This is a genomic window from Iodobacter arcticus, from assembly GCF_042664895.1.
GTDB classification, from domain to species: Bacteria; Pseudomonadota; Gammaproteobacteria; order Burkholderiales; family Chitinibacteraceae; genus Iodobacter; species Iodobacter arcticus.
Map to the genome: position 1 here is coordinate 1 of NZ_JBHTBQ010000018.1, position 162,206 is coordinate 162,206.

The following is a 162,206-nucleotide window of genomic DNA, read 5'->3' on the forward strand; positions in this document are numbered from 1 at the left end:
TAAAGAAAGCCTTAGCGAGGCTGCGCCCAGATGAAAAGCCGCTGCTGCATTCAGATCAAGGTTGGCAGTATCAAATGGCAGGGTATCGGCAGCAATTGGCAGAAAAAGGGCTGGTGCAAAGTATGTCAAGAAAAGGGAATTGCCATGATAATGCAACGATGGAAAGCTTCTTTGGCACGTTGAAGTCAGAGTTCTTCTACCAAGAAAAATTCACGAGTCTTGAGCAACTAGAGCAAGGCATCGTGGATTACATCCATTACTATAACCACGACCGAATCAAGTTGAAGTTAAAAGGGCTGAGTCCTGTGCAATACAGAACCCAGCCCTTGAGCGCCTAGTTTTTATACTGTCCAACTAATTGGGGTCAGTTCATTGCTGGGCTTTTTTTTATGGGCGCAGGCATAAACACTACTCAATATTCTGAATTTGCTCCCGCATCTGCTCAATCAATACTTTTAGCTCAATTGAGGCACGGCTGGTTTCGGCGCTGACTGATTTCGAGCCTAGGGTATTCGCTTCGCGGTTAAGTTCTTGCATGAGGAAATCGAGACGTTTGCCGACGGAGCCGCCTTTATCTAAGATGCGGCGAATTTCGCTAAAGTGAGCGTTTAGGCGTGAGAGTTCTTCGTCGATATCAATTTTTTGCGCAAAAATCACAATTTCTTGGCGAACGCGGTCGTCGTCCATGGTGCCCAGTGCATCTAAAAAGCGCGCCTTCATTCTGGCTTCATAAGATGCGGCTAGTTGCGGGATCAGTGGGGTGACTTGATCCACAATCGCTTGCATGCCTGCGATGCGCTCTAATAAATGTGCTTTGAGCTTATCGCCTTCACGGCCACGGCTGGCGCTAAAATCGGTTAGCGCTTCGCCCAATACTTCTAGGCAAGCAGCGCCGAGTGATTCTGGTGCAGCCACTTGAGCAGAAAGCACCCCTGGCCAACGCAATAACTCGCCCAACTGAAGCTCGGCAGCCAGAGGCGCAATTTTCTTAGCCACAGCGGCAGCGGCTAATAGTTGTTGCAATAATTCGGTATTCAGTTGTAAGGCCGACTCACCACCAGCACGCGCATTCCAGTTTACCCGGCACTCTACTTTGCCCCGGGCTAATTTGGCAGCCACCCGTTCACGAATCGCTCCTTCAAAAGGACGCAGCTCTTCGGGTGTTCTCAGTGTAAGATCTAGAAAACGGTGATTCACCGAACGGAGCTCGATACTCAGCGTGCCACCTGGCAATTCGCGCTGAACAGAGGCAAAACCAGTCATGCTTAAAATCATTAGAGCTCCTTTAAAGGGATTTGCTTTACATTCCCTCAGGCTGAAATCAGAATTAACAGATACACAAGTATAACGAAAAGATACGGATGGCAACCCCAAGCAATCAACCGCTCGCACGCGGCTATCAATTACAGAACTACACGATCGCTAAACTGCTGTCGGCAGGTGGCTTTAGCATTGTGTATCTGGCGCATGATGAAAAAGATTATCCCGTCGCCATCAAGGAGTATTTACCTAATTCTTTAGCACTGAGAACCGAAGGCGAACTGGTACAAGCACGCAGCGAAGAGAATATCGCTTTGTTCCGCCACGGCTTAAAGTGTTTTTTTGAAGAGGGTAAAACCCTTGCTCATATTCAGCATCCCAACATTATACGGGTGCGTAATTTTTTCCGTGCAAATGACACTGTTTACATGGTGATGGAATACGAGCGTGGCCGCACCTTGCAAAAAGAAATCCAGCTCAAGCACAGCAGAGGCGGGGTAGATGAGGGACTGATTCGCCATGTGTTTTATCATTTACTTAATGGTTTACGCGAAGTTCACCTCAATAAGCTGCTGCACTTAGATATCAAGCCTGCCAATATTTATATCCGCAAAGATGGCTCGCCTGTGTTACTTGATTTTGGTTCGGCTCGCCAAACATTGGCCTTAGAGCAAAGCAAGCTCACCCCAATGTATACGCCGGGTTTTGCCGCGCCCGAGCAATATAATAAAAAAGATGCGCATGGCCCATGGACCGATATTTATGGCGTGGGGGCCAGCCTGTTTGCTTGTATTTCAGGTACCGCACCACAGGCTGCCGATCAGCGCTTAAAAGAAGATAAGGTGCTTAAGCTGCATGATCGATATGGCGATCGCTACTCGCCCGAGCTTCTCGAGCTGATCTCTGCCTGCCTAAGCCTTGATCCAAGCCGCAGGCCGCAAAGCGTGCCGCAATTACAAAAGCAACTTTTAGAACGTGGCTCAGCCCCAGTTAAACGTACTGGCATTGTTAATACCCTGCGCCGTAAATGGGTGGAGTATTCAAATAAAGGCCAGCTGGAAACAGAATGAAATTCACCGTATATCAAAATAGCCGCCAAGGCGGACGGCAATATAATCAAGATCGCCTTGGCTATTCATATAGCCGGGATGCGCTGCTGCTCGTCGTCGCTGATGGCATGGGCGGGCATTTACACGGCGAGATTGCGGCGCAAATCGCCGTTGAGTTGCTCACAGATCAGTTTCAGAAAAAAGCACAACCCATACTAAAAAGCCCGAATCAATTTTTGCAAGATGCCTTAATGCAATGCCATCGTGCGATTTTTGATTACGCCAGCAAGCATCAGTTACTTGAGATTCCCCGCACTACGGTTGTGGCGGGGATTATTCAGGATGGTATTTTGCATTGGGCGCATGTAGGCGATTCGCGGCTTTATTTGCTACGCAAAAACGAGATTTTGCTACAAACCAAAGATCATTCCAAAGTACAAAAACTATTGAATGATGGAAAAATCACCGCCGAAGAAGCCTTATTTCATCCTGAGCGTAACAAAATTTATAATTGTCTGGGTGGCACACTCAAACCAGAAATTGAGCTGGGTGGCAAAATAGTACTATGCGATAACGATACCCTGCTGCTTTGCACAGATGGTCTGTGGGGTGGTGTTACAGAAAGCCAGCTGATCCATTTTTTATCTTCGTTTCCTGTGCTGTTTTCTATCCCGCAGTTGATGGATCAAGCCGAATTACATGGCGGTAAATTTGCAGACAATATCAGCGCGCTAGGCATTAACTGGCACGATGCAGATGATCAGTTCTTTTCTGAAAATGCTTTTGTTTCCACCCAAAAATTAGATGTCAACACCATCAGCACGCATATTGATCCTTCATCTGTGGGCGCCAATATTACGGATGAGGATATCGAAGCGGCGATTGCCGAAATTCAGGCAGCCATTCAAAAATATTCTAAATAATGCCCATGCCCTCAAAAGTACGCAGCCCTCTCCCCGATTTACTCCGGGGGATTGCCGTTGTACTCATGGTTTTTTTCCATTTTTGCTTTGATCTGGCTTATTTTGGCCAGCTCGCTGTCCGAACCGACACAGATCCTGAATGGGTGGCGCTACGCACTTTAATCGTCACCCTGTTTGCAGCTGTCGCTGGTTTCTCTGCGGGCACTCAACCCAGCATCAGACGTCAAATAAAGCTTTTAGCCTGTGCAGGGGCGGCCACGCTAGGTAGCTGGTTTATTTTCCCACATGCAATCATTTGGTTTGGCGTGCTGCATTTCTTTTTTGTGGCGGGACTGCTTGCCCCCTTTTTCGTCAAAAAAACAGGGCTAAGCATCGCACTGGGCCTTGCCTGTATTGCACTGGGTAATTATCTGCAAGCACCGCTGTTTAATCACCCCGCCCTCGCTTGGCTGGGCATGATGACCTACAAGCCGATAACCGAAGATTATGTGCCGCTACTGCCTTGGTTTGGTGTTGTTTTACTAGGTGTTGCTGCCCAAAGCCTGATACCCGCAAACTGGCTAAACACAGGTGCGGCCAAGTCTCTGGCCCCCGTTCGCTGGCTGGGACGGCATAGCCTGCTTATTTATTTACTCCATCAGCCTGTGCTATTTACAATATTGGGGCTGGTTTTCAAAAAATAGTACCGATGCCGCGCAGGGGATAAACCCCATGGCCATGGCCCACTTTTATCGTATGTCTCTCTATCTGAACAAACTTCTTTAGCTTCGCCACATATCAGTCACATGGTCACTGTAGTGTGTCAGTGTGACTTATTGCAGGCTCAGGCTTTGCAAGGCATTAGAAATGCCCTAGCAAAGGTATAATCGCCAAAACTTACTATAACGAGACCCGTCATGCGCCCTTCCTCACGCCTTAGCGATGAACTTCGCAGTGTCCGCATTACTCGCCAATACACCCGCCATGCTGAAGGCTCGGTCTTGATCGAGTTTGGCGATACTAAAGTCCTCTGCACCGCTTCGGTAGAAGAAAATGTGCCGCCTTTTTTAAAAGGTAAGGGACAAGGCTGGGTGACCGCCGAATACGGCATGCTGCCACGCTCTACCAATACCCGTATGCGCCGTGAAGCCGCTCAGGGCAAGCAAAGCGGCCGCACCCAGGAAATTCAGCGCCTCATTGGCCGCTCACTGCGTGCAGTTGTGGATATGGCCGCCTTAGGCGAGCGCCAGATTGTGATTGATTGCGATGTCATCCAGGCAGACGGCGGCACCCGTACCGCCAGCATTACCGGCGCATTTGTAGCGCTAACGGATGCAGTCAATGGTTTGATTGCCGCTGGCAAGCTCAGTAAATCACCCATTCGTGAGCATGTAGCTGCTATTTCGGTAGGTGTGTATAAAGGTGTTGCCGTGTTAGATTTGGATTATCCGGAAGATTCTGACTGCGAAACCGATATGAATGTGGTGATGACTGGCAGCGGAAAATTTGTAGAAGTACAAGGAACAGCTGAAGGTGAAGCATTTAGCCGTGCAGAAATGAATACATTATTAGATTTAGCAGAAAAAGGGATTAAAGATCTCATCACCTTGCAAAAAGCAGCGCTAGCTGGCTGATTTAAATGATAAATTGATCCATAAATGGTGAGATAATTTCATTAAAATCATGGGGTGCGAGGGATAAAAAGCGCAGAAAAGAGCGGTAAAGCAACAATTACCGTAATTCAAATGCTCATTTTAATTTGAATTTACCAGCAAAATCCCCACCCTCATGGTGTTATTACGATGAAAAATATGCGGTGCATATAAGGTTTAGCCCCTTTTTATTACTTGGTTAAAGTACAAACGATGAAACGTGTAGATGATTTCCGCCTTCGCTTCGGTAAAAAAGAGTTAGTGCCGATCATGATTGGCGGCATGGGTGTTGATATTTCCACTGCGGACCTAGCGCTTGAAGCAGCTCGCCTCGGCGGTGTTGGCCATATTTCAGACGCCATGATCAACACGGTGACTGATCGTCGCTACAAAACCAAGCAAGTTAAAGAAAAGCTCCAGCAATATAAACACAATGTCAGCAACTCTGATAAATCCGAAGTTCAGTTTGATTTAGGTCGCCTAGAAGAAGCCACCAAGCTGCACGTGAGTAAAACGATGGAGGCCAAGCGCGGTGATGGGCTGGTCTTTATCAATTGCATGGAAAAGCTCACCATGAACGCCCCGAAAGAAACACTTCGGGTTCGTTTAACGGCAGCACTTGATGCAGGTATCGACGGGATTACGCTGGCAGCGGGTTTGCATCTGGGATCGATGGGGCTGATCGAAGATCACCCGCGCTTTAGAGATGCAAAGCTGGGAATTATTGTCTCCTCCGTGCGCGCCCTGCAGTTGTTTTTGCGTAAAAACGCCAAACTCAACCGCCTGCCCGATTATGTTGTGGTTGAAGGCCCCTTAGCGGGTGGCCACTTAGGCTTTGGCATGGATTGGGCGCAATACGATTTGGCGACCATCGTGGCCGAAGTTCACCAGTTTATGCTGGATGAGCATCTGGATATCCCAATTATTCCCGCTGGTGGTATCTTTACTGGTTCGGATGCTGTGGCCTACCTGGAGGCAGGTGCTGCTGCAGTTCAAGTAGCGACTCGCTTTACCGTGTCCGAAGAATGCGGCCTGCCTGCCAATGTGCAGCAGGAATACTTCAAAACCAGCGAAGAGAATATCGAAGTCAACCAGATATCCCCAACGGGCTATCCGATGCGCATGTTAAAAAACAGCCCATCGATTGGCGCAGGTATTCGTCCAAACTGCGAAGCCTACGGCTATCTGCTCGATGCCAAGGGAAACTGTAGCTATATCGAAGCCTATAACCGCGTGATTGCCATTGAGCCCGATGCAAAGCGTATCAAAGTAATGGATAAAACCTGCCTTTGCACGCACATGCGCAATTTTGATTGCTGGACCTGTGGTCACTACACCTATCGCCTGAAAGATACCAGCCACAAGCACGAAGATGGTAGTTACCAGATTCTGTCGGCTGAGCATATTTTTCATGACTACCAATACAGCACAGAAAACAAAATTGCCCTGCCCGTAAAACATGAGCTGGAATTAGCGAAGTAATACGGCAATCTAATAAAAAACGGCATAGCGCGAGCTATGCCGTTTTTTTAGCACTGCGTGGGCACACCCACCTTAAATCAATCTACACCGCGCGCACGATCTGCGTGGAATTGCGCTACATGACTGGTAAATTGATCCGCCTCAATTGCAGCGCGCATCTCTGCCATCAACACTTGATAGTAATGCAGGTTGTGGATAGTATTGAGCTGAGCGGCCAGAATCTCGCCCGTGCGGAATAAATGATGCAGATAAGCGCGGCTAAAGTTTTTGCAGGTATAGCAGGTGCACGTCTCGTCTAAAGGACGCTTATCGAGCTTGTGTTTGGCATTTTTGATTTTTACATCGCCAAAGCGCGTAAATAACATGCCATTCCTTGCGTTGCGAGTGGGCATCACGCAATCGAACATATCAATACCCTGACTAACCCCATACACAAGGTCTTCAGGCGTGCCTACGCCCATTAAATAGCGCGGCTTGTTCACTGGCAATTTGGGCGCAGTATGCGCCAGAATGCGCTCCATATCTTTTTTAGGCTCGCCCACCGACAAGCCGCCAATCGCCATACCATCAAAACCAATTTCTAAAAGACCGGCAATCGATTCATCACGCAGGTCTTCATACATACCACCCTGCACAATACCAAACAGCGCATTCGGGTTTTGCTGCGCATCAAATTCCGCGCGTGAACGCTTGGCCCAGCGATAAGACATCCGCATCGAGTCCCCTGCTTGTTTGCGATCGGCCGGGTACGGTGTGCATTCATCAAAAATCATGACGATGTCGGAATTGAGCACCGTTTGGATTTTCATCGATTCTTCTGGCGTTAAAAATAATTTATCGCCATTCACTGGGCTTTGGAAAGTCACGCCTTCTTCAGTGATTTTGCGCATCGCGCCCAAGCTAAAGACTTGGAAACCACCCGAATCAGTCAGGATCGGTTTATCCCAGCCCATAAATTCATGCAGGCCGCCAAATTGCTCAACGACTTCCAAACCTGGGCGCAGCCACAAGTGAAAAGTGTTACCGAGGCAAATTTGTGCGCCAATTTCTTTTAAATCGCGCGGTGTCATAGCTTTTACCGTGCCGTACGTGCCCACGGGCATAAACACCGGCGTTTCTACCACGCCATGATTCAAAGTCATCGTGCCGCGACGCGCGCCGCCACTGGTGGTTTTTAATTCAAATTTCAACATTTTTTATTCCATAAACGCTGCCGGAAACACAGTCCAGCGCGGGCGGCAAGATTACCGCCAAGACATGGGCAAAGCAACGCGCTTGCCTCGTAAAAATGCCACGCACCTGCTGATAAACACACAGGCATAGCTATAACATCAACTGAAACACCGCCAAGTGCTGCCTTTATACTGAAGCCTTTGGCTCCAAAAGCATCGCATCACCGTAGCTAAAGAAACGATATTCCTGCTCTACAGCATGCTGATAAGCGCTGCGCATTTCCTCAAAACCTACAAATGCTGCCACCAACATCAAAAGAGTGGATTTAGGCAGATGAAAGTTAGTAATTAAGCGATCAACCACCCGGAACTGATAACCCGGTGTAATAAAGATATTGGTGTCGCCCTCTGGCTGGGCCAGAAAGCCCTGCTGTGAGGCCGCTTCTAATGCACGCAGGCTAGTTGTCCCTACCGCGATCACGCGCCCCCCCTGCGCCTTCGCCTCTTCAATCAAGGCAATAGTGGCTGCAGGAATAAAATAGCGCTCGTGGTGCATGGTGTGCTCTGCAATATCATCCACTCGCACAGGCTGGAAAGTACCTGCCCCCACATGCAAAGTGAGATAGCCGGTTTTTACACCCATTACCTGTAATTGTGCGAGTAAACCTTCAGTAAAGTGTAAACCTGCCGTTGGCGCGGCAACAGCACCAGGATCACGCGCATAAATGGTTTGATAGCGCTTGGCATCTTCACCATCAGGCGTATGCGTAATATAAGGTGGCAAAGGTAGCTGCCCCGCCTGTTCTAAGATATCTAATACACTTTCTTCACCATCAAACTGCAATTTGAATAGATCTTCTTTGCGCTCGATCATGGTAGCAGGCCAACGATCTGCAAAAATAAGCCTTGCACCCGGCTTAGGGGCCTTGGATGAACGGATATGGGCAAGCGCAGTATGCTCATCTAAAACGCGCTCAATCAGTGCCTCAATTGCTCCGCCAGAATCCTTTTTACCGAACACCCTAGCCTTAATCACCTTGGTATCGTTAAAAATAAGCACATCACCTGCGCGTAAAAACTGCGGTAGCGCGCTAAAGTGTGAATCTTCCCGAGTCAGGCCATCGATATGTAATAGACGACTTGCCCCACGCACCTCTGGCGGAAACTGCGCAATTAAAGACTCAGGTAAATGGTAATCAAAGTCAGCTACTTGCATACAAAATAAGCCTTTTTTAAGGTGTAACAAAACTACAAAGCATGTATCGCCTTGTACGATAAAACCCGCTTGTGGATTGGCTTGGCGAGCTTTCAAACAAACGTTTTAGAATGCAAATCGCCGAAATTACCCACTTTTTCTGGACAAATTCGCACATACTGCGGCAAACTTCGCCCAATGATAGGCAACAAAAATGAGTAGCGGATGCAAAACACACGCAATATCCTAGTACTACATGGCCCAAATTTGAACCTACTAGGGTCAAGAGAGCCACAGCACTACGGTGCTGATACCCTAGAGACCATCAACTCCAAGCTCATCGAACTGGGACAACTGCGTGCTGCCCGCGTTGACGTATTGCAATCGAATCGCGAATACGAACTCATTGATCGTATCCATGCAGCCCGTTTGGACGGCACGGATTTTATCATCATTAACCCTGCTGCGTTTACGCATACCAGTGTTGCTATTCGCGATGCACTGGCCGCGGTGAGTATTCCTTTTGTTGAAGTCCACCTATCCAATGTTCATGCACGCGAATCGTTCCGGCATCACTCCTATTTTTCCGACCTCGCGGTTGGCGTTATCTGCGGTCTAGGCGCGCAAGGTTATGAATGCGCACTAGATTTCGCACTCCGTTTTACTCCCAAGGCCCCCTGATTTAATCAAAGCCCAAAAATTCTCATAATAGAGAGGAGACCCCTATGGATTTGCGCAAACTTAAGAAACTGATTGATCTTGTCGAAGAATCTGGCATTGCCGAACTCGAAGTGACTGAAGGCGAAGAACGCGTTCGCATCACCCGTGTTAATCAGAATATCCCTGCCTACGCACAAGCCATGCAATACCAGCTGCCTCCTGCCGCCGCACCTGCCGCAGCGGCCCCTGTTGCGGTTGCTGTAGCCGCCGAAGTAGAAGCCCAGCCAGAAGGCTTTGTGGCTAAATCACCGATGGTGGGTACTTTCTACCGCGCCTCGTCCCCAGAAGCGAAAAACTTTGTAGAAGTAGGCCAGCAAGTTAATGTGGGCGATACGCTGTGCATTATCGAAGCCATGAAACTCTTGAATGAAATCGAAGCCGACAAAGCTGGCGTGATCAAGGCCATCTTGGTCGAAAACGGCCGCCCGGTTGAATACGGTGAGCCACTGTTTATTATTGGCTAATCATTCATTGCTAGTGAGCGCTAAGTAGTGTGGCTTTGCCCCGTTTAACGCCTCACTCCGCACGGAGTAAACCATGTTTGAAAAAATTCTGATTGCCAATCGCGGTGAGATTGCGCTGCGCATTTTGCGCGCCTGCCGTGAAATGGGCATCAAAACCGTGGTCGTGCATTCCGAAGCCGACCGCGAAGCAAAATACGTTAAATTAGCCGATGAATCTGTTTGCATCGGCCCGGCTTCATCGACTTTAAGCTACCTGAATGTGCCTGCGCTGATTGCCGCAGCCGAAGTTACCGAAGCGCAAGCGATTCACCCCGGCTACGGCTTTTTAAGTGAAAACGCCGATTTTGCACAGCGTGTAGAAGAATCTGGCTTTACCTTTATCGGCCCTCGCCCGGAATCTATCCGCCTGATGGGTGATAAAGTCTCAGCCAAAGACGCCATGAAAGAAGCGGGTGTGCCTTGCGTGCCCGGCTCTGATGGTGCCTTACCAGACGATCCAGTGGAATTAATGAAAATTGGTAAAGCGGTTGGCTATCCAGTGATTATTAAAGCTGCAGGTGGTGGTGGTGGCCGCGGTATGCGCGTAGTCAATAATGAAGAAGAATTGATCGCAGCTGTAGAACTGACCAAATCAGAAGCAGAAAAGTTCTTTGGTAATGCCATGGTTTACATGGAAAAATACCTGCAGAACCCCCGCCATATCGAAATCCAGATCTTGGCTGATCAGCACGGTAATGCGATTTACCTAGGCGAGCGCGATTGCTCCATGCAACGCCGCCACCAAAAAGTAATCGAAGAAGCCCCGGCACCAGGCATTACCGATGCACAGCGTAAAAAAATTGGCGAAACCTGCACAGCAGCGTGCCGCAAAATTAATTACCGTGGCGCAGGCACATTCGAATTTTTATTTGAAAACGGCGAATTCTATTTCATTGAAATGAATACCCGTGTTCAAGTTGAGCATCCGGTCACCGAAATGATTACCGGCATCGATATTGTGCAAGAGCAGATTCGTGTAGCGGCTAATTTACCACTGCGCTATACGCAAAAAGACGTAAAACTCAAAGGCCACGCCATTGAGTGCCGGATTAATGCAGAAGACCCGCTGAAGTTTATTCCCAGCCCAGGCAAAATCACCACCTACCATACCCCAGGTGGGCCAGGTGTACGCGTGGATTCACACGTTTATCAAGGCTATACCGTGCCATCACATTATGATTCGATGATCGGTAAAATCATTACCTACGGTGATGACAGGGCGCAAGCGATGGCGAGAATGCGGATTGCACTATCAGAAATGGTGGTACAAGGGATTAACACCAATATCCCCTTGCATCAGCAGCTTCTATTGGATGAAGCCTTTATTAAAGGCAGCACCAGCATTCATTATTTAGAACATAAAATGCCTGAAATTAGAAAGCTATTGGAAGGCAAGCTCCAAGCTCCCGCTTAATAGAGTAGCCCCCCATAAAAAAACACCGCAATCGTTGCGGTGTTTTTTTATGGGGCAACGAAAAAAAACAAGCGATTTACTTTTCTACCTGCTGCAAAGCGTTGCATAAAGCCTGCATCACCTGATCCAGCTGGCTTAGAGTGCTATATAGCTCATCTCCTATTTCACCACGCCGTAATAAAGATTCAGCGTGCGTTGCATATTGCGTTACATCGTTTACCGAAAGATTAGCTGCGGCTCCCTTTAAAGAATGCGCTGTTCTTAAGGCCGTTTCCATATCATTCAACGCTAAAGCTGCGCGAATTCTAGCCACATTATCTTGCTCAGTACTGGCTAGCTGCTGAATAATCAGCCAATACAAAGCCGCATTATTGCCTAGCCTGGCTAAACCATCCTCTATATCCAACCCCGCCACACCTGATAATAATTGCAGCTTATCTAATTCAGAAATCATAGTAGGATATTTAGGTGGCTCAATAAAAGCTGGTTCGGCCATTGCAGTTACCATCATTGCATTATCCATAGGAACCACTACTTCTCCAATATGCACCCGTGTACTACCATCCGCGCTTAAACGATGCTGATGCCAATACTGTAAACGCTCAAATAGCAAAGCCGGATCAATCGGCTTGGTAATGTGCTCATTCATTCCTTCTGCAAGGCAACGCGCTCTTTCTTCATTAATGGCATGCGCTGTCATTGCAATAATGGGTAATGAATTAAAAGCATTATCGCTTCTAATCACGGCAGTCGCTTCATGCCCGTCCATTTGCGGCATTTGTAAATCCATTAATACGCAGTGATAATATTTCGGGCCAAATTCAACTATTTTTTCTATCGCTTCATGTCCATTATTTGCCATATCCACAACCACCCCAGCCGAGCGCATCAGTTCTAATGCAATTTGTTGGTTCACTAAATTATCTTCAACCAAGAGCACACGCATCCCTTTTAAATTAGGCACCACATCAGTACGGGTAAAGGAAGCCACATCACGTAGTAATTCAGGAGCAAAAATAGTGAGTAAGGTATCTACCACCATAGATTGATTAATCGGCTTAAATAAAAAGCCATCCACATGGGCGGCCTCCGCTTCGGCGCGAATATCTTCGCGCGTATAAGCTGTGACCAAGACCACAGATGGACAATGACAAAGCCTTTTATCCAAACTAATTCTGCGTGCTAACTCCAAACCGTTCATCTCTGGCATACGCCAATCGGTAAACACAATGCTGTAAGGTTGCTCAATCGCATCTGCACGGTGAAGATTAACCAGTGCATCTTCACCTGATTCCACCATATCAACCACAAAAGTAAGACTTTCTAAAGACTGCTGCAAAATCTCACGGGCCACCGCATTATCATCCACCACCAGAATACGCATGCCATGCAAATGAGGCGGCAAGCGGCTTGAGCTGGCAGTCTGTGCAGTCTCTCGCCCCAAAGTGCAGGTAAAACCAAATACCGAGCCTCGATCAGGCACACTTTCTACCCCAATCTCACCGCCCATCATTTCAACTAAGCGCTTAGAAATCGACAAACCCAAACCTGTGCCACCAAATTTACGCGTAGTGGTGCTATCTGCCTGGCTAAATGGCTGAAAGAGCTTTTTACACTGCTCATTGCTCATTCCAAGGCCGGTATCTCGTACCGTAAAACGCAAAACAACCTGTTTTGCATCCGAGCTAACGAGCTCACACGAGACGTGTACTTCGCCTTGCTCAGTAAATTTAATCGCATTACTCACCATATTAATCAGCACCTGCCCCAGCCGTAAGGGATCTCCCACCAAATAACGCGGCACACTGGGATGAACCTGAAAAAGATATTCAATGCCTTTGTCTTCTGCTTTTCCCGAAGTCAGCGTCGCAATGTTGGCAAAAACCTGATCGAGATTAAAATCAATGTTCTCTATCGTTAATTTACCTTCTTCAATTTTAGAAAAATCTAAAATATCATTAATAATTCCAAGTAAAGACTGCCCTGCATAATGAATCTTTTGCACATAATCGCGTTGGCGTTCATTTAAATCTGTTTTCAATGCCAAATGCGCCATACCAATCACCGCATTCATCGGCGTTCTAATTTCATGGCTCATATTGGCTAAAAAAGCACTTTTTGCCTGCGTGGCCGCTTCGGCGGTTTTCTGGGCCAGCTTTAATTCGGTGATATCCATTGCAATTCCCCCTACCGCATACACACTGCCATCCGCATCCCTGAGCGGAAATTTATGCGTCAGAAAGGTATGCAATCCATCTGCAGTCATAATTTCTTCTTCAACCCTTTGCGGGCGATTTTCAGAAATAACCCGCTGATCTTGAATCAAAAAACGTTTAGCAGTTTCAGCTCCAGCAATTTCCTCATCAGTAAACCCAACTAAAGATTCGCCCGCACGATTAAATAACTCAGCAAAGCGCAAATTATGGCGAAGATAGCGGCCATTTAAATCTTTTAAAGAAACCAAAGCGGGGGAGAATTCTAAAATGGATTCCAATACATTACGGTTGCGTTCTAATTCCACCGTGCGCTTGGCCACCAATGATTCAAGCTCTTGATACATTTGCGCATTTTCAATGGAAATAGCAGCCTGAGCAGATAGCCATTCCAATACTTGCCTGCGCTGCATTGAAAAAGTATTACTGATAGTGCTGTGCTCAAGATAAAGCACCCTCCGCCCAGCACTACTCCGCCCCAAAGCACGACAAAGAATCGATGCAGGCCGATGCTGAGAAAAATAATCATCTCCCCTGAATTCAGAAAACTGCGTCAGCACATTTAATAAAGTAGTTTGCCCTGTATTAAATACAAAACGTAGCAGACTTTCTGGTAAAGAAGGCTGATCAAAATTTAAAATTGCTTCAATATGCAATTGATCATGATCTCTGACAACAATAGCACCACGATCCGCACCTGCGGCCTCAATAATTATTTTTAATAAACGCCCCAATAAAGGCTGCACACCCACTTCACTTGAAATGGCCTGTACAGCACGCAAAATAGCCAAAGTATCCAAGCTATCCAAAGCATGCAGTGCATCCACATCGTTTTGAATCACTTCCTGCTCTTGCCTTGGCAAAACTTTTAAGCGCAGCTCAACCCGGCCCATTAATGCCAGAGCATGGCATTGACGATAGCAGGTAGCTGCCTGAGTGAGAATCTGCTGAATAGGCTCAAAAGCATAGACTCTTTCTTCCAGCCACAGCCCAAGCATCTCGTGAAAATAGCCCTCATCCAGCAAAAAACCTCTTTGCTGAGCCAAACGAATGGCATGCCCATATAAAAGCTCTGCATCTTCAAAACGGTTATCCAGACGTGCCTGCTCCGCATGTAAAAAAGCCAATTTATGTTCTACATTATCAGGGGAGCCTTCCTGCGATATTTTCTCGAAATACCCAGTAATTTCAGATAGGGTATTTAAAAAAGCTAAGCGCTTTTTGCCCGTACTTTTTCTTGCCAGCGCGGCAAGTGCCAAACCATGGGCAAAACGCCAAGTTAGACTTAATAAATAGGTAGATGGATAATCTTTATCTATTTGTTCGGCCAATACCAAAGCAGCATCATATTCTTGCGAGTAAATACACAAAGAAAGCTGAGCAATATATAAACCCGCCATTACAATCGGCACTTCACCCCAAACTTGCCGAAAAGCCTGCACATCAAAATTTTCGCTATTTAAATCATTTAATAAGGCCGTTTCGCCATGAATCGCCCTGGCTGCCGCTTCAAAAGGCTGGGCCAGCGTTACAGGAAAAATCACCTCATGCGTTAAGCAATATTGAGTGAGCTGCTGACTACTAGAAATAACATCCAGCATACTGCGGCCAAGAAAAAAATGATTCCATGGTTTAGCCACCAGAACATATGCGCCATACACTAAATCATGCGCTTTTAATGCCAGATTATAATTTTCATCTAATAACGGCAAAGTCGTTTCGGCGTGTAAAGTCCAGTGATTAATATTCCAGGTATAATAAGTAAAAGCGCGGTTATATCCCCATAAATCAAATAATTTTTCACGGCTTAATTTTAATCCTGCATCCGCAATATTTCGTGCATCCTGATAATTTTTAAATTGAGAGATTAAAGTAATACCCAGCAGGGTATAGCAAAATGGAGAAAGCTGCGCATTACCAAAAGCAATAGACCTATTTACACCCAAGGCAGAAATCAGTGAAAATAAAGGGTAATTTGTAAAAATAGCAGATTCTGATATTGAAGCAATCAGTTTTAAAATAGCATCCGTTTCCGGATCAGTTGCAAAAGGTAAATCATAGACACAAGATAATTCTTTATCTAAAAAATAATGTCTAAAAATAACCATTTCGCTTTGAAAATGGTTATTCATGGCATAACTATCATTTATTTCAGGTATATCCATACCAAATAAAATCAAACCCAAGCGGCCTACTTCTAGATTTTCAGCCATTCTGCCCTTGCGGCTATAATAAATACTTTGTCTTATTCTTGCCTGTGCCTTATCCAAAGCGCTGATCCCCTGCGCCAATAAGACCTCTATCAGGCCTTCAAACCGCTCATCTAAATTACATAAATCACAAGCTTCTGCAGCATTTAAATAAATATCAAATGTCAATAAATAACTATTCTGCCAAGAACCATCAGGCAATAAAGAAATCGCGGTTTCCAGATAGCGGATAGCCGCCTGATAAGCCATCGCAGCTCTTGCTTTTACTCCAGCTCTTAAATTAAGCTGAGCATAAGCTAAACGCTCCTGAGGTAATTGTACTTTTTCTAAACCATAATTAAGCTGATCCACAATTTCAAATAAAGGCGCTTCAGTCGCCTCGGCAGAGATTTGCTCTAATAGCCGCCGACCAATTTCTAAATGCAAGCCATTTAAATTACGCTGTAAGGCAATAGAATAAGCAGCCTGCTGAATTCTATCGTGGGCAAATTGAAATATCTTTTGCCCTCCCCCCTCATTGACAGCCAAGAGCAATTCATCATGTACAGCAGGGGCAAGCAAAGTAAGAGATTGGGTTTCTGTACTATTTTCCACCCGGGCCAGCAACACTAAATCAAAACGCTTACCGATACACGCTGCCGTTTGCAATATTGTTTGCGTTTCAATAGAAAAACGACTTAAACGCTGCATCATCAGCTCGACTACATTATCGGCGGCGTCTTGCAAACGGGCCTGGCTTAATTGCCAGTGCCAGCTATTCTCAGCATAATCAAAAAAAAGCTGCCCTTTAACCTGCATATTTTTAAGAAACTGCCGTGCATAAAATGGATTACCCTCCGTTTTACTCATTAATAATTGGCTTAAGGCAGGGGCATTTGAAATATAACGACAGGCATCCTGAATCATTTCGCTCAGATGCTCAGCACGTAATGGCAATAAAGTCAGCGTTTCAACCTGTGCTTTAGTTTTAAGCAAATCATTACGCATATTCATTAAGGGGTGGTTTATATTCACCTCATTATCACGATAAGCTGTAATAATTAATAAATGGGCCCCCAAACTGCCTTGCACAAAAGATTGTATTAAGGCTAATGATGCAAAATCGGCCCATTGCAAATCATCCAGAAACATCGTTAAAGGGCGCTCTTTAGTCGCGAACAAACAAACTAATTGAGCAAATAGCCCATTAAATCGACGCTGGGCAGCATCTCCGCTAAGTAAAGGCGCAGCAGCCTGTGTACCGATGATTTTTTCCAGATCAGGCAGAACATCAATCACAATTTGGGCATTTTCGCCCAAAGTATCTAATAATTTTTCACGCCATAAAGCCAGCTCGTCCTGTTTACTTGCTAATACCTGGCGGAGTAATGATTTAAATGCTTCTATTAAGGCAGAGTAAGGGAAGTCACGTCTGAATTGATCAAACTTACCAACAATTAAACGCCCGCCTTTATTTTCTATTTCATCCCGAATAGAATGTGCTAAAGCTGATTTCCCAACCCCGGAATATCCTGCCAGCATACATAAAAGGGTTTGCCCCTTAGCCGCCTGCTGATAAATCCCTTGTAAATATTGAATTTCTTGCTCACGACCATATAAACGATCTGAAATCAGGAACTGCGATCCCACATCCGTATCACCAAGAACAAATAAAGAAATATGTCCGTTTTTTTCTAATTGTTGTATGCATAGAGAAAGATCAGTTGCTAAACCTTTAGCCGTGGCATATCTCGCGTCAGGCGATTTAGCGAGTAACTTTAAAATAAGACGAGATATTTGTAAGGGTAATTGCGGCTCTAAAGAGATAGGGGGCGGAGGCAATGATGACATTTGCTGGTGAGCCAAATCCAGCAAATCATCTGCAGCAAAAGGCAGCTGCCCCACTAGCCACTCATACAAAATAATCCCTAGGGAGTAAAGATCGCTGCGCTTATCAACCAGCGCCAGACGCCCCGCCTGCTCTGGTGAGGTATAACGCAAGCAAAGCAAGCTCAACGCAGCTTCATCAGGATGAGCAGAGCTAATACGAACGTCGTCATCTACAAAGCTTAAATATTCAGGCCGCAGCGCACCGTGCACCCCCTTTTTTTCGTGCCAGATGGCGAGTTGATCTGCTATTTGCAATGCTTTATTCATAAAAGCAAGCAGGTCTGAACGGGAATAATCCATTTTAGCCAACGCTTCCACCCTGTTGCCAATTTAAGCCATTTTTATAGTAATCCAAAAGGAATCAATCATTTTATGAAATATTCAGGCGGATTGCCCAAAACGTTCAGGCATAAACTGGGGTGTGGTGCAGGATAAAATCAAAAATAGCCAAGTATTGTCCGTATAAAAACACCTCAGCAAAGAGCAATATCAATTAATTAACGTGAACGCCAACGATCACGAATTTGTTCCAGCGCCTCAATCTCTTCACGCATTGCCCTTCCACAAGGCAGCATCCCACGCCACCATGCACGCGCCAAGCCACGACACAAATACCCAAGAGCCCCCTTTTTCCTTACCCCAGAAAAAAGAGAATACAGAGGGGAAAAACATAATAACTTACGGATTTTAGCGATCATTTTGACACCATCGTTTTGATAAATTGACAATGACATAGTAATCGGCAATTTATTTACGATAAACTAGCTAAAAACGACACACTGTTTGCATATGAAAACAATACTCCCACCCGATGCCTTGCTCGCCTTCGATGCCCTCGCACGCGCAGGCAGTTTTACTGCTGCTGCCGATCAGCTAGGCTGCACTAAAAGCCATGTAAGCCAGAGTGTAAAGCGCTTAGAGGCTGAACTTGCCACCGTTTTGGTATTCAGAACCACGCGCCGAGTCACGCTTACCGAAGCGGGCATGCGGCTTGCCGCGCACGCAGCCACCCTGCGTGAAATGCTGCAGCAATCAAGGCTGGAAATCGAAAGCTTACAAGCCAAGGTAGAGGGGCCGCTACGCATCAGTGCTACGCAAACTTTTGGCCAAGTGATACTTTCACCCATCCTGGCTGAATTCAGCTTGCAATACCCCTGTTTACGTATCGAATTAGATACGGATCACCGACTCAAAAATCCTGCCGCAGAGGGTATCGATTTTTGCATCCGCACACGTTCAGTGGGTGATGAAAACTTAGTGGCAAGGCATTTGGGGCTTTCCCAGAACCGGGCTTACGCTTCCCCCAATTATTTAGCGCAAGCTGGGCGCTTGGAGCACCCTTGTGATTTAACATCTCATCGCGTTTTATTTGAGCTTGATCAGGAGCAAACAGGCAGCTGGCTACTGGAATGCGAAGGGAAAATAGCGCAAGTAGAATTACATAGCTCATTATTAATAGATAGCCTTGCCAGCATAGCGAGCGCAACGGTAGCTGGCTATGGCGTTGCTCTACTCCCCAGCTATGCAGCCACCCCTTATATCCAGCAAGGCTTGCTACAGGAAGTGCTACCTGGCTGGCTGCAGGCACCCTGCCCTTTTTTCTTGGTCTATCCCTACCGCCACCCGCTGCCCAAGAAATATGAGGCCTTTATCCAATTTGTCGTGCCAAGAATTCAAGCCCACCTACAACGTTCTTTAGATGAGGTTACTTCTGAGTGAAGAATCGCAGACATAAAAAAACCACCCAGCCGATAAGGAAGAGTGGTTTTTTATACAGTATGCAATCTTGCAATACTTGGCGATCCCACGGGGAATCGAACCCCGGCCGCCGCCGTGAAAGGGCAGTGTTCTAACCGCTAAACTATGGGATCGTACTTTTAATACTATTTAATATTGCTGAAAACTAATCAGACAAACTAAATGGTGCGGCTGAAGAGATTCGAACTCCTGACCCTCTGGTTCGTAGCCAGATACTCTATCCAACTGAGCTACAGCCGCAACGTTACTACTTTATAACCAAAACTAAATCTTGGCGATCCCACGGGGAATCGAACCCCGGCCGCCGCCGTGAAAGGGCAGTGTTCTAACCGCTAAACTATGGGATCGTACTTTTAAAACTTAACTGGTGCGGCTGAAGAGATTCGAACTCCTGACCCTCTGGTTCGTAGCCAGATACTCTATCCAACTGAGCTACAGCCGCAACTTACACTGAGGAAATAAAAAAGCCGGCTTAGCCGGCCTAATCATTCCGAACTTACTTTACATACTAAATTCTGGCGATCCCACGGGGAATCGAACCCCGGCCGCCGCCGTGAAAGGGCAGTGTTCTAACCGCTAAACTATGGGATCGTACTTTTAATACTATTTAGTATTGCTGAAAACTAATCAGACAAACTAAATGGTGCGGCTGAAGAGATTCGAACTCCTGACCCTCTGGTTCGTAGCCAGATACTCTATCCAACTGAGCTACAGCCGCAATATGCTTGGCGGAGAGCAAGGGATTCGAACCCTCGATACAGGTTTTGCCCGTATGCTCCCTTAGCAGGGGAGTGCCTTCGACCACTCGGCCAACTCTCCGTCAAGGACCCGAATACTACGCAAACGCCGGTAGGGCGTCAATCGCTAATCTGCAATTAATTTAAGTTTTTAACACGTTTTCTTATATGCCTGCATCAAGCACTCGCTAGCGCTCTGTTTTGTAAGGATAAATACAAAAGGGGTACAGAATATAAAATTCTGCACCCCTTTAAAAAACCATCAATTCTCATAAAAAACGCAGCACACTTTGTTTTAAAACAGAATCAGATGCTTTTTAATAAAGCCAATTTATTGAATCGCATCCAAACCAAACGCTTTATGCAGCACGCGCACGGCGAGTTCCAGATACTTTTCATCAACCACAACCGAGATTTTAATCTCGGAAGTTGAAATCATTTGAATATTGATGCCTTCTTCGGCCAGCGTTCTGAACATCGTCGACGCCACCCCCACATGCGAGCGCATGCCCACGCCCACAATCGATACTTTACAGATTTTATCGTCGCCATTGATCTGGCGAGCGCTGATCTGGCTTTGTGCACCTTCTAGTACTTTAATCGCACGGCCCAAATCATTTTTAGGCACGGTAAAGGAGAAATCGGTTGTGCCGTCTTGGCCCACGTTTTGGATGATCATATCAACGTCGATATTGGCATCCGCCACTGGGCCTAAAATCTGATAGGCAATGCCCGGTTTATCTGGCACGCCAATCACATTGATACGGGCTTCATCACGATTAAACGCAATGCCGGAGATAACGGGTTTTTCCATCTTGCTGTCTTCCTCGAAGGTAATCAGCGTGCCCTCGCCTTCTTCCTGAAAAGAAGACAAAACACGTAACTTCACATTGTATTTACCGGCAAATTCAACCGAACGAGTCTGCAATACCTTTGAGCCCAAGCTGGCCATTTCCAGCATCTCTTCAAAAGTAATGGTGGTCAGCTTGCGTGCTTCAGGCACCACGCGTGGATCGGTTGTGTAAACGCCATCCACATCAGTATAGATCTGGCACTCGTCAGCCTTCAGTGCTGCGGCCAACGCCACACCCGTGGTATCCGAACCACCGCGACCTAGCGTCGTGATATTGCCTTCTGCATCTACGCCTTGAAAACCCGCGACAATCACTACTTTGCCCGCGGCCAAATCGCTGCGCATTGCACCATCGTCAATATGCTGGATACGCGCCTTGGTGTGCGCGCTGTCGGTCAGGATCTTGACCTGACCACCAGTGTAGCTCACTGCATCAACGCCGATTTCTTTCAGCGCCATAGCCAGTAGGCCAATAGTGACCTGCTCACCGGTAGAGACAATGACATCCAATTCACGAGGATCTGGATTGGCCTGAATTTCCTTGGCCAGTGCGATCAGCTTATTGGTTTCGCCGGACATCGCAGAAACAGCAACGACAATATCGTGCCCTTCTGCTTTGAATTTAGCCACGCGGCGAGCCACGTTTTTAATCCGCTCGGTAGTGCCTACCGAGGTGCCGCCATATTTCTGGACAATCAATGCCATGGATCAAACCTGCTGCTTGGGTAGGTTTTAAAAGGAAGGATCATTGTAATGAAACCCGACCATCTTTTCGAGCGAGAAAACAGTTTAAGTCATTATTTATTCATGAATTGTTATGCTGTTTAGGCATAAACATCATCAACAAATAGTATATGTTTTAAACGCGCCACTCCAAACACTTATTCCAACGCCCAGAACAGGCTCTTTATCTGCATAAAAGCATCTTCAAAAAACCCGCCTTAACAAAAACAAACCAACAACAAACGCAAAACAGCAGCACATGTAGCTGCTGTTTTGCGCTTTCTTATCGAATTGTTATTGATAGACTATTTAAAACTCAACAAACACCGGCACACGAGCCGCAACCGCACACATCAATTCATAGCCAATCGTGCCAGCTGCGCTCGCGACTTCGTCGATAGACACGTTTTTACCCCACAGCTCTACCTCGCTGCCCAGACCTGCCTCTGGTTGATCGCTTAAATCAACCGCCAGCATATCCATCGATACGCGGCCAATCAGCCGACTGCGCACGCCATTAAGCAACACAGGTGTGCCGGTAGGCGCATGACGAGGGTAACCATCGGCATAGCCGCAAGCCACAATCCCTACCCGCATCGGCCTAGCCGCAACAAAGCCTGCCCCATACCCAACGGTATCTCCCGCTTTAAGCTCCTGTACCCCGATCACTTCAGCGCTTAAAGTCATAGCGGCTTGCAAGCCCAGCTCTGCCGCACTCTTGTTGCTAAAAGGGGAAGAACCATATAAAGAGATGCCAGGGCGTACCCATTGCCTGTGGGTTTCTGGATAGGCCAATAATGCCGCCGAATTAGCCAAAGTCACTGGTAAATTCAAATCCGCACAGGCGGCATCAAAACGCGCACATTGTGCTGCCACGCCCTGCTCAGGGTCATCAGCGGTGGCAAAGTGCGCCATCAGGGTGATGCTGGCTACGTTGATGCACTGCTTCAGGCGCTCAACTAAAACAGAAGCGGCTTCGGCAGGAAAGCCCAAGCGGTTCATGCCGGTATTAAGCTTCAGAAAAATATGTACCGGGCGACTAAGAACCGTGCTTTCTAACCAATGAATGCCACGCTCATCATGCACCGACAACCAAAATTCATGATGCGCACAAAGCTGCAACTCTGCTGCAGAAAAAACCCCTTCCAATAATAAAATGGGCTGCTTTACTCCCAACTCTCTTAAGGCAAGTGCAGATGGCATTTCTAAAGTAGCAAAGGCATCTGCATTGGGCAGGGCCGCCACCATATTTGCAATACCATGGCCATAAGCATTGGCCTTGATAACAGCAAAGACTTTACTGCTCGGCGCACATGCTTTTGCATGCGCATAATTAGCTGCAAGTGCCGCAGTATGAATCACAGCACGAATCGGGCGAGTCATGGCAAAACCATTGCAAAGGAAAAACGCAGATTATAAACCTTGTGAAGTAAGGCTGGCGGCAAAAAACAGGTCACTAAGATGGGGATTTACTCGTACACAGAGTTCGTATTTTTAAAAACCACACATGCTTTACCTTATTACCTCAGCAAAGCACGAGTTTCTTTAGGCAAGAAGAAAGTAATATGTAATACGCAGCAAAAAAACCATAATAATATGCAAAAAGAGTCGTTTTTAAACCATAGATAGCACGGTATTATCTAAACATCGCAACACATCGAGAATCTGCCATGCGCTTGATTTCATCACTTTTTGTCTTACTCTGGGCTGTTACCGTAGAAGCCAAGCCACTTACGGTATGCACCGAAGCCAGCCCGGATGGCTTTGATGTTGTGCAATACAATTCACTGACCACCACCAATGCATCTGCTGATGTATTATTTAACCGATTAATCGACTACGACGCCGCTACCGGTAAGCTAGTACCTAGCCTTGCCGAGAAATGGGAAATCAGCCCAGATGGGCTGAGCTATACCTTTACCCTAAAAAAGAATGTCGCTTTTCATAGCACCGATTACTTTAAACCTACGCGCGCGCTCAATGCCGACGATGTAGTGTTCACGTTTAATCGCATGCTAGATAGCAATCACCCTTGGCATAAGAGTGCGCCCAATGGCTATCCCCACGCACAAACTTTTCAATTACCCAAACATATCAAAGCCGTTAAAAAAATAGACGCACAAACAGTGCGCTTTGAATTAAATGCTCCCGAAGCTACTTTCTCTGCCCTGCTCACCATGGGCTTTGCCTCGATTTACTCAGCCGAATATGCCAATCAATTATTGGCGGCAGGCAAAACCAGTGATTTAAATAGTAAGCCAATCGGCACAGGGCCTTTTGTATTAAAAAGCTATCAAAAAGACAGCACGATACGCTTTGATGTTTCCAGCCAATACTTTGGCAATAAACCTAAAATCGATAAATTGATTTATGCCATTACCCCTGATGCCAGTGTACGAGTACAAAAATTAAAAGCAGGCGAATGCCAAATTGCGCTCTCACCCAAGCCACAGGATGTATTAGCGGCAAGGCAAGATAAAAGTATTCAAGTGATTGAAACACCGGCGTTCTCTACCGCCTTTATTGCTTTTAATAGCCAGCACAAACCTTTTGATAATGTAAAAGTGCGCCAAGCGCTTAATCATGCATTTGATAAAAAAGCCTATCTAAAGCAGGTATTTGACGGCACAGCCACCGCCGCGGATGGCCCTTATCCGCCTAATACTTGGGGCTATATCAACTTAGAAGATTACAAATATGACCCCGCTAAGGCCAAGCAATTGCTAGCTGAAGCAGGCTTTCCCAATGGATTTTCCACCACTGTCTGGATACGCCCAGCGGGTAGCACGCTTAATCCTAATCCACGAGCTGGTGGGGAATTGCTACAAGCCGACTTAGCTAAAATCGGCGTTAAAGCCGAGCTAAAAGTGATTGAATGGGGCGAGCTGATTAAACGCGCCAAGGCGGGCGAGCACGATATGTTATTTATGGGCTGGAGTGGCGACAATGGCGATCCAGATAATTTCTTAACGCCGCAATTTGCCTGCTCATCGGTAGAATCAGGGCTGAACTTTGCCCGCTATTGTGACCCGCAGCTGGATAAGCTCATCACTAATGGCAAAAAAACAGCCGATCAAACTGCGCGAACCAAGCTTTATGAAACTGCACAAAAAATTATCCATGATCAAGCGCTGTGGATTCCATTAGCCCATCCTATTGCCGCGGTGCTAGCTAAGCCCAATGTCAGTGGCTATAAAATCAGCCCATTTAGCCGTCAGGACTTTAGTAATGTGATTGTGAAGTAAATACCAAGGCAGCAGCAATCCTATCAACTTAAGCAAAACCAATCGGAGTGATGCCCCCGTAGGTTGGGTTAGCGAGGTTGTTCGCCGATTTTAGGCGGGCAATCTCGCGTAACCCAACATTTAGGCTCCGAAGAATGTTTGGTCACGCGATATATCGCTGGGCGAGGTAAACCTCGCACGCAGACTGCTAACCCAACCTACGAATTCTGTTTAAGTTGATAAGATGGAGCAATAAAGGCGATTAAAACTCGGCAAAGTTTTAATCGCCTTTATTACATGGATGAAAAGTATGTGGAGCTAGCGCTTAGTCTATAAAGACGAAGCAAGAGCGCATATCTAGCTAAATACTGGATCTATGGGCATCAAGTTAAAGGTCATGCAAAGTCACTGCGTAGGGCGGGTGAAACCCGCCGTTTATAAGCTTTTTAGCTATAAAGCTGGCGGGTTTCACCCGCCCTACGATAGATACAATGCTTGAAAATGAGCGGCATGCACATAAGCTCATTAAAAGCTCGATCACTGTATTAATCTGCTGGGGAATGGTTCGATGGCATTACTATTTTTTGGTAGTTTGCTGATTGTGCTGGGCTTACTAGCTGGCTGCCTCTTGCTGATTGCTCCCCTCGGTATTATAGAAATCACTCCGGGTATAGGGCTGTGGCTGCTGTTTCCTGCCTTTAGCATTGGCGGCTATATTTTGCTGCTGGTCACACCGAGCTTTGCCAGACTACGCCTGCTGTCTTTATTTTTATCCAGCTTATTACTCTTACTAGCTGCCACCGCAGCGGCCGAATTAATGCTTTATGCCAGCACGATCATGCAACCTACGGGCAGCACGCTGATCTTATGGTATGTGTTAATGATTGCGGGCGGGCTGGGTATAGTGGCAACGGGCGCTTTTGATATTAAAAAGCTCATTTCCAAACTACGCCACCCCAAATCAGCACCACCACCACCCGCTCCGCCGATTAGCCAAAAACCCAAGCACTAATCCAGCTGTTGCAATGCCGCCAACTCTTCCTCACTAAACCCTGCCGCCCTACGCGCTTCTAAATTAAACGGCCCGCGCTGCTTGGCGGCTTGATATTGCAAGGCTAGTTGCTCGTAAGCTGCAATCGTGTCTAAGCCTCGCTCTTCACACAGCGCCTTGTACCAGCGATTACCAATCGCCACATGGCCCACTTCATCTCTCAAGATAATATCCAGAATCGCAGCACCTGCCTTGTCGCCTCGATGCCTGAGCCGGTCACGAATTTGCGGAGTGACATCCAAGCCCCGCGCTTCCAGAGTGCGGGGAACCAGCGCCAGCCTTGCCAGCAAATTATCCTTGGTTCTTTCTGCCATATCCCATAAGCCGTTATGCGCCGTGAAATCGCCATAGGCGTAACCCAGCGTCAGCAGATGATCTTGCAAGAGCACAAAATGATAGGCCTCTTCACGGGCTACTTTTAGCCAATCACGGTAAAAGTCTTCGGGCTGGCCAGCAAAGCGCCAAAGAATATCGAGTGCCAAATTAATCGCATTAAATTCGATATGCGCCAAGGCATGTACCAAGGCAGCATGCCCTTCAGGTGTGCTGATTTTGCGGCGCGGCACATCCATAGGCGGCACTAGGGGCGGGCGCTCGCTCAAGCCTGGCGTTTGTTCTGTGCTGACGATCAGCTCATCACAGGCCAGTGGATGCTGATCTTCGATGGCACGCACAAGGGCGACTTTATCGCTGTGATTAGCCATTTGCAGCGCGAGCAAGGCTTGATGGCGGATTGATTTCATGGCGGGTAACGATAGGCAAAAGGCGTATTTTGGACAGTCGGGCAAGGCTTGGCAAATAGATCATCTGTGCGCCAGCCCTGAAAAAGATCTGTAGACACAGAGATTAGGAAGAATACAGAGCACTGATTAAATCGTCATCCCCGAATGTTTTTATCGGGGATCCACTGCAAATACTGGATTCCCGCCTGCGCGGGAATGACGAAACTAAATAAATCAGAGTTTAGGTTTTCTCTGTGTTCTTCGTGTCCTCACCAGTCTCTGTGTCTACAGGTCTAAGGTTCTTAGGCTGAGGCTCTTACCCTTAATGCAGCTTAATTCTTGGCTTGCTCACGCGGTCGATATATTCGCCCCATGTGGCCAGCCATGTTTTAAACCAGCCATTCACCGCCACTTGGTGTTTTTTATACAGTGACCAATACATCATTTTGGCGAACTGGCCCTCAATAAATAAGCTGCCACGGGCAATGCCGCCCATTAAGCTGCCTACCGTGCTGTACTCACCCAAGGACACCAGCGAGCCGTAATCCTGATATTTAAACTCTGCCAGGGGTTTTCCTGCCAAATAAAGAGGAATGCTTTTCGCCAGCAGCATCGCCTGCTGGTGTGCGGATTGTGCGCGGGGTGGCACAGTAGCCCCTGTATCACCGAGCGGACAAGCAGCGCAATCGCCCAGTGCAAAAATGCTAGGGTCGCGCGAGGTTTGTAATGTACGGCTAACCACCAGCTGATTAAGACGATTACTCTCTAAACCGGCGATATCTTTGAGGAAATCAGCCGCTTTAATCCCCGCAGCCCACACCACCAGATCGCTAGGAATAAACTTGCCCGAAGCCATTTTGACGCCCGAAGCCGATACATCGATCACTCGCTCATTGGCATGAACCTCTACCGCCATTTTGCGCAGCTCAAGCGCCACAGCATTGGATAGGCGCTCCGGCAGGGCAGAAAGTAGCCTTGGCGCGGCATCAACAATCACAATTTTTAAATCATGCTCGGGGTGGATATTGGCAAAGCCAAAGCTACTCATAATGCGCGTGGCCATATGCAGCTCGGCAGATAGCTCTACCCCTGTAGCCCCGCCGCCGATAATGGTGACGGTAAAGCGCCCTTCACCCGCTTGTTTACGCCTTGCTTGCGCGCGTAAGCAGCTATTGATAAAACGTTTATTGAAGCGCTCTGCTGCCTCGGGGGTATCGAGCATAATGGCGTGGTTTGCAACACCCGGCGTGCCAAAATCATTGGTCTGGCTGCCCAGCGCCATCACCAGTGCATCGTAAGCAATGGTTTGCTCGGGCACTAGCTCGCTACCGTCTTCCTCATCCAGCGTTGGGGCCAGCACCACTTGCTTAGCTTCTCTATCCAACCCCGTCATGCGGCCTAGACGAAAATCGAAATGGTGCCAGCGGGCCAACGCGATATATTCCAGCTCGTCGGCATGACTATCTAAGGTGCCTGCCGCCACCTGATGCAAGAGCGGCTTCCAGATATGAGTACGGGCCGCATCGATCAAGGTGATATGCGCTTTGCCCTTGCGGCCCAGCTTTTCACCCAGCTTTTCACCCAGCTTTACTGCCAGCTCCAAACCACCAGCCCCTCCCCCAACTATTACGATGCGCTGCAATGCAGTCATAGCCATCCTCCCCCGTTGATTAACTGCCCTTATTATGCGTGAAGCTGACATGAAAAGGGCATGTAAAACAACCATTTAAAGAGGCTTGATTACATGGATGGAATACGCTACTTACAAGCGCCCCCTAGCCCTTTCCCAAAAAAGTGAGGAGGATGGCTGAGAAAGCTAAGGGAGCAAAATCTTAAACCCTCGATGCCACAGAGAGCATAAGTATCTGCACAAGTCGATATGCACGTTTCCCCCTTTGTAAAAGGGGGGCTAGGGGGGATTTTCAGTTGATGTTGGGCTTAAATAAGCACAAAACCCAAGGTAAATCCCCCTCAATCCCCCTTTTTCAAAGGGGGAGGTGTGGCACGGAATTGATGACAAGAAGTTGTATAGATACACATGCACAGAGAGCACAGAGTTTCACAGAGGAAGCGATAAATTTAATGGTTTTCTCTGTGAAACTCTGTGGTTCAAGCTTTATCAAACGATCAAGGCTAGTTGAACAATCTTGCTAATCAGCTAAAGATGCCTTTAGCCCTGAAAACTAAGCCACCAACACCTTAGCCTCACCTTCAGCCAGTTGCCCAATCACCGCTGCCTGTGCAAAGCCTTGTGCCTTAAATAGCGCCATGACTTCATCAACTGTATCGGCAGCGCAGGCCACGAGTAGGCCGCCGGAGGTTTGCGCGTCGGCCATGATGCGCTGCTGCCATTCTGGCACTTGCTCGGCAAAGTCCACATCTTGCCCAAAGCTAGCTAAATTGCGCTCAATCGCACCGGGGCCGATGCCTTGCTGGGCAAAGCCAACTGCGGCAGAGAGTAGGGGTAAATCATTAGCAGCCACATTTGCAGTCAGCTTGGCGCCACGGCAAACTTCTAAGAGATGGCCAAGTAGGCCAAAGCCCGTCACATCGGTCAGCGCATGCACGCCTGCCAATTTCGCCAAATCGCTACCTACCTTATTCAACTGCGTGGTGGTATCAATCAGCTGCTTATAACCTGCATCATCCAGCAGACCCTTTTTCATGGCGGTGCCCAAGATACCGATGCCCAGCGGCTTGCCTAAAATCAGCACATCGCCTGCTTTGGCATCGCTATTTTTTTTAAGCTGTTTAGGATGCACCAAACCCATCGCCACTAAGCCGTAAATAGGCTCAGGTGCGTCGATCGAATGCCCGCCCGCAATCGGAATACCCGCATCGCTACATACTGCCGCGCCACCGGCCAAGATTTGCTGGATATCTTCGATCGGCAGCAGATTGACCGGCATGCCGACAATCGCCAAAGCCATAATCGGCGTGCCGCCCATGGCATAGATATCGGAAATCGCGTTAGTCGCGGCGATGCGGCCAAAGTCAAAAGCATCGTCCACAATCGGCATAAAAAAGTCGGTAGTCGCTACCAGCGCTTGTTCGTCGTTCAACCAATAAACGGCCGCATCATCCGCCGTTTCAGTACCCACCAAAAGCCTGGGAAACAAAGCCGCAGTTGGTAATTTAGAGAGCATTTCTGATAAAACAGCTGGGGCGATCTTACAACCGCAACCGCCACCGTGTGATAAAGACGTTAATTTTGTGCTCATGACATCATCCTGATTAAATATTTATTGCCCACCATAGCAGCCTGCGTTTGCTTTGACGAACTTTAGGCCGTGTGAATTTCTCCACGAACAGCCCTCTCCCGTGGGACAATTACGCCAATCAAGTGCTTATAGTGAAATGATGTGAAAAATTTGTTGGCGACCTTAGCAGACCTCTCCACCTTTGACGAGGTGATCGATGTACGCACCCCGCTTGAATTTGCCGAAGATCATATCCCTGGCGCAATCAATGCCCCCGTGCTCAGCAATGAAGAGCGTGTCATCGTCGGTACGCTGTATAAACAAGACCCCTTTGCCGCCACAAAATTGGACGCGGGCTTGGTCGCCAAAAACCTCGGCATTCACCTTGCCACCACCTTTAAAGACAAGCCAAAGAACTGGAAGCCGCTGATTTACTGCTGGCGTGGCGGCAAGCGCTCTGGATCGATGACCACTTGGTTTAATCTAATCGGCTGGAAAGCACGGCAGTTGCAAGGCGGCTACAAGGCTTATCGCGCAGATATTTTAGTCAAGCTAGACGCCATCCCTGCCGTATCACGCTTTATTGTTTTGGCCGGCCACACTGGCTGCGGCAAAACACGTTTACTCAATGCCTTAGAGAATGAAGGGGCACAAACGCTGGATTTAGAAGGCCTTGCCAAGCATCGTGGCTCGGTACTCGGGGCTAGCCCTGCTAGCGCACAGCCTTCGCAAAAAAGCTTTGATAGCCAGCTGATAAGCCAACTCAGCCAATTTGACCCAAGCCGCCCGGTGTTTGTTGAAGCCGAAAGTAAACGCATCGGCTTGGTGCATCTGCCCGCCAGCCTGATGCTCGCCATTCGCGCCGCCGATTGCATCTTGGTGCAGGCCAGTTTTGAAGACCGCATTCGCTTTTTATGCGATGACTACAGCAATCTGTTTGATGACCCGCTTAGCTTTAAAACCAAGCTAGCCCGCCTAGTCGAAATGCACGGCAAAGTGGTATTAGCCCACTGGAACGAGCTGATCGATCAAGGCAAAAAAGCCGAGCTATTTAGCGAGTTAATCAGCAAACACTACGACCCCGCCTACAAGCGCAGCAGCCAAAGCAATTACCTGAGGCTCGCCGACGCAAGGCCGCTCGTCATTGATCCATCGAGTGATTTAAGTGAATGCGCAAGGCAGTTGATTGTAGATTTGGGGGCGTAAAGGATATTGCACAACCTAAATCTTGAAACACGGAGGCCCCCAGGACACACGGAGTTTCACGGAGAAAAATGGGAGTTAAACCCCAGTCCTATCCGCTAATAGCAAAATGCCTTCGTAGGGCGGGTGCAACCCGCGAGCAATACTGAAAAATACGCGGGTTTCACCCTCCCTACAAATAACCTAGTGCCTGTAAACCAGTGACAAGGGATATGGCATCGCCTAGCTTGATGTGCATAGCCCCCCACCATCATTACAAAATAAACCGCTGTACCGACTGATGCAAACGGGCAGATAGGTTTTGTAAATCTTGTGCAGAGCGGGCGCTGAGCTGAATTTCTTGCGCTTCTAATTCTGCTCTTTGGGCGATTTGCTCCACCGCCTTGGCGATTTCTGTGGTGGCCATGCCCTGCTCACGGATAGTGCTGCTGATGCTGTCTACCACACTGCGAACTTGCTCTGCCCCGCTGCGAATATCTTCAATGGCCGTTCCCGCCTCATTGGCCAGCAGCACGCTGGCATTCGCTTGCTGCACACCGCTTTCCATTTGCACAATCGCTTCCCGCGTGCCGGATTGAATCTGCCCAACCATCGCAGCAATTTCTACCGTGGATTGGCTAGTACGCTCAGCCAATTTACGCACTTCATCGGCCACCACGGCAAAGCCACGGCCCTGCTCGCCTGCCCTTGCCGCTTCAATTGCGGCATTGAGCGCCAGCAAATTCGTTTGATCGGCAATATCCTTAATCGTGCCAACAATCGAAGTGATCTTGTCAGACTGGCGGCCCAGCTCCTCAATCCTCACCGCCGATCCTTTCACCAGCTCGGCAATTTTGTGCACCTCGGATGTGGCGCGATGAATCACTACCGCACCACGGCCCGACATCTCTCTGGCCGATTCGGCCAAGCCACGGGCATCATTGGTATTCGCGGTGACATGATCAATCGACACCGACATTTCCTCTATCGAGGCTGCCATCGACGATGCCGATTCGCTCTGCTCATTAGAGCGGCGAGCCACTTCGGCCGAGCGATCACTTAAGCTGCTCGCCGCCGTACTCATTTGCCCAGCGCCACTAATTACCTCGCCAATCATCGCGCGTAAAGTTTGCTGCATATCCCGCAGGCTAGCCATCAGGCTATCTTTATCATTGGCCTTACAGACCACGTTTTGATCGAGATGCCCACTCGCCACACTTCTGGCTAACGCAACGGCTTCCTGTGGCTCACAGCCCAAGAGCTTAAATAAAGAGCGCCCAAGCAAGACCAGCGTCAACGTCACCAGCGCCATCATCAACAAACCTAATGGCAAGAGCACATATAAAATACTGCGGAATTTTTCATTCACATCATCGATATAAACACCCGTACCGATCACCCAGCCCCAGGGCGTGAAACCTTGCACATAGGAAATTTTATCGACTGGCTCGGTGCTACTAGGCTTTGCCCATTGATAAGCAACAAAACCCGCACCCTCGCTTTTAACCACCTTCACCATTTCAAGAAACAGCGCCTTGCCATTAGGGTCTTTCAGCGCCGACAAATCTTTGCCTTCCAGCGCGGGCTTCATAGGGTGCATCAGCATTTTCGGGCTTTCATCATTCACCCAAAAATATTCTTTTTTATCGTAACGAATCGCTCTTAAAGCTTGCAGCGCAGCGGCTTGTGCAGAGGGCTGATCCATTTTTCCATCGCGGCTAAGCTGCTCAAAATGCGCCACCACCGTTTGCGCCGATTCAGCTAAGTTGCGAACCTTATCTTTTCGGCCACTCAGCATCTCATCCTTAAAATGTAGCAACATCAAACTGCCCATCATAATAAACGCCAGCAAGGTGATGCCTGCAACCAAGACCAATCGACTACGTAATGTCATTCCAGCTTGCGTCTTCATTACCTTCTCCAGTGTTTATTATTTATTACTTATTCACTGGATTATGCCCACGTAAGGATTAGCAGATGTAGCCTTTCTGTTGTTTGTTGTAAATCCACGACTACGTGCAAGTCCGTATACCTAGGGGCAATAAAGCTTTGTTAAGTGGCTCAGCGCTTCCAACCTTGGAGAGACTCACTTAATAAAAAATTAAAACCCATTCCGGATTTCACGCACGAAAGTATTGACCTCCTGAGCAGCCTTAATCGGTAAAGCTTGCAGCAGACAGTGAGGGGCTACCAGCTCGACAATACGAGTACGCGGATTGAGCTTGGCAATCAGAACTGAAGCACTAGCGGGGACAACTTGATCGCGCGACGCGCGTAGATACAGCACGGGCACTTTAACCACAGACAACTGACTTGAAACGTTAATAGCCAGCACGGCCTGCAGCCTAGCTCGTATAACCGATAGCGATACTAGCGAAAGAGCCTGAGTAAGCGCCACTTGCAATTCTCTCGTGATAAAACGCCCAAACAAAACCCGAGCGAGCAGACTCACAGGAACCCGTGGAAGAATCGTAATCAGTGAGTGAAAAGCTGAAAATATTGGACGAGGGTTGCTCAAAAACGAGCAGCACAAAATCAAACCTTTAAGATTCGGTGAGCCAGAGGCAGCAAGAGACACGGCAATAGGGCCAGAGAATGATTCGCCAAGAATAATATAGGGCTCATCAATGGGAAGTGCTGCACGGGCGATCTGCTCAAGCTCTCTATAGCCCAAAGGCTCGACTGGTGGGTAAACAACAACCTTCACATTGTACTCAGTCCCAAGAGCTGCAATAAATGATGCAAATAATTGGCCTGTACCATCCATTCCAGGTAGCAGAACGAGCGTCACCGATGTAGTGCTCCGTAAATAATGTATCCACAAAAAACCGTCTTTGAGTTCAAGCGTGCAAACCACCATCTACCACAAGACTATGCCCAACCACATAAGACGATGCGGCGGTGCTTAACCAGAGAATGACATTAGCAATTTCTTTCGCTTGGGCGAGCCTACCTATGGGGATGGCTTGCGCGAGCTGCGCCTGATGCTCAAGCCGTTGATCCTCGCTAAGATGCACCGTGCGGCGCTCACGGCGCGGTGTTTCAGTCGCCCCAGGGCAGACGCATTAATCCGCACGCCTCGCCCGGTATACTCCCTTGCAGTAGAGCGAATCAACCCAATTACGGCGTGCTTTGCCGCGCTATACACCGCAGCCGTCGGCGCGCCAGATAAGCCATTCACCGATGACACATTCACAATCGTGCCGCCACCAAAGCGTAGCATCGCCTCAACCTGGTACGTCATGCAGTTAAAAACGCCTAAAACATCCGTCGATACCGTCTTGCTGGCATCTTCAAAAGACATTTCATGAGTCGGAATCGGGAGCATGACAATGAAGGATTATATTTAGCTCGCTTTAATAGTCTATCAGCATATCCAAGTTAATATAAAAAGTGAGCATCAAAATAAGCAAAGCGCCTTCAATTTAATATGCCATCTACACGCTGTAACCCGTGGTGTAACCTCATAAAAATGATGTGATTTAATACCATGCCGCGATATGAGCATCTGTCTAAAATGCCAGCACCACCTTCATAAAACACATTATTCATTTTTAGAACAGGAAATAAACTCATGCGTAGAAAAGCAATAAAGCTATTAAAGATCCTCTCTGTTTTAAGCTGTGTCATTAGCCCATTAAGCCATGCCGCAGAAAACGCAGATCAAACTAAAATCAAAGAAATAGTAAACGCTGCAATCACCCCTATACAAAAAGAATTCAACATCCCTGGGATGGCGGTTGCAGTGAGTATTGATGGTCAAAATTACTTTTATAATTATGGCATCGCTTCAAAAGAGGGCAAGCAGGCGGTGAGCCAAGATACGCTATTTGAAATTGGCTCGATTAGTAAAACCTTTACCGCCACACTGGCCTCGTATGCCCAAATCAATGGCCAGCTTTCTTTTGGCGATAGCGTCAGTCAGCATTTGCCTTCTTTACGCGGCAGTGCCTTTGATAAAGTCAGCCTGCTTAATCTAGCCACGCATACTGCTGGCGGCTTGCCACTGCAAGTGCCTGACGAGATTACTAATAATGAGCAGCTGATGGATTATTTTAAAAACTGGCAGCCTAAATATGCCGCAGGCACATATCGCGTTTATTCCAACCCCAGCATTGGCCTGCTTGGTTTAATTACGGCTAAAAGCATGAATACTTCTTTTGAAGAGGCTATCGAAAAAAAATTATTCCCTGAGCTAGGAATGACTAATAGCTATGTCAATGTACCCGCAGCGCAAATGAAGAATTACGCGCAGGGCTACAATAAAAAAGACGCCCCTGTCAGAGTAAGCCCCGGTGTTTTAGCCGCCGAAGCCTACGGCGTAAAATCCAGCTCGGCAGATATGATTAAATATATCAATGCCAATATGAAAATAGCCAAAATAAACGATAAAGTGCAACAAGCACTGATCAATACCCACAGCGGCTATTTTAAATCTGGCGGGATCGTACAAGACCTAATCTGGGAGCAATACGCTTATCCTGTAGAATTAAATAAATTATTAACAGGCAATAGAGATGCTATGGCCTATGAAGCCAATGCAGCAAGTAAAATCACTCCCGTTTTAGCACCACAAAGCATGGCATGGATTAATAAAACTGGCTCCACCAATGGCTTTGCTGCCTATACGGCTTTTATTCCCGCCAAGAAAATTGGCATTGTGATTTTAGCCAATAAAAACTATCCAATTCCACCACGGGTTACTGCAGCTTATCAAATATTAAACCAATTGGATCAGCAGTCAGAATCTAGAAACTAAGTACTTGGCTGCGGCGTCTTCATCACTTTTTTGAGGGAAGCCAAGCACAATCCTATCAACTTAAGCAAAACCCGCGAGGCACGATGCTTTTGTAGGTTGGGTTAGCTGGTTTATTCGCCTATTGGGGCGGATAAACCAGCGTAACCCAACGTTTAGACGCAAAAGAATGTTGGGTTACGCGATAAAGCTTGCTAACCCAACCTACAAATCCCCCTAAGTTGCTAGGATTGGAGCGGTTCTCCCTAAGCCTGCCACGCCCGTGCAATAGCAAAGCTATCTTCAAACATCTCATAACTTTGAATTTCGCCATCCAGTACCACAAAGCGCATCACAAATGCGCCTTGATAGGCGTGGCCATTCTTGTATTGCCAAGCGAAATGCCCACGGGCAAGGGCCTCGTTTTCACCGTCGTACCAGCGATCAATCACGAATTGCGTGGCTTGGCCCGCTGCTGCGATCTGCTTTAAGCATTGCGCTACTTCTGCACGTCCCTGCCAAAGCCCAGCCCAAGGCACAATTTGCCGGTCCCCTAGAATATGCCAGCTTATGGCTTCGCTTAAATAATCTAATGGCGGCTGACCCGCGATAAAGCCTGCGATAAAGGCCTTGGCAACGGCGAGTGGGGCCAACGGGCGGCTTGGAGTATGGTATTTTTCAAATACTTCTTTTGCCGCAAACACCGCATTCAGCGCAGCAGGAAAGCCCGCGTAAACTGCAGTTTGGATCAGCACTTCGATGATTTCTTCGCGGCTTAGCCCCACATTTAAGGCAGCTTCCAGATGTACTTTTAATTGCGGCGCAGCATTGCCCATTGCAGACAACATGGCAACGGTGGCTAGCTCTCTTTGAGCAAGAGAAAGCCCAGGGCGGGAATAGATTTCGCCAAAGCCAAATTCAATAATATAGCGGCCCAAATCGGGCGCAATATCACGCAGGCTATTAATCACCCGCTCCCCTGCCTGATCATCGACTTCTTTGAGTTTTTTCCAGCCTGATAAATTATGCATGCCATTCTCCTTGAGTGAAGAGTGCATCCAAAAACGATCGCTTCAGGGCAGCCCATCCAATATCCACACATGAAGACATTTTTTATGGACGATGCTGCAACGAAGTAGCCGTTTTTAATGCTGCTCTGAAGAGAGTGACGCTTCCATTTGCTGATAGGTGGCGATTTTGCTGTGCAATAGCAGTAGGTTTTCCTGCAAGCTGGCAATTTGCAGCGCTAGCGTTGCGGCGTGTGTTTCTAGCATCTCACGCCTTGGCACTACGCTTGCCAATGTCTGCCCTGCCCGCCGTAAACTGGCGTAGCGTTGCATATCCACAATACCCATGCCGGTGGCACGCAAGCGCAGCAAGAAATCTATCCAGCGTAAATCGTCCTCCCGATAACGGCGCTGGCCATTTAAGGCACGCGGCACCGCATCGATCAGGCCAATTTTTTCGTAATAACGCAGCGTATCCATCGATAAACCACTGCGTATTGCAACTTCAGAAATGGATAAGGTCACCATGGCCTTGAGCATAAAAGCTGGAGTGCACTCCAGCGCAAGCAGAACGTGAGCAAGGATGGTTTGGCAGCATCATCAAGCAAACTTTGATAAGGCAGCAGTATCTTCAAGCACGCCATCTCCAGCTAGCCGTCCCCAGACTAAAGAGTCTCGGTAATGCCCTCTAATCAATTTATGCTCACGAAGCTGTCCTTCAAGCCTAAAACTGGCACGCTGTAACAAGGCAATTGAAGCCGCATTTTCAGGCCGACAGTATGCAGAAACGCGGCGCAGGCCAATATCTCGCCACAAAAACTGCAATAAACACTGCACCGCTTCACTGGCATAACCCTGCCCCCAATAGCGGGGATTAAAAGAGTATCCAATCTCCGCCGCGTGGCCCTCAGCATCTAGCGATGCTAGGCAGCCTCCAATCAGACGACCATCCGCTAAGACTACTGCCAAATTAAAGCTACGGCGCGTGAGGTGACTCGGCTCAGCGGCACAACTTTCCACAAAAGAGCGTGTTTGCTCAAGACTATTTGGGCCCCACTCTTGATGAGCAACCACCCGCTCATCCTTGGCATAGGCATGCACCGCTTCGAGATCAGCGCTTTGAAAATCACGCAAAGCAAGCCGCGAGGCTTGAAGCAAGATAGAAGTCATCAATGTAATACCTGCAAATTAACTATTTTCCTAAGCAGGAAACCGTGGTCCTTGCAGTGCTAGCGTGCCGCTGCGCCCTTCTAACTCGCCCATTTCTACGCTGTGATAAGGCAGGGCGCTGGTGTCGAGCGCATTAAATAGCTCGAGGGTAGAGACTAGCTTATAGCCTTGGTCTAACCAGCCTTGGAGCAGGCGCTCAAAAGTAGGCAGTAATTTCATGCCTTCTAGCTCGGCGTGCAGGGTGTAGACATGGCCGAACTCTGGCTCGGCTGCAGTAAGTTTAAGCAGATGTTCGTGCACATTATCTGGTGTTAAATCACCCATGCCGATCAACTCATCCAAGGTAGGCAAGGTGGTGGGTAGCTGCACACAGCGTACTGGTTCACCCTTTACCACAGGCCAGAATGGATGCGTGCCGCGTGTATCCGAGGCATAAGTTAAAGCCATGCGCTGCTGATGACGATAGGCTTCAGAGTTCATTTGCCAACCCGCTGCGCCGTGGGTTTTAGCGGGTGTGCCAAATACTTCGGCAAAGCGCGCTGCGGCTAAATCAATTTGCTCACGCGTCCATGCGGCCGATTCACCCGCCACATAGTCTTGCCATTTAATGTGATCCCAGGTGTGGATGCCCACTTCAAAACCACCGGCTGCCACACTGCGTAAGATATCAGCACAGCGGCGGCCAATATCTGGGCCGGGCAAGAGCGTGCCGTAGAGCAGGGTTTGAATGCCGTAGTGCTCCACCACCGAGGTGCGGGATACTTTTTTCATAAAGCCGGGGCGAAAAACACGTTTGATCGCACGCCCTGTGTGATCTGGCCCTAGGCTAAATAAGAAGGTGGCATCAGCCCCTAGGCGCTGCAACAATTCAACAAGACGGGGCACACCTTCACGGGTACCGCGATAGGTATCGACATCAATTTTTAAAGCGAGAAGTTTCATTCAGATGATTTTTTAATGAGTTTGTGGAGTAGAGGCAGAGGCACGCTGATCATGGCGCTTGAGCATTTCTTGCTGCATCGCGGTGAACTGCTGGCGAATCTGATTACGCATGGTATCAAGGGCAAACCCTGCCAGCAGGCTTGATTCCGGAAGCCATTCTGCGTGGTAGCTTATCACGGTCTGCCCTAGGGCTGGTTTCAGTAGTGCGACACTTTTATAAGCTTCACTGCCGCCTACCGATGTAGCCCGGATTTCGCTAAAAGGTTTTAAATCGATATCACGCACCGATTCATACTGATAATTAAACAGGCTTAAGGGCACATTCAATGCCTGCGACACACGCAAATGATTGCCCGATTGGCTAATAATATGGCTACTGACTAATTGCGGCAAAAACTGCGGCATATGTTCAAAATCGACCATCACTTGCCAAGCCTGCTCTTTGCTTACTGCTACGCTGAATTCGGCATCAATTTTAACCAAATCAGCCTCTTTACGTGCAGTCACCCGCACATCATTTGCAGTGGCAAAAGAGCTAAGCAGCAGCAGTAAACACATCAACTTCATCGAATCACCTTAAGAATGGACAAGCCTAATTCGTAAATAGCCCCCTGCTCGATCTGGTGGCAACGCACTACTTTCACTCTGACCGCCAGCGGCTCTCTTGGCCCGGCACCATCTAATGGCGGCATCACAAACAAATCAAATTTCTCATCCAGCCTCGGCACATAATTGGTCTCCACTGTTAAGCCACTGACACTTAAATCGGTGCAGTTGCCATAATATGCGGGGCCATAATCAAGTGGACGGATTTTGACTTTACACTTAACGGGAATACGCAAAGCATCCCGTTTATTGTGATCACTCATACCGGCTTTCATGCAGAAAATCCTGTTGGATGGCGATCTAAAAAGAAAGAATATCAGCTAAACTTATTTCATGCTGTGTTCATAATCTTAGTTCGAGAATGCCTTAAGGAGGAGTAATCATGTCGGATATTTCTGCAATAAAATCCTACGTTGTGAGCCTAAGCCAAGCCCTCAAACAAACCTCAAGCCAAACCAGCCAGCAATTAGAGCAAATCGCCGCAAGAGTCGCCAAAAAATCAGAAGCAGCCACCGATGTAGGGCTAGCCAGCATTCAGCGCTCAAACGCCACCAATCAAGCACTGGGTGAATATCGCAATAAAATTGATACTTTTGCTTAAAATAGCCAGATCAGGCCAATGGGCAAACGAAGGCGCAAAACCTCATTTTCATCCACTTAGCCGTAAGGCAATACGGCTAAATATCTAGCACACCAGAATGCTTGCAAATTAAAGAAGCGCACTACGATTTATACCGTGTGCGCTTTGATTATTTAAGCATCCCGCGTAACACGTAACACTTCTTCCAGCGTAGTTTCACCTTCTAAAACACGGCGCACGCCATACTGACGCAAGCTAAGCATGCCTTGGCCGCTGGCGTAGAGCTTAATCGCCTGCTCGGTAGCGCGCTCGTGCATCATGCTGCGGATATTTTCATCGATCACCAGTAGTTCATACAAACCACTACGGCCACGATAGCCGCTTTGCTTGCATTCAGAACAACCTACGGCGCGATAAACAGGCTTATCACTGCCTAATTGCTCAGTGGTTAAGGCGTCCGGCGTATGCCACTGACGGCAAGCTGGGCAGAGGCGACGGGCTAGGCGCTGAGCCAGTACGCCTAATAAGGATGACGCCAGCAAGAATGGCTCGATACCCATATCCACCAAACGCGTTACCGCGCTGGCTGCATCGTTGGTATGCAAGGTTGCCAGCACCAAGTGGCCGGTTAAGGAAGCTTGCACCGCAATTTGTGCGGTTTCTAAATCACGGATTTCCCCAATCATCACCACGTCCGGGTCTTGGCGCAAAATAGCACGTAGCGCGCGGGCAAAAGTCATATCGATCCGCGTGCTGACTTGGGTTTGCCCTACGCCATCCAGATCGTATTCGATCGGATCTTCTACCGTCATAATATTGCTGGAGTTGGCGTCCATACCGCTCATCGCGGCATAGAGCGTGGTGGTCTTCCCCGAACCAGTTGGCCCTGTCACCAAGATAATGCCGTGCGGCTGGGCGAGCAGCTTTTCTAAAGTGGCTAGCGTATCGGCGGCCATCCCCAGCTTGGCTAGGTTTAAACGCCCTGCCGATTTATCCAAGAGCCGCAATACCACCCGTTCGCCGTGGCCAGTCGGCAGAGTCGAAACCCGCACATCGACGGGGCGACCCGCAATCCTTAGGGTAATCCGCCCATCTTGCGGCAAGCGTTTTTCGGCAATATCAAGACCTGCCATCACCTTGATCCGTGACACCAGCGCCGCGTGCAAGGCACGTTTGGGCTCGATTACATCGGCTAAGCGACCATCAATCCGAAAACGCACTACAGATCGCGTCTCAAACGGCTCGATATGCACATCAGAGGCGTTTTCACGCAGTGCTTCGGTGAGCAGCGCGTTAATTAAGCGAATAATCGGCGCATCGTCTTCGGTTTCGAGCAGGTCTTCGATTTCGGGCATTTCTTGAGCCAAGCGCGACAGATCGAGATTTTCTTCCAGATCATCTACCACCATCGCCGCACCGCTACCCTGGCCAAATAATTGAGATAGCTGCGATTCAAACTCGGCCGCATCCACCACCGAAATATTAAGCGGCTTGGCTGCCACACGGCGTAATTCGTTGAGCGCAGAAAAATCACCGCCTTTGCGAAACAGCACTGAAACGGAATCAGCTTCATGGTGGGCATCCACCACACCACGATCTCGGGCAAAGTGGTATGGCACTAAACGACTCATGGTGCAACAACCGGTTCAGACGGAGTTAGCGGCGTGGCTTTGCGCGCATCAATCACTTCAGGCAAGACCACCGCAGGCATCTCGGGCAAGAGCATGCTCGATGGGCGCTCAAAATTATTTTGCTCGGCACGTAAATACTGATAACGATCGGACGATAAAGTACGCGTTGCATCGGCGTCTCTCAGCACAACAGGGCGCAGAAATACCATCAGATTTACTTTCTCTGATTTACGATCTTCGTAGCGGAAAAAAGCCCCCAAATAAGGAATATCGCCCAATAAAGGCACTTGGCTACGTTTATAAGTCACCCGATCTTCGATCAAGCCCCCCAGCACAATAATCTGGCCATCATCAACCAAGACTTTAGAATCAATCGAGCGCGTTTTAGTCGCCAAACCCGCGCCATCAGTCAAGACCGATTTATCGATGCTTGATACTTCCTGATACACCGTCAGCGTAATGCTGCCGCCTTCCGACACTTGCGGGCGAACGCGCAGCTTAATACCCACATCTTTACGCTCAATCGATACAAATGGATTGGCATTTGCACCCGATGAAGCCTGAGTACCAGTAATAATCGGAATATTCTGCCCAACCATAATCTTGGCTTCTTCATTATCCAAGGTCATTAAATTAGGCGTGGAAAGAATATTGCCATCACCGCTATCTTGTAGTGCCGAGGCAAGCACACCCAGTGTAGGCGTGCGCCCGTTCACTGGGTTGCCATTTAAGATACCCAGACTTAAACCACCAGGAATCGCAGAAGGACTTTTAGAGACAATGCCTTGAATCAGCCCCCCGAGGCCGTTTAAAGAGGATGCACCCACGGCAGAAACATTCTCATTACCGCCAGCCAGCAGCCATTGCACACCAAAAGCACCCGCCTTAGAGACGTTCACTTCGGCAATCATCGCTTCTACATAAACCTGAGCACGGCGCACATCCAGCTTATCGATCACTGAGCGCAGATTGTTATAGATATTATCCGGCGCAGTAATCACCAGAGAATTAGTCATATTATCGGCTTGAATCATCACATTCACGCCGCCCACTTGCACATTGGCAGCGGCAGAGGTCGGTGCAGCAGGTGCACTGGCAGGCATGCTGCCTGCCGGACTTGCCGACATGCTACTGGAAGGCGCGGTAGCAGAAGAGCCTGAATCCTGCCCGGTCATAATCCCTTTCAAGGTATTAGCCAGCTTGGCGGCTTCGGCGTTTTTTAAATACACCACATGGATATTGCCACCGGAAGAGCCCTGGGTATCCATGGTTGCCGCCAGTTTTTTAATTTGCTGGGCATGCAGGATGTTTTCGCTACGCACCAACAAACTATTGCTGCGTAAATCTGCTACCACCACGCTGCGCTTTACGCCTTCCACCAAGGGCGCGCTTTGATTTACGCCTTGCACCATGATTTCCGGCATCAAGCGGCCAAGGTTTTGTGCCACATCAATAGCCGAGGCGTATTTAAGCGATACCGAAAACACATCGGAGCTGGCAGGCTGATCAATGCGCTCAATAATCTGATTAAGACGGCGAATATTATCGGCGTAATCCGTAATCACCAGCGTATTGCCACCCGGATAGGCCGCAATCGTATTATTCGGGCTAATCAATGGGCGCAGGATAGGCACCATTTGCACTGCGGATTCATATTTAAGCGGGTAAACCTGCGTGACCATTTTATCGCCCGCCAGCCTCATGCTACGGTTGCCCGTACTACTGTAATGCTGCTTGGCATCCGCCTCTGGCAATACTTTCACCACACCACTTGATTCAACCGCAGTGAAGCCTTGCTGGCGTAGTGCCGATAATAAAATCGGAAATACCATTTCTTTGCTCACCGCCTGGCTAGACACGATATTCAGCGTGCCTTTTACCCTTGGATCGATGACAAAGTTTTTACCTGAAATCAAACCAATCGCTTTAATGGTTGATTCGATATCAGCATTCACAAAATTAAGCGTGACCTTATCGTCGGCAGCAATAGATAACTGGGAGGCAAAAAGGCAAGCTAGTAAGAAGGGGCGCAGAATCATGGGTTTAACAACTCAAGGCTGAATAAGATATTGCAAATTGACCGAGCTGCCGTTGCGAAGCACAACGAGCAACACTTGGGGCTGCTGACTAAATACAGTGTAAATCAGAGAAATATCGGCGACTTGGGCCAGATTCTGGCCATTAATTGTTTTAATCACATCGCCGTTTTGCAATTGCAACAGCCTTGAAAAGGGCTGAGCAGCGATATTATCAATTTGAATGCCACCTTCGCGATAGGTAGATAGCCCCTTGGCCCAATCGGCCACATTCGCGCCTTGCATCGCTCCTGCCAGTTGCCCTCGGGAAAGGGAGGTCTGGCTTGCAGCAGCGGCGGCAGGCTGACTATTGGCTGGCGACGTAAGCGCCACGCTCGTGTCACTCGGGGCAACTGCGTTATGGCCCTCTAGCATTAAGATTTGGCGGCGGCCATTGTCATCCAGCACAACATGATCGCTCGCAATTTCCAGTAATTTGATATTGCCTTGTAGCGTTTGCCCAACTTGCGCAGCAACAGCACTTGCTTCTAATCCGGTAAAAATCGCAGCACCGTAGCCTTTTTGCCCTGCAATCACCGCCAGAAGCTTAGCTTGAAGCGTTGATACAGCAGCAACTTGGCTGCTATCACTTCCAAACCAATCTTGTGCAGCAGAAAAATCCTGAGCTCTTTGAGCAGATATTTCTGCTGGTAAAATCAAACGTAAAGCTTGCGGACGTGGCTCAAAAACACGCCAAAATAGCCCGGCTAAAAGCCACAACAAGACGCAAAGTAAGGCTGGCTGTACTTTTGCTATAAGAGTAGTGAGGTGGGACGCACGGAAAGCTTTCACGAAGGCAAGGTACTTTGCACAAAGGGGAATCAACATTTATACCGCAAAGCCCAGTAACTGACTACCGCATAGATATTTCATTCAAAAGGTGTTGACACGTATTTTATGCCATGATCTAATGCGCACCTCTTTCGAGACAGGGTAAGCAGCTCAGTAAGCAGGGCCGCTATCTGGCAGTAAAGATTTGTTGTTTTAGCAGGGTGATTAGCTCAGTTGGTAGAGCGTCTGCCTTACACGCAGAATGTCGGCGGTTCGACCCCGTCATCACCCACCACTAAAATAATGAGTTGCTTAGTAAAGAGATAATTATGCCGCTGCGGAGTGGTAGTTCAGTTGGTTAGAATACCGGCCTGTCACGCCGGGGGTCGCGGGTTCGAGTCCCGTCCGCTCCGCCAAGCTACATGATTATTTAGTTGTTACAGATGGGTGATTAGCTCAGTTGCTAGAGCGTTTCCTTGTACGTTTGATCTCTTGTTCAGCGTACTAAATGATTTACAGATGGGTGATTAGCTCAGTTGGTAGAGCGTCTGCCTTACACGCAGAATGTCGGCGGTTCGACCCCGTCATCACCCACCACTTAGTCGAATAAGTGAGAAGTCAAGATTAGTTATGCAACTGAGGAGTGGTAGTTCAGTTGGTTAGAATACCGGCCTGTCACGCCGGGGGTCGCGGGTTCGAGTCCCGTCCGCTCCGCCAACTCATAACTGGTTTGTTTTAAAATGATTTAAAGATGGGTGATTAGCTCAGTTGGTAGAGCGTCTGCCTTACACGCAGAATGTCGGCGGTTCGACCCCGTCATCACCCACCATTAGCGTGGTGCAGTAAAAGAAGTAGAAATATACCGCTGCGGAGTGGTAGTTCAGTTGGTTAGAATACCGGCCTGTCACGCCGGGGGTCGCGGGTTCGAGTCCCGTCCGCTCCGCCAAGTATCTTTAGATTTTTTAGCAGTTGTAGTAATTGTTTTAAAGATAGGTGATTAGCTCAGTTGCTAGAACATCTCCTTGTACGTTTGATCTCTTGATCAGCGTGCTAAAGTTTCACAGATGGGTGATTAGCTCAGTTGGTAGAGCGTCTGCCTTACACGCAGAATGTCGGCGGTTCGACCCCGTCATCACCCACCACTCCTTTCTTTATTCTTTCTGTATAAATAGAAAATCCTTTCCCTTCTATTTCTTGTTTTTTCACATAGCTGAAAAAAGAATACAGACAATACTTATATCCCTCGCATTTAATTGATCATTTGTTGTTTCACAACCACTATTTTTTTATTTTTTGCAATTCAGTCATCGCAAATAAGAGATTCAACCGCTAAACTAGCAGCCTCTTAGCAAGGTGGTCACAGCATATGAAATCTCCCCTTGCCATGATCTCAGCGTTATCAACGCGTATGATCTGCCTTGCACTGGTTGCGGGTATTTTGGCATTACACTTTCTTTTAGCAAAACAGCCAAGCCCTATGGCTTACTTGCTAGAACTATGGTTCGCCGCTTGCGTTCTCATTTTGCTTTTACAAAAAAAACATCAGCATCTTTTATCCAGCCCAGATACAGAAACGCTCCCAGCAGATGACTTTCCTGCCTGCCTGCCTGATTTAGTCTGGTGCATTAGTTTTGCAAATCGTAGTGTTAACCCACTCAATCAAAGTTTTGCAAATATTCATCCGCAGGCTAACGCTGAAAATAAAAAAATATCCAGCCTATTTCCAGCCAGAATCTCCCGTCAATATCTGGAAGCTTTAATTTCAGTACAAAGCACGCAAAAAGCTCAGGTATTTGAATACCAATTTGCTGGCAACGATCAGATCAAACGCTATTTTGAAGCTCGTTTATTGCCGCAATCTTCAAGAGATTGCATGGCGATTATTCGCGATATCACGCATATTAAAGACACCGAGCAGGCTTTATTAAACCAACAGCTATTTGTGCATCAAATTATTGATTCCAGCCCTAATTTAATTTTTGTGCGGGATAAGCACGGGCGCTTTTTATTAGTAAACCATGCAACACAAACTCAGCTAGGTCACGAGCTTTTGGTGCAATCACATATGGGCTTAGTGGATTCACCACAGCCATTTACACTAGGGGACAATGAGGTACTGGAAAAAGGTGAAACCATTCGCCATCTGGACTCATGGATCATGCCTGATAATCAAATGCATTGGTTCGACATTACCAAGCTACCGATTGTACGCGATGAAAATACCTATATTTTATCAATTGCGATGGATATTTCGCATCTAAAAAGCACAGAAGCGGCAATGGAAGAAATCCAAAGCCTGATCCGCAATGTGGCCGATGCCCTGCCTGTGCGCTTTGTTTTGATTGAACAGGGCTTAATTACCTTTGCTAATCATGGTGCTGAAACTTTATTCGGCCAAATAAATAAAGACCTTACAGGTAAAGCCTTGACCGGCTTAATCGATCCTCAAGGTGAATCAGGTAACTATCAGATTATTGAGCTAGCCAATATGTCAAACCAACTGGTTATTTTTAAATAATTGATTGGCAGAACGCAGTAACCCACCTTGATCATTGCTTTTTTAAGCTTTACTTCCCATCGTCATTTCCTAGTGAAGCCCAACATCAGCTAGGAAATGACAGGCCCTGCCCTCGCCATCATGGCGATATCTAAGCTCAATACACCCGCAAAAAATACTTCTTATCCAAATCTAATAAAAAATATTTTTCAGGAACAGCTCTTGCCGCGAAAGTTTGGCTTATTAAAGGCATTCGCGGCTACAGCCACTCCTACGGCATTTGCACAGCAATGCATCACAAATAAATAATACTAAAAATATAAATTTGTCATAGTCAAAAAAAACTTAATGGCGCACTTATAAAATTTAAGTTTTTTTTCATATGCAGGTCACCCTTCCTCCTTATGCTACGCGGCATATTCAGTATTCATATTTGCCAAATCTTTAACAATTTGGCGATATATCTATTCATTGCCGCGGGTTTAAGGAGATTGTTTAAATGTCCAAAAGTATTTATTTATCCATCACACTGGCGCTTTCTAGCGCACTAATGGCAGGCTGTAATTCTTCTGAAGATACAGCTGCCAGCCCTGAAACAGTCAGCCCCCCCATCCCGGTACTTCCTTCCAGCCCCCCAACACAGACTCCGACAGCGCCCACTACACCCGCGCCAGATCCGGTTCCTACATTAGCGCCTATTCCTACAAATGTGCCCACACTTCCTCCCACACCAACGGCAGTACCCACGCCCGGCACCCCCACCACACCTACCCTGCCCCCACTAGGCCCTGCCAGCAAAAAAGCATTACTGATAGGCATCGATGGCATTCAATACGATGTATTACTTGATGCGCTGGCCAATAAACAGCTAACAAACATTGCCCAATTAAATTTAAGCCCAAGCTACGCGGGCGGAATTGCAGGTTCAAGCACTCAGCAGCAAACACTAAGCGGCCCAGGCTGGGCATCCATCTTAAGCGGGGCTTGGGCCAACCGCCATGAAGTGCGCTCCGATTATGCGGGGCAAGTTTTTAAAACAGATTCAATATTCAGACAATTAAATCAGGCCCAATCCACCAGCATTAGCAGCTGGAGCACACTCAATAAACTACTCAAGTTAGATATCAATACAGGGCAATTAAGTAATGTGATTGATTGTGCTGGCTTTGATAGCTGCGTAGTTTCATCCACCCAAACAGCCATTAATAGCGGCAATTTTAATTTAGTCGTTTCTAATTTCCATGCGCCAGAAGAAACCGCATTGCACAAGGGCCTTGGCAATGATTACAAGCAAACACTTAAAACGCTGGATCAGCAATTGGGTGTATTAATCGACACCATTAAAAAGCGCCAAGAGCAAAATAATGAAGACTGGCTGCTTATTTTGACTTCTAGTCATGGCCTAAGCGAAGGCGGTAATAGCGACGGTCTGCCAAGGCCCTCAAATCAGGCAGGCTTTATTGCCATCAATAAACCACTGGCTGAAAAAATTAATGGCGTGCCACTTAAAGCCCCTGCCAATATTGCAGACTGGTATAGCTATGCCAGCCAAGCCGATATTGCCCCCACCGTACTCAATTATCTATCAGTAAACGGCAAAGCTGAAAACCATAAAATGGATGGCGTTTCTTTATTAGAAGCCCCCGCTGTTAAGCAATTACAAGCCCGCGCTAATCCCGATCGCAGCAGTATTACCTTAAGCTGGAAATCTCAACAGCAGGTCAATGTTTACCGCAACGGCAAATTGATTAAAGAGCTCGCTGCAGGCGTAACTAACTTTACTGATAGCGCTTTAGATGTTTCCAAAAATGGCCTGTATAAATTTAATTACACCCTAAGTTCAGGCAAAACACTCACGTCTTATCTAGCGCAAATTGATTATGTAAAACCAGCCGCGTTGGATGAAAGTATCTTGGCTGGATTGGCCCAGTACTTCTCTTTAGATAGCAGCCTCAATGCCAATAAAACAAATCCTGCATTAACTAGCTTTATTGCAGGACGCACGGCCAATTACGTAAATGGTCCTTTAGCAAATAAAGCTTTGCAATCCACATCCAATGGCACAACGCCACAATGTGCAAGCTGCGATGGTGGCTTTAAAACGCCTTTAATTGTTGATTTCACTAAAAACCCAAGCTTCTCTATTGGCTTCTGGTTTCGCTCTGATGCGCTACGCAATGATGTGCCGGTGATTGCCAATAAAGATTATAAAAGCGGTACCAATATAGGCTTTGCGTTTGGCCAATATTTAAACAGCATTAAATTTAATATTGGTGATGGCAAAAACCGCGTTGATCCACAGCTTTCATTTACCGCTAATAGCTGGGTTTATTTAGTCATGAGTGTGGATTCAATCAAGAAAACCGCACAGGTGTTTATTGCTGATCCTAATCGCCCATTACAAACCGCAGCGGCTAATCTTTCTACCTTTGATTTAAGTAAATTTACCGGCCTCAATATTTTAGGGATTAATGAAGATGCTCAGGGCAATTACTTTACGGCGGGCAAAGGGGGCGCGGCAGGCTCATTTGATTTTAGCGATTTAGCCATCTGGAACCGAGCGCTCAGCCAAGACGATGTAATGGGCCTTGCCACCACAGGCAAATCACTTAAATCGTTTAATCCTTAATCGATGGAAAGCACCATGACCCCAAAACGTTTGCTGAGCTTTGCCAGCGGCCTGCTTTTGCTCAGCCTCGCCGCGTGTAATAGCGATGAATCCCCCGCGAAAGATGGCGTAAAAGCCGCATCGGCCACGGCTGCAGCAGCATCCTCGGCGGCAAGCACAGGCAATAAGCCACAGCCGCCCGCTTTGCACTGCGCCCCTTAATTCTGAGCGATCGACTCGTCTAAACAGGTTATTTATAAAATGAAAGCAATCAATCGCAGAAATTTCTTGAGCCTTGCAGCAAAAACAGCGGGGGGCGCAACGGCGCTCTCGTTTATCCCGCCCAGCATTATGAAAGCACTGGCGATCCCCGCGAACTCCCAAACCGGCACGATTAATGATGTAGAGCATGTGGTCATCCTGATGCAGGAAAACCGCAGCTTTGATCATTATTTTGGCACTCTGCATGGCGTGCGGGGCTTTGGCGATAAGCTGCCGATTCCATTACCTAGTGGTAAATCGGTTTGGAACCAAAAAGATGGCACGGGCAAAGAAATGCCGCCCTACCATATGGATACACGCCTCACCAGCGCCCAACGCGTGCCCGGCACGCCCCATTTAATGCCCGACGCGCAGAGTGCATGGGCTGGCGGGCGTATGGATGAATGGCCAAAATTTAAAACCCAGTATTCGATGGGCTATTACCGTCAAGAAGACCTGCCGTTTCAATTTGCACTGGCCAATGCCTTTACCATTTGCGATAGCTACCACTGCTCGTTTCATGGCGGCACCAATCCAAACCGCCTGCATCTCTGGACCGGCATGGTTGATCCCACCGGAAAAAATGGCGGCCCAGTGATTAATAATGATGGGGAAAGCAAAACATCCCCGGCAGAATACTCGTGGACCACCTATCCAGAGCGCCTTGAAGAGGCCGGCGTCAGCTGGCGTATTTATCAGGATGCCAACGATAATTTTGGCGACAACTCACTGGAAGGCTTTGCCAATTTTCGCCGTGCCAAGCCAGATAGCAGCCTGTGGCGTAATGGCATGTCTACTTGGACAATGGCGCAATTTGCCACTCATGCCGCAGGCGGCACCCTGCCACAAGTATCGTGGCTAGTCGCTCCTGCTAAATACTCCGAGCACCCCGGCCCATCCAGCCCGATTCAAGGCGCGGAATACACACAGCAGGTGCTCAACGCACTCACCGCCAATCCAGATACTTGGAGCAAGACCGTCTTGCTGGTGATGTTTGATGAAAACGATGGCTTCTTTGATCATGTACCGCCGCCTGCCGCGCCTGCTAAAAATGCTGACGGCAGCTTTGCGGGTAAATCAACCGTCGATACCCAGCTCGATTACCACACCAACGGGCAGATTTACGGCCTAGGCCCACGCGTGCCGATGTATGTGATTTCACCTTGGAGCAAGGGCGGCTGGGTGAATTCGGAAGTATTCGATCACACCTCAGTGATTAAATTTCTGGAAAACCGCTTTGGTGTATTCGAACCCAATATCAGCCCATGGCGACGTGCTGTGTGTGGTGATTTAATGTCGGCATTTAACTTTGCCGCGCCCAATGACACCACCGTGCCGCCCATGCCCAATACCAGCCAAGCCGATACGATTGTGCTCAACCAAAGTAAGCTCCCCAAGCCTACCGCACCGCTGGTTCCGACCTTACCACGGCAAAACCAAGGCACGCGGCCATCTCGCGCCCTGCCTTATGAACTGCACACCAGTGGCCGCAGCGAAGCGGCCAACGGCAAAATGTGGCTGATTTTCAGTAACACCGGCAAGGCGACGGGTGTGTTTCATGTATACGATCAGCTGCATCTCGATCGTGGCCCGCGCCGTTATACCGTCGAGCCTGGCAAGCTGTTATCAGACGATTGGAAAACCACCGATGACCAAGGCCGCTACGATTTATGGGTGCTAGGGCCAAACGGCTTTCACCGCCACTTTAAGGGCAATACCAACAGCCAAGAAAGCAATCCGGAAATCCGTGTTTGCTACGACTACGTGAATGGCGATGTTTACTTGCAGCTACAAAACACCGGCAGCAAGGATGCAGCACTCACCATCACTGCCAACGACTACCGCACCGACGGCCCCTGGCCAGTCACCATCGCGCCTAGCGCAAATGCAGAACACTCATGGCCCTTATACGAAAGCGGCCATTGGTATGATTTTAGCGTAACAGGCAGCAATGGCTTTTTACGGCGCTTTGCTGGCCGAGTAGAAACCGAAAGGCACTCGATTAGCGATCCAACCAATGCGGGAGCGGTGATGAAGTTCAGAAAACGAGCCAGTTAAACCGCTTCATTTCCACAGCCCTCAGGGGCTGTTTTTTTATGGCGATAGGGCAGAAGCATCCCAGTCCTATCAATTTGATTTTGCATTAGTAAACAATGAAAAAACGCAATAACTACATTCCCCAGCATGGAGCTTAAAAGTCCCCTTGAAACACGCCGTAGCGAGGAACAAGCGGGGCGGGGTTTCGGCAAGGGAGCGAGGAACGAGCCAATCCCGCCCGCCGCCGACTCGATTGTCCGCAGCGGAGGGGCCTTCGTGTTTCGTGGGGCGGCCTTCTTTTGGTTCTTTTCTTGGCCGTTCAAGAAAAGAACGCCCCCGCGGTGGCTACCGCTCCTAAATCAACGTGCCGAAGGCACTAAAAAGGTCTTTTTGGTTTTAATTTTCGCACGTGAAACATCCTATATGAGCCCCTAAGCCAAAGGCTCAATATGCCGTAAAAAAGCAGCAATCAAAGGCACTTTTTCTCTGTCTTTCAGATAATAGAGATACTCATAAATCAAAGGACTAGTTTGTCTAAATGGCAGAGCGCAGAGGGATGGATGATGAGGCACTTCGCCTCTGGACATAATGCTCGCGCCAAAGCCATGGATAATCGCCTGCCTAATCGCCTCGCCATTGGCAATACAGGAGCTAGATTTAGGCTGAATCCCTTTTTCTTGTAAAAATTGCTGTGTCAGCTTTTGCGTTTCAGAGCCTTCTTCACGTAGTAAAAGATGAACCTCTGTTAAATCAGCAATATCCAGATCTTTTTGCTTAGCTAAAGAATGATCGCTTCTGATGGCCAAAACCAAAGGCTCGGCAGCAAGTAAAATACAGTTTAAGCGTGCGTCTTCTATTTTTTTTGAAGACACGGCCAAATCAATTGCATATTCATTTAATGCCTTTAGCATTTCCTTGGAGTTGCCAAATTGCATAGAAAGCTGAATTTGTGGATGCGCCGCATGAAAATGAGCAATGCTATGGCTAATAAAATAAGGCCCTGTCGCCCCAATACGTAAATTGCCCTGCTGCGCGCCTCCCGCATTACGCAGGGTAAAATCGATATTGGCTTCTTCCTGCAATAAGCGCTCTACCATAGGCATCAGGCGAATTCCCGCATCGCTGAGTACCCAGCGTGCGCCGCCCCGATAAAACAATTCAATTTGATAAATCTCTTCTAATTGACGAATCCGAGAGCTAATTGTCGGCTGACTTAATTTAATCTGCCTTGCAGCTAATGCCACACTGCCCTGGCGCGCTACTTCAAAAAAAGAGCCGAGTAATTCGCTAAGCATAATTTCAATTTAAGTAAAAAGACCCAACGAGTCTAGGTCGTACTGATGACAATCAGGCGACAATATCATCAGATCATTCTGGTTATTATTAGCGGCCAGCCGCTTTAGATAATCTCCCTGCTATTTATCGCCTTAGCATCATGGGGCCAGCATGGTAAAATCGCCGCCTTCTTATCTGTACAAGCTTAACCCCAGCGATGAACCCCACGGCGTCTAGTCCTCTTCCAGAGCAAAATTACCTTCAGCAAATTGCCGACACGCAATTAACCGACAGAGGCAATCTGGAGCGCCTGCTGCATCGCCTAAATCAGCGGCAAGCCAAACAGCAGCCTAGTGAAAAGGAATTGCGCGAGCTGGAAGCGGGTATTGCCAAATCGCTGGCCAAAAGTGAGCAACGCCGCAGCCGCCTGCCTCGACCAGAATTCGATGAAAATCTACCGGTTAATCAGCGTAAAGACGAGCTAAGCGACGCGATTGCCAAGCATCAGGTAGTGATTGTTTGCGGTGAAACCGGCTCGGGTAAAACTACGCAATTGCCAAAGATTTGTCTGGAGCTGGGCCGTGGTGTGCATGGTCTGATTGGCCACACCCAGCCGCGCCGCCTTGCCGCCAGATCGGTCGCAACGCGCATCGGGCAGGAATTAAAATCTGAAAATGCCGTGGGTTTTAAGGTGCGCTTTACCGATAAAACCACCGATGCCAGCTATATCAAGCTGATGACAGATGGGATTTTGCTGGCCGAAACGCTGTCTGACCCTTACCTTTTAAAATACGACACGATTATTATCGACGAGGCGCACGAGCGCAGTCTGAATATCGATTTCTTACTCGGCTATATCAAGCAGCTATTGCCAAAGCGCCCCGAGCTAAAAGTCATCGTCACCTCGGCCACCATCGATGCCGATCGCTTTAGTCAGCATTTTGCCGGTGCACCTGTCATGGAAGTCTCTGGCCGCACCTTCCCAGTGGAAGTTCGTTATCAGCCTTTACATGCCATTGATGAAGACGATCAAGAGCTGGAAATGGAAGAAGCCATCGTGCAAGCCATTGAAGGCTTGTGGCGTACCGATGGCAGCGGCGATGTGCTGGTGTTTTTGCCTGGCGAGCGCGAGATTCGTGAAACCGCCGAAGAGCTACGCAAAGCCAAGCTAAGAGACGCCGAAATTCTGCCGCTATTTGCACGCCTGTCGAACGAAGATCAGCAGCGGATTTTCCGCTCCACCAGCACGGGTCGGCGCATTATTCTGGCCACCAACGTCGCCGAAACCTCGCTCACCGTGCCGGGCATTCGCTATGTGGTTGATTCTGGCCATGCGCGGATTAAACGCTATTCGCCACGCGCCAAGGTCGAACAATTACTGGTAGAGAAAATCTCCCAAGCCTCGGCCCGCCAGCGCTCTGGCCGTTGTGGCCGGGTGGCTTCCGGTATTTGCGTACGTCTTTATGATGAAGCCGATTTTAATAACCGCTCCGAGTTTACCGATCCAGAAATCGTTCGCTCGTCTTTAGCAGCGGTCATCTTGCGTATGGCTGCGTTAAAGCTGGGCCATATCGACAACTTTCCTTTCTTAGAAGCGCCATCCAGCCGCTTGGTTAGCGACGGCTATCAGCAGCTGCGTGAACTAGGCGCGGTCGATATTGAAGATCAACTTACGCCCATTGGTAAGCAACTTGCCCGCCTGCCAGTCGACCCACGCATAGGCCGTATGCTACTGGCTGGGCGTGATGAGCATTGCTTGGCCGAGATTCTGATTATTGCCTCGGCGCTATCGGCGCAAGACCCGCGTGAGCGCCCTTTCGACGCCAAAGAAGCCGCTGCCCGCGCACAAGCTAAGTTTGTGGATGATAAATCCGACTTCCTGTCTTTCTTGCGCATGTGGGAATTCTTTAACGAGGCGCTGGATAATAAAACCAGCAATCGTCAGCTAATTAACCTCTGCCACGAGCACTTTTTATCCTATCTGCGCTTACGCGAATGGCGAGATTTACACCGCCAGCTGGCCGAAATTTGTCAGGATATGGATTTACAGCTGAATGATATAAAGACAGCACCCGGCACGCCTGAGCAAATTTTAAAAGCACTGATGACCGGTTTGCTTGGCAATATTGGCTTTAAGCAGCCAGAAAATGACGAATACCTTGGCGCACGCGGGATTAAATTTAATATTTTCCCCGGCTCGGGCCTGAAAAAAGCACGGCCAAAGTGGATTATCGCCGCCGAGGTGGTTGAAACCACCAAGATCTACGGCCGCTGCGTGGCTGCCATCGAGCCAGAATGGGTGGAGCGCATCGCCGCCCATCTTGTTAATCGCCATTATTTTGACCCGCACTGGGAAAAAACCTCGGCGCAAGTCAACGCTAGCGAGCGCGTTACTCTGTATGGCCTGCCGATTGTGCCCAAACGCCGCGTGCATTTTGGCAAAATTGATCCGGTGGCCTCGCGCGCCATTTTTATCCGCGAAGCCTTGGTCAACTTTAATTACAATAGCCGCGCCAAATTCTTTGAGCACAATCAAGCGCTGATTCTGGATGTACAGGATTTAGAACACAAAGCCCGCCGTCAGGATGTGCTGGTGGATGATGACGCACTATTTGCGTTTTTTGACGCCAAGATTCCAGCCGATATTGTGAATGGCGCTGGCTTTGAAGCATGGCGTAAGCTGATCGAAAAAGACAATGCCCAGCACCTGTTCCTCAGTCGTGACGATTTAATGCAGCACGGTGCAGATGCGGTCACGGAAGAGCAATTCCCTGAATTTTTCCGCCTGAACGACGCTAAACTGCCGCTCACTTATCGTTTTGAGCCTAGCCATCCGCTCGATGGGGTAACCATCACCCTGCCGCTACATCTATTAAATCGCGTCAATCACGCTATTTTTGACTGGCTAGTGCCGGGCATGATTCGCGAAAAAATCACCCTGCTGATTAAATCGCTACCAAAATCCATCCGCCGTATTTGCGTGCCGGTGCCAGAATTCGCCACCAAAATGCTGATCGCACTGGATAAAGCCTCAAGAACCGAGCCGCTGCTACCGCAACTGGCGCAAGCCGTGGGCCGTGGTGCGGGGCTGATTGTGCCGAGCGATGAGTTCAACTCTAAGGATCTGCCGCCACACCTGCAAATGAATTTCAGAATTGTGGACGACGCAGGCCAAGAGCTGGCGCAAGGCCGCGACTTAATCGCGCTACGCGCCCAGCTAGGCGAAGCCGCACAAATGACCTTCCGCGATGCGGCGGACGACAGCGTCAGTATCGAAAAAACCGGCATTATAAAATGGGACTTCGGCGATCTGCCGGCCAAGATCAATTTTAAGCGCCAAGGCCGCTCAATTACCGGCTTCCCGGGCCTTGTGCCAGAAGACGCCGCCGTGGCGATTCGCCTGTTTGATACCGAATACGCCGCTGCTGCAGCACATCGGGACGGGGTGATTTGCCTGCTGAAGTTTGAGCTAAAAGACCATGTAAAACAGCTGCCTAAATCGCTGCCGACCTTTAACCCGCTGGCTTTGCAATTGCGCGGCGTATGCAATGGTGACGAGCTAATGGAAGACATCGTGGCCTGCATTTGCGATCGCGCCTTTATTGGCGAAGACGATGCGCCACGTAAGCCTAAAGAATTCGACGGCCAGAAATCCCGCGCCAAAGTACGCCTGCCCTCGGTGCGTGATGCAGTGATGCGTATCTTGGCCGAGCTGACCAATGAATACGTGACGCTGAACAAACTCCTCGCCAAACCATCGCCCTTTGCCAGTGCCATGACAGAATTACTCGGCCAACTGGTATTTAAAGGCTTTTTGCACAAAACACCTTGGGAGCAATTGCCACGCCTGCCCATCTATGTAAAAGCCATGCGCATCCGCGCCGAAAAACGCGTCGCCAACCCACAAAGAGATGGCCAGCGCGGTGCAGAAATCAACGAGCTATATAAGCGTTGGGAAGCCGAAATGCTGAAATGGGAAAAAGAAGGCAGAGACACCACGCCACTCGCCCCATTTCGCTGGATGATAGAAGAGCTACGCGTTGGGCTATTTGCTCAAGAGCTGAAAACACCGTATCCGGTATCGGTGAAACGCTTGAGTAAGATATTTGAAGATCTAACTAAACGTTGATAGGGATGGCTGATGCGCTAATAACGATTCAGCCAGCCTATTGCGTTTGAGTACTTTTCTTAGGGGCGCTTAGCGGCGAATGCTTAGCGCCTTAACGCCATTCGTGGCTAAAGCCACTCCACGCAATCAGTATTCAAGTTAATTAAATGACCAGATTATAAAGATGCTGGGTCGAGAATGCCTTTGCGCGACTAAAACATTACCGAGCGGGGGCATTCCGATACGACAAATTAAAACGGAATTACAAAAAACGTTATTGCCATGGCATGTGCCTTTTTATGGTTGCAAATGTGAAACGTCAACAGACCTAGCCTTATTAGTATGACCATGAATACAGTAATTTACTTACTCTTACACAAAGGCACAACAAATGCTGGAATATATCGGGTTAGCTAACAAGCCGTCTTATCAAACCTACAAATAGATTTTAGATTAAGCGATAAATGATTACTTGCCTCTTTATTAATGCTTACCTATTGCCGAATTAAGGATAAAAATCACCCAGCCCTTGTTAAGCTAGGAAGAGAGATCGGAAGACATTTGTACGTGCTATAGTCGACAAACGGTAAGGAGACCTAACACTATGAAAACCCGCTTATTTGCAATTGCACTTTGTTTTGCCAGTATGGGCCAGCTCGCCCGGGCAGAAACGGCCCCAGCCAAGCTATCTGCGGCGCCAAGCAAGCTAGAAATGATCGATATTAAAACCGGTAGTGGTAAAGAAGCGATTGCAGGCAGCACTGTCACCGTGCATTACAGCGGTTGGTTATTTGATGCCAAGGCTGATAAAAATCACGGCACGCCATTTGATAGCTCGGTTGGAAAAAGCCCTTTTAGCTTTCCGCTCGGTGCAAAACGCGTCATTAAAGGCTGGGATGCGGGTGTGGCTGGCATGAAAATTGGCGGCAAGCGTACGCTGATTATTCCTGCGGAGCTAGCCTACGGTGCACGTGGCGCAGGAAATGTGATTCCACCTAATGCGCCACTAGTATTTGATGTTGAATTACTGGAAGTAAAGTAAGCGAAGATAAAAAAGCCAGTAGAGCAATCTCTGCTCTACTGGCTTTTTATTTAATCAAGTTTAATCCCTAGCTTCAGCTCAATCAGGATAGCGCTTTGCAAATCGCTCGGTTTGCGGATAAGGATAAAAATCTTCAATAAAACCCTGCTTGATTCTATCCTTGGCATGCTGCCAAAAACGCACAGTCAGTAAATCAGCATGATGTTGCATAAATATTTTTTTTACATCTGGGCGGCCAAGCAGAAAAGTGCCGAATTCTTCCGGATATACTTCATTCGGATTACCGCTAAACCATGTGTCGCTACTCATTTCAAACTCTGGGGCAGGCGGCGGCGGAATACGGCGGAAATCACAATCGGTCATATATTCAATTTCATCATAATCATAGAAAACCACACGGCCTTCACGGGTTACACCAAAATTCTTAAACAGCATATCGCCAGGGAAAATATTGGCAATCGCCAATTCACGTAGCGCATTACCGTAATCTTCGATGACACTCGCTATTTCTTCATCATGGCGTTTTTCTATAAAGATATTAAGTGGAATCATGCGTCTTTCAATATAGAGATGGCGCAGGATGATTTTGTCTTCGCTTTCTTCCAGAATAGATGGTGCTAATTTACGTATTTCTTCTAATAATTCTTCATTAAAACGCTCTCTGGGCAAAGCCACGTCAGAGAATTCCAATGAATCAGCCATGCGCCCCACTCGGTCATGCTGTTTCACCAATAAATATTTTGCTTTTACAATCGTGCGGTCTACTTCTTTAGGCGGAGCAATCACATCTTTAATAATTTTAAATACAAAAGGAAATGATGGCAGGGTAAATACAATCATCACCATACCCTTAGTACCCGGTGCAAACACAAAGGAATCAGTGGAATGGCGTAGATGATGAAATAACTCGCGGTAAAACATGGTTTTACCCTGCTTACCCAAACCCAGCATGGTATAAAGCTCGGCCCGCGATTTATCTGGCATTAATTTTTGTAAATAGCGCACATAGGCTGATGGTACTTCCATATCCACTAAGAAATAAGCACGAGATAATGAGAAGAGGTGGCTGATTTGCCAAGGCTCGAACAGCGCAGCATCTAAAAATAATTTACCTTCTGCATCCCGGCAAAGTGGCAAGGCAAAAGGAATTTCTAAGTCTTCATGAATCGCTTTGCCAATAATATAAACTGCTTTATTGCGATAAAAAGGGGAAGCTAATACTTGAATCTGGGTATTGAGTGCAAACTCTGGCCAGCGCCCTAAGAATTTATGTAGGGCACGCAAAAGGCGATGTACATCGCGCTCTAAATCAACAAAGGGCAGCTCTAAATTAAAATCTGTAAACATATTCGCAAGCGTGGCATTAAGCCCCGTTTGAATCGGGTAATAGCTGCGATAAATGGGTGGCTCTGATTCTATATATTCAGTAGATACCGCTGGGCGATAAAAAATAAAATCATTATGAAAATAAGTACGGTGCAAAATACGGCAGCATACTGAGTTAAAAAAAGTTTCAGCTAGCTCGGGTTGTTTATGATTAATCAATAAACCAATAAAATAGAGCTTTACTTTGGACCAAGTCGCATCCGGCAAGCTATCGGCATTAAAATCTTGCTTTAGCCTATCTGCTGTTTCTATCACCCGCAAATCATAAAAAGCAATCCGATCACGCACTTCTGCACGCTGGGCATGAAAATCACCATAAACAAAATGAGCTTTGGCTTTACGACTCGATTCTCTGAATAAACGATAGTGCCAGTCAAAGCCCTCTTGCAAAGCCAAAGCAATTGCGGCAACTTCCCAATGATCTGGATTAGGGGAATCCAAGCTAGAGTCCAATTTAACACTATTCATCGGCACGGGTGCTTTCCTTTAAGATTATGGGATAATTATTTATAAAGCATGTATTGAAACAGCCACCATTCTTATTTATAGACAAAAGACCCGCTTATTCTGCATATTTAGAGATGCCATGAATACAACATACGGCCATTCTACAATTTGGCCCATTATGTAAAACCCTAGGAAAAAAGCCCTCAAATAAATCGAGGGCTTAGGCTTTACTATTTAAAACAAAAAATTAAGAACGCTCTACCGCCAAGGCCACACCCATACCGCCACCAATGCACAATGTGGCTAAGCCTTTTTTAGCATCGCGGCGTTGCATTTCATGCAGTAAGGTCACCAGAATACGGCAACCTGATGCGCCAATCGGATGGCCTAAGGCAATTGCACCGCCATTGACGTTTACTTTATTTAGATCCCATTTTAATTCACGGCTCACACCAATCGCTTGAGCGGCAAAAGCTTCATTGCCTTCAATCAGGTCAAGATCATCAATGCTCCAACCCAAACGCGCCAATACACGTTGTGTGGCAGGCACTGGGCCCATACCCATAATGGTTGGATCTACACCGGCAGAAGCTGCCGCGCGAATAGTAGCCAGCGGAGTTAACCCCAGCTCTTTGGCTTTAGCAGCGCTCATCAGCATTACTGCAGCAGCGCCATCATTAATACCCGAGGCATTACCCGCTGTAACTGTGCCTTCTTTATCAAAAGCCGCGCGTAATTTGGCCAGAGATTCTGCTGTGGTACTAGGTTTGATAAATTCATCTTTATCAAACACGATTGGATCGCCTTTCTTTTGCGGAATCACAACCGGGAAAATTTCTTCTGCAAAACGGCCAGATTCTTGTGCAGCCGCCGCTTTCATTTGCGATGACAGCGCCATAGCATCTTGCTCTTCACGGGTAATGCCATATTTTTTGGCGATATTTTCAGCGGTAACGCCCATATGGTAATTGTTATAAGCGTCGGTTAAACCGTCGTAGACCATGGTATCAACCAGCGCCGTATTACCCATACGGAAACCATCGCGGCTACCAGGTAAAATATGCGCCGAAGCCGACATGTTTTCTTGACCGCCCGCAATAACAATCTCGCTTTCACCAGATAGAATAGCTTGCATACCCAAAGCAACCGCTTTCAGGCCCGAACCGCAAACTTGATTAATTGTTAATGCAGGGATGGCATCTGGCAGACCCGCACGGCGCAAAGCTTGGCGCGCAGGGTTTTGGCCTAGGCCTGCAGTTAAAACATTACCTAAAATCACTTCGCTGATTTGGTCTGCTGCCACGCCGGTTTTAGCCAGCAAGCCACGAATCACGGTTGCACCCAACTCTGCAGCAGGCACTTTTGCAAGACCACCACCAAAATTACCCAGAGCAGTGCGACCAGCAGCAACAATCACGATCTCAGTCATGCGGTATTTCCCTTTTAAAAAGCTGATTTGGGGCCCCCAAACCAGCGGATTAAGCAACGATTTGTTTATCGACAAAGCTTCAGGCCTGTCGCTGGCTACAACTCAGACAAAACAATCAGATTATGCCAAACAAATACCCCAACAAGGCTAAACTAAGGGATGAGGCAACATAACCATGTTTATTCATTAATCTAAGCGCTCTTTCACATAGCGCCCCGGAGCAGGTTCGATCGGTTTAAAAGCGGCATTGCCATGCGCTTTAGGCGCAGCAATCTCCTCTCCCGATAATGGGATTAACCATTGGCTCCAATCTTGCCACCAGCTACCCGGGCGAGATTCCGCACCATTGAGCCATGCTTCAGAATCACCTGATAAATCTTCATTTACCCAGTAATTGCGTTTGTTGGCTTTTACCGGATTAATCGCACCCGCGATATGGCCGGAAGCCCCAAGCACATAGCGCAGCGGACCTTTAAAAATTCGTGTGCTTAAATAGGCAGATTGCCAAGGCACAATATGATCTTCGCGCGCTGCAAAGATATACGTTGGTGTAGTGATGGTCGTTAAATCAATTGGCACGCCACAAAGACTAAATGAATTAGGCTTGGTGAGATTGTTTTCTAGATACATATTGCGCAGAAAGAAGGTATGCATCGGCAAAGCCAGATTGGCCGAATCATTATTCCAATAGAGTAAATCAAACGGTGCTGGTGTTTTACCCTTTAGATAATTATTAACTACGTAATTCCAGATCAAATCATTTGAGCGTAATGCAGAGAACGTGCGGGCTAATTCTTTACCACCAATCACGCCGCCTTCGCTCAAGAGTGCTTCGCGTTTACGGATCAGATTCCAATCAATAAAGTGCTTAATATCACCCGGCTCGGTGTGATCAATCATCACCGTCATTAAAGTAACTGACTCAATCCAATCCAGACCACGCGCTTGCATCACCGGCATAGCGGTAGAAACCAGCTCACCCCCAACGCAGAAAGACAGCACATTGATTTTTTCGGCCTTGCCAATTTTGCGTACCACATCGCAAGCGGTAATGACGCCGTTTTCAACGTAATCATCCCACTCTAAGTGGCCCATTTCTGGCGTCACTGATTTCCAAGACACCAGAAAGGTTTTAAAACCTTGGCTAACGGCATAAGCGACGAGGGAATTATCCGGCTGCAGATCCATGATGTAGAATTTATTCACACATGGCGGCACAATCAGTAAGGGACGGGAATAAACTTTGGCGGTAGAAGGGGTGTATTGCAGTAATTGGAAGAGCTCATTTTCAAAAACGACTTGTCCGGGGCTGATCCCCAAATTTTTGCCGACTTCAAATTGAGATTCATCAGTCATGGTGATAGTGCCTTTCTGCATATCCTCCATTAACTTTTTCATGCCTTCCTGCAGACTTTCCCCTTTACTTTCTAAAGCCAGTTTCATCACTTCAGGATTGGTAAAAGCAAAATTTGCAGGACTCATGGCATCGACATACTGACGCGTAAAAAAGCTCATTTTTTCACGGGAAGCATCATCGGTATGGGCTTGATCCACCATTTGCAACAGCCAGCGAGAGGTCACCAAATAATTTTGCTTGATGTAATCAAACAAGGGCTGTTCCCACTCTGGCGCATTAAAGCGGCGATCCCCTTTCTCTGGTACTGCCACAGGTGCTTTCTCTTTAGCACCGATCAGCCCCAGCCATAAATCGAGCTGCTGCTTATAAAAATCGCTATGTTGTGCCAAAAAAGGATTACTTTGCGTTAAGCCCGTCATCATCTGATGCATAGGCGCAAGATCTGCTACAGGCTCACCGGATTTCGAAAGATTAACCCAGCTTTGCATCAGCTTCTGGTTAGTATCCGTAAGCTGCTGGAAAAATTCATCCATTGATTTGTTATTAAACATCGGTTTTCTCCGAAAGCAACTCGAAAGGAACACCATTCTAGCAAGTTATTGCTGCACTGCAACAACAAACTAGCGTCTGAAAAACAAAAACACGAAAAAATATTCTAATCTTATTTCTAGCAAATCGTACCGTACTATTTGATTTAACATGACATTTTAAAAATCCTTGCGTAAAATAAAAATACAATTATGAAGGATGCTGTGAACATAAATCGGCCATCCCTAGCCTCGGAGTCTTTATCTCATGCTGTACCGCATTTTCTCCTGCTGCACTCTGGTTGCAGCGCTGGGCCTAACGGCGCCAGCCATTGCGGCGGCAAATACTGACCATAAAACGGTCACTAAATCGTCAGCTAAAAAATCAACGGCCGCTGTTTCTAAAGCAAAAACATCAAAGGCCACGACTACTACAAAAACCTCCAAGACCGCAAAAAAAAGCAAAGTAGTCAGTAAAGCTGTTGCAAAATCGAGTAACAAGCAAATTACCAGCCGTGCCATTGCCAATGCCCGTAAAGACGTATCTGTTTCACGCGCTCTGGCCATGTCTAGCACGCTCGATAATCCGGGAGTGCAATCTGTTGGCGTCTTGGTACTTAATGAGCAAAATGGCGAAATCATGTATGAAAAAAATGCTGATTCGCTCACCCCTATTGCATCCATTACCAAATTAATGACCGCAATGGTGACGCTTGATGCGCAACTGCCATTAAATGAGCTACTCACCATTAGCCAAGCCGATGTTGATACGCTCAAAAATACCAGTTCACGCCTTACCATTGGCACAACACTCACCCGTGGCGAACTGCTGCTTTTAGCACTCATGGCTTCAGAAAATCGTGCGGCTGCTGCTCTTGCCCGCACCTTCCCTGCGGGGCAAGCTACTTTTATTCGTAAAATGAATGAAAAAGCGCAATCTTTAGGTATGCGTAACAGCCGTTTTTACGATTCAACCGGCCTCACACCTAATAATATTTCTACGCCGCGTGAGCTTGCTTTAATGGTAAAAGCCGCACACCGCTATCCTGAAATCCATGATTTCACCACCAGCAGTGAATACAGCTTTATCTCCAATCAATCGGGCAGGAGCATGGCATTTCACAATACCAACCCGCTGGTAAAAGAGGTGAATTGGAATATCGGCGTGTCTAAAACAGGCTTTATTAATGAAGCCGGCCGCTGCTTGGTAATGCAAGCCACCATTAATGGCACACCCGTCGTCATTGTTTTGCTTGATTCAAGTGGCAAATACACTCGCATTGGGGATGCACAAAGAGTACGCAAGTGGATTGAAACAACATCAACCAGCAGATTACGTGCCGGTTAGTTTAATCAGCGCAATAAAAAGCCCGAGATTGCCTCGGGCTTTTTATTGCGCTGATTAAAATTAAATATTAAGTGTTTTTCTGAATCACAATCTTTGGAAATTTATTAGAGAAATCCTGTGATTTAGCGGCGATTTTTACTGCTACTTTGCGGGCAATCCCTTTATATAGCTCGGCGATTTTGCTATCAGGATCGGCAACAACCGAAGGCTTGCCTGCATCTGCATTTAAACGAATCGATAAATCAAGTGGTAATTGGCCTAGCAAATCAATACCGTAATCAGCGCCCATTCTTGCCCCGCCACCCTCACCAAAAATAGGCTCGGCATGGCCGCAGTTGCTGCAAATATGCATGCTCATATTTTCGACCAAACCCAAAATGGGCACGCCCACTTTCTCAAACATTTTGATCCCCTTGCGAGCATCGAGTAAGGCAATATCTTGTGGTGTAGTCACGATCACCGCGCCGGTCACTGGCACTTTCTGGCTTAAAGTCAGCTGAATATCACCCGTACCCGGTGGTAAATCAATCACCAGATAATCCAAATCCCCCCATAGGGTTTCATTCAGCAATTGAGTTAATGCTTGCGTAACCATCGGGCCGCGCCAAACCATGGGCTGCTCGGTATCAATTAAAAACCCGATCGACATCGTTTTAATGCCATGATTTTCAATCGGCAATATATATTTGTTTTCTACCGCCTCGGGCTTCTGATCGGCAACCCCCATCATGGTGGGCTGCGACGGACCATAGATATCGGCATCCAGTAAACCTACGTTGGCGCCTTCTGCCGCTAAAGCCAGCGCCAAATTCACTGCGGTCGTCGATTTACCCACACCGCCTTTACCACTAGCCACAGCAATAATATTCTTAATGCCTTTTTGCAGTGGCAAACCGCGCTGCGCTGCATGAGCCACAATATGGCTGGATACGTTAACCTGAACCGATGCCACTCCCTCTACCGCCAATAAGGCCAGCTCTATTTGCCTGGCGATTGCCGCAAACTGACTGTTAGCAGGATAGCCCAACTCGATATCCAAACTAACGGCGGCTTGCTCAAACTTTAAGTTTTTAATGCATTTAGCCGAAACAAAATCGCGCCCGGTATGAACATCAATTTCTTTAGCAAGCGCAGCAAGTAAGAGGTCGTGAGAGGGCATGGCAGATGTTCCGGTGGTCTTGCGAAAGAGGCGATCGAGGAAAGTCATTATCAACTTGAGGCAATAGGTAAATATAACAGAGGCAAAATGGGCAAGGCAGAAGTCAGATCAAACCTTGCTTAATCAAAGAAGATGGGGATGATGAGAGGCATTTCAAGCCACCCGAAACCGCGCCTGGGTGGCTTTAAAGATTACTTTTTCAGGCAGCTGCTCATAAACGCTTTACGCTCATCACCTTTTTTACCTGTGGCATCTTTATTACATTGCTTCATTTTATCTTGCTGAGTCATCGCAGCAGGAGCCGAGGCGGGTGCCGCTTTAAGGCAAGTACTCATAAACGCTTTACGTGCATCGCCCTTCAAAGACTGAGTGCCAGCATCTTTGTTACATGCAGCCATTTTTTCTTGCTGTGGCCCCGCATGGGCAGCAGTTGCAAGCACAAGCGCCAATACACCACCCAATAAGCTCTGTTTTAACATCGCGATCTCCTAAGGAAAAAAAGTGTTTTTACTGATTAAAACTGATTGCCCAGCATCAAATAATAACGCAATTTCTTGTTATCACCGTAAGCGGCCCCCAGATAGAATGGCCCCAGATAAGTATCAGCAGCCCAGAAACCAGTCAGGGAAGAATGCCAACCTTCTTGTTCTTTATCCAGTACATTAAACATACGACCCGCTTCGATTGCAGCGCCCAAATAACTGCCGCCTACACTTAGGCCCAGCAAAGTCACTGGTGAGTAAACCTGAGCTTTCATATAAATTGAATTTTCACCCAATAACTCATTTTTCCGATAGCTAGACATATTTAAAAAGCCACCGAAAGACTGAAAGTCCGGCAAGAAAGGGGCTTCTTTATAACTATAATGCCCCTTTACAGCGATATTCCCTTTCACACCATTAATATCAAACGCATGCTGAGCCTCTAAACCAAAACGCGCATAGTTACTAAAATCACCCTGCCCTTTTAATGCATAGTAAGCACTTAAATTAACCAAGTCGCCCTTACCCGGAAAATAAAGATGATCGAGTTGATCATAATACAATTTAAAACCAACGCCATAATCCCCATCTGCGTTATCCAAGTAAATTGAATCGCCAATTTGTTTGGTAGCATCATAATGTTGATATGAAACCCCCAACCTCACCTCGCCAAACCGCGTCAGGCTTGATCCAAGATCTAAACCAAAACGAGTTTGCGTATAGCGATACTGCGCTAGATTTTCACCTGCATCCCAGATAGAAATCGGGCTTGATTTATATCTGAATGAAGGCGCAATAAAAGCATAACCGTCTAATTGCAAAGGCTGATAAAACTCAGATTGGAAAGACATCGTGTCTCCCACTCTAAGCGAGCTTTTCCACTCTGCCCCTAGGGAATTAATCCATGTGCGGCGATACATCGCAGTTAAAGAATAGGGATTATTTCCTTCAAAATCAGTGCCCATTCCCAGACCAAAAGAAAGGTAATTAGGCCCCCAATCTTTTTCAATTGGAAACAAGGTTAATTTTTGCAATCCATCATGATCGGTCAGCTCATAATCCAGCTGCGAAAAATCCCCACGTGCGTAAACCTCCGCCAAGCGCTTATGAAAATGATCACCATCTAAAGGATTGCCAATCTGCACATCTAATGCTTCTTTCAATACATTAGCATTTACATTGCGCATCGACATGACTTCCACCGTTTGCACTGGCTGAGGAATCAGCTTATTGGCTGATTTTTTCTTCTGCCAAGCCGCGTATTCTTCTTCAGATAAAGAATATTTATTAAGCTGATATAAACTCAGCGTCGCGGCTTCTTCACCTTTAACAATAAAATCTTTACCACGCTTAAAATCTGCAGAATTTAAAGTGCCTAAATTAGGCGTAATCAAAACATCTGAAGGCTTTAAACTATCTAATTGTGGCTTTACATTTTGGGCAACCATTAAACGCGTATATTGATCCGCCGTACTTAAAATGCTATTAATTTGATTTCTAATGAGTGGCTGAGCGCCCACATCAACAGCAATAATGACATCGGCACATAATGAGCGAGCCACATCAATCGGCATATTACGAGCCAAGCCCCCATCCACCAGCAAACGAGAGCCCCGTGAAACCGCTGGAAACAGCCCGGGCACAGCCATGCTGGCGCGCATCGCACTCACAATATCACCATCTTTCAGCACCACCATTTCGCCTGTTTCAATATCAGTGGCCACTGCACGATAGGGAATACTCAAGGCATCAAATGAGGGAGTCGTTCCACCAAAAGTCATTTCACGTAAGAATAATTCAATTTTCTGGGTACTGATCGCAGCCGAAGGCAAAGCCACTTCACCACTATCCCGTATACCCAGCTCAATACCCACCAAATTAAGCTTATCATCTTGTTTTTTTCGAACAGCACTCAATTGGCGTGGCAAGTTAGAGCTTAATAAATCATCCCAATTAGCATCAGTCGCCCTGCGCGCCAGCTCTTCAGGTGTTCGCCCTGCCGCGTAAGCCCCCGCAACCAAAGACCCTATGCTGGTCCCCACCACACAATCAATCGGCACTCTTGCCTCTTCAAGTACTTTGAGCACGCCGATATGCGACAAACCACGCGCTCCGCCACCACCTAATACCAAACCAATTCGAGGCCGCTCTACCGAGAATGCCTGTTGAGAAAAGCAGCTGGCTCCAAGCAGCATAATAAATACAGATTTACCCAGAAAACTTCTAGCACGAAGCATGCATCGCATCCTAAAATTGAGGTATTCATTTTTTTCAAGAGTGTAACCGATTCTATGTTGCGACTTGCACATCGCGGTTTACACCGCACAGCCCCAGAGAACACCCTTGCGGCTTTTGCTTTAAGCTTAACGGCCGGGTTTACAGGAATAGAGACGGATGTTCGCCTATCTGCAGACGGAGAAGCCGTTTTATATCACGACAGAAACGCCCCCAATGGCATTGCTGTTGCTACATTAAGCCGCAGTGAATTATCCCATTTATCAGGGTATATCGTCCCAACTTTATCCGAAGCGCTGGACGCTTTTCCTGATGCTTATTGGAATATTGAAATAAAAACCCCATCCGTTTTACCTAACTGCTTGGCGATTCTTAAAAACCATATCCATCAGCAACAACTGCTCGTCAGCTCCTTCCATCATGAAGTTGCTTTACATGTCGAAAAAGAACTACATATTGATTGTGGTTTTTTAATTGCTCACCGCCCAGCCCAATTAAATGAGCTCATTTTATCTGCAATGCCACACCGGCATTTACGCACACTGATCTGGGATTATGAAGTGCTTGATCTGGATCTTTTAAATCAAAGCTTTGCACAAGGCTTTAATAATTATGTTTATGGTGCACAAACTGAACAAGAACACCTTATTTGCCATGAATTCCCCTTACAAGGAATTATTACTGACCATCCGGAATTTGTTGGCCTGACATCTGCCCCTGTACGTCAATAAAGCAGTCTAAAGCCTGTTTATTATTAATAGTAAACAGACGTTTTATGAAGATAAAAAATGAATTGCAATTTTATACACACTATTTTAGCTATTAGCCTATTAAGCTTGCCACTTAGCTATGGCGCAAATGATTCGATTAAAATCCGCCTATCCAATCAGGAGTGGGCTCCGTATATGGGCAAGGGCCTAGCAGATTACGGTATTTTTTCAAGGCTGGTTTTTGAAGCATTTGCGCGTGAAAATGTACAAGTCACTTTTGAGTTTTATCCCAATAACCGCACCTTGGAAGTCGCACGCAAAGGCGTCTTAGACGGCAGCTTTGGCTGGGCTATTTCTGCCGAAAGACAGAAAAATTTGCTTTATACCGATCCGGTGCTTTCTGCCAATATGGTTTTCTTTGAAAGAGTGAATTCAAAACGGCCATGGAAGAAACTCAGTGATTTAAAAGACTCTCGCATTGGCATTACCCTTGGCAATTACTATTCAGATGAATTTTCTCAACTTGAAAAACAAAAAATTTTAAAAACGGATGCTGCCGCAGATGATCTGACTGGGTTTAGAAAACTGATTGCGGGGCATATAGATCTTTTTCCTATCGATATTGAAGTTGGGCAATATTTATTACAACAAAACTTCTCCGCAGAAAAACGTGAGCAAGTCACTTGGCAAAAAAAAGCATTTTGGATTGCCCCCATGCATGTCGTCATTTGGAACAAACACCCCCGTGGAAAAGAACTCATCGCGCGTTTTAATAGCGGTCTAAAAAAGCTTAAATCCAGCGGAGATTTTCAAAAAATAACAGATGAAACACGCAATAAAATTAACCAATAACCCCTTAAATTTGCTGTAAAAATGCCACACGTACACAAGTACTTTAAAAGCCGTAAAATGCAGCTCTTCTCGCTTTTGTAGAACCTGCCCCATGCTACCTTCAATTCACCAACGTATTGCCACCGAAATCGCCTGCCGCGAAGCCCAAGTGATTGCTGCCGTTACTTTGCTAGACGATGGTGCCACCGTGCCGTTTATTTCCCGTTACCGTAAAGAAGTCACCGGCGGCCTAGATGACACCCAGCTGCGAAATCTGGAAGTACGCCTTGGCTATTTACGTGAATTGGAAGAGCGGCGCATCAGCGTGATCAATAGCATCACCGAGCAAGGCAAGCTAAATACGGAGCTAAAAATACAAATACTGAGCGCCGATAATAAGCAGCGCCTAGAAGACCTTTACCTGCCGTTTAAACAAAAACGCCGCACCAAGGCGCAAATTGCCAGAGAAGCAGGCCTTGCACCGCTGGCCGAACAACTGCTCGCTAATCCGCAATTAGATCCTGAACAAGCTGCCAGCGCCTTTATTAAGGCAGACGCCGATGTGAAGGACAGCAAAGCCGCACTCGATGGCGCACGTGCAATTTTAATTGAGACCTTTAGCGAAGACGCTGAGCTGATTACCAAACTACGCAGCTTTTTGCAAGGCAATGCCAGCAGCAAGACGGCGGTGATTGCGGGTAAAGAAACTGAGGGCGCTAAATTTGCAGACTATTTTGATTACCACGAAAAAATATCCGCCATGCCCTCGCACCGTATTCTGGCGATTTTGCGCGGCAGAAATGAAGGCATTCTGAATCTCTCTATTCTCTTACCAGAAGAGCTCGCCGCTAGCCTCGCAAACGAGAAAATGCGTAATAGCCCACCGAATGTGTGCGAAATGCGTATTGCAGAGCGCTTTGGTGTCAAAAACCAAGATCGCCCAGCGGACAAATGGCTGAGTGATACGGTAAGGCAAAGCTGGCGTACCAAGATCTTTTTAAGCTTGGAATCAGAGCTGTTAAGTCAGCTGCGTGAGCAGGCCGACATCGAGGCAATTAAAGTATTCGCCAGCAATATGAAAGATCTGCTCTTGGCCGCACCGGCAGGCCCTAAAGTCACCCTTGGCCTTGATCCTGGCCTGCGCACCGGCGTAAAAGTGGCCGTGGTCGATCGCACTGGCAAGCTGCTGGATACCAGTACTATTTATCCGCACGAGCCGCGCAAAGCATGGAATGAATCGCTGGCAACACTTGCTGCCTTATCCAAAAAACACGGTGTAGAGCTGATCTCCATCGGCAATGGCACGGCCAGCCGTGAAACCGATAAGCTGGCCATCGAGCTGATTAAGCTAATGCCTGAGCTGGCAATGCAAAAGCTGGTGGTTTCCGAAGCAGGCGCATCGGTTTATTCCGCCTCCGAGTTTGCCGCAAAAGAATTTCCTGAGCTGGATGTTAGCCTGCGCGGTGCGGTATCCATCGCCCGCCGCTTACAAGATCCACTGGCAGAATTAGTTAAAATCGATCCAAAAGCGATTGGTGTAGGCCAGTACCAGCACGATGTAAACCAAAACGAGCTGGCACGCATGCTCGATACCGTAATCGAAGACTGCGTGAATGCCGTGGGTGTAGATGTGAATTCGGCATCTGTGCCGCTTTTAACCCGCGTATCTGGGCTTAGCTCCACAATGGCAGCGAATATTGTGGCCTACCGCGATCAGCACGGCGCATTTAGCGAACGTAAAGCGCTGCTAAAAGTACCCCGTATCGGCGATAAAAGCTTTGAGCTAGCCGCAGGATTTTTGCGCGTGATGGCGGGTAAAAACCCGCTTGACGCTTCTGCCGTCCACCCCGAGGCTTATCCGCTGGTAGAAAAAATCATCGCTAAAGTCGGCAAAAATATCGGCCAGATTATTGGCGATAGCGCCCTGCTCAAAAGCCTGAATCCCGCCGAACTAGTTGACGCGCAATTTGGTGTGCCCACCATTAAAGATATTCTGGCCGAGCTAGAAAAGCCCGGCCGCGATCCTCGCCCAGAATTTAAAACCGCCAGTTTTCTTGAGGGTGTAGAAAGGATTCAAGATTTAAAACTAGATATGGTGCTAGAAGGTGTCGTAACCAATGTAACCAACTTTGGCGCGTTTATTGATATTGGCGTGCATCAGGATGGCTTGGTCCATATCTCGGCACTGGCGAATCGCTTTATTAAAGATCCGCGAGAAGTGGTTAAAACGGGAGATGTAGTGAAAGTAAAAGTGGTGGAAATTGATGTGGCCAGAAAACGCATTGCACTGACCATGCGCTTAACAGATAGCGCCGCACCCAGTGGCGAAACAGCTAAACAAAGCATGACACCCAGGGATAGAAAAATCGTTGAACGTCAGCCAGAGGCACAGGGGGCGATGGCTGCGGCACTCGCTGCTTTAAAAACCAAACCCTAAGCGGATTGGCCGAGACCTGACAGAGAGCTAAACCTGAACCACAGAGCAAAACGAGGGCCTCGATCCGATAGAGAAAAACATTATATCGTTGCTTTTCTCTGTGAAACTTTATGTTCTCTGTGGTTGGAGATTTTGCTCCCTCAACTTTAAGCTGAAGCCGTTTTATCATCAGGATCGCTAAAAAGACAAAAAAGCAGCCACTAAGCTGTGGCTGCCAATCCTGCTCCTGATTCCATCCGGGTCACAGAAGAAATGGCCCGATAACTTGCCAGTGCATTTTCAATCCGTGGCGGAGGCCGCGCCGAAGAACCCGTATCCTGCTTAGCGGCTGTCATGGCCAGCTGGGGCCAATAAAGCGCCGAAGCCATCAGCATTTGTGAGAGCAAAAGCTGCGTACCCAGATCTTTATGAGCTACCATGCTGTGCTGTAACTGATCCTGCGACAAAAAGGCATCCGCTTTCTGCGCCGCAGTATTCATCACCCCTGTAAACGAGACTCTTTCATTATGCGCAGCAGCCCTTTGCAGCGACTGCTGCTTATTATGCGCGGCATCAAGCTGATTACGCGCACTCCAATCTGCTGATAAGCTTTCGATTTGAGCATCCATAGCCACATCATCAATGATTTTTCTAATCAATGAGTAGGAAGGATTACCCAAGCCAAAGGGTAATTTTTCTTTATATTACAAGAGGATATGCGAAAGAGCGAAGCCAGACCCCACGGAAACCACCGAGCAGACTAGCCCCGGCAACATAAAACTATGGTTCAGTAAATATTTGCCAATGTGAGTCGTACCGGTGCGATCAAAATTAATGGCAGCGATCACCGTAGGGTAATTAGGAATAAAGAAATAGCCATTTACACTGGGAAACATCGCGATTAAAGCAGGAGCGGGAATCCCCAAGGCAATCCCCAAAGGAAGCAAAGCACGAATGGTTGCAGCCTGTGAATACAATAAAATCGACATGCCAAATAAGGCAATAGAAAACAACCAAGGTTGGGCGGTAACGATGTCTTTAAGCGAGCCAGAAAACAGCGCCATATTGGCCTGAATAAAGGTATCCCCCATCCAAGCCACGCCAAAGATGCCAATCACCGCAGCAGAACCTGCCCTAAACACCGAGCCTTTAATCACCTCATCAGGCTTTACTTTACAAAAGAGTAAAATTAAAGCGGCTGCCGACAACATCACAATTTCAATCGCTTGCGCCATATTCAACTGCACGCTTTTACCTGCCACCAACCACTCAGGCCGCAGTGATGGAAAGGTACCCAGCATCACCACAGAAAAGACTGCTAGCAAAAATAACCATACCGAACGGCTGGCTTCTTTAGGCAAAGCCAAACGCTCCTCGGCGTGGAGCGCCTGAATTTCCCCACGCTCTAATCTGGCCCGATACACAGGATCCAGCTTCAACTCACAGCCTTGGCGGCTGGCCGCTAACGCCCCTGCCATCGTCCCCAAAAGAGTAGCGGGAATAGCAACCTGTAAAATATCGCCTAAATGAATCCCAGCGGGGGAAAGCAATGAAAGCAGCGCCACCGTGGCCGCAGAAATCGGGCTGGCCGTAATCGCCGCTTGGGATGCAATCACCGCAATGGATAAAGGCCGCTCGGGGCGAACACCCGATTCATGCGCAACTTCAGCAATCACCGGCAACACGGCATAAGCGACATGGCCTGTACCTGAAAAAAGCGTAAAACAGTAAGTCACCAAAGGCGCATAAAAAGTGATTCGCTTGGGGTCCCGGCGCAACAATTTTTCAGCAATACGTACTAAAAAATCCATTCCCCCTGCCGCTTGCAAACAACCTGCGGTTGTAATCACGGCAATGATCATCAACATCACATCAATCGGCGCAGTTGTAGGCTGCAATCCAAAAATAAATACCAAAATGGCCAATCCCAAACCGCCCATTACCCCTAAGCCAATCCCAGAGATTCTGGCACCGAGTAAGATCGCAGCAATCACCACCAAAAACTCTAGAGCAATCACAATAAATATCCTCAAAAATGCTATTTGCCATATTGCCATAGCGTGTAGTACCACAAACTGAGGCAACGCAAACCCAGCTGATTTAGCCACCGAGTAACCGCAGGTCTGTGCTAGAACGCATCCCCATTGAAGGGGAGGATGAAGCAGAGTATGGTTTAGTAGGACTTATGCAGGAGTAAATATCATGGCTGTGGGAATTGCGACTAACTTACCATCGCTCAATGCACAGAATATCTTGAGCGGTACGCAAAAAGCGCAGAGCAATACGCTCAGTGAGCTTTCTTCTGCCAAACGCAGCAGCCAGACCGATCCGGCCAGCACCGTGCTGATTGAGCAATTTGCGGCGCAAATTGCAGGCAGTAATCAGGCCAGATCCAATCTAAATGACGGTATTTCCCTCACCCAGGTGGCCGATGGCGCATTAAGCACCATCCAAGACAATACTCAGCGCATTCGCGAGCTCACCATCACGGCAGGCAATAGCACACTGAGCACCACCGACAGAGCAGCCATTCAGGAAGAATCTAATCAGCTGTCTTTAGCCAATGCCGATATTGTGCAAAACACCAGTTTTAACGGCACGCCTTTATTGCAAGGGCAGGGTAATTTAAATTTTCAGGCAGGGGCAAATGCAGGGGATCAGCTTGCTGTATCCAGACCCGATCTCACTAAGCTCAATAGCGGCACTGGCCAGATTGATTTATCCAGCCCCGCGGCTGCAGGGCAAGCTTTATCAAGGCTCGATAACGATTTAGCTTCGGTTTCCAGCGCACGATCCGATTACGGAGCCGTCAGTAATCGGCTCACCGCCGGTGCCAATAATTTACAAAATCGTTCAGAAAATTTATCCGCTGCAAAAAGCCGGGTTGCAGACACTGATTATGCCGCCGCAACGGCCAGTCTGGTGCAGCAACAAATACGTGCTCAGGCTAATACCGCTGCCCTTGCACAAGCCAATGCGGCACCACAGCAAGTATTGTCATTGCTCCGCTCCTAGCAGCGCTTACCAGATAATAAAAAACGCGATCATTTCATACTGATCGCGTTTTTTATGACATAAAACAATCGCTATACCAGCGCCACATCCTGCACTACGCAATTACGGCCTGATGTTTTAGCAATATAAAGCTGAATATCTGCCCGCTGATAAAGATGCGCCGCCTCTGTGCCACTGGATGTAGCCACGCCTACACTCACCGTTACATAATCAGAAATAGTCGAGCTCTGATGAGGCATTTTTAAAGAAAGCACCGTTTGCCGAATACGTTCAGCCACAATATAAGCCCCGGCAAGGCTTGTTTCTGGCAGTAAACAGGCAAATTCCTCACCACCAATTCTGGCGGTTAAATCTGCCGGGCGCCGCAATTCGGTTGCAATCACCGCTGCAATACGCCTTAAACACTCATCGCCTGCAGGGTGGCCATAATAGTCATTAAAACGCTTAAAAAAATCCACATCAATCAACACAAGAGAAAGTTGCCCGCCTTGCCTTTGTAAGCGCTGCATTTCTTGCTTTAATGCTTCATCAAAATGGCGGCGATTTGCAAGGCTGGTTAATCCATCGGTAATCGCAAGCCGGTGCAGCAATTCTCGGGTGCGTTTCATTTCAAGCTGATTGCGAATTCGCGCTTTAATACTCAATGCGCGGCAAGGCTTCACAATATAATCAGCACCACCTACGGCAAAGCCTTTTTCTTCTTGCTCAGGATCACCTAATGAGGTGACAAAAATAATGGGAATATCGGCGGTGGCAGGGTCTTCTTTGATTCGTTCGCAAATAGCATAGCCATTCATATCTGGCAACATCACATCTAATAAAATCAGATCGGGCTTAGGCATTTCTTTAATTGCAGTTAATGCCTCTTGAGCACTCACGGCAAATCTAAGCTCGTACTGATCATCCAGCATGCCCGCCAGCATTTCAATATTATTTGGTTCATCATCAACAACAAGAATAATAGGCTGGTGAATCAAGACAAGCTCCAATACATAAAACAACTTTACTACAGTCTGAAAGGCGGATAATCAAAGTGGATACGCTGCTTACTCAAAATAGATAATACATGAATATGGCATGTTTCAGATTAAGTCTCGATTGATATCAAAAGACTGTAAAGCCTCTCTTGCACTTTGATAATCCAGCTGATCGAGGGCAAGACCGATTTGCATCGCTTTTTTCTTATCCAAAGTGGCCAGACCAGACTGTAGCTGTATAAAGCATTTTCTGGCGCGTAAGCTTCTAAGCCGCAACAACTCGTCAAGCTCCTGCACACGATCCCCGGATAATTGGCACGCCTCTTGGGAAGGTACAACAGACGAGCTTTGAGCACTTAACCAAATATCAATGCTGCCAATCACTTCTTCCAAAGCCACATCTAGCTCAATCAACAAAACATCAATCTGTGTTTTACCGTTATGGAGCTGGTCTTCTAGTTTTTGAGCAATCTGATAAACCGTGAAAGCCTCTAAAGTACCCGCAACACCTTTTAATGAGTGAGCCAGTCGCTCTGCCTCAAACAACTCTCCTTGTTGCAACAATTGGCGTAAACGATCAGATGAATCTGCATACTGATCGCCCAAGCGAGGCAACATGCGCTTCAGCAAAGCCAAGCTCCCCAAGCGCTCTAGTGCCTTATCTAAACCTAAGCCCGGCAGCTCTGGCAAAGAAGGATTCTCTGTTTCTTTTTTCAATAAAAGAGTTGATTCATTCACCACAGTGCTCGTCCAACGCAATAAAACTTTAAGTAAATGTTGTGGATTAATGGGTTTTGCCAAATGATCATTCATTCCCACTTCCAGACAACGGCGGCGCTCTGCTTCCATCGCATGCGCTGTTAAAGCAATAATCGGCAAATCAGCAGCCGTTAATTGAACCCGAATCAATCGAGTGGCCTCCATGCCATCCATTTCAGGCATTTGGACGTCCATTAAAATTACATCATAGTTTTTTTTCTTATTTAAAATAAAATCAACCACCTCCCTGCCATTAGCCACCGCATCCACACTGGCGCCTAAAGCACTCAATAGCGATACACTCATTTCACTTAAAAGCGGTGTGTCTTCTGCCAGTAAGATTTTCATGCCGCGTAAAGGCTCTTCTTTCGCCTCGGCATAAGCAATGGCTTTGCTCATCGAGCTGCTATTGAGCTCCAGACTGCTCACAATAGTTTCGTACAATAAATGTGCAATAATCGGTTTACTTAAGGAATAAACAAAAGCCCGCGCACCCCAGCGGCTAATCACACTATCGTGGCTTAATATGGTAGTGAGTAAAATAATCGCCATTTCATCACGAAGCCCCCATATTTCCTGCACAGTTTCAGCGGGAGTATTGCTCAATAAAGAGGCATCCATAATCAGTAAATCAAAGGGTTGCTCATTATTTTTCATACATCGCATAGCATCTTGAGCAGAGCATACATCACTGACCTGCATGCCCATTTTATCTAAATACATGCACAATTGAATCCGGGTGGCGGTATGGGGCTCCGCAATTAAAACACGGCGTCCTTTATATTGGGCAATACTCATGCCCTGATGATTACTCTTATGCAAACATAGCTTAAATTTAAATACCGAGCCTTGATCAGGCTGGCTGAGCACAGTAATGCCTCCGCCCATAATATATGCTAATTGCTGGCTAATCGCCAAACCAAGCCCTGAGCCGCCAAAGCGGCGGGTTGTTGAAGAATCAGCCTGTGTAAAAGGACTAAATAAACGCTCTAGTATTGTTTCACTGATACCAATCCCCGTATCATGAATACTAAACTCACATTCAACACTATCATTACCTATATCCTGGCAAGACACCGCCAATTCAACCTCTCCTTTTTCGGTAAATTTAATCGCATTATTAATTAAATTAAGCAGAATCTGCCCAAGTCTTAAAGGATCGCCTTTTAACCATTGTGGTGCATTGATACTGATACTATAAATCAATGCTAAATTTTTATTTTCTGCCTGAATCGCAGCAACACCAGATAAGTTTTCAAGTAGCAAATACAAATCAAAATCAGATTCTTCAAGCTCCAGTTTGCCGGCTTCAATTTTAGAAATATCTAAGATATCATTAATAACACCTAACAGTAAATTGGCAGAGGATTGAACTTTAGATAAATAATCTCTCTGTCTGTTTGCCAATGGCGTTTCTAAAATTAAATGTGTATATCCAAGAATAGCCGTTAGAGGCGTTCTGATTTCATGGCTCATATTCGCCAGAAAATCACCTTTAACTTGGACGGCCGCCTCAGCCTGATCGCGAGAAATAATCAACTCTTCAGATTGTGTTCTGAGTAAGATGCTGGCATCACGAAACACCAGCAAACTTTGCGCCATGATAGAAATTTCATCTCTGCCACTCACATTAATATCCACATCAAAGCGACCTTTAGCAATGCTGTGCATATTTTCAGATAAAACAACCAATCTGGAGCTAATCCTTCTGCCAATATAAACAGAGCCAATACCAAATGAGATCAGTAAACTAAACAGCGTTAATCCAGCCAGCAACCAAGTACTTTTCTTTAAACGCTGAGACAATAGCAGCATTTCATCATTTAACTCGTTTTTCAGCGCTTGCTCGGTCAACTCGGCCTGATTATGCAATAACTGTGTTGCATCTTGATTTCTTATGATTAACGTTTGTAATTTATTATTTAATTTTATTCTTTTTGAACTAATAGCAAAAATACCCTCATCTGTTTCTGCCAGATTAATCATCTGGTTTAATTCATACCTCAGCTGTTTAAAATCCTCCCCATGATTCAGCTCAGCCAACGTTTGTTTAGCCTTTGCTTTGGTTTGCGTAAATGATGCTCTGGTCTCTTCCAAACGCATTGCACTTTGTGCGTTAGCAGCCTGAGCAATTAAGCTCGCCAATAGCACCACATCGCCCCTAAAATGCTGCACTGCACTTAAAGACGCCACCTGCTCTGCCACGAGCACAACCACGGCATTCGTTGAATCCAGCGTAATTTGATCACTGCGTGAAATCATTTTTAATGTGATCTGATTAATGAGCGGCAGCATCACCTCATCAAATAATGAAACAGCCCGGCTAACCTCTTGCCCAGAATGGGCCAAAGGGCCAGGCAGGCTCTGCGCTAATTTTTTCCCGGCCTCCTGCGCCAGCGAATCGGCTTTAAGCAGATGCATTTGAATACCAGCAAGTAAATTCGCTCCCCTTTTACGTAAGGCAGGCTCCCCCTGCTCACCGCCAATGGCGGCCAGACGAAAGGCATCAGCCCTTGCCTGCTGCAGGGCATTCAACTCTGAAAATTCATTATCAATCAAGGAATGAACGGAAGCACCGGCTGAAACTGACGCACGGCGAGTAGCGGAAAGCAGCTCGGCATTCTTGGCCATTAACACAGGATCTATCGCTTGCAAAAAACGCTGCTGAGCGTCTCCCACCTGTTGCAAAATACTATTTTTTCGTTGATCTAATAATAATTGCTGGCTGACTAAATGATCGGTACCCGGCACATTCTTGGATAACTCCACCACCAGCTCGGATAGTTTTTCCGCATCATGAGGGCGGCTCATCACCAAAGCATCAATTTGCTTGGGCAAATCAGCTAAAGCTAATTTCACTCTGGATAAGGCGCTGTCTCTTGTTTGTGTATTCTGAGCATTGGCAAGACTAGCCAAGGCAGATGAGAACTCTAAGCTACTGGCCTCTAACCGTGCCGATGCAATCGCAGCGGGAAAGCTTTGTTTTGAAACAATAGAGTAGGTGCTATCTACAGAGTGAAATGCCCACAGTGCAGCACCCGAAGCAAGCAGGGTGGTGGCCGCCACTACGCCAAAAGCTAAACGTAAGCGTAGCGCAATTGACTTTCTAAATAAGCCTTCTTGTATCTGCATTCCCCCTCACTCCAACTACAAAAAATCATAAGCGCAGTTTTCCAGAAAATGTCTACTGCCTTGCAGTGAATATTAATCTACCCAATAGAAACATTCACTTAAATTTCCAAAACCTTACACCTAAATTTAATTTATGATCTTAAAATCATAAAAAAATACGCTATGAAGGTAGTTTATGTGCAATCCTTTTCTGGAGTCTGTCATGTCTAGCTCATCGCATATGTTTGCCAGTGTCCCCTCCAATAAAGCCTCATTACGTGCAGCTTATGAAGCATGGCTTAAAGCGCGCACCCCTTTGCAGCCTGCTCAAAAAAACCCGCCTTCATCCAATAAACGCGTAGGTATTGTGGGCGCAGGCATGGCGGGGCTTTACTCAGCCTTGATTCTTAAAAGCCAAGGCATCGATTGCCGCCTGTTTGAAGCGCATCCGGAACGCTTGGGTGGACGAGTTTATACGCACCGCTTTAATGAAGAAGCGAATCAATATTTTGAAGCCGGTGCCATGCGCCTGCCCCAAACCCCTGAGCAGCAGCCCGTATTTGATCTGATTAGCTACCTGAATGAACAGCTGCCGCCTTCCTTAACAATTGATTTAATTCCATACAATTTATACGATCCAAGCGGCAATTTAGTGTATGTCAATGGGAAACGTGCCTTTGGCGGAGCCACCATGACGCTAGATTACGCCAATCAACACCCTGAAGCGCTTGGCTTTAATCTGGCACCGGAAGATCGCAATAAAACAGCCTCGCAACTGCTTGATGAAGTACTGCAACCCTTTTTTGATTTATTGGAAATTAATTTCGACCTAGGTTTTGCCAAAATTGTTCAGTATGACAATTACTCGCTCTACACCTACCTCACCGAAATTGCGGGCTGGAGTATGGAGAAAGTGAATTATGTAGAGGTCATGAATTCGGCTTCTAACCAATTCCAAAGCAGCTTTACCGAGCTAGTCATCGAAAGTATGGATTTCTCCGGCGCACAATGGATGACGATTGCCAATGGTATGGACAGATTGCCCAATGCTTGCGCAACTTTAATTGGCACTGAATCGATTTCGATGAATTCACCCGTGAAGCAAATTGAAAACCTTCAAGATGGCCGTGTTGCAATTCATTATGGCGAGCTTGGCGAATTTGATACTTTTGATAGTGTGATTCTGGCCCTGCCACCTGCCGCACTAAGGATGATCTCTACTCCGCAATGGTCGCCCACTAAAATGCAAGCCATACGCACCATGCATTTTGAGCCTCTGTATAAAATCGGCCTGCGCTTTAAAAGCCGTTTCTGGGAACAACTTCCGCAAGCGGCAATGGGCGGCCAATCCACCAGTGATCTGCCAATGCGCTGGTGCGTTTATCCCTCCTACGGGCTGGGTGACTCAGGAGCAGGCGTGTTGCTGCTCTATTCATGGATGACCGATGCCTATAACTGGCTGCCACAAACTCCAGAAGAACGTGTACGTCTGGCGCTCAGAGACTTACAAACGCTTTATCAAAGCAGCGTCGATATTCATGAGCAATTTATTGAGTCTTTTGATGTCGCTTGGCCATCTGAATGGGCGACGGGCGATGCCATGTTTTACCCCGGGCAATTCCGCCAACTCTTTAATAGCGCCCGCCAGCCAGAGCAAAATATCTACTTTGCCGGAGAGCACCTCAGCGTCCACCACACCTGGATTGTGGGGGCTTTAGATTCGGCTTTACTCGCCTGCCAGCAGCTTCTAGGCGATGAAAACCTGATACCGCTGCAAGCAGCCAACCAGCCTCCGCGCAGCCCTCACGTGCATGATTACAGCCAATGTGCAGCGGCCCCTCTTTTGCATCGCTAAGGACAAAGCCATGTGGCGTATGTTTTGTATCATGCTACTGCTCAGCAGCCCGCTCTATGCCGAAGAAGAACTTGCACCTGAGCCATTAAAAGCGATTGGCTCATGGAGCATGCTCAGTCAGTTTAAAGACTACGAAAAACCATTCTGGACCGAGCAGCTCCCTAGGCTCAGCGAGGGCAGAATCAAGGTCAATCTGAGTGCTTTTAATGATGTAGGCTTAAAGGGCAGCGAAGTATTACGCCTGATGAAGCTGGGAATGACTGATTTTGGCACAACGATCCTATCGTATATTTCTGAGCAAGACCCGCGTGCCGAAGCAGTTGATCTAGCCGGGCTCACCATGAATTTAGCCATGGAGCGGCGCGTCGTCGAAAGCTATAAGCCCGTGCTTGAGCGCTATTTTGAGCAAAAACAAAGCATTAAAGTACTCGCCATGTGGCCTTACTCCGCACAGCTTCTGATGTGTAATGGCCCGATTAAAAACCTAGAGGGGCTCAAGGGGAAAAAAGTAAGAGTCAGCATGCGCACGACCAGTGATCTGATCGAAGCTTACGGCGCCATCACGCTCAGTATTCCTTTTGATCAGGTTTACAACAAAATGAAAGCCAAGCAACTCGATTGCCTCATCACCTCGGCCTTAGCAGCCCATAGCGCGCGTTTTTACCAAGTGGCAACGCATATTTATAATCTGCCACTGGGTTGGAGTATGGTGATGCTGGGAGTAAACCAAGCGTCTTGGGCTAAAATTGATGTCCGCGATCAAAAAATCATTGAAGCGGGTATTAATCAGCTAGCCGACAATCTTTGGCAAGCTGCAGAAACTCAAACCACATTGGGGCTGGCTTGCAATACCGGAAAAAACTGCACGCTGGCTGAGCAAGGATCAATGGTTCTGGTCCAGCCTGCGAGTAATGATGAAGCACGGCTGGCCAAAACGGTTAAACAAGTGGTCCTTAAACGCTGGGCAGAGCGTTGCGGTGCAGACTGCATTACAGAGTGGAATAACAGCATAGGAAAAACCCTGAATATCACGCTGCAGCCTTGAGTAATCCAGCCCTCTACACTGATTTCTTTACAAAATAATGACCGTTAAGTAGCAATGCACAAAAAATAAGCAGAGCTATTTTTCATATAAAATTCATCAAGTTACAAAACAAGCTAACAGCTTATCCACAGATCAACACCATCTTTTGGGGGATAAAAGCCAAGATGTCCACAAGTCATTTAACCCGTTGCGGCTGGTGCAGTAATGACCCGCTTTACCAAAACTATCATGATCAGGAATGGGGGCAGCCCCTCTATGATGATCAGGCGCTCTTTGAGCTGTTGTGTCTGGAGGGCGCACAAGCAGGCCTTTCTTGGATTACCATATTAAAAAAACGCGCCCACTACCGCCAAGTCTTTGACGGCTTTGATGCACAAAAAATGGCCGCTTACGATGCAGAAAAAATAGTCCAGCTATTAAGCGATAGCGGTATTGTGCGCAACCGGGCTAAAGTCGCCGCCTTTATCAGCAATGCCGCCGCCTACCTCAAGCTACAACAGGAAGAAGGCCGCTTTAGCGATTATTTATGGTCATTTGTAAATGGTAAAACCATACGCAACCACTGGCCATTACTCAGCGACACCCCTGCTTTAAGCGCCGAATCCACCGCCATGAGCAAAGCCTTAAAAAAACGAGGTTTTAAATTTATCGGCCCAACCATTTGCTACGCCTTTATGCAAGCCAGCGGCATGGTTGATGACCATAGCCCAAGCTGCTGGGTACGTAATCCCCCCAATTAAGCAGCGCAAATCAATGCAAAGGTGTAATCGTTGCTTCTGCTGTAGTTCCATTCACGGATGCTGCTCATCATTAAGCAACATTCACCTAGCTTAAGTACCTACCTGATGCACCTTGGCGTTCAAATCTACAAAGATAAGTTGCTAAAGCCATACTATTTCTTCTAATAAATCATGGAAAATCAAGCTGGCTTTATCTAAATCATCATAAAACCAATACATAAAAACCCCAATAATAAAAATAATTAATTAAGCATCAAGAAAGAAAATAACTCAAGTACACTACTGGTATGCCCTTTTTAAGTCGCCTTCTGAAAAGAAGACAAACTCATCCAGCACTTGCAATGGATATCCAGCTAAAACCCAGGGAGATAGCAAGTTAATCAAAGCTTTAGCTATTTGCTGATTTTCAGGTAATGATTTATTTAATTAGCTCAATCCAGTGCCCATTCAAGTTTGCGTGTTAGTAAGGATGTATCGATGAATCATCAGCCAATCCATATACCAGAAAGTTTTTTGACTAAATGGCAAGACACCATCAATGTAATGGCCAACCTTTTCGAAGTGCCTGCTGGCTTAATGATGCGCGTTTTACCGGAACAAATCGAAGTGCTTCTGTCCAGCGAAACGGCAGGGAACCCTTATGAGCACTCAGAAAAAGCGAATTTAAATACCGGCTTATATTGCGAAACAGTGATGGCTAGCCGCAGCCTTTTGCATATTCCCAATGCCCTAGAAAATGAGCAATGGAAAGATAACCCCGATATAGCACTGAATATGATTTCCTACCTCGGCGTGCCCCTGCTCTGGAGCGAGCAAGAAGTCTTTGGAACAATTTGCGTACTTGATAGTAAGACACGGGTATATCAAAAAAAGTATTGTGATTTACTATGGGAAGTAAAAAAAAGCATAGAAGCCGACTTTAAAATCATACAACAACAAGAAAAACTCGACGCCTTCAATAAAGAACTTATTCTTATCAATCAAGGCCTTCTTATTGCCAAGCAAGCTGCTGATGCGGCAAACCAAAGTAAAAGCGATTTCCTCGCCAATATGAGCCACGAAATCCGCACCCCAATCAATGCCATCATGGGGATGTCCTACCTTGCTTTAAAAACAGAATTAAACCCACGCCAAAGTGATTACATCAGAAAAATACAAAGCTCTGGCCAGCATTTACTTGGCATCATTAATGATATTCTTGATTTTTCAAAAATAGAAGCAGGTAAATTGGCCGTAGAAAATGTAGAGTTTGAACTAGAAAAAGTACTCGATAATGTTGCAAATCATATGGGTGAGCAAGCCGCCAGCAAAGGCTTGGAGCTTATTTTTAATGTTGATAAAAACATTCCGCTGAATTTATTTGGAGACCCGTTAAGGCTTGGGCAAATACTGCTTAATTTTGTTTCAAATGCCGTTAAGTTTACCGCTCATGGCCAAATAGAAATGACGATTAGACTGCAAGAAGAATCTAGGCAAGATATCGTGATTTATTGCGCCGTACAAGATAGCGGCATTGGCCTGAGCCATGAGCAAATAAGCCGCCTGTTTCAAAGTTTCTCTCAGGCAGATACATCCACCACACGCAAATTTGGCGGTACAGGCCTTGGGCTGGCCATTTCTAAAAAGCTGGTTGAGCTCATGGGCGGAACAATTGGCGTAGAAAGTGAACCTAGCAAAGGCAGCTGTTTCTGGTTTACGCTGCCATTAGGCAAAAGCACCGCAGCAACACAGCCACTATTATTAAATAGTCATTTTCAAAATAAACGTGTTCTGGTCGTTGATGATCATCAGAACGCGCGTGACGTTTTAACCACGCAACTTAATCATATGCAATTAAGGGCCGACTCCGTTGCATCAGGCAAAGCAGCTATTACAGCCATTAAACAAGCGGATAAACAAAACGAGCCCTATGAAATCATATTTTTAGATTGGGAAATGCCATCAATGAATGGCATAGAAACCGCACAAAAAATCAAAGCACAGACACTACAATCTATGCCTGCCTTTATTTTGGTTTCGGCTTCTGATCAGGATGATGCGATTAAAGCCAGCGATGCCAATATTACTTTCCACACTTTAAACAAACCGATTAATGCATCACAGCTGTTTAACAGCGTGCTCAGCGCATTAGGCGGCAAACCAGAGAGCGACCCTAGCGCCCGTAGTAAACACCATTTCACTCCCCAGTTAAAGCGTATTCAAGGCGCCAGAGTGCTCTTGGTAGAAGACAATCATATTAATCAAGAAGTAGCGCGTGAGTTCTTACAATCTGAAGGCCTGCTGGTTGATATTGCAGAAAACGGCCTGCTTGCCATAGAACAGCTGCAAGCTGCTCATTACAATATTGTGCTGATGGATATGCAAATGCCGGTTATGGATGGCCTGGAGGCAAGCAGGGAAATTCGCAAATTAAATGAATTTCAGCACCTCCCCATTGTGGCCATGACCGCCAATGCCATGCAAGGCGATCGAGAGCGCTGCCTTGCGGCGGGAATGAATGACCATATCACTAAGCCCATTGAGCCAGAAGCACTTTGGAAAATGCTCATTAAATGGATTAAACCAGAAGAAATTACGGCCAGCAGCCCGCCCATATACTCCGCCCAGCCCTCCGATGAGGCAAAGCTACCTAAGGGCATTGAAGGGCTGGATATAAACTTGGGCTTAAAATACGTCCTAGATAAAAAACCGCTTTATCTGGCCGTCCTAGGCAAGTTTGTCGCCGAGCAAAAATATACGATTCCCAATATACGCCATGCTTTAGAAAACCTAGACTGGCCCACGGCCGAGCGCCTTGCGCATACCTTGCGATCTGTAGCCGGGCTCATTGGTGCTGTCTCATTACAAAAGCAGTCGGAAACACTCGAATCCGCGCTTCACCAAGGACAGCGCCAGCAAGCACTTGATCCACTGCTTGATGCTCTGGCGGCGCCTTTAGACGCTTTGATCGCGCAATTAGAACAAAAACTGCCCAATCTGCAGAGCAAATTTAATACCATCATTGATCCCCAAAAGCTAAGCGAAATTACACAGCAACTTTACAAACTGCTCGCTAACGGGGACTCGGAAGCGATTTCTATTCTAGAAACCCACGCCAGCCTTTTGCATACCGCATTTCCACTGCATTTTAAAATCATTAATGAAAGCATTCAGGCTTTTAATTTTGACCTTGCCTTAGCAACATTAAAGCAAGCTGCAAAAGGTACTGAATCATCCCCCCCCTTAGGCCCAATCCTGTCAACTTAAGGTGAATTCGTAACTTGGGTTAGCAGCTGTATCGCGTAATCCAACATTCTTTTGCGCCAAATGTTGGGTTACGCTGATTTATCCGCCCTTCAAATCGGCGAATAAACCAGCTAACCCAACCTACAAAAGCATCCTTTCCCTTAGGTTTTACTTAAGTTGATAGGATTGCCCTTAGGTCTATCTCCACATTAGCGCTAACTGGCTAGTAGTATTCAGCAAAAATAATAGGGGGTGGCATGGCCACCCCCTATTATTACTAAGTACCGCAATTAAGCGGCCATTTCTGCCTCAGTAAACAAGCGCGAAATCAGCGATTTTTCAAAGCCTTCTTCCATCGGAATAGAGATCTTCACGCCATTACCCGCGGCAACGGTGCAAGGGTTACCGCTCTTATCGCGCATGGCGGACAAGGTAATAATGCGATTACCGCTTGGGTGAATAATTTCTAGCTGGTCACCCACTGCAAAGCGGTTTTTGACTTCAATTTTGGCCCAGCCTTCTTTAATGCTGATCACTTCACCGACAAACTGGCTTTGTTTGGCTTTGGAATGACCATCCAGATAATTTTGCGCTTCATGGGTGTAATGGCGCTGATAAAAGCCATCGGTGTAACCACGGTTGGCCAAGCCATCCAGATCAGCAAGCAGCGCCGGATTAAACGGCCGCCCCGCTACCGCATCATCAATCGCTTGGCGATAAACCTGAGCGGTACGCGCCACGTAATACAGCGACTTAGTGCGGCCTTCAATCTTGAGCGAATCCACACCGATCTTGGTCAGGCGATCGATATGCTGCACCGCGCGCAGATCTTTGGAATTCATAATGTATGTGCCGTGCTCGTCTTCCAGAATCGGCATCAGCTCATCCGGGCGGCTTTGCTCGGCAATCAGATAGGTTTTATCGGCAGCAGGATGGCGCTCAGCACCACCACAGGCAGCAAAGCTTTGATTGGCTTCTTCCATCGCCTTATTAAAATCAAACTGAATCACTTGTGGTTTTACATCGCCCGCATCGTCTTCCACCGTGTCATTCATTTTATAATCCCAACGACAGGCATTGGTACAGGTGCCTTGATTAGGATCGCGGTGGTTAAAGTAGCCCGATAAAAGGCAGCGGCCAGAATAGGCAATGCACAAGGCGCCGTGCACAAAGACTTCCAACTCCATATCGGGGCAAAGCTGGCGGATTTCTTCGACTTCATCAAGGCTCATTTCGCGCGATAAAATAACGCGCTCTAGCCCCATCGATTTCCAGAATTTCACCCCAGCGTAATTCACGGTATTGGCTTGCACCGATAGGTGGATGACCTGCTCGGGCCATTTTTCCCGCACCATCATAATCAGGCCAGGGTCGGCCATAATCAGCGCATCGGGCTTCATGGCGATCACCGGCTCCATATCGGCGAGGTAGGTTTTAACCTTGGCGTTATGCGGCAGAATATTGCTGGCTACAAAAAATTTCTTGCCCCGCTGATGCGCCTCAATAATCCCTTGGCCAATTTGCTCAAGCTTAAATTCATTATTGCGGGCACGCAGTGAATAGCGCGGCTGACCGGCGTAAACCGCGTCTGCGCCAAAATCATAAGCGGCGCGCATTTTGTCCAATGTGCCAGCGGGAAGGAGAAGTTCTGGGGCTTTCATGATGATCCGTTCTTTAAGCGCCTGCATGCGGGTAGAAGATCTACTTGCAAGGCAGATTGTAAAAAAACGCGATTATAGCACGGACTATTTGCCTATTTTTTAATCAGACACAAAAAGCAACTTTAAAACAGCCACTTAAACTGCTTATCCACAAGCCATCCACGGACTTGCTGGATAAATTCTTGGATAAACGACAAAGACTGCTTAAAAAATACGCAACTCAAAAAAAACCTGACAGAGCAAAGACTTGCCTTACTTGTCCACAGGGCATGCACAGGCTTGTGCGCGCAGGGCGGGGATAAGCTGAAATTTTATGACACAGGTCCCCGCTGTGCAAAAGAGGGGCCTGTGAGCGCATCAAAAAACGCGGATTAAATGGCTGTTATCCGAAGCCACCTAGCTCGACTTAGCCCTGATCAATGAGCAAAGCGGTCAACTTTTTAACTAAAGGCAAAACCAAGAGCAGGGTAGGAAAAGCCACCAGCCAAGATAAGCCCCAAGCGCTGGGCCAAAGATCAAACAGCCTAGATGTAAAACCCACACCACGCAAAGTACTGATCAATGAAACAACGCAAGTCATTAAAATAGAGAGTAAAAATGGCATAACTAAATTGGCGTGCCTGGCGGGAATTAAGCCCAATCGGCGACGAGCGGAAGGATTTGATGATTTCATAGCAACTCCATAAGCCGGACAAACAAGCGCCTTTTTGCAGCAATGCGTCTTAAGCCCTTGATCAGGGAAAAAACGCTCATAAAAAAAATTTCTTATGGGTAGCAGCAAAAAACAAGCACCGGAAATATCCGGCGGCTTTAGCGCGTTGATTGACGTAAACGCTTACGGCAAACCAAGAGATGATTTACACCATCATCATATCTAAACATACAAACAAGTTCAAGCTTAAAATCCAGCCAATAATGCTTGGATTTTCCAAGCCCAACGGCGCACAGACGATGTATCAATGATGTGTATTTCTACCCCGTCCCCCGCCAAACTCACCCAGCCCGCTTCCTCTATCAACTCAAACTCGCCTTCAAGCAATACTCGGGTCTGTGGCAGTAAAAGCTCCCCCATATAATGCGGCGTGTATTGAAGATGCAGCTTGCCCCGCTGCACCAAGATCTGTGTGCCAGTCCTTAAATAGCCACGTACTACTTGGCCTTTGCGTAAAACTTGCTTTTCCATCACCTTGCTCCGCCGCTTTTGATGCAAACCATCTTAATAGGCAGCAAGGCGCAAAAACAGCGACAAGAAATCAGCATCTGCTACGCAACAAGGGCGATTTATTTCATCTGTTATGCTGTGGTTTATCGCTATCTATATCTATGTAAAAGCACGCTGTTACTGCATGATTCCCTTTCATTAGGCGGAGGCTTTATGGATTATCTTTATCAACGCTGGGCGTCTCACTATCTGGCCGCCATCGTGGCAGGCACGCTTAAAGTGGGTGAGCGCATGCCATCCCTGCGAGAGCTAATGCGCCTGCACGGCATCAGCCTCTCTACCGCCTTGCAATTGTGCCGCCAGCTGGAAACCGATGGCTATCTGGAGGCAAGACCGCGCTCCGGCTATTTTGTCCGCCAAAGAATGCGCATCACGCCGGTGACAGAGCCAAGGCTAGAGATCGATCCTGCGCAATATGTAGGAATTCATGCCCGTGTTTCTGGTTTTATTGCACGAGGTAGACAGCAGACGATTAAGCATAATTTCTCAGTAGCCCGCTGCTCACCCGATCTTTACCCCGGCGAAGCGCTTAAAAATGCAGCGATTCGGGCCTTAAAGCAAAACCCCGATTTATTTGTGAGCGCCGTTCCCAATAAAGGCCATCCAGAATTTAGAGCTGTATTGGCTAAGCGGGCAATGCGCATGGGCGTGTTGATGTCCGCCGATGAGGTGCTCATTACTCATGGCTGTATCGAGGCGCTTAATCTGGCGCTGCGAGCAGTGGCTCAGCCTGGCGACACCATTGCGGTTGAATCGCCGACCTTTTACGGGCTGCTGCAAGTTTTGGAAAGCTTGGGCCTACGTGCCATTGAAATTCCCACCAGCCCGCAAACCGGTATTTCTATCGAAGCCTTGGAGCTGGCTTGCCAAACTTACGACAATATCAAGGCCGTAGTGGTGGTGCCGCATTTACAAAATCCACTGGGCAGCATCATGCCAGAGACGCATAAAGACCGGCTGGTAGCGCTTTGCGAAGCGCAGGCGATTCCATTAATCGAAGACGATACCTATAGCGAGCTAATCAACGACGACATTCCGCTGCGCGCCTTAAAAGCACGTGATCAAACCGGCAATGTGATTTATTGCGCATCGCTGCATAAGATTTTAGCGCCAGGTATGCGTTTAGGCTGGATGAGCGGTGGGCGCTGGCAGGCGCGGATCGAGATGCTGAAATACGCGCAAACGCGCGATAACGAGGCATGGTCGCAAATTGCGGCTGCCGAATATATGGGCTCCAGCGCTTACGATCGGCATTTACGCAAGCTACGCAGCACGCTCAAAACCCAGCGGGAACGCACTGCCGAGGCCATTGCCCGCTATTTTCCAGCGGGTACGCGGCTGAATGTGCCCAATGGTGGGCTGGCATTATGGGTGGAGTTACCCGAGCAGCTATCGTCTAAGCGGGTTTTTGATGCAGCACTCAAAAGAGGAATCTTAATTGCACCGGGACTGATGTTTTCTAACTCGAACCGCTTTGAGCACTTTATTCGGATTAATTGTGGCTGGCCGTTTAGCCCGGAAATCGATCGTGCCTTACAAAGCCTAGGCAATTTAATTACTGAAATCATTGAGATAAACAACAATCATCAAAACGATATAAACACCGCGCTTGCTGAATAAAGCGCGATCAGATCTCACGCAAATGAAAAACTAAATCCTTTAATGCTTCTTGTGAGATGCCATCTAAGGTGGGGGAACGACGATCAATTTCATTTGCAAGATCGTATAACATCCATTCCATTTCACTGAGCATAGCTTGTAATTCAGCCAGCATTTCCGGGTCATCCTGGCCAAAGGAATACATCGCTGTTACATCATCCGGGTTTAAGCCTGCCTGCAAAATTAAAGAGCGAATGCTATCCATACGCTCAAATAAAAAACCCAAAGGCGAGTCGGCTTTTGCTCCGCCTTTCATTTGCCCTTCAAGCATGGCGTGTAAAGCCAGCCATGCCTGCAAAAAATCGGCAATATGCGCTAATTGCAAAGAGGTGTCTTTGCCTATCACAGCGGGTGTCGCTTCATGCGGCGCTGAACGCAATAAATCCCGTAAGGCACGAATGGATGCAGGATCAAAACGACTTTGATTTAAAGTAAATAAAACATCCAGCCGCTGTAAATCAAAGCGGCGCAATACCGCATCGGATACATCCGCAATCGCAATAATTTGTGCCAGGCGATTAATCGTTTCTTTACGTAAACCATATGGATAGCCACTGCCATCCAAGCGTTCATGATGGTGCAAAATGGCTTGCGCCGCAGCAGATGAAAAATGGGGTAACCCTTGCACCACAACATAGCTGGTAATCGGATGAACATGAATATAACGACGCTCTTGAGGCGTAATCTGATGGCCAGATGTGAGTAGCTCGGGATCAGTATGCATCTCACCCAGATCATGACAAATCGCCCCCAAAGTCAGCGCGGCACAATCTGCTTCTGATAATTTAAGCTGCTGCGCTATAGCGTAAGCCACAATGCTAATACGAAGCGTATGCTCAAATAACTCTGCCCGCTGATCTTGCATCACCGTTAGTCTGAAGCGAATCGGCGTTGGCAAAGACAGGCCTGCCAGTTGATGTTTGATCGCCAAAGGATCGCCCGCTCTCGTCACCAAACGGGCAATTAAAGGGTCTTTTTCTAAAATTTTACCTGCTTCAAAAGCCAGCTGCCCACCATCCACCGGCCGCTCTGTAGCAAGCGCCTGATCGAGCGGGGTGGATAATTTATGCTTGGCTAATAAATCAAACTGATGGCTGTTAATCTTTGCCCCTTTTGCCAATAACTTCATGCCATTGGCAGCAAAAATATCTTGATCCGCCACCACCTCCCGCCGATCGCCCATTTGCGTGGCCGCACGTAAGTAATGTGGATTTTCTTCGGGTAGCTCGGATAAGGAAATAAGAGGATCAGGCATCATCAGCACGCAGGGAGGAACACTTCACCAGCTTAGGTTATTTAATGCCTGAGCGAAGTTTATCTCCCCTAAATCGAGCTGAATGCGCACTGTAAACCGACTAAGACCCTTAATCTGAGATTGTGAAAGATATTCTTATGCCAGCTGACAAGCAGCTCATTGCCTAACGCATAAAAAAACGAGGCATCGCCTCGTTTTTCTTCGTTAATCCAGTCTTTAAATCGTCCAGCGCTGACGTATACTTGCCGCAATCCCAGCGGCATCCAAACCGCATTCAGCCAGTTGTACCTGCTGATCGGCATGCTCCACATAGCGATCAGGAAAGCCTAGCTGCAATAATGGCTTACATGTATTTTGCGCCATTAAGCTTTCCAGAACAGCAGAGCCTGCACCGCCCATGATTGCGCCTTCTTCAACCGTTACCAGATAATCATGGCTGGCGGCTAATTCGGCAATCAAAGCACTATCCATCGGTTTCACAAAACGCATATTCACCACCGTTGCGTCTAATGCTTCACCCGCCTCTAAAGCTGCGCTAAGCACAGGGCCAAACGCCAAGATGGCGATCTTGCTGCCACGGCGACGTACCTCAGCACAGCCCATAGGGATAGCGGTCATGGTGTTTTGCACTTCAACCCCTGGCCCTGTGCCGCGTGGATAACGCACTGCGCTTGGACCATCATGCAAGAAAGCCGTGTAAAGCATCTGGCGGCATTCGTTTTCGTCTGCTGGCGTCAACACCACCATATTCGGAATACAGCGCAAAAACGCAATATCGAATGAGCCTGCATGGGTCGGGCCATCTGCACCCACTTGCCCGGCGCGATCAATTGCAAAGACCACCGGCAAGTTTTGCAATGCCACATCATGGATCAGCTGATCATAAGCGCGCTGCAAGAAAGTAGAGTAAATCGCCACCACCGGCTTTAAGCCTTCACAGGCTAGCCCTGCGGCAAAGGTCACCGCGTGTTGTTCGGCAATACCGACATCAAAGTAGCGCTGTGGGTATTCTTGCTCAAAGCGAACTAGGCCAGAGCCTTCACGCATGGCGGGCGTAATGCCCAGCAAGCGCTCATCCATTTTTGCCATATCACATAGCCAATCACCAAAAATCTTGGTGTAGCTGACTTTGGCTGCCTTCACGCCCTGCATGCCGTCTTCTTTTTCAAACGGCGTAACGGCGTGGTATTTCACCGGATCGGCAACGGCTTTTTTATAGCCCTCGCCTTTGCGCGTCACCACATGCAAAAACTGCGGGCCTTTAAGCTGCTTGATATTCGCCAGTGTTGTCACCAGCGTATCTAAATCATGGCCATCAATCGGGCCGATATAATTAAAGCCAAACTGCTCGAACATCGTTCCCGGTGTGAGCAAGCCTTTAACGTGTTCTTCACCTTTTTTCGCCAGCTCTTTTAAAGGCGGCACCACATCCAGCACCCGGCCAGAGGCGCTACGAATACCATTATAAAACTTGCTTGAGAGCAATTTAGACAGGTAATTGGTCAGTGCGCCCACATTCGGCGAGATCGACATTTCATTGTCATTCAGCACCACCAACAGATTCACATCCCGGTGGCCCGCATTATTCAAAGCTTCAAATGCTTGTCCTGCCGTCATTGCGCCATCGCCAATCACGGCAATGGCGTGGCGATCTTCACCCTTAAGCTTAGCCGCTTCAGCAAAACCCAAAGCTGCACCAATCGATGTGCTTGAATGCCCCACGCCAAAAGTGTCGTACTCGCTTTCTTCCCGCTTAGGAAACCCTGCCAGACCATGCTGCTTGCGCATGGTGTGCATCTGGCCACGACGACCCGTTAAGATTTTATGCGGATAGCTTTGGTGGCCCACATCCCAAACTAAACGATCGTGTGGCGTATTAAAAACATAATGCAACGCAACAGTCAGCTCGAGTGCGCCTAAATTAGAAGCAAAATGCCCTCCCGTTTGGCTAACGGAATCAAGCAGGTAATTGCGCAGCTCATTGGCCAGCTGAGGCAAATCGGCACGCGCCAATTTTTTAAGCTCAAGCGGACAAGACACCTTATCAAGCAGGGGATAACTCATATCGAGTTTCTTCATCAGTTAGTGCGTTCCACAATAAAATCGGCCAAGAGCACTAAGCCACGGGCTTTTTCACCAAAAGGAGCAATCGCAGCCAGCGCTTCGGCTTTTAGCTCAGCGGCTTTTTGTTTTGCAGCGGCGAGCCCCAGCAAGGAGACGTAAGTAGGTTTATTATTCGCCGCATCTTTGCCTGCTGTTTTACCCAGAGTGGCTGAATCCGCTTCTTCGTCCAGCACATCATCAACCACTTGAAAAGCCAGGCCAATACATTGAGCGTAGTAGTCTAATCTGCCCCGGTCTTCATCGCTGATGGCTACGCCGCAATAAGAAGCCAACATCACCGCGGCACGAATCAGTGCGCCCGTTTTTAAGCCATGCATTTGCTCTAGCTCAGGCAAGCTTAAAGCTTGCCCCACACTATATAGATCAACTCCCTGGCCACCACACATACCAAGGCTGCCCGAAGCACGGGCAAGAATATTTACCATTTTTAGCTGATCACGAGGCTCATCTGCCAATGTACAGGAAGTCAGGATGTCAAACGCAGCGGTTTGCAAAGCATCGCCTGCTAATAATGCCGAAGCCTCACCAAAAGCAATATGGCATGTTGCTTTGCCACGGCGCAAAACATCATCATCCATTGCAGGCATATCATCGTGCACCAGCGAATAGGCGTGAATCAGCTCAACCGCAGCGCCTACATATTGCAAACGATCAGGTGAGGCATCCACAACAGCGCCCGCAGCAAATGCCAATAAAGGGCGCACTCTCTTACCACCATCAAGCACTGAATAGCGCATGGCTGTATGTAATTGTGAGGGTAAATGATCTGCCGCAGGTAGAACAGTTTTAAGCGTCTGCTCCATACGAGCCTGAACGTCTTGCATCCAGCTTTTAAATTCTAATGTCATCTATTCTTTATCCGCAGAGAAAGGCTTGAGCTCCGCCCCTTCAAGCACACGAATGCGCTGCTCGGCATCCACTAAACGGCTTTCGCAAAATTGTAGTAATTCAGTACCACGCTGATAAGTCGTCAATGCTGTTTCCAGCGGGAGCGAGCCCGCTTCCATTTCAGTAATCAAACTTTCCAGCTCCTGAAGACCAGCTTCAAAACTGACGGGGCTTTTAGTTGCTTTCGGCATGCGCTAAATATCCCGAATAAAACCGCAAACTTTAGCCCTATGAAGCTATACAGTCAATATTGATCAGGCTTAGATTGTGTTTCATTGCATTGTTGCACAGACTATTACCACATTATTTATTTCATCTTATTAATTAAAACCGCAATCGCTATATCTGATCATTTAATCATCTGCTAATTCACCTCACCCAGGCCTAGTACAGACAAAGCCGGCTCCGCGGCCATTTGGCTTACAACGTGGCTAGTCTGTCAACACGATACAGCGCTGGATATTCAGTGCACTATCTTGGCTAAGGCTCTGCTTTTTTCCTTTCACTCTGGAAAAGTGCTTAAAGTTTGTGCATAACATCATTTATTTGCAAAGTATTCAGGTTAGAATTAAAACCATTTATTAAATGGAAATCAGAATGCGTATTGGCTATTTAATCCTATGCCACGCTCACCCAGCGCAATTAGGCCGCCTATGCCAACAGCTTTTTGCAGAAAATACCCGGCTTTATATCCATGTTGATGCCAATACACCGACCGATATTTTAACCGCCATGCAAGAGGCTACACCTTCAGAAGCATGCTTTATTAAGAGACAAGCTTGCCGCTGGGGTGGTTTTTCGCTGGTAAGCGCAAGCTTGGCACTGATTGAAGCAGCACTGAAAGACGATTGTGATTATCTGATATTGCTCTCTGCACAAGATTATCCGCTGAAATCCCATCAAGACATTGTTAATCAATTGCAGCAGCACACTGGTTTTATTGAGTTTCGCCCTCAGCCTGATCCCGGTTTTGATATCCGCTACCGCTATCAAAGCTATCACCCGGAGTGGCTCAAAGGCAGTCTTGCAGGTAAGTTATTACAAAAAATACAACGCCCGCTTAACCGGCTTGGGCTATTACAACGCAAGCTACCCCGCGCAATTCATACCATTTACTCCGGCTCTCAGTGGTGGTGTTTATCCAGCCGTGCCTGCCAAGCCTTGCTTCAATTTTGTGCGGAAAACCCGGGAGTCATCCAATACTTTCGCCAGACCTTGGTACCTGATGAAATGTTTGTCCAAACCATCCTGATGCACACGGCCATTGCTAAAGAATTAGTCAATGATTCACAACATTATCTGGAATGGGAAACAGGGGCTTGGTCACCACGCACCTTTGAGATCAGTGATGCAGCACGCTTACTTGCCTGCCCATCGCTCTTTGCCCGAAAGTTTGCCGCTGATGGCCTACTCACCTCACAGCTCAGCACTCATTTAAACAGCTAGCCCACGATACTACTCAATTCTTACAAAATAAGTCATATATTTTCTAGTTTATATTAGATAATAAAGAAGACTAGCAAAATATTGGAGCAAGAATATGGGTGCTTTGATTGGAATCGTTTCTCAAGAAAATGCTCTAAAAAATATCAGCCAACAACTCAATGCCCTGATAGAGCAAGGCCATTGCAGTGCGACTTTAATCACCGATCAGCCAGCAGCACCCATTTTATCCTGCCCCATTCTGACTCTGCACCTGCATTTACATGAGCAAACCGCCCATCGAGCCTTAATTCGCTTGGATTGGGATAAGCCGGTTAAGCACAGCATTGCCAGATGCCGGGAGACGATTACAGTGAGCTGCCGGGGCTTGATAGAGAATAGTGAGGCCTTACAAAATAAGCTGGCCACCTTAGGCTATCTGAACGACAAACCCAGCACCGCCCAACTTGCCGCAGATTTAATTCATTGGCATTACCGCAGCCAGCATGATCTATTAAAAGCTGTTCATTTAGCCGCCAGTGAACTCATCGGGGTTTACGCCATTGGCGTGATGTCTGCAGAAAATGAAATCATTTGCACCTCCAGACACATCCCCCTCTTTATTTCAGTAGGTCAAAGCAGTGCGGGCTTTTCTGATCAGCCACAAGCGCTGCAAAGCATCGCCCCGGAAATCATTCGCCTGGCTTTAGGTGACACCGCCAGATTTAGCCCCGGCAAGTGCACAATTCTTAACCCGCTAGGGGAGCCTTGCCAGAGAGAGCCCGAAGACTTTCAGCACGCCAGAATAAAGCTGCATGGCTTTCATCACTATATGCAGAAAGAGATCAATGAACAGGCGGCGATTTTTGCAGATATTCTGGACGATAGCGGCTGCGATGCCAATTTGGCTCAATTATTAGATAACAATGCCGCTCGTATTCTCTGCGATATAGAAGGCATCACCTTGCTAGCCAGCGGCAGCAGCTATCATGCCGCACTGATCGCCCGTTATTGGTTTGAAGCCTTAGCTGGCCTGCCATGCACGGTTGAGCTGGCCAGCGAATATCGCTACCGCGATGCGGTGCAGCACCACAACACGCTGATTATTGCGATTTCCCAATCCGGTGAAACCGCCGATACGATCGCGGCGCTTAAATACGCGCAAAGCCAGAATCATACACACACGCTGGCCATCTCAAACGCCTCCCCCAGCACCTTAATGCAACTCGCCCGCTTTCAACTCTTTTTAGCGGCGGGGCCAGAAATTGGCGTCACCTCAACCAAAACATTTAGCACCCAGCTCCTGACCTTATATCGGCTGGCGCTCTGCTTTGCCAAGCTACGTGGTCATCTGCCCCCTGCCACTGAAGCGGCTGCCATTCATGATCTGCTGCGCCTTCCACGGGCAGCCAGTGATCTTGCGATGATCACAGAGCAATTACAAGAATGGGCGCACAAAATATTCGATAGTAAGCAGCTCTTTTTTGTAGGCCGGCACCTTTATTACCCGCTTGCCCAGGAAGCCGCTTTAAAGATGCAAGAAATCGCCTATATCCACGCATATGGTTTTCCTGCCGGCGAGCTAATTCACGGGCCGCTCACCTTAATCAACAAAGATTTACCCGTGATCGCCTGCTTGCCCTGGAACCGCTTAACCGAAAAACTACTCGCTAATTTGCAAGAAGTCAGAGCCAGAGGTGGTGAATTGTTTATTTTATCGGATGCGGGTCTTGCCTCTGCAGAGCACTTTAATGTGATTTGCATGCCAAACAATCTGCATGATTTAAATCCTATTTTGTATGGCATCGCCTTACAAACACTGGCATATAACACCGCTATTTTGCAGAAAAACGAGATTGATACCCCAAGATACCTGAGTAAGTCTGTAACCAAAGTATAAGTAATAATCAATCTTCAAAAATGCTAAAGACAGTAAATGATCAACTTTTTTTTAGCGCGCAAACTCATGCTTGAAACGATCATTTTTTGTCATATTCATGCAACATAATAATCATACTCTTCGCCGGTTTCTTCCTACTAAATTAGAGAAATCTGATGAGAATGACCACGCAATTAAAATGGGTAAGCGGCTTGACTGTTGTAGCCCTTGTCTCCCTTGCCTGCTGGATGGCATGGAAGAGCAACACACTTGCGCATGATTTCCAGTTTCATCACGACAGCCAAAATGCGGTCAATTCTCTAAATCATATCCGCGGCACCATGCTGATTATTTCTAGGCTCGACCCCCTAGTCGATACCGCCAAGCAACAACTGCAAACCGCTCAACAAACGGTACAAACCGAGAGCCCGGTAATCAGAGCGCACCTAGCTCCTTCTGAGCAGCAAAAGCTCGATGCCCTGCTCAGCCAACACTGGCAAAATTATCTAAAACAATTTCAAAGCGCGATCACCATTGCCAGCGAAAGCCCGCAAGATGCTTTAAGCATTCCGGAACAAATTTATAAAAATGATTTGGAGCCCGCCTTAGCGGTACTCAATCAATTAGAAACAAGCTTGCAAACTCAATCACGTGCAGCAAATCAGGCCATCAGCGCTCATATCGATCAGCTCTTACGCACCGTGCTATTACCGCTTTTATTCAGTGCCCTCTTTATTGTGCTCAGCCAGCTGCATTTTGCCCGCAAGCTCAAAAGCCGCTTACATGCAATGGCCACAGAAACGGCAAAACTAGAGACCGGCGATTTAACCAGCCGGATTGCAGAAACCCCGGATGAATTAGGTGAGCTAGGCCAAGGAATCAACCGCTTTCTGAATCAGCTGGAAAACACGCTGCAGCAAGCACGCCAGGCCTCACAACTGTCACGGGAAGAAGCAAACCATATTACTCAGCTCGCCAAGGCCAACCATGAGGGGGCAAGCTTGCAAAGTAATCATCTGCTGGAAATCGGCTCGAGCAGCATTCTGCTGCAAGATTCAATCACTCATATCAGTGTGCAAGCTGTACGCACGGCCATCATTAGTCAGCAATCACTGGTCAATGTGCAAGCGGCTCATTCTGCGGGGCATGATTCAAAGCTCAAGTTGGAAGCATTAACAGATGACTTTAATCAGATAGAAACCACCATGCAGGCGCTCACCCAGGCCATACGCCAGATCGTCAATGTAGCCACCATGATCGAAGATATTGCTGGGCAAACAAACTTGCTCGCGCTCAATGCCGCGATTGAAGCAGCAAGAGCAGGTGAGCATGGTCGTGGATTTGCAGTAGTGGCCGATGAAGTCAGAAAACTCTCCCACCTGACCGCAAGCTCAACGAAAGACATCCGCCGTATTCTGGACGACACGCAAGCCTGCACTCAGGAAACACTTGCAGCCATGCAATCTGCGGCATCGCATGTGATTGAATGCCGGCAAGACAGCCACACCATTAGCAGCGCATTGGGAGAAATCAATCAGGCCGCCAGCAAGGTCAACGAAATGATGGAAACCATCAGCGCCGCAGTAGAAGAGCAAAGCGCCTTCAGCGAAGCCATCAATGAAAGATTACGAGATATTGGGGGTAATGCGCAGGCCAGCAGCCAGAGAAGTGAGCAAATGCTCGGCGAGATGAGCGAGCTGACTTATGCGGCGAATCATCTTGATACGCAATTGGCCTTTTTTAAATTTCGCCACCATCTGCAAATAAACCATGCACAAAAAACCAGCGAGCCTGCGCTAAGCTTAAGCTTTGCTACATAAAAAAATAAGCCGGGCATCGCTCGGCTTATTTATATTTGGCTACAGCTGGCTAAGCTAAGCTCGTTTCCTCATCACAAACCGGGCAATCTGTAACACCCCCAATGCAAGCGCAAGGTGCTTTTTCAAGCCTTCAGAACGCAACGCAAATCGTGCTAATTTCAGCCAGCCTAATAAGCCGCCTTTAGGCTGGCTGATCGCTAAACCCTCTTGCAGAAAATTAATCGGCTGGGCAAAGGCTTTCAACTCTTGCCGCAACGCTTGCCGCTGCTGTTCGGCTTTGAGCTGCAAAAACTGTTTACGATAGAAGCGAGCTAATTTCATGCCTCATCCTCAGCGTGAAGTAAGGCTTTGCGATCACGAGCCAGCTCGCCGCAGGTCGCCGGAAACAAATCAGCGGCGTGTTTTAGACGATGGCGTAAGTAAGCAGCAAAGCCAATTGCAGCTCCGCCGTATACCAGCATAAGTCCAAGCGCAACAGCAATCCGATGACTATCCCAAAAAACAATCAACAGCAAAACGGCAGCCAAAGCCAGACATAAGCCCCCTAGCACCACAGACAGCACGCCTAAAATAAAATTAACGGCAAAACGCTGCAAAGCATCCTGTAGCTCTAAACCGAACAATTCAAGATGTGTGCCAAGCAAACCAGCTACTTGAGCCAGAATACGCTGCACGCTGGCAAGAAGAGGAGTCGGAGGCATCACAATTAACGACGCGAGATCAACATACCTACCAGCGCGCCTACCGCTGCTGCCACACCAATGGCTTGCCAAGGATGATCGTGCACATACTCGTCGGTGACTTTAGCGGCTTTTTTAGCCTTGGCAACCGCAACTTGTTCGACTTCTACCAAACGAACTTTGGCCATACGCAAACGTTCAACGGCCCGGGCATACAGAGCCTCAGCATCTTTACCACCGGCCTGAGACGCCTCAAGCAAAAGTTGCTCAGCTTCTTGCAAAATATCTTGTGATTGATCGAGTAAAGTTTCGCTATTGGTATTCATAAGAAAAGCTCCTTAGAAGTACGAGAGAAAAAAACTGACACAAGTTAAGAGGGGTATAGCTGTTCCGTACTTACACAAACCGCATTGATAAATCGACTGCTTGCACATCTTTAGTCAGCTTACCAATTGAAATACGCTGAACGCCTGTTTCGGCGATTTCACGTACAGTATTCTCATCTACGCCGCCAGAAGCCTCTAAAACAGCACTATTTCCCGCCAATGCCACTGCAGCGCGTAGATCAGTTAAATTCATATTATCGAGCAGTACTGACTTAGCGCCAGCATGTAAAGCCTGCTCCAGCTCATGAATGGTTTCTACCTCTATCTGAATACTAACATCAGGCGGAGCCAATTTCACAGCTACTTGTAAGGCTGCGGCAATACTACCAGCAGCTAAGATATGGTTTTCTTTTATTAAAATACCATCGTATAAGCCAATACGCTGGTTCTGCCCACCGCCCACCGTCACGGCATATTTCTGTGCCAAGCGTAAGCCTGGCAGCGTTTTACGTGTGTCATGAATTTTTGCTGAAGTATGACTCACTATATCAACATAACGACGCGTTTCGCTCGCCACTGCCGATAAAGTTTGTAAGAAATTTAATGCGCTCCGTTCTGCCGTTAATAAGCTGCGCGCCAGCCCATGGATGCGGCACAGGGCTTGATCAGCCTCAACACGCTCGCCTTCCTGAGCCAGCCATTCTATTTTTACCCGTGAATCAACCTGGCGAAATACTTCGTCAAACCAAGCCTGCCCGCATAACACAGCACTTTGCCGCGCAATCACTGTGGCACTGCCTTGGGTGTCGCTCGTAATCAACATAGCAGTCCAATCACAATGGCCGATGTCTTCCTGTAAAGCATTTGCTACTTGAGCAGCGATAAGGTGTGGAGCAGGAATCATTGTTTTTCCAAAAATAAATACAGACCCGCATTCAGCAAAGTCTTGATAAACCCGTCATCGATACGCTTAGGATGGTACAAGCTGCCACACAGCAGCATCCACCCTAATTCCTCTAAAAAAATACGCCGGATAGCTTATAAGCCATCACGCATTACGCCACCAGCGGAAACTCCAACGGCGCAATGGCCGCTGCTAATTCTGAGCGTATCCTTGCTAAGCCCTGCGATGTTTGTGCCTCGATCCTCAGCGTTAAGACCGGCGTGGTATTTGACGCACGAATCAGGCCAAAGCCGTCTGCATATTCAATACGTAAACCATCGATCGTAAAAATACGCAAAGCCTGAGGAAAAACTGCGTTTTGAGCAATTTTGGCAACCAATTGATGCCCATCTTGCTCTAAGGCCACTTGCAACTCAGGCGTGGAAACAGAGCGGGGCAATGTGCTTAACATTTGCTCTAAATCCTGCTCTGCCATCAGCTTTAAAAACCGGGCCCCAGCAAACAAGGCATCATCGTCTTGCCAGTCATTAAAAGCAAAATGCCCAGATAACTCCCCTGCAAGCAAGGCTTGGGAATCATGCAAATGACGTTTCATATGCCCATGCCCTGTTGGGATTGCGGCGCAACTCCCTCCCTTGCTTTTCACCCAATTTGCAATTAAGCCACTCGATTTCACATCATATAAAATATGCCCCGGCTGTTTTTCTAAAGCCGCTGCGGCAAATAACATTAGTAATCGGTCGCCAGGGATGCTTTCACCATGGCGAGTCACCACACCTAAGCGATCCCCATCACCATCAAATGCCAGCCCGATATCTGCATTCTGCTCTAACACAACGCGTTTTAAATCTGCGAGATTCGCCTCAACCTGCGGATCGGGGTGGTGATTAGGAAAAGCGCCATCAACTTGGCAAAATAACTCAATCACATCGCAACCTAAGGCACGATATAAATCAGGAGCAAACGCCCCCGGCACACCATTGCCACAATCCACCACCACTTTAAAAGGCCGCGCTAAAGGGCAAATCGCTGCCACGGCAGCATAGTAATCAGCAGCAATATTAAGCGGCTGAATCTGCCCATTGCCTGCAATAAAATCATCGGCCTCAATACGCAGCCGTAAAGCCTGCAAGGCTTCACCATCAATGGTTTCGCCTGCCAATGTCATTTTAATACCATTATAGTCAGCAGGATTATGGCTACCGGTAATCATTACCCCGGAACCTGCAGCATACTGACGGGCTGCAAAATAGAGCAAGGGTGTGGCTGCCAAGCCTAAATCAAGCACGGTAATGCCACTTGCCACCAGCGCGTTGATCAAAGCAGCAGCCAGAGCGGGGCTGGAAAAACGGCCGTCCCGAGCAACGGCAATGCGCTGAATGCCACGCTGATGGGCCTCTGCACCTAAACCCAAACCAATATAGTGAGCCACCTCAGCGGTAAGCAGCGATGTTTGAGCGCGAATATCGTAAGCTTTAAAAAGACGAGGAGAAAGCAGAGGCAAAATAAGCTCCCTTAGCGAGGCTGCGGTAAGTGGCACTGAAAGAAACGGTGCAAGGTTTGTGGCAGCCACTGCAAGTGGCCCGGCATCGCACCGGAGACAAAGCCAACATGTCCTCCTTCCCGCGTTTGCATTAGTGTAACGTGATCAGACACTTCCTCCTGCAAAGGCAAAGACTCATAAGGTACAAAAGGATCATTTTTTGCATTAATCACTAAACTGGGTAGACGGATTGAAGCAAGATGAGGCTTGCAGCTTGCCACTTGCCAGTAGTGGTCGACACTTTTAAAGCCATGAATGGGGGCCGTCACCAAGTCATCAAACTCACGCAATGTAGTGACGCGGCGTAAGCTTTCCTGATCAAGAAAAGGATTATCAACCAGCTTTAGTTTAGCAAAGGTCTTCTTGCGTAAGCTGCGCAAAAATTCACGCGTGTACACCCTGCGATTAAAGCCCTGATCCAGCGCATTGCCCGTTGCAGTTAAATCCATCGGCGCACATACCGCAGCAGCAGCATTAATCACCGCAGAAGCGGCCTCGCCCTGCTCTCCCAGCCACTTAAGCAAAGCATTTCCGCCTAGCGAAACGCCCACCGCAAAAATAGGCACATCCGGATATTGCGCACGAATGCGGCAAAGCACCCAATCGATTTCGGCAGAGTCTCCCGCATGGTAAGCCCTTGGTAATCGATTAATTGCATTGCCACAGGAGCGAAAATGCGGCACCACGCCTCGCCAGCCCAAAGGGTAAAGATAATCAAATAAAGAGGTTGCATAGTGGCTGCGCGAACTGCCTTCCAGACCATGAAATAACACTACCAAAGGCGTGCCTACCCGGCCGTCTACCCAATCAAGCACAATGGAATCTAAATCCGGCGTAATCCAGGATTCTCTGCGATAAATCGGCGTTTTTTTCCACATCAACGTTGCAGGATAGATCGTTTGTGCATGCCCACCGGGCAGCCACGCAGGGGCAGGGTAAGCTGGCACAGTAAAGGGAGTGGTGCGAGACATGGCGAGATATCAATCCAGAAGAGCAAAAATACATATAAAAAAGGGGCGAATAAACGCCCCTTCAATATTAACACAAAAGCTTACTCAAAACTTTCTTTGCATTTCCTAAGCAGACTGAAATAAGCTAAGCTTACTTAATCAAGGCCTCGGCTAGCCAAGTAATCTTCATAGCCACCCACATAGTAGTTGTAAGTACCATCACCGTTCAGCTCTAAAATTTGCGTTGCCAGCGAGCTTACAAAAATCCGGTCATGCGATACAAACAGCAGCGTGCCTTTGAATAAATCCAAAGCCAGATTCAAAGATTCAATCGACTCCATATCCATATGGTTGGTTGGCTCATCCATAATCAGCACATTCGGCGTTTCAAGGATTAACTTGCCATACAGCATGCGGCCTTTTTCACCCCCTGACAGCACGGTAACCATTTTCTTCACATCATCACCGCCAAACAGCAAGCGGCCTAAGATGCTACGAATCACTTGATCATCGGTGCCGGGCTGGCTCCACTGCTTCATCCAATCAAACAGGGTGATTTCTTGTTCAAAATCAGCTTCATGATCCTGAGCAAAATAACCAAGCTGAGCTTTTTCTGCCCATTTAATCTTGCCGCTATCTGGCTTAATCGCATCCATCAGCAGCTTCATCAGCGTGGATTTACCCACACCATTACCACCAATGACGGCAATCTTCTGGCCTGCTTCTAAAATCAGGTCCAGATTCTGGATCAGCGGCTTATCAAAAGACTTAGATACTAAAGACAGCTCAACGGCTTGACGATGCAGTTTGGATTTTTCTTCCACTTCAAAGCGGATATAAGGATTCTGACGGCTAGATGGTTTGACATCGACCATGCCTTCTTTAATCTTATCGGCCAGCTTCAAGCGACTTGTCGCCTGACGTGCCTTCGATTTATTGGCCGAGAAACGCGCAGCAAAGGAATTCAGCTCGGCTACTTTTTCTTTGGCTTTCTGGTTATCTGTCAGTAAACGTTCACGCGCTTGCGTAGAAGCAATCATGTAATCGTCGTAAGTGCCCGGATAGATACGAATTTCACGGAAATCCACATCGGCCACGTGCGTACACACTTGATTCAAGAAGTGGCGATCGTGCGAAATAATAATCATGGTGGAATCGCGCTCATTCAGCGAGTTTTCCAGCCAACGAATTGTGTTGATATCCAAGTTATTGGTCGGCTCATCGAGCAGCAATACTTCTGGATTTGAAAACAGCGCTTGCGCCAGCAATACACGCAGTTTCCAACCTGGAGCAACATCGCTCATCGGGCCAGAATGCTGCTCAATCGGAATGCCTGCACCCAGCAATAAAGCACCCGCGCGCGCTTCCGCGGTGTAGCCATCGTACTCCGCCACTTTGCCTTCCAGCTCTGCCGCACGCATATAATCGTCTTCAGTCGCTTCTAGATTGGCATAAATCGCATCACGCTCAGCCAATACCGCCCACAACTCTGCATGACCTTGCATCACCACATCGATCACGCGCAAGTCTTCAAACGCAAATTGATCCTGTGTTAGCTTACCCAGACGCACGCCGGGCTCTAACATCACATTACCGCCGGTCGGCTCTAAATCACCGCCCAAAATTTTCATAAAGGTTGATTTACCGCAGCCATTTGCGCCAATCAAGCCATAGCGATTACCATCACCAAACTTAACAGAAACCTTTTCAAATAAAGGCTTTGCGCCAAACTGCATCGTAATATTAGCTGTACTAATCATGGTCCGTTTACCCTATTGCTGTACTGATACATCGTTGTATTTTTAAAAAAAGAACACTTGCTCGCTTTCGCACAGATGCATCATCTGCAATATGTATCTCTTGGTCCGCTTATTTATGCCTACAGATACATCTTTGTATTTTATAAGAAAATAATATTTTGTCCGCTTTATTGGGCGGAACATCGCTGTAAACACAACATACATATCTTGTTGCTCTCATTACAGTGCAAATGCATCATAAAGAGCGATATAAGCGAATGCGCCAGCGACAGTGGTGAGCTGCAAACTACGCGGGCACAAAGGCGGGGATTTTATCACAGCACAGCGTCTTGATCCCCATACCTAGCGACCAGAAGGATAAGATCAATACTAAAACCACTTAGCCACCGGCAATAATTGCCTGTAATGCCCTCACCCCATCAAAAGCACTACCGCTATACTAGAGCGACTTTTTCACAGTTTATCTATACTCAAACCAAGCATTCGCACACCCCCCACTTATCAATCGGTAAGCGATGCAAGATATGCCCTTCTTTTCTTGCTAACGCTGTAAAATAGCGGCCATTAACCAATGATCAGGCCGCGTATAAAATATTTCATCCACTATTTAATTGCTCCGGCAAAGCACGCGCAATTAAAGCAACAATCTAATTAGCATATCGACTGACTTGTGTATCGCAGATACAAAAACTCTAAATAAGCAGGACTACATTGGATTAGCACTAGATCGCATGCCACATTTCTGCCAAGCAGGTGATGACTACGCAATGATGTAAATTTAACGCGAAAAACAGACCTAACTCTTTAACCCATACTGTGTGCCGAGGTAGAACAGCAGATGTTTGATATCAAAGGCCTTGTTAACTCTCTCTTTCAGCCAGCTAGCCAAGAGGGTGTTTTTAATCTGAAATCAGCCACAATATTTATGGAAGAGCTACCCGAAAGCGATATTTTGCAAGCACAAATAGAAATTGTAAAAGCGCTGAAACAGCTCAATAGCAATCCCAAAATAAGTGCAACAGAGCGGTTTAAAACAATACCTTACCTTGAAGAAAAAGCGCAGCCATTACAAAGCCATCTGCTGGACATCTATCATGGCCGCCTGATTGAAGAAGGCACCACATCTCATCAAGTGCTGCCCACTATCTTAAGCTTTTGGCATGAAATGGCAGCAGGCTATCTAAGCTGCATTAAACAGGGCAGCCAAAAAAAGTTCGTGCCCACACAAAAAATTGAGCAATTTACATTGAGGGCAATGGAGCTCTACGCGATACAAGCACAATATGCCTATATGCGGCACTTAGAAATTGACCACCATATCTGGCGCAATCTCAACCGTCTTTATCAATTTGCAGAGCAGAGTAATTTTGCTGATAAGCCACAAATAGCGGCAGAAAATATCAGCATCTATCAGATCTACGTGCGAGCACTGATGTTGTCTTTGGCTAGCCCTGAAAAAATCCAATCGGCCCAGATTGAGCTCATCGCCATCTGGCTAAAAAAATGGATCAATGAGATTGTCTTAGAAAAAGAGCTCAAACCACACCAGCATTTATTTGCAATCAATCTCACTGGCACCAGCGCACCTAAGCGTATTCGCCGGGATATGGTTGGAGAAAACTGGCGCTATTGGACTGCTGATCCTGTTACTGCACAAATCCAAAAACTGATCACACAACTTAGCCAAGGTGAAACCACCTCGCTGCTTGGCGTGCCCGCAGAATCATCAACTCCAGCTAATTTAGAGTTACTTCAAACACTGTGTAATTTGTGGTCTAAAGACACCATCACACCCGTGCGCAAACATGAAAGACAAAGTAATAATAAATCCATCAGAGTAATTACTGGCCTCCCCAACATCCTTCCCTTTATGTCACAGCAAGGGAAAACAGCAGCAACAAGCGCAGATCATGTTAGCACTGAGAAATGGGAGCTTGGGGATGAGAGCGCCAGCGGCTTTGGCTTAAATTACCATAGTGATATCCAGCTTGAAACTGGAGAGCTGCTAGGGCTGGCAAACCTTAGCAACCACCCGTTTACGATTGGCATTGTGCGCCGCTTCAATCGAAGCCATAAAGGGTTTGTCAGCGTGGGCGTAGAAACACTGACACAAACCCCTTTAATCGTCGAACTCACCCCCTTACTCGCCGAGCACAGCACCTCATGCATTTATGCGCCTGAAGGCCCAAGCAGCAACCCTGCACGGTTCCTTATTATCCCCAATGATATTTACACTGAAAATAGAGAGTATAAATTTACAGCCCAGAATAAAAGCTATCGCATCCGCCTATCCCCTGCGCTAGAGCACACGCCCACCTTTGTCTTAGCCAAATTTACCGTCTTAGAAAAGCTATAAACGCACAAAATAATACACAGGCAATTATTTTTACAATTTAGTTTACACTTTCTCAAAAGTTCCGCTATAATGCGTTCCTGTCTGTTTTGCAAAGAACAGAACAAAAGGAAGTGTGGCCGAGTGGTTTAAGGCAGCAGTCTTGAAAACTGCCGAGGATGCAAGTCCTCCGTGGGTTCGAATCCGACCGCTTCCGCCAGGATTCAAAATAAAGCCCCTGATGAAAATCAGGGGCTTTATTCGTTTATGCATCCCCAAATTTACCGCACGCAATAATGACAGCCAATAAAAAAACCCTGCCGAAGCAGGGTTTAACGCTAAGCCTGATAAAATCAGATGCTTAGAATGCTGTCCAAGTACCAACCAAGATACGAGTACTGTTGTCAGCATTAACTAGGCCATCAGTATTAACCCAGAATGGACCAGCCACTTGACCTTTCTTTTCCAGCTTGTTGTGACGAATTTGAACAAACGCGTCAGTTTGCTTGCTTAGGCTGTAATCATATTGGAATGAGATATTGTCAATCTTGTTGTCTTGACCTTTGCCGTTAAGCTTAGATTCAAATACACGCTGCAGACCAAGAGACACACCTTGCTTACCGAATACATAACCTACGCGGGCCAATGCGAAATCTTGCTTGTGCTCATCAGCAGATTGACGCTTCCAAGCACCAGACAAATTCAAGCCATTCGCAAAGTTATAGCGTGCGCCAGCAAAGGTAATTTTTTCTGAATAAGCAGAAGCAGCAACAGCGGCAACAGCAGGAGTAGCACCTACAGCAGGTACCGCAGCTTTAGCAGGTGTAGGTGCTTTCAACTGATTGCCATGACCGTTACCATGGCCACCCATAGTTGCATTTTGTGTAGCCGCATAACCTGCATCAGCAGAGAAACCACCGATAGTAAAGTGACCTACGATTTCACCGGCATGGCCATTTTTCTTAGCGCCACCCAGACCTAAATCATAACCAGCGTTAAAGCTGAAGCCACCGAAATTTGGTGAGGCATAAGTAATTGCATTCGCAAAACCTTGGATCGGAGGCTCAGCAAATAAACCACCCAGACCCTTCACGCCATAAGGCCAATCTTGAGTCAAATACAGATTGGTAAACTGATTACCAAAACGTACTTCACCCAATTTAGCATCTGAATAACCAATCCAAGCTTCACGGTTACCAAAGCTATCATAGCGCCAGTCTGTCGCAACTTTTTGCGCAAGGCGCCAGTTCAGTTTTGCGCCGTTATCCAGCTTGTCTGAGCCGTCAACATTTACAACAATAGCGATTTCTTCAAGAAGCTTGCCGCCGCCATCAACAGTGTTGTTTGTACGGTAAAACACGTCCATTTCAGCAGAGCCGTTGATAGACACATCAGCAAAAGCTGGCGCGGAGCATGCTGCTGCAACAGCAGCAACGATCAGAGCACGTTTAAACATTATTCATCTCTCTCTAAAAGGGAATATGGTTTTTTTAACTTCAGTACATCAAGGCGTATTCGCTTGTGTTACGAAACAAGAATACTCAATAGGTACAAACCCATGCAATATTGCGTCGCGTATCTGCAACATTGTGTGGTCCAAATGCAACACAACCCCCGAGAGAATGGCGTAAATGCTAGCGCGCACAAAAAAACGCCACGATTTGCATCGTGGCGTTTTTTTAGCTTTTAAAGTGCTAAGCCAACATAAAATGCCAGCTTTTCACTTTTATGGTCAGGTTCTAAATTAGAACGCTGTCCATGTACCTACCATCAGACGTGTTGCGTTTTTCTTGTCTGAACCGATAGCAAAATCATCCAGCTGTGAACTAGCTGTCATTACACTAGCTTGGCCAGCAGTATCTAACATGTGATGACGAACTTGTGCAAAAGCAACTGTATTCTTAGACAGTGTGTAGTTGTACTGAGCGTTGATCACGTTCATGCCGTTATCAACTTTTGTGCCATTCACTTTGGCATCTTGCACACGTTGGTAACCAAGGTTGAAATTGTTTTTACCCATGGTGTAACCACCACGCAGCAAGAACTGATCAACAGTAACCTTATCTGCAGCTAGGTTAACTTGGTTTTCTTTCCATTCATTGCGCTTATAACCAGCAGCTAAATCAAATGCACCAACTTTATAGGCTGCATCAAGATTGTAAGTGCGAGCTTTGTTTGAATCCGAACCGGAAACAAAATTACCCGACGAACCCCATGTACCCTTACCAGCAAAAGTACCTGCTTCTGAAGACATGCTGCCTGAATTTTTAGCTTCAGACACACCAGCAGCAACATTGAAACCGTAGCCAGTGTAGTTAGCTGTCAATTCCATAGCGCGAGCTGAGTTACGACCATTACCTAAATCGTATTGACCAGCAAAGCTAAAGCCGCTGAATTTAGGTGAGAAGTAGCTTACGCCGTTAGCGTATTGAATTTGTTGCGAACCAAAGTCAGCCCACAAGTTGCTTTGACCTGAAGATGCAAAACCATCTAATTCTAGGTATTGGTTAGAGAACTGGTTACCGAAGCGAACTTCACCGAACTTAGTTTCGTAACCGATCCAAGCTTCACGTTGACCAAAGCTGTCGTAACGATCTGGAGTCGCTACTTTTTGAGCCAGACGCCATTTAAGTGTATCGCCGGAATCCAGCTTGTCAGTACCATCAACGTTTACGATGACTGCAATTTCTTCAGCAACTTTACCCTTACTATCTGTACCAACTTGGTTGGTCTGGTACATCAAGTTCATTTCAGCAGAACCGCTGATTGTTACATCGGCGAATGCAGGAGCTGCAAACATTGCGGATACGGCAGTAGCGATAAGAACGCGCTTAAACATACTGAGATTCCTTTATCAATTTTAGAGCCACGAATTCAATAATTGAATTCGGATCCATAGGATTTGAAAGACCACTCAACCACTTATTTTTTAAAAGCCAACTCAGTAAAAAACTGAATCTACTTAATCAAAAATTGAGCGTGTTAAGTGCTCCGAAGTCCGTATATAACCACAGTGATAAATTTTGTTCTGCTGTAAAAATACCAAACCCGCATAAGTAAAAATACCAATCAAATATCAAAGCAACGTACACTAAGTAATTCGACTTATATGTAAATAATCGAGCGCGAAAATACATAAATAAAAAACAAAAAAGTGGTAAATATTTACCTAAATTTACACAATAATTTAACATACCAGAACAAAGAAAAAGAATATGTAATTCAACAAAACCACGCAATAAGTTAAGACAATACTTTTTATAAATATTCAAATTGCATTTTTTATACGTATAAGTAAACCAAGATTGGACCTTTATAGCGCTACTTTTGCCATAGAAAATCACGACATAAAGCCATGCTTGTTGCACACCTGCAACATCATTTTCGGCAAAAAACGAGTAAATAAAATTGCACTTCCCTGTTTTTAGCGTGATCAAGGGCAGTCGCAAACAGGCGAAAATATTTTTAAAACATGATCCGCATAAAATCAGCTAAAAAGTGATTTACCAACAGCAAGTGCCATTAAAAGCCACTACACACCCTGCTTTCCCATAATTATTTATATGAACCAAACCCAGATCATCTTTGTAAATACATAAATAGGGAAGCAAGCGCCAGAAAATGAAACCCCTCACTCGCAAAACACCACTACCGCGCTGCTAGCTAGCCGCTGCACCAGGCAAAAAAAATACCCACATCGCTGCGGGTATTTTTCTGAGGCTGCAAACGCTTATTTAGCGTTCCACAATGCCTTAGTGGTATCGAGCATACGATTGGAGAAACCCCACTCGTTATCGTACCAAGACAGTACTTTCACCAAAGTACCACCGGAAACCTTAGTTTGCGATGCTTCATAGGTAGAAGACGCTGGATCATGATTAAAGTCAATTGATACCAAAGGCAGGTCGTTGTAATTCAACACGCCTTTCATTGGGCCTTCGGACGCTTCTTTCATGATCTGATTGATTTCTTCAACCGTTGTCTCACGAGCCGCAGTGAAAGTCAGGTCAACCAAGGACACATTGATCGTTGGTACGCGAACAGCGAAACCATCCAGCTTGCCTTTCAGTTCTGGCAATACCAATGCAACCGCAGCCGCAGCGCCAGTTTTAGTTGGGATCATCGAATGCGTTGCTGAACGGGCCCGGCGTAGGTCTTCGTGATAAACGTCTGTCAGCACTTGATCATTGGTGTAGCTGTGGATCGTGGTCATCAAACCTGAAACAAGGCCAATTTTATCGTTCAAAGGCTTAACCAGCGGCGCAAGGCAGTTGGTTGTGCAAGATGCATTAGAAATAACGGTATCTGTTGATTTCAGTGTGTCGTGGTTTACGCCGAACACGATGGTTGCATCGACATCATTACCACCCGGAGCGGAGATAATGACTTTTTTCGCGCCCGCAGTAATGTGGGCCGAAGCTTTAGCCTTGCTTGCAAAGAAGCCAGTACATTCCATCACGACATCAACGCCGATTTCTGCCCATGGCAGATCAGCCGGATTACGCTGAGCGCAAACGCGAATTTTGTCGCCGTTTACAATCATGAAATCGCCATCAACCGATACTTTGCCAGCAAATTTGCCGTGCACGGTATCGTATTGAGTCAGGTGAGCATTGGTCTTAGCGTCGCCCAGATCGTTAATTGCCACGATTTGGAATTCATCAGTACGGCCAGACTCATACAAAGCGCGCAGTACATTGCGACCGATACGGCCATAGCCGTTAATTGCGATACGAATTGCTGCCATTGCCTGGTGCTCCTCAGAGAGATCAGAAAAACGCGCCCACAGAAGGCCGCGTATAAGAAAATAGAGTACAGAGAATAACCAACTGTCGCCTTGCTGACGATATGGCTATTCCCTATAAATGCTGAAATATTGATGTAAATCTTAGGGTGGGCTTATTTTTGTGCCCACGCGAGTTGGGCTATGCCATGACGCGTGGGCACACAAAAACGTGCCCACCCTACATTTCTTACTTTCTAAATGCTGCAGCAGCACGAGCCAGAGCAGTAATCCCTGCCCAATCGCCCGCCGCAACCATTTCTTTTGGTGCAAGCCATGATCCGCCCACACACCCCACATTCGGCATAGCCAAGAGTTTAGGTGCAGATTCCGGGCTTACACCGCCCGTTGGGCAGAATAAGATTTGTGGCAATGGGCCGCCCATTGCTTTAAGCATGCCGATGCTACCGGCTTGCTCCGCTGGGAATAATTTCAAGGCATCAAAACCTTCTTCCAGAGCCGCAATGGCTTCAGACGGCGTCATTACACCGGGTAGTAATTGGATATCGGCAGCGCGTGCCGCAGCAGCCAGCTTAGGCGTTAGGCCCGGCGTTACCGCAAATACCGCGCCTGCGGCTTTTGCCTCGGCAAATTGTTCTGGGCGAACTACAGTGCCTACGCCAACAATGGCACCAGGTACATTATCAACAATAGCGCGTACTGCGGCCAAAGCGGCCTCGGTGCGTAAAGTCACTTCAAGCACGCAAATACCGCCCTCAACCAAGGCTTTTGCCAATGGTACAGCGTGCTCTACTTTCTCGATTACCAAAACCGGCATCACCGGACAAGAGCGCATGATTTCGCGAATTTGCATGGGGTTGTTCTTCCTGTTCTGTAGATATTGGATATGTAGGATGGGTGGAGCAGAGTGATACCCATCGTTAATGGACATTCGATGAGTATCTCGCTGAGTGCGAATGCTTTTGCCCACTCAGCGGTGCTCCCCCATCAAAAAAACAAATAATTAATGAGCGAGGCCCATACTGATCGCGCCTTCTTCAGCGCCAGTAGCAGCCGCACGGAATGTGGCAAATAGCTCGCGCCCCATACCATGCTCATTCGCGGATAGATCTGCCGTGTCCACGGTGCGAGCCGCCCATTCCGCTGCATCGACCTTAGCTTCAACCACACCTGCATCGGCATCAAGGCGAATAATATCGCCGGTTCTAACCTTACCCAGCGGGCCGCCTTTTAAGACTTCTGGCGTCATATGAATGGCTGAAGGCACTTTGCCGGACGCGCCCGACATACGGCCATCGGTGACCAAGGCGACTTTAAAACCGCGATCTTGCAAGAGTCCTAGCACAGGCGTGAGCTTATGCAGCTCTGGCATACCATTGGCACACGGGCCTTGGAAGCGCAGCACCACTACGAAGTCTTTTTCCAGCTCGCCGCGTTTAAATGCAGCCAACACATCGTCTTGATCATCAAACACAATGGCAGGCGCTTCTACGCAGCGATTTTCTGGCTTAACCGCAGAAATTTTAATCACTGAGCGGCCCAGATTACCGGCCAGCAAACGCAAACCGCCGTCAGCACTAAATGGATTGCTCGCATGGCGAACGACATTATCGTCAACAGGCTCAAGTGGAGCCGGACGCCATACCGCCTTACCATCCTCACCCAAGAAAGGCTCATTCGCATAAGGGCGCAAGCTTTTACCGGCTACGGTCAGCACGTCTTCGTGCAGCAAGCCCGCATCGAGTAATTCACGAATCAAGAAACCCATACCGCCAGCAGCATGGAAATGATTTACATCAGCCGAGCCATTGGGGTAAATCTTGGCCAGCAGGGGAATAATGGCGGATAAATCGTCGAAATCAGTCCAATCAATAATAATGCCCGCTGCACGAGCGATCGCAATCATATGAATGGTGTGATTAGTCGATCCACCCGTTGCCATCAGGCCAACAATGCCGTTCACAATACATTTTTCATCGACCACCTTGCCTACCGGCGTAAACTCATCGCTCTTATAAGTAATAGCAATCGCACGTTGTGCTGCTGCAACAGTCAGCGCATCACGCAGTGGAGTATTCGGATTAACGAAAGCGGCGCCTGGCAAATGCAAGCCCATCACTTCCATCAACATTTGATTAGAGTTGGCAGTACCAAAGAAGGTGCATGTACCTGCGCCGTGGTAAGAGCCTTCTTCTGAGGCCAATAATTCTTCACGGCCACATTTACCTTCAGCAAATAACTGGCGCGCCTTGGCTTTTTCGCTATTAGCAATGCCCGAGGTCATCGGGCCAGCCGGAACAAAAACCGTTGGCAAGTGGCCAAACTGCAAAGCACCGATCAACAAACCGGGCACAATTTTGTCACAAACGCCTAAGCAAACCACGCTATCAAACACATTGTGCGATAGGCCAACTGCGGTCGACATGGCAATCACATCACGGCTAAACAGGCTGAGCTCCATACCCGGCTGGCCTTGCGTCACGCCATCACACATTGCGGGCACACCGCCCGCAAATTGTGCTGTTGCACCCGCCTGACGAACCGCCTCTTTGATGATGGCGGGGAACATTTCAAACGGCTGATGTGCTGATAGCATGTCATTGTAAGCAGAGACAATACCCAGATTGGGTTGACGCATTTCGCGCATCATTATTTTGTCGTTTTCTGGTGCAGCGGCCCAGGCGTGAGCCTGATTGGTACAGGCTAAACCTTTACGCGATGGCTCCTTGCTAGCGGCCTTTTCTAGGCGGGCTAAATAACGAGAGCGGGGGCCTTGGCTTCTTGCGATAATACGCGCAGTGACTTCGGCAAGCTTGGGATGAACGGACATAGACAAAGGCTCCGAGTTACGGCGCGATCACGGCACGCCACGTACATTTCTGTAAAATTGATCGTAGTTTTACTACAAAGCACCTATAACTTCAACCGCATCAGCTTGGAAATTTGATTTCATTGCGCTGCATCAATAGTCAACATTTACACAGGGTTAACATTCTGCGCTACGTGTAAACCCCCATCATTCATGAGCCTTGGCGAATTTCGTTTGCACCGCTATTTAATGGTGTAGTAAGATTACAAAGTCTTACGTGCCCGCCAAGGCCCGAAAACCGATATTAAGAACAAGGACTCTCGCGGATGACCCCGATTGACGCTTTCGACATGGTGCTGTTCGGCGGCACTGGCGACTTGGTAATGCGTAAACTGCTGCCAGCGCTGTACCACCAACATCAAGAAGGCAATCTGCCCCAAGAAGGGCGCATTGTCTGTTTGGGCCGCAGTGTTCCAGATACTGCTGCCTACCTCAAAAAAGCCCATGCTTTGGCCGTTGGCTACTTAGGCAGCCACTATAACGATGCCGATTGGGCCACGTTTGCTGCACGTATTGAATACTTGCAGCTGGATGCCAATCATCCCGCAGAATTCAGTAAGCTAGCTGATGCACTCAATACGTTTCCAAAACGCGTTCGCGTATTTTATCTGTCAACTGCGCCTGATTTATTTGCCCCGATTTCCAAGAGTTTGTCCGAAGTTGGCCTTGCTGCCGGCAACGCCCGCGTCGTGCTTGAAAAACCATTGGGACACGATTTAGCGTCATCAAACAAGATTAATGACGAAGTCGGTGAATATTTCCAAGAACATCAAATTTATCGAATCGACCATTATCTGGGCAAAGAGCCGGTTCAGAACTTAATGGCTTTACGCTTTGCCAATACCTTGCTTGAGCCGCTCTGGCGCAGAGAATGGATACGCGACGTACAAATTACCGTTACCGAGCAAGTAGGCGTTGAATCACGAGCTGACTTCTACGATAAAACCGGCGCATTGCGCGATATGGTGCAAAACCATCTCTTGCAACTACTGACCATTGTTGCGATGGAGCCACCCGCATCGATCGATGCCGATGCCGTACGTGATGAAAAGCTCAAAATTTTACGCGCCTTAAAACCGCTCACAACCGAAGACGTTCACACCAAGGTTGTTCGTGGTCAATACCGCGCAGGTGCAGTAGATGGCAAACCTGTGCAAGGCTACCTGACCGAGCCTGATGTTCCGGCCCATTCAAAAACCGAAACCTTTGTGGCCCTTAAAGCAGAAATCCAGACTTGGCGCTGGGCGGGTGTACCGTTTTATCTACGCACAGGTAAGCGCTTATCCGAGCGCCTTGCCGAGATCGTGATTAATTTCCGCGAAACCCCGCACTCCATTTATGGCCGCACAGCCAGCACACCAAATCGCTTGGTTATTCAGCTACAGCCTGCCGAATCTGTACGTCTTTATATGATGGCAAAAGAGCCGGGCAATCAAGGTCGTTTACGCCCTGTGCATCTGGATATGGATTTCAAAGAAATCTTCCAAACTCGCAGCCCGGAAGCATACGAGCGCCTGTTGCTTGATGTGATTCGCGGTGATCTATCGTTATTTGTACGCCGTGACGAGCAACGCGCAGCCTGGAAATGGGTTGAGCCTATTATCGACAACTGGGAAAGCAGCCCGGATGGCCCTAAGCCGTATACTGCCGGCACCTGGGGCCCTGCTGCCTCATCAGCCCTGCTATCGCGCGACGGCCTTTGCTGGCACGAAGAAGCTTAATTAAAATTGAGACTATAAAGCGGGCCAGTTTTCTGGCCCGTTCTTTCATTATCATGAGGTAAAACATGTCATCACTGTCATGGCACGAATATTCGTCAAAAGACGAATTAGATCATCAATTGGCTGATTTTATCGCTGAGCAATTAAGTACAGCCATTGCGGCGCGTGGTCAGGCAGGAATTGCAGTATCGGGGGGAAGAACCCCTGCCGGCATGTTTAAAGCCTTGCGAGTAAAAGAATTAGACTGGTCAAAAGTAGTTATTACACTGGCTGACGAGCGCTGGGTTGCACCGGACCATGCAGACAGCAATGAGCGCCTTACCCGCGAAAACCTGCTGCAAGATAAAGCTGCTAAAGCAACATTTATTTCTCAGGTATCAAGTGTAGCCACCGCCCACGAAGGCCAAAAAGAAATCGAGGCCCGCCTTGCTGCCCTGCCCTCCCCGCTGGATGTGCTGATTTTAGGCATGGGAGATGACGGCCATACTGCATCGCTCTTCCCCAATGCTGCCGAGCTGGAAGCCGCCTGCGTATCTGACGCACTTTGCGCTGCAGTCATTCCACCAGCAGCGCCGCATCAGCGCATTACGCTCACTTTGCCTACACTGGCAAAAGCCCGTTCGGTAATCGTACATATCACTGGCGACAGTAAAAAAGCATTATTACAAGCGGCCTTGCTTGAGCAAAAACCAGCCACTGAGCTATTCCCGATCCGCCGTGTGCTGGATAAGTGTAATGGACTCAAACAGGTATTTTGGGCTACTTGATACTTCCCTAGGGCGGCATCTGCGTGCGAAGTTTATCTCGTTCAGCAATATTGCCTTGGCTCCCAAGCTTCATGTGCCATGGTGGGTTAGCCAAGCCAAAAACGCTGGGCTACCCCACCCTACAAATTGTGTGAGAAAAATACATGCTCGAACGTATCAAGGCCGCACTCGATAGCCTCAGCAAATCAGAACGCAAAGTGGCAGAGCTGGTGCTTGAGCAACCTAATCTGGTGGCTAATGCACCCATTGCGCAAATTGCCGACTTAGCGCTGGTTTCACAACCCACCGTGATTCGCTTCTGTCGCTCACTCAACTGCTCTGGCTTGCAGGATTTCAAGCTGCGTCTTACACGCAGCTTGGTGTCTGGCGTGCCTTATGTGCACTCTATGGTGAGCCGTGATGATTCGGCGCACGATCTGTCACGCAAATTATTCGACAATAATATTTCACATTTGCTGCGCTGCCGTAATGAACTCGATACCGAGGTCTTAGAGCGCGCCATTACCATTATGTCGAATGCCAAAAAGATTGAAGTCTACGGCCAGGGGCAATCCGGTGCGGTAGCCATTGATGCGCAGAACAAGTTTTTTCGCTTAGGCGTGCCCACCGTTTCCTACACCGATCCGCACATGCACGGTATGAGTGCATCGATGCTCGGGCCGGGGGACGCGGTTGTGGCTGTTTCTAACTCGGGCCGCACACTCGATTTACTGCGCTCGGTAGAAATTGCCCGTGACGCCGGGGCCGATGTCATCGGTATTACCCATTCAAAATCGCCATTAGCCAAGCGTTGCTCGCTTTGTCTTTATGCCGACACGATGGAAGACCCCGATCTTTACACTCCAATGATCACTCGTATTGTGCACTTGGTGATTATCGACGTACTCGCCGTAGGCGTAGCACTCAGACGCGGACCAGAACTCATAGACCAGCTCGAAAAAATGAAGCGCAGCCTCAAAGAAAAACGTGTTCGTGGTCATGACAACTACAGCTGATTTTTAAGGACTCATTTACTTCATGCCAAACCACACCATGCCTAAGCTCACACAATCACCAGCGTGGCTTGCTCTAGATGAGCACTTCAAAGAAGTGTTCCCTTTGCATTTACGTGATCTGTTTAACGACGATCCGCAGCGCTTTGAGCAGTTTTCTATTGAATCGGGCGGCTTGTTTTTTGATTACTCAAAAAACCGCATCACCGCCAAGACAATGACTTTGCTCATGGATCTGGCCCGTCAGTCCGGGCTTGAAGATCGCATCAAAGCGATGTTTTCCGGGCAAAAAATCAATACCACAGAAAACCGTGCCGTTTTGCACACCGCCCTGCGTAATCTCGACAAAAACCCGCTGATGGTTGATGGCGAAGATGTCATGCCCAAGGTGAATGCCGTTAAAGAAAAGATCGGCGTTTTCTCAGATAAAGTGCGCTCGGGTGAATGGCTGGGTTACACCGGCAAGGCTATTACGGATATTGTAAATATCGGTATTGGCGGCTCAGATCTTGGCCCGCTGATGGTTTGCCAGGCGCTCAAAGATTACGGCCACAAACGCCTGAAAATGCACTTTGTTTCGACAGTTGATGGCGATCAGGTAATTTCTACATTAGCCGAACTTAACCCAGAAACTACACTCTTTATTATTTCATCCAAAACATTTACCACTCAGGAAACGCTGACCAATGCCCGCACATCGCGTGCATGGTTTGTAAAAGCCTCGGGCGATGAAAAGCATATTGCCAAACATTTTGTAGCCGTTTCAACCAATGCCAAAGCAGTTAGTGAATTCGGCATTGATATCAACAATATGTTTGAGTTTTGGGATTGGGTCGGTGGCCGCTATAGCCTATGGAGCGCAATTGGTTTACCCATTGCTATTTATCTGGGCAAACATAATTACCAAGATTTGCTGCATGGTGCATACACCATGGATCAGCATTTCTGCAGTAAACCATTAGAGCAGAATTTACCGGTCATTATGGGAATGCTCGGTGTTTGGTATATCAATTTCTTTGGTGCCAGCACCCAGCTTATTTCGCCTTATAACCAATCTCTTTATCGATTCCCAGCTTATTTGCAACAGCTGGATATGGAATCAAACGGTAAAACGGTTGATTTGAATGGCAAACGCGTGAATTATCGCACCGGACCTGTTGTATGGGGCGATACCGGCATTAACGGGCAGCACGCTTATTACCAGTTATTGCATCAGGGCAGCCAAATCGTACCCGTCGATTTTATTGCCACCATAGAGCATCCCGATATTCCTGAGCCGCACAATACGATTCTGATGGCCAATGTATTTGCCCAGACAGAAGCATTTTTGCGCGGTAAAAATGAAGCAGAAGTCCGGGCAGAATTAGATAAACAAGGCATTACCGGCGAAGCCCAAGATGCTTTAGTTCCACATAAAGTATTTGAAGGCAATCGCCCGACTAACACCATCTTAATGCAGCGCTTATCACCGCGGCGTTTAGGTGCGCTGATTGCCCTGTACGAGCACAAAGTGTTTGTACAAGGCACGGTCTGGAATATTAATTCCTATGACCAATGGGGAGTAGAACTCGGCAAGCAATTGGCAAAAGCCATCGAAGCCGATTTAACTACCCCCGGCTTGACCACTAACCACGATGCTTCGACCAACGGTCTGGTGAATTATTACAAGCGAAATACTCCCCGTTAAACGGGATGTATCTATACATGCCTATTACAATGCAGGCCTTTTAAAGCAGGCTGATCCACACAATCAGCCCGCCTCCGCAGATTAGCGGCCTGCCGGACTTAAGACTGATCTACTGCGGGAAAGCCGGATTTGGCCATATTTCACGCATTTTCTTGTTGAATAGCCAGCTATTCGCCTCAAAAATGCATGTTGCTGTCTCAAACCGATCTTTCCCTCGCTACGATCGCCTAAGCCCGACAGACCGCAAAGTGCGGATAATTAACCCACTCACAAGGTAGAGAGACCAATGGCAGAGCAGCTTCATGACCTCGATCCCCAAGAAACGCAAGAATGGCTAGAGTCGCTCGATAGCGTCCTCGAAAAAGAAGGCGCAGAGCGCGCCCATTTCTTGGTTGAAAAGCTAGTCGATCACGCACGCCAAGATGGCGTCAATATTCCGTATACCGCTACTACAGCTTATATCAATACGATTCCGGCACACCTGCAAGCCAAGCACCCAGGCAAGCCTAATCTGGAAGAACGTATTCTGGCTTACACCCGCTGGAATGCAGCGGCGATGGTAGTTAAAGCCAATCGCGACGAAGCAGAGCCGGGCGGCCATATTTCTTCATTCGCCTCCGCTGCCACTTTATACGATATCGGCTGGAATCACTTCTGGCATGCGCCTTCAGAAAACCACGGCGGCGACTTAGTTTACTTCCAAGGTCACTCTGCGCCAGGCGTTTATGCACGCGCTTTCCTTGAAGGCCGCATTACCGAAGATCAACTGAATAAATTCCGCCGTGAAGTAGAAGGCGGTGGTTTATCGTCCTATCCACACCCTTGGCTAATGCCTGATTTCTGGCAGTTCCCAACGGTATCGATGGGTCTTGGCCCACTGATGGCGATTTACCAAGCACGCTTTATGAAGTACCTAGACGATCGTGGCTTTAAGCAAAAAGGCGATCGTAAAGTTTGGTGCTTCTGCGGTGATGGCGAAATGGACGAGCCAGAATCTCTGGGCGCGATTTCCCTAGCTGGCCGTGAAAAGCTCGACAATCTGATCTTTGTGATTAACTGCAACTTGCAGCGCCTTGATGGCCCAGTACGCGGTAACGGCAAAATCATTCAAGAGCTGGAAGGCGATTTCCGTGGCTCTGGCTGGAATGTGATTAAAGTAGTCTGGGGCACAGGCTGGGATGCCATCCTTGCTCAGGACAAAAAAGGCCTGCTGCAAAAACGCATGATGGAAGTAGTCGATGGTGAATACCAGACTTACAAATCCAAAAACGGCGCTTATGTACGCGAACACTTCTTCGGTGCTTACCCAGAATTGCTCGACTTGGTTGCGGCCATGTCGGATGACGATATCTGGCGTCTGACCCGTGGTGGTAACGATCTTTATAAAGTGTACGCAGCTTATAAAGCCGCTTCTGAGCACAAAGATCAACCAACGCTATTGCTCGTTAAAACCGTAAAAGGTTTTGGCGTAGGCGCGGCAGGCGAATCGCAAAACGTAGCACACAACACCAAAAAGTTATCCGATACCGATCTGCTTTACCTGCGTGATCGCTTTAATATCCCGCTGACCGACGAAGAAGCGATTGCTTGCAAATTCTACCGCCCTGCTGACGATAGCCAAGAGCTGAAGCATATGCACGAGCGCCGTTCGGCACTTGGCGGCTTTGTGCCATCCAGAAAGCCAATCGACGAGCCACTCGAAGTACCCGGCCTAGACGCATTGCAAAGCTTATTGGGCAGCAGCGGTGAGCGTGAAATGTCCACCACCATGGCCTTTGTTCGTATCTTGAATACCTTGGTTAAAGACAAAAAAATCGGTAACCGCATCGTCCCTATCGTGCCAGATGAATCGCGCACCTTTGGTATGGAAGGCATGTTTCGTCAGTTGGGTATCTGGTCGCATGTGGGTCAGTTGTACGAGCCACAAGATGCCGATCAACTGATGTTCTACAAGGAATCCAAGACCGGCCAAGTATTGCAGGAAGGGATTAACGAAGCCGGTGCGATGAGCGATTGGATTGCTGCGGCAACCTCCTACGCCAACCACGGCGTCACCATGATTCCGTTCTACATCTACTACTCGATGTTTGGTTTCCAGCGTATCGGCGACTTGGCATGGGCAGCGGGCGATTTACGCGCTCGCGGCTTCTTGGTCGGTGGTACAGCGGGCCGCACTACGCTGAACGGCGAAGGCTTGCAGCACCAAGATGGTCACGGTCATCTGTTTGCTGAGTTTATCCCGAACTGCGTGTCTTACGATCCAACCTTCGCTTACGAGCTGGCGGTGATTGTGCAAGACGGTATGCGCCGCATGTATCAGGATCAGGAAAACATCTATTACTACCTGTCAGTAATGAATGAAAACTACAGCCACCCAGCCATGCCAGAAGGCTCGGCCGCAGGCATCCTGCGCGGTATGTATATGTTCCAAGAAGGCAGCAAAGACGCTGCACTGAAAGTGCAGCTGATGGGCTCAGGTACGATCTTCCGCGAAGTGATCGCTGCGGCAGACCTGCTGAAAGCCGATTTCGGCGTGGATGCAGATATCTGGTCTTGCCCAAGCTTTAACGAACTGCGCCGTGATGGTATGGCGGTTGAGCGTCACAATATGCTCAACCCAATGGCAGCGCAGCAAGTGCCTTATGTTACGAGCTGCCTGACTGGTCGTACCGGCCCTGTGATTGCGGCAACCGATTACAAACGTGCGTTTGCTGATCAAGTACGTGAATACGTGCCTGCTAAATACGTTGTGCTGGGTTGTGACGGTTATGGCCGCTCCGATTCACGTAAAGCATTGCGTAGCTTCTTTGAAGTGGATCGCTACCACGTTGCGATTGCTGCACTGAAAGCACTGGCTGACGAGGGCAAAATTCCTGCTGCGAAAGTAGCAGAGGCCCTCGAAAAGTACGGCATTGCAGCCAACCGCCCAGCGCCTTGGACCGTGTAAAGCAGTGAGACGTTGTCTTAAGCAGCACGCTTAAAGACAAGGAGAAGGGATTCGTCCCTTCTCCCCTCTCACTCCATACCCCTCACAGGATTCGTATATATGAGCACATTGATTGAAGTAAAAATCCCCGACATCGGCGGCCACGAGGGCGTTGAAGTGATCGAGGTTTTTGTAAAAGTTGGCGATACCATTGAAGTAGAGCAATCACTGATTACACTCGAAACCGACAAGGCAACGATGGAAGTGCCATCGACCCACGCCGGTGTAGTAAAAGAAATGAAGATTAAAATTGGCGATAAAGCCTCTGAAGGCAGCGTTGTTTTGTTGCTAGAAGCCGCAGATACCGCCAGTGCAGCAGCACCTGCAGCGGCTCCCGTTGCAGCTGCGCCTGCTCCAGGTTCAGTCCCAGCGCCCGCTCCTGTAGCAGCTGCTCCAGCTCCGGCAGCGGCTCCCGTAGCCAGCGTTGCCAGCAGCATCGAAGTGCGCGTACCGGATATCGGTGGCCACGATGCAGTGGATGTGATCGAAGTGTTTGTAAAAGTTGGCGATGTGGTTGAGAAAGAACAATCACTGATCACGCTAGAAACCGACAAAGCCTCGATGGAAGTGCCGTCCCCTGAAGCGGGTGTAGTTGAAAGCATCACGCTCAAAGTCGGCGACAAAATCAGCGAAGGTGGCTTGATTCTGGTACTGAAAGGCACTGCATCAGTAGCCGCAGCACCGGTGGCTGCAGCCCCTGTCGCTAGTGTTGCGGCTGCAACACCTGCGCCGACTCCAGTTGCAGCACCTGCTCCTGTTTCAGCTCCCGCAGCAGCGCGTCCGGTTGACGAAGCCAGCTTCAAAAAATCCCACGCATCGCCTTCGATTCGCAGCTTTGCGCGTGAATTGGGCGTTGATCTGAGCCGCATCACCGGCACAGGGCCTAAGGGCCGTATTCTGCATGGCGATGTACAAGCTTATGTAAAATCAGTCATGAGCGGCCAAGCTGCAGCGCCAAATGCGTCAGCAGTGGGCACAGGCTCTGGCCTTGATCTGCTGCCATGGCCAAAAGTCGATTTCGCCAAGTTTGGCCCGATCGAAACTAAGCCGCTAACCCGCATCCAGAAGCTATCTGGCGCTAATCTGCACCGCAACTGGGTAGTGATCCCGCACGTGACGTTTAACGACGAATGCGATATCACCGAGCTGGAAGAATTCCGTAAATCCATCGGTAAAGAGTGGGAAAAGAGCGGCATGAAGCTCTCGCCACTGGCCTTTATTATTAAAGCCGCGGCTGAAGCGCTGAAAGCCTTCCCTACCGTTAACGCCAGCCTCGATGGCGACAATTTGATCTTAAAACAGTATTACAACATCGGCTTTGCAGCTGACACGCCAAATGGCTTGGTTGTACCTGTTATCAAAAATGTCGACCAAAAAGGCCTGAAGCAAATCGCTAAAGAATTGACCGACCTTTCCGCTCTAGCGCGTGAAGGAAAGCTCAAGCCTACCGATATGCAAGGCGCAACCTTTACCATTTCTAGCCTTGGCGGCATTGGCGGCACTAGCTTTACGCCTATCGTCAACGCCCCTGAAGTGGCGATTCTTGGCGTGTGCAAATCACAAGTTAAGCCGATCTGGAATGGCAAAGAATTTATGCCTCGCCTAATGTGCCCATTGTCGCTGTCCTTCGATCACCGCGTCATCGACGGCGCAATGGCCGGCCGCTTCACCGTGCAACTCGGCAAGCTCCTAAGCGACATCCGCCGCTTGGTGTTGTAAGCAGACAAAGATCTGTAGACACAGAGAAAAAATGAGAACACGGAGCACACAGAGAAAAACAGAGATTAAGGTTTTCTCCGTGTTCTGCTTTTAAGCTCTGTGTGCTCTGTGTCTACAGAATTTTTAGACGTTCAGCCCCTTGCACAGATCAAATGGAATAAATGATGAGCAATCTAATCGAAATTAAAGTCCCCGATATCGGCGGCCATGACAATGTGGATATCATCGAAGTCTTCGTTAAAGTCGGCGACACGGTGGCCGTTGAAGAATCCTTGATTGCGCTGGAAACCGACAAAGCGACGATGGAAGTGCCTTCCACTCACGCGGGTGTAGTCAAAGAAGTCAAAGTCGCCGTGGGCGGCAAAGTATCCGAAGGTAGCTTGCTGGTGGTTCTGGAAGTAGCCGCGACTGCCACAGCGACACCAGCCGCAGCGCCAAGCCCAGCCCCTGCAACGGCTGCCGCAGCACCACAAGCCGCTCCCGTTGCTGGCAGCCACACAGGTGCCGCAGATTACGAATGCGAAGTCGTGGTACTCGGCGGTGGCCCCGGTGGTTACTCCGCCGCTTTCCGCTCTGCCGATCTGGGCATGAAAACCATCGTCGTTGAGCGTTTTTCTAAGCTGGGCGGTGTGTGTTTAAACGTCGGTTGTATTCCTTCTAAGGCACTGCTGCACAATGCGGCGGTGATTGATGAAGTGAAACACTTGGCAGCCAACGGGATTAAATTTGGCGAGCCAGAGATCGATATCGACGCACTGCGTGGCTTTAAAGAAAAAGTAATTGGCAAGCTGACTACGGGCTTAGCCGGTATGGCCAAGGCACGTAAAGTAGAATTCGTACGTGGCGTGGCACGCTTTATTGATCCTCACCATATGGAAGTGCAAATCACTTCGGGTGACGGCAAAGAAGTTACGGGGGAAACCAAAATCATCAAGTTCCAGAAAGCGATTATCGCTGCTGGCTCTTCGGTATTTAAGCTGCCCTTTGTACCGAACGATCCACGCGTGGTCGATTCAACCGGCGCGCTGGAGCTGAAATCTGTCCCCAAACGCATGCTGATTTTGGGCGGCGGAATTATTGGTCTGGAAATGGGCACGGTTTACTCCACACTGGGCGCACGCCTTGATGTGGTGGAAATGCTCGACGGCCTGATGCAGGGCGCGGATCGCGACCTCGTTAAAGTATGGGAAAAATGGAATGCCCATCGCTTTGACAACATCATGCTCAAGACCAAAACTGTCGCACTTGAAGCCAAAGAAGACGGCATCTGGGCCACATTCGAAGGTGAAAACGCCCCGAAAGAGCCGCAATGCTACGACCTCGTGCTACACGCAACGGGCCGTGTGCCTAACGGCGGCAAAGTCGGCGCAGAAAACGCCGGTGTGATCGTCACTGATCGCGGCTTTATCCCCGTCGACAATCAAATGCGCACCAATGTGCCGCATATTTTTGCGATTGGCGATTTGGTTGGCCAACCGATGCTGGCGCACAAAGCCGTGCACGAAGCGCACGTTGCAGCTGAAAACGCAGCGGATCACAAAGCCTTCTTTGATGCCCGCGTGATTCCTGGCGTGGCTTATACCGATCCGGAAGTCGCCTGGGTGGGTGTCACCGAAGATGAAGCCAAGAAAAATGGCATCAACTACGGTAAAGGCGTATTCCCATGGGCCGCATCTGGCCGTGCTATTGCCAATGGCCGTGACGAAGGCTTCACCAAGCTGATCTTTGATCAAGACACCAAGCAAATCATCGGCGGTGCGATTGTTGGCCCACATGCTGGCGATATGATCGGTGAAATCTGCCTTGCCATCGAAATGGGTTGCGATGCCGTGGATATCGGCAAAACCATCCACCCTCACCCAACCATGGGTGAATCGATTGGTATGGCTGCCGAAGTATTTAAAGGCGTATGTACGGATCTGCCTCCGCAGAAAAAGAAATAATTCATTCTTTGCAATAAAAAACCCGGCTTGCCGGGTTTTTTTACGCCATTTTGAATAGAAAGATAACCGCACTTAATCATGTAAACACAGACTCTTTATCGTAAATCAAGCCATAAACTTACAAAATATGCAAAAAATTTACTAATTAATGACCAAAGTACATAAGATTATCTACCATTAAATTACAAGATCCTTGAAGGTTTACCAGACTAACCTAAGCTTAAGGAAGAAAAGTGTGACTACCTTAAGAAGGTGCTCTGGTAATGCCCGCAGCTTTAAGTGAAATAGCCCAACAGCAACTGATCGATCTGATCCCTGCTGGCATTTATTTGTGCAATGCCAGTGGGCAGTGTCGCTATGGCAATACCGCCTTGCTGGCGATGTTTGGCTTATCGCTTGAAGAAAGTCTGGGATATGGATGGCTTAAAAAGCTTCACCCCGAAGATTGCCAGACCGTCCATCAGCAATGGCAGAATGCACTCGCAACCCAAACTGAATTTGAGCTTTCTTTTCGCATTCTGCGGGCCAATCATGAGCTGCGCTATTTACACTCCAAAACGAAGCCACTCTGGGATGCGCATGGCCAAATATCCGGCTATATCGGCAGCGTGGAAGACATCACGGCAAGCCATCAGCTCAGCGAGCAATACGAGCATTGTTTCGATGCCCTGATCAAAGCCTCGCCTGTGCCCAATCTAATTTGCGATACAGCAGGCAAAATCATTTATCTTAATCCTGCCTTTAGCGACAGTTTTGGCTATCAGCTTGATGAAATGCCCAGATTGGCAGACTGGTGGCGTGATACGGATCCTGAACACCGGCATTTACATCAGCAAAACTTACTTTCTAAACAAGAAAACCCTGTTTTCCCAAACCTAGAATTAAGTGTTTGCTGTAAGAATGGCCCTTATAAAACCATTCAAGCCAGCCGCAGCATTTTGCCCCTTCAGACAGGCAAAGCCATTTTGATGACGCTGCATGATTTAAGCGAGCTGAACACCCCGCACCCCAGCTTGCAAGAGCAAGCCCAGCAATACCGGCAATTATTCAACAATGCCGATTTATCAATCTGGAATCAGGACATGACAGCCCTGCTTATCCATCTCACTGCACTTCGTGATGCGGGTATTACCGATTTAGCCGCCCATCTTGAGCACACCCCTGCCGCCCTCATTAATATGATCAGCCTGCTCCGCGTGATCGATATTAATCCAGCCACGCTGGCGCTATTTGAAGGCAGCAACAAAGCCGAATTTATGCAGGGCTTTACCTCTTTATTTGGCGAAGGTGCGCTCGAAGTCATTCGGCAGGAATTAATGGCTTTTTGGCGTGGAGACCGTGTTTTTCGCAGCGAAGTTAATCTCAAGACCTTGCAAGGCAGGCAATTTCAAGCCCTGCTTTCCTACCCGATTCCCTCTTCAATTGAAGAAGCCCGCATTGTGCCGGTCAGCATTCAGGACATCAGCAAGCTCAAAGAAAGTGAGAGCCGCTGGCAATTTGCAATCGAAGGCTCAGGCGACGGACTTTGGGATTGGGATATTCCCTCCAATACGGTTTTTTACAGCCGGCGCTGGAAAGAAATGCTGGGCTTTGCCGAAGGTGAAATCGGCAATCACTATGAGGAGTGGCAAAAACGAGTCTACCCGGAAGATCAGCCTCGGCTGATGGCCAATATCCAGGCACACCTCACAGGCAGCACGCCACATTTTAGCCACGAATACCGCATTCTGAATAAAGATGGCAGCTGGAAATGGATTGTTGATCGCGGCATGGCCGTTAGCCGTAGCGCCGAAGGCTTAGCACTCAGAGTTATTGGCACACAGCATGATATTACCGAAAGAAAGAACAATGAAAACGCACTGTTAAGCAATCAGGCGCAGCTAGCAGGCATGATCGATTCGGCCATGGATGCGATTATCACCACCGATGCCGAATTCAATATTATTTTATTCAACCAATCGGCAGAAAATATGTTCGGCTATCCCGCCAAGCAAATGCTGGGAGGCCCCATTGAAGTGCTTATCCCCACCCAACTTGCAATAAAGCATCGTGAGCTGATGCAGCAATTTGCCAGCCAAGGCAAAGGGCATCGCAAAATGAGCAGTAATACAGGCCGTCAGGTGATGGGTCAGCACGCCGATGGCCATGAGTTTCCCATTGAAGTGGCGATTTCCTATTTACATAATTTAGGCAAACCGGTTTACACCGCCATGGTGCGTGATATCACTGATCGCATCGACTATGAGCTGAGCTTATTGCAGTTAACAACCACTCTGGAGCTGCGCGTCATTGAGCGCACTCAGGAGCTGGAAGCGGCTAAACAACAGGCAGAAAACGCCAATCAAGCCAAAAGCGCATTTTTAGCCAATATGAGCCACGAAATCCGTACCCCGCTCAATAGCGTACTGGGCATGGCGCATTTAGCCCAGCTCACCACTTTAAGCGCCAAGCAAAGCGACTATCTGCAAAAAATCACCTTATCAGGCCGGCATTTGCTGGATTTAATCAACGATATTCTCGATTTTTCTAAAATTGAAGCGGGCAAGTTAGAAATCAATAAGCGCGACTTTTCACTGCCTGAGCTCATTGATAATGTGCATGAACTGATCCAGCAAAAAGCAGAAGAAAAAAACTTATTACTTCGCACCATCATCAGCGAGCAAGTACCACCCTTTGTGCAAGGCGATGACTTGCGCATCAAACAAGTGCTGATTAATTTACTGAGCAATGCGATTAAATTTACCGAGCAAGGCACGATTACCCTCGCTATTGAGCATGATCCACGCGGCCACATCACATTTAGCATCCGGGATACGGGCATCGGTATTTCTGCCAGTGCTCAAACCCAATTATTTCAATCCTTTCAGCAAGCAGATAATTCAATCACCCGCAAATATGGCGGCACGGGGCTGGGGCTGGCGATTAGTCGCCAATTAGTCGAGCTGATGGGGGGAGCACTCAGCGTAGAAAGCCAATTAGGCGAAGGCAGTGAGTTTAAATTTTGCCTCGATCTTCCTGAAATCCAGGACCTGCCCAAGCCGCTGCCGCATTGGTCAAAGAACAAAGCCAATGAGCACTTTTTAATTGGAAAGCGCATTCTGCTAGCCGACGATCACCCTTTTAACCAGCAGATTGGCGCTGAGTTACTCGAAATAATGGGTGCCGAAGTGAGCATTGCCAATCATGGCCTAGAAGCCATTTTGCTGGCAGAGCAAAGCCACTTTGATGCCATTTTGATGGATGTGCAAATGCCTGAAATGGATGGCATTACCGCCTGCCAGATACTTAGAAAAAAACCTGAATTTGATGATCTCCCTATTATCGCCATGACCGCAAATGTATCAACCGACTATCGCCAGCACTGCCTCAGTGCCGGTATGAACGACTTTATCGGCAAGCCCGTGCAGGCAGAAAAGCTTTATCAAACGCTGGCTTACTGGCTAGGCGATCAACAACAAGCCGCCGAAATAGATACCGAAGAATTACCGCCCACGGCAAGCAGCGATGAGCAGGCCCTGCTCATTGATCTAAGCGAAATGCAAAATATGCTGGGCGATGATCCAAAGCGGCAAAGCAAGTATTGCGAAAAATTTGCCCTATCCATTCAGGAAGGGCTTAGCCATATCAGCCAGGCCAAGCTCAATGTGGTGCAAATTAATCTGGAATGTCACCGGCTTAAATCAATTGCCCGCACCGTTGGCGCCATGCTGCTGGGCAAGCAATTAGCCATGATGGAGCAAATCAATCAGACCATTAGCCCGGCGCTGCTGCTAAGCCATATTGAGCAACTTCATCTGTTGTTTCAGCAGACTTGCCAGCATTTACAGCATATCGGCTTACTAGGCAGCAGGCCGGCCGCCTCTGCTCAAGAGAGCCAGCAAGCCATCAGTATCCTGCTGGTCGACGATGATAAATTTATGCTGGACGTTATCCAGCAGCATTTAAACGATTTAGGCATCAACCAAGTCACGCCCATTCTGAGTGCAAAAGCGGCCTTGCTCAGGCTAAGGCAAGCACCGCTGCCCAACTGGATATTTTGTGATTTGCAAATGCCGGATATGGATGGCGTTGCCTTTTTACGCCAGCTTGGATCGCTGCATTACACAGGCTCTATCGCCATTCTCTCTGCGCTGGACAGGCAAGTACTGAAGGCCGCCGAATTACTCGCTCATTCTTTTAATTTAAAGCTGGCAGGCGTGCTAACCAAACCTGTTAAAAAAGACGAGCTGGCCGCACTTTTATTACAGCAGCCCGCCCACTCGGCGATTTCGCAAGCCCATAGCAAGCCGCCTGAATTGCAGCTGCTTGAAGAGGAGTTGCGCCACGGGCTGGCTTGCGGAGAGGTGGAGCTGTACTACCAGCCCAAGGTCAGCACCAAGGGGCGCATTGTGATTGGTGCTGAAAGCCTGGCACGTTGGCGGCACCCTACACGCGGTTTACTCGGGCCGCATTTATTTGTGCCGGCCATCGAAGCACTTGGCCTGATTGACGAGCTGACCTTCTGCGTACTGCGCATTGCCGCCCGCCAGCTAAGGGAATGGCTGGATCAGGGTGAGCAAATCAAGCTATCGATCAATGTATCTATGGGTAATCTGCATCGGCTTGAGCTGCCCGATTTATTTACCAAAGTGCTTCAGGAGCATGGCATTAGCCCGGAATCGATTACGCTGGAAATCACCGAAACCCAGCTCTCGCATGATTATGTGCTGAGTCTGGATATCCTGACCCGCTTACGCATTATGGGTTTTGGTTTATCGGTAGACGATTTTGGCACCGGGTTTTCCACCATGGAGCATCTCATCCAGATTCCCTTTACCGAGCTCAAAATCGACAAAGCCTTTGTGCGCGGTGCAACGCAAGATTTATCCGCCAAAACAATACTGGAGCACAGCGCAGATCTTGGCCGGAAATTTGCACTCAACCTTGTAGCAGAAGGTGTTGAAACACAAGAAGACTGGGATCTGGTCGCCATGATTGGCTGCCATGAAGTACAAGGCTATCTGATTGGCCACCCCATGCCCGCCAGCGATTTTATGCTCTGGAAAAAAAACTGGGAGTCGGGTGGCCGGGAGTACAGCGCCAGCGCATAAAGGCAAAAAAATCGATTGAATCAGCAAAACATTTTGTAATCCACTCCTCACCCACTCGCCATTTTCTAGCAAGGCTTGCTTAGCCAAGTGCTTACTTTTACAGGATAGAGATCATGAACAATCAAGAAAAGCCACTGGTCCTCATTGTTGATGATGATCTCTTTATGCTGGATTTTATCTTTGATGCCTTAAGCGAAACATGCAATGTGATCACGGCGGAAAACGGCAAGGCCGCGCTCCAACTCACACAACAACAGCGCCCAAAACTAGTATTAGCCGATGTCATCATGCCCGAAATGGATGGCTATGAATTATGCCGCCAGATTAAAAGTGATTTTGATATCAGCGATACTCCGGTGCTGTTTTTATCTGCGCTGGACGGTATTGAAGATCGCCTGCAAGGCTTTGATGTAGGTGGAGAAGATTTTGTACTAAAGCCTGCTAACCCCAAAGTATTACAAGCCAAAGTAGCCCATGTTCTGCAATTAATTGAAGAGCGGCAGCAATTAAAATCTCAAGCACAATACGCCACCAATACCGCCATGATGGCCATGACCAGCATGAGTGAAACGGGCCTGCTAATCGAAGGCCTCAAGCATTTTAACCGCTGCAACACCCCTGTGGAGCTCGCCAAGTCTTTGCTCAATGCCCTCGCTTTATTTGAAGTGGATAGCGTGGTTGAGTTTTTATTACCCGCCGGAAAATCTCTTGCCGTCAATACGCGCGGGCCAGCCAGTGCACTGGAAACATCCATCTTGCACCATATGGCCACGATGGATCGCATCACCCAGTTTAAAAGCCGGATGTCGATTACTTTCCCGCATATCCGCACCCTGATCTGCAATATGCCCGAGCACGATCCTGATCGCTGTGGCCGGCTGCGCGATCATCTGGCCATTCTGATTGAAGCCACCGAAGCAAAGCTAGAAGCACTCAATACCATGGTGCAAGCCAAACAACAGGGCCTTGCCATTGAAGAAACAATCAGATCGCTCACAGCCGCACTCAGCAAAACCGATGAGCTGCAAAGAAATGGCCGCGCTTCAGCATCGATTATTCTCAATACTGTTACCACACGAATTGAGACTGCTCTGGTCAGCTTACAACTCACCGAGCGTCAGGAAGCCTCATTAATCTCCATACTTCGCAGCGGCCTAGAAGATATTTCAAATACCTTGCATGCCGATGCTGATTTTCAAGACCAGCTCAGCTCGGCCATTAAAGCACTGCAAAGCACGATGAATGAAACATAAAAACCGGGCGGATCACGCATAAAAATATTGCACACCATAAGCAATGACTCACGCAAAATCAGGCTATGCTAAGCAAACCGCCTAAAGGATCTTTCCATGCGCTTACTTGCCCTAATGGTTTTTTGCAGCTCAATCAGCATGGCGGCCTGCCCGCCCTTACTGGATTACCAAAGTAAAACCTTAAAAGGAGAGCCCTTTAATTTATGCAGCTATAGCGGCAAGCCTATTCTGGTGGTCAATACCGCCAGTAAATGCGGCTTTACCCCGCAATTTGATAAGCTAGAAAAAATCTATGCCAAATATAAAGAACAAGGCTTATTAGTGGTCGGCTTCCCCTCTAATGATTTCAAACAAGAGTTAGCCGACAATAAAGAAATCGGCGATTTCTGCCGCCTTACCTACTTTGTAGAATTCCCCATGCTAGAGAAATCCAGCGTGCGCGGCGCAGATGCCAACCCCCTGTTTAAGCGATTAACTGCGGCATCAGATACCTCACCCAAATGGAACTTCTATAAATACCTGATCGCCCCGGATGGCAAAACAGTCACCGCCTATAGCTCAATCACCGAGCCGGACGATAAAGAAATTATAAGTAAGATTGAAGGCTGGCTGAAGAAATAATAAGCAGACTAGGCTTATTTGCCTCTTAGGCAAAACCACCAGAATAGCGACCTTTCGCAGGAGCGGTCTTAGCCGCACAAATGCCCCTTCAGCCATTCGTGGCGGAAGCCGCTCTTACGATACTTCCATTTTACAAACGTAATCTGTAATAAAAATCTAGGGGTTTTATCTAGGCAACCCTAATTGAGTTTTCTCCTCTCTTTCACTAAGCTGATGTCGGTCATTTGGCCCAGATCAAAGACCTAATCCCCTTATAACGATGGATGAGAAAACAATGAATAAATATGCTCTGCCCGCCCTGCTGGCTAGTCTGCTTACCCCGCTTGCCAGCGGCCACGGCACGATGGAAGTGCCGATCAGCCGTATCCTCAGCTGCTTTAAAGAAGGCCCGGAAAACCCAAAATCAGCGGCCTGCCAGGCAGCCGTTGCGCTATCTGGCCCGCAAATGCTGTATGACTGGTCAGGGGTTAATCAGCTTCCTAATGGCAATCACAAAGCCTTTGTGCCAGATGGCCAGCTTTGCGCCGGGGGGAAATCTAATTATGCAGGGCTGAATCTGCCACGCACCGATTGGCCAGTGACACCGATTGCGGCGGACGCCAATGGGCAATTTGATTTTATTTATACAGCCCCTGCTGCACACCAAACCCGCAATTGGCAATTTTTTATCACCAAAGATGGCTGGAATCCTAATAAAGCGCTAGCTTGGTCTGATCTGGAAGAAGCCCCATTTTGCACGCTGGGCAATACGGCCGCAGTCGATAAAAAATATAAACTAAGCTGCCCGCTGCCTAAAAAGACCGGCGTACACATTATTTATAATGTGTGGCAACGTAGCGACAGCGATGAAGCGTTTTACTCCTGCTCCGATGTTAATTTCTCTGGCGCGCTTTCCACCTATAAAGAGCTAGGCCAAATTCGCGCTCAGCAAGATTTAAAAGCCGATACCAAGGTGACCTTCCGCCTGTTTGATAAAGAGGGCCGTGATGTGGAGAGCTTCTCGATCACCACCGGCTATGATCCACAAACTGGCGAAAATATCGCTTTAGCCGTGAACTGGCCTTTCTATCTGGCGCAAAAAGTAAATATCAGCTCGCGCTATATTAGCGTGGGTGTACTGGCGAGCAACGGCAGCGTATCCCCGGTTAAATCGGTGCAGGACAACCGTGTCTATGCCCGCAATAATGGCGAATACAGCTTTAAAATTGATATTGGCGGCGTGATTGTGCCGACACCAAGCCCAACACCTGTGCCGACGCCTACGCCAGTGCCGATTCCGACGCCGGTGCCAACGCCTGTGCCCACTCCGGTTCCTACACCAGTACCAACGCCTGTTCCTACACCAGTTCCAACGCCTATACCGACTCCGATTCCTACACCAGTGCCGACACCGCCGCCATCCAGCAGTTGCGCGCCAGATTGGAAAGCAAGCAGCACTTACGCCACGGTCGATACCAAAGTTAGCCAGAACCTGCGTAACTACCAAAACAAATGGTGGACAACGGGTGAAGAGCCAGCAAAAAGTAGCCAGTGGGGGGTGTGGAAAGACTTAGGCGCTTGCAAGAAGTAAATCTCGTAGGGCGGGTGAAACCCGCCGTTTACGTAGCTTTTAAGACATAAATCTGGCGGGTTTCACCCGCCCTACGAATGATGCAATGCTGTAAGTGAGTAGTAGAAATATGACAAACAGCCGCGAAAACCTTTAAGGTCTTCGCGGCTGTTTTATTTGATGCAGCGCCATTCAATAACTTTCAAGATACTTCATCCGAGCTAAACCTTGAACCACAGAGTAAAACGAGAGCACAGAGCACACAGAGAAACCTCGTTTTCCTCTGTGAAACTCTGTGCTCTCTGTGCCCTCTGTGGTTTAAGACTTTGCCTACTTAGCTTTGAGCTGAAGAGCCACTAACTACGCATCAAATGATCAAATGCACCGAGAGAAGCTTTTGCACCATCACCCATCGCAATCACAATTTGCTTAAATGGCACGGTGGTCACGTCCCCTGCAGCAAATACGCCCGCTAATGAAGTTTGGCCGCGGTTATCCACTTCAATCTCGCCATGCTTACTTAAATCCAGCGTGCCTTTTAGCCAATCGGTATTCGGCAGTAAGCCAATTTGCACAAAAATCCCCGCCAAATCGACTTGATGCGATTCACCGGTTTGGCGATCGGTATATTGCAGGCCGCTGACCTTTTGCCCATCGCCCAATACTGATGTGGTTTGCGCTTGTTTAATCACCACCACATTCGGCAGGCTATAGAGTTTTTTCTGCAGCACCGCATCGGCGCGCAGCTCTGCGCCAAATTCCAGTAAGGTAACGTGTTCTACAATCCCAGCCAGATCAATCGCCGCTTCTACGCCAGAATTACCACCGCCTACTACAGCAATGCGTTTCCCTTTAAACAGTGGGCCATCGCAATGCGGGCAGTAGGCCACACCACGACCACGATATTCTTTTTCCCCTGGCACATTCATTTCGCGCCAGCGCGCACCAGTCGCAATAATCACCGATTTGCTTTTAAGCGTGGCACCACTAGCAAGGCGAATCTGGCTGATGCCGTTTTCATCGAGGCTGAGCGATTCGGCACGTTGCAAATTCATAATATCCACATCGTATTGCTTTACATGCTGCTCCAGCGCCGTTACCAGCTTAGGGCCTTCGGTTTCTTGCACAGAGATAAAGTTTTCAATACTCATGGTGTCCAGCACCTGCCCGCCAAAGCGCTCGGCCACCACGCCAGTGCGAATCCCTTTACGTGCAGCATAAACTGCAGCCGCCGCGCCAGCTGGCCCGCCGCCAATCACCAGTAGATCAAATTGATCCTTGCCTGAAATCGCTTCCGCCTGACGCTCTACCGAGCCGGTATCAAGCTTGGCAACGATTTCCTCAATCCCCATCCGGCCTTGGCCAAAAGCTTCGCCATTTAGATAAACCGAAGGCACTGACATAATTTGCCTTGCGTTGACTTCATCCTGATACAGCGCGCCATCAATCATCACATGGCGGATATTTGGGTTCAGCACCGCCAGTAAATTCAGCGCCTGTACTACTTCTGGGCAATTTTGGCAGGTCAGCGAAATAAAGGTTTCAAAGTGCAGCTCGCCTGGCAGCGCTTTAATTTGCTCAATCAGCGCCGTTTCAATCTTGGGCGGATGACCACCGACTTGCAGCAGGCCCAGCACCAAGGAAGTAAACTCATGCCCCATCGGAATCCCAGCAAAACGCACGCGAGCTTCCTCGCCGACACGGGCAATACCAAAGGAAGGCTTAAGCACGGCATCGTCAAAACGCAGGGTGATTTTGTCTGAAAGCTCGGTGATCTCTTGCAACAGGCTTTTCATTTCTAGCGCAGCGCTGCTTTCATCTACGGAGGCAATCAGCTCAATGGGGAATTGCAGTTTTTCTAAATAGGCAGCAAGTTGGGATTTAATATTTGATTCAAGCATGATGAATTCTCCGAAATAGTTTTTATTGAAAAAGCGCTTTGCGCTGATAGAGAAAAGTGCTTTTGCAATAAAAGCGATAATCGTAGGGCAAAAAAAACCCGCCAAGTTGGGCATGAGATGCTCAAGATTGGCGGGTTGCCCCCGCCCTACGCGTTTAATTAATTAAATCTTGCCCACTAAATCAAGCGATGGAGCCAAGGTGGCTGCACCTGGTTGCCATTTAGCTGGGCAAACTTCGCCTGGATGCTTGGCGATATATTGAGCGGCTTGCACTTTACGCATTAGCTCAGCAGCAGAGCGGCCAATGCCGTTATCGTGGATTTCGCACAGCTTGATCTGGCCTTCTGGGTTGATCAAGAATGTGCCGCGCAGTGCAAGGCCTTCTTCTTCGATCATCACATCAAAATTGCGAGTCAGCGTGCCGGTAGGGTCAGCCAGCATTGGGTAGTTGATCTTTTTGATCGTGTCCGATGTATCGTGCCAAGCCTTGTGGGTGAACTGGGTATCAGTAGAAGCCGAGTAAACCTCTACACCCATTTTTTGGAATTCTGGGTAAAAATCAGCCAAGTCGCCTAATTCGGTAGGGCAAACAAAAGTGAAATCGGCTGGGTAGAAGAACACAATCGACCACTTGCCTTTTAGATCCGCTTCGCTCACTGAAGTGAATTTACCTGCATGGAATGCGTTTACTTTGAATGGTTTAATTTCGCTATTAATCAATGACATGGTGTAGCTCCTAAGTAGAGAAAGTGTTGTTTGTGAAGCAGTGAAGTCATCTTAACCCTCCACCTCCCTTAGGTCTAATTAATAGTTTTAATCTTGCACATTGATATTTACTATAAACAAAAACTATTACACAGGCATGCCGAATGCTCACAGCTAAATTTGTGATTGACTCGATTTGAAACGGATGAGATGAAAGCAGAGAGGGGGTGAACTAAGCGTCATCCCCGAATGGTTTTATCGGGAATCCCGCAGCGCCACTGGATTCCCGACAGAAGCACTCAGGAATGACGATCTTATTGAGTATGCCCTTTCGGGATTTATTTCGAGCCCTACCCTTCAGGCGAAAACACTCAGATCACAACAAGTAGTATTTATTGATTAAGCTGCCAGCGCGCCGTCAAGATAGGGATGCGCTTTCTTTGCTCCATGCAATCAAAATCACCCTCTTGATAATCACGGCAAATCCATGGCCTTTGCTCGTAGATGGTACACATCATGCTGCGGCGATCGAGCGCCGCGCACCAGCCATCCGCCAGCCTATGCATAATCTCGCCACCCCAAGCATCTTGCTCGACATACTCCGGCGGCACATCATCATCCCCGGCAATCAGCATCACTTCTAGCTGACAACAACAGGCTTTACAGGTACTACAGGATACGGCGGAAGACATAGTTCACTCGATTGTTCATGGTTTTGTAGGGTGTACAACGACGAAGTCGTTGCGCACCGAAGGTATGCCACATATTTGTAAGTATTGCGTCATGCGTAGGGCGGGTGAAACCCGCCGCATTTCACGCAAAATCCGGATGGGTTCACGCCATAGGCACTAAGCAAAGTCAAAAAGATCTACTTAGTGCCTTCGGCACGTTGATTTAGGTGCGGGCATCCCAGCGGGGCATAAGTATCTACACGATTTTTTCCATCAATTCCGTGCCACGCCTCCCCCTTTGAAAAAGGGGGATTGAGGGGGATTTGGTGTTGAATTGGCATGGCATCAGCCAAAATTCCAATGCTAAATCCCCCCTAGCCCCCCTTTTTCAAAGGGGGGAACATGCATATCAATTTGTGTAGATACTTATGACAGCAAGGGACTCCCTTTCTATGAACTCCCAAGAAAGGAAGCAAAACCGCAACCCCCAAAGCCCCTCACTGCGGATAATAAAACCCAATAAACACCTCAGTTCAAAATGTTTTTCTCCGTGAAACTCCGTGTTCTCTGTGCCCTCTGTGTTTTAAGACTTGGGTTTTGCTACAGCTCCTTCACCACCCACTTCAGCCCATTGTCTTCTGGGTGCGTTTGAATCGTGAAGCCAAGGTGTTTCATAAAGGCCAGCATGGTTTTATTGCTGGTGAGCACTTCGCCCTCAATGATGGATAAACCCATATCGCGGGCCGCGGTGAAGAGGGCTTCCATTAGGCGATTACCAAGGCCTTTGCCTTGCCACGCATCGTCGATCACCACGGCGAATTCGCAGCTGTCTTTATCGGGGTTGGCAGTATAACGGGCTACACCGATAATTTGCTCGCCTTGGCCTGCCTGCACCGTGGCGGCAATGGCCATTTCTCTGGCGTAATCAAGATGAGTAAAGCGCGCCAGCAGGCTTTGCGGCAGGGATTTAAGCACGCTCATATAGCGGTTATAGCGCGTCTCATCCGATAGACGGCTAACAAACTGAATCAGCAACTCGGCGTCTTCTGGCCGAATCGGGCGCAAGATCATCGGCATGCCTGTTTTAAGCTGGGTGAGCTGCATCAGATGCGATGGATAGGGATGAATCGCCATATGCGCGTAACGGCGGGCTTTTGGGTCCACCGCCGCCACAATAATACTGGCATCTACCGCAATCACGCCGTTTTCGTCGCTGATTAAGGGGTTGATATCCAGCTGCTGAATCTGCGGTAATTCACAGACCATTTCAGACACGCGCAGCAATACATTTTTAACCGCCTCGATATTCACGGCAGGCTGATTTCTGAAGGCGGCGAGCATTTTTTTAATCCGCGTGCGGCGTATCAAATGCTCGGCCAGATAATCATTTAAGGGCGGAAGTGATACGGCAATATCATTAAAGACTTCCACCGCAATCCCACCCGCACCAAAGCTAATTACCGGGCCAAAGGCCGAATCGTTGACGACCCCGACCATCAGCTCACGAGCGTGTTTTTTGCCGTGCATGGGTTGCACCGTCAGGCCGCGCACGCGCTCGACTCCCAGCTTATCGTGGGCACGGCTGAGCATTTTATTGGCTTCACTGGCCACACCAATCAAGCTGTTTAAATTAAGTGCCACACCATCGATATCGGTTTTGTGCATTAAATCGATGGCATCCACTTTCAACACCACCGGCAGGCCCATGCCCATCGCGGCGTTCACCGCATCATCGGCACTATTGGCACGCACCGTGAGCGCCACAGGAATATGAAACGCCCTTAAAATCGCTTTTGATTCAATTTCATCCAGTAAGCTACGGCCATCGGCCAGCACTTTATCGATCACCATGTGCGCCGTTTCCATATCCGGCGCTTCCCACTCGCCTAAGGGGGCAGGCGTTTGCAATAAAAGCTGTTGATTGTGCTGCCACGCTGCTAGGGAATAAAACACTTCTACTGCGTGCTCGGGCGCAGAAAAGCTTGCACATCCTGCTTTATTAAGTAGCTTGCGGCTGGCATCGACTTTTTTGCCGCCTATCCACGCCATCAACAGTGGTTTGTCGCTGGTTTTCTTAAGCGCAATCATCGCCTCCGCAGTGCGCAAATGATCGGTGCCTGCTTGCGGGGTAAACACCACCAAGACGCCATCGATATTTGGATCTGCCAGTACGGCTTCAACCACCAGTTTAAATCGCTCGGGCGAGGCGTCCCCCAAGATATCTACCGGATTATTGCGGCTAGCTTGCGCAGGCAGATTTTTAGCCAGCCAAGCTACGGTGCCAGGGGCCAGCTCAGGTAATAGCACGTGTAAATCACGCGCCCTATCCACCGCCATCATCCCCGCGCCAATGCCATTGGTGACCACCGCCAAGCGGCGGCCCTTGGTTTTGAACGTGCCATTTAATACTTTTGCAGCGGTAAACAGCTGATTAATCGAGCGCAGCCGCAGCACACCGGCACGTTTGAGTGCAGCATCAAATACATCGTCGCGGCCAATGAGGCGCTCGGAATGAGTGCGACCATGCGCGGCAGAGGCATCGTTATAACGGCCGACTTTTAGCGCCATCACCGGCTTGGAGCGCGCCGCAGCCCGCACTGCCGACATAAAGGTGCGGGCTTCTTGCAAATCTTCGATATACAGCAAAATGCTCTGGGTTTTAGGGTCTGCCACTAGGTAATCGAGCACCTCGCCCACATCCACATCTGCCGCCGAGCCTAAAGACACCACAGAAGAAAAGCCCACATCGTGCGATTCGGCCCAATCTAAAATCGCCGAGGTAATCGATGATGATTGCGATACCAAGGCCATGCTGCCATTTTTAAGCTTGCCCTGATAATTGCCCGCCATAAATTTAGAGCTAACGCGGCAGAGGCCAAATACCGTTGGCCCCATAATCCGAATGCCGTAGTGCCGCGCCCTATCCATGATCTTATCGAGCTGAGCTTGGCTTTTTTTATCTGTCCCCACAAAATCGCAAGACATAATCACAACCGCTTTAACACCTTTTTTGCCGCATTCTTCAATTAAATCGACCAAGGTTTTAGCAGGCGTTGTGATAATTACCAAATCCACCACCATCGGCACTTTGGCTAGCGTTTTAAATGCATTAATTCCCAATACCTGATCGCGATGCAAATTAACGGGGAATAATTTCCCCGTATAGCCGCCCTCCAGCAAATTGGAAAACACCGTGCTGCCCACCGCACCGGGCGTTTCAGATGCACCAATCACCGCCACCGAGCGGGGGTCAAACAGAGGGGAAAGATAATGTGGTTTCATGGCTGACAAATCATAAAGGATTGCTGCGTAGTTTATACCGCCCAAGTGTTTATTGCTGTGTAAGGAAGTACTTACGCAAAATTACCCCTGCTACCTTGTCACTCCTTACCGTATTACCCATGCGGTCTGTATTGGAACGCCTTGCTGGAAAACTTTTGTATCAGCACTTAAGTTCAGAGATAGGCGGAGCAAAATACCTGCAAGCAATGATGCATGCCACAGCCGCAAGCCTTATAATTGCCGCCGTTCTCAATTGAAACTATGGAATCATCCAATGGACATCAGCAAAATTGCCGCAGGCAAAGATTTACCAAACGATTTCAATGTCATTATCGAAATCCCTGCTAATGCACCACCGATCAAATATGAATTCGATAAAGCATCGGGCGCTATCATCGTCGATCGTTTTGTTGGCACATCGATGTCCTACCCAATGAACTACGGCTTTGTGCCGCACACCCTGTCGCTAGATGGCGATCCTGTGGATGTGCTGGTTCACACGCCATTTCCATTGCTGCCAGGTATGGTTATCAAATGCCGCGCGATTGGCGTATTGGGCATGGAAGATGAAGCAGGTATGGATGCAAAAGTGATTGCCGTACCCGTAGAAAAAGTATGTGCCATGTATGCACATATCCAAAAACTGGAAGACCTGCCAGAGCTGCTGTTAGCTCAAGTAAAACACTACTTCGAGCACTATAAAGACTTAGAAAAAGGCAAGTGGGTGAAGATTACGGGTTGGGGCGACAAAGCCGCAGCCCACGCAGAGATCATGGAAAGCTACGATCGCGCGCAGAAGTAATTAAATACTCGGTGGGAAAACCCTGCCGGTAGATGCACGATAAAACGCGGGTTTCACCCGCCCTACAAGATGATGAATCTAAAAGGGTGGGTGGGCCCGCGTTTTTTATTGTGCTTTGATTTTTAGTGCCTGCGGCACGTTGATTTAGGTGCGGGCGTCCCGCGGGACCTTCCTTTCTTGTGTGGCCAAGAAACGAAGCCAAAGAAGGCCACCCCACGAAACACGAAGGCCCCTACGCTGCGGACAATCGAGTCGGCGGCGGGCTGGATTGGCTCGTGCCTCGCTCCCTTGCCGAAACCCCGCCCCGCTTGTTCCTCGCTTCGGCGTGTTTCAAGGGGAGATTTAAAGCCCCCTGCCACGAGCAGCGATAAAAAGTTAGTTAGCTGGGCTTGAAAACATTTAAAGCCTATTCAAATACCTTAATTCAAATCCTGTTTTTCTCCGTGAAACTCCGTGAAACTCCGTGTTCTCTGTGGCCTCCGTGGTTCAAGATTTGGGTTTTCGCTATCTAATATCAACTACGCCCCCAAATGATCGGCATGAAAACGTAAATGCGCTTCAATAAAGCTGGCGATAAAGTAATAGCTATGGTCGTAGCCCGGCTGGATATTTAAGGTAAACGGCCACTGTTTGGCGAGAGCGATTTTCTCTAAAGCACTTGGCTGCAATTGCTGCGGTATAAAGCTATCTTGATCGCCCTGATCAATCAGCAGCGGCAACATCTGCGTGGCGTGCTGCATTAAATGGCAGCTGTCATAAACCAACCATGCGCTTCTATCATCCCCCAGATACTCGCTAAACGCCGTTTCACCCCAGGGCACTTGGGCGGGATTTACAATCGGCGCAAAGGCCGAGGCTGATCGATAGGCTTGCGGGTTTTTCAAAGCAATCATCAAAGCGCCATGCCCACCCATCGAATGCCCGCTGATGGACTTGCGATTAGTCACCGGGAAATGCCCTTCAATTAAAGCGGGCAATTCGCTGACGATATAATCGTACATCTGATAATGCCGCTGCCACGGTGCCTCGGTGGCATTTACATAAAAGCCAGCGCCCTGCCCCAGATCATAACGCCCCGCATCGGCTACTTCACTACCTCGCGGGCTAGTATCCGGCATCACCAAAGCAATCCCCAGCTCTGCCGCTACCCGCTGCGCCCCTGCCTTGGTGGCAAAGTTTTCGTCATTGCAGGTCAGGCCAGATAGCCAATAAACCACCGGCACCTTGCCACCCTGCGCCGTTTGCGGCGGCAAATACACCGCAAACGTCATCTCGCACGAAGTGCTACTCGCCTGATGCTTATACCGCTTATGCCAGCCGCCAAAACTGCGGTTACTGCTGATGAGTTCCAGAGACATAACCATCCTTTAGAGATCAAAAAACTAAAGATCTATAGACAAAAAAACCTTAAAACAGATCTGTAGACACAGAGAACACAAAGAAAAACACCGAGAAAACCATTAAGAAAAAGCAACTCTGAATTCATTCGTTTTTCTCTGTGTACTCTGTGTTCTTACCGTTCTCTGTGTCTACAGAACTTAGGATTTTTATACGCGGATCAAACCTTAAAAATGAATCACCGAGCGGATTGATTTGCCTTCGTGCATTAGCTCAAAGGCGGTGTTGATTTCTTCCAGCGGCATGGTGTGGGTGATGAAATCAGACAATGCGAATTCGCCTTTCATATAGCGATCTACAAAGCTTGGCAGCTCGCTGCGGCCACGCACGCCGCCAAAGGCTGAGCCGCGCCATACACGGCCGGTAACCAGCTGAAACGGCCGGGTAGAAATCTCCTCCCCTGCTCCTGCCACGCCAATAATCACCGATTCACCCCAGCCCTTATGGCAGCATTCCAGCGCTGAGCGCATCACATTCACATTGCCGATGCATTCAAAAGAGAAATCCACGCCGCCATCGGTCATTTCTACGATCACATCCTGAATCGGCTTTTCAAAGTCCTTAGGATTGATCACATCAGTTGCGCCCAGCTGTTTGGCGAGTTCAAACTTGCTGGTATTGATATCAATACCAATAATCCGGCTCGCTCCAGCCATACGTGCACCAATCACCGCCGACAAGCCAATGCCGCCCAAACCAAAAATCGCCACAGTGTCGCCTGCTTTTACTTTGGCGGTATTCATCACCGCGCCCATACCAGTCGTCACGCCGCAGCCCAGCAGACAGACTTCTTCTAAAGGCGCTTCTTTATTGATTTTTGCCAGCGAGATTTCTGGCAGCACGGTGTATTCAGAAAAAGTAGACGTGCCCATATAGTGATAAATCGGCTGGCCGTCTTTATAAAAACGCGTGGTGCCATCAGGCATCACACCACGGCCTTGGGTGGCGCGGATTTTTTGACACAGATTGGTTTTGCCCGATAAACAATACTTACATTCGCCACATTCCGGGGTGTAAAGCGGAATCACATGATCGCCAATTGCAACGCTGGTCACACCCTCGCCAATCGCCTCCACCACACCCGCGCCCTCATGGCCCAGCACCACAGGAAAAATCCCTTCTGAATCCTTGCCCGATAAAGTGTAAGCATCGGTATGGCAAACCCCACTCGCCACGATACGCACCAACACCTCGCCTTTTTGCGGCGGCATCAAATCAAGCTCTTCAATCACCAAAGGCTGATTAGGCCCCCAAGCCACAGCAGCACGTGTTTTAAGCATCTTCATGACGAATCCTTGCGTTTTGATTACCACTATTTTAACCATTACCCAATTAAAGATAATTAGCCTAATAAGAAAGATATTGTTACTGGTGTGTAATAATTGGGGGCTGACGTACTGCGCTTTCGCTTAGCAACTCTTCGAGTTGTACGCAGAGCTTCGAGTACGTACGGTGCTTAGTAGGTTGGGTTAGCTGGTTTATTCGCCTATTTAGGGCGGAGAAACCAGCGTAACCCAACATTTAGGCGCAATGTTGGGTTACGCGATAAAGCTGCTAACCCAACCTACGGGTATTTTTGAGTTGATAGGACTGGGTAAAACCCGCCGTTTTAACCGAGAATCAAACAATGCAATGGCAAGGAATCGTTGAATTTATCAGCGTGGCGGAAACACAAAGCTTTACGCTAACAGCGCAAAAACTAGAGATGTCGGTGGCGCAGGTTAGCCGCCAAGTCAGCGCGCTGGAGCAGCGCCTTGCCGCGCGTTTATTGCACCGCACCACGCGTAAAGTCAGCCTTACCGAGCAAGGCCAGCTCTATTATCAATACTGCCGCCCGCTACTCGATGGCCTGCACGAGGCCGAGCTGGCGCTGCTGCAAACACAAGATAAGCCCGTCGGTAAATTACGCATCACCGCGCCGGTTTACTACGGCGAAACAGTGGTTGCACCCATCCTGCACCAGTACCTGATCGACTTTCCCCAGCTGAATGCTGAATTACTGCTGGATAATCACAAGGTCGATCTGGTGGCCGATCATATCGACTTAGCGATTCGGCTGGGGCCGATGGATGAATCATCCCTGATGGTGACGCAGCTAGGCAGCCGTATTCACCATGTTTGCGCATCACCCCAGTATTTAGATCAATACGGCACCCCGCATACGCTGGCCGAGCTAAAACAGCAGCAATGCTTAATTGGCGCGGTGAATATGTGGCGGTTTAGAGAAGGCACGCAGCACCGCGAAATATCCGTTAACGGGCGCTTGCGCTGTAATAGCGGCAGCAGCCTGGTGCAGGCCGCTTTAAAAGGCTTGGGGCTGGTGCAATTGCCGGATTATTACGTCGATACTTATTTGCAAAGCGGCCAGCTAATTAGCGTACTCGAGCCCTTTGCACTCACAGACGGCATATGGGCCATCTCCCCCCGCAGCCGCTTTATCCCGCCCAAGGTCAGCCGCTTTATTGAATACTTGCGAGCGGCTTTATTGCTGGCAGACTAGGGTAGAAATTAATTTACAGCATGGCAGCAATGCCGCTCACTTAAGCGGTTTTGCTTGAATTCCCCCTTTGTAAAAGGGGGGCTAGGGGGGATTTGCAGTTGATGTTGGGCTTAAATCTACAAAAAACCAAAGGCAAATCCCCCTCTATCCCCCTTTTTCTAAGGGGGAAGCAAAGCCAACATCTTAAATGAACAACATTACCCTTAGCCCCCCGCCCGCTTCACCACCCAGCCCTTAGGCTTTAAGAATTCCAGCACCACATCGCAATGGTCCCCTTGCACTTCAATCACGCCGTCTTTAACTGTGCCGCCAGAGCCACAACGGGTTCGCAGCTGCTTGGCCAGCACGGCTAATTCATCATCATCCAGCGGCACGCCTTTGATCAACGTAACGCCCTTACCCTTGCGGCCCTTGGTTTCCCTAGAAACGCGCACCACGCCATCACCCGCTGGGCGCGGCTGTTTTTTGCAAATGCAGGCGTCTTTGGGCTGGCTGCAATCCGGGCACATCGTGCCGTGTTCGGTGGAATAAACAAGGCCACCTAAAGCGTTTTTCATCATGATATTTTTGAAGGTTGAAACTGGACAGCGGCAGTCTAACAGTCTGTTAGGCTTTAGTGTTCATTGCGCATTAATAGGCCAACCCGCAATGCAGAGGCATATAAACCATGCAAACCCGCTATTTCTAACTGATTTATGAACAAAAGATGACTAATTTATAGAAAGGGCGTTGACAAGCGGCCAGAGGGATCGTATTATTCGGGCCTCTGTGGGGGGGTTACCCCAGCGGTCAACGGGTCCGGACTGTAAATCCGGCGGCTTAGCCTTCGAAGGTTCGAATCCTTCCCCCCCCACCAGAAACCAAAATCAACAGGCGCTCAGTCTGTTTTTTTTCGTCTGTATATCTCAGAATACGGCTATTGCACATAGGTACAGCACAATTCGTAGGGCGGGTGAAACCCGCCGATTTGCAATATTTCATACCATAAAGGCGGGTTTCACCCGCCCTACAAAAGATGCATTGCATACCCTTCGCTTAAAATTACGGCCTATCGTGGGCACAAAAGCGCCCCCTACCCTAGCCTCAAGACCTGCCCCACGCTGCTCTTTCATTAATAAACTGATAGTAGCGCAACAGCATAATCTGGCCGCGCTTATCCAAGAGTGGCACGGGCACGGGGCCAAAGGTGGCGGAGCGTCTTACAATCTGCAAGGCGGCCGCATCCAAAGCCGGGTTGCCCGATGATTGCTCTAAAGTAAGCGATGCAATATTGCCATCGCCATTGAGCACCAGCCTAAACTGCAAAGTGCCAAACATCGAGCGGCCATACTCATCTTTAGGGAAATTCATTTGCCCGATTCGCTCTACCTTCTTGCGAATTTGCGGCTCCCAGATATTAAACAGCGCTTGGGTATCCACACTTTGCTGCGCGCGCGTTGCGCCGTTTTCCTGTTGATCTTCTTCTCTTGGCTTTAAATCCGCATAACGAGTAATAAGCTCCGCAGGCTGTTTGCTCGGTTTGCCCGTCAATGCTTCACCCAAATCATCAATCACCACTTCTTTGCTTGGCACGGCTTTAGCAGCAACTTGGCTGGCTGGGCGTGCAGGCACGGAGTAATCTTTTTTCACCGGCACTTTAGGCGGCGCTTTTGTCATTACCGGTGGCGGAGTAGGAATAGGCATGGGTTCAGGCGTGGGCTTTGGGGCAGGCGCTGGCTTGGGCTGCAATTGCAGCTGAATCTCCTGGCTACCCGCCTGCTGTGGCAATACCCGCGGAGTGGCGGCGGGCAGCAGCAGAAATAACAGATGCACAAGAACAGAAGCCGCTAAGCCATACCATAGCCAGGCCGAATGTCTTTGAGAATCATGAGATACGGCAATATTCATAGCGCTCGGATAGAAAACTGTGCGAGGCATTCTACATAAGGCACAGCCTGTATGGCAGTAAACTTCTTTCATTCGCCACGCGTGCTGCCATTAATACCTAAATCGCTTAAGTTTCAATTCATATTCATGGCTTCAAATACCGCTATCCAAATAGCGAATCAGCCATCATGAAACCACTTTCCCTACTCTTACTGATCAGCACCCTGCTTTACTGCCTGTGCAGCTACTTTCAAAACGGCATCCCTGCTAGCTATTGGGATTGGCGGCATGAATTAGTGCTGCTGAGCGGCGTGCAACTGATGACTGTCATGTCTGCCGCCATGCTGCTAGCCACTCGCCCAGCTTGGCTGGAAAAAACCCTAAGCGGCTTAGATAAAATGTACGGCCTACACAAGCAGCTGGGTGTTGCAGCAGGTATTTTACTGGCAACGCACTGGCTGATTAAATTATCCCCCAAGCTGGTCATGGCGATGGAGTGGGTGGCTCCGCGCATCAAACGCAGCGGCAGCATCAAAGACCCGCTGGTCTCCTTTGCCAAAGATGTCGGTGAATGGGCTGCCTGGGCCGTGCTGGCCATGATAATACTGGCGTTGCTACGTGCCGTGCCTTACCGCTTTTGGCGCAAAGTGCATCAGCTATTTGCCCCGCTATTTCTAATGGGCGCATTTCATGGCCTGATCCTTATGCCAGGTCGCATGTGGCAAACGCCTTTGGGCGCACTCATGGCGGTGCTGCTCATTAGCGGATCAATCTGTGCGATCTACTCACTGCTTGGCAAAATCGGCAAAAGCCGCCAAGTGAATGGCCATATCAGCCGAATCACCCCATTGCCCGCCAATCAGCTAGAAGTAATTTGCCAAATGAATAGCAACTGGCCCGGCCACCAAGCAGGGCAATTTGCCCTAGTCAGCTTTAATCAAAGCGAAGGCGCACATCCCTACACCATCGCCTCGGCCCCGCGCAAAAATGGCGAGCTGCGCTTTATCATTAAAGCGCTAGGTGATTACACCCGCACACTGGCCCAAGATTTAAAAGTGGGTGGCAAAGTAACAATAGAAGGCCCTTACGGCTGCTTTGATGGCGAGGCCAATAGCCCGCGCCAAGCATGGATAGCAGGTGGCATCGGCGTTACGCCTTTTTTAGCTTGGCTAGAAAGCCCGGATTTTAAAGGCCAGCAAATCGACTTTTACTACTGCGTAAAAAGCGCCAAAGACGCCGCCCGCCTAACAGAGATCCAAACCGCCTGCCAAGCCAAGCTCCTGCGCCTGCATTTAATAGAAAGCGATGCTGGCCAGCGCCTCAATATCGCCGCAATCAAAGCCGAAACGCTCGACGATATCTGGTACTGCGGCCCACAAAGCCTAGGCAAAGCCATCAGCCAACACCTCGCCAAAATGAGCAAGCCACCGCGCTTTCACCATGAAGCATTTGCCATGCGCTAAGCTAAAAATCCGCTAAGGAAAACCATTAGCGGATTTTACTGTGACAAAAAAAATACTGGGTATATAAACGATTAATTAAATTATTTAAATATAAAACAATAAAAAACATCAATACTTACAATTAAAAAACACCTTTATTTACAAATAAATCATCAAAAAAAAATAAATCTTATATTAATAAAAATAATGTGTCGTATATAAGTTATCCCTGTTTGTTATTACACAACTGACAATGTACTATCAATTGCCTGACTCGTAACTGGCTAAAAGTACATAGTTAATCCTGCATTAAGCTGGGCGCATAGTAATGAGATAGTAATGTACTGACCTATTATTTCTTATCAACTGGATAGAGAGAAACCACATGAACTTTACTAAAAGCATCTTAGCAACGGCTCTAGTTTTTGCCGCCTCAACATCGTTCGCGGCAGTAACGTCAACACTTGTTAATAGCGAAAAAATCAGCTACCAAAACCACGAACACGCACAGCCAGATGCCGTTAAATACGATGGCACAACCGAGCTGGCATCATTCAACTGGGGCCTGCACCACGCTGATGAAACTGCTCAAGTTTTAATCAAGCGCAATGCAGGCGTAACAGGTGAAATCAGCATTCAAAACGGCTTTAACTTCACAGCCGTATCATCATCGACTGATGCTGCTGCTGCCCGGCTTAAAGTTGGCCAGACTCAAGACATCAAAAAAGGCCAATTTGCTTTGTTCCAAGGCACTTTCACTGACTTTAGCACTGCTGGCGACACACAAATCGGCAGCTGGTATGACTTCAGCGCCGACAATACCCACACCTTTAATGACCTTATCAAAGGTGGCTCTTACTACTACCTGATCAAAGGCAGCATTACAGGCACTGCAGGTGCTAACTACACTCTAAGCTCAGTAGCTGCCCCTGTTCCAGAGCCAGAAACCTATGCACTGATGGGCATGGGCCTGATTGGTCTGTTAGCTGCACGCCGTCGCAAAGCTAGCCGCGCTTAAGCAAAATTTAAGCCATAAAAAACGCCCTTTCGGGCGTTTTTTTATAACACACACAAACTGATCACTCCTGCCAAAAGCCACTCACTGCCAGCAAACACGCTAACGCCGCACAATTGAGCACAATCGTCGCTACAAATACCCGCAAAAAAACCACCTTAGCCGACTTATGCCTAAGCACCCGCTGCGCCAGCAAAGCCCCCGGCCAGCCCCCCAACACAGCCAGCAAATGCAAAGTACTCTCCTCTGTGCGCCAGCGATTATTCTTGGCGGCGGATTTATCCAGTGCGTAGGCAATAAAAGCCACTATGCTCACAGCCAAATAGCCACCTGCAATCAGCCACGGCAAATGACCCACATCAAAAAACACCATCCCAACTCCCTGCTTACGCGGTATATATAACTACTGAATGAAAGGCGCAAGAGTAGCTTTGTTTTGTAAGCAATGCAAAGGCATCAACATCGCCTGCCAAGGGCACTTTTGCATTAGAAAGAAGCCCCCAGCAAGGTATGATGTGCACCATTCAAAAATACAGCTAAATGCGTGTTTTTCCCCCGTTTAGCCTACATCAGCAAAAAAACAGGAAGACGAGCAGCGAACCCGGCATGCTTTAGTGGCAATGGAGAATGTAGATTTTTATCGGTATCAGCTTAGTTTTAAACTGACGAAGGCTTAGTCATGAACAACCGCTATGCAGTAGGTGGTGTACACAGGGCGCTTTTGAACCCAATTCAAATGAGCAGGTTTTAGCCAATAAGCTGGGTATTTGCACAAGCGAAGATATGGACGAAGCCGAGCTGGTATTACTTAAACAGCTTTACCAGCAAGTATTAGTTGATGAGTTTCCTGACCGCACTATAACGGCAGGCGATTTGCAAGACTGGCATCATATGTGGCTGGGCAATGTTTACGATTGGGCGGGCTGTGTACGCTCGGTGAATATGAGCAAAGGTGATTTTCATTTTGCCGCTGCAGCGCAAATTCCGCGTTTACTGGATGTGTTTGAGCGTGATTGTTTGGCGCGCTTTACACCCTGCAGTAGTTTGAATCGAGAAGATTTAATTAAAGCTATTGCCATTACGCATATTGAGCTGATTTTGATTCACCCGTTTAGAGAAGGAAACGGGCGCTTATCGCGATTACTGGCTGATGTGATGGCCGTACAAGGTGGCGCGGAGCCGTTGGATTACAGCATTTGGGATGCCAATAAATCAGCATACTTTGCAGCGATAGCCCAAGGCATGGCAGGTAATGATCAACCGATGCAATATTGGGTGGATTTGGCTTTAGGCGAAACTAACGCGCCAGCTTAAGTGAAGCAAATTTGCCTGATAACTGCGTCAGTTTTTTTCCCAGCTGCTGAATATTTTGCCCAGTTTCAATTGCGGTCGAGCTGGCAATGGCACGCAATAAAGCTTTAGCCGTAACAGGCCGACGACGAGCATCCGTTTTAACTTGAAGTGATTTGGTCATGATATACAGCCATGAAAATGCGTCTACTGATTATACAGCAAGGCTAAAACAATAAAATTGGCTTTATTAGTAAGTATCCACATAGATAGCCAAACAAAGCCTGCCGCATAGGTTTTAGAACCAGGCCCAAAAACGATTACGGATTAACATAGAGCAACGCACTCACAGCGCTTAGGCAAATTTCCACTACTATAGCAAGGCCAGACTGCATGCGCCCCCCTCTGCTGGGTGCAATTTTCAAACGCCTTAATATGCAAAAAAGCCCGCTCCCCGCCGCCGTTTTGAACAACAAAACCAAAGCCTTGATCATTCTTCCAACTGGATATTTTTCCTTGAAAGCGTATAAAAACTCGTTTGGATCGTGATTAAAGTGATGGAAATGATTCAAGATAAGCGAACTGCAAATGGCCCGCCATGGAAAGCACAATGTCATTTTATTCCAAGCTAAATAATACCAATACAAGATAACGCGTAAGCAAGTGGCGTAATTCGACTTTTTAAGACTTCAGAGTGTAACAGTGCGGCAAATAGCATCTTTATTAACCGCATTATTTGCGGAGATTAAGGATGTGGCTCGAAATAACTCCCCGAATGCATATCAAAAAAACCGTCATCCCCGAGTGCATTTATCGAGGATCTAGTCGCACTACTGGATTCCCGCCAAAGGCACACGGGAATGACAAGCATTGAATCATCGTAGGGCGGGACCCCGCCCGTTTTCGTATTTCATCGCAAAGCTCGGCGGGTTGCACCCGCCCTACGGATAACATTTTGCTTAAGTTGATAGGATTGGTGATACCCCAAAGACAAACAAACCACACAAGATGCTGATGGTCTCGTTACATAATTTTTAAAAAAAACCATCATTTTGTTACGCTGTAATTACGCGAATACATACGTACAAAAAAGCATTGATATTTCAGCGGTAGAATAGGGAAAAGTAGTAAGCAGATTGATACGCATCAATGTTGCAGTGCAACATAAAGAGGATGTTGGTTAGATTACTTATCTCTTTTGGAAAAACCATGTCCTTTCATGAAACCGACAATCTAGCCCGTACCCAACACATCATCCCGCAGCAACCCATCTGGATTCAACTTTGGTTGGCATATTTAGATGGTGACGTGGAATAACGTTAAACAAGCAATATCGCTGTGCGTATTCAACTTCGCCTAGAAGATGAATACGGGTTTGTATAGGGTGTGCAAGTCGTTCTTCTTGCGCACCGCCTTTAGGCATAGCTCAACGCCAGCGCAGCAAAACCCACGCCAAAGCCGCACAATTAATCAACACCGTCAGCCAAAAAACCAGCAAAAATGCAATCTTCTTAGACTTATGCCTAAGCACCCGCTGCGCCAACAAAGCCCCCGGCCAGCCCCCCAACAGCCCCAGCAAATGTAAAGTGCGCTCCTGAGTGCGCCAGCGATTATTCTTGGCGGCGGATTTATCCAGTGCGTAGGCAATAAAAGCCACTATGCTCACAGCCAAATAGCCACCTGTAATCAGCCACGGCAAACGGCCAATAAAGCAGGCTGAGGCTACAAATGCGCAAAACACCAGCACCCAAATCACAGCAACAAAACCAGAGCCAGAGCCAGACTCAGCCGCAGCCACCTTCCGCTGCCCCACAAAGCAAACCTGCTCCGCCCGAAACCGCCCCTTGTCATCACGCACCTGCACATAAGTAATCAAATCGCCCTCTGCCGGGCGCTGAGTACGATTTTCAAACGCCTTAATATGCAAAAACGCCCGCTCCCCTCCGCCATTCTGAACGACAAAACCAAAGCCTTGATCATCCTTCCAACTGCTGATTTTTCCCTGAAAGCGCATAGAAACTCGTTTGGTAATTTTTAAAGGAGTGGGGATTATTGAAGAACACTAATGCAAAGTTCTGAGCAAGCAAACACAGTAATTAGGCCATTAGAGACGCCAGAGTGTAACAGTGCGGCGAATAGTATATTTATTCACCGCATATTTTGCAGACATTATATTGCCCTTGCGGCGAATGCATATCATAATCACCGCATGAATAGCGGCGATTACAAATATATATGGCAGTCTTCTGACTGGCCAAATTGGCATTATGATCTGGCAGCGCTGGCAAAACCGCTGGCTGGGGTCTGCCGCGCACAAGGAATGCTGCTCGGGCGCTTAAGTGATGTGGGCATGAATCTGCGAGAGCAAGCCAGCCTGCTGGTATTGACCGAAGATGTACTTAAAACCAGTGAAATCGAAGGCGAGCACTTTGATGCCTCCACCGTGCGCTCATCGATTGCACGGCGCCTTGGGGTTGATATTGGTGCATTGGCGCCCACAGATCGACACGTTGAAGGCGTGGTCGAGATGGTGCTGGATGCAACAAACCACAGTGCGGATGCCCTCACATTAGACCGCCTATTCGGCTGGCACGCCGCACTGTTCCCCACCGGCTTTAGCGGCATGAGCCGCATTCAGATTGGCGAATTCAGGGCAGATGAAGATGGCCCAATGCAAGTCGTTTCCGGCCCGATTGGTCGGCAAAAGGTGCACTACGAAGCGCCTCCGGCAGAAGGCTTGCAGCAGAGAGTGGCTCAGTTTCTGAATTGGCTAAATCGCGGAGACCTAGAAGACCACGCCATTTTAAAAGCAGGGATTGCGCATTTATGGTTTGTAACCCTGCACCCCTTCGACGATGGCAACGGCAGAATCGCCCGTGCGGTGGGCGATTTACTGCTGGCACGTGCGGATGGCAATACTCAGCGCTTTTACAGCCTGTCGGCACAAATCCAGCGCGAACGAGCTGGCTATTACGACATCCTAGAAAAAACCCAAAAAGGCACGCTGGATATCACGCACTGGCTAAGTTGGTTTCTTGCAACCCTGCTCCAAGCCATTGCACAAGCCCAACTCACGCTAGATGCCGTACTCGTAAAGGCGAATTTCTGGCAGCGCTGGTCGGCAACATCGTTCAATGAAAGACAAATCAAATTGCTCAACCGTCTACAGGACGGCTTTGAAGGCAAACTCACCTCAAAAAAATGGGCCGCCATCGCCAAATGCTCCACCGATACCGCACTCAGAGACATCACTGAATTGCTGAATCTGGGCGTGCTGCATAAATCTGAATCGGGTGGGCGAAGTACTTCTTATGAGATTTCAAGTTGATTGCTGCTGCTGGAGTTTGGTGCTTGCACTAAATGCCAAGGGCCACAAGAAAGAGGCAAAGCCAGATTCAGCCGCAGCCACCCTGCGCTGCCCCACAAAACAAGCCTGCTCCACCCGAAACCAGTTTTTATCATCAGAAGCCCACAATTAAAATAAATTAATTCTATTTGAAAAAACATGAAGCTACTTAATTTTAAATTAGCTCACTAAGTAGCAGAATATTTTAAAGAACTAACAACGAACCGCCTTAATTCATCTTTATTTTTCCCAATTTTAATTGATCCACCTTTAGATAAATCAAGATCAACCCAACCTCCTAAATAAAACAGTCTCATTGAGGCAATATCAATAATCCCTTTAGAGTATTCAGATTTTGAAAAAAAATCGGTAATATCATTATTTGACTTCAAAATCACTTTCGCAACAATATTATTATTATAACGAAGCCCAGAGCATTCAACTGAATTCAACTCCAACTTATCAACTGTTTCCTTCAACCTATTAATAGTAGCCTTAACATCAACTGTGAGAGGTTCAATTGTACATTCAAAATTCAAAGCAGACGCAATAGCTGAAAACAATGAAACAAGAGATCTAGGTGGATTATAAATAAACATACTAGGAAAAAATTGACGATCAATCTCAAAGTCAATTTTTCGAAGTAATGATATTTTTTGCTCTATTTTAGCATTAGAAGGCAGTGTTATTTCTTCCGACACGCTCCACTTCTCATAAAACGTAGCTGCAATTAAATTTCCAGAAAATTCGTTAATTAAAAAACCCATTGACTCTTCTGCTGCCTCGTCAAATTCATAAATTTTAATTAACTCTAGCAATTTACAAAAATCCAAACTGCTTTTAAATTCGTAAAATCTTCCTTTCATAATTACCTCGATTCAATCATATCTTTATAGACAATCAAAGCCGAACCTTCCAGCAAATTTAACAATGAGTCATTTTCGTCTTTAACGGATAATCTTGTCGCGGCATAGCCACCATCCTTTTTACAATTATATTTACCCCTTACATGAAAAACAAAACCCTCTCCCTTCACAGGATTTTTTAGCAATGCTTCAAACTCATACTTATCACCATTAGAGCCTTTCTTAATTGCTTGCCATACTACCCTATATAAATAAAAACCTGATTCAAGGAAGTTTTTCAAATGAACAGAAGTTAGCATCCCAGAACCATCAAGAGCAGCTCTTTTCAAGACGGCCTTTACCTCGTCCTCTACTTTTATGCGCTCAGAACTATCTTCTTTACTAGTGTCACAGAGAGCCTCATCTTCGTCAAAAATTAGATTTTCAATTTCAGAATTAACACTAACCTTTAACAGATCATGAAATATAAAACCTTCTAACCCATTAATTAGATTTTGAAAAAACAATGTTCGCTCTTTCTTTTCAAAAGCATACAGATCAACTTCAGAAGCCTTTAATTCAGGAACAATATCCTCGAGAGCAGCAACAATTTCAGAAACGACATCATTAACTCGTTTACTATCAGGGTAAACAAGTTTAGACCCATCGTTTCCTGAATACAATTCAATATAGGACTCACGATCTTTATTTTGCCTTAAGTGGGTCATCTCAAGCTGCAATTCAGTATATATTAATTTTATCCTAACTTTTCCGTCAGGAGTTACAATTAAATCAATACCCTCATTCATTGAACTGCGTTTTTTTCTTACTATATCAACTGCAGACTGAAAATTCACTACATCTATTTTTTTTGATAATCTTTTAGCGGCAGATTTTTCTTTTCTACTTGGTGATTCTAACTGCCTAGCAATTTCATCAATATCAAAATAACTCAACGGAAGATTGCTCAGATATCGTATTAATTCTTCCCTTCCCAGCCCTCCACCAAGAATATGACCACGCTTATTTAAAAACAAATGTAAAAATTCAAGGGTCGCCTTCGATTGAGATGACTCAAGAGCATCGTAGATCTCACGAGGAGGTGCAAAATAAATAGGTCGCTTATTATTCATAATTTCTCTTTGAGATCAAAGTATCTTGAAATCCATATTTAACTGTTGGTATTGTTGTCAATTTAATTTTTGAACTTAATAGATTTTTACTTTTTTCTGGATTGAGTGATTCTTTTGAATAAATCTCAAAAGCAGCCTCTAATGAACTAGGCGCCATTCTACTTAAATTTGGAGCTCTAATATCAATACACAAACTCGTCTTTATCAATTGAAATACTGTAACCATATCAATTAAATAAATGAATTCACGGTAATCATCCCCTCTTCCTTTGTAATAAGCTATTATAGAAAATCCATTATCTTTTTTATATCTATAAAGCAGCCAAGACCCTAAAATTGACTCTATTACTGCAGGTGTATCCCAATCTGAAATTTGCATTCTTCCACCAGAATATGAAGGATAAAAGAAACCTGATTCTGTTGTGTCAAGAGGAACTTCTTGGTCTCCTTTTAAACCTTTTAAATCATTAGTTACGTTTACAAGATAAGCAACGTCATCATGCCCAATAACATAAACTTTTTGCTTCCCCTTAAAAGTAAAGTACGCATCATTTTTTGCCAAATCAGCCAGATACTCATTCATGTCTTTTATGCATGAATTATCGTGATTGTAAACAAACAACAAGCCATTTACCTCTTCAACATCACTAAATCCTTGTAAAAATATTTGCTTCCATTCTTCGCTCATGGTCGCACACTGTGTTGCAATATATAATGATTTCACAGCACCTTGAATCGGAAGCTTTGCTATAGTATTTGCGGCGTAACTTTTTAGATCAACATTAAAAAATACTTTCTTATTTGTAAAAGGGTTATCATAATAAAAAACGCTGTCAGTTGGATGCTGCCTTTTATTATGAGCAGGATTAACACAAGACCACGGCACATCCTCCGGACCAAATTTTTTCCAATTAAGGTGCCTAAACACCTCTTTAAAAATAACCCGAGCCATTTCAGACGTATTAATAGTTTCAGACATCAATATATCCAATTTATTTAAAAATAATTAACTACAAAAAATATCAACAGGCCAAATAAAATACGCCCCAAATATAGGGCTGAATTTCGCCTCGCCACCTGCCACTTTTCCTTGTTCGGTTAATTTTGTTTTGCCATCCACAATTTCTACCAAACCTTTTTCCATAAATTTATCCATTAATTCCTGAGTATTTTTAAGGCCAAGTTTTGCGGCCAGTTTAGAGCTAGTAAGCTTTGTTGTTTCTTCTGCCGTAATAGCGACAGTCACGACTTCTGGCTGCGGTACGAGCGCCTGCACTTCAGGCTTTTGAACGGCGGGAACTTCAGATGGCTCTTTGATCCCAAACTTTGCTTTGAAATCTGGCTTTAAGGGGCGGTGGTGTCTTGTAAATAACTCGGCAATTTCCATTACCGTTTCTGGGCTAACCATCTTGGCTAAGCTGCCAAAAACAGTTCCAATGCTTGCATTATCAACATTCGTCTTAGTTACCCATTCCAAAATTTGCTCAGCTTTAATAATGTTTTGGGTATCTAATTTTTGGGGACGAGTAATACGCTGCTTATTGCTGACCATTACCACGCTGGTAAAGCTTGGCATTAAGGTAAGGCCAAGGCGTTTAGGTAGAGGCAGTGTTTTGCTAAGTGCTTTTAGTACTTCAATATGCTTTTCATTTTGTGCCAATGGGCTGGGAATACCAATCGGCTTTTTGTTATACCAAGCCGTAAATTCGCCTAGCTCATTGATTTGCAAATCAGCGCTAAAATTTTTAGTTTCAATAACAAATACATCCAGAAAGCGATTGATCAAGAGGTGATCAATTTGTGCTACTCGGCCATTGTGTTCAATGCGCAGGTCGTGAATGACTGCCCATCTTTTTGCATCTTTCAAATAGAAATTAATTTCATATTCGCTATTCTGCTCACCAAGCACGCCCTGCTTGAGCATATAAATTTCTTTGGTAATTAAGTCGCGCTGATTAGCGCTTAGGTTTGCTTGGGCAAGCAAGCCATTAAGCTCGTCAAGCTGGGCTTGTTTTGAATCGGGGGATTTGAGGATCATTGCAGCCAAATATAAATTAACCTGATTATGTCTCTTACTCAGTTAATCGCCCTCGCGGGCAAGGCTTAGCAATGAGTAAGGCATGCAGCATGCGGGGAATAAGGGCGCATAAATCA

At 47.7% G+C, this 162,206-nt stretch carries 117 protein-coding genes, 16 tRNA genes and 2 pseudogenes; 62 read left to right on the forward strand and 73 right to left on the reverse strand.

What is annotated here, in order from left to right; translation table 11 throughout:
* Positions 1 to 338, forward strand: a 338-nt coding sequence (locus ACFQNF_RS10555; RefSeq protein ID WP_380187951.1) for a transposase, incomplete at its 5' end; no start/stop codon positions are given.
* Positions 339 to 408: 70 nt separating this feature from the next.
* On the opposite strand, the gene ACFQNF_RS10560 is transcribed toward ACFQNF_RS10555, so the two are convergent.
* Complete coding sequence (locus ACFQNF_RS10560) at positions 409 to 1,275, reverse strand: YicC/YloC family endoribonuclease (protein ID WP_046351054.1); 867 nt, start codon at positions 1,273 to 1,275, stop codon at positions 409 to 411.
* An 86-nt stretch (positions 1,276 to 1,361) separates the two neighbouring features.
* Here ACFQNF_RS10560 and ACFQNF_RS10565 point away from each other — a divergent pair, with 86 nt between their 5' ends.
* The 5 genes from ACFQNF_RS10565 (at position 1,362) to ACFQNF_RS10585 (ending at position 6,345) form a co-directional block, all read left to right on the forward strand.
* Complete coding sequence (locus tag ACFQNF_RS10565; protein ID WP_380187952.1) at positions 1,362 to 2,330, forward strand: serine/threonine protein kinase; 969 nt, start codon at positions 1,362 to 1,364, stop codon at positions 2,328 to 2,330.
* On the forward strand, positions 2,327 to 3,232 hold the full coding sequence (locus tag ACFQNF_RS10570) for a PP2C family protein-serine/threonine phosphatase (RefSeq protein ID WP_380187953.1): 906 nt from the start codon (positions 2,327 to 2,329) through the stop codon (positions 3,230 to 3,232). The genes ACFQNF_RS10565 and ACFQNF_RS10570 overlap by 4 nt, the downstream gene beginning before the upstream one ends.
* A 5-nt stretch (positions 3,233 to 3,237) precedes the next feature.
* Positions 3,238 to 3,915, forward strand: coding sequence for a heparan-alpha-glucosaminide N-acetyltransferase (locus ACFQNF_RS10575; RefSeq protein WP_380187954.1), 678 nt, complete (start codon positions 3,238 to 3,240; stop codon positions 3,913 to 3,915).
* Between the two features lie 213 nt (positions 3,916 to 4,128).
* Entirely contained in the window at positions 4,129 to 4,845 is a 717-nt protein-coding gene (gene rph, locus ACFQNF_RS10580) for a ribonuclease PH (protein ID WP_380187955.1), read from the forward strand.
* 231 nt (positions 4,846 to 5,076) lie between these two features.
* Positions 5,077 to 6,345, forward strand: coding sequence for a nitronate monooxygenase (locus tag ACFQNF_RS10585; protein ID WP_380187956.1), 1,269 nt, complete (start codon positions 5,077 to 5,079; stop codon positions 6,343 to 6,345).
* Between the two features lie 77 nt (positions 6,346 to 6,422).
* Here ACFQNF_RS10585 and tgt read toward each other — a convergent pair whose 3' ends face one another.
* Positions 6,423 to 7,538 (reverse strand): tRNA guanosine(34) transglycosylase Tgt, encoded by a 1,116-nt coding sequence (gene tgt, locus ACFQNF_RS10590; RefSeq protein WP_380187957.1) that lies wholly within the window; start codon positions 7,536 to 7,538, stop codon positions 6,423 to 6,425.
* Between the two features lie 166 nt (positions 7,539 to 7,704).
* On the reverse strand, positions 7,705 to 8,733 hold the full coding sequence (gene queA, locus ACFQNF_RS10595) for a tRNA preQ1(34) S-adenosylmethionine ribosyltransferase-isomerase QueA (RefSeq protein WP_380187958.1): 1,029 nt from the start codon (positions 8,731 to 8,733) through the stop codon (positions 7,705 to 7,707).
* Positions 8,734 to 8,937: 204 nt separating this feature from the next.
* Between queA and aroQ the strand changes: the two genes are divergently transcribed.
* The 3 genes from aroQ to accC all read left to right on the forward strand — a co-directional run bounded on the left by aroQ (position 8,938) and on the right by accC (position 11,349).
* Positions 8,938 to 9,393: a type II 3-dehydroquinate dehydratase gene (aroQ, locus tag ACFQNF_RS10600; protein ID WP_380187959.1), complete on the forward strand. Its 456-nt coding sequence runs from the start codon at positions 8,938 to 8,940 to the stop codon at positions 9,391 to 9,393.
* A 44-nt stretch (positions 9,394 to 9,437) separates the two neighbouring features.
* Positions 9,438 to 9,896, forward strand: coding sequence for an acetyl-CoA carboxylase biotin carboxyl carrier protein (gene accB, locus ACFQNF_RS10605; protein WP_380187960.1), 459 nt, complete (start codon positions 9,438 to 9,440; stop codon positions 9,894 to 9,896).
* Positions 9,897 to 9,969: 73 nt separating this feature from the next.
* Positions 9,970 to 11,349: an acetyl-CoA carboxylase biotin carboxylase subunit gene (gene accC / locus ACFQNF_RS10610; RefSeq protein ID WP_380187961.1), complete on the forward strand. Its 1,380-nt coding sequence runs from the start codon at positions 9,970 to 9,972 to the stop codon at positions 11,347 to 11,349.
* Between the two features lie 76 nt (positions 11,350 to 11,425).
* On the opposite strand, the gene ACFQNF_RS10615 is transcribed toward accC, so the two are convergent.
* A complete protein-coding gene (locus tag ACFQNF_RS10615) occupies positions 11,426 to 17,941 on the reverse strand; it encodes a response regulator (protein WP_380187962.1) in 6,516 nt (2,171 codons plus the stop codon).
* A gap of 489 nt (positions 17,942 to 18,430) precedes the next feature.
* Here ACFQNF_RS10615 and ACFQNF_RS10620 point away from each other — a divergent pair, with 489 nt between their 5' ends.
* A complete protein-coding gene (locus tag ACFQNF_RS10620; RefSeq protein ID WP_380187963.1) occupies positions 18,431 to 19,360 on the forward strand; it encodes a LysR family transcriptional regulator in 930 nt (309 codons plus the stop codon).
* 77 nt (positions 19,361 to 19,437) lie between these two features.
* Here the strand turns inward: ACFQNF_RS10620 and ACFQNF_RS10625 are convergent.
* The 9 genes from ACFQNF_RS10625 to alr form a co-directional block, all read right to left on the reverse strand.
* Positions 19,438 to 19,512: transfer RNA gene (locus ACFQNF_RS10625), tRNA-Glu, on the reverse strand.
* Between the two features lie 50 nt (positions 19,513 to 19,562).
* Positions 19,563 to 19,639 (reverse strand) — tRNA-Arg (locus ACFQNF_RS10630).
* Between the two features lie 32 nt (positions 19,640 to 19,671).
* Positions 19,672 to 19,746, reverse strand: a tRNA-Glu gene (locus ACFQNF_RS10635).
* Positions 19,747 to 19,764: 18 nt separating this feature from the next.
* Positions 19,765 to 19,841: transfer RNA gene (locus ACFQNF_RS10640), tRNA-Arg, on the reverse strand.
* 74 nt (positions 19,842 to 19,915) lie between these two features.
* A tRNA-Glu gene (locus ACFQNF_RS10645) sits at positions 19,916 to 19,990 on the reverse strand.
* A 50-nt stretch (positions 19,991 to 20,040) separates the two neighbouring features.
* Positions 20,041 to 20,117, reverse strand: a tRNA-Arg gene (locus tag ACFQNF_RS10650).
* An 8-nt stretch (positions 20,118 to 20,125) separates the two neighbouring features.
* Positions 20,126 to 20,218, reverse strand: a tRNA-Ser gene (locus ACFQNF_RS10655).
* A gap of 249 nt (positions 20,219 to 20,467) precedes the next feature.
* Entirely contained in the window at positions 20,468 to 21,694 is a 1,227-nt protein-coding gene (locus ACFQNF_RS10660) for an aspartate kinase (RefSeq protein WP_380187964.1), read from the reverse strand.
* Positions 21,695 to 22,021: 327 nt separating this feature from the next.
* Positions 22,022 to 23,095, reverse strand: coding sequence for an alanine racemase (gene alr / locus ACFQNF_RS10665; protein ID WP_380187965.1), 1,074 nt, complete (start codon positions 23,093 to 23,095; stop codon positions 22,022 to 22,024).
* A 287-nt stretch (positions 23,096 to 23,382) separates the two neighbouring features.
* Here alr and ACFQNF_RS10670 point away from each other — a divergent pair, with 287 nt between their 5' ends.
* Positions 23,383 to 24,957, forward strand: coding sequence for an ABC transporter substrate-binding protein (locus ACFQNF_RS10670; protein ID WP_380187966.1), 1,575 nt, complete (start codon positions 23,383 to 23,385; stop codon positions 24,955 to 24,957).
* A 547-nt stretch (positions 24,958 to 25,504) separates the two neighbouring features.
* Positions 25,505 to 25,948, forward strand: coding sequence for a hypothetical protein (locus tag ACFQNF_RS10675; protein ID WP_380187967.1), 444 nt, complete (start codon positions 25,505 to 25,507; stop codon positions 25,946 to 25,948).
* On the opposite strand, the gene ACFQNF_RS10680 is transcribed toward ACFQNF_RS10675, so the two are convergent.
* From ACFQNF_RS10680 to selD, 3 genes are all read right to left on the reverse strand, one after another.
* Positions 25,945 to 26,730 carry a ferritin-like domain-containing protein gene (locus ACFQNF_RS10680; protein ID WP_380187968.1) on the reverse strand — a complete coding sequence of 262 codons (786 nt, stop codon included), beginning with the start codon at positions 26,728 to 26,730 and terminating at the stop codon, positions 25,945 to 25,947. The two genes, ACFQNF_RS10675 and ACFQNF_RS10680, sit on opposite strands and share 4 nt — an antisense overlap.
* A 301-nt stretch (positions 26,731 to 27,031) precedes the next feature.
* Positions 27,032 to 28,360, reverse strand: coding sequence for an NAD(P)/FAD-dependent oxidoreductase (locus ACFQNF_RS10685; RefSeq protein WP_380187969.1), 1,329 nt, complete (start codon positions 28,358 to 28,360; stop codon positions 27,032 to 27,034).
* A gap of 532 nt (positions 28,361 to 28,892) precedes the next feature.
* Complete coding sequence (gene selD / locus ACFQNF_RS10690) at positions 28,893 to 29,930, reverse strand: selenide, water dikinase SelD (protein WP_380187970.1); 1,038 nt, start codon at positions 29,928 to 29,930, stop codon at positions 28,893 to 28,895.
* 141 nt (positions 29,931 to 30,071) lie between these two features.
* Here selD and mnmH point away from each other — a divergent pair, with 141 nt between their 5' ends.
* Positions 30,072 to 31,115 carry a tRNA 2-selenouridine(34) synthase MnmH gene (gene mnmH, locus ACFQNF_RS10695; protein ID WP_380187971.1) on the forward strand — a complete coding sequence of 348 codons (1,044 nt, stop codon included), beginning with the start codon at positions 30,072 to 30,074 and terminating at the stop codon, positions 31,113 to 31,115.
* A gap of 250 nt (positions 31,116 to 31,365) precedes the next feature.
* Here mnmH and ACFQNF_RS10700 read toward each other — a convergent pair whose 3' ends face one another.
* The 3 genes and pseudogenes from ACFQNF_RS10700 to ACFQNF_RS10710 all read right to left on the reverse strand — a co-directional run bounded on the left by ACFQNF_RS10700 (position 31,366) and on the right by ACFQNF_RS10710 (position 34,419).
* Positions 31,366 to 33,003 carry a methyl-accepting chemotaxis protein gene (locus ACFQNF_RS10700; RefSeq protein ID WP_380187972.1) on the reverse strand — a complete coding sequence of 546 codons (1,638 nt, stop codon included), beginning with the start codon at positions 33,001 to 33,003 and terminating at the stop codon, positions 31,366 to 31,368.
* 189 nt (positions 33,004 to 33,192) lie between these two features.
* Positions 33,193 to 33,882, reverse strand: coding sequence for an alpha/beta fold hydrolase (locus tag ACFQNF_RS10705; RefSeq protein ID WP_380187973.1), 690 nt, complete (start codon positions 33,880 to 33,882; stop codon positions 33,193 to 33,195).
* A 49-nt stretch (positions 33,883 to 33,931) separates the two neighbouring features.
* Positions 33,932 to 34,419 (reverse strand): annotated as a pseudogene (locus ACFQNF_RS10710) (SDR family NAD(P)-dependent oxidoreductase).
* Between the two features lie 246 nt (positions 34,420 to 34,665).
* On the opposite strand from ACFQNF_RS10710, the gene ampC reads away from it, so the two are divergent.
* On the forward strand, positions 34,666 to 35,850 hold the full coding sequence (ampC, locus tag ACFQNF_RS10715) for a class C beta-lactamase (protein WP_380187974.1): 1,185 nt from the start codon (positions 34,666 to 34,668) through the stop codon (positions 35,848 to 35,850).
* A gap of 242 nt (positions 35,851 to 36,092) precedes the next feature.
* Here ampC and ACFQNF_RS10720 read toward each other — a convergent pair whose 3' ends face one another.
* The 6 genes from ACFQNF_RS10720 to ACFQNF_RS10745 form a co-directional block, all read right to left on the reverse strand.
* Positions 36,093 to 36,857 carry a carboxymuconolactone decarboxylase family protein gene (locus ACFQNF_RS10720; protein WP_380187975.1) on the reverse strand — a complete coding sequence of 255 codons (765 nt, stop codon included), beginning with the start codon at positions 36,855 to 36,857 and terminating at the stop codon, positions 36,093 to 36,095.
* A 114-nt stretch (positions 36,858 to 36,971) separates the two neighbouring features.
* Complete coding sequence (locus ACFQNF_RS10725) at positions 36,972 to 37,361, reverse strand: MerR family transcriptional regulator (protein WP_380187976.1); 390 nt, start codon at positions 37,359 to 37,361, stop codon at positions 36,972 to 36,974.
* A gap of 72 nt (positions 37,362 to 37,433) precedes the next feature.
* Positions 37,434 to 38,003, reverse strand: a complete 570-nt coding sequence (locus tag ACFQNF_RS10730; RefSeq protein ID WP_380187977.1) for a GNAT family N-acetyltransferase — start codon at positions 38,001 to 38,003, stop codon at positions 37,434 to 37,436.
* Positions 38,004 to 38,033: 30 nt separating this feature from the next.
* Positions 38,034 to 38,945 (reverse strand): polysaccharide deacetylase family protein, encoded by a 912-nt coding sequence (locus ACFQNF_RS10735; RefSeq protein WP_380187978.1) that lies wholly within the window; start codon positions 38,943 to 38,945, stop codon positions 38,034 to 38,036.
* A gap of 12 nt (positions 38,946 to 38,957) precedes the next feature.
* Positions 38,958 to 39,512 carry an SRPBCC family protein gene (locus ACFQNF_RS10740; protein WP_380187979.1) on the reverse strand — a complete coding sequence of 185 codons (555 nt, stop codon included), beginning with the start codon at positions 39,510 to 39,512 and terminating at the stop codon, positions 38,958 to 38,960.
* Complete coding sequence (locus ACFQNF_RS10745) at positions 39,509 to 39,826, reverse strand: PilZ domain-containing protein (protein WP_046351029.1); 318 nt, start codon at positions 39,824 to 39,826, stop codon at positions 39,509 to 39,511. The genes ACFQNF_RS10740 and ACFQNF_RS10745 overlap by 4 nt, the downstream gene beginning before the upstream one ends.
* Before the next feature lie 107 nt (positions 39,827 to 39,933).
* Between ACFQNF_RS10745 and ACFQNF_RS10750 the strand changes: the two genes are divergently transcribed.
* On the forward strand, positions 39,934 to 40,152 hold the full coding sequence (locus tag ACFQNF_RS10750) for a hypothetical protein (protein ID WP_380187980.1): 219 nt from the start codon (positions 39,934 to 39,936) through the stop codon (positions 40,150 to 40,152).
* Between the two features lie 152 nt (positions 40,153 to 40,304).
* On the opposite strand, the gene gspE is transcribed toward ACFQNF_RS10750, so the two are convergent.
* From gspE to ACFQNF_RS10765, 3 genes are read right to left on the reverse strand one after another with little or no spacing between them, the layout of a single operon-like run.
* Positions 40,305 to 41,762 (reverse strand): type II secretion system ATPase GspE, encoded by a 1,458-nt coding sequence (gspE, locus tag ACFQNF_RS10755; RefSeq protein WP_380187981.1) that lies wholly within the window; start codon positions 41,760 to 41,762, stop codon positions 40,305 to 40,307.
* A complete protein-coding gene (gene gspD, locus ACFQNF_RS10760; RefSeq protein ID WP_380187982.1) occupies positions 41,759 to 43,801 on the reverse strand; it encodes a type II secretion system secretin GspD in 2,043 nt (680 codons plus the stop codon). Before gspD ends, gspE begins: the two co-directional genes overlap by 4 nt.
* A gap of 12 nt (positions 43,802 to 43,813) precedes the next feature.
* Positions 43,814 to 44,560, reverse strand: a complete 747-nt coding sequence (locus ACFQNF_RS10765; RefSeq protein WP_380187983.1) for a type II secretion system protein N — start codon at positions 44,558 to 44,560, stop codon at positions 43,814 to 43,816.
* Positions 44,561 to 44,827: 267 nt separating this feature from the next.
* On the opposite strand from ACFQNF_RS10765, the gene ACFQNF_RS10770 reads away from it, so the two are divergent.
* The 11 genes from ACFQNF_RS10770 to ACFQNF_RS10820 all read left to right on the forward strand — a co-directional run bounded on the left by ACFQNF_RS10770 (position 44,828) and on the right by ACFQNF_RS10820 (position 52,032).
* Positions 44,828 to 44,903, forward strand: a tRNA-Val gene (locus ACFQNF_RS10770).
* A 44-nt stretch (positions 44,904 to 44,947) separates the two neighbouring features.
* A tRNA-Asp gene (locus tag ACFQNF_RS10775) sits at positions 44,948 to 45,024 on the forward strand.
* 105 nt (positions 45,025 to 45,129) lie between these two features.
* Positions 45,130 to 45,205: transfer RNA gene (locus ACFQNF_RS10780), tRNA-Val, on the forward strand.
* A gap of 43 nt (positions 45,206 to 45,248) precedes the next feature.
* Positions 45,249 to 45,325: transfer RNA gene (locus ACFQNF_RS10785), tRNA-Asp, on the forward strand.
* A gap of 36 nt (positions 45,326 to 45,361) precedes the next feature.
* A tRNA-Val gene (locus tag ACFQNF_RS10790) sits at positions 45,362 to 45,437 on the forward strand.
* A 40-nt stretch (positions 45,438 to 45,477) separates the two neighbouring features.
* Positions 45,478 to 45,554: transfer RNA gene (locus ACFQNF_RS10795), tRNA-Asp, on the forward strand.
* A gap of 120 nt (positions 45,555 to 45,674) precedes the next feature.
* Positions 45,675 to 45,750: transfer RNA gene (locus ACFQNF_RS10800), tRNA-Val, on the forward strand.
* Between the two features lie 224 nt (positions 45,751 to 45,974).
* On the forward strand, positions 45,975 to 47,126 hold the full coding sequence (locus ACFQNF_RS10805; RefSeq protein WP_380187984.1) for a PAS domain-containing protein: 1,152 nt from the start codon (positions 45,975 to 45,977) through the stop codon (positions 47,124 to 47,126).
* 478 nt (positions 47,127 to 47,604) lie between these two features.
* Positions 47,605 to 49,734 carry a LamG-like jellyroll fold domain-containing protein gene (locus ACFQNF_RS10810; RefSeq protein WP_380187985.1) on the forward strand — a complete coding sequence of 710 codons (2,130 nt, stop codon included), beginning with the start codon at positions 47,605 to 47,607 and terminating at the stop codon, positions 49,732 to 49,734.
* Between the two features lie 15 nt (positions 49,735 to 49,749).
* A complete protein-coding gene (locus ACFQNF_RS10815) occupies positions 49,750 to 49,935 on the forward strand; it encodes a hypothetical protein (protein ID WP_380187986.1) in 186 nt (61 codons plus the stop codon).
* Between the two features lie 39 nt (positions 49,936 to 49,974).
* Positions 49,975 to 52,032 (forward strand): phosphocholine-specific phospholipase C, encoded by a 2,058-nt coding sequence (locus ACFQNF_RS10820; protein WP_380187987.1) that lies wholly within the window; start codon positions 49,975 to 49,977, stop codon positions 52,030 to 52,032.
* A 410-nt stretch (positions 52,033 to 52,442) separates the two neighbouring features.
* Here the strand turns inward: ACFQNF_RS10820 and ACFQNF_RS10825 are convergent, their stop codons facing one another.
* Positions 52,443 to 53,306: a LysR substrate-binding domain-containing protein gene (locus ACFQNF_RS10825; protein WP_380187988.1), complete on the reverse strand. Its 864-nt coding sequence runs from the start codon at positions 53,304 to 53,306 to the stop codon at positions 52,443 to 52,445.
* 197 nt (positions 53,307 to 53,503) lie between these two features.
* On the opposite strand from ACFQNF_RS10825, the gene hrpA reads away from it, so the two are divergent.
* The 3 genes and pseudogenes from hrpA (at position 53,504) to ACFQNF_RS10840 (ending at position 58,436) form a co-directional block, all read left to right on the forward strand.
* The gene (gene hrpA, locus ACFQNF_RS10830; protein WP_380187989.1) at positions 53,504 to 57,415 is read left to right on the forward strand and encodes an ATP-dependent RNA helicase HrpA; all 3,912 of its coding nucleotides are present in this window, start codon (positions 53,504 to 53,506) and stop codon (positions 57,413 to 57,415) included.
* Positions 57,416 to 57,585: 170 nt separating this feature from the next.
* A pseudogene (locus ACFQNF_RS10835) lies at positions 57,586 to 57,709 on the forward strand (IS5/IS1182 family transposase); the annotation flags it as partial.
* A gap of 397 nt (positions 57,710 to 58,106) precedes the next feature.
* Entirely contained in the window at positions 58,107 to 58,436 is a 330-nt protein-coding gene (locus ACFQNF_RS10840) for an FKBP-type peptidyl-prolyl cis-trans isomerase (RefSeq protein ID WP_380188057.1), read from the forward strand.
* 78 nt (positions 58,437 to 58,514) lie between these two features.
* Here the strand turns inward: ACFQNF_RS10840 and aceK are convergent, their stop codons facing one another.
* The 3 genes from aceK to ACFQNF_RS10855 form a co-directional block, all read right to left on the reverse strand.
* Positions 58,515 to 60,290: a bifunctional isocitrate dehydrogenase kinase/phosphatase gene (gene aceK / locus ACFQNF_RS10845; protein ID WP_380187990.1), complete on the reverse strand. Its 1,776-nt coding sequence runs from the start codon at positions 60,288 to 60,290 to the stop codon at positions 58,515 to 58,517.
* 226 nt (positions 60,291 to 60,516) lie between these two features.
* The gene (locus ACFQNF_RS10850) at positions 60,517 to 61,698 is read right to left on the reverse strand and encodes an acetyl-CoA C-acetyltransferase (RefSeq protein ID WP_380187991.1); all 1,182 of its coding nucleotides are present in this window, start codon (positions 61,696 to 61,698) and stop codon (positions 60,517 to 60,519) included.
* Between the two features lie 186 nt (positions 61,699 to 61,884).
* Positions 61,885 to 63,606, reverse strand: a complete 1,722-nt coding sequence (locus tag ACFQNF_RS10855) for a PHA/PHB synthase family protein (RefSeq protein ID WP_380187992.1) — start codon at positions 63,604 to 63,606, stop codon at positions 61,885 to 61,887.
* Between the two features lie 244 nt (positions 63,607 to 63,850).
* On the opposite strand from ACFQNF_RS10855, the gene pbpG reads away from it, so the two are divergent.
* Positions 63,851 to 64,930, forward strand: coding sequence for a D-alanyl-D-alanine endopeptidase (gene pbpG, locus ACFQNF_RS10860; protein WP_380187993.1), 1,080 nt, complete (start codon positions 63,851 to 63,853; stop codon positions 64,928 to 64,930).
* A 67-nt stretch (positions 64,931 to 64,997) separates the two neighbouring features.
* On the opposite strand, the gene apbC is transcribed toward pbpG, so the two are convergent.
* The 3 genes from apbC to ACFQNF_RS10875 all read right to left on the reverse strand — a co-directional run bounded on the left by apbC (position 64,998) and on the right by ACFQNF_RS10875 (position 68,808).
* The gene (gene apbC / locus ACFQNF_RS10865) at positions 64,998 to 66,089 is read right to left on the reverse strand and encodes an iron-sulfur cluster carrier protein ApbC (RefSeq protein ID WP_380187994.1); all 1,092 of its coding nucleotides are present in this window, start codon (positions 66,087 to 66,089) and stop codon (positions 64,998 to 65,000) included.
* Between the two features lie 191 nt (positions 66,090 to 66,280).
* Positions 66,281 to 66,568, reverse strand: a complete 288-nt coding sequence (locus ACFQNF_RS10870; protein ID WP_380187995.1) for a PsiF family protein — start codon at positions 66,566 to 66,568, stop codon at positions 66,281 to 66,283.
* A 35-nt stretch (positions 66,569 to 66,603) separates the two neighbouring features.
* Positions 66,604 to 68,808 carry a patatin-like phospholipase family protein gene (locus tag ACFQNF_RS10875; RefSeq protein ID WP_380187996.1) on the reverse strand — a complete coding sequence of 735 codons (2,205 nt, stop codon included), beginning with the start codon at positions 68,806 to 68,808 and terminating at the stop codon, positions 66,604 to 66,606.
* Between the two features lie 54 nt (positions 68,809 to 68,862).
* On the opposite strand from ACFQNF_RS10875, the gene ACFQNF_RS10880 reads away from it, so the two are divergent.
* From ACFQNF_RS10880 to ACFQNF_RS10890, 3 genes are all read left to right on the forward strand, one after another.
* Positions 68,863 to 69,537 carry a glycerophosphodiester phosphodiesterase gene (locus ACFQNF_RS10880; RefSeq protein WP_380187997.1) on the forward strand — a complete coding sequence of 225 codons (675 nt, stop codon included), beginning with the start codon at positions 68,863 to 68,865 and terminating at the stop codon, positions 69,535 to 69,537.
* A 57-nt stretch (positions 69,538 to 69,594) separates the two neighbouring features.
* Complete coding sequence (locus ACFQNF_RS10885) at positions 69,595 to 70,368, forward strand: substrate-binding periplasmic protein (protein WP_380187998.1); 774 nt, start codon at positions 69,595 to 69,597, stop codon at positions 70,366 to 70,368.
* A gap of 91 nt (positions 70,369 to 70,459) precedes the next feature.
* Positions 70,460 to 72,784, forward strand: a complete 2,325-nt coding sequence (locus ACFQNF_RS10890; RefSeq protein ID WP_380187999.1) for a Tex family protein — start codon at positions 70,460 to 70,462, stop codon at positions 72,782 to 72,784.
* A gap of 200 nt (positions 72,785 to 72,984) precedes the next feature.
* Here ACFQNF_RS10890 and ACFQNF_RS10895 read toward each other — a convergent pair whose 3' ends face one another.
* Both ACFQNF_RS10895 and ACFQNF_RS10900 read right to left on the reverse strand, forming a co-directional pair.
* A complete protein-coding gene (locus ACFQNF_RS10895; protein ID WP_380188000.1) occupies positions 72,985 to 73,392 on the reverse strand; it encodes a hypothetical protein in 408 nt (135 codons plus the stop codon).
* 75 nt (positions 73,393 to 73,467) lie between these two features.
* Positions 73,468 to 74,781 (reverse strand): anaerobic C4-dicarboxylate transporter family protein, encoded by a 1,314-nt coding sequence (locus tag ACFQNF_RS10900; RefSeq protein WP_380188001.1) that lies wholly within the window; start codon positions 74,779 to 74,781, stop codon positions 73,468 to 73,470.
* Between the two features lie 184 nt (positions 74,782 to 74,965).
* On the opposite strand from ACFQNF_RS10900, the gene ACFQNF_RS10905 reads away from it, so the two are divergent.
* Positions 74,966 to 75,778, forward strand: coding sequence for a flagellin N-terminal helical domain-containing protein (locus ACFQNF_RS10905; protein WP_380188002.1), 813 nt, complete (start codon positions 74,966 to 74,968; stop codon positions 75,776 to 75,778).
* Between the two features lie 71 nt (positions 75,779 to 75,849).
* Here the strand turns inward: ACFQNF_RS10905 and ACFQNF_RS10910 are convergent, their stop codons facing one another.
* Together ACFQNF_RS10910 and ACFQNF_RS10915 are read right to left on the reverse strand one after the other, a co-directional pair.
* A complete protein-coding gene (locus tag ACFQNF_RS10910) occupies positions 75,850 to 76,755 on the reverse strand; it encodes a diguanylate cyclase domain-containing protein (protein ID WP_380188003.1) in 906 nt (301 codons plus the stop codon).
* A gap of 105 nt (positions 76,756 to 76,860) precedes the next feature.
* Positions 76,861 to 80,646 (reverse strand): response regulator, encoded by a 3,786-nt coding sequence (locus tag ACFQNF_RS10915; protein ID WP_380188004.1) that lies wholly within the window; start codon positions 80,644 to 80,646, stop codon positions 76,861 to 76,863.
* Between the two features lie 202 nt (positions 80,647 to 80,848).
* Between ACFQNF_RS10915 and ACFQNF_RS10920 the strand changes: the two genes are divergently transcribed.
* From ACFQNF_RS10920 to ACFQNF_RS10935, 4 genes are all read left to right on the forward strand, one after another.
* Positions 80,849 to 82,480, forward strand: a complete 1,632-nt coding sequence (locus tag ACFQNF_RS10920; RefSeq protein ID WP_380188005.1) for a flavin monoamine oxidase family protein — start codon at positions 80,849 to 80,851, stop codon at positions 82,478 to 82,480.
* Positions 82,481 to 82,490: 10 nt separating this feature from the next.
* Complete coding sequence (locus tag ACFQNF_RS10925) at positions 82,491 to 83,525, forward strand: TRAP transporter substrate-binding protein (RefSeq protein WP_380188006.1); 1,035 nt, start codon at positions 82,491 to 82,493, stop codon at positions 83,523 to 83,525.
* A gap of 164 nt (positions 83,526 to 83,689) precedes the next feature.
* Positions 83,690 to 84,265 carry a DNA-3-methyladenine glycosylase I gene (locus ACFQNF_RS10930; RefSeq protein ID WP_380188007.1) on the forward strand — a complete coding sequence of 192 codons (576 nt, stop codon included), beginning with the start codon at positions 83,690 to 83,692 and terminating at the stop codon, positions 84,263 to 84,265.
* A gap of 477 nt (positions 84,266 to 84,742) precedes the next feature.
* The gene (locus tag ACFQNF_RS10935) at positions 84,743 to 87,511 is read left to right on the forward strand and encodes a response regulator (RefSeq protein WP_380188008.1); all 2,769 of its coding nucleotides are present in this window, start codon (positions 84,743 to 84,745) and stop codon (positions 87,509 to 87,511) included.
* Between the two features lie 269 nt (positions 87,512 to 87,780).
* On the opposite strand, the gene trhP is transcribed toward ACFQNF_RS10935, so the two are convergent.
* The 3 genes from trhP to ACFQNF_RS10950 all read right to left on the reverse strand — a co-directional run bounded on the left by trhP (position 87,781) and on the right by ACFQNF_RS10950 (position 90,334).
* A complete protein-coding gene (gene trhP, locus ACFQNF_RS10940) occupies positions 87,781 to 89,151 on the reverse strand; it encodes a prephenate-dependent tRNA uridine(34) hydroxylase TrhP (RefSeq protein ID WP_380188009.1) in 1,371 nt (456 codons plus the stop codon).
* Between the two features lie 406 nt (positions 89,152 to 89,557).
* Positions 89,558 to 89,824: a DUF2798 domain-containing protein gene (locus ACFQNF_RS10945; protein ID WP_380188010.1), complete on the reverse strand. Its 267-nt coding sequence runs from the start codon at positions 89,822 to 89,824 to the stop codon at positions 89,558 to 89,560.
* Between the two features lie 225 nt (positions 89,825 to 90,049).
* Positions 90,050 to 90,334, reverse strand: a complete 285-nt coding sequence (locus ACFQNF_RS10950; RefSeq protein ID WP_380188011.1) for a hypothetical protein — start codon at positions 90,332 to 90,334, stop codon at positions 90,050 to 90,052.
* Positions 90,335 to 90,355: 21 nt separating this feature from the next.
* Here ACFQNF_RS10950 and ACFQNF_RS10955 point away from each other — a divergent pair, with 21 nt between their 5' ends.
* A complete protein-coding gene (locus ACFQNF_RS10955; RefSeq protein ID WP_380188012.1) occupies positions 90,356 to 91,993 on the forward strand; it encodes an aminotransferase-like domain-containing protein in 1,638 nt (545 codons plus the stop codon).
* A gap of 7 nt (positions 91,994 to 92,000) precedes the next feature.
* Here the strand turns inward: ACFQNF_RS10955 and ACFQNF_RS10960 are convergent, their stop codons facing one another.
* The 4 genes from ACFQNF_RS10960 to ACFQNF_RS10975 all read right to left on the reverse strand — a co-directional run bounded on the left by ACFQNF_RS10960 (position 92,001) and on the right by ACFQNF_RS10975 (position 96,490).
* Entirely contained in the window at positions 92,001 to 93,290 is a 1,290-nt protein-coding gene (locus ACFQNF_RS10960) for an HD-GYP domain-containing protein (protein ID WP_380188013.1), read from the reverse strand.
* Positions 93,291 to 93,503: 213 nt separating this feature from the next.
* Positions 93,504 to 95,366 carry a 1-deoxy-D-xylulose-5-phosphate synthase gene (dxs, locus tag ACFQNF_RS10965; RefSeq protein ID WP_380188014.1) on the reverse strand — a complete coding sequence of 621 codons (1,863 nt, stop codon included), beginning with the start codon at positions 95,364 to 95,366 and terminating at the stop codon, positions 93,504 to 93,506.
* Positions 95,366 to 96,259: a polyprenyl synthetase family protein gene (locus ACFQNF_RS10970; protein WP_380188015.1), complete on the reverse strand. Its 894-nt coding sequence runs from the start codon at positions 96,257 to 96,259 to the stop codon at positions 95,366 to 95,368. The genes dxs and ACFQNF_RS10970 overlap by 1 nt, the downstream gene beginning before the upstream one ends.
* Positions 96,260 to 96,490 (reverse strand): exodeoxyribonuclease VII small subunit, encoded by a 231-nt coding sequence (locus ACFQNF_RS10975; protein ID WP_380188016.1) that lies wholly within the window; start codon positions 96,488 to 96,490, stop codon positions 96,260 to 96,262. It abuts the gene before it with no gap.
* A 406-nt stretch (positions 96,491 to 96,896) separates the two neighbouring features.
* On the opposite strand from ACFQNF_RS10975, the gene ACFQNF_RS10980 reads away from it, so the two are divergent.
* From ACFQNF_RS10980 to ACFQNF_RS10990, 3 genes are all read left to right on the forward strand, one after another.
* Positions 96,897 to 97,745 carry a beta-1,6-N-acetylglucosaminyltransferase gene (locus tag ACFQNF_RS10980; protein WP_380188017.1) on the forward strand — a complete coding sequence of 283 codons (849 nt, stop codon included), beginning with the start codon at positions 96,897 to 96,899 and terminating at the stop codon, positions 97,743 to 97,745.
* Positions 97,746 to 97,839: 94 nt separating this feature from the next.
* A complete protein-coding gene (glmS, locus tag ACFQNF_RS10985; protein WP_380188018.1) occupies positions 97,840 to 99,621 on the forward strand; it encodes a glutamine--fructose-6-phosphate transaminase (isomerizing) in 1,782 nt (593 codons plus the stop codon).
* A gap of 161 nt (positions 99,622 to 99,782) precedes the next feature.
* The gene (locus ACFQNF_RS10990; protein WP_380188019.1) at positions 99,783 to 101,420 is read left to right on the forward strand and encodes a methyl-accepting chemotaxis protein; all 1,638 of its coding nucleotides are present in this window, start codon (positions 99,783 to 99,785) and stop codon (positions 101,418 to 101,420) included.
* A gap of 54 nt (positions 101,421 to 101,474) precedes the next feature.
* On the opposite strand, the gene ACFQNF_RS10995 is transcribed toward ACFQNF_RS10990, so the two are convergent.
* The 7 genes from ACFQNF_RS10995 to ACFQNF_RS11025 form a co-directional block, all read right to left on the reverse strand.
* The gene (locus tag ACFQNF_RS10995; RefSeq protein ID WP_380188020.1) at positions 101,475 to 101,741 is read right to left on the reverse strand and encodes a hypothetical protein; all 267 of its coding nucleotides are present in this window, start codon (positions 101,739 to 101,741) and stop codon (positions 101,475 to 101,477) included.
* Positions 101,738 to 102,121 (reverse strand): phage holin family protein, encoded by a 384-nt coding sequence (locus ACFQNF_RS11000; RefSeq protein ID WP_380188021.1) that lies wholly within the window; start codon positions 102,119 to 102,121, stop codon positions 101,738 to 101,740. The genes ACFQNF_RS10995 and ACFQNF_RS11000 overlap by 4 nt, the downstream gene beginning before the upstream one ends.
* Before the next feature lie 5 nt (positions 102,122 to 102,126).
* On the reverse strand, positions 102,127 to 102,426 hold the full coding sequence (locus ACFQNF_RS11005) for an ElaB/YgaM/YqjD family protein (RefSeq protein WP_046350991.1): 300 nt from the start codon (positions 102,424 to 102,426) through the stop codon (positions 102,127 to 102,129).
* 70 nt (positions 102,427 to 102,496) lie between these two features.
* Positions 102,497 to 103,330 carry a carboxylating nicotinate-nucleotide diphosphorylase gene (nadC, locus tag ACFQNF_RS11010; RefSeq protein ID WP_380188022.1) on the reverse strand — a complete coding sequence of 278 codons (834 nt, stop codon included), beginning with the start codon at positions 103,328 to 103,330 and terminating at the stop codon, positions 102,497 to 102,499.
* Positions 103,331 to 103,481: 151 nt separating this feature from the next.
* The gene (locus ACFQNF_RS11015) at positions 103,482 to 104,834 is read right to left on the reverse strand and encodes a phosphomannomutase/phosphoglucomutase (RefSeq protein ID WP_380188023.1); all 1,353 of its coding nucleotides are present in this window, start codon (positions 104,832 to 104,834) and stop codon (positions 103,482 to 103,484) included.
* An 11-nt stretch (positions 104,835 to 104,845) separates the two neighbouring features.
* Positions 104,846 to 105,844 carry a YheT family hydrolase gene (locus tag ACFQNF_RS11020; RefSeq protein ID WP_380188024.1) on the reverse strand — a complete coding sequence of 333 codons (999 nt, stop codon included), beginning with the start codon at positions 105,842 to 105,844 and terminating at the stop codon, positions 104,846 to 104,848.
* A gap of 134 nt (positions 105,845 to 105,978) precedes the next feature.
* Positions 105,979 to 107,583, reverse strand: a complete 1,605-nt coding sequence (locus ACFQNF_RS11025; protein ID WP_380188025.1) for an ABC-F family ATPase — start codon at positions 107,581 to 107,583, stop codon at positions 105,979 to 105,981.
* 838 nt (positions 107,584 to 108,421) lie between these two features.
* On the opposite strand from ACFQNF_RS11025, the gene ACFQNF_RS11030 reads away from it, so the two are divergent.
* Complete coding sequence (locus ACFQNF_RS11030) at positions 108,422 to 109,939, forward strand: hypothetical protein (protein WP_380188026.1); 1,518 nt, start codon at positions 108,422 to 108,424, stop codon at positions 109,937 to 109,939.
* A gap of 106 nt (positions 109,940 to 110,045) precedes the next feature.
* Positions 110,046 to 110,135, forward strand: a tRNA-Ser gene (locus ACFQNF_RS11035).
* Positions 110,136 to 110,276: 141 nt separating this feature from the next.
* Here the strand turns inward: ACFQNF_RS11035 and ACFQNF_RS11040 are convergent.
* The 5 genes from ACFQNF_RS11040 to edd form a co-directional block, all read right to left on the reverse strand.
* The gene (locus tag ACFQNF_RS11040; protein ID WP_380188027.1) at positions 110,277 to 111,371 is read right to left on the reverse strand and encodes a porin; all 1,095 of its coding nucleotides are present in this window, start codon (positions 111,369 to 111,371) and stop codon (positions 110,277 to 110,279) included.
* 288 nt (positions 111,372 to 111,659) lie between these two features.
* On the reverse strand, positions 111,660 to 112,754 hold the full coding sequence (locus ACFQNF_RS11045) for a porin (RefSeq protein WP_380188028.1): 1,095 nt from the start codon (positions 112,752 to 112,754) through the stop codon (positions 111,660 to 111,662).
* A gap of 891 nt (positions 112,755 to 113,645) precedes the next feature.
* Positions 113,646 to 114,662, reverse strand: coding sequence for a type I glyceraldehyde-3-phosphate dehydrogenase (gene gap, locus ACFQNF_RS11050; RefSeq protein WP_380188029.1), 1,017 nt, complete (start codon positions 114,660 to 114,662; stop codon positions 113,646 to 113,648).
* Between the two features lie 226 nt (positions 114,663 to 114,888).
* On the reverse strand, positions 114,889 to 115,512 hold the full coding sequence (gene eda, locus ACFQNF_RS11055; protein WP_380188030.1) for a bifunctional 4-hydroxy-2-oxoglutarate aldolase/2-dehydro-3-deoxy-phosphogluconate aldolase: 624 nt from the start codon (positions 115,510 to 115,512) through the stop codon (positions 114,889 to 114,891).
* Positions 115,513 to 115,662: 150 nt separating this feature from the next.
* Positions 115,663 to 117,489, reverse strand: a complete 1,827-nt coding sequence (edd, locus tag ACFQNF_RS11060; protein WP_380188031.1) for a phosphogluconate dehydratase — start codon at positions 117,487 to 117,489, stop codon at positions 115,663 to 115,665.
* A gap of 305 nt (positions 117,490 to 117,794) precedes the next feature.
* Here edd and zwf point away from each other — a divergent pair, with 305 nt between their 5' ends.
* From zwf to ACFQNF_RS11115, 11 genes are all read left to right on the forward strand, one after another.
* On the forward strand, positions 117,795 to 119,249 hold the full coding sequence (zwf, locus tag ACFQNF_RS11065; RefSeq protein ID WP_380188032.1) for a glucose-6-phosphate dehydrogenase: 1,455 nt from the start codon (positions 117,795 to 117,797) through the stop codon (positions 119,247 to 119,249).
* Between the two features lie 65 nt (positions 119,250 to 119,314).
* Positions 119,315 to 120,016 (forward strand): 6-phosphogluconolactonase, encoded by a 702-nt coding sequence (gene pgl, locus ACFQNF_RS11070; RefSeq protein WP_380188033.1) that lies wholly within the window; start codon positions 119,315 to 119,317, stop codon positions 120,014 to 120,016.
* A gap of 143 nt (positions 120,017 to 120,159) precedes the next feature.
* Positions 120,160 to 121,011: a transcriptional regulator HexR gene (hexR, locus tag ACFQNF_RS11075; RefSeq protein ID WP_380188034.1), complete on the forward strand. Its 852-nt coding sequence runs from the start codon at positions 120,160 to 120,162 to the stop codon at positions 121,009 to 121,011.
* Between the two features lie 37 nt (positions 121,012 to 121,048).
* Positions 121,049 to 122,695, forward strand: coding sequence for a glucose-6-phosphate isomerase (gene pgi / locus ACFQNF_RS11080; RefSeq protein WP_380188058.1), 1,647 nt, complete (start codon positions 121,049 to 121,051; stop codon positions 122,693 to 122,695).
* Positions 122,696 to 122,981: 286 nt separating this feature from the next.
* Positions 122,982 to 125,642 (forward strand): pyruvate dehydrogenase (acetyl-transferring), homodimeric type, encoded by a 2,661-nt coding sequence (gene aceE, locus ACFQNF_RS11085; protein ID WP_380188035.1) that lies wholly within the window; start codon positions 122,982 to 122,984, stop codon positions 125,640 to 125,642.
* Positions 125,643 to 125,741: 99 nt separating this feature from the next.
* Complete coding sequence (gene aceF, locus ACFQNF_RS11090) at positions 125,742 to 127,400, forward strand: dihydrolipoyllysine-residue acetyltransferase (RefSeq protein ID WP_380188036.1); 1,659 nt, start codon at positions 125,742 to 125,744, stop codon at positions 127,398 to 127,400.
* A 164-nt stretch (positions 127,401 to 127,564) separates the two neighbouring features.
* Positions 127,565 to 129,343, forward strand: coding sequence for a dihydrolipoyl dehydrogenase (gene lpdA, locus ACFQNF_RS11095; protein ID WP_380188059.1), 1,779 nt, complete (start codon positions 127,565 to 127,567; stop codon positions 129,341 to 129,343).
* 263 nt (positions 129,344 to 129,606) lie between these two features.
* Positions 129,607 to 134,433, forward strand: coding sequence for an EAL domain-containing protein (locus tag ACFQNF_RS11100; protein ID WP_380188037.1), 4,827 nt, complete (start codon positions 129,607 to 129,609; stop codon positions 134,431 to 134,433).
* 113 nt (positions 134,434 to 134,546) lie between these two features.
* Entirely contained in the window at positions 134,547 to 135,686 is a 1,140-nt protein-coding gene (locus ACFQNF_RS11105) for a response regulator (RefSeq protein ID WP_380188038.1), read from the forward strand.
* A 96-nt stretch (positions 135,687 to 135,782) separates the two neighbouring features.
* Positions 135,783 to 136,307, forward strand: coding sequence for a glutathione peroxidase (locus tag ACFQNF_RS11110; protein WP_046350971.1), 525 nt, complete (start codon positions 135,783 to 135,785; stop codon positions 136,305 to 136,307).
* A 274-nt stretch (positions 136,308 to 136,581) separates the two neighbouring features.
* On the forward strand, positions 136,582 to 137,877 hold the full coding sequence (locus ACFQNF_RS11115) for a lytic polysaccharide monooxygenase (RefSeq protein WP_380188039.1): 1,296 nt from the start codon (positions 136,582 to 136,584) through the stop codon (positions 137,875 to 137,877).
* A 335-nt stretch (positions 137,878 to 138,212) separates the two neighbouring features.
* Here the strand turns inward: ACFQNF_RS11115 and ahpF are convergent, their stop codons facing one another.
* From ahpF to ACFQNF_RS11135, 4 genes are all read right to left on the reverse strand, one after another.
* Entirely contained in the window at positions 138,213 to 139,757 is a 1,545-nt protein-coding gene (gene ahpF / locus ACFQNF_RS11120) for an alkyl hydroperoxide reductase subunit F (protein ID WP_380188040.1), read from the reverse strand.
* A gap of 162 nt (positions 139,758 to 139,919) precedes the next feature.
* Entirely contained in the window at positions 139,920 to 140,483 is a 564-nt protein-coding gene (gene ahpC, locus ACFQNF_RS11125) for an alkyl hydroperoxide reductase subunit C (RefSeq protein ID WP_380188041.1), read from the reverse strand.
* A 371-nt stretch (positions 140,484 to 140,854) separates the two neighbouring features.
* Positions 140,855 to 141,154, reverse strand: a complete 300-nt coding sequence (locus ACFQNF_RS11130; protein WP_380188042.1) for a YkgJ family cysteine cluster protein — start codon at positions 141,152 to 141,154, stop codon at positions 140,855 to 140,857.
* A gap of 579 nt (positions 141,155 to 141,733) precedes the next feature.
* Positions 141,734 to 144,415 (reverse strand): bifunctional acetate--CoA ligase family protein/GNAT family N-acetyltransferase, encoded by a 2,682-nt coding sequence (locus ACFQNF_RS11135; protein ID WP_380188043.1) that lies wholly within the window; start codon positions 144,413 to 144,415, stop codon positions 141,734 to 141,736.
* A gap of 274 nt (positions 144,416 to 144,689) precedes the next feature.
* Between ACFQNF_RS11135 and ppa the strand changes: the two genes are divergently transcribed.
* Positions 144,690 to 145,217 (forward strand): inorganic diphosphatase, encoded by a 528-nt coding sequence (gene ppa / locus ACFQNF_RS11140; RefSeq protein ID WP_046350966.1) that lies wholly within the window; start codon positions 144,690 to 144,692, stop codon positions 145,215 to 145,217.
* 518 nt (positions 145,218 to 145,735) lie between these two features.
* Here the strand turns inward: ppa and fghA are convergent.
* Positions 145,736 to 146,569 (reverse strand): S-formylglutathione hydrolase, encoded by an 834-nt coding sequence (gene fghA / locus ACFQNF_RS11145; RefSeq protein WP_380188060.1) that lies wholly within the window; start codon positions 146,567 to 146,569, stop codon positions 145,736 to 145,738.
* A 213-nt stretch (positions 146,570 to 146,782) separates the two neighbouring features.
* On the reverse strand, positions 146,783 to 147,895 hold the full coding sequence (locus ACFQNF_RS11150) for an S-(hydroxymethyl)glutathione dehydrogenase/class III alcohol dehydrogenase (RefSeq protein WP_380188061.1): 1,113 nt from the start codon (positions 147,893 to 147,895) through the stop codon (positions 146,783 to 146,785).
* A gap of 347 nt (positions 147,896 to 148,242) precedes the next feature.
* Here ACFQNF_RS11150 and ACFQNF_RS11155 point away from each other — a divergent pair, with 347 nt between their 5' ends.
* A complete protein-coding gene (locus ACFQNF_RS11155; RefSeq protein WP_380188044.1) occupies positions 148,243 to 149,115 on the forward strand; it encodes a LysR family transcriptional regulator in 873 nt (290 codons plus the stop codon).
* A 203-nt stretch (positions 149,116 to 149,318) separates the two neighbouring features.
* Here the strand turns inward: ACFQNF_RS11155 and ACFQNF_RS11160 are convergent, their stop codons facing one another.
* The gene (locus ACFQNF_RS11160) at positions 149,319 to 149,675 is read right to left on the reverse strand and encodes a translation initiation factor Sui1 (protein WP_465262211.1); all 357 of its coding nucleotides are present in this window, start codon (positions 149,673 to 149,675) and stop codon (positions 149,319 to 149,321) included.
* 210 nt (positions 149,676 to 149,885) lie between these two features.
* On the opposite strand from ACFQNF_RS11160, the gene ACFQNF_RS11165 reads away from it, so the two are divergent.
* Positions 149,886 to 149,971, forward strand: a tRNA-Tyr gene (locus ACFQNF_RS11165).
* 227 nt (positions 149,972 to 150,198) lie between these two features.
* On the opposite strand, the gene ACFQNF_RS11170 is transcribed toward ACFQNF_RS11165, so the two are convergent.
* Positions 150,199 to 151,002, reverse strand: coding sequence for an energy transducer TonB (locus tag ACFQNF_RS11170; RefSeq protein ID WP_380188045.1), 804 nt, complete (start codon positions 151,000 to 151,002; stop codon positions 150,199 to 150,201).
* Between the two features lie 167 nt (positions 151,003 to 151,169).
* Between ACFQNF_RS11170 and ACFQNF_RS11175 the strand changes: the two genes are divergently transcribed.
* The gene (locus tag ACFQNF_RS11175) at positions 151,170 to 152,444 is read left to right on the forward strand and encodes a ferredoxin reductase family protein (RefSeq protein WP_380188046.1); all 1,275 of its coding nucleotides are present in this window, start codon (positions 151,170 to 151,172) and stop codon (positions 152,442 to 152,444) included.
* Between the two features lie 364 nt (positions 152,445 to 152,808).
* Positions 152,809 to 153,441 (forward strand): FxDxF family PEP-CTERM protein, encoded by a 633-nt coding sequence (locus ACFQNF_RS11180; protein WP_380188047.1) that lies wholly within the window; start codon positions 152,809 to 152,811, stop codon positions 153,439 to 153,441.
* A gap of 61 nt (positions 153,442 to 153,502) precedes the next feature.
* Here ACFQNF_RS11180 and ACFQNF_RS11185 read toward each other — a convergent pair whose 3' ends face one another.
* Positions 153,503 to 153,811: a DUF1294 domain-containing protein gene (locus tag ACFQNF_RS11185; RefSeq protein WP_380188048.1), complete on the reverse strand. Its 309-nt coding sequence runs from the start codon at positions 153,809 to 153,811 to the stop codon at positions 153,503 to 153,505.
* Positions 153,812 to 154,221: 410 nt separating this feature from the next.
* Between ACFQNF_RS11185 and ACFQNF_RS11190 the strand changes: the two genes are divergently transcribed.
* The gene (locus tag ACFQNF_RS11190; RefSeq protein ID WP_380188049.1) at positions 154,222 to 154,752 is read left to right on the forward strand and encodes a Fic/DOC family protein; all 531 of its coding nucleotides are present in this window, start codon (positions 154,222 to 154,224) and stop codon (positions 154,750 to 154,752) included.
* Here ACFQNF_RS11190 and ACFQNF_RS11195 read toward each other — a convergent pair.
* Together ACFQNF_RS11195 and ACFQNF_RS11200 are read right to left on the reverse strand one after the other, a co-directional pair.
* Complete coding sequence (locus tag ACFQNF_RS11195) at positions 154,736 to 154,912, reverse strand: hypothetical protein (protein ID WP_380188050.1); 177 nt, start codon at positions 154,910 to 154,912, stop codon at positions 154,736 to 154,738. The genes ACFQNF_RS11190 and ACFQNF_RS11195 overlap by 17 nt on opposite strands.
* A 1,242-nt stretch (positions 154,913 to 156,154) precedes the next feature.
* Positions 156,155 to 156,742, reverse strand: coding sequence for a DUF1294 domain-containing protein (locus ACFQNF_RS11200; RefSeq protein ID WP_380188051.1), 588 nt, complete (start codon positions 156,740 to 156,742; stop codon positions 156,155 to 156,157).
* A gap of 195 nt (positions 156,743 to 156,937) precedes the next feature.
* Between ACFQNF_RS11200 and ACFQNF_RS11205 the strand changes: the two genes are divergently transcribed.
* A complete protein-coding gene (locus ACFQNF_RS11205) occupies positions 156,938 to 158,056 on the forward strand; it encodes a Fic family protein (protein ID WP_380188052.1) in 1,119 nt (372 codons plus the stop codon).
* A 206-nt stretch (positions 158,057 to 158,262) separates the two neighbouring features.
* Here the strand turns inward: ACFQNF_RS11205 and ACFQNF_RS11210 are convergent, their stop codons facing one another.
* From ACFQNF_RS11210 to ACFQNF_RS11225, 4 genes are read right to left on the reverse strand one after another with little or no spacing between them, the layout of a single operon-like run.
* Positions 158,263 to 158,940 (reverse strand): hypothetical protein, encoded by a 678-nt coding sequence (locus tag ACFQNF_RS11210; protein WP_380188053.1) that lies wholly within the window; start codon positions 158,938 to 158,940, stop codon positions 158,263 to 158,265.
* Between the two features lie 2 nt (positions 158,941 to 158,942).
* Positions 158,943 to 160,052, reverse strand: a complete 1,110-nt coding sequence (locus ACFQNF_RS11215; protein ID WP_380188054.1) for a hypothetical protein — start codon at positions 160,050 to 160,052, stop codon at positions 158,943 to 158,945.
* Positions 160,045 to 161,031 carry a PD-(D/E)XK nuclease domain-containing protein gene (locus ACFQNF_RS11220; RefSeq protein ID WP_380188055.1) on the reverse strand — a complete coding sequence of 329 codons (987 nt, stop codon included), beginning with the start codon at positions 161,029 to 161,031 and terminating at the stop codon, positions 160,045 to 160,047. Before ACFQNF_RS11220 ends, ACFQNF_RS11215 begins: the two co-directional genes overlap by 8 nt.
* A 27-nt stretch (positions 161,032 to 161,058) precedes the next feature.
* Positions 161,059 to 162,036, reverse strand: coding sequence for a nuclease-related domain-containing protein (locus ACFQNF_RS11225; protein ID WP_380188056.1), 978 nt, complete (start codon positions 162,034 to 162,036; stop codon positions 161,059 to 161,061).
* Positions 162,037 to 162,206: the final 170 nt, after the last annotated feature.

Excerpts from the sequence above, each read along its gene's own strand:
- ACFQNF_RS10560 (WP_046351054.1), bottom strand. The coding sequence starts at position 1,275 with ATGATTTTAAGCATGACTGGTTTTGCCTCTGTTCAGCGCGAATTGCCA.
- ACFQNF_RS10565 (WP_380187952.1), top strand. The coding sequence starts at position 1,362 with ATGGCAACCCCAAGCAATCAACCGCTCGCACGCGGCTATCAATTACAG.
- ACFQNF_RS10570 (WP_380187953.1), top strand. The coding sequence starts at position 2,327 with ATGAAATTCACCGTATATCAAAATAGCCGCCAAGGCGGACGGCAATAT.
- ACFQNF_RS10575 (WP_380187954.1), top strand. The coding sequence starts at position 3,238 with ATGCCCTCAAAAGTACGCAGCCCTCTCCCCGATTTACTCCGGGGGATT.
- rph (WP_380187955.1), top strand. The coding sequence starts at position 4,129 with ATGCGCCCTTCCTCACGCCTTAGCGATGAACTTCGCAGTGTCCGCATT.
- ACFQNF_RS10585 (WP_380187956.1), top strand. The coding sequence starts at position 5,077 with ATGAAACGTGTAGATGATTTCCGCCTTCGCTTCGGTAAAAAAGAGTTA.
- tgt (WP_380187957.1), bottom strand. The coding sequence starts at position 7,538 with ATGTTGAAATTTGAATTAAAAACCACCAGTGGCGGCGCGCGTCGCGGC.
- queA (WP_380187958.1), bottom strand. The coding sequence starts at position 8,733 with ATGCAAGTAGCTGACTTTGATTACCATTTACCTGAGTCTTTAATTGCG.
- aroQ (WP_380187959.1), top strand. The coding sequence starts at position 8,938 with ATGCAAAACACACGCAATATCCTAGTACTACATGGCCCAAATTTGAAC.
- accB (WP_380187960.1), top strand. The coding sequence starts at position 9,438 with ATGGATTTGCGCAAACTTAAGAAACTGATTGATCTTGTCGAAGAATCT.
- accC (WP_380187961.1), top strand. The coding sequence starts at position 9,970 with ATGTTTGAAAAAATTCTGATTGCCAATCGCGGTGAGATTGCGCTGCGC.
- ACFQNF_RS10615 (WP_380187962.1), bottom strand. The coding sequence starts at position 17,941 with ATGGATTATTCCCGTTCAGACCTGCTTGCTTTTATGAATAAAGCATTG.
- ACFQNF_RS10620 (WP_380187963.1), top strand. The coding sequence starts at position 18,431 with ATGAAAACAATACTCCCACCCGATGCCTTGCTCGCCTTCGATGCCCTC.
- ACFQNF_RS10660 (WP_380187964.1), bottom strand. The coding sequence starts at position 21,694 with ATGGCATTGATTGTCCAGAAATATGGCGGCACCTCGGTAGGCACTACC.
- alr (WP_380187965.1), bottom strand. The coding sequence starts at position 23,095 with ATGACTCGCCCGATTCGTGCTGTGATTCATACTGCGGCACTTGCAGCT.
- ACFQNF_RS10670 (WP_380187966.1), top strand. The coding sequence starts at position 23,383 with ATGCGCTTGATTTCATCACTTTTTGTCTTACTCTGGGCTGTTACCGTA.
- ACFQNF_RS10675 (WP_380187967.1), top strand. The coding sequence starts at position 25,505 with ATGGCATTACTATTTTTTGGTAGTTTGCTGATTGTGCTGGGCTTACTA.
- ACFQNF_RS10680 (WP_380187968.1), bottom strand. The coding sequence starts at position 26,730 with ATGAAATCAATCCGCCATCAAGCCTTGCTCGCGCTGCAAATGGCTAAT.
- ACFQNF_RS10685 (WP_380187969.1), bottom strand. The coding sequence starts at position 28,360 with ATGACTGCATTGCAGCGCATCGTAATAGTTGGGGGAGGGGCTGGTGGT.
- selD (WP_380187970.1), bottom strand. The coding sequence starts at position 29,930 with ATGAGCACAAAATTAACGTCTTTATCACACGGTGGCGGTTGCGGTTGT.
- ACFQNF_RS10700 (WP_380187972.1), bottom strand. The coding sequence starts at position 33,003 with ATGAAGACGCAAGCTGGAATGACATTACGTAGTCGATTGGTCTTGGTT.
- ampC (WP_380187974.1), top strand. The coding sequence starts at position 34,666 with ATGCGTAGAAAAGCAATAAAGCTATTAAAGATCCTCTCTGTTTTAAGC.
- ACFQNF_RS10720 (WP_380187975.1), bottom strand. The coding sequence starts at position 36,857 with ATGCATAATTTATCAGGCTGGAAAAAACTCAAAGAAGTCGATGATCAG.
- ACFQNF_RS10725 (WP_380187976.1), bottom strand. The coding sequence starts at position 37,361 with ATGGTGACCTTATCCATTTCTGAAGTTGCAATACGCAGTGGTTTATCG.
- ACFQNF_RS10730 (WP_380187977.1), bottom strand. The coding sequence starts at position 38,003 with ATGACTTCTATCTTGCTTCAAGCCTCGCGGCTTGCTTTGCGTGATTTT.
- ACFQNF_RS10735 (WP_380187978.1), bottom strand. The coding sequence starts at position 38,945 with ATGAAACTTCTCGCTTTAAAAATTGATGTCGATACCTATCGCGGTACC.
- ACFQNF_RS10740 (WP_380187979.1), bottom strand. The coding sequence starts at position 39,512 with ATGAAGTTGATGTGTTTACTGCTGCTGCTTAGCTCTTTTGCCACTGCA.
- ACFQNF_RS10745 (WP_046351029.1), bottom strand. The coding sequence starts at position 39,826 with ATGAAAGCCGGTATGAGTGATCACAATAAACGGGATGCTTTGCGTATT.
- ACFQNF_RS10750 (WP_380187980.1), top strand. The coding sequence starts at position 39,934 with ATGTCGGATATTTCTGCAATAAAATCCTACGTTGTGAGCCTAAGCCAA.
- gspE (WP_380187981.1), bottom strand. The coding sequence starts at position 41,762 with ATGAGTCGTTTAGTGCCATACCACTTTGCCCGAGATCGTGGTGTGGTG.
- gspD (WP_380187982.1), bottom strand. The coding sequence starts at position 43,801 with ATGATTCTGCGCCCCTTCTTACTAGCTTGCCTTTTTGCCTCCCAGTTA.
- ACFQNF_RS10805 (WP_380187984.1), top strand. The coding sequence starts at position 45,975 with ATGAAATCTCCCCTTGCCATGATCTCAGCGTTATCAACGCGTATGATC.
- ACFQNF_RS10810 (WP_380187985.1), top strand. The coding sequence starts at position 47,605 with ATGTCCAAAAGTATTTATTTATCCATCACACTGGCGCTTTCTAGCGCA.
- ACFQNF_RS10815 (WP_380187986.1), top strand. The coding sequence starts at position 49,750 with ATGACCCCAAAACGTTTGCTGAGCTTTGCCAGCGGCCTGCTTTTGCTC.
- ACFQNF_RS10820 (WP_380187987.1), top strand. The coding sequence starts at position 49,975 with ATGAAAGCAATCAATCGCAGAAATTTCTTGAGCCTTGCAGCAAAAACA.
- ACFQNF_RS10825 (WP_380187988.1), bottom strand. The coding sequence starts at position 53,306 with ATGCTTAGCGAATTACTCGGCTCTTTTTTTGAAGTAGCGCGCCAGGGC.
- hrpA (WP_380187989.1), top strand. The coding sequence starts at position 53,504 with ATGAACCCCACGGCGTCTAGTCCTCTTCCAGAGCAAAATTACCTTCAG.
- ACFQNF_RS10840 (WP_380188057.1), top strand. The coding sequence starts at position 58,107 with ATGATCGATATTAAAACCGGTAGTGGTAAAGAAGCGATTGCAGGCAGC.
- aceK (WP_380187990.1), bottom strand. The coding sequence starts at position 60,290 with ATGAATAGTGTTAAATTGGACTCTAGCTTGGATTCCCCTAATCCAGAT.
- ACFQNF_RS10850 (WP_380187991.1), bottom strand. The coding sequence starts at position 61,698 with ATGACTGAGATCGTGATTGTTGCTGCTGGTCGCACTGCTCTGGGTAAT.
- ACFQNF_RS10855 (WP_380187992.1), bottom strand. The coding sequence starts at position 63,606 with ATGTTTAATAACAAATCAATGGATGAATTTTTCCAGCAGCTTACGGAT.
- pbpG (WP_380187993.1), top strand. The coding sequence starts at position 63,851 with ATGCTGTACCGCATTTTCTCCTGCTGCACTCTGGTTGCAGCGCTGGGC.
- apbC (WP_380187994.1), bottom strand. The coding sequence starts at position 66,089 with ATGCCCTCTCACGACCTCTTACTTGCTGCGCTTGCTAAAGAAATTGAT.
- ACFQNF_RS10870 (WP_380187995.1), bottom strand. The coding sequence starts at position 66,568 with ATGTTAAAACAGAGCTTATTGGGTGGTGTATTGGCGCTTGTGCTTGCA.
- ACFQNF_RS10875 (WP_380187996.1), bottom strand. The coding sequence starts at position 68,808 with ATGCTTCGTGCTAGAAGTTTTCTGGGTAAATCTGTATTTATTATGCTG.
- ACFQNF_RS10880 (WP_380187997.1), top strand. The coding sequence starts at position 68,863 with ATGTTGCGACTTGCACATCGCGGTTTACACCGCACAGCCCCAGAGAAC.
- ACFQNF_RS10885 (WP_380187998.1), top strand. The coding sequence starts at position 69,595 with ATGAATTGCAATTTTATACACACTATTTTAGCTATTAGCCTATTAAGC.
- ACFQNF_RS10890 (WP_380187999.1), top strand. The coding sequence starts at position 70,460 with ATGCTACCTTCAATTCACCAACGTATTGCCACCGAAATCGCCTGCCGC.
- ACFQNF_RS10895 (WP_380188000.1), bottom strand. The coding sequence starts at position 73,392 with ATGGATGCTCAAATCGAAAGCTTATCAGCAGATTGGAGTGCGCGTAAT.
- ACFQNF_RS10905 (WP_380188002.1), top strand. The coding sequence starts at position 74,966 with ATGGCTGTGGGAATTGCGACTAACTTACCATCGCTCAATGCACAGAAT.
- ACFQNF_RS10915 (WP_380188004.1), bottom strand. The coding sequence starts at position 80,646 with ATGCAGATACAAGAAGGCTTATTTAGAAAGTCAATTGCGCTACGCTTA.
- ACFQNF_RS10920 (WP_380188005.1), top strand. The coding sequence starts at position 80,849 with ATGTCTAGCTCATCGCATATGTTTGCCAGTGTCCCCTCCAATAAAGCC.
- ACFQNF_RS10925 (WP_380188006.1), top strand. The coding sequence starts at position 82,491 with ATGTGGCGTATGTTTTGTATCATGCTACTGCTCAGCAGCCCGCTCTAT.
- ACFQNF_RS10930 (WP_380188007.1), top strand. The coding sequence starts at position 83,690 with ATGTCCACAAGTCATTTAACCCGTTGCGGCTGGTGCAGTAATGACCCG.
- ACFQNF_RS10935 (WP_380188008.1), top strand. The coding sequence starts at position 84,743 with ATGAATCATCAGCCAATCCATATACCAGAAAGTTTTTTGACTAAATGG.
- trhP (WP_380188009.1), bottom strand. The coding sequence starts at position 89,151 with ATGAAAGCCCCAGAACTTCTCCTTCCCGCTGGCACATTGGACAAAATG.
- ACFQNF_RS10945 (WP_380188010.1), bottom strand. The coding sequence starts at position 89,824 with ATGAAATCATCAAATCCTTCCGCTCGTCGCCGATTGGGCTTAATTCCC.
- ACFQNF_RS10950 (WP_380188011.1), bottom strand. The coding sequence starts at position 90,334 with ATGGAAAAGCAAGTTTTACGCAAAGGCCAAGTAGTACGTGGCTATTTA.
- ACFQNF_RS10955 (WP_380188012.1), top strand. The coding sequence starts at position 90,356 with ATGCAAACCATCTTAATAGGCAGCAAGGCGCAAAAACAGCGACAAGAA.
- ACFQNF_RS10960 (WP_380188013.1), bottom strand. The coding sequence starts at position 93,290 with ATGATGCCTGATCCTCTTATTTCCTTATCCGAGCTACCCGAAGAAAAT.
- dxs (WP_380188014.1), bottom strand. The coding sequence starts at position 95,366 with ATGAAGAAACTCGATATGAGTTATCCCCTGCTTGATAAGGTGTCTTGT.
- ACFQNF_RS10970 (WP_380188015.1), bottom strand. The coding sequence starts at position 96,259 with ATGACATTAGAATTTAAAAGCTGGATGCAAGACGTTCAGGCTCGTATG.
- ACFQNF_RS10975 (WP_380188016.1), bottom strand. The coding sequence starts at position 96,490 with ATGCCGAAAGCAACTAAAAGCCCCGTCAGTTTTGAAGCTGGTCTTCAG.
- ACFQNF_RS10980 (WP_380188017.1), top strand. The coding sequence starts at position 96,897 with ATGCGTATTGGCTATTTAATCCTATGCCACGCTCACCCAGCGCAATTA.
- glmS (WP_380188018.1), top strand. The coding sequence starts at position 97,840 with ATGGGTGCTTTGATTGGAATCGTTTCTCAAGAAAATGCTCTAAAAAAT.
- ACFQNF_RS10990 (WP_380188019.1), top strand. The coding sequence starts at position 99,783 with ATGACCACGCAATTAAAATGGGTAAGCGGCTTGACTGTTGTAGCCCTT.
- ACFQNF_RS10995 (WP_380188020.1), bottom strand. The coding sequence starts at position 101,741 with ATGAAATTAGCTCGCTTCTATCGTAAACAGTTTTTGCAGCTCAAAGCC.
- ACFQNF_RS11000 (WP_380188021.1), bottom strand. The coding sequence starts at position 102,121 with ATGCCTCCGACTCCTCTTCTTGCCAGCGTGCAGCGTATTCTGGCTCAA.
- ACFQNF_RS11005 (WP_046350991.1), bottom strand. The coding sequence starts at position 102,426 with ATGAATACCAATAGCGAAACTTTACTCGATCAATCACAAGATATTTTG.
- nadC (WP_380188022.1), bottom strand. The coding sequence starts at position 103,330 with ATGATTCCTGCTCCACACCTTATCGCTGCTCAAGTAGCAAATGCTTTA.
- ACFQNF_RS11020 (WP_380188024.1), bottom strand. The coding sequence starts at position 105,844 with ATGTCTCGCACCACTCCCTTTACTGTGCCAGCTTACCCTGCCCCTGCG.
- ACFQNF_RS11025 (WP_380188025.1), bottom strand. The coding sequence starts at position 107,583 with ATGATTAGTACAGCTAATATTACGATGCAGTTTGGCGCAAAGCCTTTA.
- ACFQNF_RS11030 (WP_380188026.1), top strand. The coding sequence starts at position 108,422 with ATGTTTGATATCAAAGGCCTTGTTAACTCTCTCTTTCAGCCAGCTAGC.
- ACFQNF_RS11040 (WP_380188027.1), bottom strand. The coding sequence starts at position 111,371 with ATGTTTAAACGTGCTCTGATCGTTGCTGCTGTTGCAGCAGCATGCTCC.
- ACFQNF_RS11045 (WP_380188028.1), bottom strand. The coding sequence starts at position 112,754 with ATGTTTAAGCGCGTTCTTATCGCTACTGCCGTATCCGCAATGTTTGCA.
- gap (WP_380188029.1), bottom strand. The coding sequence starts at position 114,662 with ATGGCAGCAATTCGTATCGCAATTAACGGCTATGGCCGTATCGGTCGC.
- eda (WP_380188030.1), bottom strand. The coding sequence starts at position 115,512 with ATGCAAATTCGCGAAATCATGCGCTCTTGTCCGGTGATGCCGGTTTTG.
- edd (WP_380188031.1), bottom strand. The coding sequence starts at position 117,489 with ATGTCCGTTCATCCCAAGCTTGCCGAAGTCACTGCGCGTATTATCGCA.
- zwf (WP_380188032.1), top strand. The coding sequence starts at position 117,795 with ATGACCCCGATTGACGCTTTCGACATGGTGCTGTTCGGCGGCACTGGC.
- pgl (WP_380188033.1), top strand. The coding sequence starts at position 119,315 with ATGTCATCACTGTCATGGCACGAATATTCGTCAAAAGACGAATTAGAT.
- hexR (WP_380188034.1), top strand. The coding sequence starts at position 120,160 with ATGCTCGAACGTATCAAGGCCGCACTCGATAGCCTCAGCAAATCAGAA.
- pgi (WP_380188058.1), top strand. The coding sequence starts at position 121,049 with ATGCCTAAGCTCACACAATCACCAGCGTGGCTTGCTCTAGATGAGCAC.
- aceE (WP_380188035.1), top strand. The coding sequence starts at position 122,982 with ATGGCAGAGCAGCTTCATGACCTCGATCCCCAAGAAACGCAAGAATGG.
- aceF (WP_380188036.1), top strand. The coding sequence starts at position 125,742 with ATGAGCACATTGATTGAAGTAAAAATCCCCGACATCGGCGGCCACGAG.
- lpdA (WP_380188059.1), top strand. The coding sequence starts at position 127,565 with ATGAGCAATCTAATCGAAATTAAAGTCCCCGATATCGGCGGCCATGAC.
- ACFQNF_RS11100 (WP_380188037.1), top strand. The coding sequence starts at position 129,607 with ATGCCCGCAGCTTTAAGTGAAATAGCCCAACAGCAACTGATCGATCTG.
- ACFQNF_RS11105 (WP_380188038.1), top strand. The coding sequence starts at position 134,547 with ATGAACAATCAAGAAAAGCCACTGGTCCTCATTGTTGATGATGATCTC.
- ACFQNF_RS11110 (WP_046350971.1), top strand. The coding sequence starts at position 135,783 with ATGCGCTTACTTGCCCTAATGGTTTTTTGCAGCTCAATCAGCATGGCG.
- ACFQNF_RS11115 (WP_380188039.1), top strand. The coding sequence starts at position 136,582 with ATGAATAAATATGCTCTGCCCGCCCTGCTGGCTAGTCTGCTTACCCCG.
- ahpF (WP_380188040.1), bottom strand. The coding sequence starts at position 139,757 with ATGCTTGAATCAAATATTAAATCCCAACTTGCTGCCTATTTAGAAAAA.
- ahpC (WP_380188041.1), bottom strand. The coding sequence starts at position 140,483 with ATGTCATTGATTAATAGCGAAATTAAACCATTCAAAGTAAACGCATTC.
- ACFQNF_RS11130 (WP_380188042.1), bottom strand. The coding sequence starts at position 141,154 with ATGTCTTCCGCCGTATCCTGTAGTACCTGTAAAGCCTGTTGTTGTCAG.
- ACFQNF_RS11135 (WP_380188043.1), bottom strand. The coding sequence starts at position 144,415 with ATGAAACCACATTATCTTTCCCCTCTGTTTGACCCCCGCTCGGTGGCG.
- ppa (WP_046350966.1), top strand. The coding sequence starts at position 144,690 with ATGGACATCAGCAAAATTGCCGCAGGCAAAGATTTACCAAACGATTTC.
- ACFQNF_RS11150 (WP_380188061.1), bottom strand. The coding sequence starts at position 147,895 with ATGCTTAAAACACGTGCTGCTGTGGCTTGGGGGCCTAATCAGCCTTTG.
- ACFQNF_RS11155 (WP_380188044.1), top strand. The coding sequence starts at position 148,243 with ATGCAATGGCAAGGAATCGTTGAATTTATCAGCGTGGCGGAAACACAA.
- ACFQNF_RS11160 (WP_465262211.1), bottom strand. The coding sequence starts at position 149,675 with ATGATGAAAAACGCTTTAGGTGGCCTTGTTTATTCCACCGAACACGGC.
- ACFQNF_RS11170 (WP_380188045.1), bottom strand. The coding sequence starts at position 151,002 with ATGAATATTGCCGTATCTCATGATTCTCAAAGACATTCGGCCTGGCTA.
- ACFQNF_RS11175 (WP_380188046.1), top strand. The coding sequence starts at position 151,170 with ATGAAACCACTTTCCCTACTCTTACTGATCAGCACCCTGCTTTACTGC.
- ACFQNF_RS11180 (WP_380188047.1), top strand. The coding sequence starts at position 152,809 with ATGAACTTTACTAAAAGCATCTTAGCAACGGCTCTAGTTTTTGCCGCC.
- ACFQNF_RS11185 (WP_380188048.1), bottom strand. The coding sequence starts at position 153,811 with ATGGTGTTTTTTGATGTGGGTCATTTGCCGTGGCTGATTGCAGGTGGC.
- ACFQNF_RS11190 (WP_380188049.1), top strand. The coding sequence starts at position 154,222 with ATGGACGAAGCCGAGCTGGTATTACTTAAACAGCTTTACCAGCAAGTA.
- ACFQNF_RS11195 (WP_380188050.1), bottom strand. The coding sequence starts at position 154,912 with ATGACCAAATCACTTCAAGTTAAAACGGATGCTCGTCGTCGGCCTGTT.
- ACFQNF_RS11200 (WP_380188051.1), bottom strand. The coding sequence starts at position 156,742 with ATGCGCTTTCAGGGAAAAATCAGCAGTTGGAAGGATGATCAAGGCTTT.
- ACFQNF_RS11205 (WP_380188052.1), top strand. The coding sequence starts at position 156,938 with ATGAATAGCGGCGATTACAAATATATATGGCAGTCTTCTGACTGGCCA.
- ACFQNF_RS11210 (WP_380188053.1), bottom strand. The coding sequence starts at position 158,940 with ATGAAAGGAAGATTTTACGAATTTAAAAGCAGTTTGGATTTTTGTAAA.
- ACFQNF_RS11215 (WP_380188054.1), bottom strand. The coding sequence starts at position 160,052 with ATGAATAATAAGCGACCTATTTATTTTGCACCTCCTCGTGAGATCTAC.
- ACFQNF_RS11220 (WP_380188055.1), bottom strand. The coding sequence starts at position 161,031 with ATGTCTGAAACTATTAATACGTCTGAAATGGCTCGGGTTATTTTTAAA.